The sequence below is a fragment of the Kaistia defluvii genome (assembly GCF_026343955.1).
Taxonomy (GTDB): domain Bacteria; phylum Pseudomonadota; class Alphaproteobacteria; order Rhizobiales; family Kaistiaceae; genus Kaistia; species Kaistia defluvii.
Genome location: NZ_JAPKNI010000001.1, coordinates 113,505 through 344,190 on the forward strand (window position 1 = coordinate 113,505; position 230,686 = coordinate 344,190).

Below are 230,686 nucleotides of genomic sequence, written 5' to 3' on the forward strand. Positions count from 1 at the left end.
CTACCCCGAAAAGCGCAACAAGAAGGGCAACGAGCCGGAAGGCGCCGAAGTCGCGACGTTCGGCACGGACAAGCTGATCTTCGTCGGCTCCGAGCGCGCTTCGCTGGTCGGCGTCTACAAGGACGAGGGCGCCGGTAAGGCCCCGACCTTCCTGCAGGCACTGCCGGGCGGCATCGGCCCGGAAGGCCTGCTCGCCATCCCCTCGCGCAACCTGTTCGTGACGGCCGCCGAAAACGATCTGCGCGAGGACGGCCTGATCGGCTCCGTCGTGACGATCTATGAGCGCAGCGACGCGCCGGCCGCCTACCCGACCCTCGTCTCCGCCGACAAGAACGGCAAGCCGATCGGCTGGGCCGCCCTCTCGGGCACGGTCGCCGACGCCAAGGGGGCCGGCAAGCTCTACGCCGTCATCGACAGCGCGCAGAAGATCGGCCGCATCCTGACCATCGACGCCACCAGGACCCCGGCCGTCATCACCGATGAGATGACGGTGACCAGGGATGGCAAGCCGGTCGAGAACCTCGACCTGGAAGGCATCGCGCTTGCAAGCGATGGCGGCTTCTGGCTCGCCTCGGAGGGCAATCCCGAGCGCGAGAAGAACAAGACGCAGTCCTCCCTCGTCCGCGTCGACGCCAGGGGCGTCGTGCAGGAAGAGATCGCCCTGCCGGAGGCGCTGGCCGCCAACGCCACCCGCTTCGGCTTCGAGGGCGTCACGGTGGTCGGCACCGGCGTGGACGAGACGGTCTGGGTGGCCGTGCAGCGCGAATGGAAGGACGATCCCAAGGGCTTCACCAAGCTGCTCGCCTACAAGCCTGCCTCGAAGGAATGGGCCGCCGTGCTCTACCCGCTCGACAAGGCGGAAAAGGGCTGGGTTGGCCTGTCCGAGCTGACGGCGGTCCCCGGCGGCCTCGTCGCCATCGAGCGCGACAACCAGATCGGCCGCGACGCGAAGATCAAGAAGCTGACCTTCGTCTCGCTGGACGGCGTCAAGCCGGCCCCGCTCGGCGGCGAACTGCCCAAGGTCGCCAAGGAAGACCTCTACGACCTGCTGCCGGCCCTGCAGGCGACGAATGGCTACGTGCTCGACAAGATCGAGAGCTTCGCCATCGACGCCGCCGGCAATGGCTATGCGATCACCGACAATGACGGCGTCGACGACCATTCCGGCGAGACGCAGTTCCTGCGCCTGGATCTTTCCCTGCCGAAATAAGACGGTCTTCGAATGGACGAGAAACGGCGTCCTGCGCAAGCAGGGCGCCGTTTCTCTTTTTGGGACGCTGTTTCGCTCAGCGAGGGCCGATTCCACGGCTGCCCAAGGCTCAACCATCACCTGAGGTGACGGGCGAGGCCTGGCCTCGAAGGAGGGTCCAGCAAGCCTGGGGGAGATTTCTGGGGCTCGACGATGGACCGGCGTCTCGCGGCCCGAGCGCGCGTTACGATCATCTAGCGCCCAGCAAGAGGCGTCTTCGTCCAATCGACGGCGAAGCAACGCTGCTGCTCCATAGTCATGGCCTCAGTAGTTTCGAGGCCAAGGTCCTTGTAAAGCCGTGCATCTGGCGACGGCATACCGGTCTGCTTCGAAACGACCAACACCGACAGCACTGGCCAACCAGCCTTGTGGCACCTGAGGGCGATGCCGCCCAGCGTGTCGCCCCACCCTCTGTCCGTACCTCCGAACTCGCGTGTCAAATCTCCGTAGGTGACAGTCTCCCTTCGCGCAGCCGCAGCCGCTATGTGTTGCGCCACATCAAACCGAAACGCCTTCTCCATCTTGCGCCGATGGGCTTCGGATATTTCCGGCATACGCCTCTCCCCGTCCTGAGCCAACTTGTAGTCGACATCATTTTAACGGGTTCCACCAACGCTCTCGCTTATCAACAACGAACCCACGGGCGGTCGCCCAAACGAAAACGGCCGCGTCATCGACGCGGCCGTTTCTCATTTCAAGCAGGCTAGAAGATCAGGCGTTGACGGCTTGGGCGTGCTGGCGCTGGCGCTTCACCATCAGCTTGTTCAGGCTGGAGAGATACGCCTTGGCCGAGGCGACCATCGTATCCGGATCGGCGCCCTTGCCGGTGACCGACTTGCCGTCCTCCTCGAGGCGGACCGAAACCTCGGCCTGCGCGTCGGTGCCCTCGGTAACCGCGTGCACCTGATAGAGCGACAAGGTCGCCTCATGCGGCACGATCGCCTTGATCGCGTTGAAGATGGCGTCGACGGGGCCGTTGCCGGAGACTTCCTTGGTGACATGCGAGCCTTCGACGTCGAGGCTGATGATCGCCTTGGCGGCGCCGCCGGTGCCGGCGATGACGGTCAGCGACAACAGGCGGATCGACTCGGCGGCGGTCGCGACCTCGTCGCCGATCAGCGCCTCGATGTCCTCGTCATAGACATGCTTCTTGCGGTCGGCCAAGTCCTTGAAGCGCTTGAAAGCGTCTTCCAGGGCGTTGTCGCCGACCTCGTAGCCCAATTCCTTCAGCTTCTCGCGGAAGGCATGGCGGCCCGAATGCTTGCCCATCACCAGCGAGGTCGCCTTCACGCCGACGCTCTCCGGCGTCATGATCTCGTAGGTTTCGGCGTTCTTCAGCATGCCGTCCTGGTGGATGCCGCTTTCATGCGCGAAGGCATTCCGCCCGACGATCGCCTTGTTGTACTGGACCGGGAAGGCCGAGACGTTGGAGACAAGCTTCGAGGCGCGGGTCAGCATGGTCGCGTCGATATTGCTGTCATAGGGCATGACATCGCGGCGGGTGCGGATCGCCATGACGATCTCCTCCAGCGCCGCGTTGCCTGCGCGCTCGCCGAGGCCATTGATCGTGCATTCGATCTGGCGCGCGCCACCGGCGACGCCGGCCAGCGAATTCGCGACGGCCAGGCCCAGATCGTTGTGGCAATGGGTCGAGAAGATCGCCTTGTCCGAATTCGGCACGCGCTCGATTACCTCGCGGAACATCGCCGCATATTCTTCCGGCACGGCATAACCGACCGTATCGGGCAGGTTGATCGTGGTGGCGCCGGCCTTGATCGCGGCATCGACGCAGCGGACCAGATATTCGATCGGCGTGCGGGTAGCGTCCATCGCCGACCACTCGACGTCCTCGACCAGGTTGCGCGCCTGCGCCACCGTGGCGGCGATGATGTCGAGCACCTGCTCCTCGGTCTTGCGCATCTGGTGCGCCAGATGGATCGGCGAGGTCGAGACGAAGGTGTGGATGCGCGAACGCTTGGCGATGCGTACCGCCTCGCCGGCCCGGATGATGTCGCCGGAGATGGCGCGGGCGAGGCCGGCGATGGTGACGGTGTCGCCGGCGCGCTTGGCAATCTCGTGCACGGCCTCGAAATCGCCCTGGCTGGCGATCGGGAACCCGGCTTCGATCACGTCGACGCCCATGTCTTCGAGCAGTTCGGCGACTTCGATCTTTTCTTCGAACGTCATCGAGGCGCCGGGGCACTGCTCGCCGTCGCGCAGGGTCGTGTCGAAGATGACGATCCGGTCCTTGGACGAGGACGAGTTGGCATTCGCGGTCATTCTGGTCTTCCTTATCGGGTGCCCGACGCGCGCATGGCGATCAGGGCATGAATGGCGGAGGTCTTCGCTTTCATTCCCCTGAGTGCCCGCCCGTCATGGGGCAGCCGACGCTCAGGGGCGTCTAAGGAGAAGCAGACCACGAAGAGCGGACATGGCACGGCCGGTCGCGTCGGACGCAACCTGGAACCCGGAACCATGAATCGTGAAGAGCTGCACGCTCTCGCCCTCGTTTGCATTCCGCCGGACCGCGCGGCGTCGCGCCGGGATCAGACTGCAAGACCCATAGCAAAGGACACCCACCAGAAGCAAGGCGACAATCGGGCCTTCGCCGTTTCTGTTGCATGGGGATTTGGCGGGTTGCTATAGACCACGCGAAGCAGAGGACCGGGCCCCACCATGACCGTCGACGAAGCCAGGACGCGTGGCGGCCGCCCGTTGCGCATTCTCGATATCAACACGCGCCTGTTCCATCATGCCGCCCCCGACCAGACGGACTTCTTCTGGTCCGGCCGCAAGCCCGGCGGCGCGAACGCGCCCCTGCTCGGCCCCGGCGCGTTCTTCCGCACGATGCGAATGCTGCGCGACGGCGACTATGATCTCGTCGTCGTCGACGGGCCGACGCTTCCCGCCTGGCATCCGCGCACCTGGCTGACGGCGCTGCGCGATTATCACGTTCGCGCGCCCAAGGCGCTGTTCGCGATAGCCGCCACCCGGCTGATGCACCGCTTCCACGACGTGCCCGTGGCGGTGATCGACATCAATGATTCATTCGGCGTGGGTAAGCACAATTTCCGGCTGATCGACCGCTGCCACAGCTATTTCAAGCGCGAGCTGACCGCCGACAAATGGCAGGTGTTCTTCAAGTCGAGCCATTGGGACCTGCCGGGTCGGCGCTGGCGGCTGAAGAAGAGCTCGCAACGCCGGATCCACAAGCTGAAGCCGATCCATCTCGGCTATCCCGGCAGGCTCGCCAGCCAGCCGACGACGGTGAAGACGTCGGACGTGTTCTTCGCCGGCGACACGCACCCGAACAGCAGCGTGCGCAGCGAAGGCATCGAGGAATTGCTGGCGTTGCGCAACGAGGGCTACATCATCGACGTCCCGGATGGCCCGCTCGATCGGGCCACCTTCCACCATCGCCTCGCCTCGGCCCGGCTCGCCTGGTCGCCGATGGGCTATGGCTGGGATTGCTATCGCCACTACGAGTCGAGCGAACTCGGCACCGTGCCGGTGATGAACTATCCGACCATCTGCCAGCACAGGCCGTTCCGCAACGGCGAGCATTGCTTCTACTATTCGCCGGAACCTGGCGGCCTCTCGCGCGCCGTTCGCGGCGCCCTGCAGGACCCCGACCGCCTCGCCGGCATGGCCGTCGCGGCGCGGGCCTTCACGCTGGAAAACCACACGATCCGCGCCCGGGCGGAATATGTCGCCACGACGGTGCTGGGACGCGGGCTGGACGGAGAACCGGCGGCGGTGGCGTGAGAGAGCCCTACGTTGACATCGTAGGGGGCAGAAGGTCAGATCAGGCTCCGTTTCGACAGGGCTGGACAACTTCCCTCACCTCTCCCTGAGGGAGAGGTGAAGAAAGCCTCTAACCGCACCGCCATCATCCTGAGGTGCTTCGCGCCAGCGAAGCCTCGAAGAAGGGTCCAGCGGCGCACGCCAAGTTTTGCGGGTCTGACTTATCATTCCCTGCCTCTCCTTCGAGGCCCGGCTTCGCCGGGCACCTCAGGATGATGGCTGCGGGTGAAGCACGGAGCAGCAGGAAAAAAGCAAGCCCTTGCCCAACCTCTCCCGCAGCCAAGCGAGCGCTTTAGGGGCGCGCGTGACCGAGACGGCGGAGCTCAATTTGCCACCTCTCCCGCGCGGGAGAGGGCTGGGGTGGGGGTCTTCTGGCGCAAGCCGACGCTTGCCGCCCCTAGATATCGAGCGTCCCGCGCCCGATCACCACGGCGTCGCCACCGATCCGGCTGGCGTCGAGGCCATGGTTCTCGATGTCGACCTCGAGCGAGATCAGGCTCGGGCGGTCGATCTCAAAACCCTGCTCGATGACGAAGCGATGCGTGCCCGAGGGCAACTGGTCAAAGGCAGCGACCGCGCCGGCGAAGGCGGCGGCGGCGGAGCCGGTCGCCGGGTCCTCGATGATGCCCTCGCCCAGCCAGAACATGCGCGCGTGGAACTGGTGCCCGTTGGTCGTGGTCTCGCGCGTGTAGAGATAGACGCTGCCGACGCCCTCCGGCAGCACGCTCTTCCAGTTCTGGATCACCGGCCGGGCGCGGGCGATGGCCGCGAGATCGCGAACCGGCGCCAGCAGATAGGGCACACCGGCCGAATAGACGGAGGGGCGATGGTTCTCGCAACCCAGTTGCGACGGCTCCAGCCCCAGCATCGCCGCCAGGGCGGCCTCGTCGATCTCGGCCTCGATCCTTTCCGCCTGGCGCGGCACGTCGAAGATGGCGTGGCCCGCCTTGCCGGAATGCAGCGCGACGGCGCAGCGTATGTCGCCGACCTTTTCCTCAACGACGAAGACGGCATCCTGCCCGGCTGCATCCGGGCCGAAGGTCTCCAGCGCCAGCAGCACCGCCGTGCCGACGGTCGGGTGGCCCGCGAAGGGCATCTCATAGGCCGGGCAGAAGATGCGCAGATGCGCGCGATGACCGGGCCGTTCCGGCGGCAGGACGAACACCGTCTCGGCCAGGTTGAACTCGCGCGTGATCGCCTGCATGCGCTCGTCGCTCAGCCCCTCGCTATCGAGGACCACGGCAAGCTGATTGCCCTGAAGCGGGGCTTTGGCAAAGACGTCGAGAAGGGCAAAACGGCGGGACAAGGCAACCTCATGCGTCGACCGGAACAGATTGCCCGTCATAGCACGGCGGCAAGCTGCGCGGCCTGTGTGATGGCATTCATAGCGGCGAAGGGCGCGTTTTGATGTGCTCCCGTCATTCAGCGAGCGTTCAGGTCGCCCCCTCTAGAACCGCATCCATGCCTACCGGAGATACCAGCATGAAGAAGATCGCAGCCGCCGCTCTTGCTACCCTCATCGGAATCACCGCCGTCGTCGGCACGGCGCAGACCGCCTCGGCCGAAAACGGCCGCAATGCCGCCCTCGCGGCCGGCGCGGCCGTGGGCCTCGGTGTCGGCGCCCTGCTCGCCGCGCCCCGTTACGACGATGGCTACGAGGTCGCCCCGCCCCGCTACGCCGCCCCGGCCTATGACGATGGCTACCGCGCACCGCCGCGCCGCGTCGTCCGCGCCAATTGGCGTGCCCACACCGACTGGTGCTACGACAACTATCGCTCCTATGACGAACGCACCGACACCTTCATCGGTCACGACGGCAACGAATATCGCTGCCGCGGTTCCTACTAAGCGCCCGTTTCAGGACAGGCAGCCGCCTGGACGCGCTGCCTGTCCTGAGCGCCTCCCGGCGCTGTATCCAACCGCTGAGGGACCGCCGAGGTTTACCCCCGCTCGCGAATCCGGGATGCTGCAGTCAGTTTTCCTACAATCTGCAGCCTGCCGTTCCCCGTGTCGAAGAACCTCAAATATCTCGCCGTCTTCATCGGCATCGAAATCTTTCTGCTGATCGCGTTCATCTTCCGGGATGCGATCTGGAGCGCCAACCGAATCCCGGCGATCATGTCCCGCAACGAACGCCTGATCCGGCTGATCGTCGGAGACTGGGCCTTCGAGCGCTATATCGAGCTCTCGATCCTTCTCTCGATGGCGGTCTTCCTCCTGGCCATTGTCGGCACCATCCGGAAAATTCGCGAAGCGCAGCTTCAGCAGAGCCGCTAGGTGGAAGACCTCGAGAGGTCTCCCACCCTTGCGTGTCGTTGGGGTGGCTTCAGGTCACGCTGACGGGCTTCGAGCGCAGCCGGCTTGCCAGCGCCGGATCGGCGCGACGGCAGAGTTGCGGCGGCAGGCCGCGCAGGATCAGTTCCGCATCCGCGACCGCCATCCGGCCGATCGAAAACAGCGCGTCGACCGTGCCGCCGGTCCTGTGCGCGGAGAGCAGGATGCCCTCCATCTGGCGCACCGGGTCATCGGCCGGCACCGGCTCCTCCGGAAACACATCGGTTGCGACGCGGATATGGCCGGAGCGGACCGCGTCGAGCATGGCCGGAAAATCGACCACCGCCGCGCGGCTCATCAGCAGGAAGGCGGCGCCCTTCTGCATCAGCGCGAATTCGCGGGCGCCCAGGAAGCCCTGGTTCTCGCCCGTTACCGCCGCGAAGACGAACACGACCTGGCTGGTCGAAAGCAGTTCGTCCAGCGAGGCGGGCGTGCAGTCGTGGCGCTCGATGATCTCGTCCGGCAGCCAGGGATCGAACACCTTGACCGGATTGCGGAACGGCCGGATCAGCTCGCGCAGATTCTTGCCAAGATCGCCGAGGCCGATGATGCCGACCGAAGCGCCGGCGAAGCGGAACGTTTCGGCGTTGGCGGCGAGGCCATATTGCTCGGTGCCGGCGCGAAACGCGCGGTCCGCCGCCGTGATGCCGCGCGCCAGGTCGATCGCCATGCCGAGGGCGGCCTCCGCCACCGGGGCGGCAAAGGCCGAGCCCGGCGTCAGCACCCAGATGTTGCGTTCCTGGCAGGCCTGGTAGTCGATATTGGGCAGGAAGTTGGTCTCGACATTGATGACCCCCTTCAGCTTCTTCGCCCGGTCGAGCCGCTCACGCGGCAATGCCGTCTGGCCGAAGATCAGCACCGTCTCCGGCAGCAGCTCGTCAATTTGCGCGTCCGACATCGGCGCGTCTTCCGAGATCACCACCCGGCCCAGCTTTTCCAGCCGCGCGCGGACATCCGGCTCCATGATCAGATCCAGTGTCCGCGGCAGCGGATCGACCAGAATAATTCCCTCAGCCAAGGCACTTCCTCCCAATCTCGATTGGGCGTCAGCCTAGGCCAGTTTCCGCGCTCCGCGCCATCGGCTGATGCTTCACGAGCCACGATCCCCCGGCTTTTTGTGAGGATCGACGCCGGCCAGGATCGGCACGCGTCCCGCTTGCGCGGCCCCTCGATCGCCCGCCGACAGGCGGTCCCGCGCGCCGACATCCGCCGCGCCTGGGCCCGACGCGCCGAGTGCGTCTATTCTTGGTTTAAATTGGGTTAATTCAACAACGGGGATGCTACCCAAGGTAGTTCTACAACCAAAACCTGAAGTGAATCAGTCATAGTTTTGCCCCGATGCGCTCGGATATTCGCGTCATCACAGGCTTCACGAACAGGAGGCTTCACGATGAGAAGCTTCGTTACCGCGTCTCTCGCCGGCGTTCTCGGCATTCTTGCCGTTACGGCAACGGCTTCGACGGCGTCGGCGGACCGCTGGCACGGCGGCCCGCGCTATTATGGCCACTATCACCGCGACAATAGCGGCGCCGTCATTGGCGGCCTCGCCGCCGGCACGCTGCTCGGCCTCGGCATCGGCGCCATCGCGTCGCAGCCGCGCGCCTATGCCTACGATTACGAGGTTCCGCCGCCGCGCGGTGCCGCCTGGCGCGCGCATGTCGACTACTGCCTCGACCGCTACCGCAGCTACAGCCCGGAGACCGATACGTTCATCGGCGCCGACGGCTACGAATATCGCTGCCGCGGCTCCTACTGAGCCGTCGCTGCCCGGCATGCAAAAGCCCCGCGGGATCGCTCCCGCGGGGCTTTTTTGGTTCGATGGCAGGAACCCCCCTCCGAATGTCCCCTCTCCCGCGGACGGGAGAGGGTTGTGGCGAGGGGCTCGCCCGAAGCCGGAAGCTTAGTTGACGGACTTGTCGACCAGCTTGTTCTTGCCGATCCAGGGCATCATCTCGCGCAGCTTGGCGCCGACGGCCTCGATCTGGTGCGCGTCGTTGTTGCGACGGATGGCCTTGAAGCGCGACGCGCCGGCCTTGTATTCCTGCATCCAGTCGGAGGTGAACTTGCCGGTCTGGATGTCGGTGAGGACGCGCTTCATCTCGGCCTTGGTCTCGGCGGTGACGATACGCGGACCCGTGACATACTCGCCCCACTCGGCGGTGTTCGAGATCGAGTAGTTCATGTTGGCGATGCCGCCCTCATAGATGAGGTCGACGATCAGCTTCACTTCGTGCAGGCACTCGAAATAGGCCATTTCCGGCGCGTAGCCGGCTTCGACCAGCGTCTCGAAGCCAGCGCGGATCAGCTCGACCAGGCCGCCGCAGAGAACGGCCTGCTCGCCGAACAGGTCGGTCTCGCACTCTTCCTTGAAAGTGGTCTCGATGATGCCCGAACGGCCGCCGCCAACGCCACAGGCGTAGGAGAGAGCGAGGTCGAGCGCGTTGCCCGAGGCGTCCTGCGCGATGGCGACGAGGCAGGGAACGCCGCCGCCCTTCTGGTATTCGCCGCGAACCGTGTGGCCCGGGCCCTTCGGCGCGATCATGACGACGTCGACGGTCTTCTTGGCTTCGATCAGGCCGAAGTGAACGTTCAGGCCGTGCGCGAAGGCAATCGCGGCGCCGTCACGGATGTTGGCGGCGATGTCGTCCTTGTAGATGTCGGCCTGCAGTTCGTCGGGAGCGGCCATCATCATCAGGTCGGCCCAGGCGGCTGCCTCGGCGACGGTCATGACCTTGAAGCCATCGGCTTCGGCCTTGGCGACGGTGTTCGAGCCGGCGCGCAGAGCGACGACGACGTCCTTGGCGCCCGAATCCTTGAGGTTCAGCGCATGGGCGCGGCCCTGGGAGCCGTAGCCGATGATCGCGACCTTCTTGGACTTGATCAGATTGAGATCGGCATCGCGATCGTAATAAACGCGCATGAGGGTGTTCCTTTCTATCCCGTCCGTTCGTTTCCCGCGCCGGCTCTCTCTGGAGCCGGTCCGGTATTTTCTTCCGTGCCATAGAGCCGGAAAAATTCCTTGATGCCCTGCGCCGCGCGCTTCGCCGGCTCCTCGCCGTCCAGGCTGTCGCCCAGCAGCAGGCGCACATGCATGTCGCGCACGATCAGGCCGTACAGCGTGCGATAGGCCTCGCGCGTGTCGGCGAAGTCAAGCAGCCGCTCCCGCCGCCCGCTTTCGAGCAGCGCCGAAAGCCGCGTTTCGATCGGCCGGCGGCCATGCTCGCGCAAAAGCTGGCCGAGATCGGCCTCGCCGCGCTTGGCCTGGCCGATGGCGAGCCGGTTCAGCGCCAGCGACACGTCGCCGGCCAGCACCTTCAGCAGGGTGGCGGCGATCCCGGTCAGCTGCGCAACCAGCGCCCCCCGGCCCGTCGAGCCGGACCCCGCAGGCTCTGCCTTCACCTTGCTCGACTGGAAGGTAATCATCGCCGCCAGCAGGCCGTCGCGATCGCCGAACCACTTGTAGAGGCTTTCCTTCGAGCAGTTCGCGGCACGCGCCACGCCCGCCGTCGTCAGCGCCCGCTCACCCCCCTCGACCAGCAGGCCGAGCGCGCTTTCCAGAACGGCGTTCTGGCGCGGCGAATAAGCCTCGGCTGGGGGCAGTGTGTGGTTCATGCGACTTCCGGAACGTCCTTGGCGGGAGACGGGCAACCCGCCTCATGCTGCGGTGCAGCGTACCGTACGGTACGGTTCCAGTTGACTACAGCAAGCCCCGGAAGCGGTCAAGCTTCCCGATCGCCGAAACGCGACAGCCCGTTCACCGGAAGCGGTCTGGACGGCCGGGCTTGCCGGGTTCATAGCCATGGGACACAAGCGTCGCGCCCGTCCGAAGGCTGCCGCCGCGTCCGCCCATGGAGAGACAATTGCAGAAGAAAATCGGCTTCCTTTCCTTCGGCCATTGGCAGGCCGCCCGCGGCTCGCAGACGCGCACGGCGCAGGAATCCCTGCTCCAGGCGATCGATCTCGCCGTCGCCGCCGAGGAGATCGGCATCGATGGCGCCTATTTCCGCGTCCACCATTTCGCACGCCAGGCGGCGGCCCCCTTCCCCGTGCTGGCGGCGATCGCGGCGCGGACCAAGCGCATCGAGTTCGGCACTGCCGTCGTCGACATGCGCTACGAGAACCCGCTCTACATGGCCGAGGAGGCCGCGGCGACCGACCTGATCGGCGACGGAAGGCTGCAGCTTGGCATCAGCCGCGGCTCGCCCGAGCCGGCCGAGCGCGGCTGGGAGGCCTTCGGCTATGATTCCGGCGACGATCTGAGCGGCGCCGACCTCGCCCGTACCCACACCGAGCTGTTCCGCGCCGCGATCAAGGGCGCCGGCATCGCCAAGGCCGACCTGAAGATGACCGGCATGAACGGCCGGCTGGCGATCCAGCCACAATCGGCCGGCCTGCCGGAGCGCATCTGGTGGGGCGCCGGCACGCGCAAGACGGCGGTGTGGACCGCCGAGCAGGGCATGAACCTGATGAGTTCGACCCTGCTTTCGGAAGATACCGGCGTGCCGTTCAGCGAGTTGCAGGCCGAGCAGATCCAGCTCTATCGCGACGCCTGGAAGGCGGCCGGCTGGCAGCATGAGCCGCGCGTGTCGGTCTCACGCAGCGTGATGCCGATCGTCGATGACATCGACCGGATGTATTTCGGCGCCCGCGACGGCTCGGACCAGGACCAGGTCGGCTATCTCGGCGGCGGCATCGCCCGCTTCGGCAAGAGCTATATCGGCGCGCCGGACGTGATCGCGGCCGAACTGGCCAAGGACCAGGCCGTGCTCGACGCCGACACGCTGCTGCTGACGGTGCCGAACCAGCTCGGCGTCGCGTACAATGCCAAGTTGCTGAAGGCCATCGCCGACCACATCGCGCCGGCGATCGGCTGGAAGCGCGCGGAGGTGGAGCCGGCATAGCCGACACCCCACACAACCGCCGTCGACGGCACGTATCCAAGGTGGCGGTGGATAGGTTCCACACGCGCTTCCGCGACCTTGTGACATGCGCTACCGGTGGATTGACTTCAATCTTGAGGAATCGCTGCGGGACAGCATGCCTACGCCCCGACCCTTGGTGATCGTGATCATGCCGCCTTGGCCCAGAGGGGGAAGCGCCAACCTCTTCGAGGCCTCCGTAGCCGCCTATTCCGCGTCCGGGCGCGACGTTTACGCGCTCCTGGCGCCGGACAATCCGGCCAACGTCACGTGCGAGGCAGATCGGCGCTTCATGCTCGGCCAGATGTCGTTTTCAACGGCGATTGGCGTGGGCTTTCTCGTTCCCCCCTCGGCCTACCGCGCCCGCCTGCAGCGCAAGGTCCATCGCCTGCTCGGCCGCCGGCGAACCGCCATCGACTTCTGGGCCGCGAGCGTGGCGGCCCGGCAGCTTCCCGCCGAGCTCGAGATGCTGCTGCGCGAACGGCCCGTCGAGATCATCCACATCCACCACTGCTGGAACTTGAGGCTCGCGGCGCGGCTCGCCGCCGAAGCCGGCCGGCGATGGGGCAAGCGACCGAAGCTGGTCTGCGAAACCCATGATGTCCAGAGCGCTAACAAGGACGTGATCGCCGGCAGCCTGTGGCTGAATCCGAAGACCGACGTCTCCGCGCTGATCGCCTCCGAGATCCGCCTGTGCCAACTGGCGGATCTGCTGCTCCACATCAATGCCAGGGACGAGCAGGTCTTCCGCGAGCGCCTTCCGGCCTTGCGCCATGCCCTTGTCGAGCCGACCATCTCCCCTTCGACGGAAGCAGCGCTGTCGACCCTGCGCCGCCAGACGGCGCCGCCGGAAGGCAAGCTCGTCTACATCGCGACCGACAATTACTGGAACGTCGAGACGACGGTCTGGATCCTGGAGAGCGTCATTCCGCTCGCGCCCCGGCTTCGCGACCACATCCGGATCTACGGCCAGATTGGCGAAGGCGTTCGCCGCATCCGGCCGGACCTGTTCAACGCCAACGAGACACTCTTTCCCGGCTCCGTCGGGGCGGTCACCGAGGCCTATTCCGGCGCCAAGGGGATCCTGGTCCCGGCGCTCGGGGGAAGTGGCTCCTCGATCAAGCTATTGGAAGGTCTCTGCTCGGGCCTTCCCATGCTGGGGACATCCGCGGTCGTCCGCGGCCTGAGCCCCTATCAACTCGCCCGCATTCCGGTCCGCATCCATGACGACGCCGCCGCCTTCGCCCAGGCCGCGCTCGAGATCGTGGACGGAGCCTTCGGCCCCAGCGCCGAGGGCACGGAGATCTTCGATCGGCATTTCTCCAATACCGCCTACAAGGCACGGCTCAGCGCGATACTGGAGCTTGACCGCGCCAGCCGCGAGACTGGGATAGCCGCCGTCTGAAGCGCCGACGCTTCTTCCAGAGAAACCGGCGCCATCCGGCTCGTGCGGCCAGCAGGGACAGTCCGCCCGCCTGCAGGGTTCGCCGCGCCACCGCCCAGCGCTCGATCATGATCACGCAGATCGCGTCATATCGCGCGCGGCGGGTATCGGTCGGCAGCGCGGCGATCATCCGCTCCATCTGGTCGGCCCAGATCCAGTAATCTCTGGCGCTGGCAAGCGAGACGCTCATGGCATCGCCGTCCACGGTCGTTGCTGTCCGCTGGTGCACGATCACGGGCGCGCCGCCGGAATGCAGGAACGGTCCCTGGACGGCGACGCCGAACAGAAGCTTGCCGTCCTCGCCGGTTCGCCATAGCGCGTCGAAGCCGCCGGCCTTTCGGAAGCTGGACAAGCGGAAGACGCAGCACTGCACCAGCCCCCCGCCATTCTCCAGGACGAACAGAAAGGGATCGGCCGCGAACCGGCTCATGTCGTCCAGAGCATAGGGAAGCCCGTCCCGGAATGTCTGGCGATCGACAACGGCCCCGACCGCATCTGGCCGCTCGGCCAGTCTTTCCGCGCAACCCGAGAGAAAATCCGCCGGCCATTCGTCATCCGAATCGAGAAAGGCGACGTAGGCGACATCCTCGGCGATCCGCGCCGCTCCCGCATTGCGCGCGGCTGCGGGCCCGCCATTGGGGATCGTGACCACGTCCCAGGCGAAGCGGGCATTTTCCGTCAGCCAGCGCCGAGCCGACTGGGCGGTATCATCCTGGGACCCATCGTCCACGACGATCACCCGGGAAGGCGGATGCGACTGAGCGTTGACGCTCGCCAGCGCCCGCCGGATCAGGCCGGGTCGATTGTAGACAGGAATCACGACGGCGACATTCATTCCATGGCCCAACTCCTGAACCGATTGCCCGGATTGCAGGTTCGCGTCGCGAGACGATCCGGCAGACCGATCCAAGCCCCTCCCCTTACAAGGAAGGCCGCATCCTGCGATGCGACCCTCGTCGTCTTTCCGTTTTCCGGAAGCGTCAGGTGGCGTCCGGGCCGCGCGTGATGGCGGCGACGCCGGTGCGCGAGACCTCGACCAGGCCCAGCGGCTGCATCAGCAGGATGAACTGGTCCAGCTTGTCGGTGCGGCCGGTCAGCTCGAACACGAAGCTCTCCGTCGTCGCGTCGATGACGCGGGCGCGGAACGCGTCGGCGAGGCGCAGCGCCTCGACCCGGTCGTCGCCGGCGCCGCGCACCTTGATCAGCAGCAGTTCGCGCTCGATCGCCTTGCCGGTGACGGTCAGGTCGATGACCCGGTGCACCGGCACCATGCGCTCCAGCTGCGCCTTGATCTGCTCGATCACCTGGGGCGGGCCCATCGTCACGACGGTGATGCGCGAGCGATGCTTCTCGTGCTCGGTCTCCGAGACGGTCAGGCTCTCGATATTGTAGCCGCGCCCCGAGAACAGGCCGATGACGCGGGCTAGGACGCCCGGCTCGTTGTCGACAAGCACCGACAGCGTGTGCTGCTCGGTCTTATCCTTGCCTTCCTTGATCGCGTAGACGGATCCAGGCTGCATTTTGTTCTCCGCTTCTTCTTGTTCTGTCTGTCCGGGACGAAGCAAGCCCCTCACCCAACCCTCTCCCGCAAGCGGGCGAGGGCTATTCCGCCGGCGCCCTTCATCGACCTCGTGGCCGACTGGTGAGCGCCCCCTCGCCCGCTTGCGGGAGAGGGTCGGGGTGAGGGTCTTCCTGTCCAGCCCTAGACCAGTGCCTTGCCGGCCGCATCGATCGCATTGGCGATCGCCTCGTCCGTCGCGTCTTCCGGCAGCAGCATCTCGTTATGCGCCTTGCCCGAGGGGATCATCGGGAAGCAGTTGGCGAGATTGGCCACGCGGCAGTCGAACAGCACCGGCCCCCTGGCCGCGATCATCGCGTCGATCGCGCCTTCGAGCTCCGATGCCTTCTCGCAACGCATGCCGATGGCGCCGTAGGCTTCGGCCAGCTTGACGAAATCGGGCAGCGAATCCGTATAGGAATGCGACAGCCGGTTGCCATGCAGCAGCTGCTGCCACTGGCGCACCATGCCCATATACTGGTTGTTCAGGATGAACACCTTGACGGGCAGTTCATGCTGGATCGCCGTGGACAGTTCCTGGATGTTCATCAGGATCGAGGCGTCGCCGGCAATGTCGATGCAGAGCGCGTCGCGATGCGCCGTCTGCGCGCCGATCGCCGCCGGCAGGCCATAGCCCATCGTGCCCAGTCCGCCCGAGGTCATCCAGCGGTTCGGCTCGTCGAAGCCGAAATACTGCGCCGCCCACATCTGGTGCTGGCCGACTTCCGTCGAGATGTAGACGTCCTTGCCCCGCGTCCGCTCATAGAGCGTGCGGATCGCGTGCTGCGGCAGGATCGTCTCGCTGTTCTGGCGGAAGCCGAGGCTGTTGCGCGCGCGCCAGCGGTCGATTTCGCCCCACCAGCTCTTCAGCGCCGCCTTGTCGGGCTTGTGGCCGGCCGATTTCCAGGCCGCCAGCATCGCCTTCAGCACATGCGCGACGTCGCCGACAATGCCGATGTCGACGCGGACGTTCTTGTTGATCGAGGATGGATCGATGTCGATATGGATCTTCTTCGAGCCGGGCGAGAAGCCGTCGAGGCGGCCGGTGATGCGGTCGTCGAAGCGCGCGCCGACATTGATCATGACGTCGCAGTCATGCATCGCATTGTTGGCTTCATAGGTGCCGTGCATGCCGAGCATGCCGAGCCACTGCTTGTCGGTCGCCGGGAACGCGCCGAGGCCCATCAGCGTCGACGTGACCGGGAAGCCGGTCAGATGCGCCAGCTCGCGCAGCAGCTGCGAAGCCTCGGGGCCGGAATTGATGACGCCGCCGCCGGTATAGAAGATCGGCTTCTTCGCCCTGGCGATCATCTCGACGGCAGCCAGGATCGACGCCGGGTCGCCCTCGACCTGCGGGCGATAGGTCTTGTGCTCGACGCGGGTCGGGCCCTGATAGGTGCCAGTGGCGAACTGGACGTCCTTCGGAATGTCGACGACGACCGGGCCCGGGCGGCCCGAGCGCGCGACATAGAAGGCCTCGTGCAGGATGCGGCCGAGATCGTTGACGTCCTTGACCAGCCAGTTGTGCTTGGTGCAGGGGCGCGTGATGCCCACGGTATCGGCCTCCTGGAAGGCGTCCGAGCCGATCAGGTGCGTCGCGACCTGGCCGGTGATGCAGACCATGGGGATCGAATCCATCAGGGCGTCGGTCAGCGGCGTCACCATGTTGGTGGCGCCGGGGCCGGAGGTGACGAGCGCGACGCCGACCTTGCCGGTGGAGCGGGCATAGCCTTCGGCCGAATGCCCGGCGCCGCCTTCCTGGCGGACGAGGATGTGCTGGACCTTGTCCTGCTGGAACAGCTCGTCGTAGATCGGCAGTACAGCGCCGCCGGGATAGCCGAAGAGGTGCTCCACGCCCTGGTCGATCAATGCCTGAACGACCATCTCTGCGCCGGTCATCTGCCGTGTCATCATTTCGCTCCGTCGCGGACGCTCATCGCCGGGTCCGCCTTTTGTCAGTTCCATCAAGCCAATAAAAAAGGCCCTCTCGGGGCCCATTTTCGCGCACTACCTATCGTGACGGCTTTAGACCATCAGGCAGTGCGCTCTCTAAGTACAATAACGTCGCGGCGGATCATGTCCGGGCCCCTCGAATTGAATTCGCCGGAACATGGCGCAGCGCCGGGGAGCCGTCAACCCCCGGAGAAGAAAATTGCGCAAAAGGGGTGTTTGGATTGCGGGAAATTAGGGGGAGTCGTGGCCTCAGTTCCCTCAGATTAGCGCTTCAGCACGTGCATCCCGAGACTCGCTCATCAAATAGTCAAGATCAGCGCCATCCCCACTCCGGCCACCATCGACAGATATAGTCTTTGACCTTCCTATCTCTTTCTGAGCAAGCGAGACAAAATTCATCAGACAGTCTTTCGAGATCTCGCCCATTATAAATCTCTCTTCCTCGCTGGCTTGTACCCAAGCAGCAGAAATCTGATGCGCGACTACAATGTGATCAAGAATTTCAGGACGGTATCCGCGGTATGCCGAAGGCTTTTCAGAGCCCCAATCATTAATTACCTCATTCATGAATAACAGGCGCCCCTGCTCGATTAATATCGATGTGCGGAACATGATCTCAATAATTCTGGCGCGTGTCAGTTGATCCTCCAATTGAAGCGACCTAGGCGAACTAATCAATACCAGGGATTGCAACACAGAAATCACCTCGTTCGACCATGAAAACACGTCCCCAGTTCGCAATTCAGCGCGCTGACGTTCTTGCCACACCCAGACAAGCCCCACTATGCCAACCAGAACAGATATGACCGATACGAAAATCTCCAAGTTCATCCCCTCCGAGCCGCTTCAAGATCGATACCGAACAACCTAGAGCCGGTCGGGCTCAAGTCGCAAATCTCCCAACACATTTTCAACGACTCAACCAAGATCTACCGCAAATCCGCCTCCGGATAGGCCCGGCTGACCTGGCAGCGGGTGGTGCCCGAGCAGAGGAACAGGAGCGTGCCGTCCGGCCAGCAGGGTTCGGCGGCGAAGCGGGCCTCGGGCACCATGACGACCAGCAGGCGGAAGGCGATGGCGCCGGAGCCGTCGGCCGGCAGCGCCGCATAGACGCCGAGGCGGTCGCCGCCGGCGCGCTGGATCGATCCGGCGAAGATGGCGCCGCGATCGATGCGGCCGCCGACCCGGTCGATGCCGGCCTTGCAGAGGCGAAAGCCCGGCGGGGTCTCGAAGGCGGCATAGAAGCTGTTGCCGCGCCGGCGCAGGATTTTCGCCGTGCCGCGATAGGGGCCGGCGACGAGCATCGGCTTCAGGAAGCGCGTCGCCGCGCGGGCCGGATCGGGATCGTCGCCGCAATCGAAGCCGAGCGCCCGGCAGCCGGAAGCGGCCCGCTCCGGATCGAGCTCGCGCCAGCCCTCGACGCGCCGGGCGGGACTGCCGAGGCGAAATTCCTCGAGATAGACGCGCGCCGCCTCCCCGGCCGAAGCGCCGTTCGCCAGCAACCACAGGAGGAGGCCAATGCAGCTGCGCATGTTCACCCTCGCGCCTATTTTAGCGCGATTGGGGCCGGATTAGGCTTCTTAATTCAGGGAAGGCAGGAGGCAGGCGCGGCGGCGGTCTCCGGGATTGCGTGGGGAAGAAAGCCCCTCACCCCGACCCTCTCCCGCCACGCGGGAGAGGGGGCGCGCCGGACCACGCGGCGTCCGTCGAGCCCCACCGGCCGAAAAGCCCTCTCCCGCGCGCGGAAGAGGGTTGGGTGAGGGTCTTGCTTTCTATGCGGTAAGCAAAAGGCCCGCCGGAGCGACCGGCGGGCCATTGTCTTCACACGAGAACCGGCCGGGATCAGGCCTTGTCGCCGTGGCCGTTGGCGGGGAAGAACTGGTAGAGCCAGGTTTCGGTCAGCGCCGCGCCGTCCTTGTCGCGGACGAACATCCGCATGTCGATCGGCTCGCTGCCATGCGCCATCAGGTCGAAGAAGACGCGATAAACGCCCTTCTCCCCGGCAACGACGGGATAGGCGTCGGAGAGCGTGACATTGCCGCGCGAGACGGTGATGTCGGCCTTGCCGTCGCCGCGCTTCAGATCGGCCACCTTGGGGCCGGTGAAATCGACGACGAAGCGCACCGCGCCCTCGGGACGCGGCTGGCCGGGAATGCCGCCGACGCCGTGATAGGTCGACTGCACGCGGCCGAGATCGGTCGGGTTCGGCTCGTCGCTATCCCAATAGAGCTTGTAGCCGAAATCGAGCGGACGCCCGGCCAGCACAGGCTCGGTCGGCACCCAGTAGACGACGATGTTGTCGTCGATCTCGCGATCGGTCGGGATCTCGACGAGCTGGACGGCGCCCTTGCCCCATTGGCCCTTCGGCTCGACCCAGACGCTGGGGCGGCGGTCGTAGAACACGCCGTCGTCCTGGAAATGGTCGAAGTTGCGGTCGCGCTGCAGGAAGCCGAAGCCGCGCGGATCCTTGTCCTGGAAGCTGTTGGTCATGACGCTGGGCGGATTGTTGAGCGGACGCCAGATGCGCTCGCCCGTGCCGGTCCACATGCCGAGGCCGTCGCTGTCATGCACTTCCGGGCGCCAGTCGATCGCCTGGCGGCGCATGGTCTCGGAATACCAGTACATCGAGGTCAGCGGCGCGACGCCGAGGCGCGCGATCTGCCGGCGCGGGAACAGCTTGCAGTCGATGTCCATCACCACGCCCTTGGTGACGGGGTCCTTGGTGCAATCCATCCGGTAGGCGCCGGTCAGACTCGGGCCGTCGAGCAGGCAATAGACGATGACGCGGCCATCCTGGCCGAGCACGCGCTCCAGCCAGAAGCCGGTGAAGCGCGGGAACTCCTCCGGCTCCGGCATGGCGGTGTTGACGGCGATGCCGCGCGCCGAAAGGCCGTACTGGTCCTGGGAGCCGGACGAGCGGAAATAGGAGGCGCCGAGGAAGGCGAGCCAGTCGCTGGTCTGCGACGGCATCTCGATGCGGAAGCCGGCAAAGCCGATATCGTCCGGCAGGGCGCGGGCCGGATGGCCCTCGGGCATGTCGAAGGCGCTGCGGCGATAGAGGATTTCGCGCGACTGGCCGTCATCCACGACATGGACCGAGGCCGGTTCCTGGAAATACTTGCCGAGATGGAAGAGCTGGATCGGATCGCCGCCCTTGCCATCGGCCCAGAGCGCATGGTCCCGACGAAACACGATGCTCTGGAAATTGTCATAGTCGATCTTGTCGAGGATATCGCCATGCGGCGACCGGTCGACGACGAAGGGGCGGCTCGCCTTGTCGGCGGCCAGTTCCTTGATGCGATCGAAGGAGAAGGGCTCGGGCGGCCCAAGAACCAGGCCGGCATCCTCGGCCGAGGCCGCCGCCGAAGCGTGGCCGGCACCGGAAAGGGAAACTGCGGCAAAGGCCGACAGGAAAGTCAGCATTGCGTCTCGACGCGTCGGTTGGACCATGTCCGCTCTCATCATGAAAAGATCGCGGCGCATTCCAGCAAGGCGCCGCAAAACCACAATCGGATAGCACGGTTCCGCAGCGTTGCGCAGGGTTGCCATCGCGCCGGACCGATCTATTCAGACTATCCCGCACAGACAAGACCACATCGTGGCGAAAAGCCGGGCCATGTTCTTGGGCCGGCCCGACATGTTCTGCTCAGCCGGGCGGCAATGCCCCGATCACGACGGGCGTCGCGCCCGGCGCCAGCCGGTCCCAATCCGCCATCTGGTTGCGAAACCAGGTCCCCTGCCGCTTGGCGTAGCGGCGCGTTTCCATCTTGGCCCGCCCGATCGCCTCGTCGAGCGGGAGTTCGCCGGCAAGGTGGGCGCCGAATTCGCGAACGCCGATCGCCTTCATCGCCGGCAGCGCCGGATCGAGGCCGAGCGCCAGCAGCGCCTGCGCCTCGGCCATGCCGCCGCGCGCGACCATGATGTCGAAACGCCGGCCGATCCGCGCATAGAGCTCGGCCCGCTCCGGCTCGAGCACGATGCGACGCACCGCCCCGGCCTCGACCAGCGGCGGCGCGCCGGTCGCCTGCTGCCAGGCGCCGATCGTCCGGCCGGTCGCCTCCACCACCTCCAGCGCGCGGACCACGCGGGTGCGGTCGAGCGGCGCGAGCCGCGCCGCGCTTTCCGGATCGCGCGTTTCAAGCGCCGCATGCAACGCGGGCACGCCTTCGGCATCGGCACGCGCCTCGATCGCGGCGCGAAGCTCGGCGGGAATCGGCGGGATCGCGGAAAGGCCTTCGGTCAGCGCCTTGAAATAGAGCCCGGTGCCGCCGACGACGATCGGCAGCTGCCCGTCCTCCCAGGCCGCTTCCAGCGCGATCTTCGCATCCTCGCGCCAGCGCGCCACCGAATAGCGCTCGCTGGCCGCGACATGGCCATAGAGCCGATGCGGCGCCTGCGCTTCCTCCTCCGCGTCGGGACGGGCGGAGAGAATGCGCAGCTCGCGGTAGACCTGCATCGAATCGGCATTGATGACGACGCCGCCCTGCGCCCGCGCCAGCTCGATCGCCAGCGCCGACTTGCCGCTCGCGGTTGGCCCGGCTATCAGGACAGCAGGTTTCCTCGTCGCAAAGTTCAGGTTCCCCATGCCGTCCGATACCGCTCCGTTCGAATACGTCGCCACGTTCATAGCACGGCCCGAACACGCGGCATCGCTTTCGGAGGTTGTGGATGAGGCGGCGGGCCTGCCGGGCGCCGGCCGGCCGGACTGGCTCGGCGATGGCGAGGCCTGCGACATCCCCCTGCCTGCCACCGAAGACAGCCTCGGCGCCATCCGGGACGACCTGTTCCAGATGATCGATGGGCGCCCCGTCGATGTGGTGACGCAGCCCGTCACCGGACGGCGCAAGAAGCTGCTGATCGCCGACATGGATTCGACCATGATCGGCCAGGAATGCATCGACGAGCTCGCCGACATGGCGGGGCTGAAGCCCTATGTCGCCGCGATCACCGAGCGCGCCATGCGCGGCGAGATCGCCTTCGAGCCGGCCCTGCGCGAGCGCGTCGGCCTGCTGAAGGGCCTGCCGCTCTCCGTCATCGACACGGTGCTGGCCGAGCGCATCCAGCTGATGCCGGGCGGCCCGGCGCTGATCCGCACCATGAAGGCCGCCGGCGCCTACGCCGCCCTGGTTTCGGGCGGGTTCACGCTGTTCACCGGCCCGGTAGCGGCGCAGATCGGCTTCGACGAGAACCGCGCCAATATCCTGAACCACGAGGACGGCGTGCTGACCGGGACGGTCGAGGAGCCGATCCTCGGCCAGGAAGCCAAGCTGTCGGCGCTGATGGACCTCGCCCGCCGCTTCTCGCTGTCGAAGCACGAGACGCTGGCAGTCGGCGATGGCGCCAATGACCTCGCCATGATCCGCGCCGCCGGTCTCGGCGTCGCCTATCATGCCAAGCCCAAGGTCGCCGCCGAGGCTGCCGCCCGGATCGACCATAACGACCTCACCGCCCTGCTCTACGCCCAGGGCTATCGCAAAAGCGAATTCGCCGGATGAACCCGATCGCGACGGAACGTCTGCGGCTGCGCCGCTGGCGGGACGCCGACCGGGAACCCTTCGCCGCGATGAGCGCCGACCCGGCGGTGATGGAGTTCTTTCCAGCCCCCCTTTCCCCGGAGGAGGCCAACGCCTTCATCGATCGCATCGAGGCGCATTGGGACGCGCACGGCTTTGGCAATTACGCCCTCTAGGAACGCGCCACCGGGGCGTTTGTCGGCCTGACCGGCCTGTTCGAGGTGTTTCCCGAGGCGCATTTCGCGCCGTCGGTGGAAATCGGCTGGCGCCTGGCGCAGCCGTTCTGGGGCCAGGGCTATGCGCGCGAGGCGGCAAGTGCCGTGATCGACTCGGCGTTTGCCGATCATGATTTCCCGGAGATCGTCGCCTTCACGGCGGTGCCGAACCTCCGTTCGGCAGGGCTGATGCAGCGCCTCGGCATGAGCCGCGACCGTGCCGATGATTTCGACCATCCTGCGGTCCCCGAGGTGCATCCACTGCGGCGGCATGTGCTCTACCGCCTGTCGCGCGCGGATCACGAGCGGCGGTAAAGGGCGGAAAGCCCCTCACCCAGCCCTCTCCCGCAAGCAGTAGAGGAACTCGTCGGACCCGGCCTCCTCCATCGAGTCCATACCGGCCAAATAGGCGAAGCAGCCCTCCAAAAGCCCTCGCCCGCGTGTGGGAGAGGGTTGGGTGAGGATCTTGCTTTGATCCGCTGGCGGAATGCTGAGAAGGGACGACGCCCTTCACCTCTCCCGAAGGAGAGGCGACAAGCGGCTACTCGTCCAGCTTCAACGGCACGAAACGCAGCTCACCCGCGGTGTTGGCGATCAGGAACAGAGCCGATTTGCGGCCGTCCTTCTTCAGCGCGTCGATGCGCGTGGAGATATCGGAGGGCTTCGAGACCGGCTCCTGCGACACCTCGACGATCACCTCGCCAGCCGCGATCCCCTTTTCCGCTGCAGAACTGCCGACCCCGACATCGGTCACCACCACACCCTTCACCTCCGGGGCGATCGAATACTGCTTGCGCAGATCCGGGGTCAGTTCCGACAGCGTCAGGCCGAGCAACTCGGTCACCGCAGGCTTGGGCGGCTCGATCGGCGTCGTGGTCTGCTTCTCCTCGGTCTTCGCAACGTCCTCGGTCAGGCGGCCGACCTTGACCTTGAGGGTGGTCTGCTTGCCCTTCCGGATCACGACGAGATCGACGACCTTGTCGATGTCGGCATCCGCGACCAGACGCGGCAGGTCGCGCATCTCGCCCACCGGCTTGCCATCGAAGGAAACGACGACGTCGCCCGGTTCGACACCGGCCTCCGCCGCAGGGCCCTTCTCCGTCACGCCGGCCACCAGCGCGCCGCGCGCCGGGCCCATGCCGAGACTTTCGGCGATCTCGTCCGTCACCTGCTGGATGCGCACGCCAAGCCAGCCCCGCCGCGTCTCGCCATACTGGCGGATCTGGTCGACCACATGCACGGCCGCGTCCGAGGGAATGGCGAAGCCGATGCCGATCGAGCCGCCCGAAGGCGAAATGATCGCGGTGTTGATGCCGATGATCTCGCCAAGCTCATTGAACAGCGGGCCACCCGAATTGCCCCGGTTGATGGCGGCGTCGGTCTGGATGAAATTGTCGTAAGGACCGGAATTGATGTCGCGGTTGCGCGCCGAGACAATACCGGTGGTCACGGTGCCGCCGAGGCCGAACGGATTGCCGATCGCCATCACCCAGTCGCCGACCCGCATCTTGTCGGAATCGCCGAATTTCAGCGCCTTGAGGGGCTTGGCAGCCGTCGGCTTCACCTGCAGGACGGCGATGTCCGTCTTTTCATCGCGACCGATCAGGGTCGCGGTCAGCTTCGAGCCATCGTTGAAGTTGGCGATGATTTCGTCGGCGCCATCGATGACGTGATTGTTGGTGATGATGACGCCGGACGCGTCGATGACGAAGCCGGAGCCGAGCGACTGCACCTTGCGCGGGGGCGCGTTGGTGGTGCCGTCCTTCTGCTTGTTGAAGAACTCGTCGAAGAATTCCTGGAACGGCGAACCTTCGGGGGCCTGGGGTGCGGGAATGCCGCGCGCGCCCTCCACGGTCTGCGATGTCGAGATATTGACGACGGAATCAACCAGACCGGCGGCGAGGTCCGCCACCGAATCCGGCCCTTGCTCGGCCCAGGCGGGCGGGGCGAAGGTCGCGGGTGCCGCAGCCGTCAGGAACGCGCCCAGCGTGGCCGCAAGGCACAGGCGATAGGTCTTCATTTTGGCCGCGGCCATCTGCATCTCTCCTCTGGCGTCATCGTCGAGCCTGGCACGACGGCGACTTCGATACATCTAGCGCACGGCGCTTCTGCGCCGAGTGTCAATTCCGCGCGAGCCATACTATGGCAACCCCGAGGGCAAGCGCCACAAGCCCGCATCCCCGCAGTGCAGAGTCTGATGCGGCAATGCCTTGCCGCATCAGGATTTTCGCAAGGACCGGCGCCAACGCGTAGAACGCGCCCTCGATGACGAGGACGAGTCCCAGCGCGGTGACGAACGCCGTCAAGGCGTTGTGTCAGACGCTGCATCGGCCGGAGCCGGAGTAGCAGGACCAGCCTCCGCCGCCTCCGGCGCTGGCGACACTGGCGTTGCATCCGCAGCGGGAGCCGAGACCGGCGCCGGCTTGCCGGGCGTGCTCCGCTCGGGCACCGGCAGAGCGTTGCCGCTCGGGTCGGTCAGGTAGCGGAAGAAGGGCGACGTCGGCGAGATCACCATCCGCGTCGTGCCGGCCTTCATGCCGTCCTGGTAGGCCTGCATCGAGCGGTAGAACGAGAAGAAGTCCGGATCCTGCTCGAAGGCGCCCGCGAAGATGCGGTTGCGCTCGGCGTCGCCGTCACCCTTGATCTCGTCGGCGCGCTGGTTGGCCTCGGCCACGATCACCGTTGCCTGCCTGTCGGCCTGGGCCCGGATGGTCTTGGCGGCCTGCTCGCCCTGCGCACGGATGTCCGTCGCTTCGCGCTGGCGCTCCGTCTGCATGCGCTGATAGACAGCCTGGCTGTTTTCCGGCGGCAGATCGGCGCGACGGATGCGAACGTCGACGACGTCAACGCCGAGGCTTCGTCCTTCGCGGTTCACCTGGTCGGTGATCTGGGCCATCAGCGGTGCACGGCCTTCGCGCACGATGCTGGCGAATTCCATCTGGCCGGCGGCGCCGCGAATGGCGGAATTCAGCACCACCGCCAGACGCGATTCCGCGACCGGGATCGAGCCGGCAGCCTGGAAGAACAGCAGCGGATCGACGATCTTGTAGCGTCCGAACGCGTCCATCACGAGCCGCTTCTGGTCGCGGGCGATCACTTCGATCGGCGGCGATTCGATGTCGAGCAGACGCTTGTCCAGCATCACGACATTGTCGATCAGCGGGATCTTGGCGTAGAGGCCGGGAGTGGTCACGACGCGAACCGGATTGCCGAAGCGCAGCACCAGGGCCTGGTGGGTCTGATCGACGATGAAGAGGCCCGAATAGGCGACAATCGCGACGATGATGACGATGACGAGGCCAAGCCCGCCGAAAATACGACCGATCACTGCGAGCCTCCCTGCTTGGCGGTAGGAGGCGCGCCCTGCAGCGCAGGCAACGGCATGTACGGCACCACGCCACTCCCCTTCTCGTCGACGATGATCTTGTCCATGTCGGCGAAGACGCCGGAAAGCGTATCCAGATAGATTCGCTCGCGCGTGACGGCGGGCGCCGCCTTGTAGGACTCATAGACCTTCACGAAACGATCGGCCTGACCCTTGGCTTCGGCGATGATCTGGTCGCGATAGGCGTTGGCGGCTTCCTCGATCTGCGAGGCCTGCCCGCGCGCGCCCGGGATGATCCGGTTGGCGTAGGTCTTGGCTTCGTTCTGCACGCGGTCCTGATCCTGCTCGGCCGCCTGAACGTCGCGGAACGAGTCGATGACCTCGGCCGGCGGTCCGACGTTGAGAAGCTGAACCTGCGTGACGAGAATACCGGCGCCATACTGGTTGAGCTTGTTCTGCATCAGTTCCTGGGCCGAAGCCTGGATGCCGAGACGCTCTTCGGTCAGCACGCGCTGGATGTCCGAACGGCCGATGATCTCGCGCATGACGCTTTCCGCCGTCGCCTTGACCGTACCTTCGGGATTCTGGACGTTGAACAGATACTTGCTGGCGTCGTTGATGACCCAGAATACGGAGAAATCGACGTCGACGATGTTCTCGTCGCCGGTCAGCATCAGGCTTTCCTGCGGAACGTCGCGGCCATTTGCGCCGGTGTTCCGATCGTCCTGAATCGTGCCGACCGTGGTCCGGTTCACACGCGTGACCTGCGGCGTGTACACGGCTTCGATCGGATAAGGCAGGCGGAAGTTCAGGCCGGGAGGAGCGCTGCGCTGGTACTGGCCGAAACGCAGGACGACGCCCTGCTCGTCCGGCTCGACGCGGAAGGTGAAGAAATTATAGCCCAGGAAGGCCACGACCACCGCCAGGATGGCGACGAAGAGCACGGGATTGAAACCGCTGCCCGAACCGCCACGGCCCGGCAGAACCTGTTTCAGCTTGTCCTGGCTACGGCGAAGGAGTTCCTCGAGATCTGGCGGATTCGGACCATTGCCACGCGGGCCCTGACCCCAGGGACCGCCGTTGCCGCCACCTTTCCATCCGCCGCCCGTCTGGTTGCTCCAGGGCATCTTCGCTCCTTCATTGTGTAACAATAGGGAAGGCGTACCTGCCCCCGCCCATCGAAGCAAGAGAAGCCCCGGATATGCGGCCTCGCAGGGCCTCAGCCGGCTGGAAGTGGTGTGCCGGCGTCGCGCTTTCAACTTCCGTGCGGCCGTTTATCCACGACGTCGTTGATAGATGGTAAAGCGGGTCGCCGCCGTATCCGACGCCCCGGCCGGCACGGCCTCGGAGGAGACGATCTCCCAGACGGCAGGATCGAGGGCCGGGAAGTGGGTGTCGCCGGCGGGCTCCGCATCGACATGGGTGATGTAGAGACGATCGGCGCGGTCGAGCAAGGCGCGGTAGATCTCGCCGCCGCCGATCACCATCGCTTCGGTTTCGGTTTCGGCTTCGGTCCCCACCTCCGCCGCCGCGCCGGCGGCGATGGCCGCCTCCAGCGCCGCGTCCAGCGTCGGCACGGTGACCACGCCCTGCGGCCCGAAAGCCTTGTCGCGGGTCAGCACGATATTGACCCGGTTGGGCAGGGGCCGGCCGATCGAGGCGAAGGTCCTGCGGCCCATGATTACCGGCTTGCCGGTCGTCAGCGCCTTGAAGCGCTTGAGGTCGGTCGACAGCTTCCACGGCATGTCGCCGTCCTGGCCGATGACCCCGTTGCTGGCGACCGCCGCGATGATCGAGAGCCGCAACGTCATTTCGCCTTCGGCAGAACCGCCTCCTTGGCCGTCTTCGGTCCGGCGGAGATGCGGTCGACCAGCGCCAGCAGCAGGGCCGACACCACAAAGGTCATGTGCAGGATGGTCGACCACATGATCTTGTCGTTCGTATATTCGTTGGCGTTCAGGAACACCTGCAGCAGGTGGATCGACGAGATCGCGACGATGGACGACGCCACCTTGATCTTCAGGCTGCCGGAATCGAGCTTGCCGAGCCAGGAAAGGTCGTGGTTGGCGGAGTCGAAGCGGCTGACGTAATTCTCGTAGGACGAGATCATCACCATGACCACGAGGCTGGCGACCAGCGCCGCGTCGATCAGGCCGAGCATGGCCAGGATCATGTCAGATTCATCGTAGACAAAGACGTTGAGCGCGACTTTCCAGAACTTGGCCACGAAGGACAGCGCATAGAGCACCAGGGCCGCGCCAAGGCCGCCATAGAAGATCACCAACAGCCAGCGGGCCGACATGATGATCTTTTCGATGGAGTTTTCGAGGGATTTCAAAGGGGGGAGGCTCCGTGGATCTGAGGCCAGCATATACGGATCAGGGAACCGTTTCGCCAACCCTCCCCCGCTGCTGAAATGCGGACCCGAGACGAAGCAGCGCATCTCCCTCGACCCGGCATCGCTGCCATTCGGACAGAATCCGCGCGCCCTGCGCCTCGTAGAACGCGATCGATGGCGCGTTCCAGTCGAGCACCGACCACTCGTAGCGGCCGAGCCCTTCCACGACGCAACGCTCCGCCAGGCCGGCGAGCAGCGCCTTGCCCACGCCATGGCCGCGAAATAAAGGCCGGACGAACAGGTCCTCCAGATAGATGCCATGCCGCCCGTTGAAGGTGGAGAAGGTGTAGAACCACAGCGCGAAGCCGGCCGGCTCGCCGTCCCACTCGGCGATCTCGCAGAACACCTTTGGCGCATCGCCGAACAGCGCCGCGTCGATCGCGGCCGCGTCGGCCTCGACCTCGTGCAAGAGCTTCTCGTAGTCGGCGAGTTCGCGGACGAATTCGAGCACCAGCGGCGCGTCGCCCGGGCGGGCGTGGCGAAGGACAAGGGACATCGGTTGCGCTCCGGATTCAGGGCTCGCGCGGCTGCAGGATCAGGATGTCGAGGTCCTGCTGAGGATCGAAATCCGTCTTGACCACCTCGAACTGCGTCGGACTGATCTTCTTCACGCCCTCGGCGCAGAAGGAAACCAGGTTCTTCGGCGCGCCCTTGTCGACGACCAGCCGGAATTTGGCGATCGGCCCGGCCCAGTTGCTGCCGGTGCGCAGCACATAGGCGATGCGGTTCTCGAACAGGCTGTTGCCGCCGTCCGGCTTGAGCCCCGCCCGCGCCGCCTTCAGGAAGGCGTCATCCATGCAGTATTTCTGGCGATAGACCTCGAACCAGGGCTCGGACTGCGCCTCGGGCGCGACGAAGGAAACGTCGGCGCTCTGCCCGACGCTCGGCTTGTAGCTGTGCTCGACGACGATGCGCCTGCCGGCGGGAAAGGTCTGCTCGCGGTAGAAGGCGGTCGAAAGCAACCAGTTCGGCGCCAGGTGTTTCACCATCCCCTTGCCGTCATTGTCATATTCGTCGATCGCAGCGAGGCCGAGCTGGACCAGGTTGTCCTTGTCGGGCTGCGCCAGCGCGTCGAGCGCCTTGCGCGTCGCGTCGAGATGCAGCGCCAGCGGCACGCCGAGGCTGGTCAGCAGCGGCGTCTGGTCGATGCCGAGCGCCGAAGCGCGCTGCTGCACCTTGGTCTCGACCGGCTTGCCGTCGACCGTCGTCCTGAAGCCCAGGAAGTTTTCCGGTGCCTCGACGGGAATCGAAACCATGAAGTCGATGCTGCCCTGGATGTCGGGCATGGGAAACGCCACCAGCGTGGTGATGTCGTGGTCCGAATGGTTCTCGAAGGTATAGCGAACCCGGACCTCGTCCAGCGAGATGAACAGGTCCTCCGACTGCATCTCGATATCCTCGGTCAGGACATAGACGAGGCCGCCGGTCGAAAGGGCTGCGGTGGAATCATTGGCGCGGGCCGGTGCAGACGACGCGGCGGCGAGCAAAGCGGCAAGACAGGCAATCGCGACGCGCATGAGGGAACTCCAGCCAAGGAAAAACCGATCCCAGATCTACCAGCCCCCTGCCCCGCCGGTCGAGCCCGGCGGCAGCCCGGCGTAGCGCCGGTCACACCGCGATCGGCGCCTTGATGGCAGGCTCGGGATCATAGCCGACGAGCTCGAAATCCTCGAAGCGGAAATCCTCGATCCGCTCCACCTCGGGATTGAGCTTCATGGTCGGGAGCGCGCGCGGCGTGCGTGAGAGCTGCAGCTTCGCCTGCTCCAGATGGTTCGAGTAAAGATGCGCATCGCCGAAGGTGTGGACGAAATCGCCCGGCTTCAGTCCCGTCACCTGCGCCACCATCATGGTGAGCAGCGCATAGGAGGCGATGTTGAACGGCACGCCGAGGAAAATGTCGGCCGAGCGCTGGTAGAGCTGGCAGGAAAGCCGCCCCTCCGCGACATAGAACTGGAAAAGGCTGTGGCAGGGCGGCAGCGCCATGTCATCGACCTGCGCCGGATTCCAGGCCGAGACGATCAGCCGGCGCGAATCCGGCTTGGTGCGGATCATCTCAATGACATTGGCGAGCTGGTCGATGGTGCTGCCATCCGGCGCCGGCCAGGAACGCCACTGCGCGCCATAGACCGGGCCGAGATCGCCATTCTCGTCCGCCCACTCATCCCAGATCGAGACGCCGTTTTCCTGGAGATAGCGGATGTTGGTGTCGCCGGCGACGAACCAGAGCAGTTCATGGAGGATCGAGCGCAGATGTGCCTTCTTGGTCGTGACCAGCGGGAAGCCATCGGCGAGATTGAAGCGCATCTGGTAGCCGAACACGGAAAGCGTGCCGGTTCCGGTGCGGTCCTCCTTGCGGACGCCATGGTCCAGCACGTGCTGCATGAGATCGAGATATTGGCGCATGGATACGTCCGGCAGAGATTCGAGGTTTGCGCGACCATACAACGGGCGGGCGCGATCGCGGACCCGGAATTTGCACCGCGCGTCAGGCTGGGCTCAATTGGCGCTGGGCAGCGCCGGATCGGTGCCCCACCTTCTGGAGCAAGGCATGTCACAGACCATCGCCAACCCCGACGTCTACCTGCATGTCCGCGTCATCATCGGCATCATCCTCGGCCTCAGCGTCTCGCGGCTGCTGAACGGCGTGAGCCGGTTCGCGCAGCATCCGCTACGCAATCCCGTCTTCGTCACACACCTGCTCTGGGTGGCGTTCGCCTTCCTCTGCGTGGTGCATTTCTGGTGGTTCGAGTTCTACCTCGCCTCGGTCCGCATCTGGACCTTCGAGCTCTACACCTTCATCATCGTCTATGCGAGCCTGTACTTCATTCTCTGCGCCACCCTTTTTCCAGACAGCATGGCGGAATATGCCGGCTATGAAGACTACTTCATGTCACGCCGGAAGTGGTTCTACGGCCTGATCGCCGTGATCTTCCTAGTCGATCTGGTCGACACGGCAATCAAGGGTAGCGCACACTTCCACTCGTTCGGCTTCGTCTACCCGGTACGCAACATCGTCTATTCCAGCGTGGCGATCTACGCGATGTTCGTCAGCGACAAGCGCTTCCACCTCGCCATCGCGATTCTCGCCCTCGCCTTCCAGATATTCTGGATCCTGCGCGCCTTCAGCACCCTTCAATAAGGTCGCGCGCCGGCCCTACGCGGCCGGCGCCGCGGCCGGACGACGGCGACGGCTGAGTGTCACCTGCGTCAACGTGAAGGCGATGACGCCGCACGCCGCGATGCCGGCGACCATCGGCAGCGCCGTGCCATCGAGGAACAGCCCGACAACCGCCATCACGACCGCGCCCGTCACCATCTGGAGCGTGCCCATCAACGCCGAGGCGGTACCGGCGATCTCGCCATGCTCGTCCAGCGCCAGCACGGCCGAGGCGGGGATGACGAGGCCGAGGAAGCCATTGCCGATGAACAGCATGGCGATCAGCACCGGCAGCCCGTCAAGGCCCGACAGGAAGAGCAGGAACAGGATGACCACCGAGGCGGCGAAGCCGGTCACGGCGACACGCATCACCTTGGCCAGGCCGAACATCGCGCCGAGCCTGCCGTTCAGCTGCGAGAAGCCGAAGAACGACACGGCATTGACCGAGAAGGCCAGGCTGTATTGGGTCGGCGTCAGGCCATAATGGTCGATCAGCACGAAGGACGAATTGGCGAGATAGGCAAAGAAGCTCGAAATGCCGAAGGCGCCGATGAAGACCAGACCGAGGAAGTGGCGGTCGCGCAGCAGCTGCCAATAGCCGGCGATGGCGCTGCCGACGCCGCTCTCGACGCGATCCTCCGCCGGCCGCGTCTCGTCCAGCGCCAGGGCCAGCAGGATCAGGCCCAGAATGGCCGCCACCATCACGATCCAGAAGATGGCGCGCCACGAGGCGAACGCCGTCACGGCGCTGCCGGCGAGCGGCGCCAGGATCGGCGAGATGCTGAAAACGAGCATCAGCATCGACATCAGCCTGGCCGCCTCGTTGCCGGTGTGCAGGTCGCGCACGATGGCGCGCGGCACCACCATGCCGGCGCAGGCGCCGAGGCCCTGAATGAAGCGGAAGGCGATCAGCATCTCGACATTCGGCGCCAGCGCGCAGCCGATGCTGGCGAGCGCGAACAGGACAAGGCCGAAATAGAGCGGCGGCTTGCGGCCCACCATGTCGGCGACCGGCCCATAGATCAGCTGGCCAAGGCCGACCGAGATGAAGAAGGCCATCAGGCTCATCTGCACGGCGCCGGTCGAAGCGCCGAGATCCTGCCCGATCGCCGGCAGCGCCGGCAGATACATGTCGATCGCGAAGGGACCGATAGCGCTCAACAGGCCGAGCACGACCGCATAGCGCAGGAGGGATGAGGACATGACGAACACCATGAATGCGGACGAACCGGCGTCTCGCAGGACGGCCAAGCCATCGCGAACCCGGATCCCCGTATGAAATTGGACAGCCGATCCGGCAGCGAGGCCGGGACCGCTTTTTGTAGTGATCGACACAGCAACTAGCAGCAATGCCGCGAGCGTCAAGTTGGATTATGGGCGAAGAATCGCAAACCGACCCGAAGTGGCTGGTCTGCAACGCTCGACGGACGATTTTGCGCACTATCGGCGCGTTTCCCGTGCGCATCCCTGCCGCCAACGCTGCGACGGGGCAACAACACCTTTTCAGCGGCGTTTCGATCCCCTATATCAGGTTCGCCGGTGCAAGCCGGCTATGGCGATAAACAGTCATCGAAATAAACCCATCGGACCCGGGGGCGGTACCCGGCGCCTCCACCCAAGCCCATCCCTCGCGGGATGGTTTTCGGCGGGGGCGAAATAGGATCGACGAGGGCGTAAAGGGTGTTCTTTCGCTCGGCATGGTACCGCCGTTATCGGACCAAATCTGTAGTTGCAAACGACAACTATGCTAAGGTCGCTGTCGCCGCGTAAGCGGTGCCGGAACCTGAATAAAAGTCCTCCCGGTTAGCACCGGACAGGCGGGGTTCGGAGGCACCTGGCAACAGAAGCCTCCACTTCTTTCCTCGAATGTTACGTTGGTTCTCCGACGCCGTGGCGCGAATGGCGCAGAGGCATGTGCGGGCGCCGCATTGCCGCCACGGCATTCACCTTTTCGGCGAAGGAACCCGGCGCGACCTTGACTTCTCCGGGCTGGAGATCGAGTTTTCGAAACAACGAGGCTCGTCAGGGGGCCTTTTTTGGCGCGGGTCCGCGGCTTGTCCGCATCGGGTGCCTGTCTTGATCCCGACCGCATTGATTCTGGGTAGTCGCCGTCCATGGCCGAAGATCTGATCCGCTACGACATTCTCGCCCAGGACGCGCTTCGCGGCGTCGTGCGCAAGGTGCTGGCCGAAGTCGCCAAGACGGGGCTTCCCGGCGACCACCACTTCTACATCACCTTCGAAACCCGGGCGCCCGGCGTCCGTGTCTCGACCCGGCTGATGACCGACTACCCCGAGGAAATGACGATCATCATCCAGCATCAGTACTGGGACCTCTCGGTCACGGAACATGCCTTCGAGATCGGCCTTTCCTTCAAGGGCGTGCCGGAGCGCCTGCTGGTGCCGTTCACGGCGCTGAAGTCCTTCGTCGATCCCTCCGTGCAGTTCGGCCTGCAGTTCGAGACGGCAGCCAGCGACGAGGATGCGCTGGAAGGCAGCCACGAGATGGAAGACGTCGACACGTCGCCGCTCGTGCTCGATACGCCGGATCGTTCCGACGAGCCGCCTGCCGAGCCTTCCGACAAGCCGGCCGCCGAGGTCGTGCGTCTCGACGCGTTCCGCAAGAAGAGCTAATCCCTCCCCGACTTTTCCTGACCGGCGCCGCGCCAGCGGCTGATAGAGGCTGACTTCATGACAACGACCCGCATCGAAACGGATACTTTCGGCCCGATCGAGGTGGCTTCCGACCGCTATTGGGGCGCGCAGGCGCAGCGTTCGCTCGGCAACTTCAAGATCGGCCTCGAAAAGCAGCCGCTGCCGATCGTGCGCGCGCTCGGCGTCATCAAATACGCGGCCGCGCAGGTCAACGCCAAGCTCCGTCGCCTCGACCCCGAGATCGCCCGCGCCATCGAGGCCGCGGCGCAGGAAGTGATCGACGGCAAGCTCGATGACCATTTCCCGCTCGTCGTCTGGCAGACCGGCTCCGGCACCCAGTCGAACATGAACGCCAATGAAGTGGTCTCGAACCGCGCCATCGAGATGCTGGGCGGCGTGATGGGCTCCAAGAAGCCCGTGCACCCGAACGACCACGTCAATATGAGCCAGTCGTCGAACGATACCTATCCGACGGCGATGCACATCGCCTCGGCCGAGGAGATCGTGCATCGGCTTCTCCCGGCGCTGAAGCATCTGCACGCCGCCCTCGCCGCCAAGGCCAAGGAATGGGCCGGCATCGTCAAGATCGGCCGCACGCATACCCAGGACGCGACCCCGCTGACGCTCGGACAGGAATTCTCCGGCTACGCCCAGCAGGTCGAGAACGGCATCCGCCGCATCGAGATGACGCTGCCGGACCTGATGCAACTCGCCCAGGGCGGCACGGCGGTCGGCACCGGCCTCAACGCGCCTGTCGGCTTCGCCGAGGACGTCGCCGCCGCCATCGCCACGATCACCGGCCTGCCCTTCACCTCGGCGCCGAACAAGTTCGAGGCGCTGGCGGCTCATGACGCCATGGTGTTCAGCCACGGCGCCATCAACACGGTCGCCGGCTCGCTGTTCAAGATCGCCAATGACATCCGCCTGCTCGGCTCTGGTCCGCGCGCCGGCCTCGGCGAGCTGTCGCTGCCGGAAAACGAGCCCGGCTCGTCGATCATGCCCGGCAAGGTCAATCCGACCCAGTGCGAGGCGATGACCCAGGTGTGCGTGCAGGTATTCGGCAACCACGCCGCCATCACCTTCGCCGGCAGCCAGGGCCATTTCGAGCTCAATGTCTACAATCCGGTGATGGCCTACAATTTCCTGCAGTCGGTGCGCATCCTCGCCGACGCGGCCGTGTCCTTCACCGACAACTGCGTGGTCGGCATCGAGCCGCGCCTCGACAACATCCAGTCGGGCGTCGAGCGCTCGCTGATGCTCGTCACCGCGCTGGCGCCGAAGATCGGCTACGACAACGCCGCCAAGATCGCCAAGACGGCGCACAAGAACGGCACCACGCTGCGCGAGGAAGCCGTGGGCGGCGGCTATGTGACCTCCGAGGAGTTCGACGAGATCGTCCGCCCCGAGGACATGATCGGCCCGAAATAGCCGGAATTCCGAACGACTTGATATCGATCAAAGCGGGGCGCATCATGAGCAGGTTACCTGCGCATGGAGCGCCTCGTGAGTTTCTACGCCAGCGACGTGACACGTAGCCAGCGGCAGCCGACCCGATCGAATGAGCCAGGCTTGGACTGGCGTATCGTTGACTGCGGCCTGGCAATCTCGATGTGTTGTCCTGGCCCAGGCCCACCGGTGCCCGAGGGGCTTTTCCTGGAATTCGCCCCCCTTCTGCAATAACCGCATCGGATCAAGGCCGCCTGGGCGGCCATCGGGGAGATCGAGCATGACGGCAGAAATCATCAACCTGAACCGCTTCCGCAAGGAAAAGGCCCGCGCCGAAAGGGCTGCGACCGCCGAGGAGAACCGCGTCCGCTTCGGCCGCACCCGCGCCCAGAAGGCGCTGGACAGGATCTCGGCCGAAAAGGCCCGGCATCATGTCGACAACCATCGCCGCGACGACGAGGAAGATCCCACCCCGGCATGAAGAAGCGTTCGGTTTCGATTGCCGGCCACCAGACCTCGATATCGATCGAGGAACCGTTCTGGCAGGCGTTGCGCGGGCTTGCCTCGGAGCGCGGCCAGAGCCTGGCCGGCCTGATCGCCGCCATTGACGGCGAACGCCCGGCCCAGACCAACCTCTCCTCCGCCATCCGCCTCGCCGTGCTCGCCTGGTATCAGGCCCGACTGGAGGCCGTGACGGCGGCAGGCCGAGCGCCCGTCAGTTCGGAATAGATTCGGGCGGCGTCAGCCGCATCGGCGCGCCGGAATCGGCCGGCGGCACGGCGCGGCTCGGCGGCGTCGGCGGAACGTCGCGCAGCAGGGATTCGATCCCGTTGGTGAAATCGAGCTGCTGGCGCTGTTCGGCCTCGGCGGCACGACGGGCGCGCTCCTGGCGTTGCGCCTCCGCCTTGCGCGCGGCCTCGGCGGCCTTCTTGGCGGCGGCGGCCTCCGCCGCGGCCTTCTCCGCAGCCTGCTTGGCGGCCGCCTCGGCGGCCTGCCGGGCTTCCTCCGCCTTGCGGGCAGCATCCGACCGGCGCTGATCGTCCTCGCGGGCAAAGCGCACCAGCCGGTTGAGTTTTTCCTTCTCCAGGATCTCGGCCTGCAGCTTCTCGATCCGCTCGACCTCGCGTTCGAAGGCCCGCACGGACAGGAAGCCGGCGAGCGGCGCCACATCGATGCGACGCGTCGGCGCATCCAGCGGGCCGGAGAAGACGAGCCCCACCTGCGGGATCGCGCCGCTCACCCGATCCTCGCCGGGATCGATGGTGAGCGTCCACTGGCTGTCGATCGTGTCGGCGTTCAGGTCGATGGTCGCGCCGCCCACCATCGTCGCGCTCTTGCTGACGACGTTGAGATTCTGCGCGCGGATCGTGCCGGCGGCGATCGAGAACGCGCCCTCGACACGCTCGAAGGCCAGCGTGCCGGCGTCGAGGTAGCCTGCGAACAGCTTGCGCAGTTCCGCCTCGCCGATCTCACGGCCGGCATTCGAGGCGCGGATCACGGCGCCGAAGGCTTCCGGATTGACGAAACGGGCCGAGCCTTCCCCGATCGACAGCGAGCCGCCGCCCGAGAGCGAGGATACGACGCCCGAGGCCGAGCGACCGCTGCCTTCGAACTGGCCGGAAAAGTCGAACGTGCCCTCGGCGACAGACCGACCGTCACGCTGCCAGACGATGTCGGCGAGCGTCGCGCCCTTGACCGAAAGCTGCCCGGAGATGGCCGCGTCGCCTTCCGGATTGATGATCGACAGCGAGCCGGTCGCCTTGCCGCCGGCGAAATCGCCGTTCGTCAGGCGGATCTCCGTCCGGTCGCCGGAAAAGCTCGATTCGACGGCGGCATTGGTGACCGCCAGATTGTCGCTGATCGAAAGCCGGTCGGCGGATAGCCGGAAGATGGCATCAAAACCGTCGATCACCGGACGTCCGAAGGTGGTCTTCGACCAGACGCTTTCCGTGCTGCCGAGCAGGTCGGGCGGCAGGCCGAGACCGAGCGCCGTAACCAGCGCCAGATCCGCCTCGTCCACCGCGACATCGCCCTTCAGTTTCCACCGGCCGGCCTCACGGCCGAAGTCGATCATGCCGCTGGAATAGGCATCGCCAAGGCGGGCGTCGCGGAAGGAAAGCGTGGCGGTGCCATCCTTGATGTCGAGCGACGTCGCCGCCTCCAGCGGCAGTTTCCCGGCGATGCCGGGAAGAGCCAGCCCGGCCAGCGCCAGGGCGGGCGCCGCGTCGCGGCTGCTGGTCGTGACCGTGCCCTGGAAGCTCGGCAGACCGGAATCGTCGACGCCGATCTTGCCCTCGCTCGCATAGGTGACACCAGCGAACTCGCCGCTGATCGTGGTGGCGACACCGCCAGCGAGGGTTCCGCCTCCGTCGACGGTCTCCGCCGCGATCCGCGCCCGGCCGGGCTTGTCGAGCGGGAACGCCGGATAGCCGAACTGTCGCAGCAGGTGCCCGGCATCGGCACTGTCCACGGCGGCCGAAACCTTGAGTTCGCCATCGCGCCATGCCGCCGGCGTTCCCTTGAAGCCGAGCGCCATGTCGATCGCGGTGCCGCCAGCCGTGCCGTTCACGGTCAGATTGGCATGGGTGATGCCATCCTGCGCCCGGGCGCTGATGACGGAATCGAGAATCGCCGGTCCAAGCAGAGGCGCGGCTTCCTTGAACCAGGCCGCGATGCCGGTTGCCGGCAGCAGCCGCTCGACCAGTGTCGAGGCGCCGGTAAGGTCCGACGCGTCGATCGAGACGGAGAGCTGGCCGTTCGGAGCGCCGGCGAGATCCGCGACCCTGCCGCTGGCGGTAATCGCCGCGCCCGCGACATTACCGATCGAAAGCTTCCTGGCCGCCAGCACGCCGTTGGAAACGCTGCCATCGACAACGACCTTCTCGAGCGTCACATCGTCGATATCGAGGGATTCGGTCGCCAGCTTGATCTGGAAATCATCGGCCAGGGCACCGGTGACGTCGAGCCTCTGGCCCACGAACAGTTCGGCCAGCGCGGCGAGCTGGTTGTAGTCGAGCCGGCCCGCCATCAGGTCGACGGCGAGATGGCGCCGGCCCGTCGACGACGCCTGCTGCCAGGCAAGGCTGCCGCGCAGGTCCGAGTTCCGCATCTGTGCCGTCATGCCGGACACGCCGAACGAACCGGGCGCCAGATGCAACTGGCCGTCCATCTCGAAGGCGCGAAGCTGCTGCATCGCCGCGACCTTGCCGCCGCGCCACCAGGCGGCAAAGGTCGAGGGCTGGTCCGAGACCAGCCGCACCGCGCCGTCAAACATGGCCTTGGGCGACGTCGTGATGACGCCGTCCGCCGCCAGGCGGGTACGGCCCGGCAGGTCCGCGCCCAGTTCCTCGATCTTCCACCCCTTCTCGGCCGTGACCGCATCGAAACGCAGGTTCTGGATCACCGATCCCCCGATGACGATGCCCGGGATATCGAAACCGACCCGGCCGGGAATGGTCGGCACCGGAATCTCGGCAAGTCCCGCCACGATCGCCTGCGAGGCCAGATCGACGCTGGCCGGCTCGTTCGGCCCCTTGCCGATCGAGCGATCCAGGTCGAGTTGGCGCGCTTTCAGCACGGCGTCGAAGCGCATGGCCTTGCCGAGATCGACGGAGGCCGCTCCCGTCAGGCTGTAGGGCCGGTCCGCCGGCCCCTGGGACAGCGTGAAGGCAGGAAAGCGCAGTTGTTCCGGACGAAGGTCGTAGCTGCCGGACGCCCGCCATCCAAGCGACGGCCTCCTGCCCGCGGGTGTGCCGTCATCATCCTCGACATGGGCCAGCGTGAAATTGCCGGCCCAGGTCAGGCCCTTCTCGTCCAGTCCGAGCGGACCTTCCGCAGAGACGGCAATCGGCAAATTGGCCGGGTTGGCCTCCAGCTTGACGCGGATCGTGCGATCCTCGTCGCGCCGGCCGGTCGCGATCCGGAAGGTGGAAGGGACGCCATTGGCGACAAGGCCGCCCTCGACCTTCCACGGTCCGAGCAGCGAACGCGCATCGACGGCAGCGTTGATCGCGGTCAAAGACACCGATCGACCGGTGCGCAGATCGCGGTAGTCGATGGAACCGTCTGAAATATCGACCTTTTCCAGCGTCACGGCATCGGGATCGAGCGTCTTGGACGCCTCCGAGCGGCGCAGCCAGTCGGGCGTGCCATCGGCGCCGACCGTAACCTGGAGGCGCGGTCGGGTGATCGCCATGTCTACGACCTTGAACGTACCGGTGATCAGCGGGATCAGTTCGATACGGACGGCGAACCGATCGATCTTCATCATCGGCTGGTCGGGGGAGCCCCCGACCCGCACATCGGTGAAGACAAGCGAAGGCATCGGCAGCAGCGACGCATCGGCGGTGCCTGCGACGGTCACCGGCTGGCCAAGGATCTTCTCCGCCTCGCGCTCGAAGGTCGAGCGAAAGGCATTCCAGTCCACGAACCAAGGGATCACCAGCGCCGATACGAGAACGGCGATGATGAGGCCCCCGACGATCAGATACAGCCTGTTCAGCTCAACCTCCGCTATGCCGCGTCATGCGTCGGGACGATCACGCGTCGGGCAGGATCTTGCCCGGATTGAGAATCCCGAGCGGATCCAGCGCCGCCTTGATCACTCGCATGATGTCGAGACCGTGGCCATGCTCCTTGATGAGATATTTGCGCTTGCCCTGCCCCACGCCATGTTCGCCGGTGCAGGTGCCGTCGAGCGCGATCGCCCGCTCGTTCATCCGGCTGATCACCGCCTCCGCCTTCGCGATCTCCTCCGGATTGGTGACGTCGATCAGCAGCTGGGTGTGGAAATTGCCATCGCCGACATGCCCCACGACCGGTCCGATCAGGCCATTGGCCGCGATATCGGCGCTGGTCTCGGCGACGCATTCTGCCAGCATCGAGATCGGCACGCAGACATCCGTGGACACGCTCTGGATGCTGTCTCCGGGGCGAAGCCCCTTCACGGCGAAATAGGAATCGTGCCGCGCCTGCCAAAGCTTGGTGCGGTCCTCGGGACGCGTCGCCGAAGCGAACTCGCCGCCGTTGAATTCCTGCGCGATCGCCGCGAACTGCTCCGACTGTTCGAGCACCGAGGCCGGCGAGCCGTGGAACTCCAGGAACAGATGCGGCGTCTCGGGCAGGCCGAGCTTGGCGAATTCGTTGGTGGCGCGGATCATCATGGCGTCGCCCAGCTCGACTCGGGCGATCGGGATGCCGCTCTGGATCGTCAGGATCGCCGCGTTGCAGGCGTCCTCGACGGTCGGGAACGAGCAGACACCGGCAGCGACCGATTCCGGCAGGCCGTGCAGGCGCACCGTCACCTCGGTGATGATGCCGAGCGTGCCTTCCGAACCGACCAGCAGACGGGTCAGGTCGTAGCCGGCCGAACTCTTCTTGGCGCGGCTGCCGGTGCGCACGATCGAGCCATCGGCCATCACGGCGGTCAGACGAACGACATTCTCGCGCATCGTGCCGTAGCGCACGGCATTGGTGCCCGATGCGCGCGTCGCCGCCATGCCGCCCAGGCTGGCGTCGGCGCCGGGATCGATCGGGAAGAACAGGCCCTGGTCGCGGATGTAGTTGTTGAGCTGGATGCGCGTGACACCCGCCTCGACCGTGCAGTCGAGATCCTCGGAATGAACCGCGACGATCTTGTTCATCTGCGACAGGTCGATCGAAACGCCGCCGAACGGCGCGTTGACGTGGCCCTCCAGCGAGGTACCGGTGCCGAAGGGGATGATCGGCACGCGGTGCGCGGCGCAGATCTTCACGATCTCGGAGACTTCTTCCGTCGACGTCGCGAACACCACTGCATCGGCCGGCTCGTTCGGGAGCCACGTCGTCGTGTTCGCATGCTGACGCCGAACCTCGAGCCCGCGCGTGAAGCGCGGGCCGAAGCGCTCCTGCAGAGAATTGAGCGCCGTGGCCAGAGCCACCTCGTCACGCGCATCATCATGGCGCAGCGCCGAAACTACCATACTGAAAAGCCTCCCGAACGATTTCATGGCTCGCTCGCCATGGTGCGCGCAACCTAGCAAAACCATGCTGCGACGCCAAAGACTTCCTGCCGCTTTCGCGCCGTGCCCGGCGCGAGAATCGACCGTTTCACACCGTGTCGCGGCCCGGCTCGGATTAGCCTACCAGCCGGTTCGTCACACCGAACCGCGGATGGCGATCTTGCCCGAGCGGCCGGGCCGGTCGCTGGCAGCGGCGGCCGCGGCCGCATCCGTCAGTGCGAATCTCTCATCGACGGTCAGCCGAAGATCGCCGGAGGCCGCCAGCCGGACCAGTTCACCGATCAGGCGACCCAATTCGACCTTGTCGGTCGACTGCATCCGCCGCGCGCCCCAGAACCCCTTCACGGAGACCTGCCGGAAGATGAGATCGCCGGAGCTGATCACCAGCGGCTTGTTCGACATCGCGCCGAAGGACATCAACATGCCGCCCTCGGCCAGGAGGCTGGTCAGTCGTCCGCCCTCCTCGCCGCCGACGGAATCGACGGCCCGCAGGATCGGCTCGTCGCCGACCAGCGCCCTGACGCGATCCTCCCAGCCCGCGCTTTCCGTCGAGACGACATTCTCGATGCCAAGCGCCGCCAGCTCGGCAATCCCCTGATCGCGCCGGACCAGCCCCACGACCTTGATCCCGCGCGCCTTGGCCAGCATGGCGACGATCTTGCCGACCGCGCCATTGGCGGCGTTCTGGATCATCCACTGGCCGCTGCCGATCTGCAGGTCCTCGAGCAGCATCAGCGAACTCAGCGGCATGGCGATCAGCTGGCAGCCCGTATCGTCGTCGATCGCGTCCGGCAGCGGCACGGCCGAGGCTGCCTTGGCGAGGAAGCTCCCCGACCATGCGCCCAGAACGCCGGCAACCACGACGCGCTGGCCGATCGCCGGCACCGTCACGTCCGCGCCCTGCGCTTCGACGACGCCAACCGCCTCGCTACCGCCGATCGCCGGCAGGACCGGCTTGTAGCCATAGGTGCCGCGAATGGTCCAGAGATCGTGGTTGTGAATGGGCGACAGCGTCATGCGGACCCGGATCTCGCCGGGGCCGGGCTCCGGAGTCGGCCGCTCGCCGGTCATCAGAACCTCGGTCGGGTCGCCGAAACGCTCGTAAATGGCCGCTTGCATGGGTCGCACTCCTGTTTCTCTTGCCCATAGGTAGCGCGCCCATGCCGCCCCCGCAAACCGCGCCGAGGCAGAAAAAGACGGCCACGCGCTTGGACAGGCGCGTTCTCCTTCTGTACGAAAGCTGGAATGCCCGGCTGCCACGGTCCATATTTGTTCTCATGTACAGTTCTTCGAATCGACCGCCCCGCACATGACCGCTCCCTTCGACAGTTCCGCGCCCGTCCCGCGCCCAGGCGGCATTGCTGCGCGCGCGCTCGGCAAGGCGGCGCCGCCCGACTATCTCGCGCGCCTCAATCCCGAGCAGCGCCAGGCTGTCGAGACGACGGAGGGACCGGTTCTGGTGCTCGCCGGCGCCGGCACGGGCAAGACGCGCGTGCTCACCACCCGCATCGCGCATCTGCTCGCCACCCAGAAGGCGTTCCCGAGCCAGATCCTGGCGGTGACCTTCACCAACAAGGCGGCGCGCGAGATGCGCCACCGCATCGGCGAACTGATCGGCCCCTCGGTCGAGGGCATGAACTGGCTCGGCACCTTCCACGCCATCGGCGTCAAGATCCTGCGCCGGCATGCCGAGCTGGTCGGGCTGCGTTCGGATTTCACCATCCTCGACACCGACGACCAGATCCGCCTGATGAAGCAGGTGATCCAGGCCGAGGGCATCGACGAGAAGCGCTGGCCGGCACGCCAGCTCGCCAACCTGATCGACAGCTGGAAGAATCGCGGCCTGTCGCCGAAGGACGTGCCGCCCGGCGATGGCGGCTCGTTCGCCGATGGCCGGGGCATCAAGCTGTACCAGGCCTATCAGGACCGGCTGAAGATGCTGAACGCCTGCGATTTCGGCGATCTGCTGCTGGAGAACCTGCGCCTGTTCCGCGAGCATCCCGACGTGCTCAAGGATTATCACCAGCGCTTCCACTACATGCTGGTCGACGAGTATCAGGATACCAATGTCGCGCAGTATCTCTGGCTGCGCCTGCTGGCCCAGGGTCGCAAGAACATCTGCTGCGTCGGCGACGACGACCAGTCGATCTATGGCTGGCGTGGCGCCGAGGTCGACAACATCCTGCGCTTCGAAAAGGATTTTCCCGGCGCCGTGGTCATCAAGCTCGAGCGCAATTACCGCTCGACCTCGCACATCCTCGGCGCCGCCTCGCATCTGATCACCCACAATGAAGGCCGGCTCGGCAAGACGCTGTTCACCGACGCCGTCGATCCCGACGCCGCCCGCGTCCGCGTCGCTTCTTCGTGGGATTCGGAAGAGGAAGCCCGCGCCGTCGGCGAGGAGATCGAGGCACTGCAGCGCCAGGGCCACAAGCTCAACGACATGGCGATTCTGGTCCGCGCCTCGTTCCAGATGCGCTCGTTCGAAGACCGTTTCGTCACGCTCGGCCTGAACTATCGCGTCATCGGCGGCCCGCGCTTCTACGAGCGGCAGGAAATCCGCGATGCCCTCGCCTATTTCCGCGTCGTCGTGCAGCCGTCCGACGACCTCGCCTTCGAGCGCATCGTCAACGTGCCGAAGCGCGGCATCGGCGACACCACCGTTCGCCTGCTCTACGACCACGCCCGCGCGCGCCAGATCCCGATCATCCAGGCGGCCGATGAACTGGTGCATACCGAGGAGATCAAGCCGAAGACGCGCGGCGCGCTGCGCGAATTGCTGGCCTCGTTCGAGCTCTGGCGCTCGAAGCTCGCCGCCATGAAGCATGGCGAGCTGGCGGAGATGATCCTGGAGGAGAGCGGCTACACCGAGATGTGGCAGCAGGACCGCTCGGCCGATGCGCCGGGGCGTCTGGAAAACCTGAAGGAACTGATCCGCTCGATGGAGGAGTTCGAATCCCTCCCCGGCTTCCTCGAGCACATTGCCCTCGTCACCGACACCGACCGCGCCGAGAACCAGGACGCCGTCTCGATCATGACGCTGCATTCCGCCAAGGGGCTGGAATTCGAGACCGTGTTCCTGCCCGGCTGGGAGGAAGGCCTGTTCCCGCACCAGCGCGCACTGGATGAAAGCGGCCGCGCCGGCCTCGAGGAGGAACGCCGCCTCGCCTATGTCGGCATCACCCGCGCCAAGCAGCGGGCGATGATCTGGTTCTCGTCCAACCGCCGCATCCATGGCCTCTGGCAGTCCAACGTGCCGTCGCGCTTCCTCGACGAACTGCCGGAGAAGCATGTCGAGGTGATCGAGCAGACGTCGAGCTATGGCGGCTACAATGTCGGCGGCGTCGGCAATTACGGCGCCAGCCGCTTCGACCGCGCCGACTCGTTCAGCAACACCTATTCGACGCCCGGCTGGCAGCGCGCCCAGGCGAACAAGAGCTCCGCCCAGGCGCATGCCCGCTCCGCCCCCCGCCAGATCGAGGGCGAACTGGTGGCGAAATCGAGCGGCTCGAATTCGAAATACAAGCTTGGCGAGCGCGTCTTCCATCAGAAGTTCGGCTACGGCGCGATCATCGAGATCGAAGGCAACAAGCTGACGGTGGATTTCGAGAAGACCGGTGCCAAGAAGGTGGTCGACAGCTTCGTGAGCAAGGGTTAGGGCGCGACATCGGGCTGGAGGTTCGCTGCCGTTCCTCACCTCTCCCTGAGGGAGAGGTGAATGCCAGCTCCGGCCGAAATTCGCCTTGCTCTACACGCCGGCAACGAGCCGCATCAGCCCGGCCTGCGTCGGGCGGAAGCCGCACGCGCGGTAAAAGCCGGCGAGATGCGGTTCGAAGTCGACATGCAGCCAGAGGGCGCCGCGTTCTCGCGCCAGATCTGCCGCGCGGCGTACCAGCTTCGTGCCGATCCCGAGCCGTCGGAAGCTGGGATCGACGCAGGGGTCGAGCAGGAAAGCGTGGACGCCGCCATCCCAGGCGACATTGACGAAGCCGACCAGTCGCGCGGCCGAATACGCGCCGAGGTGGACCAGGCTGCGCGACAGGATCGCCCCCGGATCGCCCGGACCGGGCTGTCCCCAGGCGACCTGCCACAGCCGGTCGAGATCAGAATGCGTCGGAAAAGGATCGACGCGGATTTCGGTTTCGGCCATGAAGCATGCACCCATTCGATCCCGGTGCGGTTATGAAGCATCTCCGCCACCGCCAGACAAGGTTCGCCAACTTGACCCTCATCGCCTCCCTCAACCTCGCCAAGGAATCCGACGCGATCCGTCTCATCGAGGCGATCGGCGAGGATGACGACCTGGGCTACCCCTCGGCCGCCACCACGGAACAGGCCGACCAGAGCTGGACCGTCGACGTCTATTTCGAGGAGGCCCCGGATGAAGCGGCGCTGGCTCGCGTCGTCGCCCAGGCGCTCGGACCGGACGCCGGCGCCTTCACCGTCGCCGAGTTGCCGGACGAGGACTGGGTCGCTAAGTCGCTCGAAGGCCTGAAGCCGGTCCGCGCCGGCCGCTTCCTCGTCCATGGCAGCCACGATCGCGACAAGATCCAGCCCGGCGACATCGCCATCGAGATCGAGGCGGGCGAGGCCTTCGGCACCGGGCATCACGGCACGACGGCCGGATGCCTGGAAGAGATCGACCGGCTCGGCAAGATGCACGACTACAAGAGCATTCTCGATCTCGGCACCGGCACGGGCGTGCTCGCCATCGCCATCGCCAAGGCCTGGGAGAAGCCGGTGCTCGCCACCGACATCGACCCGATCGCCACCCGCGTCACGGCCGAGAATGCCGCGCTGAACGGCGTCGGCGACAAGATCGACGCGGCGACGGCCGAGGGCTTCGGCAATCCGGTGATGGCGGCGCGCGCGCCGTTCGACCTGGTGGTCGCCAACATTCTCGCCGGTCCGCTGATCGCGCTGGCGCCGGAAATCGTCCAGCATCTGGCGCCGCAGGCGACCGTGGTGCTGTCAGGCCTGCTGGTGGCGCAGGGCCCCGGCGTCACCGCCGCGTATGAGGCAGAGGGCCTGAAGCTGGTGCGCCAGGGTGAACAGGAAGGCTGGCTGACCCTCACGCTGGAGCGGTAGGGGCGGCAGGGGGCGCAAACCAGCGACGTGGCTCTGCGCCCACCCCAAACTCGCCGTCATCCTCGCGAAAGCGAGGATCCATGCAGCCGGGGGCTTATACGGACGAACCTCCCGAAAGCCCGGCTGAATGGATCCCGGGTCTCCGCCCGGGATGACGCCGGACTATGGGACACCGTACGGCGCCCCCCCTCGCCCGCTTGCGGGAGCGGACTGGGATGAGGGTCTTGCAGCCCCTAAGGCAACATCGAGCCGGTCGCTTCCTGGCGCAGGTGCCATGAATAGGCCTCGGCCAGCAAATGCGGGGTCTGGCCGCCATGGTCGCGGACGGCGCGGCGATAATAGTCGGCCGCCAGCTCGCGGTAGCTCGGGTGGATGCAGTTGGCGATGATCACCCCGGCCCGCTCGCGCGGGGCGAGGCCGCGCAAATCGGCCAGGCCGATCTCGGTCACCACCACGTCGACGTCATGCTCGTTGTGGTCGACATGCGGCACCATCGGCACGATGCGCGAGATCGAGCCATCCTTGGCCAGCGACTTGGTGACGAAGATTCCCATATAGGCGTTGCGGGCGAAATCGCCGGAGCCGCCAATACCGTTCATCATGTGCGTGCCGCCGACATGCGTCGAGTTCACATTGCCGTAGATGTCGCATTCGAGCGCGGTATTGATGGCGATGACGCCAAGGCGCCGCAACACCTCCGGATGGTTCGAGACCTCCTGCGGCCGCAGCACAAGCCGGCTCTTGTAGTGGCGCAGATCCGGCATCACCCGCGCCTGGCAGGCCGCCGACAGCGTCATGGACGAGCCCGAGGCAAAGGCGAGCTTGCCGGAGTCGAACAGGTCGAACGTGCTGTCCTGCAGCACCTCGCTATACATGGTGAAATCGTGGAACGGGCTGTCGATCAGCCCGTGCAGCACGGCGTTGGCGATCGAGCCGATGCCGGCCTGCAGCGGCGCCAGGGTCTCGGTCAGCCGGCCCTTGCGCACTTCATGGCTCAGGAACTCGATCAGATGGCCGGCGATCGCGCGCGTCTCGTCGTCGGGCGCGGTGGTCTCGGCAGAGCTGTCCTGCCGCTCGGTAATCACGATGGCGGCGATCTTGTCCGGATCGATCTGGATGAAGGGCAGGCCGACGCGGCTGTCCGGCGAAACGATCGGGATCGGTTCGCGATGCGGACGGCGGGTCGGAATGTAGATGTCGTGCAGGCCCTCGAGCTCGGCCGGCTGGCCGATATTCAGCTCGATGATCACCTTTTCGGCGAGGATCGCGAAGGTGGCGGAATTGCCGACCGAGGTCGTCGGAATGATGCCGCCTTCGCGCGTGATCGCCACCGCCTCGACCACGGCTACGTCGATCGGTCCCATCTGGCGCGAGCGCAGCAGTTCTACCGTCTCGGAGAGATGCTGGTCGATGAACATCACCTCGCCCCGGTTCAGGGCGGCGCGCAGCACCCGATCGGACTGGAACGGCAGGCGGCGCTTCAGCACATGCGAGCGGGTCAGGACCTCGTCGATGCCGTTGCCGAGCGACGCGCCGGTGATCAGCGTGATGCCGAAGGGCTCGGTGGCGGCGCGCTCGGCCAGTGCCAGCGGCACGGCCTTGGCGTCCCCCGCGCGGGTGAAGCCGCTCATGCCGACGGTCATGCCGTCGCGAATGAACAGTGCAGCCTCGGCCGGCGACATGACCTTGTCGAGAAGCGAGGGACGGCGAATTCGATCCTGAAGCATGATGTCCAGCATAAGTTGTGATCGCTGGACCATAGGCTTCGGAATTCGCGGAATCATCCCGCAAAAAGCAGAAAATCCGCGACGGGCTGTCGCGGATTTTCGAAAGTAGGACCGCTCAGGACGGTCGGGGCAGAGGTCGATTAGACGACCGAGCCCATCGCGCCGCGCTCGAAGGTCTCGCGGTCATAGCCGAAGGTGGCGAGCGAGGCGTCGTCGAGCGAGAGCTGGTAGCCATTCACGAAGCGCGGCATCTGCCGGTCGCGCGTATGGGTCATGCGAGCCACAGCGCGCCGTACGACGCCATGGCCGCGGCTTCCAGCCGGGGCAACGCCGAACTCGCCAAATGCTGCAGTCAACATGATCAATTCCTTTGCGTGGAGGCGCCCTATGCGTCCCTTAACCATCGCCCTTATAGCCCTCACGCTGACGTGAAGGTACAGCTGTAACGGAATGACAGACATGCGGTTTTTGCAACGCACAAGATGCTGCCGCAATCACGCCGCGCCGCAACCACGGCGCGTGACGGAATTGCAGTCGGCAAGGGGCCTCGCTAGGGTCGCCCCATCGTTCCCGCGTGAGAAGGCCCCTGCGCATGTTCCAGAATTTTGACGCCCCCAGCCGCGCCCATCCGATCCACGACCGGCTGGTCGCGCTGCGCGCCCAGCTTGCTCGCGCGGGGCTGCAGGGCCTGGTCATCCCCCATGCCGATGAATATCAAGGCGAATACATCCCCGCCGCCTCGGAACGGCTCGCCTGGCTGACGGGCTTCACAGGCTCGGCCGGCGCCGCCGTCGTCCTCGTCGGCGAGGCCGCCGTCTTCGTCGATGGCCGCTACACGCTTCAGGTCCGCGACCAGGTCGACGTCGACGATTTCACCCCGGAAGACCTGATCGGCCATCCGCCGCACCAATGGCTGAAGGGCAAGCTCTCGAAGGGCGACCGGATCGGCTACGACCCGCGCCTCCTGACGCTTGCGGAAGCTCGGCGCTTCGAGGCGGTCTGCCAGGGGGCGGGCGCGACCTTCGTGGCGCTCGACGAAAACCCTGTTGATGCGATCTGGACCGACCGCCCTCTCCCGCCCTTGTCGCAGGTCATGCCGCAGCCGGATGAACTGGCCGGCGAGACGGCCGACTCGAAGATCCGCCGGATGCAGGAGGTCCTGGCCGACAAGGATGTCGACGCCGCGATCCTCGCCCAATCCGATTCCATCGCCTGGACCTTCAACATCCGCGGCGCCGACGTGCCGCATAACCCCGTCGTGCTGTCCTATGCGCTGCTGCGCCGCGACGAACGGCCGATCCTTTATGTCGATGGCCGCAAGCTTTCCAACGCCGTGCGCGACCAGCTTTCCGAACGGGCCGACATCAAGGAAGAGCGCGCCTTCCTCACCGATCTCGCCCAGTTGGGCACCGAAAGCCGGCGGGTGCTGGTCGACCCGCAGTCCACCCCGGCTCTGTTCGCCAAGACGCTCACCGACGCCAAGGGCGTTCTGGTCGAGGGCGCCGATCCGGTCGTGCTGCCGAAAGCACGCAAGAACGCGGTAGAACTGGAAGGCACCCGCCGCGCGCACCGGCGTGACGGCGCGGCGATGACCCGCTTCCTCGCCTGGCTGGATCAGAACGGCGCCAACGGCCGCGAAACGGAAATCAGCGTCGCCCGGAAGCTCGAGCGGTTCCGGGCCGAAGCGGGCGCTGCGGATGACATGCCGCTGCTGGAGATTTCCTTCGACACCATCTCCGGGGCCGGCCCGGACGGCGCCATCGTGCACTACCGGGTCAACGAGAGCACGGATCGCCCGCTCGAAAGCGGAACGCTGTATCTGGTCGATTCCGGCGCGCAATATCGCGACGGCACCACGGACATCACCCGCACCATCGCCATCGGCACACCGACGGCGGAGATGCGCGACCGCTTCACGCGCGTCCTCAAGGGACATATCGCGCTGGCGACGGCGCGCTTTCCGCAGGGCACGACCGGCGCCCAGCTCGACACGCTGGCGCGCCACGCGCTCTGGCAGGCCGGCCTCGATTACGACCATGGCACGGGCCATGGCGTCGGCGCGTTCCTCTCCGTGCATGAAGGCCCGGTGCGGATCTCCAAGGCAGGCCATCTGCCACCGGAGCCCGGCATGATCCTTTCGAACGAGCCCGGCTATTACAAGACCGGCGCCTATGGCATCCGTATCGAGAACCTGATCGTGGTCACGCCGCCGGCGCCGATCGCCGGCGGCGACCGCGACATGCTGGGCTTCGAGACGATCACCCTGGCGCCGATCGACCGCAACCTGGTCGAGCCCGCGCTGCTCAGCCCGGCCGAGCGAGCCTGGCTGGATGGCTACCATGCGCGGGTGCGCGAGACCCTGGCGCCCTCGCTGGACGGGGATGATCTGGCCTTCCTGATCGCCTCGACGCAACCTCTGGACGCATAGCCCGAAACTCCCAGTTCCATCACGAAACATGTCATTGTGACAGGCTTCGTGATGGAACGTGACCCGTCGCACTCCGTTGTCCGGTCGAGCCCAAGCTCAATTGGCTAGATAAAACACGGAGTTACGACCATGAAGATGCTATTTCCGACAACCGCCCTGGTCGCTCTCCTTGCTGCTGGCCCCGCGCTGGCGCAGGACGCAACCACGCCTGCCACCACGACCCCGGCAGCGACCACAACCGAAGCCGGCGCGCCGGCCGGACGCTTCATCGTGTTCGAGGATGGCAGCACGGACTGGCTCGCCTCGACGCTGATGGGATCGACCGTCTATAGCGGCACCGACGAAAACCTCGGCAAGATCGTCGATATTCTCGCGACCGACGATGGCCAGGTGAAAGCCGTGGTGATCGGCGTCGGCGGCTTCCTCGGAATCGGCCGCAAGGACGTCGCGGTATCCCCGAATACCCTCGAGCGGGTGAAGACCGACAACACCCAGAAGCTGATCCTCAAGACGACCAAGGATGAGCTCAACGCGGCACCGGAATTCAAGACTGCCGCGGAGCAGGAATCGTCCAGCGTGACATCCACTCCCGCAACCCCGGACGCCACCGTCCCGGCCGCGGATCCGATGACTCCGCCGGCAGCAACCACCCCGGCCCCGGCGACCCCGGCCCCCGCGACGCCAGCCCCGGCAACGCCGGCACCCGAAACGGCTCCTGCGACGCCGTAAGACCCGAGAACACGCAGGATCAGAGGCCTGCCCGCAAGGGCGGGCCTCTTTTTTGCGGGTTCAGTCGGCCCCGACCAGGGAGAACCAGCCGTCCTCGTCGATCACCTCGACGCCATTCTCGGCGGCGGATTTGAGCTTCGACCCGGCGCCGGGCCCCGCGACCAGCAGATCCGTCTTCTTCGATACCGAGCCCGCCACCTTCGCGCCCAGGCGCTCGGCCATCGCCTTGGCCTCCTCACGGGTCATCCGTACCAGCGTACCCGTAAAGACGACCGTCTTGCCGGCGACGGGACTGTCGGTCCTGGCGGCTTCCAGCGGCTGCGGCGTCACCTGCTCCAGGAGGCGGGCGAAGGCATCGCGATTGTGCGGCTCGTCGAAGAAGTCGACCACGGCCTCGGCGACGACGCTCCCGACGCCTTCGATCCCGATCATCTCGACCCAGGCGTCATTGCCCTTCAGAAGATCCGGTCCCGGCGGCCGGGCCGCCAGCGCCGTATCGCGAAACGCCTCGACCGTGCCGAAATGGCGGGCAAAGCGCTTGGCATTGGTTTCGCCGACATGGCGGATGCCGAGCGCGAAGATGAAACGATTGAGCGCGATGCTGCGCCGCTCGTTGATCGCGGCGAACAGGTTGCGGGCAGAGGTTTCGCCATAGCCATCGCGGTTCTTCAATCGCTGCAGCTGGCCCGCGTCGCGCGCCTCCAGCGTGAAGATGTCAGCCGGCTCCTTGATCAGCCCCCATTCGTAGAAGGCCTGGACCTGCTTCTCGCCGAGCCCCTCGATATCGAAGGCGTTGCGCGAGACGAAGTGGCGGATGCGCTCGACCGCCTGCGCGGCGCAGATCAGGCCGCCGGTGCAGCGTCGGACCGCCTCGTCCTCCTCGCGCACCGCATGGCTGCCGCAGACCGGGCAAACCGTCGGAAATTGATAGGGCACGGCATCGGCCGGCCGCTTCTCCAGCACGACCGAGACGATCTGCGGGATGACGTCGCCGGCGCGCTGGATCACCACCGTGTCGCCGACGCGGATGTCGACGCCGTCGCGGATCGGCAATCCGTCGCCGCCAATGCCCTTGATGTAATCCTCGTTGTGCAGGGTCGCGTTGGCGACCACGACGCCGCCGACCGTGATCGGCTCCAGCTTCGCCACCGGGGTCAGCGCGCCGGTGCGGCCGACCTGGATGTCGATGCCGTTCAGGACGGTCACCGCCTGCTCGGCCGCGAACTTGTGCGCGATCGCCCAGCGCGGGCTGCGCGAGACGAAGCCGAGGCGGTTCTGCAGCGCGAGCGCGTTCACCTTGTAGACGACGCCGTCAATGTCGTAGCCGAGCCCGGCGCGATCCATTTCCAGCCCGTGATAGAAGGCGAGCGCCTGCTCGAAGCTGGTGCAGAGCGTCATGCGCGGGTTGGTCGGCAGTCCCCAGGCGGCGAAGGCCTCGACCATGCCCATCTGCGTCTCGGCCGGCATGGCGCTCATCTCGCCCCAGGCATAGGCGAAGAAGCGCAGCGGCCGCGAAGCGGTGATCTTGGAATCGAGCTGGCGCAGCGAGCCCGCCGCCGCATTGCGCGGATTGGCAAAGGTCTTGCCGCCGCCCGCCGCCGCCATGCGCGCGTTCAGCGCCTGGAAATCGGCATGGGCCATGTAGCACTCGCCGCGGATCTCGACGATCTCGGGGACACCGGCGGGAAGCCGGTTCGGGATATCGGCGATGGTGCGGGCATTGGCGGTGACGTTCTCGCCCTCGAAGCCATCGCCGCGCGTCGCCGCCGTGACCAGCTTGCCACCCTCATAGCGCAGCGACAGGGACAGCCCGTCGATCTTCGGCTCGGCGGTGAAGGGGATCGCATCGGTCGCGTCGATCTTCAGGAACCGCCGGGCGCGGTCGATGAAGTCGATGACGTCCTGATCGTCGAAGGCGTTGTCGAGCGACAGCATCGGCACGACATGCGGAACCTTGGCGAACTTCGCGGAAGGCGCGGCACCCACCGACGTGCTGGCTGCCGAGATGAGCTCCGGGAAGCGGCCCTCGATGGCGATGAGGCGCCGACGCAGCGCGTCATAGTCCGCATCCGAGATCGTCGGCGCGTCTTCCTGATGATAGCGGATGTCGTTTTCGGCGATCTCGGTGCTGAGGCGCGCATGCTCCTCGAACGCCTGATCCGGCTTCAGCGTTTCGACCGGTATGTCGCGCAGGCTATCCGACGGCATGGCAGAACTCCCATTCAGGGAAAAGCTATGCCGCGCCGCCGGTGGGCTCGCAAGGGGGATTGGCTTTCGCCAACAGTCCCTTGCCAGACGGCATCAATGGGCGACGTCGATCACGGCCGCCGGATCGGGATGATGCGGCGCGAACAGCCGCCCCCGCTCCGTCCAGATCACCACGACCAGGCTCAGCACGCCGGTGAGCAGGAAGCCCGTCGCCAGCGGCAGAACCGTGCCGTTGAAGGCCTGGCCGATGATCGTGCCGACGATGGTGCCGAGGATCGTCGTGTAGAAGCCGATCATCGACGAGGCCGTGCCGGCGATCTCGCCGAGCGGCTCCATCGCCATCGTGTTGAAGTTCGGCATCGTCAGGCTGAACAGGAACTGGCAGGCGGCAAGGTTGAGAGCGAATAGGATCAGCGGCGGCTTGCCGTCGAACCAGTAGGCCATGCCGACCATGACCAGCGACATCAGCACATGGCCGCAGACGCCGGCATGCGAAATACGGCGCATGCCAAGCCGGCGGACGAGCCGGATATTGACGAAGGAGGCAAGCCCCATCACCGCCGCGATCATGCCGAACACCAGCGGGAAGACGGTGCCGAGACCATAGACTTCCGTCTCGAAGATCTGCTGCGACGACGCGATATAGGCCATCAGGCCGCCGAACATCAGGCCGATCGCCGTCGAATAGCCGACCGTCGCGCGCTCGTGCAGGCAGCGCTTCATGCCGTTGCCGATCCGCGAGACGGAAAACGGCATCCGGTATTCGGGATGCAGCGTTTCCGGCATGCGGCGGCCGAACCAGATGGCGATGCCCACGGCCATAACCAGCATGCTGACGAAGATCGCGTGCCAGGAGCCGAACAGCAGGAACAGGCTGCCGATCGCCGGCGCGAACACCGGCACGATGATGAAGATCATCATCGTGAACGACATCACCCGCGCCATTTCGCGGCCCTCATACCGGTCGCGCACGATCGCGACCGACAGAATGCGCGTCGCCGCCGCGCCCATTCCCTGGACAAGACGCCCCACCAGCATCAGCTCGAAATTCGGCGCGAACAGCGCGATCACGCTGCCGATCGAGAAGACCACGAGCCCGATCATCAGCGTCGGACGGCGGCCGATGATGTCGGACGCGGGCCCGTAGAACAGCTGCATGATGGCGAACCCGGCCATGTAGACGCTCAGGATCAGCTGCACCTCGTTCGCCGAGGTGAGGCCGAAATCGCGCTGGATGTGGCCGAAGGCGGGCAGCAGATTGTCGATCGACATCGAGCCGAGCGCCATCATGAAGGCGATGATCACGACGAATTCTGCGAAAGACGGCTCACGGGCCGGGTGCTCGGAAGCGCCCACGGACAAAACGGACATAGCGAGTTTCCAAACGGGACATCGCCAGGCGAAATGGCCTGCGCGAGGGCAAGGAAACGCCGCAGGCAGCGGGCGCTGGCCTGAAGCGATCCTTGCGAGGGTATTCAACTAGGCGGAAATATATGGCGTGGCCGTGACGCTGGTCACAGGAGACGCGAGATCAAGCCCCTTCCTAGTCCATCCTCACTCCAAAGGCAACCTTATGATTAGGGATCCTTGACCGGAACCGGCGAGAGAGTGTCCCGGCCCGGGCCGGGTGAGAGGTGGTGCAGCAGGATGGGACGCGCGTGGAACGATATGGCCGTCAGAGGCGCATTGTCGTACCATGAGGTGGGCACTCCCGGCGCGGAAGACGTAGACCAGTGGAGGTAATGCCATGCGTAACCAGGAAGCCGCTGAACTCTCGGGCAGGATTCGTGGACGGGTGATCGACCGCGACAGTCCCGAATACGACGAAGCCCGCAAGCTCTATAACGGAATGATCGACAAGAAGCCGCGGATGATCGCTCGCTGCAGCGACGTCGCCGATGTGATCGAGGCCGTCAACTTCGGTCGCGATCACAAATTGCTGATCGCCATACGCGGCGGCGGCCACAATGGACCCGGTCTCGCCAGCTGCGATGATGGTCTGGTCATCGACCTGTCCCAGATGAAGGGAGTCCGGATCGATCCGGAAACCGCGACGGTTCGGGTCGGCCCCGGCTGTACGCAGGGTGATGTCGACCACGCGACGCACGCCTTCGGCCTCGCCGTCCCGGCCGGGATCGTCTCGACCACCGGCATTGCCGGGCTAACGCTCGGCGGCGGGACTGGCTACCTGACCCGCCAGTTCGGCCTCACCATCGACAATCTGCTCGAGGCTGACGTCGTGCTGGCCGATGGGAGCTTCGTCACCGCCAACAAATCCGAGCGACCCGACCTGTTCTGGGCCTTGCGGGGTGGCGGCGGCAATTTCGGCGTCGTGACCAGCTTCCTGTTCAAGGCCCACCCCGTGAACATGGTCTATGGCGGCCCCATCTTCTGGGATCAGAAGGACGCGGCCGACGTCATGCGGCGCTATCGCGACAAGCTGCCATCAGCGCCCGAACGGCTTGGCGCCTTCTTCGGCCTCAAGACCATGCCCTCCGCAGACCCCTTCCCGCGCGAGCATTGGGGCAAGCGCATCTGCGCGCTGATCTCCTGCTATAACGGCCCGCAGGAGGAAGGCGAGGCGGCCATGAAGCCGTTCCTCGAAGGCGTACCGCCGCCGCTCGTCAACTGGATGAGCATGATGCCCTTCCCGGCGCTGCAGAGCCTTTTCGACCCGCTGATGCCGACCGGCATGCAGTGGTACTGGAAGGGCGATTTCGTCGGCGAACTGACCGATGCGGCGATCGACGCGCACCTCAAGCAGGCGGCGAACACCCCGAGCATGCTGTCGCTGATGCATCTCTATCCGATCGATGGCGCCGTACACCGGGTCGGCAAGGACGAGACGGCCTGGAGCGCCCGCGACGCCCGCTGGTCGATGGTGATCGCCGGCATCGACCCCAACCCGCAACAGGCCGGGCCGATCAGCCGCTGGACCAAGAGCTACTGGCAGGCGGTGCATCCGCACAACAAGGATGGCGGCTATGTGAACTTCATGATGGATGACGAAGGTGACGCCCGGCTGAAGGCGGCCTATGGCGCCAACTACGATCGCCTGATCGCGGTGAAGTCGAAATACGACCCGGACAACCTGTTCCGGGTGAACCAGAACATCCGTCCCCTGCACTGATCGACCAAGTCCGGGCGGCGCGGATAGCGCCGGGTCGCCCGGCCGACGTTCCGATCAGGCGTTGCCGTGAATGAGTTGCTGGGCCGCAGCCCGCGCGGCGTCGGTGATGACGCTGCCGGCCAGCATGCGCGCGATTTCCTCGCGCCGCTCCTCGCCGAGCAGCGGCGTCACGCCGGTTGCCACGCGGTCCTCGCCGGCCACGCCATCCTTGGCGATGCGAAGGTGACTGCCGGCCCGCGCCGCAACCTGCGGCGCATGGGTGACGGAAAGCACCTGCACGCGCTCGGCCAGGCGCGCGAGCCGCCTGCCGATCGCCTCGGCCACCGCGCCACCGACGCCCGTGTCGATTTCGTCGAAGACAAGGGTCGGCGCCGAGCCGCGATCCGCCAGCGCCACCTTGATCGCCAGCAGGAAGCGCGAGAGCTCGCCACCCGAGGCGACCTTCATCATCGGTCCCGGGCGGGTGCCCGGATTGGTGCGGACGAAGAAATTGACGATATCGATGCCGGCGTCGCTGCGCTCTTCCGCATCCGTCTCGATCGAGACGATGAAGGCCGCGCGTTCGAGCTTCAGCGCCGGCAGTTCCTCCGCCACGCGCGTCTCGAGTTCTTCGGCGACGGCGCGACGACGGGCGGACAGGGCAGCGGCCAGCGCATCATAGGTCCGGCCGGCCGCCTCGGCAGCCGCCTCCAGCGCCGCGAGCCGCTCCTCGCCCGAATCCAGCGCGGCGAGATCCGCCACCATGCGGTCACGCAGGGCGGCGAGATTTTCCACCGCGACATCATGCTTGCGGGCCGCGCCGCGCAGCGCGAACAGGCGCTCTTCGGTGCGCTCCAGCTCCTTCGGATCGAATTCGCTGTCGCGCATCGAGCGCGTGAGGATCGTCTCCGCCTCTTCCAGCGCGTTGATGGCGCTGTCGATCGCCTCGACGACGCCGTCGAGCAGGCCGCCAGCTTGGTCGCGCTTGCGCTCCAGCCGGCGCGCGAGGCTGGCAAGGTTGGGGATCGGCGAGGTGTGGCCAGCGATCGTGTCATGCGCATCGGAGAGATCGCCCGCGATCTTCTCCGCCTGCATCATGGTGTGACGGCGCTGGGCGAGTTCCGTCTCCTCGCCGGGTTGCGGCGCGAGCTTGGAGAGTTCCTCGACCGAAGCACGGAGATAGTCGCCTTCCGACCGCGCCGAAGCGATCCGCCGGCGCAGGGCCGCGACCTCGCTCTCGGCAGCCCGCCAGGTCCGGAATGCCTCGGCGACCGCTGCGGCCTCGGGATCGAGCCCGCCAAACGCGTCGAGCAGACGGCGATGGATCGCCGGGTCGATCAGCGCGCGGTCGTCATGCTGGCCGTGGATCTCCACCAGCGACGCGCCGACGTCGCGCAGCAGCGCCACGCTGACCGGCTGGTCGTTGACGAAGGCACGGGTCCGCCCGTCGCCGGTCTGCACCCGCCGAAGGATGATGTCGCCGTCATGATCGATGGAGTTGCTGCCAAGCAGCGTGCGCGCGGGATGGCCGGACGGGACGTCGAAGACGGCCGTCACCTGGCCCTGGCTGGCGCCCTGGCGAACCAGGGCCCCGTCCCCTCGCCCGCCAAGCGCGAGCGAGAGCGCATCGAGCAGGATCGACTTGCCCGCGCCAGTCTCGCCGGTGAGCACCGTGAGACCGCGCGAGAAGTCGATCTCGAGCCGATCGATGAGAACGATGTCGCGGATTGCGAGCGCGGCGAGCATGGCGCGCCCTGTCCCCTGCTAGCCCGTGACGGAACGGAAGGCGCGGCTGATCCAGGAGCCCTTGCTCTCCGACGGCGACACACCGCCCGTCTGGAGAAGCGAATAGGCGTCCTTGTACCACTGCGAATTCGGGAAATTGTGCCCGAGAACGGCAGCGGCGGTCTGCGCTTCCGGAACGATGCCCATCGCGTAATAGGCGGCGGTCAGGCGATAGAGCGCTTCCTCGACGTGACGGGTGTTCGCGTACTCGGTCACGACCAGCTTGAAGCGGTTGATTGCGGCCGGATATTCCTTGCGCTCGAGATAATAGCGACCGACCTGCATCTCCTTGCCGGCCAGCTGGTCGCGCGCCACGACGATCGCCTTCTGGGCGTCGTCGACATATTCGGAGGTCGGGTACTTGTCGACCACCTCCTGCATGGCGGCGATCGCCTTCTTCGTCGCATCCTGGTCGCGCGTCACTTCCGGGATCTGCTTGAAGTAGGACTGGCCGATAATGTACTGCGCATAGCCCGCATCCGGGCTCGACGGATAGAGCGAGATGTAGCGGCGCGACGCGTTGACGGCGTCGTCATAATTGCCGAGACGGTAATTCGTGAACGCCGTCATGATCAGCGCCTTGCGCGCCCATTCCGTATAGGGATGCTGCTGATCGACCTGCTCGAACTGCTTCGCGGCAGCCTTGAGCTTGCCATTCTGCATCAGGGTCAGGCCCTGATTGTACATCTGGCCAGCCGGGATATCGGGCTCGTCTACAGTGTCGTCGTCCTTGGTCAGGGAGCAACCGGCCACGGCCACGAGCGCGCAAAGCGCGGCGGCACGCAGGGTGACGGAGCCGAACCGGCCAAAAGTGGCAAAGGTCGACGGGCGGATCGAGCTAACTTCGTTCATTCACACATCGAACCGGCGTGAGCCGGCATCGCCTCTTTCGATGGGGCAAAGCGGTGCAGCTTCTGTATCGGAAACGGCACGATGACGCCACCAGCCCTCGCAACCCATTGCCGCAATTTCGTGGCGGAGATGCGAGGGGTGACAGAAATATCCGATCTGTGCGGAATTTGCTGCTTTTGCAGCTTAGGACTTGTCCGGTCCAAAGGCCGCCGCGGGCAAGCGGACGGTCATCTGGTCGTGGACGATGTCGCGCTTCGGCGCCAAAGGAGCCTCGACATAGGTCCAGGCGTCCGAATCAGCCAGCAGCGTCTCGACGATCTTGGCGTTCATCCGATGGCCGCCACGATAGGAGCGGTAGGCGCCCAGGATCGGCGCGCCGGCCAGAGCCAGATCACCGACGGCGTCGAGCGTCTTGTGGCGCACGAACTCATCGGCGAAGCGGAGTCCCTCCGGATTGATCACCTTGTCGTCGCCCAGCACGACCGTGTTGTCGAGCGAGGAGCCGAGGGCAAGGCCACGCGACCAGTAGAACTCGACATCCTTCAGGAAGCCGAACGTCCGGGCACGGGCGAGATCACGGCGGAACACGGCGGGATCGAGGTCGACGACGAACGCCTGACGGCCGATCAGCGGCGATTCGAAATCGATATCGATCTCGAAGCGACGGCCATCGAACGGCAGCAATTCGGAAAAGCCGCCGGCATGCTCAATGCGGACCGGCTTCAGAACCTTGACGAAGCGGCGCGGTGCGGAAAGCGTGACGATCTCGGTCTGGTCGATCAGGTCGACGAAGGCGGCGGCGCTGCCATCCATCATCGGCACTTCGGCGGCGTCGATCTCGACGACGACATTGTCGACACCGAGGCCGTTGAACGTCGCCAGCAGATGTTCGATCGTCGCCACCGAGACGCCGGCAAACGCAACGGTGGTGCAGGAATCGGTGGCATGCAGGTGTTCGATCCGCGCATGGATCGGATGACCGGCGCCGGCATCGATACGGTGGAATACAATGCCCGTATCGGCCTCGGCCGGATTGAGGGACATCGCCACGGGCTTGCCGCTATGAACGCCAATTCCAGAAACCACCACGCGGTCGCGCAGAGTGGTCTGGTGCAGGCCTTGTCGTTTAGCCATCAAATCGCCCCGAGAGAGCTTGTCAAAATCTGCGACTGCTCTGTGGTCCGCCCCCTGCTGTTCCGCATCTGTCTGATCCCTGGACCAGGTTAACGGCCAACCAGGAATCACCAGATTCGTCAGCATGTTGTGATGCCTAGATAGAGCGTCGACCGGGCGGTCAACAAATCACTCTTTCTAACCTTCTGTAACGTGGCTTACGGACCCTGAATAAAAGAGGCCCAGCGCTGTCTCCAGTGCCGGGCCTCGATCTTTCTTTTGTCGCGGCTTAGTTCGCCTGGCGGCGGAGGAAAGCCGGGATTTCGAGCTGGTCATCCTCGCTGCGCGGCATCACGCGACCATGCTGGTCGAGCTCTGCCTGACGCGGGCGATAGTCCGGCTGCGCCTGCTGCGGGGCACGCGGCGGCTGGGCCTGCTGCGGCTGGCGCGGGGCGGCGGCGTAGCCGGCCTGCGGCGCCTGCGGCTGGCGGACCGGCTGCTGCGGGCTGCCCTGCTGGGGCGCGCGCTGCTGCGGGGCCGGCTGCTGGCGGTTCACCTGCGGTGCGGCTTCCTCTTCCCGGCGGCCAAGACCTACATGCGCCAGGCGGCGCAGAAGGCTCATCGGGCCGCGATCTTCCTCGACCGGCTGCTGGGGCTCAGCGCGCTGGGCCTGCATCTCGCGCTGGGCGACGACCGGGAAGTCCTCGACCCGCGGCATCCGGGAAGCGGACGGAGCTTCGGCTGCCGGCGGGATGAAGGGCTGCGGGGCCGGAACGTGATCGTCCCGGACGGGAGCCGGCATCATGTCGAACTCATGGTCGAGTTCGGCCTCGGCATAGGAGACGGCCGGGGGCGCCATCGGAGCGATGGTCACTCCAGGATCCCGCACCGGATTTTGAGCCGGCGCGTGCTGCTGCACGGGAGCCTGCTGGGGTACGGCGGGGCGGAAGGCGGGAGCCTGGGGCTGCGGCGCGCGCGATTCGGTCTGGACCGAGGGACGCGTCTGAGCCGGAGCCTGCGGAGCCGCCTGCTGGGCGGCGGCCTTCATGCGGGCAGCCATGTCCTGCGTGCGCAGGTCGCCCGGCGAGACTTCGTCCTTGGCGTCCGACTCGATGCCGGTCGCGACGACCGACACGCGGATCACGCCCTCGAGGCTTTCCTCGAACGTCGCGCCCAGGATGATGTTCGCGTCGGGATCGACTTCCTCGCGGATACGGGTCGCGGCTTCGTCGACTTCGAACAGCGTCAGGTCACGGCCGCCGGTGATCGAGATCAGCAGGCCGCGGGCGCCGTGCATCGAGGTCTCGTCGAGCAGCGGATTGGCGATTGCCGCCTCGGCAGCCATGATCGCGCGGCGATCGCCGGAGGCTTCGCCGGTGCCCATCATCGCCTTGCCCATCTCGCGCATCACCGAACGGACGTCGGCGAAGTCGAGATTGATCAGGCCTTCCTTGACCATCAGGTCGGTGATGCAGGCGACGCCCGAATAGAGGACCTGGTCGGCCATCGCGAAGGCGTCGGCGAAGGTCGTCTTCTCGTTGGCGATACGGAACAGGTTCTGGTTCGGAATGACGATGAGCGTGTCGACGCTCTCCTGCAGTTCCTTGATGCCGGCTTCGGCAACGCGCATCCGGCGGGCACCTTCGAACTGGAAGGGCTTGGTCACCACACCGACGGTCAGTATACCGTGCGAACGGGCCGTCCGGGCGATGACCGGAGCCGCGCCCGTGCCCGTGCCGCCGCCCATGCCGGCGGTGACGAACACCATATGCGAGCCGGCGAGATGGTCGTTGATCTCGTCGATGACCTCTTCGGCGGCGGCCCGGCCGACATCCGGCATCGAACCGGCGCCGAGACCCTCGGTGACGGCGACGCCCATCTGGATCAGGCGCTCGGCGCGAGCCGACATCAGGGCCTGGCTGTCCGTGTTGGCGCACACGAACTCGACCCCTTCGAGGCCCGAGCGAATCATGTTGTTGACGGCGTTGCCACCCGCGCCGCCGACGCCAAAGACCGTGATCTTGGGCTTCAGCTCAGTAATATCCGGCATCTTCAGGTTGATCGTCATGGTGACCTCGTCGTCTTGACCCCTAAGCCGGTGGCGTTCCCCGACCATATTTCCGTCAAACTGAAACGCCCCGCCGCGGGCGCCCCATCTTGTTGCTTCTTAGAAACTTTCACGAAACCAGTGACCGAAGCGGGAGAAATACCCACCCGTTCCGGTCATGGCCAATCGATGCCCCCGCATCCCCGATACCTGCTCGATCTGCGCGACCTGCGGATAGATCAGGAGACCCACCGCGGCCGAGAAGGCCGGGCCACGCGCCGCTTCCGGCAGACCCGTTACGCCGAGCGGACGACCGAGCCGGACATTGCGGGCAAGAATCCGCCGCGCCGCCTCGGTGATCCCTGTCAACTGGCTGGCGCCGCCGGTCAGGACGATGCGCCGGCCAACCATGGTCTGGAAGCCGGAGGCATTCAGCCGGTCACGGACGAGCTCCAGGATTTCTTCGATGCGCGCGCGGATGATGCGCGTCAGCGCCGAGCGCGGGATCTGGTTCGGCAGGTCGCGGTCGTCGTCGCCGATAGGCGGCACCGAGAGGATATCGCGATCGTCCGACACGCTCGGCAGCGCGCTGCCATGCATGGTCTTCAGCCGCTCGGCATCGTCGATCCGGGTCGACAGACCGCGCGCGATGTCGGTGGTGACATGCTGCCCGCCGATGGCGATCGCGTCGGCATGCACGAACTGTCCGTCCATGAAGACGGAGATCGTCGTGGTGCCGCCGCCGAGATCGACGCAGGCAACCCCCAGTTCCGTCTCGTCATCGACAAGCGCCGAAAGGCCGGAAGCATAGGGCGTGGCAACCATCGCCTCGACCGAGAGGTGGCAGCGGCCGATGGCGAGTTCCAGATTGCGCAGCGGCGCGTTCTCGCCGGTGACGACATGCATGTCGACGCCGAGACGCTCGCCCAGCATGCCGCGCGGATCACGGATGCCGCCATTGCCGTCGATCGCATAGCCGATCGGCAGGGAATGGATGACCGCGCGATCCTCCGTGACGGAGTGTTCGCGACCGGCGGCCAGAACCCGCTTGATATCCGCCTCGACCACTTCATGGCCGGCCAGGGCGACGCTGGCCGAAAACGCCTCGCTCGCCAGACGGCCACAGGAGACATTCACGATCAGCGACTCGACGGTCACGCCGGCCATGCGCTCGGCAGCATCCACGGCCAGGCGAATCGCCTGCTCGGCCTTGTCGAGATCGACGACGACGCCCGACTTGATGCCGCGCGAACGCTGATGGCCGATGCCGAGAACCTCGACCGCATGGGTGCGGCCGGGCAGGACGTCGCCGACCTCGCGCGGCTTCAGCCGGGCGATCAGGCAGCAGATCTTCGAGGATCCGATATCGAGAATCGAGACGACCGTGCTCTTCTTGGCGGGCAGAGGACGCATGCGGCTGTCGGATGACACAAAAAGGGACATCAGGTGCTCGCTCCCTTACGCTTGGCGAGCTTCTCGCGTTCCTTGATGGCGACCGTGCGGCGCGCGGCCGCTTCCGGCGTCATGCGCACGAACATGCGGTCGGCGAGACGGAGATCGATGCTGACGATATCCTTCGACAGCAGGCCGTCCCTGGCGTCGAGCTGGGCGACGAGGGCGAGCGCGGCCTCGGGCTTGTCCTGCGGCAGCATCAGCGTCACGCCATTGTCGAGCATCAGGTTCCAGCGGCGCTCCGAGATCAGCACGGCGGCGCGCAGGCGCGAGCGGATCGAGGAAGCGGTATCGGCAAGCGCGATGGCCTCGCCGGCGCGCTTGTCGGCGCCCTGCCCCACGACGCGGATCAGGTCCTGGTAGTGGACCTCGGATGCGTCGCCGATGACGCGGCCGGACTCGTCGATGACCGAGACGGTCTGGTCGCGCTGCCACATGACGTAGGGCTTGCGCTCGTCGATGGTGATCTTGAGGGTCGCCGGGTAGATCTTGCGCAGGGTCGCAGTCTCGACCCAGGGCAGAGTCTCGACGCGTTCCCGCGCGGCCGCCAGGTCGAAGGTTGCCAGCGACGCCTGCGGCGGCAGCTCGAGACGGTTCAGCACCGCGATCTCGGAGGTCTCGGTCTGGCCGGTGATGCGGACGGACTCGATCGCGAGGCCCGAAACCGAGCTCAGCCAGGTCACGGTCTCGCCGACGCGGTCGGCGGAGATGATCCCGGCAAGGCCCGTCGCCGCGAACAGCAGCGCCGTACCCTTGAGACCGGCGTGGCGCGGCACGCGCCAATCGATGCGCGAGAAGGCACGGATCCGCCGACGCAGCCAGGGCGACAGTTTCAGGCCAGCGGCCATCTCCGTTGCCGGCGCATCGCCTGCCGTTTCCCTGCCGGTTCTCGGGCTTATCTGCCGCAAGACGCGTCCTCCACCATCCAACTCACCAAAGCCGGGAAATCAATTCCCGCGTAGCGCGCCATATCCGGGACCAGCGACGTCGCCGTCATGCCCGGCTGGGTATTCACTTCGAGGCAGACCAGCTGCCCCGTGCCGCCCGGGCCATCGTCGTATCGGAAGTCGGCCCGGCTGATGCCGCGACACCCGAGAGCCCGATGCGCCCGTACCGCTAGATTCTGTATACTTTGGTAAATATTTGGTGAAAGCGGCGCCGGAATAACGTGGCGCGCGCCGTTCTCGGAATACTTGGAATCATAGTCGTACCAGCCGCCCTCGGCCGTCACGAGCTCAATGATATCAAAGGCTTCATCGCCTCGAACGCCGCAGGTGAGCTCGCGTCCTCCGACGTAACGCTCGACCATAACGGTCTCGCCGAAGGCCCAGTCATCCGCAAATAATTGTTGAGGCGGGTTAATCGCGTCCTCGCGGACGATCAGCACGCCGAAGCTCGATCCTTCCGCAACCGGCTTGACGACATAGGGCGGCTCCATCGCATGGGCGCGGGCCGCTTCCAGGCGGTGGATGAGCAGCGAGTCGGCGACCGGAATTCCGGCGGCCTGCATGACGTCCTTGGCGCGCGCCTTGTTCATCGCGAGGGCCGAGGCGAGCACGCCGGAATGCGTATAGGGGATGCCGAGGATCTCGAGCACGCCCTGGATCGCGCCATCCTCGCCGAACGGGCCGTGCAGCGCATTGAAGGCGACGTCGGGTTTCAGCTTCGCCAGGACCTCGGCGATGTCCCGCTGCACGTCGACGCGCGTGACCCGGTAGCCGGCCTGCTCCAACGCATCGGCGCAGCCATTCCCCGAATTGAGCGACACCGGCCGTTCACTGGACCACCCGCCCATCAGGACGGCGACATGCTTCGCCAAAACGCATTCCTTCCACCGAATCGTATGGTCGGAATATCTACGAAAAATGGTAAAGAAGCGTTAACCAACCGAGATCGTGAACGTGAAAAAGGCGGCCCTTTGCGGGGCCGCCCTGCCGACTGAGTCAATCGGTCGCGTCAGAACCGGATCTCGCCATTGAGCTTCACGGCGTTCGACGTGGAGCCGTCGCCGAACGAACCCGCATAGGTCAGTCCGAGATTGACGTTGGCATTCACGGCGACGTCGAGACCGGCTTCCAGCAACAGGCTGTCACGGGCGATCGGCGCGCCATCGACGGTAAAGCCGGTGCCGGCGCCGCTGAAGGCAAGCGCGGCTTCGGGGATATCCTGGAAGGCATGGCGCCAGCCCAGCATGCCGCGCGGCGCCACCTTGACGCCTCCGACCACCATCTCGGTCGAGGCCCGGACACCGAGCGTCGTGTAGGGCGTGTCGAACGAGGCGCCGTCGGAGCCCAGGCCCGTTACCGGCGCGTTGGTCTCCGTGAAGCCATCGGCGTCGACCTTCACCCAGCCGATGCCGGCGAAGGGCTCGAGCGTCGACGCGCCGAACTGGCTCTCGTAGCCGAGCTCGGCAAAGAGATTGGCCGTGGTCGCGTCATAGGACGCCTCCGGCCGCTCGACGAGATCGCCCAGGACGGTCGTGCGCTTGGTGTCGATCGAGCTCCAGGCGATCGAGGCGCCGCCGCGCAGGCGGAACTGGTCGAAGCGCGCGCCGCCATAGAGCGCCAGCAGGCCGGTATCGATGTCGGCCGAGGACGCGCGGCCGTCGACATCGGTGGAACCGCGGCTGTAGCCGCCGGCGAGGCCCAGCGTGTAGCCTTCGCCGGTCAGGTCGGCGCCGACCAGCACGCCGCCCAGACTGGTATCGACGCCCGCCGCGTTGCCAACGCCATCGGTCGAGGTCCAGGCGCCGAAGGCCTGCGTCCAGGCGGAATAGCCCATGTCGGCCGGCGTCAGCGCGCCGAAGGCCGAATTGCCCTTCCCTTTCGGCTCCTCGCCATAAGCCAGCGGAGCCGCGGAATTCGCCGGCGCCCTGGCGGCGCCGATCCGCGACAGGCGCGAGAGGATCGCGAGTTCCGCCTGCATGGATTGCTGCGCCAGCGCGCCGGTGACATCGGCGTGGACCTCGCCATCGAGCAGCGCGAAGGAATTCGCCAGCGCCGCCGGATCCTCGGCGCCGAACACCCAGCGATAGATCTCGCCATTGCCGTTGGCGGCGTCGATGGCGTTGGCAACGGCGCGCTGATTGGCGGATTCCGCCACGCTGGCAAAGGCGACATCGTTGCGATCGAGCGTCACCGAGACCGTGTTGGCGTCGCCGCCCAGCGTCGGATCAATGAACAGGAAATCGGAACTGACGGTCAGCGTGTCGAAGCGCGTGCCCTCGATGCCGCCGGTGGCGTTGATCAGCGTGTAGCGGCTGCCGAGCGTATAGGGGCCCTTCTCCGTCGTCAGGGCGATGGTGCCGCCATCCAGCGTGGCAACGCCGTCGACATTGAGCTGGCCATGATCGCCATTGCCGGCAATGGAGGCGTTCAGGGTCTGGAAGTTGTCGAGCGAGCCGACCGTCGACGTGCCGTAGTCGGCCAGGGTCAGCGAATTCGAGCCCGTCTCTCCGTCGAGCAACCCGTCGATCGACTGCCCTGCATAGAGCGTGACGGCATCATTGCCGCCGCCCAGCCGCACGTCGCCGACGATATCGCCCTTGTTGACGAGCCTGTCGTTCCATTCGCCGGTCAGGGTGATCGCCTGGCCGATGTCGCTGGAGATCTCGCCTTCATTGTAGATCGAGGTCGCCGCAAAGGCCGCGCCCCCCTCGCTGTCATCGACGAGGATGCCGCGCTGGACGCTGTGGATGACGCCGTCGGCATAGTTGTTGATCGTGCCGCCGCCGATCGAGACGGCGTCGGAGATGTTGGGGTCGGTGAGGACCCCGTCCTTGAAGCCCCGGGCGCCCAACGCCTGGATCGTGCCGTAATTCTCGATCGTGACGAGGCCATCGACATCGACGCCGTCGCCATCCGTATCGGGCGAGCTCGTGACCTGCGCCTCGCCGGAAATCAGGCCGCGGTTGACAATCGACACCGGCGTCGCCGAGCCCGAGGTGTCGAAATTGATGCCGGAGCCGTTGCGGCCGCGGATCGTCGCGCCGGCCTCGTTGACGACCGAGGCGCCGAGATCGCCGGTAATGCCGTGCTTCGAGCCCTCGATCAGCCCCCCGGCGAAGTTGTTGACGGTGCCGCCGCCCTTGTCCTGGAAGTCGATGCCATCGCCGTTGAAGCTGTTGGCGTTCGCTGTGGACTGGATCGTGCCGGAATTGCTGATCGTGGCGTTCTCGCCGGGTCGCATCACATCGGCGCCCGTGGCGGCGCTGATCACGCCCGCCGCGTAATTGTTGATGGTGATCGTGCCGCCGGTCGCCGCGTTCAGGTTGATCGCGCGGCTCGCCGTCGAGGTGATCGTGCCGTAATTCTCGACCAGCACCGTACCGCCATAGAGTGGGTTGCTGATCTGGAGCGTGTCGTCGCCGTTGCTCTCGATCCGGCCGGTCGCGCGGTTGGTCAGCGTCAGCGAATGGCTGTTGTTGGCGGTGTTGTCATTCAGTCGGATGGCGCGGTTGCCAGTCGACTTGATCGTGCCGGCATTGTCGATCGACAGGGTTGTCGAGGCGCCGTTGATGGTGACGGCGGTCGAGCTGGTCTGGAAGCTGCCGCCGCTCTCCACCGTCAGCGTGTCGGCTCCGGCCATGGTCAGCGCGGTGGTGCGCGGCGTTCCGGCGACCACGGTCGTGTCCGCGCCATACGCGGCATTGGACATGGTGGAGAGCACGCCGGTCGCGGCGAGCACCATCCAGCTTACGGAAGAGAATTTCCTGATCACGTCAAAGCCCCCGGTCTGACAACCGGGGTGCTTTACGGATTCAATATGACAGCCAGACAACAGCCGGCATCGGATGCCGGGACGGTTAGGCGATCGCGGATTGCGCCTCGAGTTCGCCCGGCAGGGCATAGGCCCAGCTGGTGATCGAGCCGGCGCCGAGGCAGACGACGAAATCGCCCGGCCTGGCGATTGCGGCGACTTCCGGAGCCAGGGCCTGCGGTCCCGCCAGCGCCCGCGCATCGCGATGACCGCGCACGAGCAGTCCCTCGACCAGATGATCGCTATCGATGCCGTCGATCGGCGCTTCGCCCGCCGCATAGACCGGCGCGACGAACACCGTATCGGCGTCGTTGAAGCAGGAGCAGAACCCGTCGAAGAGATCGCGCAGGCGCGTATAGCGGTGCGGCTGCACCACGGCGATCACCCGTCCCCGGGTCGACGCACGGGCCGCCTTGAGCACGGCGGCGATCTCGACGGGGTGGTGGCCATAATCGTCGAACACCTCGACGCCGTTCCAGGAGCCCGTATGGGTGAAGCGGCGCTTCACCCCGCCGAACGCGGCGAGGCCGGCGCGGATCGCCTCGTTCGAGATACCGAGGTGATGCGCGATGGCGATGGCGCCGGTCGCGTTCTGCACATTGTGCTCGCCCGGCATCGGCAGGACCAGGTCGACCAGTTCGTCGGTATTGCCCGTGACGCGGTCGCGGATGCTGGCGGTGAAGATCGACTTGCCGGAATCGTTGCGCAGTTCGCTGTAGCGGATGTCCGCCTGCGGGTTGGCGCCATAGGTGATGATGCGCCGGTCCTCGATCTTTCCGATCAGCGACTGCACTTCCGGATGGTCGAGGCACATCACGGCGAAGCCGTAGAACGGGATGTTCTCGATGAACTGCTTGTAGGCGTCGCGCGCCTTGTCGAAGGTGCCGTAGTGATCGAGGTGCTCGGGATCGATGTTGGTGACGAGCGCCACGTCGGCCGGCAGCTTGACGAAGGTGCCGTCGCTCTCGTCCGCCTCGACGACGACCCAGTCGCTGGCGCCCATGCGCGCATTGGTGCCGTAGGCGTTGATGATGCCGCCATTGATGACCGTCGGATCGAACCCGCCGGCGTCGAGCAGGGCTGCCACCATCGAGGTCGTCGTGGTCTTGCCATGGGTGCCGGCAATGGCGATGGCGCTCTTCAGCCGCATCAGCTCGGCCAGCATCTCGGCGCGGCGCACGACCGGCAGCAGCCGCTCGCGAGCCGCCTTCAGCTCGGGATTGCTGGCCTTGATGGCCGAGGAAACGACGACGACGCGCGCGTCGCCCAGATTGGCGGCATCATGACCGACGGCGACCGTGACGCCCTTCGCCTTCAGGCGCTGGACATTGGCGTTCTCCGCCGTATCCGAGCCCTGGACCCGGTAGCCGAGATTGACCAGCACTTCGGCGATGCCGCTCATGCCGATGCCGCCGATGCCGACGAAATGGACGGGCCCAATGTCGCGGGGCATTTTCATGACTTAAACTCCGGTCGATGCGCCGAGCCGCTCGCCGCCGGCCACGCGCTCGACCAGATCGGCCAGGCGTTCCACGGCGTCGGGGCGACCGACTGATTTGGCTGCGGCCGCCGCCTGGGCCAGACGGCCCGGCTCGGCCAGAAAGGCGGTCAATTCGCGCGACAGCCGGTCGGCTGTCAACTCGGCCTGCGGCACGACCCAGCCACCGCCGGCCTTGGCCAGCACGAGCGCATTGGCGCTCTGGTCCTGATCGATCGCGCCGGGCAGCGGCACCGTGATCGCAGGCCGGCCGATGACGGCCAGTTCGCAGACCGTCGAGGCGCCGGAACGCGAGATCACCAGATGGCTCTGCGCGATGCGGGCCGGCATGTCGGTAAAGAAGGGCGCCAGTTCCGCCGTGACGCCCAGCTTCGTATAGGCGGCGCGGACGCGGTCGATATCCTCGGGCCGGCACTGCTGCACGATAGAAAGCCGCGCGCGAGCGGTTGGATCCAGCTTCGCCAGCGCCTCGGGCAACAGATCGGAAAAGAAGCGCGCGCCCTGGCTCCCGCCGAAGATCACCAGATTGAGCGAACCGTCCGCCGCAATGCGCGGATAAGGCACCTTGCTGGCGTCGATCACCATCTGCCGGACCGGATTGCCGGTCTGCACGATCTTGCCGCCGGCGGCGCTGGCATGGCCCACTTCCGGAAAACTGGTCGCCACGGCGCTGACGCGCGAAGCAAGCAGACGATTGGCACGGCCAAGCACGGCATTGGCATCGTGGGCAATGGTCGGAATGCGCAACCGCACAGCCGCCAGGAGCGGTGGCACGGTCGGGTAGCCGCCAAAGCCGACGACCGCCGCAGGCCGCAGTCGCTTCAGCATCGCCTTGGACTGGCGATAGCCATGCCACAGGCTCAGAGCGGCGGCGAGAAAGACCTTCGGCGATTTCACCGAGGGGGTCGCCGAGCGGATGATATGTGTCTCGTCGGCAGGGAAGTTCTGGCCGTAGGTCTCGGCGCGGTGATCGGTGGCGAGATGCACCGACCAGCCCCGGCTCTTCAGGGCGTAGGCGAGCGCTTCGGCGGGGAACAGATGCCCACCCGTTCCGCCAGCGCACAGCAGGATCGTCTTTTCCATCGTCTCAGGCAGCCTTCGGACGGGTCGTCGCAAACCGGCTGAAACCGGAGGTCAGGCGGGCCGGCTCGAAGCGGCGGCGGGTCAGCGCCAGGACGAGGCCCATCTGGAACGCGAGCGCCAGCATGGACGAGCCACCATAGGAGATGAAGGGCAGCGTCATGCCCTTGGCCGGCATCAAGTTCAGGTTCACCGCCATGTTGATGACGGACTGCACGCCGAACAGCACCAGCAGGCCGGCCGAAGCCAGGCGCACGAAGGCATCCTCGTTCTTCAGGCTGTGGCTCATGCCGCGCACGACGACGAAGCCGAACATCAGCACCAGCCCCATGCACAGGATGATGCCGAACTCCTCGGCGGCGACCGCGAAGATGAAATCGGTATGGCTGTCCGGCAGGATGCGCTTGACCACGCCCTCGCCGGGGCCACGGCCGAGCCAGCCGCCATGAATGACCGAATTCAGCGCGGTATCCACCTGGAAGGTGTCGCCCGCGGCCGGATCGAGAAAGCGGTTGATGCGACCGGCGAAGTGCGGAAACACCGTATAGGCGGCAAGGATGCCGACACCGGCGAGACCGGCGAGACCGGCGATCCAGAACCAGGACAGGCCCGCCATGAAGAACACCGCCGACCAGGCGATGACCACCAGCATGGTCTGGCCGAGATCGGGCTGCGCGACCAGCAAGGCGGCCACGATCGCCAGCAGCAGCATGGCGAAGATGTTGCCCGGGATGTCGTTGCGGCGCGAATTCTCGGTGAACAGCCACGCCGACAGCACCAGGAAGGCCGGCTTGACGAATTCGGAGGGCTGCAGCGAGAAGCCGAGGATGTTGATCCAGCGACGCGCGCCCTTGACTTCCTGACCGACGAACAGCGTCGCGAACATCAGCACGATGGCAATCGCGAACACGATCAGCGCCGTGCGCCGCACATTGCGCGGCGACAGGAACGACGTGCCGATCATGATCGCGATGGTGGGCACCATGAACATGACGTGGCGCTTCACGAAGTGAAAGCTGTCGAGGCCGATGCGTTCGGCGACCGGCGGGCTGCCGGCGAGCGACAGCACGACGCCCCCGATCATCAGCGCGAGCAGCGCGAACAGAAGATATTTGTCGACCGTCCACCACCACTCGGCGAAGACACTGCGATCGGCCCGGCTGACCATCACTTAACCTCCACGAGGGCTTTGGCGCCTTCCAGCGCGAGGACGAGGGAGCGGAAATGATCGCCGCGCTTCTCGAAATTGGGATACTGGTCGTAGGAGGCACAGGCCGGCGACAGCAGGACGACGGCCTCCGCCGCACCATCCTGTGCCGCGTCGCGCGCGGCGGCAATGACGGCCGCGTCCATCGTCCCCGAGATCACGGTATCGACCTTGCCGGCGAGCGTCGCGGCGAATTCTTCCGCCGCCGCGCCGATCAGATAGGCCTTGGCGATCCGAGGGAAATAGGGCTCGAGGCTGGTGATGCCGCCGGTCTTGGGCTTGCCACCGGCGATCCAGTAGATCCGGTCGAAGCTCGCGAGGGCCTTCTCGGCCGCATCCGCGTTGGTCGCCTTGGAATCGTTGACGAACAGCACCTTGCCGATCCGACCGACTTCTTCCATCCGGTGCGCGAGGCCCGGAAAGCTTCTCAGGCCCTCGAGCATGGAAAGCTCGGACATGCCGATCGCGCGGGCAGCCGCGATGGCCGCCGCGGCGTTCTGGGCATTGTGCGCCCCGCGCAACGCGCCGATACCGCCGAGATTGGCCACCTGGCGAACCACGGTGTCGTCGGCCTCGAAAATGCGACCGTTGTCGGCATAGAAGCCGTTGGCGACGGGACGGCGAACCGAAATCCGCTCGACCGGCGTGCCGCGCTTGTCCAGATCGGAGGCAATCGTCGAGCACCAGTCGTCATCGATTCCGACCACGGCTGTCTCGGCGCCACGAACGAGCCGCGCCTTGATCGCCGCGTAGCGTTCCATCGTATCGTGCCGGTCGAGGTGATCCTCGGTCAGGTTGAGCAGGATGCCGACGGTCGGGTCGATCGTCGGCGCCAGGTCGATCTGGAAGGAAGAGCATTCGACGATATGGATGCGATCCTTGGCCGGCGGTTCGAGCGACAGGATCGCCGTGCCGATATTGCCGCCGAGCTGAACATCCCAGCCATCGGTGCGGAAGAGATGGGCGATCAGCGCCGTCGTCGTCGACTTGCCATTGGTGCCCGTGATGGCGATGAAAGGCGAGCGCGGCGCAATCGCCCGCCGCTCGCGGCAGAACAGCTCGATATCGCCGATGATCTCGATGCTGGCGGCCTTCGCAAGTTCCACCGTCCAGTGCGGCTTCGGATGCGTCAACGGCACGCCGGGAGAGAGGACGAGCGCGCCGAAGCCGCCGAAGTCGATCGAGCGCAGATCAGCGGTCGGGATACCGGCGGCGGCGGCCTTCGCCACCGAGTCTGCATTGTCGTCCCAGGCCACGACCTTCGCGCCGCCGGCGACGAGCGCCGCAGCAGTGGCAAGACCGCTGCCGCCGAGCCCGAAGACCGCGACCGACTTGCCGGCGAAGGAGGTGATCGGCGTCATTGGCGTGTTACCGGATCTTCAGGCTGGAAAGGCCGATCAGCGCGAGGACGACCGCGATGATCCAGAAACGGATCACGACCTGCGGTTCGGTCCAGCCGAGCTGTTCGAAATGGTGGTGGATCGGCGCCATCTTGAAGACGCGCTTGCCCGTCAGCTTGAACGACGCGACCTGGATGATGACCGAGGCGGCCTCGAGCACGAACAGGCCGCCGACGATGGCCAGCACGATCTCGTGCTTGGTCGCGACAGCGATGGCGCCGAGCATGCCACCGAGCGCCAGCGAGCCGGTATCGCCCATGAAGATCGCGGCCGGCGGCGCGTTGAACCAGAGGAATCCGAGGCCCGCGCCCAGCATCGCGCCGCAGAGAACGGCCAGTTCGCCGGTGCCGGGCACGAAATGGATCTGCAGGTATTCGGCGAAGATGGCGTTGCCGGAGAGATAGGCCATGACGCCGAAGGAGGCGGTGGCGACCATAACCGGCACGATGGCGAGGCCATCGAGACCATCGGTCAGGTTCACCGCATTGCCGGCGCCGACGATGACGAAGGCGCCGAAGGGAATGAAGAACCAGCCGAGATCCAGCACGAAGGCCTTCACGAAGGGAAAGGTCAGCGCGTTCGACAGCGGCCCGGTCGAAAGGTGCGAGATCGCGATGCAGGCGATCGCCGCGATCGCGAATTCGACGGCGAGGCGCGACCGCCCGGAAAAGCCCTTGTGGCTCTGCTTGGTGACCTTGAGATAGTCGTCATAGAGCCCGATCAGGCCGAAGCCGACCGTGACGCCCAGCACGGTCCAGACATAGATGCTGGAAAGATTGGCCCAGAGCAGCGTCGAGACGATCAGGCCGGAGAGGATCATCAGGCCGCCCATGGTGGGCGTGCCCTTCTTGGTCACCAGATGGCTCTGGGGACCGTCCTCGCGGATCGGCTGGCCCTTGCCCTGCTTGACCTTCAGCGCGCGGATGATGGTCGGGCCGAAAAGAAAGACGAAGATCAGCGCCGTCATCGTCGCGCCGCCCACACGAAACGTGATGTAGCGGAAGACGTTGAGGCCCGAGAATTGCGCGGAGAGATCCCCCAGCAGGTACAGCATCAGACGGGTCCTTCAGTGGCGGGATCGCTCTCGACGGGCGCCGATGCAAAACGGATTTTCAATGTCTCGACGATGGGGCCCATGCGGCTGCCATTCGAGCCCTTGACCATCACGACGTCGCCGGCGGCAAGCTCGTCGAGAAGAATCGCCTCGAGCTCATTTGCGGCCTCCGCATAATGGCCCCGCATGGCGTCCGGCAAGACCTCCCAGAGCGCCAGCATGGAGGGGCCGGCCGCATAGACCCGGTCGATACCGGCCGCCGTCAGCGGCTCGACCAGTTCGGCATGCAATCGCAGCGTGTCGTCGCCCAGCTCGCGCATATCGCCGAGCACGGCGATGCGTCGTCCCGCGCCCTCCGTCCGCGCCTGCGCCAGAACGGTGATCGCCGCGCGCATCGAAGTCGGGCTGGCATTGTAGCTCTCGTCGATCAGCGTCGCGCGGCCCTCGCCGACGACGAGTTCATGCCGGGCGCCACGACCCTTGGGCGCGCTGAGATCGCCAAGCGCCGAGGCAGCCGCAACGACATCGCCACCCATCTGCGCGACGGCGAGCAGGACGGCGAGCGCGTTCTGCACCAGATGACGCCCGGGAGCACCGATCGTGAACTCGACCAGCTGATCGAGGATCCGGGCACTGACGCGGGAATGATCCGCCTGCATGTCGAGGCCCTCGAGCCGCGCGTCGCAATCGCGGCCCGTGCCGAAGGACAACACATGGTTGATGCCGGAATCCATGGCGAGCAAAGCCAGGCGCTCGAATTGCGGACTGTCGCCATTCAGAATGACGCTGCCGCCGGGCTCGACGCCGGAAAAAATCTCGGCCTTGGCGCGGGTGATGCCGTCAATCCCATCCGGGAAGAACTCCAGATGCACCGCCTCGATGTTGGTGATGATGGCGACATGCGGGCGAACCTGCGCCACAAGCGGCGTGATCTCGCCGGCATGGTTCATGCCGATCTCGAACACGGCGAAGCGGGCATCGGCCGGCATGCGCGACAGGGTCAGCGGCACGCCCCAGTGATTGTTGAACGAGGCGGGCGAAAAATGCGTCGCCCCCTGCGCGGCCAGAACGTGGCCGAGCATTTCCTTGGTCGAGGTCTTGCCGACGCTGCCGGTCACGGCGGCGATCCGCGCGGTCGAGCGCGCCCGCGAAGCCCGGGCCAGTTCCTGCAGCGCTTCCAGCACATCCTGCACGACGACGAGCGGGATCGTCATGCGGCCGAGGCCGGCGAGCTGGTCGGAAGCGACGACGGCGACCGTCGCGCCATGCCCGGCGGCGGCGCCGACAAAGCGGTGGCCGTCGAAGCGCTCGCCGCGAATGGCGAAGAAGGCGTCGCCCGGCTGCACCGTGCGGCTGTCGATCGAGATGCCTGTGATCGCAGGGCCGGCGGCCGTCGGACGGCCCTTCATGCCGGCGACGAATTCCTCGAAACCCCAGAGCTTGCCGGTCATGTGCGCGCCTCCGCGGCGAGCGCCGCCGCGACGACCTCATGATCGGAAAAGGGCAGCGTGACGCCGTTGACGATCTGGCCGGTCTCGTGGCCCTTGCCGGCGACGCAGAGCACATCGCCCTCGCCGAGCATCGAGACCGCCTCCAGGATGGCGGTACGGCGATCGGCAATCTCGATCGCATCGGGGGCGCCGGCCAGGATCTCGGCGCGAATGCGGGCCGGATCCTCGGAACGCGGGTTATCGTCGGTGACGATGACGACGTCGGCATTGCGGTGCGCGGCCTCCGCCATCAGCGGTCGCTTGCCGGCATCGCGGTCGCCGCCGGCGCCGAACACCACGAAGAGCCGCTTGCGGGTCATCGGCCGCAGCGCGCCGAGCGCATGATCGAGCGCGTCGGGCTTGTGCGCATAATCGATGAAGACCAGCGCGCCCTTGTCGGTGACGCCGACCCGCTCCAGGCGTCCGGGCGCGCCCACCAGCGTTCCGAGCGCGTCGATGGCGACGCGCGGCTCGATGCCGGTGGCGATCGCCAGACCGGCGGCAACGAGCGCGTTGGAGACCTGGAAGGCGCCGGCCAACGGCAGGCGCACATGCATCGGCGTGCCGAAGACGTCGAGCTCGAGCGACTGGCTGTAGAGATCGGGCTCTGCCTTGACGAGACGGATCGCCCGCCCTGCCCGGCCGATATCGATCAGGCGCTGACCGCGCCGGCGCGCCACGGCCATGACCGCATCCGCATAGGGGCCATCAGCGTCGAGCACGGCGGTGCGGCCTTCCGGCAGCAGATTGCCGAACAGCTTCAGCTTGGCTTCGAGATAGTGCTCGACCGTCGGATGGTAATCCATGTGGTCGCGGCCGAGATTGGTGAAGGCGGCGGCCACCAGTCGGACGCCGTCCAGCCGATGCTGGTCGAGGCCATGGCTCGATGCTTCCAGCGCGGCGTGGGTCACGCCCTGCCGCGCGAGCCGGTCGAGAATCTGGTGCAGCTGGATCGGATCGGGGGTGGTCAGGCTGCCATAGTCGGAACCGGCCGGCGAGACGACGCCGATCGTGCCGATCGAAGCGGCCTGCTTGCCGGCGACCTCGAAGATCTGGCGCACGAAAGCCGCGACCGAGGTCTTGCCGCTGGTGCCGGTGACGGCGACGAGTTGTTCGGGCTGGAGCGGATAGAAGCGGGAAGCGAGATGCGCCAGCGCCATGCGCGGGTCGGCGGCGCGCAGCACGGGAACGCCGATGTCGTCGGGCAGGTTCGCTTCCGGACCGCAGACGACCGCCGCGGCGCCTCGCTTCACCGCATCCAGCGCAAAACGCGAGCCATCCGCCGCGACGCCCTTGAGGGCCGCGAACAGAAAGCCCGGCTGGACAGCCCGGCTGTCCGCGGTAAGGCCGGATATCTCGATCGCCGCCGCATCGGCGGAGAGCGAGAAGTCGTTGGAAGCTAGGTCACCGAGCCGCATTCTGGGGTCGAATCCTCCCGATCGTTCAAGTTTACGCCAAGGCAGGGGCGCGCGAGCCAAAAATCAGAGGCCCGCTCATCGATCCTCAATACGACACAAGCATGGCGTCGGGGTGGCTTTCGTTCTCGCTGCGCGGCTGGACGCCCAGAATGGCGGCGGCGCGGCGGATGATGCTCGAGCTGACATTGGCCGCGTTCCAGGCCGCGAGCGCCGGCAGGCCAGGCTTCTCCGGCTTCGGATCGTCGATCGAGATGAGCATCACATATTCCGGGTCGTCCATCGGGAATGCCGACAGGAACGAGTTCAGATAGTGCCCTTCGACATAGCGTCCGTTGGCGATCTTCTCGGCGGTGCCGGTCTTGCCGCCGACGACATAGCCGGGAACGTCGGCATTGCGGCCGGAGCCCTTGACGGCGTTGAAGCGGAACAGCCAGCGCATCTCGTCGCTGGTCTTCTTGGAGACCATCTGCGTCGAGTCGGCGAGTGCGTCTTCCTGCGTGCGCGGGAAGAAGGTGGGCGACAGCAGGTGGCCACCATTGACCAGGGCCGCGTCGGCGACCGCCGCCTGCATCGGCGTGATGGCGATGCCATGGCCGAAGGAGACGGTCAGCTGCGTCGCCTGGCTCCAGCGCTTGGGCACCTGCGGCGTCGCGACCTCCGGAAGATCGGTCTTCAGCCGGGTCGAGAGGCCGAATTTCTTCAGATAGGCCTGCTGTTCCTCCTGGCCGACGGCGAGCGCCATCTTGGCGGTGCCGATATTGGAGGAATACTGGAAGATTTCCGGAACGGTCAGGAAGCGGGCCTTGGCGTGGAAGTCGCGGATGACGTTGCGGCCGACATGGATCGGGAAGCGCGCATCGATGCTGTCCGTCATCTTCACGCGGCCGGAATCGAGCGCCATCGCGAAGGTGAAGCTCTTGAACACCGAGCCGAGCTCGAACGTGCCCGCCGTCAGGCGGTTGAGCCGGTCGGGCTTGTTCGCATCGACGGGATTGTTCGGATCGAAATCGGGCAGCGACGCCATGGCCATGACCTCGCCGGTCTTGGCATTGAGGATGACACCCATCGCCGCGATCGACTGGTAGCGCTGCATCGCGCCGACGAGTTCGTCGCGCAGGATGTGCTGGACGCGCAGGTCGATCGACAGCTTGACCGGCTGCATGTCGGCGCCCTTCATCGCGAAGCCGGCGCCATGCAGGTCGCCAAGGCCGCGCTCGTCGATCGCCTTCTCGATGCCGGCAATGCCCTGGTTGTCGATATTGACGAGGCCGACGATATGGGCAGCCGCGGGCCCGCCCGGATAGAAGCGGCGGTTCTCGGTCAGGAAGCCGACGCCGGGAATGCCGAGATTGTGGATCTCGGACTGCTGCTTCGGCGTGATCTCGCGCTTCACCCAGACGAAGCCGGCCTGGGTCGACAGCCTCTTGCGCAGCTGCGCCGCATCAAGGTCCGGCAGCACGCTGGTGATCAGTTCGGTCGCTTCGTCGGGATCGACGATCTTGTTCGGCTCGGCGAAGAGCGAGGCCGTCTTGATGTCGGTAGCGAGGATCTCGCCATTGCGGTCGACGATGTTGGGACGGGCGGTCGCGATGGAGGAAGCCGCGCTGCCGCGCGCGGCGGAGCCGGCCTGGTCGCTCATGCCGAGCATGACGAGCCGGCCGCCGATCACGCCGTAAACAATCATGAAGACCATCATCGTCAGCCCGATGCGGCTGCGGGTCTGGTCGTGCCGGGCCTTGCTCGCGCCCTTGAGCGCGACGTGGCGGGGACCATTGGAAGGGCTGAACATTCCGGGGCGGTCGGTCAGCGTCATCGTCATGGATTCGCTCCCGATTGAACCGCCAGGTCACGCGGACGCGGCTTGGCGATACTGGCCTGGGCGGTACTGGGTTTCGCGACGATCGGCTTGGCGATGATCGGCTTGGCCGAACCGCTCCTGGCGACGCCGCTGGTGATCATCCGGTCGAGACCGGCACCGGGCACCTCGATCGGTTTGTCCGGCACCTCGTCGAGGCTGGCGAGCTGGCGGACGTCGAGCGGGGTCAGATGCAGATAGCTGCTGTAGCGCCCGACCAGTTCCTGAAGGCGCGAAGGCTGATCCAGAACGCTCCACTCGGCCTGAAGGATGTTCATCAGATCCTTCTCGCGCGCGATGTCCCGGCGCAGTTCCATGACATGATCGGCGGCACGGCCGGCGCGATCCTTCATGGCGTAGGTCACGACGGCGCCGGCGACCATCAAGGCAACCCAGATGACATTGAGTCCCCGGAGCATTACGACCTCGCCACTTTGAATTCGGGAAGCGCCGGTACGCCGGCAGCTGCGGCTTCGAACGGACGCGACGGCGCCTCGCTCCGAATGCCGGCGCGAAGCTTGGCGGAACGGGCGCGCGGGTTGCGCGACGTTTCTTCGGGGCCGGCCACGACAGGCCCCTTCGACATCAGGGTGAAAGTCGGCGCGGCCAGGGTGCGCTCCGGCATATGCCGCGAACCGCCGGCGCGGACCTCGCTGCGCTCGGCCAGGAAGCGCTTGACGATGCGGTCCTCGAGCGAATGGAACGAGACGATGACGAGGTGCCCGCCCGGCTTCAGCACGCGCTCGGCGGCGGCCAGCGCCCGGCCAAGCTCGTCGAGCTCCTGGTTGACGTAGATGCGCAGCGCCTGGAACGTGCGGGTGGCCGGATGGATCGGATCGGTCGGCTTCTTGCCGACGACGCGCTCGACCAGGCCGGCCAGTTCGCTGGTGCGCAGATAGGGCTTGGCGACGCGGTCCTGCGTGATGGCGCGGGCGACGGCGCCGGCGCGGCGCTCCTCGCCCAGGACCGAGATGATGCGGGCGAGATCGCGCGCTTCCATCGTGTTGACGACGTCGGCGGCACTCGGCCCTTCCTGGCTCATGCGCATGTCGAGCGGACCGTCGAAGCGGAACGAGAAGCCACGCTCGGCCTCGTCGAGCTGCATCGACGAGACACCGATATCGAGCACGACGCCGTCGACCGTCTCATGCCCCTGCCCGGCCGCGATCTCGTCGAGATCGCCGAAACGGCCATGCACGAGCTGCAGCCGGCCTGCATATTCGGACACCAGCGCCTGCCCGTCGGCGATCGCGTTGGGATCGCGGTCGATGCCGATCACCGATGCGCCGGCATCGAGGATGGCGCGGCTGTAGCCGCCGAGGCCGAAGGTACCGTCGATGATGACCTTGCCGGCCGCCGGCGCGAGATGGGCCAGCACCTCGGCAAGCAGCACCGGGACGTGACGGTCCGGTCCGCCTGAAGGAGTAGCGCCGCCGGCCGTCATGCTTCCATACCTCCCGAGGAACGCGGGCCCGAACCAAGCCGGCGGCGCAGTTCGCGCACGCGGTTCTTGGCCTCGTCGCGATAGGCGACGAAACGCTCCGGTTCCCAGATCTGAAACTTGTAGCCCTGACCGACGAAGGTCACGGTGTCGCCGATGCCGGCATGGGCCTTGATCCCCTCGGACAGCGCGACGCGCCCTTCCGGATCGATCCGCAGCACTTCGCTCTCGCCGATCAGCGTCGTCGAGAGAAATTCGTGATCCTCGGAGAACGGCTCGAACAGCGTCAGGCTGGCGCGGATCTGGCTGACCAGGCGATTGCCGCCCGCATCCACCGCGTTCTGGTCCAGCGTCGGACAGCAATAAAGGCCCTCGAAACCGTCGCGCGCCAGCACCGAACGGAAAAGTGCCGGGATCGACACTCGTCCCTTCGAGTCCAGCCTGTTGGTGAAGGTTGAAACGAATTCGTCCATCACCTTTCGCGCCGGCGCTCCTCTTGAAAATGCCCAATGAACACCCGCCCGCGTAGCGAGCCGGGACAACACTCATGGGACGCGGACTGGAAACAACACCCCGACGACGCGGCATGCGACCCCACGGATCGACCTGATTTTGTCGATCGCAGCGCCCTCGAACCGGGATGATTTGGGATACCATGGGTGAATATGGGCGTCAATGGAATCGGCCCCCACGACACGCAGGCGCCCTCGCGCCGATCACACAGGGTTAAGCTTAATTTTCCGTAGCTTTTCGCGGCCCAAGCATAAGGAATCCGTATGATTTCGCGGTCGCAAGGGCCTTGGCCGCCCGGCCGGCGGATTGGCAAAGCGGTGGGAAAGCCGGAGACTCTGGCCCGAGATGCGACCGGCCCGGCGGAGTCTGGAACAGTGGTGGGACGGCCGCCCATGCGGCGGCGAAATCCATGCCCGGGGCTCCCGATGGCGCGCAGAGTCCCCGCGGCGACGCCCAAATGGCACAAGACGACCTGACCCGGCGGGCCAGGACGTCAGAAAGGCTCGGAGAAGGAAAATTGCCAGTCGGCCTATAAGCCGGGTTCTGTAGGGCGGCGGCGAACCGCCGCGTGACGACCATTCATCTTGGACGTCCGTTACCGGACGCCTCGCGCGACCAACCCGGGCGACGAACCTGGAAACAGGCTGGCTTGCGCCATGTCGCCCCTATTCGGTCTTGCTCCCGGTGGGGTTTACCGTGCCGTTCCCATTGCTGGGACCGCGGTGGGCTCTTACCCCACCCTTTCACCCTTACCCGTTGCGCGAACGCACGGGCGGTTTGCTTTCTGTGGCACTTTCCCTGGGGTCGCCCCCGCCGGGCGTTACCCGGCACCGTGTTTCCATGGAGCCCGGACTTTCCTCCCCTGCGACCTTTCGATCTTGCAGCAGCGGTCGTCCGGCCGACTGGCAATGCGGGGCTTAGGGGTGCGACGGGTGCGGGTCAAGCCCAACCAAGGGGAACTCGGTTCCCGCACCCGGTCTTGAACACGATCTAGAAGTCCTGCGGCTCACATCCTGCGCGGGCGACACCCGGGAGGGGCGTATCGAACCTGGCAGTCCTGCGTCCTTCGCCGGCGCGCGATCCTGCGGACGCGACCAGACGAGAGGCTTCAGCCGGAAGAATCCGGACGACGGTTCGAACTCAGTTCGAAGCCATGATCTGCTGGACCTTGCCGCAATAGCGCAGCGGGCCCTTGCTCATGCGTGTGGCGCCATGGCCGCCATTGTACTTGAGGATCGTGCCACACAGATCGCCGCCGGCGAGCTTGCGGGCCTGGCCGAGATACATCATGCCGTAGCGGATGTTGGTCGCGGGATCGTAGAGCGCCTTGGCGCTGCCCTTGTAGCCCATGCCGCGAGCGGTCTGGAGGCGGACCTGCATCAGGCCGATCTCGCCGACGCTGCCGGTCAGGTTGGGCTTGTAGTTGCTTTCCACCGTCACGACGGCGTGGGCCAGCGACAACGGGACATTGTTGGCGGCGGCGTGGGTGCGGATCAGATCATCGAAACTGCTGCGATCTGCGGCAGCAACACGGGTAGCATTGGACTTCAGAAGACGACCGGAGCCCGACTTGGCCGACGCGGGGGAAATGGCGAGGCTGCCGGTGGCGACGAGGGCGGCCAAGGCAAGTACGCAAAACTTCTTCATACCTGGGGGTAACTCACATCATTGACGATGCGCCGCTTGTCGTTGCCCAAGAGTCCCGAATTGGGGCACCGGAACTGAAATCACATTAAAGACTGTAACATTCCGTGATCAGGTCCCGGGCGAGGCGAATTAGTTCGCCGCCTCATGATTTTTTCGCTTCCCCAACGGCAGTTAAGTCCTTTCGGCCAAGGCCCGCCCAAGCCGATGAAGCGTCGCAATCGTAGAGGAATCGGCGATTCCATCGACCCGTGCGGGACGAAAATGACGCTGAAACGCGGTTACGACCTGTTCGGTCGCCAGATCGTAAGTGCCAGAGATCTGAAGGGGATAGCCATAGAGCGCCAGCATCGCCTGCAAGGCTTCGATCGGCGCGCCGCTTTCACCTACGCTAAAAAAACGACCACCCCGAATCGGCTCGGGCTCGACGAAGTGGCCGACGCCGGCAGAAGCGAGGCGGCCCCATGGGAACTTCTCGCCAGGGTCGCGCTTGCGTGCCGGCGCAACGTCGGAGTGCGCCAGGATTCGTTCCGGTCGAATGGGGTGTCGAGCGCAAATGTCGCAGGCCAGGGCGATCACGGATTCGATCTGGACGTCGGGAAAATCGGGATAGCCATGGTCGTGGCCCAGATTGGCGATCTCGATCCCGACCGACCGGGAGTTGATATCGCCCTCGCCGTGCCAGGAAGAGACGCCGGCATGCCACGCGCGATCGGCCTCGCGCACCAGCTGGGTGATGGTGCCGTCCTCGGCGACGACATAGTGGCAGGAGACCTGCGAGGCCGGATCCGACAGCAACTGGATCGCCGCCTCGGCCGTCTTCATGTCGGTATAATGCAGCAGCAGGATATCGATCGCGGCGCCCTCGGCGCGCGGGCCGAAATTGGGCGACGGCCGCCAGACCATGTCGGGCAGGGTCACGCCCGGAATCGTCGCCTCAGCCACGTCTTTCTCCATCATGCAAAGGCCCGCTCGCGCCGGATGCGGTCATAGGCGCCGTTCAGCGCGGCAAGCTTGGCGGTGGCGATCGCCAGGAATTCGGCCGGGACACCGCGCGCAATCAGCTTGTCGGGATGCGTCTCGGAAACGATGCGACGATAGTGCCGCTTCACGTCGTCGTTGGAGGCGCCGCGATCGATGCCCAGGATGAGATAGGGATCGCCCTCCTCCGGCACGATATGGCGGCTGCGGATACGGGCGAAGGCGGTCTCGCTGATGCCGAAGATCGACGCGACATGGTCGAGAAAGGCCAGTTCGTCCTGGTGCACCATGCCGTCGGCCTTGGCGATATGGAACAGGCCGTCGACGATGTCCTCGAACACGCTGGAGCCGGGTTCGAACAGGCTGGCAAGCTTGCGCGCATAGGCATCGAAGCCGGCGACATCCTGCTTGGCCAGGTTGAACAGCCGCGCCACGTTCTGGTGCTCGGCCGGCGGGATGTCGAACAACTGCTCGAACGCCGTGACTTCATCGCGCGTCACGACGCCATCGGCCTTGGCCATCTTGGCCGAAAGCGCGATCATCGACACGGAAAACGCCACCTGCCGCCGCTCGACGGGCGAACCGCTGAGCGCCGTGCGCACGGTCTCGATGAGATCGTCCAGGGCCCGGCCGATGGTGCAGGACCCAGGAAGCTGGCGAATGAGATCGCCGAGTCGTTGCCAGATTGTCATGGGCGAACCATAAGCATCTCGCTCGCCGAGCGCGAGAGTCCAGGGTGTCGCGCACATCGCTCGCCCCCGGATGAAACCGCGCGCTGCGGCGTCCCGTGGCACCATCCCCACGGCCCGATGCCCGTGACGGATTGACGGACGCCGCCCGAGCCTTACTCATGCGCCCGGGCTTCAATCGCGCGAAGGGCAGAACGATGACGCAGTGGGACTTCTGGATCGATCGCGGCGGCACCTTCACCGACATCGTCGCCCGCGATCCCGAAGGCCGCATCCGCGCCCACAAACTGCTTTCGGAAAACCCCGAGGCCTACCGTGACGCCGCCGTGCAGGGCATTCGCGAACTGATGGGCCTCGACCCAGGCGAGCCGATCCCGCAAGGCGCCATCGCCACGGTCAAGATGGGCACGACGGTCGCCACCAACGCCCTGCTCGAGCGCAAGGGCGATCGAACGCTCCTCCTGATCACCCGGGGATTTCGCGACGCGCTGGCGATCGGCTACCAGGCGCGGCCAGATATCTTCGCCAAGAAGATCGTCAAGCCGGAACTGCTCTACGAGCGCGTCGTCGAGGTGGCCGAGCGCGTCCGCGTCGACGGCACTGTCGAGGCGGAACCGGATCCGGCCGCGGTGGAGACGGCGTTGCGCGACGCCTATGCCAGCGGCATCCGCTCGGTCGCCATCGTGTTCATGCATGCGTGGAAATATCCCGAGCATGAGGCCCGCGTCGCGGAAATCGCCCGCCGCGTCGGCTTCCCGCAGATCTCGGTCAGCCACGAGATCTCGCCGCTGATGAAGCTGGTCGGGCGCGGCGACACCACGGTGGTCGACGCCTATCTCTCGCCGATCCTGCGCCGCTATGTCGAACAGGTGGCAGGCGAGCTCGGCGTCGCCGGCGAGCCCTCCCCCCGGCTGATGTTCATGATGTCATCGGGCGGCCTGACGGCGGCGGAGCTGTTTCGCGGCAAGGACGCCATTCTTTCGGGCCCGGCCGGCGGCGTCGTCGCCGCGGTCGAGACGGCGCGGCAGGCCGGCTTCGGCCAGGTCATCGGCTTCGACATGGGAGGCACCTCGACCGACGTCTCGCATTATGATGGCGTCTATGAGCGCTCCTTCGAGACGGAAGTCGCGGGCGTGCGCATGCGGGCGCCGATGATGCGGATCCACACGGTCGCCGCCGGCGGCGGCTCGATCCTGCATTATGAAGCCGGCCGGTTCCGCGTCGGCCCGGATTCGGCCGGCGCCGATCCCGGCCCCGCCAGCTATCGGCGCGGCGGCCCGCTTGCCGTCACCGACGCCAATGTCATGACCGGCAAATTGCGGCCGGAGCACTTTCCCAAGATCTTTGGGCCCGGCCGCGACCAGCCGCTCGATGCGGCCATCGTGCGCGAGCGCTTCGAGGCGCTGGCCGCCGAGATTGGCGACGGCCGCACGGCGGAAGAGATAGCCGATGGCTTCCTGCGCATCGCGGTCGAGAACATGGCCAACGCGATCAAGAAGATCTCGGTCCAGCGCGGCTACGACGTCACCGACTATGCCCTGAACTGCTTTGGCGGTGCCGGCGGGCAGAGCGCCTGCCGGGTCGCCGACGCGCTCGGCATGACAACGGTGCTGGTGCACCCCTTCTCCGGCATTCTTTCCGCCTATGGCATGGGCCTCGCGGACATCCGCGCCAGCCGCAGCCAGGCGGTGGTCAAGAAGCTGGCGCCGGAGGCGCTGCCGGAGTTGCAGGCGCTCGCCGCGTCTCTCACCGACGAGGTTCAGGCCGAACTCGCGCAGCAGGGCGTCGAGGCGGCCGAGACCTTCATCCGCGCCCATCTGCGCTATGACGGGACGGATACGCCGATCCCGGTCGAGGTCTTGCAGCAAGTCCCTCACCCCACCCCTCTCCCGCTTGCGGGAGAGGGAGGCGTTTCGCCGACAGACGTCGAGCCCAGCCCCCACCTCGCTAACCAGCCGGGCTCCCCCGTCGAGGTAGCCCCCAGTCAGCCCCCTCGCCCGCTTGCGGGAGAGGGCTGGGGTGAGGGTCTTGCTTCCTGTTGGCTGCCCACGGAAACAATCCTTGCCGCCTTCGAAGATGCCCACAAAAAGCAGTTCGGCTTCGTCTTCGAGGGCAAGGCGATTGTCGTCGAAAGCCTGGAGGTCGAGGCGGTCGGCGGCGGTGCCAGCATCGAGGAGCCCGCGCTCGATGCGCCGGAGAGCCGGCCGCACCCCTCCGAGACCGTCTCGATCTTCTCGAATGGCGCAGCGCATCCCGCCGGAATCTTCGTGCGCGAAAGCCTCTCGCGCGGCGCGCTCGTCCCAGGCCCTGCCCTCATCATCGAGCCGCACCAGACCATCGTTGTCGAGCCCGGCTGGCAAGGGGCGATTTCCGCCCGCGACCATGTCGTGCTGACGCGGGTGGAGGCGCTCGCGCGCCGCCATGCCATCGGCACCGATGCCGATCCGGTCATGCTGGAGGTGTTCAACAACCTCTTCATGTCGATCGCCGAACAGATGGGCGTGACGCTGCAGAACACCGCGTACTCCGTCAACATCAAGGAACGGCTGGATTTCTCCTGCGCCGTGTTCGACGCGACCGGCGCGCTGGTCGCCAACGCGCCGCATATGCCGGTGCATCTGGGCTCCATGGACCGCTCGGTCGAGACGATCATCGAGCTGAACCGGGGGGCTATGCGGCCGGGCGACGTCTATGCGCTCAACGCGCCCTATAATGGCGGCACGCACCTGCCCGACATCACCGTCGTCTCGCCGGTGTTCGACGACGCCGGCGAGGAAATCCTGTTCTTCGTCGCCAGCCGAGGCCACCATGCCGATATCGGCGGTACGGCGCCGGGTTCGATGACGCCGCGCGCCACCACCGTCGACGAGGAAGGCGTCCTCATCGACAATTTTGTCCTTGTCGATCGCGGGAACTTCCGCGAGCCCGAGTTGGTGGAGTTGCTGACCAGCCACCCCTACCCCGTCCGCAACGTCACGCAGAACGTTGCCGATCTGAAGGCGCAGATCGCCGCCAACGAGAAGGGCGTGCAGGAGCTTCGGAAGATGGTCGAGCATTTCGGGCTCGATGTCGTCACCGCCTATATGGGCCACGTGCAGGACAATGCCGCCGAAAGCGTGCGGCGGGTGCTGGGCAGCCTCAGGGATTCCGAATTCGCGGTCGAGACGGACCAGGGCGCGGTGATCCGGGTAAAGATCCGCGTCGACCGCGAGAAGCGCGAGGCGACGGTCGATTTCACCGGCACCAGCCCGCAGCAGACGAGCAATTTCAACGCGCCGGAACCGGTGACCCGGGCCGCCGTGCTCTATGCCTTCCGCGTGATGGTCGAGGGCGACATTCCGATGAATGCCGGCTGCCTCCGGCCCATCCACATCATCATCCCCGAGGGATCGATGCTAGCGCCGCGCTATCCGGCCGCCGTCGTCGCCGGCAATGTCGAGACCAGCCAGCAGGTGACCAACGCCCTGTTCGGCGCGCTGGGCGCATTGTCTTCCTCGCAGGGCTCGATGAACAACCTCACCTTCGGCAACCAGAGCTATCAGTATTACGAGACGCTCTGCTCCGGGGCGCCGGCCGGCGTATTCAACGACGGCACCGGCTTCGACGGCGTCGACGCGGTGCATGTCCACATGACCAATTCGCGCCTGACCGACCCGGAAGTGCTGGAGTTCCGCTTCCCGGTCCTGCTTGAGGACTTCCACATCCGCCAGGGCTCCGGCGGACGTGGAAAATGGTCGGCCGGGGGCGGCACCGAGAGGACGATCCGGTTCCTGGAAGAGATGGAATGCGCCATTCTCGCCTCGCACCGGCGGGTCGCGCCGCATGGCCTCATGGGTGGCGATCCAGGCGCCCTCGGCAAGACCGAGGTGCGCCGCAAGGACGGCCGGATCGAGGCACTGGAAGGCTGCGACCAGACCGTGCTCCAGCCCGGCGAGGCCGTGATTGTCACGACGCCGACGGGTGGCGGGTTCGGGCGGGCGAGATAGCCGAAAAGCGCCCCCTCACCAGACTCCACTGTCACCCCACCCTCTATCGTCATCCCGGGCGGCGACCCGGAATCCATTCAGCCGAGGCGTAGGGAGCCCATCTCCCTGAAAAAGCAGGCTGAATGAATCCCCGCCTTCGCGGGAATGACGGAGTCTTGGTGATGAAGGGCGGGGGGTGGGCGGATAGACAAACCCCGCCCTCGCCTCACGCCGCTTTGGCGAGCGCCTGTTCCAGCGCGTGCCAGTCGGACGGCGCGAGCATCGGCTTGACGCCCATGTCGACGATCGCCGCAAAGACCGGCACCGGCATGGCTGCCTTCATGCCGCCGAGCATGCCCAGCCGTTCGGCGGGGTTCATGGCGGGGATCATGATGCGGATGAACTCCATCATCATGCCGGGCTCGACGGAGCCGACGATGCGTCCCTCGATCGCCGCCAGTTCGTCATCGCGGAAGAGCTTGTGCAGGAGCGACAGGGTTTCCGTCTCCTCCTCGATCATGTGCTCAAAATCATGCGCCTGGAACTTGGTGTAGCGCAGGTAGAGCGCACGAAGCATCGGCGAACGCTGCTGCGGCGCTGCGGCCTCGATCTTCGACAGCATGCCCTCAAGCTCAACGAAATCACGCTCATGATCGTCATGGTCGTCCGCAAGTCGCTGGGACGCGCCAGCGCTGCGCGTCTCGAGTTCGGTGTGGATGAACCGGTCTTCATGCTTCAGATGCATGCGCCCCATCAGCACCATTAAGCGAAGGTCGCCGACAAGTCCGGCAACATCCGCCTCATTCAACGGATCGATCGCGCCGAGACGCATCATCAATTGTCCCTGGGCGCGGCGCAGCCCCTTGTGGATGGTGGCGTAGAGGTTGTAGCGCGTCTCATCGACGTAAACGGTTGTGGTGGCGGTCATCATCAAACTCCTCAGATCCCTAGAGGGAGGGCGGAGTACAATGTGACGCTAGGTCATGCTGTGACGCAAATCACTTGCGCTATTGCGCGTAGGACATCGGAATGCTGGCCGGTGGCGTAAAGGGACCGGATGCCGGCACGGACGGCACCTGGCCGGCGCGAATCTGGTCGCCCGGATAGGGCGCCTCGGCGTCGGGCGCACCGAGATCATCGTCGAAGCGATAAGTGAAGGCGCGCTGCTCCATATTGGCCGGGGCGGCGGGCGGCGGCGTCTGCAACAGGGTCGCCATCGGGATGCCGGCATTCGGATCGAGCGGCGTCGGGCCCGGCATGTCGAGCTTCGGGCGGCAATAGCGCGACGTGCCGCTGGCGTTGTGGCGGGCAAGATCGATGTGGATGTGGTCTTCGTGCAGCCGGTTCGAGCCCGGGCCGAGCACGGTCGTGAAATAGCCGCAGGCCGAAATCAGCGTCTCGCGCAGGAAGGCCTGGCTAGCCGGATCGCCGCGCCGCCAGTCCTTCTTGACCCGGATCGTGCGCCCATCCGCCAGACGGAAGCCCGCGACGTCGAACGCGTTGGCAAAGGCGTGTTCGGAGAGCTTGGCGCCGTGGCGGTTGTTGCGCGACCGGCAGGCATAGGTGCCCATGGTCAGGACTTCGGTGACCGGCATGGCGAAGCGGGCCTGCGCGGCCGGCTGCACCGACTCGCGGATCCAGCGTTCCATGGCGTTGGTCATCATGCAGCCGAGAACCACGTCGCCCCCCGTGACCGCGACGATGCCACGCTCGAAGGCGTTGACCTTCAGCGGCCGTTCGATGCCGCACGTGCCTTTCCCGTCCACTTCCTTCGCCGGGCGCTGGAAGTAGGAAGGGACGACCAGCTTCTGAGCGTAACAGGCTCGCTCCGTCGCATCCCGCCAGCTTTCCCTTTCTTCCCCGAGGAAGTTGAGGGCACAGCCGGAGAGCGAGACGAGAGCGAGCACCGACGCGGTACGCAACGCTACGCAACTGAACATGCGCGTAGAATGCGGCCGAAGCTCTTAAAGAATGGTCAACCATAACCGCAACCGGGGATAGTCCCTCGGCCAACGGCGCTACTCGCCCATCGTCTCGATCGAGGCGAAGCCTTCGACCGGACCCGCCGCCTCGAACGGAGTCGTCACCTCGACGAAGCTGTCGGGATAGAAGCCGTTGAAATGGGTGCGCAGCGACAGCGAATAGGCGCCGATATGGCCGATCTCGATCCAGTCGCCCATGCCGATCGTCTCCGGCAGGTAGAAGGGGCGCGAGAGGATGTCGACGGAATCGCAGGTCGCGCCGCAGACGCGGAACGGCACGATCTTGTCGCCGTCGCCACTGCGCTGGCGGCGGGCGGGATCGGGCAGATGGCGCGCCGGCAGGGTGATCTTGCCGGTCCAGGAATCCGACAGCGACGACCAGATGCCATCATTGATGTAGAGCCGCCTGCCCTTCCGCAGCAGGACGCGCACCACGACCGAAAGGCAGCGCGCGACGATGACCCGGCCTGGCTCCGCCACCAGCGGCACGTCGCCAAAGCCCCATTCCTGCGCCTCGCGCACCACATCGGCGATCAGCGCGCCCGTTTCAGGCCGCACCACCTGCTTGCGCCGCGGATCGCTGCCATAGGCGGCCGGAAAGCCGCCACCGATGTCGAGCGCGGCGATATCGACGTCGGTGCGCGAACGCACCCAGGCAGCCGAAGCCAGCGCCCGCTCATAAGTGCCGGTATCCTCGACCTGGCTGCCGACATGGAAGCAGAGCCCGACCTTGAAGCCGAGCCTGCCGATCCGCTCGACCAGTTCGACCGCGTGTCCGGGCGCCGCGCCGAATTTCTTGGAAAGCTCATAGGCGGCGTGCCCGCGCGTCGCCAGGCGCACGAACAGGGTGATCTCCTCCGGGTCGAGATCGAGCGCCCGCACGATGCGGACGATCTTGGCGATCTCGTCCTCGTGGTCGAGGGCGATGACGCGGATGCCATAGGTCTCCAGCGCCAGCCGGATGTCCGATTGCGCCTTGACGGGATGCATGTAGAGAAGCTCGGCATCGGGCGCGACGGCGCGGGCGGCCGCGAATTCGGCCGGCGACGCGACATCGAAGCAGTCGACCCCGGCATCTGCCAGCGTCCGCAGCACCAGCGGCTCCCCATTCGTCTTGACGGCATAGGCCATGCGTCCGGGAAAAGCGGATTTGAACGCCAGCGCATCGGCGCGAAGCACGCTCGGGCGGAAGCAGTAGAGCGGCTGATCCGGGCGAAGCTTGTAGGCTGCGTCGCGGGCGGTTTCGAAGCGATCCATCGTTTCGCGGTCCCGTATGGCCGTTGGCCGGCCGACGCTACCAGCGCTCACCCGGGACGGGAACCCCGATGGCGTCAGAGGGCGGGATTCTGCTGCACCGGCATGGCGGCCACTTCGTCCGACGCCTGGCGCGCCCGCAGGAAGCGCAGCGTGTGGGCGGCATCGTCCTGGCCAAGCGTCTGATAGGCGCGGACCAGCGTCTCGATAGCCTCGGCCGAATGGCCATGGCGGCGCCCTCGAATCGCGGCGATGGCCGCGAACGTCTCGTCGCTGACGCCGGCAGCCTTGCAAAGGACGGCAAGCGGCATGGTGTCGGGCTTGGCGATCATCCGCCGCACCAGCTCGACCGGCAGTCCGGCAGACTCGGCGAGCAAGCCCGCGACTTCCATCATCCGGTCTCCCGAAGCGACGGTGGCAATCACATCGGCGACCGCATTGGGAGCCGCGCCCCCGTCCTCGGAATGCCCGGGATCGGAACGTCGGTGCGGCCGCGCCGGAAAGGCGATGACGACGCCGCGCTCGGAGGACGGGTCGAACGAACGGCGAGAGCGCGGAACCGGCGGCGCGCATCGGATATCCAGCATCTGGCCACGTTCTTCCTGGTTCTCCCGGGCCGCGGCGTGGCGCTGCGCCAGCTTTTGCGTCGCCTCCTGGACCAGGATGGCCAGCCCGCGCTGCGAGAATCGCGCTCCCGGATTCTGCGCCAGCAGCCGCAGGATGGCGCGATCGCATCGATCGAGCAGGGCGTCGGAGACGGCTTCCGGAACCTGGGCGCGCATGGCGATGGCGCAGAGGCGGTCCTGCGGCAGGGTGGCGGCGAGCGCGGCGAGATCGGCCTCCTCGAACGCGAAGGACCGGCGCAGCACCGATTCAGCCACCTCGATCTCGCGCGAGGCGAGGAAGCGCAGAATCTCGGCCGGTGCATTCGGCAGATCCACAATCCGCTCGACCAGAAAGGTCCTCTCGTCGGGCCGCAGTTCGTCGAACACGCCGAGGATGATCTCGGAAAACAGCGCTGCCGTCGGCGGCGACACCGCCGCGCCGGCACTGCCGAACAGATCGGTGATGGAGGCGAGCAGCTCGGCCCGCCGCGCCGGCGCGGTCTGGTGGGCAGCCTCCGTCCGGCGATCATCCATGCTGGTTATCCGGCCCTGTTTTCATGCCGGGACGGTCGCAGCGAAACCATAAGAAACGATTGAGAGGCGCGGTTTCCGGAAGGTTACCGGGGAAGCCGGCATCTTTTGCGTCGATTTCGTTCCCCGGGGCGGGGAGTGAAATCCCGTTGACGATTGAGGCGGGAATGCAGCGGAACAAAGCCACTGCCGGGACGTTTTTCCACCGAGAGATTTGGGAGATTATTCCACGGCTTAGCCCATTCATGGCAGGATTGCGCCGACTTAGCGGCGAAACCCGCCAATTGGGGCCTTGCCCGAAAGGACGATCGAGTTAATACTTAAGCTCGAAGTTGGGCGTGTAAGAGAGACCCGGGAGATGTCCATGAGCCTCGCAAAACCGTTCCATCTGCTCGCCGTGAGCGCTGCTTTTCTGTTCGTCGCGGCAATCGTATTGGGAGCGATCTAGGCGCTTTCCAAGGTATTTGTATCCTCGACAGCGTTCCTGAACGACAACAACCGAGCCATTGCTTGGCAGGTTGGGTTGTATTGTCAAATGGCAAGCAAGTCCCTCTCCCGCAAACGGGCGAGGGTCCTTTCGGATTTGGAGACGTCTGAGACCGGGCTGGAACCGCCCCTCTATCGCTCGCGGGAGAGGGTTTGGTGTGGCTTTGCCAGCGATCGGCCTCCCCCTTCCTAAATCCCAAACACCCACCGGCTCGCCGCGACCACTCCCATGCCCGCGAAGGCCGCGAGAATGTCGCTGCGCCGCCAGAAATAGACGGCGGCGGTGGCCGCGAAGGCCGCATATTCAGCCGGGCCGCCATGCATGGCGATCGGGCCGAGGATGGAGCCCATGATGGCCAGCGGCAAGGCCCGCAACCAGGCCTCCACCCGTGGCGTCACCACCACGAAGCGCATCAGGAAGAAGCCAGCGATCCGCGTCAGATAGGCGGAGACCGCCATCGCCGTGACGATGATCGCGAAGCCGGCGGTGGTATTCGGATCGAGCGACATGCTATTCGCCCCCCGGCTTCGAATCGGGACCGGGGCTCCCATCGGAACGGGGCGCGAAGGCCGCGGCCAGGCTGCCCGCAAGGCCGCCGGCCAGCACGTGCCAGGAACCGCCGACGAAGCGGTCGCAGACGATCGCCACCAGGCCGCCCACGACAAACGGCAACACGTCGCCCCTGCCCTTCCAGAAGCCACAGGCGAGAGACAAGAAGAACGCAGGCAGGAAGAAGTCGAGCCCGAGCCGGCGGGTATCGCCCAGAAGCTGGCCAAAGCCGGTTCCGGCGATCGTGCCGGCGACCCAGCCGACCATGCAGCCCAGCCCAAGGCCGGCGAACACGGCGACGTCCCGCCGTCCCGCATCGCGTTCCTGCATCGCGGCCGCCCAATTGGCATCGACCATCAGGAACATCGACGGATAGGCGATCCAGGGCGACAGCCCGCGCATCCAGGGCTGCATCGCGGCCCCGAACAGGACATAGCGGGAATTCATGGCAATGACCGCCACGACCACGGCGACCAGCAGGTCGGGCGCGCCCCAGGCATGCAGCGCCAGAAGTTGCGCCGTGCCGGCATAGACGAAGACGCTCATCGACGCCGCGCCCAGGATCGAGATCCCGACCTGGCCGGCCAGCACGCCGAACACGACGCCGAAGGCGACCATGCCGGGGAAAAGCGCAAGGCCTTCGAGGAAGCCGCGGCGAAAGCCGGTGGCGGTGAATGTGGCCGACATGGGATTGCTTCCGGGACGGACAGCCGGGGACGACAAGGGTTGTCCCTAGCGGATTCAAGGATCAGTTGCCAGCGCGCGTTCGCGCAACCGGAGTTGCGTGCCGCCCCTGTCGACGGCATGCAGCCGGATGGGCCTATTCGGCCGCTTCGACCCGGATCGGATCGTAATTCAGCACCGGCGCGAGCCAGCGCTCGGCCTCGCGCAGTTCCCAGCCCTTGCGGGCGGCGTAATCGGCGACCTGATCGGCCTCGATCCGGCCGACGCCGAAATAATAGCTTTCGGGGTGGCCGATATAGAGGCCCGAGACGGAGGAGCCGGGCCACATGGCGAAGCTCTCGGTCAGCAGGATGCCGGCCTGCTTTTCCGCGTCGAGCAGATCGAACAGCGTGCGCTTCTCGGTATGGTCGGGCTGAGCCGGATAGCCGGGCGCCGGGCGAATGCCGGCATAGCTCTCGCGGATCAGTTCCTCGTTGGTCAGCGTCTCGTCGCTAGCATAGCCCCAGAATTCGCGCCGCACGCGCTGGTGCATACGCTCGGCAAAGGCTTCCGCCAGACGGTCGGTCAGCGCCTGGCTGAGGATCTTCGAGTAATCATCATTGGAGCGGTTGAAGCGCTCCGCCATGACCTCCTCGCCAATGCCGGTCGTGACGGCGAAGCCGCCAACGTAATCGCCGATCCCCGTCTCCTTCGGCGCGACGAAATCCGACAGCGCGACATGGCGGCGCTTGTCGGTCGAGCGGGCGATCTGCTGGCGCAGCGTGAAGAAGGTGGCGAGGTTCTTGTCGCGCGCGTCGTCGGCATAGAGCGCGATGTCGTCGCCGACCGAATTGGCCGGCCAGAAGCCGATCACCGCATTGGCCGAAACCCACTTCTCCTCGACCATCTGCTTCAGCATGGCCTGCGCGTCGTTGAACAGCGAGCGAGCGACAGCGCCGACCTTCTCGTCCTCGAACAGCAGCGGATAGGTGCCCTTGATCTCCCAGGTCGAGAAGAACGGCGTCCAGTCGATATAGGGGACGAGTTCGGCGATCGAATAGTCCTTGAACACCTTGGTGCCGAGGAAGCTCGGCTTGACCGGCTTGTAGTTGGTCCAGTCGAGCTTCAGCCCGTCGTCGCGGGCAGCGGCCAGCGTGATGCGGCGCTTGTTTTCCTGCGCGCGGGCATGCGCGTCGGCAATCTTCACATAGTCGGCCTGCACGTCGGCGACATAGCTCGCCTTGTCGCGGCCGAGCAGGCTCGACGCGACACCGACGGCGCGGCTGGCGTCGAGCACGTAGACGGCCTGGCCCTTGGCGTAGTTCGGATGGATCTTGACGGCGGTATGCACTTTCGAGGTCGTGGCGCCGCCGATCAGCAGGGGCACGTGAAAGTCCTCGCGCTCCATCTCGGCCGCCACATGGCACATCTCGTCCAGCGACGGCGTGATCAGGCCGGAAAGGCCGATGATGTCGACATTCTCGGCCTTGGCGGTGGCGAGGATCTTCGCCGCCGGCACCATCACGCCGAGGTCGATCACCTCGAAATTGTTGCACTGGAGCACGACGCCGACAATGTTCTTGCCGATGTCGTGCACGTCGCCCTTCACCGTCGCGAGCAGGATCTTGCCGGCCGAGGACGAACCCGTCGTGCCGAGGCGGCGCTTCTCCTCCTCCATGAACGGCATCAGATAGGCGACGGCCTGCTTCATCACGCGGGCGGATTTCACCACCTGCGGCAGGAACATCTTGCCCGCGCCGAACAGGTCGCCGACGACGTTCATGCCGGCCATCAGCGGGCCTTCGATGACGTCGAGCGGCCGGCTCGCCTTGGCGCGCGCCTCCTCCGTGTCGATCTCGATGAAATCGGTCAGGCCCGAGACCAGCGCATGCTCCAGCCGCTTCTCGACCGGCCATTCGCGCCAGGTGAGATCGGCTTCCTTCTTGGAGCTCGCCCCGCCCTTGAAGCGCTCGGCAATCTCCAGCAGCCGCTCCGTGCCATCGGCCCGGCGGTTGAGGATCACGTCCTCGCAGAGGCCGCGCAGTTCCGGATCGATGTCGTCATAGACCGGCAGCGCGCCGGCATTGACGATGCCCATGTCCATGCCCGCGGCGATCGCATAGTAGAGGAACACCGAGTGCATCGCAGCGCGAACACTCTCATTGCCGCGGAACGAAAACGACAGGTTCGAGATGCCGCCCGAAATATGCGCATGCGGCAGGTTCTGGCGGATCCAGCGCGTCGCCTCGATGAAGTCGACGCCGTAATTATTGTGCTCCTCGATGCCGGTCGCGATGGCGAAGACGTTGGGATCGAAGATGATATCTTCCGGCGGATAGCCGATCTCGTCGACGAGGATCCTGTAGGCGCGAGCGCAGATCTCGGTCTTGCGCTCGAACGTGTCGGCCTGGCCCTTCTCGTCGAAGGCCATGACGACGACGGCGGCGCCATAGCGGCGGAGCTTGCGCGCCTGCTCGCGGAACTGGTCCTCGCCTTCCTTCATCGAGATGGAATTGACGATCGGCTTGCCCTGAACGCATTTCAGGCCCGCCTCGATCACCGACCATTTCGACGAGTCGATCATCACCGGCACGCGGGCGATATCTGGCTCGGCCGCCAGCAGGTTGAGGAAAGTTACCATCGCCGCTTCGGAATCGAGCAGCCCCTCGTCCATGTTGACGTCGAGGATCTGCGCCCCGTTGGCGACCTGTTCGCGCGCGACGTCGAGCGCCGCCGAATAGTCGCCGGCGGTGATCAGCTTTCGAAACTTGGCCGAGCCGGTGACGTTGGTGCGTTCACCGATATTGACGAAGACGGCGGTCGAAGAGGTCATGAGGCGAGTTCAAACGGTTCGAGGCCGGAAAGGCGCAATTTGGGAGAGACGGTGGGCAGGACGCGCGGCGCGAGCCCCTTGACCGCTTCGGCGATCGCATGGATGTGGTCGGGCGTCGTGCCGCAGCATCCGCCGACGACGTTGACCAGGCCGGACTGCGCGAACTCGCCGACCAGCACGGCCATGGCGGCCGGGCTCTCGTCATATTCGCCGAACTCGTTCGGCAGGCCGGCATTCGGATAGGCGCAGACCAGCGTATCGGCGACGCGCGCAATCTCGTCGATATGGGCGCGCATCTCGCGGGCGCCGAGCGCGCAATTAAGGCCGATCGAAAACGGCCGCGCATGGCGCAGCGAATACCAGAAGGCGGTCGGCGTCTGGCCCGAAAGCGTGCGGCCGGACAGGTCGGTGATCGTGCCGGAAATCATCACCGGCAGTTGCACGCCCTTTTCCTCGAACACGTCCTCGACGGCGGCGACCGCCGCCTTGGCGTTCAGCGTGTCGAAGATCGTCTCGATCAGGATGATGTCGGCGCCCCCATCGACCAGCCCGCGCGTCGCCTCGGCATAGGCGTTGCGAAGCTCGTCGAAGGTAACCGCGCGAAAGCCGGGATTGTTGACGTCGGGCGAGATCGAGGCGGTACGGTTGGTCGGCCCGATGGCGCCGGCGACGAAGCGCGGCCGCCCCGTCGCGGCGGCGACCGTATCGGCCGCCCGCCTGGCGACCCGGGCGCCCTCGCGGTTCAGTTCGTAGGCGAGTTCCTCCATGCCGTAATCGGCCTGGGCGATCGTGGTGGACGAGAAGGTGTTGGTCTCGACGATGTCGGCGCCGGCCTCGAAATACTGGCGGTGGATGCCTTCGATGGCGTCCGGCTGCGTCAGGATGAGCAGGTCGTTATTGCCCTTGAGGTCGCGCGGCCAGTCCTTGAAGCGCTCGCCGCGGAAATCCGCTTCCGAGAACTTCAGCTGCTGGATCATCGTGCCCATGGCGCCATCGAGCACGAGAATGCGCTCGGAAGCGGCGCGCTTCAGGTCGGCAGATCGCCTGTCCTGGTCCGTACTCATTGCCATTACCTCACTCCTGTTCCGGCACTGGCGCCCACGGATTGATGAGCGCCACGCCCGTATCGTTCATGTCGGCGACGTTTCGCGTCACCAAGGTCATTCCATGCGCCAAGGCCGTCGCCGCGATCAGCGTGTCGATCACCGGGCGCGGACGCGCCGCGCTGAGCCGGCCCCAAAGATCGGCGATCGTCCCATCAATCGGAAGCAGCCGGTCGGCATAGACGTCCTCGATCTCCGCGATCCATTCGTCCAGACTATCCGCTGCGCGTACATCCGTCCGACGACGCGCCTCGGCACCCTTTCGCAACTCGCCAAGCGTCAGCACGCTCAGGCAGACATGACGCTCCCGTATCGAAACGAGGAAGCTCGTTACGTTACCATCCGGCCGGGGGCGCCTCGCCTCCGAGACGACGTTCGTGTCGAGCAGAAACCCGGCGTCACTCAAGATCGATATCTCGCGGAAGGTCCTTCGACCGCTCGATATCGATGTCGAACCTTGGGCCGTCTATCAGGAAGTCGACGAAATTTCTCCGCTTCTTCGCCAATGCCTCGTATTCGTCAATCGAGACCACCACGGCCCGCGCCTTGCCGTGACGCGTGATCGTCTGCGGCCCCTCGCTGATGGCGCGGTCGATGACCTCGCTTAGCTTCGTCTTCGCTTCCTGCACTTGCCACGACGCCATCCGCTGCACTCCCGCCGATCAAACCGACCATAAATATAGTCGTTCTGACCAGAACTTACATCCGCCTCACGCGGCCGCCTCTGACTTGGACACGGACGCCGTAACCGGCCGCATGCCGAGCAAATGGCAGATCGCGTAGACGAGGTCGGCGCGGTTCATCGTGTAGAAATGGAACTCGTTGACGCCGCGGTCGACCAGGTCGAACACCTGCTCGGCGCAGACCGCCGCCGCCACAAGCTGGCGCGTCGAGGCGTCGTCCTCCAGGCCTTCGAAGCGCGCCGCGAACCAGGACGGAATGCTGGCGCCGGCCTTCTCCGCGAACTTTGCGGTCTGGGTGAAATTGATCACCGGCACGATGCCGGGCACGATCGGGATGGTAATGCCCGCCGCCGCCGCGCGGTCGAGGAAAGCCGCGTAGAGATCGTTGTCGAAAAAGAACTGGGTAATGGCGCGCGTCGCGCCGGCGTCGACCTTGCGCTTCAGATTGTCCAGCTCCGTCTGCCAGTCGCGGCTTTCGGGATGGCGTTCGGCATAGGCGGAAACCGAGATCTCGATCTCCGGATGGCGGCGGCGGATGGCCGTCACCAGGTCGGAGGCCTGAGCGTAGCCTTCGGGATGCGGCTGGTAGACCGTGCCGATGCCGGCGACCGGATCGCCACGCAGCGCCACGATGTGGCGCACGCCCGTCTCGGCATAGCCGTCGACGACCGCGTCGATCTCGGCCTTGCTGGCGCCGACGCAGGTCAGATGCGCCGCCGGCTTCAGCGCCGTTTCCTTGAGGATGCGCGACACGGTGGCATGCGTGCGCTCGCGCGTCGAACCGCCGGCGCCATAGGTCACCGAGACGAAGGACGGCGAGAGCGGCGCCAGCCGCTCGATCGAGGTCCACAGCGTCTCTTCCATCGCTTCCGTCTTGGGCGGAAAGAACTCGAACGAGACCTTCAGCCCCGATGCGCCGATACCATTGCGGCTCGCCCGATCGATCGTCTCACGCATCACGCCGTCTCCAACCCCTTCGAAGCTCCGGCAACGACAAAGCGCGGATCGCGCGCCAGCCAGAGCGTGACTGTCAATTGTTCCGCCGCGGACTTGGCCGCGAGATCGGTCGCCTCTTCGAGCACGAGTCCCGCCTGCTCGATCCAGCCCCGCATCACCTCATGCGAGAAGCCGAGACGGCGATGCGCATGACGCTCGCGCAGAAATTCCAGCCCGTGCGGGGCAAAGTCGACCACCAGCAGCCGGCCGTTCGGGCGCAGCACGCGCGCGGCTTCCGCCAGCGCCACGGCCGGATCGTCGAGATAATGCAGCACCTGGTGAATCGCCACGAGATCGAAGCTGTCGCGCGGCATGGGCAGCTTCATGATGTCGCCATGGCGGATCTGCGCGTGGTTGACGCCGGCCTTGTCGAGATTGGCCCGGGCGACCGCGAGCATCGCCGTCGAGGAATCGATGCCGACGCCCTTGTGATAGAGCGGCGCCAGCAATTCCAGCATCCGCCCGGTGCCGGTCCCGATATCGAGGAAGCTGTCGATCGGCCGGGTGCCGAGGATCGCCCGCATCGCCGCCTCGACGGCCGTATCCGGTACATGCAGCGAGCGGATGGTGTCCCAGTCGGCGGCGTTCTCGGTGAAATAGCGGGCGGCATTCTGCGCGTGCTCGCGCTTGACGCCGGCGAGCCATTCACGATCGCGCGCCAGCGCGGTGTCGGCGGGATCGGCGAGAGCCACCAGATCCTGCACCAGCCGCCTTTCGGCGCCGGATTCGGAGATGCGGTAATAGACCCAGGCGCCTTCGGGATTGCGCTCGATGAGCCCGGCTTCGGTCAGGAGCTTCAGGTGGCGCGAGATGCGCGGCTGCGACTGGCCGAGAATCGCGGTCAGGTCCTTGACGGAGAGTTCGCCTTCAAACAGCAGCGCCAGGATGCGATAGCGCGTCGTCTCGCCCGCCGCCTTCAGCGCCGTGATGATCGCGTCTGTCGAAAGAGCCGCCTGGCCCACCATGATCAAAGCTCCGCCGCTCGACAAGGACGGCGAAGGTCATCCGTCAAGCTGACGGAAGATATAAACATATCTTTATATCTGTAAAGAGAATTGTCGGACGTCGGCGCGCCTTCCCCCAAACGAAAAGGGCGGCGCCTATGGCGCCGCCCCTTCCCCGGGATGCGAATAGTTTCACTCTGCCGCCGCGGCGAGACCCTCGGTCGGCAGGCCGAGCTTGGTGGCGACGCCGATGCCATATTCGGGGTCGGCGCGATAGAAATGCACCAGCTGCCGGTTGATGATCTCGACCGGAACGCCCTGCATGGCGGCGGCAAGATTACTGAACAGGCGGTCCTTCTGCTCGGCATTGAACAGGCGGAACAGGTCGCCCGGCTGCTTGTAGTCGTCATTGCCGATGCGATGGTTGTAGCGGTCCGCATCGCCCTGGATCTTCAGCGGAGGCTCGGCGACGGCCGGGTCCTGCTTCGGGCCATTGAACGAATTCGGCTCGTAATAGGCGTCGTTGTTGGTCGCCGGCGGGAAGAAGCGCATCGCGCCGTCCTTGTGGTAGTTGTGCACCGGCACCTTCGGCGCATTGACGGGCAGCGCCTCGTAATGCGTGCCGAGCCGGTAACGGTGGGCGTCCGCATAGGAGAAGATCCGCGCCTGCAACATCTTGTCCGGCGAGAAGCCGATGCCGGGAACGATGTTGGACGGCGAGAAGGCGACCTGCTCGATCTCCGCGAAATAGTTTTCCGGGTTGCGGTTCAGCTCGAGAAATCCGAGATCGATCGGCGGATATTCGGCGTGCGGCCACACCTTGGTGAGATCGAACGGATTGTACGAGGTCTTGTCGGCGTCGGTCTCGGGCATGACCTGGACCTGCACCTTCCAGCGCGGGAACTCATGCTTCTCGATCGCGCCGAACAGGTCTTCCTGCGTCGATTCGCGGGTCTTGCCGACGACGTCAGCGGCTTCCGCATTGGTCCAGTGTTCGTGGCCCTGCTGCGTCTTGAAGTGGAACTTGACCCAGAAGCGCTCATTGTCGGCGTTGATGAACGAATAGGTGTGCGAACCGTAGCCGTTCATCTTGCGCACGGAGGTCGGAAGGCCGCGATCCGAGAACAGGATCGTGACCTGGTGCAGGCTCTCGGGCGACAAAGACCAGAAATCCCACATCGCCGTCGGCGAGCGGAGATTGGTCTTGGGATGGCGCTTCTGCGTGTGGATGAAGTCGGGGAACTTCAGCGGATCGCGGACGAAGAACACCGGCGTGTTGTTGCCGACGAGATCCCAGTTGCCGTCTTCGGTGTAGAATTTGAGGGCGAATCCGCGCACGTCGCGCTCGGCATCGGCGGCGCCGAGTTCGCCGGCCACCGTCGAGAAGCGGGCGATCATCGGCGTCTGCGCGCCGGGCTGCAGCGCCTTGGCCTTGGTATATTTGGAAATGTCGCCGGTGATGGTCAGCGTGCCATAGGCGCCCCAGCCCTTGGCATGGACCACGCGCTCCGGGATCCGTTCGCGATTCTGGTGCGCGAGCTTCTCGACCAGCTGCCAATCCTGCAGGAGGACCGGTCCGCGCTCGCCCGCCGTCAGGGAATTCTGGTTGTCCGCGACCGGCGCGCCGGCCGTTGTCGTCAGTTTGTCTGTCATGGCGCCCTCCAAGGGTATTCGGCGACATTCGAGCCGCCTTCGACATGGCCGTAAGATGCCACGCGATTAGACCGGTTCCAAATCATATTGAATGCGACTATCGATAAGAATAACTTATCGGCCATGATCTACATCAATTCCAAACGGCAAAAATCGTGATCACGCTTCGCCAGCTGCGCTATTTCGAGGCCGTCGCGCGCCACCTGCATTTCGGCAGGGCGGCGGCCGAATGCGCCGTGACCCAGCCTGCCCTGTCGCAGCAGATCGGCGAGCTCGAGGCGACGCTCGGCGTGCCGCTGCTGGAGCGTGGCTCACGCCGCATCGCGGTGACGCCGAAAGGCGAGGAAGTGGCGCGACGGGCGCTTCGCATCCTGGGCGAGGTGCGCGACCTGATGGACTACGCCCGCCATGGCGGCGGCTTGCTGTCCGGTCCGTTGCGCATCGGCGTGATCCCCTCGATCGCCCCCTATCTGCTGCCGAAAGCATTGCCGCTCGTGCAGCACACCTATCCCGCGCTGGAACTGCAGCTGCGCGAGACGCATACCAGCGCGCTGATCGACGAACTGGCCCAGGGCAAGCTCGACGTCGTGCTGATGGCCCTGCCGGCAGCGGATTCGAGCTTCGAAAGCCTGCCGCTCTTCATCGATCGTTTCCTGCTCGCGGCCAAGGCGGGAACGCCCACTTCCGTCGCCGCCTTCAGCAGCCCCGACATGATCCCGCCCGACCGGTTGCTGCTGCTGGAGGAAGGCCACTGCCTGCGCGACCAGGCGCTGACCTATTGCCGCATTCCACGCTCAGAGAAGATGAATGGCTTTGGCGCCGCCAGCCTCTCCACCATCATGCAGATGGTGGCGAACGGCTATGGCGTGACCCTGCTGCCCGAGATGTGCGTGCCGGTCGAAGCGCGCGACGAGCGCATCGCGCTATCGCGCTTCCGCGCGCCCGAGCCGCAGCGCGAGATCGGGCTGGTCTGGCGACGGTCCTCGCCGCGCCGCGACGACTTCGAAGCGCTCGGCCGCCTGCTGGTACTGGCCGCCGGCGCCACGGCGCCCACCGTCGACGCCCCGGCGAGGCCGGTGCCAGCCTTGGCCGTCTCCTGACGAACGGAGACGGTGCTGGCAACCGGATCCCGGGAACCTCGTTGCATTCGTGTCCAAACCGGAAAGGGAAGACCATGCGATACACGCTGCTCGCCGCCGCCACCCTCGCCGCCCTGGCCATCGCAGGTCCGGCCCAAGCCAGGATCCCCCTGGTCAACGCCACCTGCCCTGGGAATATCGAGGTCCACGCCGACGAGGGCGGCCCGATCTACATCAACGGCAAGGAAGGCAAGCTCAAGAAGTTCAACGACAACTACTTCGAGGCCAAGGGAGGCGGGGTGACCATCTCGCTGGCCATCAACCCGGATGGCACGGCGAGCGTGTCCTACACGGGCAAACACGGCGCCAACGGCGTCTGCACCGTGAAGTAGCCCCCGGCTTCCGAGCCCTGTCGGGCCTGCCGGCCGCCTCGGTCGCGGCCCTTCAGGCCTTGACCGCGACCAGGAACAGGCGCGGGAAGCGCAACAGCACGCGTCCATCCGACATCGGCGGATAGCAGGCCGCGATCCGCTCCAGATAGGCTTCGAGGAACGCCTCGCGCAGGTCCGGCTGGATCGGCTCGAGATAGGGGCGCAGCCCCGTGCCCTTGACCCATTCCACGATCGCCGCCGCATCGGCGAGCGGGTGGTTGTAGATCGTGTGCCAGACATCGAGACGAGCGGATTTCGGGCCGAGCGCCTCGAAATATCCGGCCGGCGACGGCAACATCGGCCGGCGGATGGCGCGATTGACAAAGGCGCTGGCCCACGCCCCGGAATGCGCCACCTCTTCCATCAGCATATGCGTGGGTTCGCCGAGATTGTCCGGCATCTGCACGGCCAGCACGCCGCCCGGCTTCAGGCTGTCCATCAGGCGGACCAGCACGGCGAGATGCTCGGGAACCCACTGGAACACCGCATTGGCGAACAGCAGGTCGACCGGTTCGGCCGGCGCCCAGTTCGCTATGTCGGCTTCAAGGAAGGTGACGCGTGGCAGACGCCTGCGCGCCGCAACCAGCATGTCCGGAGCCGAATCGATGCCGGTGATCGTGGCGCCGGGAAAGCGCTCTGCCAGAAGCTCCGTCGAATTGCCGGGGCCGCAGCCGAGATCGACCACCGACCTGGCCGTGGCCAGGGGAACCTGCGCCAGCAGGTCGCGGGCCGGGCGCGTGCGCTCGTCCTCGAACTTCACATACTGGCTCGCCGACCACGCCAGCTGATTCATGATGGCCCCCTTCGTTCATTTCCCGCGCCGCAGCCCAACTCCTTAAGCCCGCCTGCGTTCCGCGGATAGGACATAGGCTTTCGCCCCCCGTCGCATAGCCGCGCGGCCGGACAATCGGATGACAGTCTCCCCTGCCTGCCCCCTTCCGGTTCGAAGGCCGGCCGTGGCGGCGATCGATGCTGTGATGGGCATCACAGACAGGGGCAGGGCCGGATGACAATCTCCCATCAGGTCAAAGCCAAGGGAACACCCCCTGGCACGACGCAGAGATACCGGAACCCTTAGCCCCTCAACCGGGCCAAGGAAGGGCGAACGGCCCTGCCCCTGCCCCCCTAGACCCAGGCAGGGCCGTTCGCCGAAAGCATCGCCCGTTTGACGGGCCAACCGCCATACCGGCAGGGCCGGTGGGGCGGCGGACGGTTCCTGGCCCGCTGCGCCGCAGAGCGCGGGCCGGGGCCGTCCGCTGTTATTCCGCAAGGGGCGGTTGCGGCCCGGGCAAGCAGCGATTTGCAGTGCGTCACGCCCTGTCTTCGGCAGCGCAGCAACACATTCGATCGACATTGCCGCGAAAATGGCTACGACCGTTGCGATGAACGATCGATGCCCTCCCCTGCCGCCGGCCCTTCTGGACTATCTCGCCGCCGTGGAGCCGGGTCGAACCGTGCTGCATCGGCATGATGCCCAGGACGGGGCGCAATCGGTCAGTTGCTCGGCCAGCCCGGCCGCCGCTAAGATCGCCTATTTCCACGATCCCCGGACGTCGAATCTCTACGAGATCCACTTCGACCAGCATTCCAGCTCGACGGTTCGCATCGACCTCAACCGGCTGGAAGTGCACAAGAAGCTCGCCCGCTTCATCGAGCACGGCATCGAGGGCCGGGAAATCCGCTGGCTCACCGCCATGGCGCCGACCGGCGTCGTGCCGAAGCTGCTGGGGCATATTCCGGGCCTGCTGCGCATGGACTATGTCGGCGAGCCGACACGCCACTACAACCTGCCGGCCGACTGGCGCGAGCAGGCCGAGACGATCCTGGCGGCGCTGACCTCGGTCGGCTGCTGCCACAACGACATCAAGTGCGACAACCTGATGGTGCGCGACGGGCGCCTGACCCTGGTCGATTTCGGCTGGGCGACGGCCAAGGGCGATCCGATCCCGCCGCACTGGCCGCAAGGCATCGGCCGCCAGCACCGGCTCGCCATCCACCGCTTCGACGACCGCCACGCCATCTTCGCGGCGCTGGAGTCCGCCGAGCGCGACGAGGTCGACCGCTCGATCGTGCTGCCGGCCTGAGGTCTCAGCCTTGGGCGAGCGCCCGCTCCACCGCCGCCTCGGCGTGGATCGTGGTCGTGTCGTAGAGCGGCACGGGGCTGTCCTCGGCCCCGACCAGAAGCATGATCTCGGTGCAGCCGAGGATGATCGCCTCGGCGCCGCGCTCGGCCAGCCGGGCCATCACGGCGCGATAGGCCTCGCGCGACGACGGCTTGACGCGCCCCTGCACCAGCTCCTCATAGATGATGCGATGCACCGCGGCACGGTCGGCCTCGTCGGGCACGAGAACCTCCAGGCCATGCTCGCTGGCAAGCCGGCCCTTGTAGAAATCCTGCTCCATGGTGAAGGCGGTGCCGAGCAGGCCGACGCGGGTGAGGCCCGCCGCCCGGATCCGCTCCGCGGTCGGGTCGGCGATGTGCAGCAGCGGAATATCGATCGCCGCCTGCACGTCAGCCGCCATGCGGTGCATGGTGTTGGACGCGATCAGCACGAAATCGGCGCCGCCGCGTTCGAGCCGGCGGGCGGCGTCGATCATCAACCTTGTCGCCTCGTCCCAGCGCCCGACATGCTGCAGCGCCTCGATCTCGGCGAAATCGAACGACCACATCAGGATGCGGGCCGAATGCAGGCCGCCGAGCCGGTCGCGCACCGCCTCGTTGAGGATGCGGTAATATTCGGCCGAGCTTTCCCAGCTCAGGCCGCCGATCAGTCCGATCACCTTTTGCACCATGCCGCATCTCCCGAGGCCCGTTTCCGGGCCGCCCAAAAGGAAACGGGCGGATCCGCCTATCCGAAAGGATAGGACCGACCCGCCCGTATCAACCAGACGCCGAAGCGATTAGCGCGTCAGCTTCTTGTACTTGATCCGGTGCGGCATGATCGCATCGTTGCCGAGGCGACGCTTCTTGTCTTCCTCATATTCCGCGAAATTGCCCTCGAACCACTCGACATGGCTGTCGCCTTCGAAAGCGAGGATGTGGGTCGCGAGACGGTCGAGGAACATGCGATCATGCGAGATGATCACGGCGCAACCGGCGAAATCCTCGAGCGCCTCTTCCAGCGCGGCCAGGGTTTCGGTGTCGAGGTCGTTGGTCGGTTCGTCGAGCAGGATGACGTTGTTGGCGTCCTTCAGCAGCTTGGCGAGGTGAACGCGGTTGCGCTGGCCGCCCGAAAGCGTGCCGACCTTCTGCTGCTGGTCGCCGCCCTTGAAGTTGAACGCGCCGGCATAGGCGCGTGTGTTCACTTCCTTCTTGCCGAGATAGAACACTTCGGCGCCGCCGGAGATTTCTTCCCAGACGGTCTTGTTCGAGCCGAGGTCGTCGCGGCCCTGGTTGACGTAGCCGAGCTGGACCGTGTCGCCGAGCGAGATCGAGCCGGAATCGGGCTTCTCCTCGCCGGTGATCATCTTGAACAGGGTCGACTTGCCGGCGCCGTTCGGGCCGATCACGCCGACGATGCCGCCGGGCGGCAGCTTGAACGAGAGATTGTCGATCAGCAGGCGATCACCATAGCTCTTCGACAGGTTCTCGACCTCGATGACCTTGTCGCCCAGGCGCTCGCCGACCGGAATGACGATCTGCGCCGTCTGCAGCGACTTGCCCTCTGCGCGCTCGACCAACTCGTCATAGGCCTTGATACGGGCCTTCGACTTGGACTGGCGGGCCTTGGGCGACTGCTGGATCCACTGGCGCTCCCGCTCGATCGCCTTCATGTGGGTCATGTCCTCGCGACCCTCCTGCTCCATGCGCTTGGCCTTCTTCTCCAGATAGGCGGAGTAGTTGCCTTCGTACGGAATCGAACGGCCGCGATCGAGCTCGAGGATCCAGCCCGTCACGTTGTCGAGGAAGTAGCGATCGTGGGTGACGATCAGGATGGCGCCGGGATAATCGCGCAGATGCCCTTCCAGCCAGTTGATCGACTCGGCGTCGAGATGGTTGGTCGGCTCGTCGAGGAGCAACAGGTCGGGCTGCTCGAGCAGCAGGCGGCAGAGCGCGATGCGGCGCTTCTCACCACCAGAGAGGTTTTCCACCGAGGCGTCGCTGGGCGGGCAGCGCAATGCGTCCATCGCCATCTCGACCTGGCTCTCGAGGTCCCAGAGGTTCTGGCTGTCGATGATGTCCTGGAGCTTGGCGCCCTCCTCCGCGGTCTCGTCGGAGTAGTTCATCATCAGGTCATTGTAGCGGTCGACGATCGCCTTCTTCTTGGCGACGCCTTCCATGACGTTCTCGAACACGTTCTTGGTCGGGTCGATCTTCGGCTCCTGCGCGAGGTAGCCGACGGTGGCGCCCTGCGCCACCCAGGCCTCGCCCGAGAAATCCTTGTCCATCCCGGCCATGATCTTCAGGAGGGTCGACTTACCCGAGCCGTTCGGGCCGAGCACGCCGATCTTGGCGTCGGGATAGAAGGAGAGATGGACGTTCTCCAGGACCTTCTTGCCGCCCACATAGGTCTTGGTCAGACCTTGCATGAAATAGATAAACTGCCGCGCCATAAATTCGCTCCGAAGGCCCTCTTCGCCAAAGAGGCAGGATGTAGGGATTAGGTTGCCGCTCTTCTAGTCGATGCGCTGCCAAGGGGCAACGCGCGTGACGCCGCGCCCGGATAGTGGACGCCGGACTGGCGCCATCCCGAGGCACCGGAAGGCGGGGTTGAAAAACTAGATCGCCGCCGGGTAGGCGACTTCGCCGCCAAGGGAAGCGACGGGCGCCGGCCCGAAGGCGGCGCCCGCGCCGTCCGAGGCAGGGAGTTGCTCCATCAGCGCCAGCAGGCCGGCCGCGAACTCGGCTTCGGACGTCGGACGATAGCGCGCCGCGATCGCCGATCGCAGGGTCGCCAGCCATTCGTCGTCGGTCGCCGCCCGCTCGACCGCCGCGATCCAGCCTTCGAGATCGCGCGCCGGGATGACCGGCATCAGGCCCTGCGTCGCCTCCGCGAGGGCCGGCGCATCGGAAATCAGAACCGGCAGGCCGAAATCAAGGCACTCGGCCGCGCCGAGGCCCCAGCCTTCGGCGAGCGAGGGGAACACGCCGAACCGGGCGTTCTGATACAGCCACGCCAATTGGGGATCGCTGATGCCGGAGAGGAACGACACCTTGGCCGACAGTTCGGGATGCTCGGCCAGATACTGCTCGACCTCCTCCACCATCCAGCCCCAACGGCCACAGAGGACGAGTTGCGGCATGCGGTCGCCGAGCAGCGGCATCAGGCGTTCCCAGGCCCGCAGAAGCGTGATGTGGTTTTTGCGGATCTCGATCGTCGAGCAATAGATGGCAAAACTCGCGCCGACCAGCGCTTCCACCGGCTCGGGCGCGCGCCCTGCCAGCCCCTCGCGCAGGAACGAACCCAGCGGGTTGACGGAGACCTTCGGCCGGCGCTCCCCCTCCAGGCCCGCCCGGGTCGTCCGGGCCGAATATTCCGAGACGCAGACTAGCTGGCTGCACCATGCCTGCATCCACCGGAAGTCGCGGGCGAAGGACGTGGCATGCCCCTTGTGCACCAGATCGGGCATGTCGAGCGGGATCGTGTCATGCAGGATCGCGGAAACCTTCGCCCGCACCTCGGTCGAACGGTGTCCGGCAATCGAATGCAGCCCGGTATTCGACAGGAAGCACAGCGCGTCGGGATCGGACAGCGGATCCGCGCCGGGACCGCCCCTCGCGGTGCGGGCCGCGAAGACGAGCTTGCAAATCCGGATGCCGAGTTTCGCAAGCTCGAACGGCAGGCCGGAGCGGCTCGATCGATTGGCCAGATAGGCGGCCGACACGCGATCCAGCTCGCGCCCGGCCGAGCCGCCGCTGGCCTGGATCACGCGATAGACGGTCTTGACCCGGCTCGGGAACGACGCGTCGCCGACGCCTTCGATGAAGGGGATGCGGCGCTCGACCAGGGTTTCGAGATAGCGCAGTTCCACCGCCGTCAGCATCCGCGCCTTGCCGCTGTTCTCGACCATGTAGAACACGACGTCGAGGTCCTTGCGGCGCAGCACCTGGCGGATCAGCGCGCTCTCGACGCGCGGAATGCCCACCGGGGGATGCGGCCCCCACCGCAGGGGCTGGGTCGCGTCGAAATAGAACTTGGGCATCAGGGGCGCATCCCAGCGGCAGACGGAAGATGGTGACGAGAATCATCATCGCCGACAATTCAGTCGATAGTTTGATCGGGGCGAAATGCCTGCATGCGGCCCCCCGTTGTCAACGGGCGGCCCGATCCACCGCCCGATCGTCCACGTCTCCGTGCCCGGCAGAGCCTCTCGACAAATCGTAAGGCACGCCATATATGTATCTTAATACAATGTACGAGGCGACTGTTATGGTAAGCTATGAAAATCGGCCCAAGACGTTCCTGGGGCGGCTATCGCAGGCGAGCCGCGCCATGCGCACCTGTTTCGATGCCGAATTGAAGACGCTCGACCTGACGCTGTCGCGCGGCCGGCTGATGCTGCACCTGGTGTCGGCGTCGCATGTCGTCACCCAGTCGGAGCTCACCGACGTGCTGGAAGTCGAGCATCCCACCATCGTGCGACTGCTCGATGGTCTCGAACAGTCGGGTCACGTCCAGCGCCAGCCGCTGCCGGGCGACCGCCGCGCCAAGGCGGTGGTCCTGACGGCGGAGGGCCAGGCCGTCGGCGAGCGCGTTCTGCGCATGACCGATACGCTGAGCGAGCACCTGCTGGAGGGAATTCCGCCTGAGGACATCGACGTGGCGGAACGGGTTTTGATGGCTCTGTCCGACAATCTCGGCCGGGCGCTCGCCAGGGAAACGGAAGCCGAGCCGATATCATGAGCCACGCGATCGCCCTGGCGCCGCGGCCCGAGGCAGAAGCCCGGGCGGAGCCGAAACCCGTTCCCGTCCAGAAGCCCGCCGCCGTCGCCCCACCGGCCCCTCCGGCCGCGCCCGCCTTCGTGCCGATGCCGCCCCTGCGCGCCGCGATCTACGCCGGCGCCTCGCTCCTGCTTGGCCTGACGCAGGGCCTCGGCCTCAATCTCGTCAGCGCCAATCTGACGGGCCTGCAGGGTCCGCTGCACGCCACCCAGATCGAGATCGCCTGGCTGACCGCCGCCTACATGGCCACCAACATCACCGGCACGATGCTGCTCTACAAGGTGCGGACCCAGTTCGGCCTGCGCCGCTTCGCCGAGATCGGCCTCACCATCTACGCGCTGGTCACCATCGCCCACCTGTTCAGCAACGATCTGCGCTCGGCGCTGGCCGTGCGCGCCGTGATGGGGATCGCGGCCGCGCCGCTCTCGACGCTTGCCTTCTACTACATGCTCGAATGGCTGCCGCCGGCCCGCAAGCTGACGCTGGGCGTCACCTTCGGCGTACTGGGCGGCCAGCTGGCCGTGCCCATCGCCCGCGTGATCTCGCCGGACCTGCTGGAGCTCGGCGACTGGCACGGGCTCTATCTGATCGAGGCGGGCCTCGCGATGCTGAGCCTTGCTGTCATCTACATCCTGCCGATCACCCATCCCCCGCGGGTGAAGGTGTTCGATCGCGAGGACTGGATCAGCTTTCCGCTGATCGCAGCCGGCTTCGGCTCGACCGCCATCATCCTTTCGGTCGGTAGGCTCTACTGGTGGTTCGAAGCGCCCTGGATCGGCGTGCTGCTCGCCGTGGCTATCGCCTCGCTGACCCTCGTCGTCATCATCGAATGGCATCGCGCCCATCCGATCATCGACCTGCGCTGGCTGTCCTCCTTCGACATGCTGACGCTGACGGGCTCGCTCCTGCTGTTCCGCTTCCTGCTGTCCGAACAGTCGGTTGGCGCCATCGGCCTGTTCAGCTCGATCGGCATGCAGAACGAACAGCTGATCCCCCTGTTCACGGTCATCCTGGCGGCAACGCTGGCGGGCTATCTGTTCACCGCCTGCGTCATCAGCCCGGCCAACGGGCCGCGCCTGCATCTGGCGGCGCTGATCCTGATCGCCGTCGCCGCCTGGCTCGATTCGCGCGTCACCAACCTGACCCGGCCCGAGCAGTTCTATGTCAGCCAGGCCATGGTCGCGTTCGCCGGCGCGTTGTTCCTGCCGCCCGCGCTGCTCGTGGGCTTCGGCAAGGCAATCGCCAAGGGGCCGATGGGCATACTGAGCTTCCTCGTCGTCTTCCTCGGCACCCAGAGCATGGGCGGCATCCTCGCCTCGGCCATTCTCGGGACCTTCCAGACGATGCGCGAGAAATTCCATTCGAGCGTCATCGTCGAACACCTGACCTTGCAGGATCCGCTGGTCGTCCAGCGCATCCGCGCCTATGGCGCCGCCTATTCCAGGGTACTGCCGGATCCGGCGCTGCAGAACGCGGAAGGCGTCGTCACGCTCGGCAAGCTGGCCAGCCAGGAGGCGAGCATCCTCGCCTACCAGGACATGTTCCTGCTGATCTTCTACGTCGCGCTGGCCGGCATCGCCCTGCTGGCCGCCCACACCGCCTATGTCCGCTATCGCACCAACCGCCTCGCCGCCCTCGCCCCGGCCTGACGGCTATCAGAATCGAGTGTTCATCATGCAGATCCAGTCGATCTTCAAATCCAGAACCACCCTCGCCGCGCTCGCCGTCGGCATTCTCGGCGTACTGCTTGTGCTCTATTCCTGGCAGCTGCCGCCCTTCGCCTCGTCGGTGCAGACCACCAACAACGCCTATGTCAAAGGCCAGGTGACGCTGCTCAGCCCGCAGATCCCCGGCTACGTCGTCGCCGTCCCGGCGCAGGACTATATGAGCGTCAAGAAGGGCGACCTGCTCGTCCAGATCGACGACCGCATCTATCGCCAGCAACTGGCCCAGGCCGAGGCAACCCTCGTCCAGCAACAGGCGGCGCTCGCCAATTTCGCCGAGAACCGCCTCGCCAGGCAGGCAAGCCTCGACCTCGCCAAGGCGCAGCTGCAAAGCGCGCAGGCGGGATTGGAGAAGGCCGAGCTCGACGACAAGCGCACGGGCACGCTGGTTGATCGCGGCTTCTCGACCCAGTCCTCCGGCGACCAGACCCGCGTCGCCCGGCTGCAGGCGCAGTCGACGGTCGCGCAGGCGGAAGCTTCGGTGAAGATCGCCGAGCAGAACCTCGCTCTGGTCGATGCCGGGAAAAGCTCGCTCGAAGCTGCCGTGGCCGGCGCCGAGGCGGCGGTCGAACTCGCCCGGATCAACCTGGGCAATACCCGCATCGTCGCCCCCGTCGACGGCAGGCTGGGCGAGGTCGCGGCCCGGCTCGGACAATATGCAGCCGCCGGCACACAGCTGACCTCGATCACGCCCTCGAAGACCTGGGTCATCGCAAATTTCAAGGAAACCCAGCTCGCCCATGTCGAAGTCGGCCAGCCCGTCACCTTTACGGTGGACGGTCTCGGCGACGTCGAGCTGAACGGCCGCGTGTCGCAGATCGCGCCCGCCGCCGGTTCGGAGTTCAGCGTGCTCAAGCCCGACAACGCCACGGGCAACTTCACCAAGATCGCCCAGCGCATTCCGCTGCGCATCGAGATCGATGGCGGCCAGCCCGCGGCGGCGGATCTGCGCCCCGGCATGTCGGTGATCGTCAGGATCGACACCGCCGACAAGCCGCTGCCGGCCCTGGCTTCGGCGCAGTGACGACGGGCGTCCGGCAAGGGACGCCCGATTTCACCCCGCGTTGAGGGAGAGGCAACCGAGACGTGTGCGCTGGACGGCCGCGAGCCCTTGTGTGCGCGCGTCTCAGCGCACGGTGACGGGAATGGCCTGCGCCATGTTGTTGCCGACGCCGAACCAGTTCCAGTTCGGCTCGATCGGCTGGATATTGCCGGCGGCATCGATCGCCCGGCAGGAAAGCACGTGCTCGCCCGGCTCGGCATCCCAGAGGCAGGTCCAGCGCCGCCAGGCGAATTCCCCCTGCGGAGCATCCAGATCCGCCGCGGTCCAGCCGCCATCGGCCCCGAACTCCACCCGTTCGATCGGCGCCTCGCCCGACCAGGCCCGCCCCTCGATCCGGCACGGCCCGGCGCCCAGCGTGCGCTTGCGCGTCAGAAAATCCGGATCGCCCGGCGGCACCAGCAGCGCGCGCGGCCGGATGCGCTGCACCGGCACGCCGGGATCGTCCGGGCTGCTTCGATAATGGTAGTTGATCGCCTGATAGTAACCCTGGAACGGGCGGTTCACCGCCTCGATCCGGCTCAGCCATTTGACGCTGGCCATGCCGTACCAGCCCGGCACCAGCAGGCGCAGCGGGAAGCCGTGCTGCGGCAGCAAGGGCTGGTCGTTCATCTCATACGCAAGCAGGATTTCCTGCCGGTTGGCATAGCCGACCGGCAGGCTGCGGGCATAGTCCAGTTCTTCGCCCTTCTCGAAACCATGGTCGGCGCCGGTGAAGACGATGTCGACGGCGTCGTCGCGAACACCAGCCTCCGCCAGCAGGCCGGAAAGCGGCGTGCCGGTCCACAGCGCCGTGCCAACCGCCTCCGTCACCCAGGGTTGGCTGACCGGCCGTGGGTGCAGCCGCGAACGGCCATTGCCGGCGCATTCAAGCGTCACCGGCAGCGACACGCGGGGCCGCGACCGGATGTCGTCCAGGGAAAGCTCAAGGCGGCGCGCGACGGCTCCCTCGATCGATAGCCGCCAGTCGGCGGGATCGATCAGCGGAATATCAAAATGGATCAGCAGGTAATGCAGGCCCGCCGGCGTGATGTCGTAGCGGAGCGCCTCGAGCGGCATGGCGTGGTTGCGCGCCGCGAGCTGCAGCTCCTCGACCGTCAGCGGACCTTCGGTCGGCCCCTTGGGAAGCGAGGGGCCGCCAGACGTGGAATGCAGCGTGTTGGACATGCGCGCCCTCATGAGCAAAGCGTTGCGACAAGCTACCGTCTGTCGCAAAACCTAGCATGAAACCGGGGGCGGCGTCAGATAGGCCGGCTCCCTCAGCCGGCCAGAACCAGCTTTTTCAGATCCACGCTTTCATCGGCCGCCACGGCCTTGTCGAGCTGGAAACCCGAGCCCAGCATGCGGCGGCCCAGCATGTGATCGCCGGCGCGGTTGACCGAGTCGATCGCGACCAGATCGTCATCGCGGTAGTGGAACACCGAGAACGAGCCATCCTCGGGCCTGCCGCGCAGGACGCTCGAATTGGCGTCGTTGGAAAGCCCGACCATCTGCAGCTTGGCGTCGCCCTGATCCGACCAGAACCAAGGCACGGCGCGAAAGGCTTCGCCCTTGCCGAGCAGCGCCGCGACGCCGGTCTTCGCCTGGTCGACGGCGTTCTGCACGCTTTCGAGCCGCACCGAGCGACCCAGCGCCCAATGATGGAACGACACCGCGTCGCCGGCGGCGACGATGCGCGGATCGGAGGTGCGCATCGCCTCGTCGACGACGATGCCGTTAGCGACATGCAGGCCGGCAGCCTCGGCGAGTTCGACGTTCGGCACCACGCCGACGCCGACGATCACCGTGTCGGCGGGGATGCGCTCGCCCGTCAGCGTCTCGACGGCGACGGCCTGCCCGTTCTCGCCGATGATGCCGTGGACCGGCGTCTCCAACCGGATCGTCGTGCCCATGGCGCGGTGCAGGTCGAGGAAATAGCTCGAAATTGCCGGCGCGACGACGCGGCCCATCAGCCGCGGCGCGGCTTCCAGCACCGTCACGGTCTTGCCGAGCAGGCGCGCGGTCGCGGCCAGCTCCAGGCCGATGAAGCCGCCGCCAACCACGACGACATCCCTCGCCAGCGCGAAGCGCCGCTTAAGCCGGCGCGCATCCTCGGCGGTGCGCAGCAGGAAGATGTTTTCGAGATCGATGCCCGGAACCGGCGGCACACGGACGCGCGCGCCGGTCGCCAGCACCAGCCCGTCGAAGGGCAGGCTCTCAGCGCCGAGGCGCACCAATCCGGCATCGCGGTCGATGGCGGTCACTTCCGAACCCAGCACCAGGTCGACGGCGTTCTTCTCGTAGAAGGCGGCCGGGCGCAGTTCCTGCAGCTCGTCGTCCTCCGCCTTGATGAAACCCTTCGAGAGCGGCGGGCGGTGATAGGGGATTTCGCGTTCGGCCGAAACGAGCGTGACATTGCCGTCAAACCCGTCCGAGCGGAGGCTCGCCGCAGCCTGTGCGCCAGCATGGCCGCCGCCGATGATTACGATGTTCTTGGTCATGTCACCCGCCAGTCCGATTCCGCGCGACACTCGCACCGGGGGCCGGTTCCGTGCAAGGGGCGGAGGGTCCGGAAAGGGGTAGGAAGCCCCTCACCCTGTCGGCAGAACAGGACACAATGGTCCCAGCCATCCTCCTTCTTGAACCTCCCCCTTGAGGGGAGGTCGAAAACGCGCTTCGCGTTTTCGGGAGGGGGTATCGTGCTTACTGCATTGGTGGCTCGAAAAAAGCTCCCTCCCCAAGACCGCAAGCGCGGTCTTGGCCCTCCCTCGAGGGGAGGGTTCAGGCGCAGCCTCAAATCGCCCGGCCATCCTTGTCGAAGCGGTGGATATGCGCCTCGTCGGCCGCGAGGCCGACGGTCGCCCCGACCTCGAAATCCTCCTGGCCGACGATGCGGACCGTCACCATGTCGGCGCCTTCGACGGCGACATAGACGAAGGTGTCGGATCCGAGCTTCTCGAGATGGCTGACCTTGCCTTCCCAATTGCCGCCGGTCGGCACGATGCGAACGTGCTCAGGCCGGATGCCGATCGTCGTGGCGCCCAGCTTTTCCGCTGGCGCGCCGGTGAGGAAATTCATCTTCGGCGAACCGATGAAGCCGGCGACGAACAGATTGGCCGGCTTGTTGTAGAGATCGATCGGGCGGCCGACCTGCTCGATCTTGCCGGCGCTCAGGACGACGATCTTGTCGGCCAGCGTCATCGCCTCGACCTGGTCATGCGTCACATAGATCATGGTTCCGCCCAGCAGGCGGTGCAGATTGGCGATCTCGATGCGCGTGTTGACGCGAAGCGCCGCGTCAAGATTGGACAGCGGCTCGTCGAACAGGAACAGTTTTGGCTGGCGCACGATGGCGCGGCCGATGGCGACGCGCTGGCGCTGGCCGCCGGAAAGCTCGGACGGCCGGCGGTCGAGCAGCGTGTCGAGATGCAGCATCTTGGCAGCGGCCGCGATCCGGCGCTCGATCTCGCTCTTCTCGACGCCCTCCTGCTTCAGCGCCAGGCCCATGTTGCCCTTCACCGTCAGGTGCGGATAGAGCGCGTAGCTCTGGAACACCATGGCGATGCCGCGCTTCGCCGGCGGCGTCACGTCGACATTCTTTCCGGCAATCGTCACATGGCCGGAGGTCTGGTCCTCGAGGCCCGCGATGATGCGCAGCAGCGTCGACTTTCCGCAGCCTGACGGGCCGACGAAGACGACGAACTCGCCCTCGGCGACCTCGAGATCGACGCCGCGGATGACGTCGGTCGATCCGAAGCGCTTGGTGACGTTCTGGAGGGTCAGTGCGCTCACGGGCTTATCCTTCGTGATCGTTGGCTGAGCGGCGGCCCAGGAAAACTCTGTCGATATGCCAGGTCACAGCCTCACCACCCTGCCCTCGCGCATGCTTACCTCGGCGGCCAGCGCGATTTCCAGCGAGGTGATGGCGTCCTGCATGTGGCGGGTCAGGTCGATATCGTCGCGGATCGCCTTCAGCAGATAGGCCTGCTCGCGGTCGCAAAGCGCCTGGTGGCCCGGCTCATCCTCGGTCGAGAACCACTCATCGGCGCGCTCGAACGAACCATCCGCCTTGAGTTCGGAATGATGGACGCGGATGCGCGCCGTCTTGGTGTGGGTGTCGACATCGTCCGACTTCGCGCCCTCATCCATGACGATCGAGACGGCGCCCTTCGGGCTCATGACGTCCTTCACGAAGAAAGCGGTCTCGGAGATCATCGGGCCCCAGCCGGCCTCGTACCAGCCGACCGAGCCATCCTCGAAGATCACCTGCAGATGACCGTAATTGACCTGCGTCTCTGCGATCTCGCTCGAGAGACGCACGCCCATGCCGCGAACCTCGACCGGCCGGGCGTCGGTGATCTGGCACATGACATCGACATAATGGACGCCACAATCCACAAGCGGCGACGTCGTCTGCATCAGCTGCTTGTGGATGTGCCAGCTCGGACCCGACGACTGCTGGTTCAGATTCATGCGCATGACGAAGGGCGGGCCGAGCTCGCGCGCCTTGGCGATGAAGCCGATCCAGGACGGGTGATGGCGCAGGATGTAGCCGATGACGAGCTTCCTGCCCGTCCGCTTGGCCGCCTCGACGACCGAACGCGCCTCGGCGGCGCTGGCCGCCAGCGGCTTCTCGACGAAGACATGCGCCCCCGCTTCCATCGCCGCGATCGCGAAGGGCGCGTGGCTGTCGGTATAGGTGTTGACGGAAACGACATCCGGCTTCAGCGCCAGCCCCGCCTCGAAGCTCTCGACGCGCGGATAGGCGGTCAGTTCCTCCGGCAGGTCGACCGCGGAGCGGTTGTACATGCCGACGATCTCGAAGCCCGGATTGGCGTGATAGGCCAGCGCATGGCTGCGCCCCATCTGACCGAGGCCGGCGACGAAAACGCGAAGGGGACGTGTCATGGGTCAGCAACCTGCCATCAGAGAGAACGGGCCGGATTCCGGCGCAAGAGTCACTTCACCGCGCCGGCGGTGATGCCGCGGATCAACTGGCGCGAGAAGATCAAATAGAGGACCAGCACCGGCAGGATCGCCAGCGACAGCGTCGACAGCACGGCGTTCCAGTTGGTGACGTACTGGCCGATGAACATCTGCGCGCCCAGCGTCACCGTCTTGGTCGCCTCGCTCGGCGCCAGGATCAGCGGGAACCAGAGGTCGTTCCAGATCGGGATCATGGTGAAGACGGCGACCGTCGCCATGGCGGGCCGCACCAGCGGCAGCACCAGGCGGTAGAAGATCGTGTATTCGGAGAGGCCATCGACCCGGCCGGCATTCTTCAGATCGTCCGAGACGTTGCGCATGAATTCCGACAGGATGAATACCGCGAGCGGCAGGCCCTGCGCCGTATAGACCAGGATCAGCGCCGTCAGCGTGTTGACGAGGCCGGTCGCGACCATACCCTGCAGGATCGCCACCGTGCCGAGCCGGATCGGTATCATGATGCCGAGCGCCAGGTAGAGGCCCATCATCAGATTGCCGCGGAAGCGGTATTCCGACAACGCGAAGGCGGCCATCGCGCCGAACAGCAGCACCAGGAAGATCGAGACGATGGTGACGATCAGGCTGTTCTGGAAATAGCCGAGGAAGTCACCCTGCTTCAGCACCGTCTGGTAGCCGATCCAGCTGAAGGTGGTGGCGTTGGGGAGCTGAAGCGGCGCGGAAAAGATCCCGGCGCGCGTCTTGAACGAGTTGGCGATGACCAGGAAGATCGGGAACAGCGCCAGCAGGGTGTAGCCGCCAAGCGCCAGATGGACGAAGCCGGAACGGGCGAACGAAGAACGTGCTTTCGACATGGCCCGCCTCAGAACTGGTAGCGGCGGATGCGCCGCTGGATGACGAAGAGATAGAGGCTGACGCCGGCCAGGATGATCAGGAACATCACCGTGGCGATGGTCGCGCCCATCGAGCGATCGCCGACCTGCAGCTGGAAGCCGAAGAAGGTGCGATAGAGGAAGGTGCCGAGAATGTCGGTCGATCCGTCCGGCCCGGCCAGCGCCCCCTGCATGGTGTAGACAAGGTCGAAGGCGTTGAAATTGCCGACGAAGGTCAGGATCGAGACGATGCCGATGGTCGGCAGGATCAGCGGCAGCTTGATCTTGAAGAACTGGGCCCAGCCGGTGACGCCGTCGCATTCCGCCGCCTCGATCACCTCGTCCGGGATCGACAGCAGCGCCGCATAGATCAGCATCATCGGGATGCCGATGTTCTGCCACACGGAGACCAGCGACACCGTGATCAGCGCGCTGCCGGGTTTGCCGAGCCAGGGCCCGAAGAACGGCTTCAGCCAGACCAGATCCATCAGGAAGGGCGCGACGCCCCAGATCGGCGACAGGATCAGCTTCCAGATGAAGCCGACGATGACGAAGGAGAGGATGGTCGGCAGGAAGATCGCGGTGCGATAGAAGCCGCGCAGGCGCAGGACCGGCAGGGACAGCAGCGCCGCCAGCGCGATGCCGATCGGGTTCTGCACCAGCATGTGGATGACGAAGAAGACGAGATTGTTCTTCAGCGCGTTCCAGAACGAGACCGACCAGCGGTCATCGCCGAACAGCACCTTGAAATTGTCGAAGCCGACGAAGATCGACTGGCCGTCCTGGACGTTGAACAGCGACAGCCGCAGCGTCTCGATCAGCGGCAGGATCATCACGGCGGTGTAGATCAGGACGGCCGGCGCCAGGAATACGGCGATATGCCAGCGAACGGGGCGCTTGGCGACGGCGTCGGTAGCATCGATCGTGGTCATCCCGGGCCATCTCTTTCGCGGCTTGGAAAGCGTTCCGGGCGCATGCGGCGTCCGGAACGTCGGTCTCGAAGAAAGCCCCTCACCCCACCCTCTCCCGCAGGCGGGCGAGGGCTTTTCGTCCGGCGCCTCGCATCAGCCCGGAGACCGATCGGTGGCGCCCCCTCTCCCGTTCAAGGGAGAGGGTCGGGGTGAGGGCCTTGGTCCCTTACTGCGCGGCCGGCTTGTACCAGGCGTCGAGGCCCTTCTGCAGCTTCTCGGCGGCGACCTGCGGCGTGTCCGTGCCGTTGATCACATTGGCCGATTCCGTCCAGGTCTCGTTCTCGAGGTTCGGCGTGCCGCGCGACAGGATCTGGTAGGTCGAGCGGATCGTCGGCTTGCACTTCTCGCGCCAGGAGACGAACTCCTCGGCCAGCGGGTCCTGCATCTTCACCGGCGTCGAGGACAGGCTGAAGAAGCCCGGCAGCGCGTTGGCGTAGATCTCGGCGAACTCGGGCGACGCGACCCAAGCGAGGAACTGCTTCGCCTGTTCCGGATGCGCCGTCTTGGCGTTCATGCCGATCGCGAGATCGGTGTGGTCGGAGATGTAGCACTCGTCGCCGGCCTTCTTCACCGGCGGCGGGAACGCGCCCATCTTGAACTGGGCCTGCTGGTTGAAGCCCGAGATTTCCCACGAGCCGGCCGGATAGATGGCGGCGCGGCCGAGCGTGAACAGGTTCTGGCTGTCCGGATAGGTCTGGGCCTCGAAGCCGTCGCCCATATAGGGCGCCCACTTGGCGAGCGTCTCGAAGGGCTCGACCCACTGCGGATCGGTCAGCTTCTGCTTGCCGGCGATCAGGGCGAGACGGCCCTCTTCACCCTTCCAGTAGTTCGGGCCGATGTTCTGGTAGCCCATGGTGGCGGCTTCCCAGAGATCCTTGGTGCCCATGGCGAGCGGGATATAGGTGCCGTCGGCCTTGATCTTCTCGAGCGCAGCGAAGAATTCGTCTTCGGTCTGCGGCACGGCGATGCCCAGCTTGTCGAAGGCTTCCTTGTTGTAGATGAAGCCATGGATCACGGCGGCGACGGGCACGCAGAACGCATCCTTGCCGTCATCGGTGATCCAGGCGGACTTGGCGACGGACGAGAACTTGTCCATGCCGTCGACGTCGTTCAGCGAAGCGAGCTGGCCCTTCTGGAACAGCGCCAGCGACTTGTCGAACGGACGGCAGGTGATGATGTCGCCGGCCGAGCCCGCGTCGAGCTTGGCGCCGAGCGCCGCGTCATATTCGGTCGGCGCGGACGGGGCGAAGTTCAGCTTGATGCCGGGATGCTTGGCCTCGAAGGCCGGGATCAGCTTCTCCTGCCAGATCGGCAGATCGTCATTGCGCCAGCTTTCGATCGTCAGCGTGACGTCCTCGGCGAAGGCCGGGGCCGCGAAGCTCGCGCCGATCGCCGCGACCGTCGTCGCAAGCAGGGTCTTCCTGAGATTGTTCATGAAATGACTCCTCTCTGGTCCGTGCCGCCGCGTTGGTGCGGCCGCATCGGGTTATGCGGTTTCGCGTGTCCCAAGCGCAGCGAGCGCCGCGCGGAGATTGCCCTTGTGGGCTGCGAGCAGTTCCTCGGCGCGGGCGGCATCCGCCGCCCCGGCCGCGATCAGGATGGCGGGCTTCACCTCGCCATCGGCGGCATCCAGCGCCGCGATGCCGGATGTCTCGTCGACTTTGGCGATCCGCGCGATGATGCGGGCGGCGCGGCCGCGCAGCTTGGCATTGTCGGCGCGGACATTGACCATCTGCCCATCGACCACATGGCCGAGGCGGATGGCGATCATGGTCGAGAGCATGTTGAAGGCGGCCTTCTGCGCCGTGCCCGCCGCCATCCGCGTCGATCCCGCTAGCACTTCCGGGCCGGAATCGAGGAACACGGCGATATGGGCATGGGCGAACAGCGGCGCCGAGGCGTTGCAGGCGATCGCCACGGTGGCGGCGCCCGTCTTCCGCGCCGCTTCGAGGCCGGCGACCGTATAGGGGGTCGAGCCGCTGGCGGACGCCGCGACGACGCAATCGTCGGGTCCGAGCCGTGCGGCCTCGATGTCGGCAACGCCGAGTTCGGCGATATCCTCCGGCCCACCGGTCAGCGTCTCGGTCATCGCCATGCCGCCGGCCATCAGCACCAGGATCTGGCTCTGCGGCACGCTGAAGGTCTGCGGGATTTCAAGCGCGTCGACCAGGGCGAGCAGGCCCGAGGATCCGGCGCCGAAATAAACGAGGCGCCCTCCCCTGGCGAGGCATTCTGCCGCCCGTTCGGCGGCGGCGGCGAGCGCGGGAATGGCGCCACGGACCGCCATGGCGCCGCGAACCTGCCCTTCGGCCAGGGCGGCGAGCGCGTCGGCGGTCGGCCAGAGATCGATGCCCTCGAAGCGGTCTTCCACCACTTCCGTACGCGGCATTGCCATGAAACCAGCATCCCCCATTCACGTCATCGAGAAACGATACCAACAAAGTACCATTGCGTCCAGACGGCAAGACCACACTCGCCCCCACTTTTCCAAGAGCAGCGACGCAAATCGATTTAATCCAGTAAATTCAAATAGATGATACCTATTGCCTTATTTTTACTCCCATAAGAACCATGATACCATGGTCTGAAGTGGTATTCGGACTTCCCAACTGGATTCAATTTGGTATTATCGATAGCGGCATCCGGATCGGGCCTTCCGGCGGCCTGCAACCTCGCATTTCGGCTCGAAGCGGGTGACATGTCCGGATCGATAGCAAGGGCTGGTCAATTGATTCTGGTGGGCATCGACGGTGGCGGAACCCGCTGCCGGGCCCGCGCCCGCTGGCCCGACGGCACGCCGATCGGCGAATGCGTCACCGGCACCGCCAACATCCTGGCCGGCGTCGAGACGGCGCGGGACAACATCGTCGCCGCCGTCGAGGGCGCCCTGGTCGCGGGGGGATTGAGCGGCGCGGATCTCGGCCGCTGCCTCGTGGGCCTCGGCCTCGCCGGCGCCAACATCCCGGATCTCTCCGAACGCTTCCTCGCCTCCGACCTCCCCTTCGCCCGCACGGCGCTGGAAATGGATGCCTGGATCGCCTGTCGCGGCGCCCATCCCGACGGCAATGGCGCCATCGCCATTCTGGGCACCGGCACGGCCTATGTCGTCCAGACCGGCGGCGTCTTCGTCACGGTCGGCGGCTGGGGTTTCCAGCTCGGCGACCAGGGCAGCGGCGCCTGGCTCGGCCATAGGGCCATGCGCCAGTCCGTGCTGGCGCATGACGCGCTGGTGCCGTCGACCGGCCTGACGGATGCGCTGCTGGCGCAGTTCGACGGCAAGCCCGACCGCATGGTGACCTTCTGCAAGACGGCGCTGCCGCGAGACTACGGCACCTTCGCCCCGCTGGTGTTCGAGCGCGCCGCGGCCGGCGACGCCATCGCCTTGGCGCTGCTGGCGGAAGCCACCCACGACATCGAAGTGGCGCTGAACCGGCTCGTCGAACTGGGCGCGGCGCGCATCAGCCTGCTGGGCGGCCTCGCGCCGCTCTATGCCGAGCGGCTCTCTCCCGGGATCGCCGCCCATGTCGCGCCGCCCACCGGCGATGCGCTCGACGGCGCGCTGGTCCTGGCCGCGACGCTGCTTCCCGCCGGGGTGTCGGCATGAGCGATTTCCTCTTCGCGCCGGACCACCTCGCCGACGAAGAAGGCGGCCCGCTCTATTTCCGCCTGCAGACGCTGATCCGCGCCGCGATCTCGGATGGGCGGCTGCCGGCCAACGCCGCGCTGCCGCCCGAGCGCGACATGGCGAGTTCGCTCGGCGTCTCGCGCGTCACGGTGCGCAAGGCGATCCAGGGCCTCGTCGCCGATGGCGTGCTGCGCCAGCGCCACGGCTCCGGCACCTTCGTGTCGCGCAGCGGCGGCCGCGTCGAGCAGCCACTGTCCCGCCTCTCCTCGTTCACCGAGGATATGAAAAGCCGCGGCCTCGTGCCCACGGCAAGCTGGATCGAGCGTTCCGTCGGCATGCCGACCTCGGCCGAGGCGATGATCCTCGGCCTCGCCCCGACCGAGCGTGTTTCGCGCCTGCACCGGCTGCGCCTCGCCGACAACGAGCCGATGGCGATCGAACGCGCCGTCATCCCGGCCCGGATCCTGCCCGACCCGATGATCGTGACCACCTCGCTGTATGATGCGCTGACCTCGGTCGGCATGCGCCCGGTGCGCGCCGTGCAGCGCCTCAACGCCGAGAATGTCAGCAGCGCCGATGCCAGCCTGCTCGGCATCGCCGCCGGCTCCGCCGCGCTGGCGATCGAGCGCATCTCCTATTTGCCGGATGGCCGCATCGTCGAGTTCACGCGCTCGCATTATCGCGGCGATGCCTATGATTTCGTAGCCGAATTGAACCTGACCGAAGCGCCGCAGCGCTAGGGCTGGAAAGAGGAACACGACGATGACCACGACTTTGATGCGCGCCGAGATCGACGAAGCCCCGGCCGCCGTCCGCCGCCTGCTGGAGCAATCCGGCGATGCGATCCGCGAGGCCGGCGCGCGCCTGCGCAGCCTGGATCCCAAGGTGATCGTGACCGTGGCGCGCGGCTCGTCCGATCATGCCAGCGCCTTCTTCAAATATGCCTGCGAGATCACCACCGGCGTGCCGGTCGCCTCGCTCGGCCCCTCGATCGCCTCGATCTACAAGACGCCGCTGCATCTGCCCGGCGGCGCGGTCATCGCCACTTCACAATCCGGCAAGAGCCCGGACCTGCTCGCCATGGTCGAGGCCGCCAAGCAGGGCGGCGCCGCCAGCATCGCTCTCGTCAATGTCGAGGACGCGCCGCTCGCTTCGCTGGCCGACATCTTCGTGCCGCTGCGCGCCGGTCCGGAAAAGAGCGTCGCCTCGACCAAGTCCTACATCACCTCGGTGGTCGCCGGTCTCGCCATCCTCGCCGAATGGCGCCAGGACGAAGCCCTGCGGGCCGCCATCGCCGCCCTGCCCGACAAGCTCGACGCCGCGCTCGAATGCGACTGGAGCGAAGCGCGCGACATGGTCGTCAACGCCTCGTCGCTCTATACGCTCGGCCGTGGTCCCGGCTTCGCGGTGGCCCAGGAAGCGGCGCTGAAGCTCAAGGAAACCTCGATCCTGCATGCCGAGGCCTATTCCGGCGCCGAATTGCAGCACGGCCCGGTGTCGCTGGTCGATGAGAACTTCCCGCTGATCGCCTTCATCCCCGACGACGCGGCATCGCCCAGCATGGTCGCGACCGTCTCGGCGCTGCATGCGCGCGGCGCCAAGGTGTTCACCGCCACCGCCGCGGCGATCCCCGGCCCGCGCCTGCCGATCGCCCCCACCGGCCATGCCCTGACCGATCCGGTTTCGATCGCCCTCTCCTTCTACCGCTTCGCCGAGACGGTGGCTGTCGCCCGGGGCTACAACCCCGACAAGCCGCGCGGCCTCAACAAGGTGACCGAGACGGTCTAGGCGGATTCGCCTTCCTTCACCTCTCCCTGGCGGAGAGGTGAAGAACAACAGGCCGGCGCCTCGCGTTGCCGGCCTTGCTATCCATTCCGCCAACACGGATTTTCAGGAAGAGCCCATGCCGAACCTGACCGCCTATCGGGGCGCTGAATTGTTCGACGGCGCCACGCGCCGCCGCGATGCCGCCGTTCTTGTCGAAGGCGGCACGGTCGTCGATATCGTCGGGCCCGGCGGCCTGCCGGAAGGCGTGGCGACGATCGACCTGGAGGGCGGCCTGCTGGCGCCCGGCTTCGTCGACGCGCAGGTCAATGGCGGCGGCGGCGCGCTGCTGAACAGCGCTGCGACGGTCGAGGGCATCCGCACCATCTGCACCGCCCATGCACGCTACGGCACCACGGCGCTGTTGCCGACGCTGATCACCGACACGCCCGCCGTGACCGAAGCCGTGATCACCGCCGCGCGCGACGCCATCGCCGCCGGCGTGCCGGGTTGCCTTGGTTTGCATATCGAGGGGCCGCACCTCTCGATCGCCCGCAAGGGCGCGCACAATCCCGCCTTCATCCGCGCGATGGACGAGGCTGATCTGGAGCGGCTGATCTCGACGGGGCTGCGGCATATATTGACTACGGTCGCCGCCGAAACCGTGCCACCGGCACAGATCGCCCGGCTGACGGCGGCCGGCGTTCATGTCGCCATCGGCCATTCCGACGCCTCCTATGAGACGGCGATGGCGGCGTTCAACGCCGGCGCGCGCGGCATCACCCACCTGTTCAATGCCATGAGCCAGCTCGGCCATCGTTCGCCCGGCGTCGTCGGCGCGGCGCTCGACAGCGCCGACGCCTGGTGCGGCATCATCCCGGACGGGCTGCATGTCCATCCTGCGGCGATTGCCAACGCACTGCGCGCCAAGCGCGCCCCGGGACGCATCTTCATCGTCACCGACGCCATGTCGACGATCGGCACGACCCTGACCGAGTTCGACCTCAACGGCCGCACCATCACCCGCGAGAACGGCAAGCTGACGCTGGACGACGGCACGCTGGCCGGCTCCGATCTCGACATGGTCGGCGCCATCCGCTTCATGACCGGCACGGTCGGCATCGGCCTGGACGAGACGCTGCGCATGGCCTCGCTCTATCCGGCGCAGTTCCTCGGCATCGACCGCACGCATGGCCGGATCGCGCCGGGTTCGCGCGCCGATTTTGTCCATCTCGCGGGGGATCTCTCCGTCCTCGACGTGTTCATCGGCGGCGAGCGCCAGCATTTTGCGCCGCTCGCCTGATCCGGGAGACGAGATGTCCGTTACCGCAGCCTTCGACATTGGCGGCTCCAAGATCGAGTTCGCCCGTGTCGACCGGGAGGGCGCGGTGACCAACCGCGCGACCCTTCCGACCCCGCACACGAACTGGGGGGATTTCGTGGCCGCCCTGCGATCGCTCGTCGCCGCCGACGGCAGCCAAGCGACGCGGATCGGCATCTCGATCGCCGGCACCACGGACAGCGCTACCGGCATCGCGCAGGCGGCCAATGTCCCGGTGGTGAATGGCCATCATCTGGAGAACGAGATCTCCGCGGCGCTCGGCGTGCCGGTGCGGGTCGGCAATGACGCCGACTGCTTCGCGCTGGCCGAGGCGACGGTCGGCGCCGGCCGCGGCATGCCGATCGTCTTCGGCGCCATTCTGGGCACCGGCGTCGGCGGCGGGCTGGTGATCGGCGGCCGGATGGTGCGCGGTGCCAACGGCGTCACCGGCGAATGGGGCCATGGACCGATTCTGGCGGAAGCCGTCGCGGCGCGCGGTATTCCGGTCATCCGCTGCGGCTGCGGCCAGATCGGCTGCCTCGACAGCTACGGGTCGGCGCGCGGGCTGGAGCGGATCCACGCGGCATTCACCGGCGCAAGCCTGACCAGCCACGCGATCACGCAGGCCTGGCACGCCGGCGACGCCGATGCCGCCCGCACGGTCGATGCCTTCGTGGAACTGATCGCCGGGCCGCTTTCGGTGATCGTCAACACCCTCGGCCCCTGGGCCATCCCGGTCGGCGGCGGGCTCTCCTCCGATGTGGCGCTGCTGGAGCGGATCGACCTCGCCGTGCGGGCGCGTGTGCTCGGCCGCTATGACCCGCCGCTGGTCGTCCCCGGCCGGACGCGCGGTGCCAGCGGGCTGATCGGCGCGGCGATGCTGGCGGAAGAACTCCCGGCATGATCCAATGGCGCCCATGAAAATCCAGCTTGAAATCTGCGTCGACACGCCCGACGGCCTCGCCGCAGCCATCCATGGCGGCGCCGACCGCATCGAACTGTGCAGCGCGCTGTCGATCGGCGGGCTGACGCCCTCCCCCGGCCTGATGAGGATCGCCGCCAAGGTGGGCGTGCCGGTCTATGCGATGATCCGGCCGCGCGAAGGCGATTTCGTCTTCTCGCCCGGCGAACTCGACCAGATGCGCCGCGACATCGACGCCGCCCGCGCCGCCGGGCTCGCCGGCGTCGTGCTGGGCGCCTCCGAACCGCGCGGAAAGCTCGATGCCGAGGCGCTGTTCCATCTGCGCAGCCATGCCGAGGGCCTCGGCGCCACGCTGCATCGCGCCTTCGATCTCGTGCCGGATCCGTTCGATGCGCTGGAGACGGCCGTCACGCTCGGCTTCGAACGCATCCTGACCTCGGGTCGCGAGCGCAAGGCGATGGACGGCGTGCCGCTGCTGGCCGAACTGGTGCAGCGCGCCGGCGACCGGCTGGCGATCATGCCGGGCTCGGGCGTGCGGCCGGACAATGTCGCGCATATCCTCGACCGGACCGGCGCGCGCGAGATCCACGCTTCGTGCCGCACGGGCAGTCAGGCCGTGGCGCCGGAGGCCGTGGCCCTCGGTTTCGCCACCGCGCCGACGCTCGACGTCACCTCGGAGGAGAGCGTCGCCAAGATGGTCGAGATCATCCGCGTGTTCGAGATTCCGCCCGCCGGATAGCATCAACCGAACATGCCGAATAAGGCACCGAAACGGTTGAAATTGCAGCACTCCTCGGCTTTGACAGGCGGTCCCCGGGCGTGGCACGCTCGCCTTCCGACATGAGGGAATGGCAATGGCCGAGATCGTCTTTGAGCGGGTGACCAAGCGCTATGATGACGGCCAGCTCGCCGTCAATGCGCTCGATTTGAAGATCGCCGATGGCGAGTTTCTGGTGCTGGTCGGCCCGTCCGGCTGCGGAAAGTCGACGGCGCTGCGCATGATCGCGGGGCTTGAGGAAATCTCCGACGGCTCGCTCGTCATCGACGGCGCGGTCGCCAACGACCTCTCGCCGCGCGACCGCAACATCGCCATGGTGTTCCAGTCCTACGCGCTCTATCCGCATCTCTCGGTCGCCGACAATATCGGCTTCGGTCTCCGGGTCCGCGGCTCCGACAAGGCGGAAATCCGCGCCAAGGTCGAGGAGACGGCGAAGCTGCTGGAGCTTTCCGACCTGCTCGACCGCAAGCCGGGACGTCTTTCCGGCGGGCAGCGCCAGCGCGTCGCCATGGGCCGCGCCCTCGTGCGTTCGCCCAAAGCCTTCCTGATGGACGAGCCGCTCTCCAATCTTGACGCGCGGCTGCGCGGCCAGATGCGGGCCGAGATCGCGCATCTGCAGAAGATGACCGGCGTCACCACCGTCTATGTCACGCACGACCAGGTCGAGGCGATGACGATGGGCGACCGCGTGGCCGTGATGAACAAGGGCGTGCTGCAGCAGCTGGCCGCCCCGCGCACCCTCTATGACGCCCCGGCCAATCTGTTCGTCGCCGGCTTCATCGGCTCGCCGCCGATGAACCTTCTGCCCGGTCAGGTCGTCGCGGCCGAGGGCGATCCCGGACTGAAGCTCGGCGACCTGACGATCGCGCTCGACCCGGCAGCCCTGGACGTCCGTCCTGGCATCGCCCGCTTCGCCGGCCGGGACATCATCGCCGGCATCCGCCCCGAGGCGTTCCAGTTCGTCGCCGACAGAACGCCGGGTCCCGGCAAGCTCTCCGGCCGCGTCGCCTTCGTCGAGGACCTCGGCGCCAACCTGCTGGTGCATCTCGATCTCGACGGTGCCGCCGTCATCGCCGCTGGCGTTTCGGAGGATGGCGAGGAGCTGAGCTCGGCTCGCACGCGACTGCGCGCCATCGTCGACGGCACCTTGCCGATACGGAAAGACGACCGAATCTGTCTCACCGTCGACCCATCCCGCATCCATCTGTTCGATGCGGCGTCCGAACAGGCGATCGTCGCCTGAGCAATAGGGTCAAAATAGAGGCAATTTACAGCGAATTTCGTAAAATTACCTATTGGGTCAAAGAGATCGGTTGATTTCGATCAAGGCAGGCTACAATCTGGAACTCGATATTGGTTCCGTCAAAAACGGAGCCTGTCATGACTGCAGCCAACATCCTCGCTCTGGGCGCCATCATCAGCGCCTTCCTGGTCTTTATGACCTCCGTCGCCTGGGCCGAACGGCAGACGCGCCATCTGAGCGTCGACCCGAAGCCCGCCGACCCGCGGCCCCCGATCCAGGCCGCCCGTCCGCGACGGAATTGAGGGAAGCTGCCTCCAGGCGCTGCGGGCGCGCGATCGGTCGGGGGGCCGAGCGTTGCCGTCCGCGCCCTACGCACCGCGCAACCGGCTGAAGGGTCGGCGGCGCGGTGCGATGCCCTGCCCATTTTTCCGTCGATTCTTTGCCGGCGCGCCGGGGCGCTCGAAGGGCCACCTGACATTGCCGACCGCACGGATTGCGGCAGGGCCGCGGCATAGGCCGCGCCCTCCCCGTCCCGCAGAGAGTCAGTGCACGCCCTTAGTCAGGCCCTGGACGAAATAGCGGTTCAGGAACAGCGCCATCAGCACGATCGGCACGGTCGAGAAATGCGCCAGGGCGCCGAGCGTCCCCCAGGTGATGTCCTTGGTGCCGAACGAAGCCAGCAGCGCCACCGAGAGCGGCTTGGTGTCCGAATTGGTCAGGAACATCGGCGTCAGGAAGTCGTTCCACGAGAACATGATGCAGAACAGCGCGCTGGCGATGATGCCGGGCACCACGGTCGGCAGCGCGACGCGGTAGAACGCGCCCCAGAGCGTGCAGCCATCGGTCAGCGCCGCCTCCTCCATGTCGCGCGGCAGCGCGCGGAAATAGGAGAACATCATCCAGGTGACGAAGGCGCAGTTCAGCGTCGTGTTGATCAGGATGACGGCCCACCACGTCCCGAGCAGGCCGATGTCGCGCATCATCAGATAGAACGGGATCAGCGTCGCGATGATCGGCACCGTGCGGATCGCCAGGAAGAAATAGGCGACGACGATGGCGTAGCGCGATTTCGACCGCGCCAGCGCATAGCCGGCCGGCACGCCGAGCAGCAGCGACAGCACCGTGGTGCCGAGGCTCATGACGATGCTCGACTTCAGCAACTGCCAGACGTCGAACAGCTGGAAGATGCGCTCGAAATTGAACAGGGTCGGGCTGAAGGTGAAGCTCGGCGGCGAGGAGAAGATCTCGCGCGGCGGCTTGTAGGCAGTCGAGACCAGCCACAGCACCGGGATCATGTAGAGGGCGAGGATGACGACCAGCGTGGTGCGCTCGATCGCGATCTGGCGGGTGCGGGCTTTCATGTCTCGTTGGCCCTCACATCGGCCCGGCGGATCAGCAGGGTGAAGGCGGCGCAGAGCACCGCGATGCAGAGGATCGCGACATTGCCGATCGCCGAGGCAAAGCCGATGTTGAAGAACTGCAGGCCCTGCTTGACGCCATAGACCATCAGCGAATTGGTCGCGTCGCCCGGCCCGCCGCCGGTGGTGACGAAGATGATGTCGAACACGCGGAACGCATCCATCACCCGCAGCACCAGCGCCAGGAACACGGTCGGCAGCAGCAGCGGCAGGACGACGAGCCGGAAGCGCTGCAACGCCGTGGCGCCATCGGCAGAGGCCGCCTCCAATATGTCACCCGGCAGCGACTTGAGCCCGGCGAGCAGGATCAGCGCGACCAGCGGCGTCCATTCCCACACATCGATCAGGATGACGACCGGCAGCGCGGAGCTGGTCGAGGCGAGGAATCCGCGCGGGCCGGATATGCCCCATTCGGCCAGGTAATAGCCGAAGAAGCCGTAATCGACGGCGAGCAGCGCGCGGAAGATCAGGCCAACGACCACCGGCGTGATCGTGACCGGGATCAGCAGGAAGGCGAGGCAGATGCGGTTGAAGCGCCCCTCGCGCCAGAGCAGCAGCGCCAGGCAAAGGCCGAAGACGAACTCCAGCGCCACGGCGGCGAAGGTGAAGACGAAGGTGTTGATCAGCGCCCGGCGCGCCGTCGAATCCGTCCAGAGCTCGGCATAGTTGGCGAGGCCTACGAAGGTCCGCCTTCCTCCGCCGCGCAGCAGATTATAGTCGAAGAACGAGTACCAGATGCCCTGCGCCAGCGGCCAGAGCGCGATCAGCACGACATAGACCACGGCCGGAACCGCGAGCGCGATCAGGAAGAGCCTGCGCCGGTCCTGGAAGCGCAGGCGGGCCGCCTTGCGCTGGGGGAAATCGATCGAGCCGACGGAAGTCGTAGCCAATGCGGAACACCCTCGCTGGATCAGGACAGTTGAAGCGCCGGTGCGCTTCTTCACCTCTCGCCTCAAGGGAGAGGTCGGCGCACGCAGTGCGGCGGGTGAGGGTTTACGGCCTCACCGGATCGTTTCCCAAACCCTCACCAGGAGCCTGATCCTCACCTCTTCCTCAGGGAGAGGTGAGGATCTAGCTCCTGCCAATCGGTATCTGGCCTTAAGTCCTCAACCGCCCGCAAGGAAGACTCCAGGCGAGAGCATTGCGCCCTCGCCTGGAGTCTAGCCCGATCAGAACAGCTTCACAGCCTTTTCCTGCACTTCGTCGAGCGCCGCCTTCGGCTCGACACCGCCGACCAGCACGGCGTTCACCGCCGTGCCGAGCAGATCCTGGATTTCGGGATACTGCGGAATGCGCGGGCGATAGTCGCCGTCGGCGTTCTCGAACGACTTGGCGATCACGGGCAGGTAGGGGAACTTCTTGTTCAGGTCCGGGTCGGCGAGCGTCGATTTGCGGATGTAGCTGCCGGCGCCCTCCATGTTGAATTCTTTCTGGATCTCCGGGCTGGTCAGCCACTTGATGAACTTCCAGGCGGCTTCCTGCTGCGCCGGGTCGATATCGGCATTGATACCCATGCCCCAGCCGCCCAGGCCATACTTGACCGGCAGGCCCTTGGCCACCGGCGTGGTGGTGATGGCGACGCTGTCGACGATCTTCGACATGGAGGGATCGTAGTAGCCGGGTGCGCCGACCGACCAGGTTTCCATCATCGCGACCAGGCCCTGGCGGAAGCTCTCCTCGCGGCCGCCCCAGTCATAGTCGACGGCGCCGGGAGGGGCCGCCTTGTCGAACAGTTCCTTGTAGACCTTCAGGCTGTTGACGTTGGCTTCCGAATTGATCGCCGGCTTGCCGGACGCGTCCAGCACCGAGCCGCCGAGCTGGGCGTTGTACTGCAGCCAGTCCTGCGCCACCGCCGGGCCCTTCTGGCCGTTGGCGACGAAGCCGTACTGCTTCTTGTCGGGATCGGTCAGCTTGATCGCCGTCTCGACGAACTCTTCCGCCGTCTCGGGAACCTTCAGGCCGGCTGCGTCGAGCAGATCCTTGCGATAGGCGAGCACCGCCGCATAGCCGGCAAACGGAAACGCCACCTGCTTGCCGTCATACTGGCCGATATACTTGATCGTGGACGGGTAGATATCGTCCAGCTTCATCTCGTCCGCGTCGCGCTTGATCCAGTCGGTCAGGTCGACGGTGTATTTGTTGTCGGCATATTGCCCGGCCCAGACGATATCCATCGTCACAAGGTCGTAATTCTTGGTGTGACCGATGAAATCTGCCTGTGTCTTGGTAAGCAGGGAGCCATAGTCGAGGATGTCGACCTTGACGGTCGCGCCCGTTTCCTCCTCGAACTTCGGCGCCAGTTTGGCGATCACGGGCGCGAACTGGTCGTTCTGCGAGGCGAGGTTCAGCGTGATGCCGGCCAGCGGCTTGTCGGCGGCGAGCGCAGCGCCCGCGATGCTCACATAGACCAGCCCGGCAACTCCGAGCTTTAACAGCGATGCGGTGCTCATTCCTGTGACTTTCTCTTCCTCGGGACAAGGGGCGTGGCGCAGCTTACATCAAACAATACCGTGCTCAAGACCTACCTTTTATTCCGGCAAAACCCAAGATGATCAGCTTTCATCAAGCTGTTCCTTTAGTTGGCAGCTTGCCCAACTTGCCGTCAGCTTGCGTCGCGATGTTCCTCCGCAAACAACAACCATGTTCGCTTGCGGCATTCGGGCATGCATATTGCTGCGAATTCACCGGCCCTGGCGCACGACAGAAAAAGTCGCCTATGCCTAATTTTACGTCAAGCACAGTTTCGCACCGATGCGATACGATGCAAGCCTTCCCGAGCGAGGATGCGCTGCATGACCTTTTGCGCCCAACTGACCGAACTGGAACGGCAAATCGCGGCCGACCTGATCCGCATCGAGGCCGCGCCGCGTGCATGGATTCCGTCTCGTGGCGGCCCGGAAGGTGCACCGGTCCATGATGTCGTCATCATCGGCGCCGGCCTGTCCGGACTGTCGATCGCCTTCGGGCTGAAGCGGCAGGGCGTCGTCAACGTCCTGTCCCTCGATGCCCGCCCCGAGGGACAGGAAGGACCGTGGCTGACCTGCGCCCGCATGGACACGCTGCGCTCGCCCAAACATCTCGCCGGGCCGGACCTGGGCGTCCCCAGCCTGACCTATCGCGCCTGGCATGAGGCGATCCATGGCGCACAATCCTGGGACAGCCTCGGCAAGATCGGCCGCGCCGACTGGATGGACTATCTGCGCTGGTATCGCCGCGTCACCGGCCTTGCCGTGCGCAACGAGACCACGCTCACCGCCATCGAACCCTTTTCCGACGGCCTGGCGCTCTCGGTCGAAGCCCCCGGGGGACCCGAGCGGATCTATGCGCGCAAGATCGTGTTGGCCACCGGCATAGAAGGCGCCGGCGGCCATGCGGTGCCGGCCATCGTCTCGGAGAACCTGCCGCGCGAGGTCTGGACCCATAGCGGCGAGACGATCGACACATCGCGCCTGGCCGGGCGCGACGTCGGCATTCTCGGCTCGTCCTCTTCCGCTTTCGACTGGGCGACGGCCGCGCTCCGGGCCGGCGCGCGCTCGGCGACCCTGTTTGGCCGGGCCACGGAATTCGCCAGGACCGAGGTGCTGGCCTGGACGAATTTCCCGGGCTTCCTCAGCCATTTCGCCGATCTCGACGATCTGCGCCGCTGGCGCTTCATGCGCCGCTTCTTCGACATCAAGACGCCGCCGACGACGGAGATGTTCAACGCCGCCTGCGCCTTTCCGAATTTCCGCCTCGAACTGGGCTGTCCGCCCGAACGGCTGGGCGTCGAGAACGGCCGCATCCGGCTCGACACGCCGCGCGGCCGTTTCGACTTCGACCACCTGCTGCTCGGCACCGGCTACGACATCGACCTGCGCCGCCGGCCCGAGCTGGCCAACATCGTCGACGACATCGCGCTGTGGTCCGACCGCTTCGCGGCGCCGGAGGGGGAAGCGGATGCGAGCCTCGGCCGCTATCCCTATCTCGGCCGCGCCTTCGAGTTCACCGAGAAGCATCCGGGAACGGCGCCGCATCTCGCCAGCATCCATGTCTTCAACAATGGCGCGGTGCCGAGCCTGGGGCCGATCTGCAACGGCATTACCGGGCTCAAATACGGCGTGCCAAGAATGGTCGCGGCTTTGACAAAGGGCCTTTTCCTCGACGACGCAGACCGGCACTATGCGGAATTGATGGCCTATGATGAAGTTCACTTCAGCGTCTCGAACACGAAGACCTAATTCCCGAGGAATGCCATGGCCCTATCCCCGCGCACCGAGATCGACACTCTCGAGGACCTGCTCGTCGAAGTCCGGATGTTCAGCGCCGAGTTCCCGCTGCTGCTGGCCAATCATCTGCCGATGATCCTGGTGGCGCTCGATCGGCTCGGCGCGCCGAAGGAGCGGCTGCGCGACTATTTCGACACCTACCGCGACACCAATGGCCTGGTTCCGCCGCCGCCCCCGGTCGGGCCGATCTCGCGCGAGACCTGGACGGACGCGCTCGGCGATCGCGCGCGCGAACAGGACTATCGTAGGTTCTTCGAGGGGGAAGTTCGCCGGATCGGCATCGACGCCGCGATCCAGACCTATCTGCCGACGCTGATCCCCGGCATCGGCGCCAGCGCGCTGCACGGCATGATGCGCACCGCCTATGGCGTGATGCGGATGGATCCGAGCGAAGTCGGCACCGCGCTCGGCTACTGGTCGGCCACCTATCTCACCATGCCGCGCGCCACAGGCGCAGCGCCGGTCACCGACGATCCCGGCCAGGTCCTGGCCCGCGCCTGCGAACTGCCCTGCCTGCGCGAAGTCGAGCCCGAGACGGATCTGCTCTGGCACAACATCCGCGCGGCGGGCGAGAAGGAATCCTTTGCGCCCGTCGTCGACTGGCTCGCGATCGGTCCGGAGACCGGCCGCAGGCTGGCCGAGACCTCGCTCGCGCTGTTTGCCGCGACCATGGACTTCTCCTCGCTGCACGCGCTGACCGGCTCGCACTGGATCCGAATGATCGGGCCGCATCTGGAGGAAGCTGACCGTCCGGCGCTGCAGCGCTATTTCTGGCAGATCATCGCCTCGCTGGTGCCGAAGATCGGCTTCCCCAGCCTGCCGAGCGCCGAGCAGCTGGATCAATGGCGCCACCTGCCCGCCCCCGGCTGGCCGGAAATCGCGGCCGCCGCGATCCAGTCAGACGACGAGCATGACATCAGCCTTGTCTTCTCGGCCCGCGAGGAGGAAGCCGTCTATGGCGACCGGCTCTACCGCGTCGTCGCTGCCCGGCGGATGGGACTGATCTCTTGAGCCCTTCGCTGCTGCCGAGCCTTGTCGTCGCCGGCGCCACGCTTGCCGACGGACGCCGCGTCGATATCCTGGTCGCCGGCGAGACCATCGCGGCCATCGTGCCGGCTGGCCAGGGCCCCGCCGATTGCGACCGCATCGACGCCACCGATCGCCTCGCCGCGCCCTCCTTCGTCGAAGGCCACATCCATCTCGACAAGACGCTGCTCGGCCTTCCCTTCATCCCGCACATTCCCGGCGACACGGTCGCACTGCGGATCGAGGCGGAAAAGCAGCTGCGCCGCACCGTGGCGCTGCCGGTCGAGGAGCGCGGCGGACGGCTGATCGAGCAGATCGCCGCCTTCGGCACAGGCAGCCTCCGGAGCCATGTCGACATCGACACGGAAGTGGGCCTGAAGGGCCTGCATGCGCTGCTGCGGCTCAAGGAGCGCTACTGGGACCTGGTCGACATCCAGATCGTCGCCTTCCCGCAAAGCGGCATCCGGATCGATCCCGGCGTCGCCGACCTGCTTGATGCGGCGGTTCGCGAGGGCGCCGATCTCGTCGGCGGGCTCGACCCGGCCGGCATCGACCAGGACGTCACCGGCCATCTCGACGCGGTCTTCGCGGTCGCGGAGAAGCATGGCGTCGGCGTCGACATCCACCTGCATGATTCCGGCCCGCTCGGCGCCTTCGAGCTGCGCCAGATCGCGGCGCGCACGCTGGCGCTCGGGCTGGAGGGCAAGGTCGCGGTCAGCCACGCCTTCGCGCTCGGCCAGATCGACGATTTCGAGTTTTTCCGCACGGCCGAGGCGCTGGCCAACGCCCGGGTCGCCATCATGACCAACGGCCCGGGGCCCGTCGCCATGCCGCCGGTCAAGCGACTGCGGGAGGCGGGCGTCACCGTATTTGCCGGTTCCGACAACATCCGCGACGCCTGGTCGCCCTATGGCGACGGCGACCTGCTGCGCCGGGCCCAGATCATCGGCTACCGGCAGGAATTCCTCGCCGATCCGGATCTCGTGCACGCCTTCGCGATGGTCACGGAGATCCCCGCCGCCGTGCTGGGCGTGACGCATTATGGCCTCGAGCCGGGCCAGCGCGCCGACATCGTGCTGCTCGACGCTGGCTCCGTGCCGGAGGCCGTCGCCGGCGCGCCGCGCGGCCGTACCGTGATCAAGCGTGGAAGGCTGGTGGCGCTCGATGGCGTGCTGACGCCGAGGGACTGAGCCTCTCCGATTTCCCAACGGCGGCCCGGGGATCCACTCATCCTTACGGATGATAGGACTGACTCGCGAAAGCTGCCATTTCTTGCCCATGTCCTTCCCCCGGATGGCCGGACGTCGCACCGAGGCGATCGCCCCACCATCAAACAAGAGCTTTCCCATGCGACTGCCAGATCCTGCCGGCGTCGAGCCGGCGCCGATTCCCGCCACCATTTCCGGACCCTTGACCATCCTGATGGCGGCCGCCTGCGGCGCCATCGTCGCCAATCTCTATTACGCCCAGCCGCTGATCGCGCTGATCGGGCCGGATATCGGCCTGCCGCCGGCGCTCGCCAGCCTCGTCGTCACGCTGACCCAGATCGGCTATGGCGTCGGCCTGATGCTGATGGTGCCGCTTGGCGACATCATCGAGAACAAGAAGCTGGTCCTGATCGCCGTCGGCGTCACGGCCTTCGCGCTGCTGCTCGCCGCCGTCGCGCCCAGCAGCCTGCCCTTCCTCGGCGCGGTGCTGTTCATCGGCATCTGTTCCAGCATCGCCCAGGTGCTCGTGCCGATGGCCGCCCACATGGCCAGCGACGCGACGCGCGGCCGCACGGTCGGCAACGTCATGGGCGGGTTGATGGTCGGCATCCTGTTCGCGCGGCCGCTCGCCGGCGTGCTGGCCGACCTGATCGGCTGGCGCGGCGTGTTCTTCTGCTCGGCCGGCCTCATGCTGGCCCTGGCGCTCCTGCTGCTGCGCCATCTGCCGCAGCGCCATCCCCATTCCGGCCACACCTATTCGCAGTTGATCGGCTCGCTCTGGTCGATCTTCCGCGATACGCCGGTGCTGCGCCGGCGCGGCTTCTACCAGTTCGCCCTGTTCGCGGATTTCAGCCTGTTCTGGACCAGCGCGCCGCTGGAACTCGCCGGCGCTCCCTTCCATTTGTCGCAGACGCAGATTGCCGTCTTCGCGCTGGCGGGCGCCGCTGGCGCGCTCTCGGCGCCGCTGGCCGGCCGCCTCGCCGATCGCGGTCTCGGCCGCATCGGCACCGGCCTGGCGATCGCCGGCGTGTTCATCGCCTTCGCGCTGTCGGGGCTGGTCTCGGTCGGCTCGATCGCGGTGCTGGTGATCGCGGCGATCCTGCTCGATTTCTGCGTCCAGGCGAACATGGTGTTCGGCCAGCGCTCGCTGTTCATGATGGCGCCGGCGATCCGCAGCCGGCTGAGCGGCATCTATGTCGCCACCATCTTCATGGGCGGCGCGGTAGGCTCGGCCATTGCCAGCCCGCTCTACGAGACCTTCGGCTGGAACGGCATCCTCGTCGCGGGCCTCGCCTTCCCGCTCGCGGCCTTCCTGTTCTACCTGACCGAGTTGGTCGGCAGCCGCGCCGCGGCGCCCTGAAAAAAAGGGGCGGATCGTTTCCGATCCGCCCCGACGTCTTCTCAAGGCCCAGAGGCGAGCCTTAGTCCATACGCACGCCGCCGGTGACGTTGATGCCCTGGCCGGTCATGAAGCGGGCCGCGTCCGAGGCGAGGAAGACCACGACGTCCGCGACATCCTCCGGCTCCTCGATGCGGCCGAGCGGGGTGAGCGAGATATATTCCGCGCGCACGGCTTCCGGCGTCATGCCGCGCAGTTCCGCCTCCCAGACGATCTCGCGCTCCTGCATCGCGGTCTTGACGAAGCCCGGGCAGACGCAGTTGACGCGGATGTTCTTCGGCGCCATTTCGCGCGCCAGCGCCTGGGTCCAGCCGAACACGGCGAATTTCGATGCGGAGTAGTGCGCCAGCAGCGGCGCGCCGACCTTGGCCGCCAGCGACGCGGTATTGACGATCACGCCCTTGGTCTTGTTGGCGAGGAAGTGGCGGCAGGCGATCTGGTTGGCGAGGAAGACGCCGCGCGCATTGACGTCGAAATTGAAATCCCAGTCCTCGTCGGTGATGTCGATCGCCGGGCGCATGGTCGAGACGCCGGCATTGGCGCAGAGCAGATCGAAGCCGCCCAGACCGTCGATTGCCTTCTGCATCGCCGCATCAACCGACTGACGCTTGGTGACGTCGATCTCGACGGCGAAGCCGCCATTGTCCAGGCCCGCGACCACGGCCTGGGCTGCCATCACGTCGAGATCGGCGATCGCCACCGTCGCGCCGGCCTTGTCGAGGGCCCGCACGATTGCCGCGCCGATGCCCTTCGATCCGCCGGTGACGATTGCCTTGCGCCCTGAAAGATCGAAAATGCCGGCCATGAGAGTTTTTCCTTGCTGGATGGGGTGGCACACCAAAACGCAAAATCGAACACTTTACAACGCCCTGCATCCATATAATGTTTGCAAATGTTCGAACCTGTTGCAGTTTGAACGTCCGGAAGGAACTGCGATGCATGCCGACTTCGTGACCAGCGCTCCATGACAGGCCCGATCTTCGGACAAGCCGAGCTGGCCGGGCAGGATCTCGGCCGGATTCCGGCCGGCGCGCGCCAATCGCTCATTCTCGAGCTGATCGAGATGAACGGCTTTGTTTCCGTGTCGAAGATCGCCGGGAATCTCAGCGTTTCCGAGATGACGATCCGGCGTGACCTGGTGCTTCTGGAAGAACGCGGCCTGCTGGCCCGCACGCATGGCGGCGCGGTCTCGTCGGCCTCCGACCCCCGCGAGGTCTTCGACCTCGAGGAACCGGCCTTCAAGCGCCGGCGTCACAGAAACGCTCGTGAAAAGACCGCGATCGCCACCGCCGCCGCCGCGCTGATCGGCCCGGGCGAGACGATCGGCATTGATGTCGGCACCTCGACGCTGACCCTGGCCGAAGCGGTGCTCGACCGCCCGGACCTGCGGGTCTTCACCAACAGCCTGCGCGCGGCGATGACGCTCTCCGCCTCGAAGAGCCCGGTCTATGTGCTGGGCGGCGAGGTCCGCAATCCCGAGCAGTCCGTGGTCGGCTCGCGCGCGGTCAGCGAATTGCAGAACTACAACATCGACCGCGTCTTCATCGGCGTCTCGGGCCTGATCGAAGCCGGCTTCTTCGACTACTCGGTCGAGGACACCGAGGTGAAGCGGGCCTTCATCGCGCGGGCCGACCAAGTGGTCATCCTGTGCGATTCGTCCAAATTCGATCATCGTTCGCTGGCGCGGGTATGCGAGCTTTCCGGCGCCGACGTGCTGGTCACCGACGCGGCGCCGCCCGCCCATCTCGCGCGCGCCCTGGAGGCCGCCGATATCGAAACCATCGTCGCCGGGCCGGAGCCCGGACGATTGCCAGACTGACCGCCCGCACGGCCTGCCGCCGCGCTCGTGCGCCGCTCCCCAACGAAACTGGATCCCTGCATGCCCGCCCAGAAGACCACCGTCATCGGCCTCGATATCGGCACGACCTCGACCATTTCGATCGCCGTCCGCGTGCCCGACCAGATCCTGCACATGGCGTCGCGACCGGTAGCCCTTTCCTCGCCACGCCCGAGCTGGGCCGAGGAAGACCCGACCGAATGGTGGGCGAACACCTGCGAGGTCCTGCGCGAAACCATCGCCGCCCTGCCCGATGGCCCGGAATCGCTCGCAGGCCTCTGCGTCACCGGCATGCTGCCGGCGGTGGTCCTGCTCGATGCGGATGGCAAGGTGCTGCGCCCGAGCATCCAGCAGAGCGACGGTCGCTGCGGCGAGGAAGTCGAAGGGCTGAGGCGCGAGATCGACGAGACGGCGTTCCTCCAGCGCACCGGCAACGGCATAAACCAGCAGCTCGTGGCGGCCAAGCTGCGCTGGATCGCCAAGCACGAGCCGGACGTGTTCTCGCGCATCGCCACGGTGTTCGGATCCTATGACTACATCAACTGGCGCCTGACCGGTCGCCGGGCGGTGGAACAGAACTGGGCGCTGGAGGCGGGTTTCACCGACGTCGCGACCGACCGCATCGCCGACGATCTCGTGGCGCTCGCCGGCATCCCGCGCAGCGCGGTGCCGGATCGGACGGTGACGCATGAGCAGATGGGGACGGTCTCGGCCGAAGCCGCGCGCGAAACCGGCCTGCCCGAGGGCCTGCCGATCTTCGGCGGCGCGGCGGATCACATCGCCTCGGCGCTCGCCGCCGGCATCGCCTCGAATGGTGACGTGCTGCTCAAGTTCGGCGGCGCCGGCGATATCGTCGTGGCCGCCGACAAGGCCAAGCCGGACGCGCGGCTCTATCTCGATTATCACCTCGTCCCCGGCCTTTATGCGCCGAATGGCTGCATGGCCTCGTCCGGCTCGGCCCTGAACTGGATGGCCCGGCTGCTGGCCGATTCCGAAGGCGAGGAACGTCCGCATGTCGCGCTCGACAAGCTGGCCGGCGCGGTGCCCGCGGGCAGCGACGGCGTGCTGTGCCTGCCCTATTTCCTCGGCGAGAAGACGCCGATCCATGATCCCCTGGCGCGCGGCACCTATATCGGCCTCAGCCTCGGCAACGGGAAGGGCCATTTCTGGCGCGCGCTGCTGGAGGGCGTCGCCTATGGCTTCCGCCACCATGTCGACGTGCTGGCCGACATGGGCCACGCCCCGCGCCGCTTCTTCGCCTCCGATGGCGGCACCAAGAGCCGGGTCTGGATGCAGATCATGGCAGACGTGATGGGCGCGCCGGTGCAGTTGCTCGACAACCCCTATGGCTCCTCGGTCGGCGCAGCCTGGGTCGCGGCGATGGGGACAGGCCTGGCCACCGATTGGAGCGGCATTTCCAGCCTGGCGACGCAGGGCGCATTGATCCAGCCGAATCCCGCCAACCGCGAGGTCTATGACCACGGCTACGCCCGCTACCGCGCCGCCTATGTCGCGCTGAAGCCCGTCTTTGCCATGCCCTAGGAAGGCAAGAGGATTCGGATTGCGGGCTCCGCTTCGGCCCGTTCCTTCGAGGCTTTGCCGGCGCGAAGCGCTTCAGGCCGAAATCCGTCACGGCAAGCAAAAGCCCTGCCGAAAAGACCCCGAAGCCTGGAGGCTCCGGGGTCTGAGATGGAGCGCGTGAGGGGCGCTCTGGGAGGTTGGGAACAAACCTCGGAAGATCTACGACTTGTCACACCGAAGCCGTTCGCGCCGGCTGGACCTGCTACGCCTTCTGACCCTTGGCCAACTGCGACGGGGACAGCTTGGAAGGCTTCACCTCGGCGCCGGTGATGCCGGAGCCCGGCTGGACCATTCCTGGCGGATCGCTCGTCGGGAAGGATTCCGTGAGCTCCTTGTCCAGGCGGTCGCTCTTTTCCTTGCGAGCGCTGCGCGCGGCATGACCCGGGAATATCGTTTTCAGCAATTCCTTGACGGCCACTTCACGTACTCCTTGGCTGAAATCGTCTTCGAATAAACAAGGCCCGACGGCTGTTTTCGTTCCAGACAAAGCGATGCAATCGCGCGCTTCGCGCCAAATACATTGTCGCCTTGTCGGAACGGCGCGAGCGCGCGGCAGCCCATCGGGAGGACGGCATGGATATTCAGAATGGCAAACCACGCGGCAGAGGCCTGAACGCCCGGGCGAATTGGACGCGCATGCCGGTTCTGCGCGACTGGCGGCCGCAGATCCTGTCCCTGCTGCGCATCGTCACGGCGCTGGTCTTCCTGGAGTTCGGAACGAGCAAGCTTCTGGGCTTTCCCTATTCCGACATGCTTTCCAACCTGGCGCCCTACTCGCTGCCCTGGATCGCGGGTTGGATCGAGCTGATCGGATCGCCGCTGCTGCTGTTTGGCCTTTTCACCGGGCCGGTCGCCTTCCTGCTATCCGGCGAAATGGCGATCGCCTATTTCCTCGTCCATCAGCCGAACGACGTCTTTCCGCTCCGCAATGGCGGCATCGAGGCGATCCTGTTCTGCTTCATCTTCCTCTACATCGCCGCCGCCGGCCCCGGCGCCTGGAGCGTCGATGGCCTTTTGGCGCGGCGGCGGCGCGAGAGCGAGTTCTAGACGCGGATGCTCGGGTAGCCGGCTTCCTCGAGCGCGGCGACGATCGCACCGGTTTCCGCGGTGCTCTGGATGCGCACGGTCTTGGACGCCAGATCCGTGCCGACTTCGGCGGCCGGATCGAGCGCCTTCACGGTCTTCTGCACCGTCGAGACGCAGTGGCCGCAGGACATGTCCTTGATAGTCAACGTCAGCATGTGGGGCTCCATTCGTTGGGTTGAGGCGAATATGGAGCTTCCCATCATGGCAAGGTCAAGCGCGCAAACAGGCCTTGACCTTCCAATAATGGGAAGCTTTACCTATATCGTCATCACGCCAAGGAAAGGCCGTCTCGATGACCAGCATGCCCTCCCCCCGCCAGATTCTGGCCGATCAGGAGTTCGATCTCGCGATCGAGGGAATGACCTGCGCGTCCTGTGTCGCGCGCGTGGAAAAGGCGCTGTCGAAGGTGCCGGGCGTTTCCCGCGCCAGCGTCAACCTTGCCACCGAGCGCGCCACCATCCTGGCCCCGGCCGGCGCGGTGTCGACCGCGGCGCTGGAAGAAGCCGTTCGCGGCATCGGCTATGACGCGCACGCCATCGCCGCCACCGACGCGCCCGACGACCTATCGGAAAAGCGCGACGCCGAGGCGTCCGCCCTCGCCCGCTCGCTGGCGATCGCCGCCGCCCTGACCCTGCCGGTGTTCATCGTCGAGATGGGGTCGCATCTGATCCCGGCGCTGCATCACTGGGTGATGATGACGCTCGGCCCCTGGAACAATTACCTGCAGTTCGCGCTGACGACGCTGGTGCTGTTCGGACCCGGCTTGCGCTTCTTCCGCAAGGGCTTGCCGGCGCTGGCCCGCCTCGCCCCGGACATGAATGCCCTCGTCGCGATCGGCGCCGGCGCCGCCTATCTCTATTCGACCGTCGCCACCTTCCTGCCCGCCTGGCTGCCGGCCGGCACCGGCTATGTCTATTTCGAAGCCGCCGCCGTCATCGTCACGCTGGTGCTGTTCGGCCGCATGCTGGAAGCCCGCGCCAAGGGCCGGACGGGCGCGGCGATCCGCAAGCTGGTCAAGCTGCGCCCGAAGACCGCCCGGCTTCTGCGGGACGGCCAGCCGGTCGAGGTCGAACTCGACGCGGTCAAGGTCGGGGACATCCTGCTCGTCCGCCCCGGCGACCAGATCCCGGTCGACGGCATCGTCAGCGACGGCTCTTCCTTCGTCGACGAGGCGATGATCACCGGCGAACCGGTGCCGGTGGAAAAGTCTGTCGGCGCTGCCGTCGTCGGCGGCACGATCAACAAGACCGGCAGCTTCTCGTTCCGGGCCGAAAAGGTCGGCGCGGACACGGTGCTGGCGCAGATCATCCGCATGGTCGAGAGCGCCCAGGGCGCCAAGCTGCCGATCCAGGCCCTGGTCGACAAGGTCACCCAATGGTTCGTGCCGGCCGTGATGGCGGCAGCCCTCGTCACCTTCCTCGTCTGGCTGATCTTCGGACCCGAGCCCGCCCTCTCCTTCGCGCTCGTCAATGCCGTCGCCGTGCTGATCATCGCCTGCCCCTGCGCCATGGGATTGGCGACGCCGACCTCGATCATGGTCGCGACCGGCAGGGCGGCCGAGTTCGGCGTGCTGTTCCGCAAGGGCGACGCGCTGCAGACGCTGCGCGACACGTCGATCGTCGCCATCGACAAGACCGGAACATTAACAGAAGGTCGTCCAGGGTTAACGGACTTGACCGCTGTTAACCCCTCCGAGCGCGATTTCGTGCTGCGGCTGGCGGCGGCCGTCGAAGGCCGTTCGGAACACCCGATCGGCATCGCGCTGGTCGCGGCGGCGAAGGAATCCAGGCTCGACCTGCCGGCGGTCACCAACTTCGAGGCCGTGCCCGGCTACGGCGTCCGCGCCGAGGCGGATGGCCACGCCGTTGCCGTCGGCGCCGACCGCTTCATGGCCAAGCTCGGGCTCGATGTCTCTGGATTCGCTGCCGAATCCGCCCGCCTAGGCAACGAGGGCCGGTCGCCGCTCTATGTCGCCATCGACGGCAAGCTCGCCGCCATCCTCGCCATCGCCGATCCGGTGAAGCCGAGTTCCGCCGCCGCCGTGGCCGCGCTGCACAAGCTGGGTCGTCGCGTCGTCATGGTGACGGGCGACAACCGCGCCACCGCCGAGGCGATCGCCCTCAAGCTCGGCATCGACGAGGTGCTGGCGGAAGTCTTGCCGGACGGAAAAGTCGATGCAGTGGAAAGGCTTAAGGCGCGCGGCGCCAAGGTTGCCTTCGTCGGCGACGGCATCAACGACGCCCCCGCGCTGGCCGCCGCCGATGTCGGAATCGCGATCGGCACCGGCACCGACGTCGCCATCGAGAGCGCCGATGTCGTTCTGATGTCCGGCGATGTCGGCGGCGTGGTCAAGGCGATCGGCCTGTCGGAAGCAACGATCCGCAACATCAAGGAAAACCTGTTCTGGGCCTTCGCCTACAATGCCGCCCTGATCCCGATCGCCGCCGGCGCGCTCTATCCGGCCTTCGGCTGGCTGCTGTCGCCGATGCTCGCGGCAGGCGCCATGGCGATGTCCAGCGTCTTCGTGGTCGGCAACGCGCTGCGCCTGAAGCGCTACCGGCCGGCCGAATAGAGAAGGAAGATCAACAGCATGAACATCGGCGAAGCCTCCACCGCTTCCGGCGTTTCCGCCAAGATGATCCGCTATTACGAGCAGATCGGCCTGATACCGGCAGCGCTGCGCACCGAGTCCGGCTACCGGGTCTATACGGCCCGGGACGTCGAGACGCTGCGCTTCATCCGCCGCGCCCGCGACCTCGGCTTCTCGGTCGAGGAGATGGGCACGCTGCTGGCGCTCTGGCAGGACAAGGCGCGCGAGAGCGCCGACGTCAAGCGCGTGGCGCTGCAGCATGTCGCCGAGATCGAAAAGCGGATCCATGAACTGGAGGGAATGGCGCGGACGCTGCGCCATCTCGCCGGCCATTGCCATGGCGACGAACGGCCGGATTGTCCCATTCTCGACGATCTGGCCGCCATCTCGGAAACCGGGCCTGCGGTACCCGCCCGCAAGCCGGCCCTGCGCGGACGAAACTGACACTCAGCGGCAGACGCCGAGCCACGCGTTGAGTTCGCGGGCGATGCGCTCGATGACCGACTCGGCGCCGAGTTCGACGCCGTGCAGCAGCGCCACCACGATCACCGGCGCCACAAGCAGCCAGATCCATTTGAGCCGGACCGGCCGCACGAACAGATCCGGCCGGCTGGCCAGGAGCAGCGGCGCGATCAGGCCGATCGCGCCGCCCAGGATCGTCTCGGAAAGGCTGTGGGCGCCCAGCACCACGCGTGTGACCGCAATGGCCAGGGCAAGTCCGAAACCGCAGAAAAGCGCCAGTCCCGCGAGCGCCCGGCTCCGCGCCAGCCGCGCCACCAGCACGGCGAGACCGCCATAGACCGCCATGGATGCGCCGGCATGTCCGCTCGGGCTGCGAAGGTCGAGGCCACCCAGATATCGTCCGCAGGGGATGAAGGCGATCTTGGCGACCAGCACGAGGCCCAGCACCAGGGCGACGGAAAACGCCCACCAAAATGCCGCCCGCCTCTGGCCGGATACGAGCAGGATCAGCGTCACGAGCAGCAGGATCGGCAGGATCACGCCCTGGCCGCCAAAGCTGGTGACGAAAATGGTGAGGGGACGAAGCGACATGCAGGGATCCAGAACGAACAACGGAAGACGCTGCCCCTGCCGGCGCCGCGCCGCGCCAGCCGGCGCGATTCGCCCCGCTTCCTGCGCGTGAGCGCCACCATGGCGACCGTCAAACGCCCTGTCCATGCGGCGATGCGCCGATGCCTTGCATCCGGGCCGCGATCGCGGTCAAGCTGGCGCTCCCATCGGCGAACCGGACCCTACCCCAGCATGACCACGATCGAACGCTTCGCCATCGAGGGCCCGGCGCTGATCCACCCGAAAGTGCATGGCGACGCACGCGGCACCTTCTTCGAGGCCTTCCGGCGGGATCTTTTCGACCGCGACGTCGCTTCCGGCGTGACCTTCGTCCAGGACAACCAGTCCTTTTCCCGTCCGACCGGCACGGTGCGGGGCCTGCATTTCCAGCTCGATCCGCGCGCGCAGGCCAAGCTGGTGCGGGTTCTGCGCGGCTCGATCCTCGATGTGGCGGTCGATATCCGCCCCGCCTCGCCGACCTTCGGGCAGCATGTCGCGGTCACGCTTTCCGCCGAGAACCGGGCGCAGCTCTATGTTCCTGCCGGCTTCGCGCATGGCTTCTGCACGCTGGAAGACGACACCGAGGTCTTCTACAAGGCGTCCGATTATTACAGCCCCGAGCACGATCGCGGCCTCGCCTGGAACGATCCGGCGCTCGGGATTCTCTGGCCGGTGGCCGAGGCGGAGGCGACCCTTTCGGATCGCGACCGGAAGCACCCCCGCCTCGCGGATCTTCAGCCCTAAAAGCGGAATCGACGCCTCAGCGGTCGGCCAGCACCATGTTCAGGAGATACTGGCCGTAGCTGCTCTTGCCGAGCGCAACGCCGAGACTCTCCAGGGCGGCGGCGTCGATGAAGCCCATGAGATAGGCGACTTCCTCGGGACAGCAGATCTTCAGTCCCTGCCGCTTCTCGAAGGTGCGCACGAATTCCGACGCCTCGATCAGGCTGTCCGGCGTGCCCGTATCGAGCCAGGCATAGCCGCGCCCCATCTTCTCGACATGCAGAGCGCCGCGCTCGAGATAGGCGCTGTTGACGTCGGTGATTTCCAGTTCTCCACGCGCCGAGGGCTTGAGGTCGGCGGCGATGTCGACAACCGCCTCGTCATAGAAATAGAGCCCGGTCACCGCCCAGTTCGATTTCGGCTGCTTCGGCTTTTCCTCGATGGAGACAGCCCTCCGGTCGCGGTCGAAGGCGACCACGCCATACCGTTCGGGATCCTGGACGTGGTAGGCGAACACGGTCGCGCCCAGGGTCCGGGCTCGCGCGTCGGCCAACAGGCCGGTCAGCCCATGGCCGAAAAAGATGTTGTCGCCGAGGATCAGCGCCGAGCGTGAGCCGGCGACGAAATCGGCGCCGATCCGATAGGCCTGCGCCAGACCTTCTGGCGCTGCCTGTTCGGCATAGGAAAGCGCGATGCCCCATTGCGAGCCCTCGCCCAGCAGGGCCTGGAATTTCGGCAGGTCCTGCGGCGTCGAGATGATCAGGATGTCGCGAATGCCGGCCAGCATCAGCGTCGACAACGGGTAATAGATCATCGGCTTGTCGTAGATCGGCAGCAACTGCTTGCTGGTGACCAGCGTCATCGGATGCAGCCGTGTTCCGGCGCCACCGGCGAGAACGATGCCCTTCATGCGGCGCTCCGATCGGAATCGAGGATGGCGTCGACGGCGACGCCGAGGCTTTGCGGCCAGCCGGGCAAGCGGACGCTGAAGACCTGCTCCGCCCGCGAACAATCGAGCCGGGAATCGCGCGGCCGAGCCGCAGGCGCGACATAGGCATCGCCCGAGATCCTGGCCAGGCTCGGCACCGTGCGCCCGGCAGCAGCAAGCCGCGCCATGACGCCGGCGGCGAGATCGAACCAGCTTGCCTCGGCGTTGCCGGCAAGATGGAAGACACCGCCAGGCGCGCCCCTCGCCTTCGCGGCGATTGTCAGCAGGCCATCGGCGAGATCGGCAGCGAAGGTCGGATTGCCAAAGCGGTCCGCGACGATGTCGAGGTTTTCGCGCTCGCCCGCGAGGCGGATCATGGTGCGGACGAAATTGCCGCCATCGGCGCCATAGACCCAGCCGGTGCGGAAGATCAGCGCGTCGGGATTTTCGGCCAGGACCTGACGTTCGCCCTCGAGCTTGGTGTGGCCATAGACGCCGAGCGGATGGGGCGCGTCCGTCTCGACATAGGGCGCCCGCTTCTCGCCGTCGAAGACGTAGTCGGTCGAGACATGCAGGAACGGCAGGCCGAGCTTGCGCGCGCCGGCAGCGAGCCGCGCCGCGCCGTCGCGGTTGATGGCCATGGCGAGTTCCGCCTCGCTCTCGGCCCGGTCGACCGCCGTATAGGCGGCCGCGTTGAGGATCAGGTCGGGCGCGAAGCCCTCGATGAGCGCAGCGGCGCCGTCAGGATCCGCCAGATCCAGAACCGGCCGCCCGAAGGTTTCGACAAGATGCCCATGCACCGCCGCGCGCGCCTTCAAGGCGCGCGCCAGTTGGCCGCTCGAACCGGCGACGAAGATCCGCATCAAGGAGCGCCTTCGAGCAGGCCGAGCCGCTGGCCGCGATAGACGCGGCTGCGGATCGGCTCCCACCAGTCGCGCCGGTCGAGATACCAGTCAACCGTCTTCTCGATGCCGCTGTCGAAGCTTTCCGCCGCCTGCCAGCCCAGTTCCGCCTCGGCCTTGGTCGGGTCGATGGCGTAGCGCTGGTCATGGCCGGGACGGTCGGCGACGAATTCGATCAGTTCGGCGTGCGGCTTTCCCCCGCGCCGCTGGTCGAGGAGCGCGCAGATGCTTTGCACGACCTCGATATTGGACCGCTCATTGCGACCGCCGATGTTGTAGCTCTCGCCCGGCGTGCCGCGCGTCAGCGCCAGGAACAGGGCGCGCGCATGGTCCTCGACATGCAGCCAGTCGCGCACGTTCGAGCCGTCGCCATAGACGCGGATCGGCGCCCCCTCGATGGCGTTGAGGATGACGAGCGGGATCAGCTTTTCCGGGAAATGGTACGGCCCGTAATTGTTCGAGCAATTGGAGATCAGCGCCGGCAGGCCATAGGTGCGCTGCCAGGCCCGGACCAGATGGTCGGACGCCGCCTTGCTGGCCGAATAGGGCGAGGACGGGTCATAGGGCGAGGCCTCGTGGAACAGACCGCTCGGGCCAAGCGTGCCGAAAACCTCGTCGGTCGAGACATGCAGGAAGCGGAACGCCGCCCGCTTCTCGGCGCCGAGCCGATCCTGATAGGCCCGCACCGCCTCGAGAAGCGTCGCCGTGCCCATGATGTTGGTCTGCAGGAAAGCGCCGGGACTGCCGATCGAGCGGTCGACATGGCTTTCGGCGGCGAGATGGATCACCCCGTCCGGCTCATACCGGCGGAAGACATCGGCCATGGCCACAGGGTCGCAGACATCAGCGCGGACGAAAGTGTAGAGCGGATCGTCGGCGATCGGGGCCAGCGAGGCGAGGTTCGCGGCATAGGTGAGCTTGTCGACATTGACGACGGAAACGCCGAGGTCGCCGACCAGATGGCGGCACAGGGCCGAGCCGATGAACCCGGCGCCGCCGGTAACAAGAACGCGCATGAAAACCGTGCCACCCTGACAGAAGCGGCGAGCCTAGCGGTTCAGCATGGCATCGCAAAGGCGTGATTGCGACGGAGAGGGACCGTGCCCAGGCGGTCCCGCAATTGGGTTGGGGACAGACTCGCCCTGCGGGCTCAGATCGAAACGGGGATCGCGCGCTTTTCCCGGACCGATTGCAGCGCCGCGTCGGCCAGCACCAGCGCCTTCCAGCCATCCTCGCCCGAGGGTGTCGCCGGGCCGCCATCCCTGACCGCGGCGATGAAGGCGGCAATCTCGTTGCGATAGGCCTCGGTGTAGCGGGTCATGAAGAAGTTGAGCAGCGGTTCACGGCGATAGCCGTCGCCATTGGCGATCTCGACATTGGTGGCGCGCAGATTGTCGGCGCTGACCAGCCCCTTCGAGCCGTGCACCTCGATGCGCTGGTCGTAGCCATAGCTGGCACGGCGCGAATTCGAGATCTGGGCGATCCGGCCGGATTTCGTCGTCAGCACGATGGAAGCGCTGTCGAAGTCACCAAGCTTGCCGATCTCCGGATCGACCAGCACAGAGGCCGAGGCATAGACGCTGGCCGGCTCCTCGCCGAGCAGGAAGCGCGCCATGTCGAAATCATGGATGGTCATGTCGCGGAACAGCCCGCCGGAACGGCTGATGTAATCGTTAGGCGGCGGACCGGGATCGCGCGAGGTGATCGACACCATCTCGACCTTGCCGATGGCACCTTCGTCGATCTGCCGGCGCACCTCGATGAAGTTCGGATCGAAGCGGCGGTTGAAGCCGACCATGAGCAGCGCCTTCTCCGCCTTGACGACAGCGAGGCATTGCTTGACGCGCTCAACGTCGAGATCGACCGGCTTTTCGCAGAAGATGGCCTTTTTCGCCCGCGCCGCCTGTTCGATCATCGTGGCGTGCAAATCGGTCGGCGTCGTGATCAGCACGGCGTCGATGTCGGACGCGTTCATGATCGCGTCCGCCTCGCGCACGTCCGCGCCGGTCGAGGCGGCGAGCGCCTTGGCCGCGTCCGGAAAGGCGTCGGCGACGGCAACCAGCGTCGCGCCGGCATTCGCGGCGATCGCGCCTGCATGCACCTTGCCGATACGCCCGGCGCCCAGAAGTCCCAGTCTCACGGTCATGTCAAAGTCCCTGAAAGCTCATGCGAAGTAGACGATCTGCCGCGTCGCCCCGACAAGGGGCGCGGCACTTGGGCAACTGAACTATTCCGGCACGTCCACCCAGCCTCGCATCGCATGCGAGCGAGCCATGGCGTGGACGGCGCGTTCGATCTGCAAACCGGTCGCGAATTCGATCAGATGGGCGGGTTCGCCGGCGATCCGGCGCATCAGTTCCCGTGCTTCGATCACTTTGAGATCGTTGAAGCCGAGACCATGGCCGGGCGCCGGGATGAAGCGGTCATAGGGCGGATGCGCGGTTCCCGTCAGAATGGTGCGAAAGCCCTGCTCGGCCACAGGGCCGCGCGCCTGGAACAGCTGCAGCTCGTTCATCCGCTCCTGGTCATAGAGCAGCGCCCCTTCCGAGCCGAAGATCTGGATCGCGATGCGGCCCTTGCGGCCCCAGGCGGAACGATTGACCAGCAGGCTGCCGGAAGCGCCGCTTTCAAGCCGGAACAGGATGTTGGCGATATCGTGCGTTTCGACCGCGCGGCTGCCGCCGGAGGCGAGCGGCCGTTCGGCATAGGGCTTGGCCATGTCGACGACGACGCTCGTTACCCGCCCGACGAGAACCGTGAGCAGCGACAGGGGGTGCACGGCGAAATCGTCGAGCGCGCCATAACCCGACGCCGCCTCGCTCTTCCAGCCGAACGGCGCCGACGCATCGGCCATGAAATCCTCGTCCATCTCGACGCGGACATGATTGACCGTGCCGATCGCGCCCTGCCCGATCAGCGCCCGCATGTGGCGGACGGCCGGGTTCTGGATATAGTTGTAGCCGAGCGCCGCCACCTTGCCCGAGGCTTGCGCCGCGACCAGCATGGCGAGCGCATCGGCCTCCGACGTCGCCATCGGCTTCTCGCACCAGACATGCTTGCCCGCCTGGAGCGCGGCGATTGTCATCTCGGCATGAAACTGGTTCGGCGTCGTGATCGAGACGACATCGACTTCCGGATCCTCGACCACGGCGCGCCAATCTCCGGACGCGCGGGCAAAGCCCAGTTCCGCAGCCTTGCGCGTGGCAAGCGACTCGTTGGCCTCGCCCAGATGCACCAGTTTTGGCCGCGCCACATCGCCGAAGGTCGGCGCCACGGCGTTCCAGGCCAATGCATGGCACTTGCCCATATAGCCGGTGCCGATCAGACCGATACCGAGGGATTTCATGCAGGTCATTCCCGAGGAGTTGAGGAGGGTCTAGACGGTGCCGCCCAGTTCCGCAGACAGGTCCGCAAGCTCCTTGCCGCCCGCCATCAGGTTCTGCAGTTCATCCGCCGAAATCTCGCCGCGCACCGCCGTGCCAAGGGTCCTGCCGCGGTTCAGCACCGTGAAGCGGTCGCCGACGGCCATGGCATGGCGGACATTGTGGGTGATGAAGACGACGCCAAGCCCGCGCTTGCGCACCATGTCGATATATTTGAGCACCATCGAGGTCTGGCGCACACCAAGCGCCGAGGTCGGCTCGTCGAGGATCAGGACCTTCGCGCCGAAATAGACGGCCCGCGAGATGGCGACGCACTGACGTTCGCCGCCCGACAGGGTGCCGACAGCCTGGCCGGGATCGCGCACATCGATGCCGATGCGCTTCATTTCCTCGCGCGTGACCCGGTCGCAGAAGCCCATATCCATGAAGCGGAATGGCCAGATGCCCTTCACCGGCTCCCGACCCATGAAGAAGTTCCGCGTCACCGACATCAGCGGGATCATGGCGAGGTCCTGGTAGACCGTGGCGATCCCAGCGTCGAGGGCCTGGCGCGGGCTGGTGAAATGGACAGGCTCGCCGTTGACGAACATCTCGCCCTTGGTGAGCCGGTGCACGCCCGACATGGTCTTGATGAAGGTCGACTTGCCGGCGCCATTGTCGCCCAGCAGGCAATGAACCTCGCCGGCCTGGATCGACACCGACACACCCGCCAGCGCGACGACGGAGCCGAAATGCTTCTCGATATCGCGCATTTCAAGGATAGGTGTCGTCATCACCGCTCTCCCGTCACGCGCTTGCGTATGATGTTGTTGAAGAACACCGCCATCAGCAGCATGCCGCCGAGGAAGACGAGATACCAGTCCTGGTCGATCGAAGTATAGGTGAGCCCAATCAGCACCATGCCGAAGATGATCGACCCGATCGCGGCGCCGATGACGGAGCCATAGCCGCCGGTCAACAGGCATCCGCCGATGACCGCCGCGATGATCGCTTCGAATTCCTTCTGGAACCCGCGCCGGGCGTCGGTCGACCCGGCATCGAGCACGGTCAGGATCGCGACCAGCGCGGCGCAGCAGGCCGTCACGACGAAGAGCGAAGTCTTGACGCGCCGCGTCGGAACGCCGGAATTCCGAGCCGCGTTTGGATCGCCGCCCGAGGCAAAGATCCAGTTGCCATAGCGCGTGCGCGCCAGCACCACGGCGGCAAGGATGGCCAGGGCGACGAACCAGATGATCTCCACCGGGACGCCCGTGACCTTGGGTTGGCCATTGGGAAACTTGGCGATCCAGTCATGCGCTGCAAGCCAGGCGAACAGGCCCTCGAAAGCATCGCCGGAGAAGATGTTGTAGAAGAATGCGTCGAGCGGGGTGTCGGTCGCCGCCTCGCGTACTCCGCGCAGCTGCGTCGCACCGCCTGTCGCCCATTTGAGTCCGACCAGCGAGAGCCCGCGCAGCACGAACAGGAAGGCCAGCGTCACGATAAAACTCGGCAAGCCCGTATAGAGCACCAGCTGGCCGTTGAAGAAGCCAAAGGCGGCGGCGCAGGCGAAGGTGATGACGATCGCCGCGGGCAACGGCAATCCGAAGGTGACGACGCAGGCGGCGAAGATCAGACCGGCAAAAGCCACCATCGAGCCGACCGAGAGATCGAACTCACCGCCGACCATCAGCAGCGAAGCGCCGATCGCCAGGATGCCGAGCTGGGCTGCCGGCGCCATGAAATTCACGATGCCCGACAGTTCGAACATCACCGGATTGGCGATGCCGATGAAGAACACCGTGACGATGACAAGCCCGAGAACGGCGCCAAGCTCGGGCCGGCGCAGGATGCGGGTGACGACCGAAGCGGGCCGGATGCGTTCGTCTGGGATCAGTTCGGTCGGACTGCTGCGGTCGGTCATGGTCGCTCCCGCCGGCGCGAGTCATCAGCCACGCTGATCGCTCGAGAACGCCGGCTCGTTTTCGAAAGGGGTTCATCCGGCACGCCCGAGCGAAACCGGGTCGCCAGCAGGCGGGATGCGCGCGCGCCTTTCGACCCGCGCGCTTCCCGCCAGATCGCGTCTAGCGGATACCCTTGGCCGAGAGCTCGATGACCTTCGCGGCCGAGTCCTTGGTGACCAGGTTCGGACCCGACGGGACGTCGCCGCCCGGCATGAGGCCGTATTTGCTGTGCAGCGCCAGGAAGGCGACCGGCAGATAACCCTGCAGGAACTGCTGCTGATCGATGGCAAAGGCCGCCTTGCCGTCGGCGATGGCCTGCAGGAGACCCGACGACAGGTCAAAGCTGGCGACATGGACCTTGCCGTCCATCCCGGATTCGCCGACCGCGGCGACAGCGGGCTCGCCCGCGAGCGAGGCGTTCAGCGTCAGGATCGTGTCGATCGCGGTATCGGAGGCGAGCGCCGCCTTTACCTTGGCCTTCACGTCGGCGGGATCGTTCGAGGTCGGCAGGACGGTGACGGCGCCAAAGCCATCCGTGAAGCCCTTGCAACGGACGTCGAGGGAAACATTGCCAACCTCATGGTTGACGCAAATCCCCTTCTTGCCGCCCATTTCCTTCAGCTTCGCGCCGGCGGCCTTGCCGGCATCATATTCGCTCTGCCCGACATGCAGCAGGGCGCCGAGCTTCTTCGAGACATCGGAGCCCGAATTCATCGAGATGACGGGGATGCCGGCGGCGACGGCCTTCTGGATCGACGGTCCGAGCGCATCGGCATCGGGAATCGAGACGACGAGGCCTTCCGGCTTCTGGTTGACGGCCGCATCGATCAGCTGCGCCATCGCGACCATGTCGAAGGTTTCCGGCGCGCGGTAGTCGACCTTGACGCCCAGATCCTTGCCGGCCTCGGTGACGCCGTTCTTGACCACCGACCAGAACGGATCCGATGCCTGACCGTGGCTGACGACGATGATATCGGCATGCGCGGCAACGGTGGAGACGGCCAGGGCCGTGGCCGCCAGCAGTGCCTTCCATTTCATCTTCATGACATTCCTCCCGAGAATGAAAAAATGCGAGAATCCGGCCGTTTTTGCTGCTCTGTGATTTCGCCGCATCGATATTCCGGAATAAATGGATCCCCATATCCGATGCCGGAATATTCATTCCATCAACCCCGATGCGCGTCAAGAGTTGATTTTCGTGCCGAAGTCGGAGAAAGCTGCGCGAATGCGTAGGAAAGAACCGCGATCATGACCCTCGACGACAATGACGCCCTGCCGCCCCGCGATTTCTGGAGCCTGCGCAATCTGATGGTGAGCCGGAAGGAGACGCTGCCGAAGCGCCTCGCCCAGGTCGCCATCTATGCCGTCGCCAATCCCGACGACGTCGCCTTCGGCACGGCGGCCAGCATCGCCGAAAAGGCCGAAGTCCAGCCCTCGACGCTGGTGCGCTTCGCCCAGGCCTTCGGCTACCAGGGCTTTTCCGACCTGCAGGCCGTGTTCCAGGACCGGCTGCGCGACCGTACATCCAACTACTCCGAGCGCCTTTCTTCGCTGCGCTCGCATGTCGCCGGCGACAGCAAGTCGGCGACGCTGTTCGCCGGATTTTGCAAGGCAGCGGAACGGTCGGTGGGGTCGCTGCGCGAGCGCGTGCATGTCGAACAGATCGACGAGGCGGCCGCCCTGCTCGCCCGCGCCGAGACGATCTATCTGATCGGCCAGCGCCGCTCCTTCCCCGTCACCTCCTATATGAGCTACGCCTTCGGCAAGCTCGGCGTGAAGTCGGTTCTCGTCGGCTCGGCCCAGGGCAACGACCCGGAAACGCTCTCCTTCGCCACGCCGCGCGACGCCGCGATCGCGATCTCCTTCACGCCCTATGCCTCGGCGACGCTCAACTACGCGCGCCAGATCAACGAGGGCGGTACGCCGCTCGTCGTCATCACCGACAGCCCGTTCAGCCCGCTGATCCCCAAGATCGGCGTCTGGTTCGAGGTGGTCGAGGCCGACTATGAAGGCTTCCGCTCGCTCTCCGCCTCGATGGCGCTCGCCATGACACTCACCGTCGCCGTCGCCGAAGCGCGCCGCGGTTGACGGTTCGTATATTCCATATTGACGAAATCGCAGAATTTTTGTTTCACTGCCCCGTGCAAGTCAGGGTGCATCGCGGTCGTTTTCTGGTAACGCCCCGTCACCCCCTCGTTAACCGGGACGGAGAATGCGATGACCGAGGCTCGTGGGGCAGATGCGGCCCGACCGCTGGACGTGATCACCATCGGGCGGTCCTCGGTCGATCTCTACGGCCAGCAGATTTTCTCCAGGCTCGAGGACATCACCTCCTTCGCCAAGTCGGTCGGCGGCTGCCCGTCCAACATCGCGATCGGCACCGCCCGGCTCGGACTGAAATCGGCCGTCATCACCCGCGTCGGCGACGAGCAGATGGGCCGCTTCATCCGCGAGCAGATGGTGCGCGAGGGCGTGGCGACGGACGGCATCGCCACCGACCCCGACCGGCTGACGGCGCTGGTGCTGCTCGCGGTCGAGGATGAGGGCGTCTCGCCGATGATCTTCTACCGCACCGATTGCGCCGACATGGCGCTGTCGGAGGCGGATATCGACGAGGGCTTCATCGCCTCGGCCGAGGCGATCGTCGTTACCGGCACGCATTTCTCGCGCGAGAACAGCGACAAGGCGCAGCGCAAGGCGATCCGGATCGCCAAGGCGCATGGCGGCAAGGTCGTGTTCGACATCGACTATCGGCCCAATCTCTGGGGCCTCGCCGGCCATGGCGACGGCTTCGCCCGCTATGTGAAGTCCGACCGCGTCTCCGAGCAGTTGAAGTCGATCCTGCGGGATTGCGACCTGATCGTCGGCACCGAGGAGGAAATCCGCATCGCCTCCGGCGCCGATGACGTGCTCGGCGCGCTGAAGACGATCCGGGCGCTGTCCGAGGCGACCATCGTGCTGAAGCGCGGCGCCATGGGCTGCGTCGTCTATGAAGGCGCGATCCCCGACGATCTCGAACAGGGCATCGTCGGCAGGGGCTTTCCGATCGAGGTCTATAATGTGCTCGGCGCGGGCGACGCCTTCATGTCCGGCTTCCTGCGCGGCTGGCTGAAGGGCGAGGCGCTGGAAACGGCCGCCACCTGGGCCAATGCCTGCGGCGCCTTCGCCGTGTCGCGGCTGCTCTGCTCGCCGGAATATCCGACCTGGGCCGAGCTTTCCTGGTTCCTCGAGCATGGCAGTTCACATCGCGCCCTGCGCAAGGACGCGGCGCTCAACCATCTGCACTGGGCGACCACCCGCCGCGAGCAGCCGGAAACGCTGATGGCGCTGGCGATCGACCATCGCTCGCAGCTGGAGGCGGTAGCGGACAAGCTGAGCGTGCCGCGGGAAAAGATCGAGGGCATCAAGGCGCTGGCGGTCGAAGCGGCGGCGCGGGTCGCCAAGGGGCGGCCCGGCTTCGGCATGCTGCTCGATTCCACCTATGGTCAGAAGGCGTTTCCGCGCGCCGTCGAACAGGGTTTCTGGATCGGCCGGCCGGTGGAAAAGCCCGGCTCACGCCCGCTCGATTTCGATCATATGCCCGATCTCGGCAGCCACCTGGCGGAATGGCCGATCGGCCATACGATCAAGTGCCTCTGCTTCTATCATCCCGACGACAGCGCCGAGTTGAAGGCGCGGCAGGAACGCGAACTGCTGCGCGTCGCCGACGCGGCGCGGACCGTGGGTCGCGAACTTCTGATCGAGATCATCGCCGGCAAGCATGGCACGCTGACCGAAACCACGGTGTCGTCGATCCTGGCCCGGCTCTACGAGCTCGGCATCAAGCCGGACTGGTGGAAGCTGGAGCCGCAGACGAGCCCGGCCGCGTGGCGCGCCATCGAACAGGTGATCGCCGCCAAAGACCCGCACTGCCGGGGCATCGTGCTGTTGGGGTTGGAAGCACCGGAGGACGAGTTGGTCGCCGCCTTCCGCGCCGCGGCCGCGACGCCGCTGGTCAAGGGCTTTGCTGTCGGCCGGACGATCTTCGCGGAAGCCGCGGAAGGCTGGCTTTCCGGCCGCATCGACGACGAGGCGGCGGTGGCCGACATGGCGACCCGCTTCGGCAAGCTGGTCGCGGCCTGGGAAAGCGCAAGGCGGACGGAGGCGGCGTGATGAACTGCCGCCGGCATCCCTACGAAAACAGGGATCCATCCATCAGCGGCCTCGGGCGTCTCGAAGGACGGCGAACCCGGCTGAATGGATCCCGGGTCAAGCCCGGGATGACGGCGGAGGGGATGAATACAGGCGGTGCGACACGACCGTGGTCGACACCCTTCTTCATCTCCTGAGGGAGAGGTGAAGAAGGCAAGGCTCCGCTTCTCGCGGCGACGGCCGAGAGAGACTACTTTTAAGAACAAGGGAGACCGTCCCAGACGATCGGGCCGGAGCGCGACAAAAATGGGCGAGGAAACAGCCTGATGACCACCATCCGTCTCACCATGGCGCAGGCGCTGACGCGTTATCTCGCCAGCCAGAAGACCGTCATCGACGGCAAGACCGTGCCGATCTTCGCCGGGGTCTGGGCGATCTTCGGCCATGGCAATGTCGCGGCGATCGGCGAGGCGCTCTATCAGCATCGCGACGAACTGCCGACCTTCCGCGCCCATAACGAGCAGGCGATGGCGCATGCCGCGATCGCCTATGCCAAGGCGAGCTTCCGCCGCCGGATGATGGCGGTGACCAGCTCGATCGGCCCGGGCGCCACCAACATGGTGACCGCCTGCGCCATGGCGCATGTGAACCGCCTGCCCGTCCTGTTCCTGCCCGGCGACATCTTCGCCAATCGCCGGCCCGACCCGGTGCTTCAGCAGGTCGAGGATTTCGCCGACGGCACGGTCTCGGTCAATGACGTGTTCCGACCGATCTCGCGCTATTTCGACCGCATCACCCGGCCCGAGCAGATCCTCGCCGCCCTGCCCCGCGCCATGGCCGTGCTGACCGATCCGGCCGATTGCGGCCCGGTGACGCTATCGCTCTGCCAGGACGTGCAGGCGGAGGCCTACGACTATCCGGAAGCCTTCTTCGACGAGAAGATCTGGACGCAGCGCCGGCCCCGCGCCTCCGATGATGAACTGGCCGCCGCGGTCGCAGCTTTGCGCATGGCGCGAAAGCCGCTGATCATCGCTGGTGGCGGCGTGCTCTATTCCGGCGCGACGGAGTCGCTCGCCAGCTTCGCCGAAGCGCATGGCATTCCCGTCGCCGAAACGCAGGCGGGCAAATCCTCGCTGCCGGCCGACCATCCGCTCAACATGGGCTCGATCGGCGTGACCGGCACCTCCGCCGCCAACGAACTGGCGCGGGACGCCGACGTCATCCTTGCGGTCGGCACGAGGCTGCAGGATTTCACCACCGGCTCCTGGTCGCTGTTCCAGAACGGCAAGACGATCATCGGCCTCAACACCCAGGTGTTCGACGCGACCAAGCATCGGGCGCTGCCGCTTGTCGCCGACGCGCAAGCCGGCCTTCGCGAGATCGGATTGCAGCTCGAAGCGTTGAGCGCCCCGGAAGACTGGACGGAGCGCGCACGAGAGGGGCGCACCCTCTGGTTCCGCGCGGCAGACAACGCGACCGCCGCGACCAATGCGGCGCTTCCCTCCGACGGCCAGGTGATCGGCGCGGTGCAGCGGACACTCGGATCCGGCGCGACGGTGGTCTGCGCGGCCGGCGGCCTGCCGGGAGAGTTGCACAAGCTCTGGCAGGCGGGCGCGCCCGGCTCCTACCATCTCGAATATGGCTATTCGACCATGGGCTACGAGATCGCCGGCGGGCTCGGCGTCAAGATGGCGAAGCCCGACCAGGAAGTCGTCGTCATGGTCGGCGACGGCTCCTATCTGATGATGAATTCGGAGATCGCCACCTCGGTCATGCTGGGGCTGCGGCTCACCATCGTCGTGCTCGACAATGCCGGCTATGGCTGCATCAACCGGCTGCAGATGGCCACCGGCGGCGCCAACTTCAACAATCTTCTCAAGGATGCACGGCACGACGTATTGCCCTCGATCGATTTCGCGGCGCATGCGGCGAGCCTGGGCGCGATCGCGACCAAGGTCGCCTCGATCGCCGAACTGGAAGCGGGCCTCGCCGCCGCGCTGACGAACGATCGCACGACGGTGCTCGTCATCGACACCGACCCGCTGGTCACCACGGAAGAAGGCGGCAACTGGTGGGACGTCGCAGTGCCGGAAGTGAGCCCACGGCCCCAGGTGAACGCGGCACGCAAGGAATACGAGAAGGCTATGCAGGCGCAGCGGGTGGTTGATTGAGGCCCTGCCCCTCCGTCCCCTGCTCCGGCGTCCCCTGCTCCGGCGTCATCCCCGCGAAGGCGGGGATCCATTCAACCTCCCAAGGCAGTCGGCTGAATGGATCCCGGGTCACGCTTCGCTTGCCCGGGATGACGGGCGGAGGGATCCTTGAATGGAATGAACGAGAACCCTTCCCTTCACCTCTCCCTGAGGGAGAGGTCGGAGCGAAGCTTCGGGTGAGGGTTTAGGGAACCATCCGGAGAAGCCGTAAACCCTCACCCGCCGCACGGTGTGCGTCGACCTCTCCCTCAGGGAGAGGTGAAGTCAAAATCAAAGCCCCTAGCCTCTCCCGCGCGCGGGAAAGGGAACGCCAACCAGAACCGATACCGCCGACAAACCAACGAGGAAGCACCCCATGATCCGCATCGGCGCCAACCCGATCTGCTGGTCCAATGACGACAAGCAGGACATCGGCGGCGACATCCCGCTCGAGCAATGCCTGTCGGAGGCGAAGGCCATCGGCATCGAGGGCATGGAACTCGGCCACAAGTTTCCGCGCGACGCCGAGACGCTGCGGCCGATCCTGGCCGGTCATGGCCTCGACCTCGTCAGCGGCTGGTATTCGACCTTCCTGATCGAGCGCGACGCCGAGGAGGAGTGGAAGCAGGCCCGCGCCCATATCGACCTGCTGAAGGCCTTCGACTGCAAGGTGTTCATCGCGGCGGAATGCACCCGCACCATCCACGGCACGCAATCGGCGCCGCTTTCGACGCGTCCGCTGATGAGCGAGGTCGAATGGGGCCGCTTCACCACGCGGCTGACTGAATTCGCCGACTATCTTTCCCGCGAGGGGCTGACGCTGGTCTATCACCACCACATCGGCACCGTGATCCAGACCGAGGCCGAGATCGACCGGCTGATGGAAGCGACGGGGCCGGCGGTAAAACTGCTGCTCGATACCGGCCATATCACCTGGGCCGGCGGCGACCCGGTTCGGCTGGCGCGGCACTATCGCAACCGCATCGCCCATGTCCACACCAAGGACGTCCGCCCGGACGTGGCGAAGCAGGCGACGACCGGCGACTGGTCGTTCCTCGATAGCGTGCTGGCCGGCGTCTACACCGTGCCGGGCGACGGCGCGATCGACTATGTCGCGGTGTTCCGGGAGATCCCGGACTATGCCGGCTGGATCGTGATCGAGGCCGAGCAGGACCCCGTCAAGGCACCGCCGGCGCGCTATGTGAAGATGGGATTCGACAATCTCAACCGGTTTATCGATGCTGCGGGATTGAAGCGGTAAAGGGACTTTGCACCACGCGGTTCTTCACCTCTCCCTGAGGGAGAGGTGAAGTGGAGTTCGGCCCAAGCCTGTGTTGCAATCCAGGGAGACCTTCATGGCAGATCTTCTCGTCAAGCCGATCGGCAGCAAGGGCCAGACCATCCACGTCACGCCGCAATCGGCGGGATGGTCGCATGTCGGCTTCGATCTCTACCAGCTTGCGCCGGGCGAGATGGCGCAGGCCAACACCAATGACCGCGAGGTCTGCCTGGTGCTGGTTTCCGGCAAGGCGCGCATCATCGTCGAGGATGTCGATTTCAACATTCTGGGCGAGCGCATGTCGCCCTTCGACGGCAAGCCGGACTCGGTCTATGTGCCGGCCGAGCATGACTGGATGGTGACGGCGACGACGCCGCTGACGCTCGCCGTCTGCTCGGCGCCGTCGACCGGCGGCAACCTGCCGCCGCGCCATATCCGCCCCGACAAGGTCACGCAGGAGACGCGGGGCACCGGCACCAACACGCGCTACGTCACCAACATCCTGCCGGAAGAGGCCAAGGCGGATTCGCTGCTTGTCGTTGAGGTGATCACGCCCGGCGGCCACACCTCAAGCTATCCGCCGCACAAGCACGACACCGACAACCTGCCGGCGGAATCGCAGTTGGAGGAAACCTACTACCACCGCCTCAACCCGCCGCAGGGCTTCGCCTTCCAGCGCGTCTACACGGACGACCGCACGCTCGACGAGACGATGCTGGTCGAGGACGGCGTGGTGACGCTGGTGCCCAGGGGCTATCACCCCTGCGCCACCATCCATGGCTACGACCTCTACTATCTCAACGTCATGGCCGGGCCGAAGCGGACGTGGAAGTTCCACAACGATCCCGACCATGAGTGGCTGCTGAAGCGCTAACCCTCGGCGGCCGGCGGCCCGGCGCCGCGCTGCGCCCGCCGGTCCCAGGCCTCGACGCAGACCGCGGTGACGAGCGCCAGCAACCCGCCGATCACGGTGGCGAGGATGCGATGCTTGACCACCTCGATCTCGGGCAGTCCGGCCAGCGCCACCAGGAAGGCGACACAGGCCGTGACGCAGGCGACGAAGGCGGCATAGCCGGAGCGCTGCATCGAATAGGCGACGCCGGCGAGCAGCACAACCAGCACGGCCAGCAGGCTTTCATCGGGCCTGAGCAGGGCTGCGATCAGCGTGGCGATGCCCGCGCCGGCGACCGTGCCGCAGATGCGGAAGACGACGCGCTCGACCGTCTTGTCGGATTGCGGCTTCAGGATGATCAGCGCCGTCACCGGGATCCAGTAGCCGTTCGGCATCTGCGTCGTCTTGGTGAGCAAGGTGGTCGCCACTGCCAGGATCGCCGTGGCGATGGCGATCCGCAGCGTGTCGGAATGGCCGGTCAGGCGGCGGCCCATCACGGCGAACAGGTCCTGCCAGCGGTCGGAACCGTCATGCTCGCGGAGGATCGCCGACTTGCCGGCCAGCGCCCAGACCAGCGTCACCAGGGCGATCTGCAGCAGGCCGCCGCTAAAGACCAGGCCCGCCCGCCCCAGTGCGCCCATCATGTCCGCGGGATAGGCATCGGCGACGAAGAAGGTGATCGCCCATTGCAGCGTGATCCACCAGGCGGCCGGGCCGGCGGCGTTGGCGCCGCCGCAAAGCGCGCCGAACATGGCGGAGAACAGGATCATCAGCGGCAGGTAGCTGCCGGAAAACGATCCGACCCACGCCGCGACGCTCATGCCGATCATGGCGAAGATCATCGGCCCGGCGCGCACCGCGGTGAAGCGCTGGAACGCGCCGAAGCCGACGGAAAAGGCGCCGCTGGCCGCGACGAGGCCAAAATCCGGCCGCCCGAACAGGATGCCGGCGGCGAGGCAGATCGCCATCGCCGGCATGCAGGCGAGCACCGTCTCCACCCGGATGTCGCCGCGCCGGAACGCGAACATTTCCTGACTGTAGCGACGAACCGGGATGCGAGCGCGAAGTAAGCGATGGACTGGCACGCGGCTCACCCGCTGAGAGAGTTTCGGAAAGCGACCCCGGGGCGGGATCGTGCCCGGGACGGCGCGATGCGAGGGAAGAGCAGCCGGCCCGGCGATTCACCCTAGCCCCTTTTGCGGCATCCACCACCATCAGACATTCTCGGAAACAAAGAGTTCGAACGGCAGGAGCACGCGGTTGTCGCCCTCTCCGGCCCTGCCCGCGACGGCGCGGGCCAGGATCTCGACCGACCGTTCGGCGAGCGCCTGCACCGGCGTGGCGATCACCGCGTCGAGCACGCCATCGACCAGCGCGACGCGCGTCTCCGGCACGAGTTCGTTGCAGACGGCGATGACGCGCCCGGCCGCCCCGCTTTCGCGCAACGCGGAGATCAGCCCGGCCATGCCGCCGCCGGCGACATAGATGCCGACCAGGTCCGGATTGCGTTTCAGAAGCTCCAGCGTGCCCTCATGCGCGAGATGCGGATCCTCGAGATTGGCGAGCGGTTCGAGCAGGCGAAACTCCGGCGCATGCTCGCGAAAATAGCTTCGAAAGCTGATCTCGGAGAGTTCGTGCCCGATGTAGCGATGGCTGCCGACGAAGATGCCGACGCTGCCGGGCGCCTTCGCCAGCCGGGCAATCGCCCAGGCGGCGGTGCGCCCGGCCTTGCGATGGTCGATGCCGACATGGCCGATCCCGCCCGGCGCCGACAGTTCCGAGAGCAGCGTCATCACGCCGACGCCACGCGCAGCCAGCGTCTCGATCGCTTCGGTGACCTTGGGATGATCCGCGGCGACGACGGCGAGCGCATCGACCCGCGCGCCCAGCGCCAGCAGCTTTTCCGCCACCGTGCCGGCCGAGATATCCTCGACGAACTCGACGACCGGCTTGCCGCGCACGCCCGGGGCGGCGCGGGTGGCCGCCGCCAGCGCCGCCGCCATCTCCTGGTAGAAGGCATCGGCGCGGCGCTGAAGCAGGAAGCCGAAGCTGCGGCTTGGCGCGGTCTCCTCCAGCCGCCGCTTCAACAGGCCGGCGCCGTGATAGCCGATTGCTTCGGCGGCGGCGAGCACGCGCTCCGCCGTCTCGCGCCGGACGGGCGCGCGCTGGTTCAGCACCCGGTCGACGGTGGCGACGCCGACGCCCGCCGCTTCGGCGAGGTCGCGGATGGTCGGCCGGGTCACGCCGTCCATGCCGGTCCGGCCTTGATAGTTTCCATCATCATCACCCGCCGCCGTCTTGAGCTTTCGTGAGAGATTCTATCATCGCGAGATTGAGCCGGGAAGCCTTGGAGACTAGACTCGTTCCGGACATCGAAAGCGCGCCTCCCCAGCGGAATGGCCCAAAAAAGCGCGATGCGGCGGAGGAACGGAATGACCACCGGAACGGTGTTACGCGACTATTCCCTGGTCGGACGCGATACCCGGCGGGCCGAGGAGATCGGCCTCGCGGCGGCGGCGTGGTATCAGTGCCCGATCCCCCGCAAGGAATTGAAGGCGCTGATGAAGCGCTCCGATGGCCCGGCGCTGCGCGATACGGCGATCTGGTTCGCGGCGCTCTTCCTGACCGGTCTCGGGGGCTACTACTTCTGGGGTAGCTGGTGGGCGGTCCCCTTCTTCGCGATCTACGGCATCCTCTACGGCTCGGCCTCGGATTCGCGCTGGCATGAATGCGGCCACGGCACCGCCTTCAAGACCCGCTGGATGAACGATGTCGTCTATCACATCGCCTGCTTCATGATTCTGCGGGAGCCGACCGTCTGGCGCTGGAGCCATACGCGGCATCATACCGACACGATCATCGTCGGCCGCGACCCCGAGATCGCCGTGCCGCGCCCGCCGGATATCCTCGGCATCCTGCTGAACCTGTTCGCGCTGAAGAGCACCTATGCTGCCTTCAGGAAGCTGTTCCTGCATGCCGGCGGCAGGCTGACGGACGAAGAGCGGACCTATATTCCGGAGATGGAGCGCGGCAAGGTCTATTGGGTGGCACGGCTGTATCTCGCCATCTTCGCCGCCGTGGCGGTCTGGTGCTTCGCGATTGGCTCGATCCTGCCGGCGATGTTCATCGGCCTGCCGACGCTCTATGGCGGCTATTTCACGGTGATCTTCGGCCTGACCCAGCATGCCGGCCTGGACGAGGACGTGCTCGATCACCGGCTGAACAGCCGCACCGTCTACATGAACCCGGTCTATCGCTTCCTCTATCTGAACATGAACTACCACGTCGAACATCACATGTTCCCGATGGTGCCCTATCACGCGCTGCCGAAGCTGCATGCCGCAATCCGGGACGATTGCCCGACGCCCTATAACGGCCTCTGGGAAGCCTATGCCGAGATCATCCCGGCCCTGCTGCGCCAGAGCCGCGAGCCCGGCTTCTTCGTCAAGCGCCAGCTGCCCAACCCGGAAAAATCCGTGCCCTACAATCACGGCACGCAGTTCGTGCCGGCCGAGTGAGGCGGCGCCGTGGGTGCTTCGAGACGGGCCTGCGGCCCTCCTCAGCATGTTGAGGAGAGCGGGCCTCCGAAGCAAAAAGCCCCTCACCCGACCCTCTCCCGCAAGCGGGCGAGTGCTTTTCCTCCGGCTCCTTCACAACGATCGAGCGAAGACTGCGCAGGACAGACGGGCCTCGATACGCCCCCTCTCCCGCGCGCGGGAGAGGCTGGGGTGAGGGTCTCCAGCAAAGCTGCAACCGGCATGCAGCACCCACCCCCCAACATCCTGACGAGGCTTTCGCAGAAAGCCGTCTCGAAGGACGCAAAGCCGGCGCCGAGCCAACGAACGACAGACCGAAAGAGACCATCATGACCATCACCGCCACGACCTGGATCGAAGCCTGCGACGCCGACGACATCGATGCGGAGGATGTCATCCGCTTCGATCATGCCGGCCACACCTATGCGATCTACCGCTCGCCCGACGATGAGTATTTCGCCACCGACGGACTTTGCACGCATGAGCGGATCCACCTCGCCGATGGCCTCGTCATGGATCACATCATCGAATGCCCGAAGCACAATGGCCGCTTCGATTACCGCACCGGCCAGGCCAAGGGCGCGCCGGTCTGCCTCGCTCTGAAGACCTATCCGGTCAAGCTGGACGGCGGCAAAGTCCTGCTCGGCCTGGCGTGAGGCGATGACGAAGGCGGAAGCCATCCTCGTCATCGGCGCGGGCGAGGCCGGCGCGCGCGCGGCCATGGCGCTGCGCGAGAACGGCTTTGAAGGCCAGGTGACCCTGCTCGGCGAGGAAGCGCACCGCCCCTATGAGCGCCCGCCCCTCTCCAAGGCCGCGCTGACCGACGAGGCCGAGCCGGAGGCCGCCTTCATCCTGACGCCAGACCGGCTCGACGAACACGGCATCCGCCATCTCGGCGGTCGCGCCGCCACCGCCATCGACCGCGCCGCCCATGCGGTCGAGCTCGCCGATGGCGGGTGGCTGCGCTACGACCGGCTGCTGATCGCCACCGGTGCGCGGGCGCGAAAGCTTGCCGTTCCCGGCGCGGGGCCGGAAAACGTGCTGTATCTGCGCACCCTCGAGGAAGCCCGCGCGCTGCGTTCGCGCCTCGCTCCGGGTGCGCATATCGCCATCATCGGCGGCGGCTTCATCGGCCTCGAACTGGCGGCGGCGGCTCGCGCGCGCGGCGCCGAGGTGATGCTGATCGAACTGGCGCCGCGCCTGCTCGCCCGCGCCGTGCCGGCGGCCATTGCCGACGTCATCGCGACCCGGCACGCCGCGGCGGGTGTCCGACTGCTGACCGGAATCGGGATCGAGCGCATCGAGGCGGAGGGCGAACGCCACGCCATCCGGCTGTCGACCGGCGAACGCATCCCCTGCGACGGCATCCTCGCCGGCATCGGCGCGGTGGCGGAGACCGGCCTTGCCGAACGGGCCGGGCTCGCCATCGACAACGGCGTGGCCGTCGACGCACGACTGGCGACCAGCGATCCCGATATCTTTGCCGCCGGCGACTGCTGCTCGTTTCCGCACCCGCTCTATGACGGCCGACGACTGCGCCTGGAAGCCTGGCGCAACGCGCAGGACCAGGGTAACGCGGCGGCGAAATCCATGCTGGGCGGCAGCGGCGCCTATGACGCCGTGCCATGGTTCTGGTCGGATCAGTATGACCTCACCCTCCAGATCGCCGGCCTCCCCGATGAGGGCCACGAGACGGTGACGCGCGATCTCGGCGACGGGGCACGGCTCGATTTCCACCTCGCCACCGACGGCCGCCTGGTCGCGGCGAGCGCGGTCGGCCCGAACGGCAGGATCGCCCGGGATGTCCGTCTGGCCGAGATGCTCATCGCCCGGCGCGCGACACCGGACAAGGCTGCGCTGGCGGATGGCTCTGTGAAGCTGAAGGGATTGCTGGCGGGGTGATCGAAGTCCCGGCCGCATTTCTGCGTGTCGGGCGGCGGCGCAGGAAGGGGGAAGAGACGCCCCTGCCCGCTAGACGTCGAGCGCGTCGCCCCAGTCGATGCGGCGGGCGGCCTTGAACAGCTCGCCGTCGCGCTTGGTGATCAGCCGCGTCTCGGCCGCGCCGGAGGCGAGGCAGAGCTTCAGGCTGACCTTGCCGCTGCCGGCGCGGGGCGGCGACAGGACGCGGCCCGTGGCCCTGGCGACCGGCGCCCTGGAGACGGCCAGATAGATGAACTTCTCGTCCTCGAACGGCACCACCGCGCCCTTGCTGCGCAGATGGATCTTCGTCCGCGCCACGCGGCGGGAGAAATGGCACCAGTCGGGCGACACGATCGGGCACGGCGCCTGATGCGCGCAGGGCGCGACGATGTTCGCGCCGAGGCCCAGCAATTGCGTCCGCGTGTCCAGGATGCGCTGCCAGCCCGCCGGCGTGCCGGGCTCGACGATCAGCAGCAGCGAGCCGGTAGCCTGCCACGCCGCCTCGATCAGCGCCGCGCGGGCGTCGAGCTCCAGTTCGTCCAGCACATAGGCGATGGTGACGAGATCATGCGTCTCGACCGCGAGCCTGCCCTTGGAAAAATCCGCCGCGCGCCATTCGCGCCGGAACGGCGCGGCGGACGCGGCGAGCTTTTCGCCCCAGCGCCGCATGGTCGGGCTGCCCTCGATCATCAGCGTGTCGTCGATCGAGGGCCAGGCGTCGCGCGCCGCCCACATGGCGGTGCCGGGACCGGCGCCGAGATCGAGCAGCGATGTCGGCCGGAAGTCCGGCATCTGAAGTTCGGCTTCCCCCATCGCGGCGCGGACGGCGGCGAAGGTGGCGGGCAGCCGCGCCGCCAGATAGGCGCGCGCGGCGTAGTCCTCGGAGACGTGGAACCGGCCATCGCGAAGCTCGCTGCGATAACGCTGCGAGAGCATGGCGGAGGCTTCGGCAAGGGCCGCCGTCGAGGCGCCCTCGAGCGCCGCGTCGACGGCGTCGCGGAGGGCGGGCGGCAGTTCCATGATCGTTCCTAGCTGGAAAGGGCTGCCTTGACGGCGGCGCTCGCCTTGGAGAAGTCCATCTGCCCGGCATAGCGGGCCTTCAGCTCGGACATCACCTTGTTCATGTCGCGGATGCCGCTCGCGCCGGTCTCGACGACGATGGCGGCGATCGCGGCCTTGGCCTCGTCCTCGCTCAGCTGCTTGGGCAGATAGTCCTCGATGATGGCGATTTCCTCGCGCTCCTGCGCGGCGAGCTCGGGGCGGCCATTGTCCTCGTAGATCTTGGCCGATTCCAGCCGCTGCTTGACCATTTTGGCGAGCAGGTCGATGAGTTCGACGTCGCTGGCCGTGCCGGCGCCGGCAGTGCGGGCGACGATGTCGCGATCCTTGATCGCGGCCATGATCAGGCGAAGCGTGCCGGTGCGCCTCTTGTCCTGGGCCAGCGTTGCCGCTTTCAGGGCTGCGGTGATGGTGTCGCGCATCGTCAATCTCCTTGAACGCTGCCGCACCATAGAGAAGCTTGGCGCGTCCTTCAAGCACATCAATGCTAACACATTGAAATGTATGACTTTTGTATTTTCCGCTTCGGGTTGACGGGTGGGACCTCTTGGCCTAGTTTCCCGGCAAATGGGCGCGAGGCGGTGGATCCACGGGATCCGCCGCGTTTTTGTGCGGCATGAGCTTGTCGGCACGAGCTTGGCGCCCCGTCTCGAGACCCGCAGGTAGACCATGGCCGACACAATGCTGACCGACACGATCGCGGATGAGAACGTCTGGGCTGAGCCGAAGCCGACCGCGCTTCTGATCCTCGCCGACGGCACCGTGATCGAGGGCCGAGGCATCGGCGCGGTCGGCCACGCGGTCGGCGAAGTCTGCTTCAACACGGCGATGACCGGCTATCAGGAAATCCTGACCGACCCGTCCTATGCCGGGCAGATCATCACCTTCACCTTCCCGCATATCGGCAATGTCGGCACCAATGACGAGGACATCGAGACCATCAACATGGCCTCGGCGTCGGGCGTGCGCGGCTGCGTGATCAAGACCGATATCACCGACCCGTCCAATTACCGCGCGCTGAAGAATTTCGACCAGTGGCTCAAGTCGCGCGGCATCGTCGGCATCGCCGGCGTCGACACGCGCGCGCTGACCTCGCTGATCCGCGAGAAGGGCATGCCGAACGCCGTGATCGCCCATGCACCGGACGGCGCCTTCGACCGGGAGGCGCTTGCCCAGGAAGCCGCCGCCTGGCCGGGCCTGGAAGGCATGGACCTCGCCAAGGACGTCACCACCGGACAGAGCTTCCGCTGGGACGAGACGACCTGGGTCTGGAACAAGGGCTTTGGCCGCGAGGAGAACCCGGTCCACAAGGTCGTCGCCGTCGATTACGGCATCAAGCGCAACATCCTGCGCCTGCTGGCCGATGCCGGCTGCGATGTGACCGTGCTGCCGGCAACCGCGACCGGCGCCGAAATCCTGGCGCACAAGCCGGATGGCGTCTTCCTCTCGAACGGCCCGGGCGACCCGGCCGCGACGGGTGAGTATGCCGTGCCGGCGATCCGCGAAGTGATCGCGGCCGACGTGCCGCTGTTCGGCATCTGCCTCGGCCACCAGATGCTCGGCATCGCGCTCGGCGGCGAGACCAGGAAGATGCACCAGGGCCATCACGGCGCCAATCATCCCGTCCAGGACCGCACCACCGGCAAGGTCGAGATCACCTCGATGAACCACGGCTTCGCCGTCGACGCCGGCTCGCTGCCCGACACCGTCGAGGAGACGCATGTCTCGCTGTTCGACGGTTCGAACTGCGGATTGCGCGTCAAGGACAAGCCGATCTTCTCGGTGCAGTACCATCCGGAAGCATCGCCTGGCCCGCAGGACAGCCATTATCTGTTCACGCGCTTCGTCAATCTGATGCGCGCCCGCAAGGGCGAGGCCGCCCTCTCGGAAGAACGCCCGACGCCGGTTCCGCTTCAGGCGCGCTAGAGGCCGGCCGGCCGGTTTCGATCGCCGCGCCACGGATCGTTCCGGGACGGCTTGCGTTGCCCCGTCGGCGTCGCCACCTTGAGGCGTCGCGGGGGAGCCCATCGTGGTCGATACCATCGTTATCCTGAATGCCAAGGCCGGGACGATCCACGATCTGGATCCGGCCGAAATCCGCGCGACCGTGGAACGGGCCTTCGCCGATCGCGGCCATTCGGCGGAGGTGGTCCTCGCGGAAGGCGACGCCTTCATGCGGGCGATCGACAGCGCCGCGCAATCCGGACCACAGACCGTCGTGGTCGGCGGCGGCGACGGCTCGGTCGGGCATGCCATCCGCAAGATCGCCGGCACCGAGCGCACGCTTGGCGTCCTGCCGCTCGGCACGATGAACCTGTTCGCCAAGAGCCTCGGCATGCCGACGGATCTCGATGCCGCGCTGCTGGCGCTGGCCGGCGCCACGCCGAGCCGGATCGATCTTTCCGCCGTCAACGGCCGGCTGTTCCATTCGCTCGCCGGGCTCGGCTTCTTCGCCGAGGTGGCGCGTGGCCGGGCGCAGTTCCGGGGCCTGAGCCTGCCCTTCGGCCGCTTCATCGCCGTGGCGCGCTCGTCGTTCCGGGCGTTCACCCGCGCCGGCATCCTGCAATTGAACCTGGAGACGCCGCAGGGCGAGCGCGAGATCGCCGCCTATGCGCTGCTGGTCACCAACAACCGGCTCTCCACCGGCGGCTTCGATCGTCCCCGGCTCGACGAGGGCGTGATCGAGATCCATTTCGCCGAAGGCGCGGAAATGGCCAGCCGGATGCAGGCGGGGCTGGACCTCCTGTCCGGACGCTGGCGCGACAATCCGGAAATCAACTCGCTGGCCGTCAGCCATGCCACGATCACCAGCCACCGCTCCCGCGTCTGGCTTTCGATCGACGGCGAACTGATGCGGATGCAGACGCCGCTGGTGTTCGAGAGCCTGCCCGGGGCGATCTCGGTGCTCGCGCCGGCCGCGGCGGCCAGGGTCGTCGAGGATGTCGCCTAGCGTGCAGAAAGGCGGCGGCCTCTCCTCAAGGGAAAGGCCGCCGGTTCGTCAGGCGCCAGATATCAGCGCCGGGTATCAGCGCCAGGCGTCAGCGCGGGGCGATCTGGTAGACGATCGTCGCATTGGCGGTGATCTGCTGCTCGCCACCCATCACCGGGGTCGAGGCATCGGCCTTCATCGCCATCTGCGCGCGGAAGATCGGCACGCCGCCGCCATCGCTGGTCTGGATCGACTGGATCTCGCCGAGCTTGACGCCCGCCGCTTCCGCCATCAGCTCGGCGCGGCGGCGCGCTTCGGTGATCGCCGCCTTCATCGCCGCGTCGCGCAGCGAGGTCGCCTTGTCGATGTCGAAATCGATGCCGGTGACGCGGTTGGCGCCGGCCGAGACGACCTTGTCGAGCAGCGGGCCGGACTGGGCGAGATCGCGGATCTTGACCGTCACCTGGTTCTGCACGCGATAGCCCGTGACCTGCGCCTGGCCGTTCGGGTCCTTGGACGGATCGGAATAGACCGGATTAACCGAAAGACCGCTGGTGGCGATGTCCTGGGTAGCGATGCCGGCGCCGGTGATCGCCGCGATCACGGCGGTCATGTCGGTGGCGTTGGCGGCGAGCGCATCCTTGGCGGTCGGCGATTCCGAAACGACGCCGAGCGTCACGATGGCGATGTCGGGCGCGGCGGTGGCGCTGCCATCGGCAAAGACGGTGAGCGTCGGCGGCTGCGGCGCGGACTGTGCGAGGGCCGGCGCCGCGAACACCGCAAGCAGGGTAGAAGCCAGGATGGCGGTCCGGAAATGAATGGTACGCATGGTCGCGGTTTCCCTTCGTCTCGATTGGCAGGCACTACGATAGGTTGTTGAATAGATTGGCATTGCGACGGGACTGCGACCACCCGTTGGCGAGATGGTGATCGTCACCAGGGCAAAAGGGACGGACGGAATGACCGAGCCTTCGAACCGGATCGTCGTGATTGGAGCCGGCTTTGGCGGGCTGGAGACGGCCATGCGCCTCGGTGGCAGCGCCGCCCGCGTGACGGTCGTCGACCAGCGCAACCACCATCTGTTCCAGCCACTGCTCTATCAGGTGGCGACGGCACTGCTCTCGACCTCCGAGATCGCCTGGCCGATCCGCCACCTGCTGCGCCGTCACAAGAACATCGAGGTGGTGCTCGGCAAGGTGGTCGGCGTCGACCGGCAGGCGAGGACCGTCCGGCTCGAGGATGGCGCCACCCTGCCCTTCGACCAGCTGGTGATCGCCACCGGCGCCCGCCACGCCTATTTCGGCCATGACGAGTGGGAGCCTTTCGCGCCGGGCCTGAAGACGCTGGAAGACGCCACGACGCTGCGCCGGCGGATCCTGACGGCGTTCGAGCGGGCCGAGCGCGAAGCCGACCCGGCGCGCCGTGCCGCCTGGCTCACCTTCGTCATCGTGGGTGGCGGCCCGACGGGCGTCGAACTCGCCGGCACGATTGCCGAACTCGCGCATAACACGCTGCCGGGCGATTTCCGCAATTTCGATCCGGCCAGCGCCCGCGTGCTGCTGGTCGAGGCCGGTCCGCGCGTGCTGGCGGCGTTCCGGCCCGAACTCTCCGACTATGCCGCCAGGGCGCTCGAAAAACTCGGCGTCGAGGTGCGGACCGGGCATCCGGTCTCCGGCATGGCGGCCGGCGAGGTGTCGATCGGCGACACGGTCCTTGCGGCCGAGACGGTGATCTGGGCCGCCGGCGTGCAGGCCTCGCCCGCCGCGACCTGGCTCGGCGTGCCGCCGGCCGATCGTGCCGGCCGGGTCAGGGTCGAGCCCGATCTGAGCCTTCCCGGCGATCCCGACATCTTCGTCATCGGCGACACGGCGATGGTGATGTCGGAGGGCAAGCCGGTGCCTGGCGTGGCGCCCGCCGCCAAGCAACAGGGGCGTCATGTCGGCGGGACGCTGCTGGCGCGGCTCGCCGGCAACCGGACGCCGCGTCCGTTCCGCTATCGCGACCAGGGCAACCTCGCCACCATCGGCCGCAAGGCGGCGGTGGTCGATTTCGGCTGGATCCGTTTCAAGGGCGGCTTCGCCTGGTGGATGTGGGGCCTTGCCCACATCTTCTTCCTAATCGGCGTGCGAAACCGCCTCGCGGTCGCGCTGTCCTGGCTGTGGATCCACACCACCGGCAGCCGCAGCGCCCGCCTGATCACCCAGCGCGATCCGCTGGCAGGGGACGACTGAGCCGCAGTGGAACCTGCGGTTAGCCTGGGTCCGGAGCCCCGGCCGCGCCGGCCCCATGCCGCCTTCGCGGGCGCGGCGGCCGTGCCTGTCAAGCGGACGCTCGCCTGTGAAAGCGCACCATGCGTTCCGGGTCGACAAGCCAGGCCAAAGGCGATACGGAAAGCCCTCGGGGGCCTATAGCTCAATGGTTAGAGCCGACCGCTCATAACGGTCTGGTTCCAGGTTCGAGTCCTGGTGGGCCCACCAACTCCCCCCTCTTGTATCGACCGCGAGCGCCCGGAATGGCCACGACGACTCGGGGCATCTAGGTGAATTTTCCAGGCAACTGGCGACCTGTGATGGTGAGGGTAGACTGCGCCGGCGACCGAACTCGTCGTTCACACCTTCGTCCGGACGGGAAATCCGATTCGCGACGTGTCTCACCTCCCGACAGCAACGTCCGGCGTTCTGGCTGTTCCCCCCGGAAAAGTGGAGGTCCACCTGCGGGAGCCTCCGCGCGCCAAGGCGGGCTAGTCGACCGGCGGCGAACCGGATCCGCCGGCCGCGGAAGCGGATCGCCTTGAGGCTTCCTACCAGCTCACGTTGAAGCCAATCCGCCCTCCGACCGCCTGTCCCTGCTCGCCATCCACCCGCGCAGCATAGTCACCGGATACGAAAAGGCTGACGGTCTCGGAAATGGCCATCGAGGCGTCGAGGTCGAGCTGGACCGATGTGCCGCCCAAACCTGAGTCGAAGGACGCGGCATTGGCGCCGGACAGGTCGGCGAATGTGACCTCCGTGCCATCTCCAAAAGCGTTCCACAGGCTGGCCCGTGCCGAGCCGGTGAACCGGGTGCCGTTTTCCAGCCGCCACGCACGACTGACGCGGGCGCCGATTCCACCGAGGACATCATTGGTTGCGTCGTACTGAACCGAGCCGAAGCGGTCCGCGCCATCATCGAAGGACAGGCGCTGATAAACGAGCTGGGCCTGCGGCTCGATCGCCCAGCCGCCGCCAAGGTCGAACCGGTAGCCCGACTCCACCGACGCGGTCAGGCCTAAACCGTCCGAACGCAGTTCCTCGCCAAGAACCGAGCTCGCACTCCCCTCCGTGAAGAAGGTGCCTTGAAGCACCGTATCGATATAGAGGCCGCTTGCCTGCGCATGCGTCCAGTACGCGCCGAGGGAGTAGGCGTCCATCGACACCTTGCCGGCCGCGCCGCCATAGACCGCATCGACATTGCCGCGCGCCTGACCGCTGCCGACATAGAAGCCGATGGTGTTCTGCACCGCCTCGCCAGGGTTCGAGGTCACAAGGTCGTAGCCGGCCTGGAAGCCGGCCAGATCGATATCGTAGCTGGGGCCATTGTTCAGGAAGCGGTTCAGCTGTGTCGCCGCGTTTCCGCCACTGGAACCCTGACTGCCCGTCTCGCCGAACAGACGAGCCCAGGCGGCATTGGCTTGCCCGCCCGGCTGGGTCGATCGTGCGGCCGCGCGTTCGGAATGGGTGCCGAGGATCGCCATGCTGTAGTGCGAAGCGATGGCGGGAAGCGCGGTGTCGACGGCCACTTCCGGCCGCAGGTTCGGCAACGCGCCGGGTCCGGTGTCGCCTCCCTGGGTCGATCGTAGAAACCAGTCGTCGGTCCCTGACGCGCCGCCGCGATAGAGACCGTACTCATAGGCGCCGACAGCAACGCGACGCCCCAGCGCGAAGGCATCGGGGTCGGTCTGGCCGCCATGGATGGCATGGATCAGGCCGATGCCATCGCCTGTGGTCAGGGCCACGGCACCGAGCGGTTGCACGATGATGCCGGTCTGACCCGTGGCCGTTCCGCCGTCGATGATGAGCTGGTCGCCTGCGCCTTCGCCGACGAAGGCGGCGTTCATGACGAGCGTGCCGTCGACGCCCTGATAGCTTCCAACCTCGAGGCTCTGGAAGACGGCCGGCGACGAACCCACAGGCTGCGCGAACGCGATTGTGCTGTGGCTGTTTACCAGTTCGTCGACCCTCGAGCTGACCGCCACTCCGGCAGCGGGAAGCACCCAGTGGCTGCCGTTCTGGAGCGAGAGGTCGATGACGGCATCGCTGGAGCGGGTCATGGCGCCGATCACCTGCGAATTGGAAGCGGTGAACTTGAGGTCGGTGCCGGCCGCCACCACCGCCATGCCGCTCGCCGCGGCAAGCGTGCTGTCGGTTACCGAGAGGGTGGCGGTGCGGCTCGTCGTTGCGCCCTCGACCGGGACGGCGGCCACCGCTGCCGCAGTCACGCCATGGGCGAGCACGCTCGTTCCGCTCAGATCGACCCGGGCGCCCTCGCCAAGCACAACCGCGTGGGCGTCAGCGCCATAGGTCGCCACCGAGCTGTCCTTGAGGTCGACCGTCGCGCCGTCACCCTGCGCGAGGATGCCGAAACTGCCCGCCGCGTGGGTCTCGACGTCAAGGCGCGTACCGAGCAGCTTCGCCGTTCCGTCCCCACCGGAAGCATGCAGGCCGCTGCCGGCGCCGTTCAGACGGATCGAGCTGTCCGTGAGTTGCACCGTCCCGTTCGGCTCGACCCACGCGCCGCCGCCGCTGGTGAGATCGATGGCGACCCCATCGCCGTCGATCGTGGCCGGCGCGCCGCCGCCCGCATGCAGGCCGGCGAGCGCGCTACCGGTGATTTTCACACGGGTCAGCATGGCCTCGCCGTTGTCGCGCACGTCGACGCCGGTGCCGCTGACCTCATCGCCGTTCAACACGATGTTCACGTCGGCAAGGGCGAGCGATGCGGTGCCGGTCTCGGCACGCAGGAAAGCGCCATCACCGCCCAGCGAAGCGGCGATGTCGCCACCCAGGCCCAGTTCCACGCGTCCGCTGCTGCCGATGAAGATGGCAGGCACATAGTCCTGCAGCGGCGCGAGCGTGACGCGGCCGTCCGCGATGGCCGATCCGCCATTGGCCGCGTAGACGGCAGCGCGCGCGCCGAACGGCCCGCTGACCAGCCCGGTCCAGACCGTACCCGCTCCCACGACCTCGTTGGTGCTATCCGCGTCCACCTGGATCTGGCCGGCGGGGCCGTTCCAGTCGAGAATGGCCAGCAATTCCTTGAACAGATGCGCCGGTGCGTCGGGGTCGTCGGGATTGCTGGCGTTGAGGAGGATGGTGATCGTGCGGTCGTTCGCCCGGTCATACATGACCAGCACCTCGAAGCCGAGGCCGTTGCCCGTGTGGCCGATGAAGCCGGAAATCTCGCCCATTCCGAAGCCGTAGCTGTCATATTCCGGGCTTAGCGGATCAGGCTCGCTGGAGCCGAATGACTTCAGCCGTTCGACGAAGTCGCGCTTGCTGAGCAGTTCGCCGCTTCCGACCGCCTTGCCCCAGCGCTCGGCATCGTCGATCAAGCCGACCAGCGCGCCCGAGGCGCCCGTGCCGCTGGCGTTGAACTCGGCCAGCGATATCGGGCCGTTGCCGTCGTCGAGGTCGATATACCCGACCGCGTTGGGTTCCGGCATCGTGCCGGCGCCCTGGTTGATCACCGAGTTCAGCCCGAGCGGTTCCGTCAGGCGCTGGCGCACTTCTTCCGACCAGTCATTTCCCGTCGCCGCCGCGATGACCTCGCCGAGCAGCACGGTGTTGGTGTTGGAATATTCGTAAGAGGCGCCGGGCGCGAACTCGACCGGCTCGGCGAATGCGAAGGCGAGCAATTCAGCCGCCGTCCACGCCTTGCCCGGATCGTCGCCGAACTGCTCGCCGAAAGCGGCCGTCGCGGTATAGTTGACCAGGCCCGATCGCATCTCCGCGAGCTGGCGGATCGTGATCACGTCGCCATTGGGCACGCCGTCCACATAATTTCCGACCGGATCGTCCAGTCCGATGCGCCCCTCTTCCGCCAGTTGCAGGATGACCGTGGTCACGAACGACTTGGTGACGCTGCGAAAGCCGAAATAGGTGTCCGCCGTGGGTGCCGCGCCGTTGGCGACATCCGCGACGCCGGAGTTCGACGTCCAGCGCACGTCGCCCTGCCGGATGGCGACCGAGGCGCCCGGGATGCGCTTGTCGATCAGGGCCTGATCGATGGCAGCCTGAAGCTCGGACGCGGTCGTCGAATTGTCCCACGGCATACTGGCGGGAAGGCCCTGGGCGAGCGCGATCGTGCCATGGGTGGAGAGCATCAGAAAGGCGGCAAGCAGCGAGAGCCGCCGCGTCTTCCTCCAAGCAAGAATGTCGTTCAACGCCCGTCCCCCATGACTTTGTCACCATTGGCCCACCCCGCGCGGGTCACTCCCGCGCGAACGTGCCCAGTCCGTTCTGGTTGAGATGTTCGATGGTCACGGCACCGAAGCTCGCCGCGTCCTTATGGAAGGTGGCGAGGGAGATGGAGCCGTCGGTCTCGTTCTCGCTGGACGGTTCAAACGTGAAGGCGTCGCCGTCCCAATGCTCCAACGTGTATTGCGTCGCAGCCGGACCGAGCCGTACCGCCAGCCCCTCTCCGCTCCGGACGATTTTGAGGGTGCCGTAATAGTCGCTGCGGTAGGTGCCGACATAATCGGCAAGCCTGGCGGCGGGCGCCGGGTTCCCTGGCCGTTCCTTCCCAGCGAGGCTGCCCGCTGGCCGGTTCACCGCCGTCAGCCTTGGGCCGTAGGCCGCCAGCCAGTCCCGCTCGATCTCGCCGAACTGCACGAGATCGGTGAATTCCGCGGCCAGCGCTTCGGGGGCTCCGAGGGGCCACGCATTGGTGAGCACGACGATGCCCACGCCTGCCGAGGGAAGCAGGGTGAAGGCGGTGGCCGCGCCACTAGAGAAGGCGCCGGAATGGGAGAGCTGGACCCGCCCTGCGGGGTTGATGCTCACATTGAAGCCGTAGCCATAGAAACCGGGCCGGGCAGAGACGGCCGGCGAAGGGCTGGAGATCATCTCGGCCGAGATCGTCGGCAGCAACGCCTGGGGGTCGATGACCAGCTTGCCCGCATAGGTGCCGCCCTGCAGCACCATCGCCATCCAGCGCGCGATGTCGTTCACCGAGGAACTGACGCCTCCTGCCGGCGCCTGCGCGTCGGGCTTGCGCTGATATTTGGGCGCGAAGCTGCCATTCACCGGGACATGGTTCACGGCCTTGTTGGCGCGCTTGTCGTAATCGACGAAGCGCGAACTGGTTGAGGTCATGCCCAGCGGCTTGTAGAGCGCATCTTCGGAAAGCGTCGCCCAGTCCTTCCCGGCCGCCACCGCCACGGCTTCCGCACCAGCGGTAAAGCCGAAATTCGTGTAGGCGTAGGAGATCCGGAACGGGTCCAGCGGCAGTAGACGCAGCCGCTCCAGCACCGCGCGCCGGTCAAAGCCGATATCCTCCAGATTGTCGCCGCCATGGTCCGGCAGGCCGGAACGATGCGACATCAGATCGGCGATGGTGACGTGCTCGCTGACCCATGGGTCCTGCAGGCGGAACCACGGCAGATGTCGGATGACCGGCGTCTCCCAGCTCACCGTTCCGGCACCCACCTCGTGGGCGACGACCGTGCCGGCGATCGCCTTCGACATCGAGGCCAGCTGGAACACCGTGTCGGCGTCGACCTTGTCTGGCGCGCCCACCCTGCGGATCCCGAAACCCTTGGCGTAGACGGTCTTGCCGTCCTTCACCACCGCAACCGCCATGCCCGGAATGCCGGTCTCCTTCATCAACGCGTCGGCAAGGCCGTCGAGTCGCGCGACTGCCGCGTCGACCTGGCGGTCGGAAATCGGAACGGCGGAGATGAAAGGCGGGGGCGGAAGATTCTCGGCTCTTGCGGGCAAGGCGACGAAGATCAGGGCAGATCCGACCGCCACGAAGCTAGGTGTCTTCATCCAGGCATCCCCTGCCATGATCCAGAAAATAAGGGACTCGTCGCGCGCCAGCGCGACGGGCGTGATCGACGCCCGGTTTCGCGACGCGCGCATCGACAGCGATCGGGGCCGGCCAGGCCCGTGGCTATAGCAGGCGATTGTTTGCCTGATATTTGAAAGCGGGCCTCATTCGGAGGGCACCCCGGTCATGCGCGACACCGGCTGCCGCGGACATAGCCCGACGCCACTTCCCAAACGGAAAGTCCTGACCGGAAGGCTGTGCACCCTTACGGCATGGACCGGACGCCAGGCTTCGTCCATTCTGGCGCCCTGTGTTCGGGATGCATGCCGCGTCGACCGGCAGACTGGGGCGAGTTCGGATGAAGGGTGAGATGCCGCAACTCGGCGGATCGGCGATGGGCGATGTCGTCCTGGATGACACATGCCTGTTCGCGCATCGCAACGGGGAGCAGATCCGGTTCACGCGCAGCGAGCGCGCCCTCCTTCTCGTGCTTTCCCGGAATCCGCACCGCCTGATGCAGCGCAGTCAGTTGCTCGACGCGATCGCGCCGACCCAGGCCGATGCCTCCGACCGCAATGTCGACTTTCTCGTCAACCGCCTGCGAACCAAGCTCGGCGACAACGCAAGGTCCCCCCGATTCATCGCCACGCAATATGGCGAAGGCTATGTCTGGATCGCGACGAAGCTTCCGCCCGTCGTCCCCCGGCCCGATCCGGCGCCGATCAGCCGACTTCTCGCGATAGCCCCTGTCGTCCCATCGCATGACAAGCGCCTGGCTGACCGTGCGTCCGCCGTTACCACCCATATGCGGGCCATGATCGCAGGCCGGCTCGGCGCCGGCGAGACCGTGACCCTCCTGGGGCGTGATGACGAGGCGGCAACGCAGGCGTCGCGCTATGTCCTCAAGGTCAGCTTCCAGGACAACGGCGAGCGGCTGGATTGCACCGCCACCCTGCGCGAAGGGCCGTCACGCCGCATCATCCGGGCTTTCCGGCTCGAATTCGGCAGCGCCGCCATGGCCGGGCTCGTTCCGGAGGTGGAGCGCGCCTCGATCGGTATCATCGAGGCATTGCAGCGCAATCTGGCCGAGGCCTCGGAGGGGCTTGGCACCCCCGAGGACCAGCCGTACGAAATCCGCCAGCGCAAGGCATCGAGCCTCCTGTCCGCCTCCAACCCGAACTGGCTGGAAAAGGGGCTGCAACTGCGTGATGCGCGGACGCAGGATCCGGGCAGTGCGGATATCGCCCTGCAATGGTGCCTGCATCTGTTTGCACGCCTCGTCCTCACCAATCCCTTCATCGGCATCGGCCGCGACGAGCGCGACGAGATCGAGAGCGAGATCGAGGCGACCGTGCTGGATTGCCTGCCGCTGATCCACACCAACCCGCTGCTGATGCTGACCGCCGCCAAGCTGCTCTATTTCATCGATCGCGGCCATCTCGAGCTGGCGGAGGATCTTGCGGGCAGGGCTTTTGACCGTATGGCGGACTCGGCCGCCGCCCTGCCGGTGCTCGGGCAGTTGCGGCAGGCGCGCGGCGACTTCGCCGCTGCGGTGGCCTTCTTCGATCGCGGCCTCGATATGGCCGATCCCGATTCCGCGTTCGAACTGCACATGCGTGTCCTGAAAAACATCGCGCTGCTGGCGGCCGGCGACCGCGAGGCGCTGCAGGTGCCGGCGGAGTTCTCCTACGAAAGCCCGCATTCGCCGCCGGATCTCAGCGTGATGGTCACCGCGCTGATCACGCCGGCCGGCCAACAACTGCCGAAATCCGTCACCGATGTCCTGATCGCAGCCGGCCACGAAGGCGTGCGCAATGCGATCGAATACACCTACATGACGTCGGTGCGCCAGCTCACCTCGCTGCAGGCGCGCGCCAACATCATGCAGGGGCTCATCGGCCATTTGACCAAGCTGCATGGCAAGACTGTGGTCACGCCTTTCGTGCGTATCGGAACCGGTCTGCTCGCGGCCTAGGCACGCGCTTCGGCGCCCAATACGCGACCGACGCCTACGAAAATTCTGCTCAGGCCAATTTCTCGCTGACGTTCTGATATCGACGTCACCGAGGACAGCGAGCCGAAGGACTGGTTCCCGCCGCGCGGGGCGACGGAGAATTCATCGCCGGTCCCATGGCTGAGCTTCAGCCTGGCGGCTTTCGGCCCCGGCCCCGCGAGGCAGCCCAGCCTCCTGCGGGGGCGACCCGGCTCGTCGGCCCAGAAGCGCCAGGATGACTGCGAGCAGCGTCAGGCCCGCCGCGATCACGAATGTGGCCGTGAAGGCGTCGCCGATGGCCCGCGGAGAGGCGCTGGCAATGGCCTCCGTTCCAACCGCCGTTGCGAAAAGGGTTGCCATGACGGAGGCGCCGGTCATGAAACCGAGATTGCGGGAGAGGCCGAGCAATCCAGACACCACGCCGCGCTGTTCATCCCGGGCCGCGAGCATCACGAGGGTGTTGTTCGCGGCCAGGAACAGTTGGAAACCAGGCGTCAGGATGACCAGCGCGGCGACATAGCCGGCTATGCCGAACCACCGGGGCAGCAAGGCCAGACAGATCAGGCCAACGGCCATCTCCGCCAGACCCGCCACAAGCACGCGTGGCGCCCCGAAACGGTCGGTGAGACGACCGGCTGGAAGTCCCGCCAGCGCGGCGGTCACGGGTCCCGCCGCCAGGACAAGACCGACCAGCGCCTCGTTCAGGCCGAGGCCGAATGCCAGGAAGAACGGTCCGACAACCAGGGTCGACATCATGCCGGTGGTGACCAGCAGGTTCATCATCAGGGAGGCGCGAATGGCCCGGTTGCGCAGGATCGCCACGGGCACCAGCGGGGATGCGGATCGGGCCTCGACGACAACGAAGAGCCCGAGGGCCAGAAGCGCGGTAGGAAGGGAGAGGCCCAGCCCCCAGCCGGCACCCGCTCTCCCCCCACCGGTCGCCAGGGCATAGGCCGTGAGGGCAACGGCGAGCAGAGCGGCGCCGGGCCAGTCCATCGAGCCGCCCCGGCCGCGTGTGCCGACCGGCGGCGTCGGCATGGCAAACAGGGCCAGGCACAGGACGGGAAGCGCGATTCCAGCCAGCAGAACGAAGCCCGCCCGCCAACCGAAACCGGCCATCACCATGCCGCCAAGAGACGGGCCGAGCGCCGTTCCGATCGCAGACATCGCACCGAGCAGTCCCATTGCCGACCCGGTCCGTTCCTTGGCCACGGCCTCGCGCACGATCGAAAGCGGCAGTGCCATGAGGATCGCGCCGGCCATACCCTGGGCCGCCCGTGCCGCGATGAGTGCCGCCAGTGTCGGGGCGACCGCGCAGAGAACCGAAGCCACCGCGAACAGCAGCAGGCCGGCGATCAGCACCCTGCGACGTCCAAGCAGATCCCCGAGCCTTCCAGCCAGCACGATCGCCACGGTGGCGGCAATCAGATAGGCGAGCACCACCCATTGGACGCTCGACACCGGTGCCGAATAGACCCGGCTGAGGGTTGGAAGCGCCACCGAGGCGATGCTGACGCCCAGCGATGCCAGCAGCATGGCCGCTGCGAGCACGGGCAGGGAAAGGTCCAATCGGGGCGTGGCGGTCACGGCGGCTCTCTTGTCGTTGTTGCAAGTCGCCGCTACGCTGCCACTTCAAGTCAACTTGAGGTCAAGCATGAATCTTCTCGATATCGGCGTTCTTGCGGAGAGAAGCGGCGTGCCGGCCTCGACGCTGCGTTACTACGAGGAAATTGGACTGATTGAATCGGTCGGGCGGCGGGGGCTGCGCCGGCAGTTCGACGGCGCGGCGCTCACCCAGCTTGCCTTGATCGCGCTCGGCAAGACGGCGGGTTTTGCGCTGGAGGAGATCAGGGGGATGTTTGGCAAGGACGGTTCGCCCGATCTCCCGCGCGCGGCACTGCACCAGCGCGCCGACAAGCTCGATCTCCAGATCCGCGAGCTCACGACCCTCCGGAACGCACTCCGCCATGTCGCGGACTGCCGGGCGGCGTCCCATATGGAATGCCCGAAGTTCCGCAGGCTATTGCGTCTGGCGTCGCCCCCGCAGCGGGATCCCGCCCCTCGCCCACGACGTCTGAATCAGGGAAAAGCCGATCCTGCATGAGGATGGCTCCTGCCGATTCTGGATCGCCTGGGCCCGGATCGACGTTCGGGATCCCCAAAACAGGGTTATGTCAGATGGACAGGCGATCTCGATCCTGTGGGCCGGCGCTCATGGACTGGCGGCAATCTTCGCGCGGGGCCGGATCCCGGCCTGGTGGCTCAACCGGTGTTTACAAGCACCTGGCGCGATTGTTCCGCGTCGATCCGCCCCGGCAAAAGCTCTAGATTGCGCCGGCGGCGATCCAGTTGACCGACGCCTCGAACTCGCCGACCAGGCCCGTCGGCAGGAAGTGCAACTTCGCGTTGCCCGTGCCGGTCAAGCCTCCCTCGATCAGGCGCGAGCCGAAGCCATGACGCGTCGGCGCCGCGGCGGGCGGGCCGTCCCATTCGCGCCAGCGAAGGCGCAACAGCGCATCCTCGCCTTCGCCATGGACGGACCAGTCGATATCGACTCGCCCGTCGGGAACCGAGAAAGCGCCATGCTTGATCGCGTTGGTGGCCATTTCGTGCATCATCAGCGAGATCGAAAGAACCGCTTTCGGACCGATCTGGAAATCCGGCCCGTCGAGCCGGAGCCGGCTGGCCTCGAGGTGATGGATCAGAACGCCTTCGATGACGGCCTTCAACGGCGCCGCCTGCCAATCCTGCCTCAACAGGATTTCATGCGCCGAGCTGAGCGCGAGGAGGCGCTGGGTGAAGGCGCTCAGTGCCGCCTCGTCGGCCATGCCACGCAGAGTCTGGCGGGCGATGGCCTGCACGATCGCCTGGGTGTTCTTCATCCGGTGGCCGAGTTCGGCATTCAGGACGCGAAGCCGGTGCTCGGCCTCGACCTTGCCGGTGGTCTCGATCACCGTGTCCATGAAGCCGGCAACCTCGCCCGTCTCCCCCAGAACCGGACTGTAGGAGAACGTGAAATAGGCCTGCTCGGGATAGCCATTGCGGCTTATGACGAGCGGGAAGTCCTCGATGAACGTGGCCTCGCCGTCAAAAGCCTTGTCGGCGATCGGGCCGATCTCGGGCCAGGCTTCACTCCAGATATCGCGGAACGATCGGCCGATCGACATCGGCTTTTTGCCCAGGATTGGCGCGAAGGCATCATTGTAGATCGCGATCATCGCCTCGCCCCAGACGAGGCATTTCGGGAAACGCGATGTCAGCACCAGTCCCACGACGGTTCGCAGGGAATGAGGCCAGCCCTGCGGTTCGCCGAGCGGACTCGAGGCCCAGTCGAACGCCCGCACCTGCGCGCCCATCTCGCCGCCACCCGCCAGAAAGCGCAGGTCCGTTCGTTCGCCGGTGGCAGCTGCCAAAATGGGCCGAGCACCGTCGGCTACGCCAGCATTCGCCATGTCAGAAATCGAAACCAAACGTCACGGCGCACATGTCGAGAATCCTGGCGGCCGGCATTCGTGATTGAACGCGAGCAACGACAATACAATAGGCGTCTTCGGGCACTTGTCCAAACAGGGACTGCGGAAGGGACCGCCGCAACGCCGGTCAGTTCCCCTAAGCTCCCCTCCTTTGCCGGATCCGGCGACAGGGCGGGTGTTTTCGGCGGCGTCGCCGGTACGTGCATCCATTGGCGGACTGCCGCGTTGTTCCTGGCCAACACAGGAGAATCCAATGTCGATTGCCAGCCAGATCAAACAGCACGCGGAAGTCATCGGCGCGGACGGCGTTCATGTCGGGACGGTCGATCACGTCGAGGGCGACCGGATCAAGCTCACCCGCAACGACAGCGGCATCGGCGGCCATAAGGGCCATCACCACTATATCTCGCTTGGGCTCGTCGCCGATATCGAAGGCAACCGGGTGCGCCTGTCCGCCAATGGCGACGTAGCGGTAACCTTCGAGGAAGAGGAAAGCGGCGCATCGACCGAATAGCGCGCGCCCTGCCGAACGCAAAAGAGCCCCGCCCTCCAGCGGGGCTCTTTCTTGTCCTGGGCCGGCGGACACGGCGCCGACGACGTCGTTGTTTGGCAAGGAGGATTGCGATCCTTGCGGCGCGCGCCATCTCTTCTAGAGGAGAGAGGAGCAGGATCATGAACAGCGAAATGGTCAAGCGTGTCGCCATGGCAATCCGCGAGGCGAGCGCTGGCAATCCCGGAACGGGCGGTCTGCCGGATTGGCACAGCTATGAAAGGCAGGCCCGCGCAGCGATCGAGGCCATGCGCCACCCAACGGAAGAGATGATCTTTCGCGGCGGTCTGGTCAGCGACATGCCCTGGGATGGCCGAAAGCCCGCGCGCATCCTTGCAGCGATGGTCGATGCCGCGCTGCAGGACAATGTCGAGCAAAAGGAGAACGCTCGCTGAGCCGGCGCCCGCGGTCGAGCTGGGTTCTACAGGATGAACGTGCCGGTCCGCGCGCGGAAGCCACGGAGGTCCCGGAGCCATCCATGCTTGAGCGCGACGCAGCGTGACGTCGGGTACGGCCGCTCTGGCTCAAGCGGCGCCCTTCGGTCCCTTCTGCAACTCGGCAAGCTCGGCTTCCAGCTCGGCGAGACGGTTGCTCAACCGCTCCTCGACCGCGCCGCCTGTCTCGGCCGCGGCCTGCTCGGTCACGATGCGGATTTCCTCGCGCACCGCCGCGATCCGGCCATTGATCTCGCTGTAGTCGTTGGTATCGCTCATGGAAAATCTCCTGCGGGGCGGCGGGACGCCGGATAACGAGGGCGTCTCCCAAATCCTTCGACGCCGAGTGTGTCAGCCCGCGCCATCGCGGTCTAGCGCTATCGCCGCCCCTACTGTGCCGCCGCCGCCACCATGCGCTCCTGCAGCGCGCCGCGCATGTATGCGTCGAGCGCCGCGATCTCGGCCGCGCTCATGCGCAGCCCCAGCTTGCTCCGCCGCCAGACGATATCCTCGGCCGAGCGCGCCCACTCCTGCTCGATCAGATAATGGACCTCTGCCTGGGTCAGGCCGGCGCCGAAATTGCGGCCGAGCTCCGCTTCCTTGCGGGCGATGCCGAGAATGCTGCGCGCCCGCGTGCCGTAGTGGCGCACCAGCCGCTCGATCAGCGCGCGGTCTATCGCCGGGTAGCGTTCGACCAGCAGGGCGACCTTGGCGTCGATGCCGCCGGCAGGCAGATCGCCGCCTGGAAGAATTCCCCTCGCCGTCCAGGCCGCCCCACGCTTGCCCAGCGCCGCCTCGACATGTTCCAGCACATGCTCGGAGAGCTTGCGGAAGGTGGTGATCTTGCCGCCAAAGACATGGATGATCTTCGGCGCGTCGGGCTCGCCATCGACCTTCAGCACATATTCGCGCGTCGCTTCCTGCGCGCTGGTGGCGCCGTCGTCATAGAGCGGCCGGACGCCCGCATAGGACCAGACGATCTGCTCCCGGCGCACCGCCTGCCTGAAATACTCGCTCGCGGCCGCGCACAGATAGTCCGTCTCCTCGTCGGAGATCTCGATCTCTTCGAGGTCGCCCGTATAGTCGCGGTCGGTGGTGCCGATCAGCGTAAAATCATCTTCGTAGGGAATGGCGAAGATGATGCGGCCATCGGCGTTCTGGAAGATGTAGCAGCGGTCGTGCTCGAACAACTTCGGCACGACGATGTGGCTGCCCTGCACGAGGCGGACATGGTGACCGGCATCCGCTCCCCCCATGCCGCGCAGCACTCGGTCGACCCAGGGGCCCGCCGCATTGATCAGCAGCCGCGCCTCGACCTGCCGCGTCTCGCCGGTCAGTTCGTCCCGCAGCGTGATGCGCCAGTGATTGCCGACGCGCTCGGCGTTGGTGACCTTCGTCCGCGTATCGATGCGGGCGCCGCGTTCGGCGGCGTCGCGCGCGGTCAGCGCCACCAGACGGGCGTCGTCGACCCAGCAATCGGAATATTCGAAGCCCAGCCGATAGTCGCCCTTGAGCGGCGCGCCGGCGGGGTCGCGGGTGAGATCGATCGTCTTTGTCTTGGGCAGGCGCTTGCGGCCGCCAATATGGTCATAGAGGAACAGGCCAAGCCGCAGCAGCCAGGCCGGACGCAGGCCCTTGTGATGCGGCAGCACGAAGCGCAGCGGATGGATGATGTGCGGCGCGCTCGCCCAGAGCACCTCCCGCTCCATCAGCGATTCCCGCACCAGACGGAACTCGTAATGCTCGAGATAGCGCAGGCCGCCATGCACCAGCTTGGTCGAGCGCGACGAGGTGCCGCTCGCGAGATCGCTCATCTCGGCCAGGGCGACGGAGAAGCCGCGGCCGACCGCGTCGCGCGCAATGCCGCATCCATTCACGCCGCCACCGATGATGAAGATATCGAGCATAGCCAAGACGCATCGCCTCCCTGCTGGAATGCGGCTGCTATGCGCCCGACCCGACAAAAACGCAAATTAATTCGAACTTCTTCGCGCTAAAAACGAAAGCTCGAATGCGTACATGGGGTAGCGATAGAATGGGCCAACCCCTTGATAAGCATAACCGATCTCGCCAGATCGTGGCGCACTCGAGAGATCGCTGCCCATGCCTTGCATAGGCGAAATGCGAAAAACGAATGGGTCGAGACTGCCTAGTCTTCGGATCGGGCGGCTTCCGGCAGCGCTTCGACGAGTTCGACATCGTTGGCGGCGCAGAATTCGCGCACGCTGTCGCTCGGGCAGAAATCGGTGACGAAGGTGTGGATCTGCTTGAGACTGCCGATCCGCACCGGCGCGGTGCGCGCGAATTTGGTCGAGTCCGACGCCAGGATGACATGGCGCGTATTGGCGATGATCGCCTGCGCCACCTTCACCTCGCGAAAATCATAGTCGAGCAGCGAGCCGTCCTCGTCGATCGCCGAGGTGCCGACAATGGCGTAGTCGACCTTGAACTGGCGGATGAAGTCGATCGCCGCCTCGCCGACAATGCCGCCATCAGAACTGCGCACCACGCCGCCGACGATCACCACTTCGATCTGCGGATAGGGCCGCATGATGTGGGCGACGTTGATGTTGTTGGTGATCACCATCAGGCCCTGATGCTGCAGCAGCGCCTGCGCCACCGCCTCGGTCGTGGTGCCGATGTTGATGAACAGCGAGGCGTCATTAGGGATCAGCTTGGCGACCGCCTCGGCGATCGCCGTCTTTTCGCGTGCCGCGATCTGCGAGCGCGCCTCATAGCCGACATTCTCGATGCCCGAGGCAAGGATGGCGCCGCCATGGGTACGCGCCATCAGCTTCCGGTCGCAGAGGTCGTTCAGGTCCTTGCGGATCGTCTGCGGCGTGACGGCGAATTGTGCCGCGAGTTCGTCGACCAGCACGCGACCGCGCTGCTTGGCGATTTCGAGAATGGCGGTCTGGCGCGACGGCAGCATGCGTTCGGCTTTCGAATGTTTCGATTCAGTCGAAAAACGAAACTAGCAGCGATCCGTCCGCGCCTCCTAGCGCTTTGCCGGATTTTTGGTCCAGAGCTCGCGCGCCAGATCCTTCAAGATCAGCGCCTCGGCCCAGCGATCCGACTGATCGAAGCCGTCTGGACCGCTGATCGCATAGGGCTTCGGCCCGAGTTCGCAGGTGAAGGAAATCGTGTCGTTCGGCCCGGCGCGACGGCTCCAGCTTTCGAACAGGTAGGCCCACCAGGCGAGGAACTGGTCGAGATAGGGCTTGTGGTGCGGGAAGGATATCTCGACCTGCACCTGCTCGGGCGAGGCCACGCGGCCATGGGCCGCCCAGGAACGGTCGAGAACGCTGTGGATCTGGTCGTCCATCTCCTTCGGCACCGGCACCTCGGGAAATTCGCGCCCGACCATGAAGTGCGAGAGGTCGGCGAGCAGCTTCAGCTCCGGCATGGCGTCGAGGATATCGAGCGTCACCAGCAGGTCGTTGGTGATGCGGCCGCGATGCGTCTCGACATAGACCGGCACGTCGGAATCCTCGGCCATCCGGTTCCAGCCTTCAAGAATACGCAGGCTTTCCGCCAGGGCGCGCGGGCGGACATCCGGCTGGATGGTCAAATGATGGATGCCGTAATGGTTGGCGAGTTCGAGCGCCGGCTTCAGTGCCTCGATCGAGGTCGGAAAGCACTGGCCTTCCACCTGGATGCCGTTGTCGCTCGCCGCCTGCGCCAGAGGCGCCGCCAACTCCCTGGTAGAGAACAGGTTCGTGACGCCGTCGAAGTCGGCAGCGGCGGCTTCCGCCACCATATCGGCGAGCGGCAGGTCGCTCTCGCGTCCCTTCAGCCGCTGCATGCCCCAGAGAGATTGAAACACGAGCAGACGTTGCATGGCGGGCGCTCCGGAGAGGACAGGTCGAGGAAGGGTTTTAGCGCCGGTTGCCGAAGCCGTCGACGATCGTCGCGAGTGAAGGTCCGGTGCCCCTCGCCTGCGCCCATAAGCCGCCGCGATGAGGCGGGATAAATTGACGCTCGCCTTTGCCCTTCGACCTCCCAGGCCCTAAATTGGAGGGTCATCGCCTATCCGGGGTCCAATGCGCTTCTCGCCTTCCTTTCTCGATGAAATCCGCGCCCGCCTGCCGATCTCCTCGATCGTCGGGCAACGGGTGACATGGGACCGGCGCAAGTCGCAGCCGCAGAAGGGTGATTTCTGGGCCTGCTGCCCGTTCCATGGCGAAAAGTCGCCCTCCTTCCATGCCGAGGATCGCAAGGGCCGCTACCACTGCTTCGGCTGCGGCGAATCAGGCGATCATTTCACCTTCCTGACCAAGCTCGAAGGCCTCTCCTTCCCAGAAGCCGTCGAGCGGCTGGCGGGCGAGGCCGGGCTCTCCATGCCGGCGCGCGACGTGCACGCCGAGGCCGAGGAGCGCAAGCGCGCCTCGCTGCACGAGGTCATGGAGCTTGCCTGCCGCTTCTTCGAGGAAGGACTGCAGTCGCGCGACGGCGCCAGCGCCCGGGGCTATCTGAACGGCCGCGCGCTCGGCCCCGACATCCAGCGCCGCTTCCGCCTGGGCTATGCGCGCCAGAGCCGCAATGCGCTCAAGGAGCATCTCGCCTCGAAGGGCGTGCCACATGAGGACATGGTCGCGACCGGCCTGCTGATCTCGGGCGAGGACATCCCGGTTTCCTACGACCGGTTTCGCGATCGCGTCATGTTCCCGATCACCGATTTCCGCGGCCGCATCGTCGCCTTTGGCGGCCGCGCTCTGTCGGCGGATGCGCAGGCGAAGTACCTCAACTCGCCCGAGACCGTGCTCTTCCGCAAGGGCGACCTGCTCTATAACGGCTTCGAGGCGCGCAAGGCGGTGCAGAGCGCCGGCACGATCATCACCGTCGAGGGCTATGTCGACGTCATCGCCATGGCGACGGCCGGCTTCGGCCACACCGTCGCCCCGCTCGGCACGGCCCTGACCGAGCGCCAGCTCGACCTGCTCTGGCGGCTGACGCCGGAACCGATTCTCTGCTTCGATGGCGACAAGGCGGGCCTGCGCGCCGCCTACCGCGCCGCCGACCTGGCCCTGGCCGCCCTGAAGCCGGGCAAGACGGTGCGCTTTGCCCTGCTGCCCGAAGGCCAGGATCCGGACGATCTGATCCGTTCGGCCGGCCGCGAGGCGATGGCGCAGGTGCTGGCAGCCGCCCGCCCACTCTTCGACATGGTCTGGACGCGCGAGACGGATGGCGGGGGCTTCGACACGCCCGAGCGCCGCGCGGCGCTGGAGGCGCGGCTGCGCGACATCGCCCGCAGCGTCGCCGACGAAAGCATCCGCCATCACTACGAGCAGGCCTTTGCCGAACGGGCGCGCGAGTTTTTCGGCTATGGCCAGAAGAACGGCTTCCGCCAGCAGCGCGGCCAGGGCGACCGGCGCAACGGATCGAATGGCGGGCCAGGCGGTGCGTCGCGACCGATTCGCCAGCCCCCGCCGATCATTTCCGAGAGCCTGAAGCGTTCGACGACGCTGTCGGGCCGGGTGCAGGCGCCGCTGCGCGAAGTGGTGCTGGTCATGACCATGGCCAATCATCCGGGGCTTGTCCCCGACCTTCTGGATGAATTCGCCCAGATCGAGTTGACGAATCGCGAACTTGACTCCCTTCGCACGCAAATCCTAGAGATTGCGGCCGAGGATCCTCATATAGAAGGCGGAGGGTTACGCGACCGGCTCGTATCCGCGCGCTTTGGCGAATTGCTCGACAAACTCGACCAGCAGATCGAGCGGTGCGGCAACTGGCAGGCAAGGGCGGATGCGTCGGATCGTGACGCAGCGGATGGTTGGATGCAGGCTCTCACCTTGCACAGGAAGGCGCGAACGTTACATAAGGAACTCAAGGATGCCGAGGCGGCTCTCGCTGCCGACCCCAGCGACGCCAATTTGGCGCAGATGATCGACATCCAGAACCAAATGGCAAACAGCGATGGCACCGAGGCCCAGATCGAGGGCTTCGGATTAAGTTCGGGCCGACGACAGAAGTCGATGTAGGATCGATGCGCGGCGGCGTAAGGTTAAGCGGGCCTTAAGACAACAAAGTCTAATTGTCGGGCGACCGACGGCAAGAGGGAATCCTCCTGCCGCCTCTAGGATTTAACGGTGGTGTGCGAGCGCGACGGACGAGAACCGTCTGGCGCGAAGCCTCTGCCAAGACGGAGAACAGCATGGCGACCAAGGTTCAGGAAAACGACGAGGCGCAGGACGCGCAGGCCGAACCGCAGGACGGTCCGCTTCTCGACCTGTCGGATGCCGCCGTCAAGCGGATGATCAAGGTCGCCAAGAAGCGCGGCTTTGTGACCTATGAGGAGCTGAATTCCGTCCTCCCGTCCGAACAGGTAGGTTCGGAGCAGATCGAGGACATCCTGTCGATGCTCTCCGAAATGGGCATCAATGTGATCGAGGCCGACGAGGTCGAGGAAGCCGAGGAGCCGACGGCCGCCGACGCCGAGGAGGAAGCGGGCGAGCTTGCCGAATCGACCGGCACCGCCGTCGCGCGCGCCACGACCACCAAGGAACCGACCGATCGTACCGACGATCCCGTGCGCATGTATCTGCGCGAGATGGGATCGGTCGAACTGCTGTCGCGCGAAGGCGAAATCGCCATCGCCAAGCGCATCGAGGCCGGCCGCGAGACCATGATCGCCGGGCTCTGCGAAAGCCCCCTCACCTTCCAGGCCATCATCATCTGGAAGGAGGAGCTTGCCGAGGGCAAGATCCTGCTGCGCGACATCATCGATCTCGAAGCGACCTATGCCGGTCCCGAGGCGAAGAACGCCCCGATGGCTGGCCCGGGCGGGGTTCCGTTCAACGAGAACGCCGAGGACGAGGACGCCGAGGCGCCCGCGCCGCCGCCGCCGACGGACGACAATGACGACGAGGACGACCTCGAGAACAACATGTCGCTCGCCGCCATGGAGGCCGAGTTGAAGCCGAAGGTCGTCGAGACCTTCGACAACGTCGCCGAGAACTACAAGAAGCTGCGCCGGCTGCAGGACCAGCTGGTGGAGGGCCGCCTCAAGAACGAGACCCTCTCGCCCTCGCAGGAGCGCCGCTACAAGAAGCTGAAGGACGACCTGATCCTCGAGGTCAAGTCGCTCTCGCTCAACCAGAACCGCATCGATTCGCTGGTCGAGCAGCTCTATACGATCAACAAGAGCCTGGTCAGTTCCGAGGGCCGGCTGCTGCGCCTGGCCGAGAGCTATCGCGTCTCGCGCGAGGAGTTCCTGCGCGAATACCAGGGCTCGGAGCTGGATCCGAACTGGCTGCGTCGCGTCGCCAATCTGGGCGGCCGCGGCTGGAAGGACTTCGTCACCAACGGCAAGGACCGGATCCGCGAACTGCGCGGCGAGATCCAGAACCTCGCCACCGAGACGGGCCTGGAGATCACCGAATATCGCCGCATCGTGCACATGGTGCAGAAGGGCGAGAAGGAAGCCCGCCAGGCCAAGAAGGAAATGGTCGAGGCCAACCTTCGCCTCGTGATCTCGATCGCCAAGAAGTACACGAACCGCGGCCTGCAGTTCCTGGACCTGATCCAGGAAGGCAATATCGGCCTGATGAAGGCCGTCGATAAGTTCGAATATCGCCGCGGCTACAAGTTCTCGACCTACGCGACCTGGTGGATCCGCCAGGCGATCACCCGTTCGATCGCCGACCAGGCCCGCACCATCCGCATCCCGGTCCACATGATCGAGACGATCAACAAGATCGTCCGCACCTCGCGCCAGATGCTGCACGAGATCGGCCGCGAGCCGACACCGGAAGAGCTGGCCGAAAAGCTGGCCATGCCGCTCGAAAAGGTCCGCAAGGTCCTGAAGATCGCCAAGGAGCCGATCTCGCTCGAAACGCCGATCGGCGACGAGGAGGATTCGCATCTCGGCGACTTCATCGAAGACAAGATGGCGATCCTGCCGATCGACGCGGCGATCCAGTCGAATCTTCGCGAGACGACGACGCGGGTTCTCGCCTCGCTCACGCCGCGCGAAGAGCGCGTGCTGCGCATGCGCTTCGGCATCGGCATGAACACCGACCACACGCTGGAAGAAGTCGGCCAGCAGTTCTCGGTGACGCGCGAGCGCATTCGTCAGATCGAGGCGAAGGCGCTGCGCAAGCTCAAGCATCCGAGCCGGTCGCGCAAGCTGCGCTCGTTCCTGGACAACTGATCGCCGGGATCCGGTCCTGACCTCCTGCAAAAGGGCGGCTCGCGAGAGCGGCCCTTTTGTTTTAGGATGGCCGCCATGAACGTCCGCACCCTGATCGAAAATGCCGGCCTCCCCCGCCGTCGCTTCACGGTGAAGGAAGTCGAGCGCATGAGCGAGGTCGGGCTGCTGCGTGCGGAGGAACGGGTCGAGCTGATCGGGGGCGAGCTCATTCCGATGAATCCCAAGGGCAACCGGCACGAACTGCTGAAGGCCGCTCTGTTGAAGCGATGGTACAGGGCGACGCCCGACCATATTCTGCTCATCCCGGAAACGACCTTCCGCCTTGCGCTCGATACCTATCTCGAGCCCGACGTCGTGCTGTTCGAGCGGGCGATCGGCATAGGCCGGCTCGATGGCGATACCGCGCTGCTCGCCGTCGAGATATCCGACAGTTCGCTCGGCTTCGACCTTGGCCCGAAGGCGCTCGTCTATGCGCTTTTCGGCATTCGCGAGCTCTGGGTGATCGACGCGACCACCGGCACGATCCATGTCCACCGGGAGCCGGTCGACGGGCGCTATCAGGCGATCACGCCGTGGACGGCCGAGGACCTCGTCGTGCCCGCCTTCGCGCCGGTCGAGTTCGCACTGCGCCTCGCCGATCTCGACCTCGGCGACGGATCGGGCTAAGGCTCGGACACGGACATCAATCGAAAAGGGCAATCCATGTCGTTCCTGAAGAAGCTGTTCGGCGGCGGTGGCGGCTCGGACGCAGCCGAGCCCAAGGGCGAGGCGACCGAATACAAGGGCTACAACATCCGCCCTGCCCCCTATTCCGAGGGCGGCCAGTACAAGACCGCCGGCTTTATCGAGAAGACGATCGACGGCGTGGAGAAGTCGTACCGCTTCGTCCGCGTCGACTCGCATACGAGCCGCGACGCGGCGGCCGACTTCGCTGTCATCAAGGGCAAGCAGATCATCGACGAGCAGGGCGACCGGATCTTCGACACGAACTGATCCGCCGCGCAGGATCCTCCGGAATTCGCCGGTGCGATCCTGGAATCCAAAGACCCCGGCATGAAAAAGCCGGCCGCGGTGACGCGGCCGGCTTTCTTGTTTGCAAGGTAGGCGACGCTACTGGGCGCAGCTGCCATCGGGCTGGACGGCAGCCTCGGGGCACTCGCCACCGCGCTCCGGACGCTCGCGGCGCTCGGGCTGGCGCTGCTCCTGCTGCTGCGGCTCAGGCTGGGCCGGCTGTTCCGCCTGCGGCTCGCGCTGGCGGCGCGGACGCTCGGCCTGGGGCTCAGGCTGCGGCTGCTCGCGCTGCTGCTCCTGCTGGGGCTGCGGCTCCTGCTGGGGCTGCTCCTGCCGCTGCTGGCGACGCTGGCGCGGCGCTTCCTCAGGCTGGGCCGGCGCTGCCGGCTCTGCCTGGGGCTCGGCCTGCGGACGCCGGCGGCGCGGACGCTCCGCCGGCTCCGGCTGGGGCTGTGCCTCCGGCTGCGGCTCGGCGGCGGGCGGCGCGGCTTCCTCGGCCGGCTTGGCCGGGCGTTCGCGACGCGGCTTCTCCGGCTTCGCCTCCGGCTCGGGAGCAGGCTTCACAGGCTCCGGCGCAACCTCGGGCTTCGGCTCAGGCTTGGCTTCCGGCGCAGGCTGCTCCTCGGCCGGCTTGGCCGGACGCTCGCGGCGCGGCTTCTCCGGCTTGGCCGCCGGCTCCTGTGACGGCTCGGCGGGAGCCGCTTCCGGCGCGGGCTTCTCGGCCGGCTTCGGCTGCTCGGCGGCCGGTGCCTCGACAGCGGGGGCCGCCTCGGCCGGCTTGGCCGGACGATCCTTGCGCGGACGCTCACCCTGCGGGGCGTCGCCAGGCTGGCCGGCCGGCTCACCCGGCTGTGCCGCCGCATCGGGTGCCCGATCCGGACGGTTCGGCCGCTCGGGCTGGTCCGGATTGACCGGCGGCGGATTGCCGTCGGCCGGCACCTGCGGCTCGGCCGGCTGCGGATTGGCCTCGACCTTCTTCAGCACGTCCTCGGCCTTGGCGGCGCGTTCCTGGCGGATGCGCTCCTGTTCGGCCTGGCGCTGCTGCGCAGCCTTCTGGGTCGCAGCATCGATCTCGGCCGAACGGTCTTCCGCCGCCTTGCGCTGCTTCGCCACCAGATCGGCCTTCTCGGCCCTCAGCTTCTCGATCTCGGCCTGCATGCGATCGCGCTGCTGGGGCTGGTCGCGATCGCGGCGCAGGTCACGCCGCTCCTCCGGGTTGAGCACGGAGAGCAACGCCGCCGACACGACGCCGGCAATCGCCGCCTTCGGATCGGGCTCGACATACTGATGGATCAGCGTGCGGTCATCCCGCGGCACGTCGCGATCGAAGCGGTCCGGCCGGCGATCGAAGCGCTGGTCGTCGATGCGCGGACGGAACACGCCGATACGGCCACCCTGATCGTCGTCGAAGATATCGCTCTGGTCGTCGACGAAGACGACTTCGCGGCCCGGGCGATCCCGCCGGCGAACCGGCTCGTTGAAGTAGCGGCCATCCTCGAACCGGGGCCGGCGCACGTCGCGGGCTTCGCCCAGATAACGGCCGACATCGCGCACCGGGGCTGCCCGACGGCCAATATCGTCATCGTCGAAATAGCGGTCGTCGACGAACACCCAGCTCTCGGAAACCGGCGGATCGTAGCGGCGCGGCGCGCCATACTGGTAGCCCGAACGGTCGGGCGCGATCGGCGCCCAGCCGACGGCGCCGCCGCCCACGCGGAAGGTCACCCAGGCCGGCGACCAGGTGTCGCCCGGAACCCAGTACCAGCCATAGTCGGGGCTGTAGTCCCAGCGGCCATAATGATAGGTGGCCCAGCCGAACGGTTCGCTCGACTCCCAGTACCAGCCGTAATCGTCGGTCCAGGTCCAGCGTCCCTCCTGATAGGGGCGCCAGCCGGCGCCGCGGCGCTTGGGCACGAAGACGTAGCCGTAATCCTCATCCTCGATCCAGCGGCCATAGGGCTGCAGCTGGTCGAAGAAATAGCCGACGTCACCCGAGGCGCGGCTGGCGCGCGGACGGGACGAGACCGGCTGGGCGCGCGGCCGCGACGGGGCGGCTTGCGCCGGCTTCGGCCGCGGCGCAGGCGGCACGACGGCCGGACGGGTTTCCGCGACCTTCACCGGCTGCGCTTCGGGCGCGGCCGGGATCTCGCTTTCCGCCGACTGATCATATTCGTCCATGTCCGTCGTGTCGGAGGGCGGCGCCGAATCGTCGGGAGCCACTGCCGGCGTGTTGGGACGCAGCTCGAGCTTGTAGGGAACATCGACGACGCCGGTGACGACCGCCGCCCCCGCGACGACGACACCGCCGGCGAGCGCGGCACCAACCAGACCCCAGAGTTTCATATTCACCTTCCCGTCGTTTCCGGCCGCGATGGGCCGGTCGAACCGAATCATGCCAATGGACTTGGCGGTCTTGCCGATATCAGCCGGGCAAAGCGGCATGGACGAGGCCCAATCAAGGCCATTTCACCGGTCGACTCGCCTCATTTCTCCCCTCTCAATCCCGCTTCGCGCCTGAACGTTCCCTGAATGCCGCAGGACATGATGGATTGGCGGCGCGGCGCGGAGATGCGATCCTGCCCGTTGCGAAGAACGACCGGAGACGCGGGGCGCATGTCAGTGAGACCATCGAGCAGGCCATCGGCATGGGCCACGATTCCAGCGCGAGTGATGCTGCTGGCCGCCGTGCTTTCGGCGCCGATACTGCCTGCCGTCGCCCTAGCCGACGGCCTGAGGCTGGCGCCCTACAAGGATGCGCTGTTCCAGTACGGTACCGTTCTGGAGACCCGCGCCAATGGCGATTTTCGTGTCGTCGATTATGACGAGATGCGCGATATCAACGGCCGCGACGAGGTCCCCGAGCGCAAGGCGCAGGGCAAGTATGTTTCGCTGAAGACCAAGCGAGTCGAGGACCACCTGACCTACAAGGTCGGTGGCCGCAGCCTGAAATATGTTGGCGCCGGCGCCACCAGGGGCCCGGCCAGGATGATCGTCCTCTATCTGCACGGCCAGAACGGCACCCGTTTCCAGGGCGCCGACGACTGGACTTTTGGCGGCAATTTCAACCGGGTGAAGAACCTCACTGTTGCCGCCGGCGGCGTCTATCTCTCACCCGATTTCAGCGATTTCGAAACGACGGGCACGGCCGAGATCAAGGCGCTGATGCAGGACTACGCGTCCCGCTCGCCCGGCGCGCCGGTCTTCGTCGCCTGCGGTTCCTATGGCGGCAAGCTGTGCTGGTCGCTGGCGCGTGACCCGGAAGCGGCTTCGATGATCTCGGGCCTGATCCTTCTCGGCTCGCTCAACGATCCGGGTTTTCTCAAGACGGCGGCAATGAAGCCCGGCGGCCGCAGGATCCCGATCTTTATCGGCCATGGCAGCCGCGACCCGATCATCGACTGGAAGACGCAGCAAGCGTTCTTCGACAGCGTGCGCAAGAAATCGCCGGGTTACCCGATCCAGTTCGTGCTGTTCCAGAACGGCAATCACGGCACGCCGATCCGCATGACCGACTGGCGTGAAACCTTGAACTGGATGCTGGCGGCCGGGGAGAAGTAGCCTTCGCCCCGCGGGATGCCGCCTTCGGCCATCCCCAGGCAGGTCACCCTGCAAGCCGAGGGAGGCCTGCCGCGAACAGACGGGTCAGGGCTTGCCTGGCCGAGGTTCATGGAGCGCGGCTTTCAGTCCGACGACCTATCCCGGCGGCTCCCGCCTGGCCGCCCTTTCGTCGGCCGCCAGATGGACCTGGAGCACGGTCTCGACGCGCTCCAGGATCGTGCGCAGTTCGCCGTTGCGCACCTGCTCGAACTTTTCATGCAGGGCGAGGATCTCGATCTCGGCTTTGAGGTTGACCTCGTAATCGTGCTGCGCCGCCATCCGATCCTTCTCGGCCTGGCGGTTCTGCGACATCATGATGACCGGCGCCTGCAGCGCCGCCACCATCGACAGAACCAGATTGAGAAACACGTAGGGATAGGGGTCAAAGACCCCGTTCCAGCTTACCAGCACCAGCGAGTTCAGCACGACCCAGACGATGATCACCACCGCGAACGTGCCGATAAAGGTCCAGGAGCCGCCAATCGCGGCCACCCGGTCCGACAGTCGCTCGCCAAAGGTGAGCTGGCTGTCGAACTCCGCGTTGATGTTGCGGGCAACGTGGCTTCGCGTCGCCATTTTCTCCAGCAGCCGACGATCTCCCGCCGACAGTCCCGAGGGACCGTCGGTCAGCAGGCGTTCACAGAATTCGCGGATCGCCGCATCCGACATGCTGGATCAGATCGCGCCCTGGAACGTGTTGCACTGGTTCACGTCACCGGTCTGGTAGCCGCGCTTGAACCATGTGCTGCGTTGCGCCGACGTGCCATGGGTGAAACTTTCCGGCACGACGACGCCCTGGGTGCGCTTCTGGATGGCGTCATCGCCGATCTGGGTCGCTGCATTCAGCGCCTCGTCGATGTCGCCCGCCTCCAGCATGCCCTTCTGGTCGGTGCGGTTGGCCCATACACCGGCATAGCAGTCCGCCTGGAGCTCGACCTTGACGGAGAGCGCATTGGCGTCCGCCTTGTTCATGCTCTGCCGCATCTCGTTGAACTTCGGCAGGATGCCCTGCAGATCCTGAACGTGATGGCCGACCTCATGGGCGATCACATAGGCCTGGGCGAAGTCGCCCGGGGCGCCGAAGCGGCGCTTCAGCTCGTCATAGAAGGCGAGATCGATGTACACCTTCTTGTCGAGCGGGCAATAGAACGGCCCGGAAGCGGCGCTGGCCTGGCCACAGGCCGAGCGCGTCATGCCGGAGAAGAGCACCAGCGGCGTGGGCGAATAGGTCTCGCCGGCCGATTTGAAAATGTCGGTCCAGACATCCTCGGTGCTGCCCAGCACCTTGGAGACGAACTGCTTGCCGGTATCGTTGACGCCCGCCCCGTTCTGGCTGCCGCCCGACGACGGCGCCGGCTGGTAGCCTGCGTCCTCGCTCTGGGTGAAGCTTCCGCCCCCGCCCGTCACCATCGCCAGCATCTGCAACGGGTTGATGCCGAACACCAGCCAGCCGATGCCGACGAGCACAGCGATCGTCACCAGCGATCCGCCCCGCAGCGGGATGCCGCGCCCGCCCCCCATGCCGGCAGGCCGATAGCCGCCGCCAAGGCCGCCCGTTCCCCCGCCGCGTCGATCTTCGACGTTCTCGCTCTCGCGCTGTCCATCGAGACGCATGGACGTTCTCCCTTTTGCCGCGGCCGGAGCCACGCCTTCGATTTTGCTAAACCTAATCCCGCCGGCATGGCGCCGCCAGTGCCTCTAACGTGTCTGCATCGGAGACAGTTGCCTGCAGGGGTTCCCCCTCCCCGCCTTTTCCCCTATAAGGCCGCTCTAGCCTTACACGCCCCCTGCTTGACGGCCCGCGCGGATCACCGCGTCGGGTCTTTAGCCACGCGCGAGACGAAATTGCCGAAACGTACAGATATCCAATCGATCCTGATCATCGGAGCTGGGCCCATCATTATCGGCCAGGCTTGCGAGTTCGATTATTCCGGCACCCAGGCCTGCAAGGCGCTGAAGGATGAAGGGTATCGAATCATCCTCGTGAACTCGAATCCGGCAACGATCATGACGGATCCGGATCTCGCGCACGCGACCTATATCGAGCCGATCACGCCGGAGATCGTGGCCAAGATCATCGAGAAGGAGCGTCCCGACGCGCTGCTCCCGACGATGGGCGGCCAGACGGCGCTGAACTGCGCGCTCTCGCTCAAGAAGATGGGCGTGCTCGACAAGTTCAACGTCGAGATGATCGGCGCCACCGCCGAGGCGATCGACAAGGCCGAGGACCGCGAGCGGTTCCGCGATGCGATGACGAAGATCGGGCTGGAGACGCCGCGTTCGCGACTCGCCCATTCGCTCACCGAAGCCCTCCCCGCGCTGGAAGAGATCGGCCTGCCGGTCATCATCCGTCCCTCCTTCACGCTGGGCGGCACCGGCGGCGGCATCGCCTATACGCGCGAAGAGTTCATCGAGATCGTCGAGAGCGGCGTCGATGCCTCGCCGACCGACGAAGTCCTGATCGAGGAATCCGTCCTCGGCTGGAAGGAATATGAGATGGAGGTTGTCCGCGACAAGAAGGACAACTGCATCATCATCTGCTCGATCGAGAACATCGATCCGATGGGCGTCCACACCGGCGATTCGATCACGGTCGCGCCGGCGCTGACCCTCACCGACAAGGAATACCAGATCATGCGCGACGCCTCGCTGGCGGTGCTGCGCGAGATCGGCGTCGAGACGGGCGGCTCCAACGTCCAGTTCGCCGTCAACCCGGCCGATGGCCGGCTGATCGTCATCGAGATGAACCCGCGCGTGTCGCGCTCCTCGGCGCTCGCCTCCAAGGCGACCGGCTTCCCGATCGCCAAGGTCGCGGCCAAGCTCGCCGTCGGCTACACGCTGGACGAACTCGACAACGACATCACCGGCGGCGCCACGCCGGCCTCGTTCGAGCCGACGATCGACTATGTCGTCACCAAGATCCCGCGCTTCGCCTTCGAGAAGTTCCCGGGCGCCTCGCCCGTGCTGACCACCGCGATGAAGTCGGTCGGCGAGGTCATGGCGATCGGCCGCACCTTCCAGGAATCGCTGCAGAAGGCGCTGCGCGGTCTCGAAACCGGCCTTTCCGGCCTCGACGAGATCGAGATCCCCGGCCTCGGCCAGGGCGATGACGCCAATGCGATCCGCGCCGCGATCGGCACGCCGACACCCAACCGCCTGCTGCAGGCCGCCCAGGCGATGCGGCTCGGCATTTCCGTCGATCAGGTGCACGACATCTGCAAGATCGACCCGTGGTTCCTCAAGGAAATCAAGGGCATCATCGATACCGAGCTGAAGATCCGCACGCATGGCCTGCCGCAGACGGCGGGCGCGCTGCGCCGGTTGAAGGCGATGGGCTTCTCCGACCAGCGGCTGGCCAACCTGACCGGCAGGCCGGACAGCGAGGTCAAGGCGCTGCGTACCTCGCTCGGCGTGCATCCGGTCTACAAGCGGATCGACACCTGCGCGGCCGAATTCGCCTCGCCGACGCCCTACATGTATTCCACCTACGAGGCGCCCTTCACCGGCGCGCCGGTGAGCGAGGCCGAGCCTTCTGCCGCCAAGAAGGTCATCATCCTCGGCGGCGGTCCCAACCGGATCGGCCAGGGCATCGAGTTCGACTATTGCTGCTGCCATGCCGCCTTCGCGCTGAAGGATGCCGGCTATGAAGCGATCATGGTCAACTGCAACCCGGAAACCGTCTCGACCGACTACGACACGTCGGACCGGCTCTATTTCGAGCCGCTGACGGCCGAGGACGTGCTGGAGATCATCCGCGTCGAACAGTCGAACGGCACGCTGCATGGCGTCATCGTGCAGTTCGGCGGGCAGACCCCGCTGAAGCTCGCCGCCGCCCTCGAAGAGGCCGGCGTGCCGATCCTCGGCACCTCGCCCGACGCGATCGACCTGGCCGAGGACCGCGACCGCTTCTCGAAGCTGCTGAACAAGCTCGGCATCCGCCAGCCCAAGAACGGCATCGCCTATTCGGTCGAGCAGGCCCGCCTGATCGTCGCCGATCTCGGCTATCCGCTGGTCGTGCGCCCGTCCTATGTGCTCGGCGGCCGGGCCATGCAGATCATCCGCGACGACGACACGCTGTCGGACTACCTGCTCGGCACGCTGCCGGAGCTGGTGCCGGCCGAGGTCAAGGCTCGCTACCCCAACGACAAGACCGGCCAGATCAACACGCTGCTCGGCAAGAACCCGCTGCTGTTCGACCGCTATCTCTCCGATGCGATCGAGGTCGACGTCGACGCGCTCTCCGACGGCAGGACGGTGTTCGTCGCCGGCATCATGGAGCACATCGAGGAAGCCGGCATCCATTCGGGCGACAGCGCCTGCTCGCTGCCGCCCCATTCGCTGAGCCCCGAGATGATCGGCGTGCTGGAGGAACAGACCCGCAAGCTCGCGCTCGCGCTCGAGGTCGGCGGCCTGATGAACGTCCAGTACGCCATCAAGGACGGCGACATCTACGTGCTCGAAGTGAACCCGCGCGCCTCGCGCACGGTGCCTTTCGTCGCCAAGACGATCGGCCTGCCGGTCGCCAAGATCGCCGCCCGCGTCATGGCCGGCGAAAGCCTGGAGAGCTTCGACCTCAAGGCGGCCCGCCGCGACCACATCGCGGTCAAGGAAGCCGTGTTCCCGTTCGCCCGCTTCCCCGGCGTCGACACGCTGCTCGGCCCGGAAATGCGCTCGACCGGCGAGGTCATGGGCCTCGACTATGACTACGCGGTCGCCTTCGCCAAGAGCCAGCTCGGCGCCGGCAATTCGCTGCCCAAGGCGGGGACCGTGTTCGTGTCGATGCGCGATTCGGACAAGGCCGGCATCCTGGAATCGATGTGCCGCCTCGAGGGCCTCGGCTTCAAGATCATCGCGACCAGCGGCACACAGCGCTTCCTGGCCGAGAACGGCATCGCCTGCTCGAAGATCAACAAGGTCGCCGAGGGCCGCCCGCACATCGTCGACGCGATCAAGAACGGCGACGTGCAGCTGGTGTTCAACACCACCGAGGGCGCCCGCGCGCTCGGCGACAGCCGCTCGATGCGTCGCGCCGCCCTGCTCCACAAGGTGCCGTATTACACGACCCTTTCGGGCGCCGTCGCCGCCTCGCTCGGCATCGAGGCCTATGCGACGGGCACCCTGGAAGTGCGGCCGCTGCAGGCCTATTTCGAGTAGGTCCATTTCGCTTGCGGGCCTCCGGTCCGCCAGCATCCCCCTTGCGCTTGCCGCATTCGTGGACGACACTCGAAGCAGAGTTTGCCTCACAGGCACCCGAAGGATGGAGCGCGGATTTTCTGCGCCGTCTTCGATTTTGAAGTCAGGCAGCTGGCGCTTTCGGGCACCGGCGCCTGAATTATTGTGCTTCCCCCCTCTCGGGGCGGCGGCCAAGAAGGAAGAAAAGGCCAGAAAGACCATGGAAAAGGTTCCAATGACCGTTGGCGGTCATGCGGCTCTCGAAGTGGAGCTGAAGCGTCTGACCTCGGAAGAGCGCCCGCGCATCATCGCGGCGATCTCGGAAGCGCGCGCTCATGGCGACCTCTCCGAGAACGCCGAATATCACTCGGCCAAGGAAGCCCAGAGCCACAATGAGGGCCGCATCGCGGAACTCGAGGACAAGCTTTCGCGCGCCGACATCATCGACGTCAGCAAGCTGTCCGGCGACACGATCAAGTTCGGCGCCACGGTGAAGCTGGTCGACGAGGATACCGAGGAAGAGAAGACCTATCAGATCGTCGGCGATCTGGAGGCCGACGTCCGGTCGGGCCGCATCTCGATCTCGTCGCCGATCGCCCGTGCCCTGATCGGCAAGACCGCCGGCGACACGGTCGCCGTCACCGCCCCGGGCGGCGAGCGCTCCTACGAAGTCCTGGAAGTGGCGTTCCGGTAGACAGAAGATGACACCGACAGGAATAGGCAAACGCCTTCCCTGTCGGTGTCGTCTATGACATCATCATATACGTCGTAATGGCTAGCGGTCATAATCCACATCCGGATGTAATTGTGCACAAGCAGCGGTTATCTACTCAGCCTTCCGGAGTAGCTTCAGACGCACGCTAAAATCGTTGCTCGGCTCAAAATGAAATACGCCCCGCACAGGTGGACCATCTGCTTCAACACTCCAGCTAAGTGTTGATGCCAGTTCTTCAATGAATGTGGCACTAGTCTCGATTGTCCAGTCGCTACCCAAGCATATATGCTTATCCATTCCAAATGGAGCATAGCTATCCATTGAAGGCTTGCCGCTGAGAAAGCGCTGGGGATCATACTTGAAGGGTTCCGCGAATTTATTTGGATCGCGATGCCCTTCCCAAACGCAGATGCGGACACGGGTATCCTTGGGGAAGAAAAAGCCGTTGAAGACGATATCGCTAGTCGTGGCGCGATGAATAAACTCGCTTTGCTGCATGCGGATCGCTTCCTGCGCCATGGATCGCGCCAATTCCCTGCGCGCCCGGATCGTTTGTGAATTGCGGACCATTGCCAAGTTGGACGGGTCGCCGGACAGGAGATTCACAATCCAGAACCAGAAGCTCTTAAGATCGAAGCGTGAGACCTCGATCATGTGGATAAGATTGCCAATGACGGTCTCTTCCTGCTCTCCCTTGGCGAGAAGAATTCCAAGTAAACTATCCTGGCTGAAGTTTCCTCGGGCAACGACATCGGCAACAAGCTCGCGCAAACGCCTATACGCCGTGATGTTGCGATCTTTCGCGACCAAGAAGATTCCCTTTGGGGCGTAATCCTCATAAGCTTCGTCAAATAGCGCGTATGAGGGATCGTCATATTTCACGCCGATTATCAGGCCGATTTGTATTTCGGTCGTGGCCTTCTTGAAGGCTTCAGTGATTATCTTTGCCGAGACAGGACCATCAAGGTCGGCAAGATCCGACAGCGTCTTCTGGATCACCCCGCGAATGAACGCGTCGTGCTCCGACAAATTCAGCCCCTTGAGGGCGTCGATAAAGATCCTGCGATACTTGCGGTGAGTTTCTCCCTCCATCGCGCGCAAGAAGCCAAATGGAAAGAGCTCGCTGAGATCCGTCGTTGCAGCTCGAGTCTTCCCCTCATTCTCGTTGAGAAATCTTCGCCCGATCTCATGACCTACGATGCAGGTCGTTAATTTCCCTCCCCACCATACCTTGAAAATCGGACCCAGCCGCTCTGAGAACTTGATGAGCAGCAATTGATCGGCTTGCTCGGTATTTGACAGAATGCGAAGCGGGCCCGGTGGGAGCGGTTTGCCCTTAAGCGCCGCCCGAAATCCCTGCTGTAGTACTACGCGCCGAAGATTGAGCGACTTTCCTATGCGCCTCAGTCCAGTCAAGCGGCTATCGTGCACACCAATCTCCTAGTGCATAAGAATGGTCAAAGATCCAAAATCACAAAACGTCTATGAACGTCGAGGCCGCGAGCCGCGCCTCCCACACAGGACGAGAGATCGACAAATCAGCCAGGACCGGATGAGAACCCTTTTCCCTGTCTCCCCTCCCCCGCTCAGTGTTCTCGTCATAAGCCTCGCCAGAATGAAAGGGCGGCGGCAGCTGGTTGCTGAACAATTCCGATCGCTGGAGATCGACTACGAATTTCTCGATGCAATTGACGCCAGCCGAGATCAACATGTCCCTGTCTCGCGCTACGACGAACCTGGAACATTGGCCCGCTTCGGCGCACCCCTGACGCCCGCCGAGATCGCCTGCTATGCCAGCCACTACGCCGCATGGCAGATCTGCGCGGCCGGCAGCGAGCCAATGGCGATCTGCGAGGACGATTTGCTCCTCGCTCCCGGTTTCGCTGATGCACTCGCTCTCGCCGCGGCCAACATCGACCAACACAAGTTGATAAGGCTGTTCGGCAAGCACAGACGCCGTACGCGCACGCTTAAAGCCTTGACGTCCCGCTACACACTCGTCCGCTTTCTGCAGGGCCCGATCGGCGGGCAATGCTACTGTCTTTCTCCGACCGGCGCTGCAGCGCTCGTCGCGCATGCCGAACGGTGGGTCGAGCCGGTCGACCAGTATATCGATCGCTTCTGGGTGCACGGACTCGCGAGCAACGCAATCCTCCCCTACGAGGTGGAGGAGATGGACCGCACCAAGATCGAAGGCGCGATCGGCGAGCGGCGGCAGCGCCGAACCGGCATCGCCAAACTCCGCCGGGAAGGCACCCGCCAGGCTGACGTCATCGCCCGCCTTATCTATAACGTTCGCCACTGGCCACGCTGATGCCTCCCTCAGGGCGGGAGACTGTCGCCACTGCGGCGCGACCCGCCTCACGAAACGCTTACCGCGAGAGGCTGAAGCCGATCGGACCGTGCGCGCCCGACCGGTGCGGCGATCAGATGGGCCAGGCGCTCCTGGTTCTGGCGGACATAGAGCGGAAAAGTGTGATCCACCGCGCGATGGTGCAGCTGGCGGCTTCCCATCTCGCTGATCGAAATTCCGGCCGACAGCAGGCGCTGGAGCGTGTCCGACGTCAGATAGTCCTCCGGCACCGTATTATGCGCCGCATAGGACTTCAGCTTGCGCTGAATCGCATCGATGCCGCCCAGATAGGAAAAGTGCCAGCCCGCGTTGCGGACGACCCGCCGGCGCACCGGGCGCCCCATCTGGAAGGACGCCTTGATCGCGCGCACCATGTCCCGCTGCCACGCGGCGGACGGCCCATGGACCTTGCGCAGCCGCTCCATCGTGCGGAGGTCCGCGCGGCGGATCGCACGAGGGCCGCTGCGCAGCCAGAACTCATCCAGCTCCAGGTTGAGGAAATAGTTGAACATCCGCAATTCGAAACAGACCACCTCGCCGGGACGGGGCGGCTGCTCGAGCAGGGCGGCCATCGTATCGGCCGAAAGAATCTCATCGAGATCGGATAGAAGGAGGATGTCTTCGGGCGTCGAATCGAGCAGTCCCCCTTTCAGGGCATCGCACTGCCTCCGGCGGCGATCCCAGCCATCCCCATCCAGACCGGCGGTATCGACGACGATGTAATCGATCTTTTCCTCGAAAGCCCGGAAGCGCGCCCGCTCGCGCTCGAAATACAAGGGTTTCTTCTGGCCTGAAAAAGTCGTCGTCGCCTCAGCAATAACGAAGCGGTGCACGAATGGCGCCATTTCATGGAGGCGTATTTCCAGCAAATCAAGCTCGTTGAACAACAGAAAGCAGTCAAAAATCCGCGCCATCGCGCCCCCCTTAGGATCCTCTCTTTCCCAAAAAGGCGCCATTATTCCGCCTGCCCGATAGCAAGCGGATATGCACATCCCTTTTCTGCCCCGCTCTCCGGTTTTCAACCAACGATGCTGCACACCGAACCTGAGAACCTTGACACTATAATCGTACCCGGCAAGGACGCTACGGAAACCACGGCATGCGTTCAGCCGCTCGGCGTATTGCGCCACATTTTCAAAATAGAGTGACCTTTTAGTCTCAATAATAAAATTAGTGCGCGCGCCATCGATACGCCGCAACCTCAAGATGCGATAGTTGAGCGCCATCTAGGGCCCGGGGAAGGAATCAATACGCTGGAATACTCGCTTCGCGAGCAAGTCTCGATTACCTACACTCTCGCATTCCGGACTCGGGAATGCCGACGCACGATTGAATAGCGACGGGAATACTGGACATGCACTCTGGGACGACGGCAGCCAAGCTGTCCGCGACCATCATCACCCGGAACGAGGCGCGCGACCTGCCCGCCTGCCTTGCCTCGCTGGCGTTCTGTGACGAGATCGTCGTTGTCGACAGCGGTTCGTCCGATGCCACGCTGGCGATCGCCCAAGCGCATGGATGCCGCGTCCTGGTCCGGACCGACTGGATCGGTTTCGGTGCCCAGAAGCAGCGCGCGCTGGACGCGGCGACGGGCGACTGGGTGCTCTCGATCGACGCCGACGAGCGGATCCCGCCGGCGCTGGCGACGGAGATACGCGCGGCCATCGAACGCGACGGCGCGGCCGGCTATCGCATCAACCGCCTGAACAGCTTCCTGGGCAAGCCGCTGCGACATGGCGGCTGGTATCCGGACCGCCATCTGCGGCTCGTCCGGCGCGACGCCGCCCGCTTCACGCCGGATCTCGTGCATGAATCTCTGGTGGTGGAGGGCGAAGTCGGCGACCTCGCCCACGACATGCCGCATCTGAGCTATCGCGACCTGGACGAAGTGCTCGACAAGCAACGCCGCTACGCGCTTTCGGGAGCGGAGCAACGGCGAGCCACGGGCAGGAAGGGCGGGCTCGGAAAGGCGATCCAGCGCGCGGCCGGGACCTTCCTCCGCCTCTATATAATCAAGCGCGGGTTCCTGGATGGCCGCGAGGGCTTGCTCGCCGCCGCTGCCAACACGCAGGAAATCTTCTGGCGCTATGTGGCGGCCGGGTTAACGCCCCCCGAACCGGAAAGCGCGGCCGAGCCGGAAGGCTTGCCCCCTACTCGATCGGAACCAGAGGTTCGTCCTTGATGCGGCGGATGGTGAGGGTGGTGCGGACGCTGGCGACATTGGCCGCTGCCGTCAGTTCCTCGACGAAGGCCTGGAACGACTTCAGCGTGGGGGCCACGCATTTCAAGATGAAGTCCGCCTCGCCCGACAGCATGTAGCACTCGCGCACGATCGACCAGTCGCGCACACGGGCGCCGAACGCCGTCAGGTCCGCCTCGGCCTGGCTCGAAAGCCCGATCATCGCAAAGGCCGTGACGTCGTAGCCGAGCGCGCTTTCGTCAACCAGGGCGCGATAGCCCTCGATGATGCCCGCCTCCTCCAGCGCGCGCATGCGGCGCAGGCAGGGAGGCGCGGAGATGCCGGCGCGGCGGGCCAGCTCGACATTGGTGATGCGACCGTCAGCCTGAAGCTCCTTCAGGATCTTCCAGTCGATCGCGTCTAAACGGGCTTTCACACGGGCCTCACGGCTAAAGAGCCTCTAACGGAAAGAAAGCCGGGGATGCCGGTCGGCAATCGGATATTCGAGTCTGGCCCAATTGCCATGATTCGGAAACAATTGATCGCGAGAACGCACAGGATCGCATAGCTTGGATGTTTGCATGCGTTCCACTCAACCCTCCAGAGCCGCGGCCTTCAAAAGGGCGCGCCTCGACATTATGTCTGGCCCATCATGCAGCACGCAAAGCTCATCATCGTCGGATCCGGCCCTGCCGGTTACACCGCCGCCATCTATGCAGCCCGCGCCATGCTGGAACCGATGCTGATTGCCGGCGTCCAGCCTGGCGGCCAGCTCACCATCACCACCGATGTCGAGAACTATCCGGGCTTCGCCGACGTCATCCAAGGGCCCTGGCTGATGGAGCAGATGCGCGCCCAGGCCGAACATGTCGGCACCAAGATGGTCTCCGATCACATCGTCGAGGCCGATCTGTCGCAGCGCCCCTTCATCCTCAAGGGTGATTCCGGCGAGGTCTACGCCGCCGACACGCTGGTGATCGCCACCGGCGCGCAGGCGAAGTGGCTCGGCATCGACAGCGAGCAGAAATTCAAAGGTTTCGGCGTTTCCGCCTGCGCCACCTGCGACGGCTTCTTCTATCGCGACAAGGAGGTCGTGGTGGTCGGCGGCGGCAACACGGCCGTCGAGGAAGCGCTCTATCTGGCGCATATCGCCAAGAAGGTGACGCTGATCCATCGTCGCGACCACTTCCGGGCCGAGCGCATTCTGCAGAACCGCCTGTTCGGGCTCGATAATGTCGAGGTCATCTGGGATACGGTCGTCGACGAGGTGCTCGGCAAGACCGGCTTCCCGCCTTCGGTGACCGGTGTCCGGCTCCGCAATGTCGTGACCGGCGAGGTCAGCGAGCGCGAAACCCATGGCGTGTTCGTCGCCATCGGCCATGCGCCGGCCGTCGACATCGTCCGCGGCCAGCTCGACCTGAAGCCGTCCGGCTATATCTGGACCGCGCCGGATTCGACCGCGACCAGCATTCCCGGCGTTTTTGCCGCCGGCGACGTGACGGATGAGACCTTCCGCCAGGCCGTGACCGCGGCGGGACAGGGCTGCATGGCGGCGCTTGAGGCGGAACGCTGGCTGGCCATCCATCCGGTTGTGAACGAGACCGCAGCCGCCGCCGAATAAATGCAATAGTAGGGCTGGTGCTGCGGAGGGGGCTGTCCGATCATGGACTGGGATAAACTGAGAATCTTTCATGCCGCCGCGCAGGCCGGCTCCTTTACCCATGCCGGCGAGGCGCTGGGGATGAGCCAGTCCGCCGTCAGCCGCCAGGTCGGTGCGCTGGAGCAGGATCTCGGCGTCCCCCTCTTCCATCGCCATGCGCGCGGGCTGATCCTGTCGGAACAGGGCGAGCTGCTCTACCGCACGTCGCAGGACGTGATGCAGAAGCTCGAAGGCGTGAAGATCCGCTTGACCGACTCGCGCGAGAAGCCGACCGGCACGCTGCGCATCACCACGACGGTAGCGCTCGGCTCGACCTGGCTGACCCAGCGCCTCAACGAATTCGTCGACCTGCATCCGGACCTGAACCTGCACCTGATCCTCGACGATCAGGAGCTGGATCTCACCATGCGCCAGGCCGATGTCGCCATCCGCCTGCGGCAGCCGGTGCAGCCCGACCTGATCCAGCGCCGCCTGTTCACGGCGCATTACCACGTCTATGCCTCGGAGGATTACGTCGCCCGCTTCGGCAAGCCCGAGACGCTGGACGACCTCGAAGGCCACCGCATCGTCACCTTCGGCGTGCCGGTGCCGCCCAATATCCGCGACGTGAACTGGCTGGAAATCGCCGGCCGCTCCTCCGACAACCCGCGCGAGCCGGTTGTCCGGATCAACAACATCTATGCGATCAAGGCGGCCGTCGAGCGCGGCACGGGAATCGCCATCCTGCCCGACTACATGATCGAGGCAGGCTCCTCGCTGGTGAAGCTGATGCCGGAGGCGCAGGTGCCGAGCTTCCCGACCTATTTCTGCTATCCGTCGGAGCTGAAGAATTCAGCACGCGTCACCGCATTCCGCGACTTCATGCTGGCCAGCGCCCAGAACTGGCAGTTCTGACCGCATCGCTACGAAAACAGGCACGGATTCGTGACAATTCCGGGACGAACTCGCCCGGTATTTTTATTGTATTCTTGAGCCTGCCGATTTTGGGGTGAAGTGGAGAAATTCTTTCCACGGGACCGAATGTTTCGCCGAAATTTCACGGCCAACTCGACGCAAGGCGAACGGATCGTTGCGTCATATCAAAATTGCATAGCTGAGATGCACCGCTGCTGGTTGATTAGGCATCCTGATCAATCCATATACGGGACAGTTGATGCGTTGGGCCCCTTGCTCCCTCCTCCCTGCGAAGGGTTCGACCTCAGCTGTTCCCCTCTGGAAGGTGTTTGCTGCGCATTTCCCTGCCGCAGCAACAAAGACTTAGCCGGGCCTCGCAAGAGTGCCCGGCCTTTTCTTTTCTGAGCCGAGGTTCCGCATTTCTGCCGGCGCCAGACCTCAGATATTGCTCAGGGATTGAGCATGCTCACATATAGAGCGGCTCGCTCTCCATGCCCTTGTAGAGCCCGGCGACGAATTCCCCATAGCCGTTGAACAGCTTCGTCGGCACACGCTCATTGGTGCCGATCACGGTCTCGGAAGCCTGGCTCCAGCGCGGATGCGGCACCTCGGGATTCACATTCGCCCAGAACCCGTATTCCGAGGATTGCAGCTGCTGCCAGAAATTCACCGGCTGCTCCTCGACGAAGCTCACCTTGACGATCGACTTGATCGATTTGAAGCCGTACTTCCACGGCGTGTGCAGGCGGATCGGCGCGCCCATCTGCTTCAGCAGCGGCTTTCCGTAGACGCCGGTCACCATGAAGGCCAGCTCGTTCGTCGCCTCGGCCATGGTCAGGCCCTCGACATAGGGCCAGGGATAGAAGGGCTGGTTCTGCCCCGGCGCCATGGCCGGATCCAGGAAGGTCTCCATCCGGATGTATTTCGCGCCCGACAGCGGCTTGGCGAAGGCAACGAGGTCGGCCAGCGGGAATCCGGTCCAGGGAACCGTCATCGACCAGGCCTCGACGCAGCGATGGCGATAGAGGCGCTCTTCGAGCTTCATGGCCTTGAGGAGATCGTCAATGTCGACCGTCTTCTCCTTTTCCACCATGCCGCCGAACTGGATCGTCCAGGGCCGGATCTTCAGCGCCTGCGCCGCGTCGGCCAGCTGCTTGTCGGTGCTGTATTCATAGAAATTGTTGTAGTTGGCGTTGATCGTCTCCGGCGTCACAGGGCGCTCGATCGTGTAGCGCGGATTGCGCTTGGCCGGATAAAGCCCGGCGCTCGGATCGGTCTCGGCGGCGTGGGCGATGCCCGGCTGCGACAAAGCCCCCGCCGCAATGCCGACAGTCCCCATGCCGGCCGCGGCCAGGATTTCACGCCGGTTGAGAAAGACCGATTCGGGTGTCGCCCGGCTCTCGGGAATTTCCCAGCCGCGCTTGCGACGAATAAGCATCGTTCTCTCCAGATTTCAGTATGGACCCCGCCGGGCAACAAGTAGAAAGTCCGCGACAAAGGTCAAATCACTTTGGCGTTGGCCGTAACGGATCCATGCGATCGCGAACCGACCCGGAAGATGTCGTCTTCCCTTGCCAACGCGTCCCTCGCGGACTAGGTTCCGCGCCGCACAAATCCTTCCGTTTTTCCATTTTCGGAGCCCCCAATGGCCTTCCTCGCCGATAGCCTCGCCCGCATCAAGCCGTCCGCGACCATCGCGGTCACGAACAAGGCGCGCGAGCTGAAAGCGGCCGGTCGCGACGTCATCGGGCTCGGCGCCGGCGAGCCGGATTTCGACACGCCGGAGAACGTCAAGGAAGCCGCCATCCAGGCGATCCGCGAGGGCAAGACCAAGTACACCGCCGTCGACGGCATTCCCGAGCTGAAGGCGGCGATCGCCGCCAAGTTCAAGCGCGAGAACAACCTGACCTACGCCCCGAACCAGATCACGGTCGGCACGGGCGGCAAGCAGGTGCTCTACAATGCGCTGATGGCGACGCTGAACCCCGGCGACGAGGTGATCATCCCGGCGCCCTACTGGGTCTCCTACCCGGAGATCGTGGCGCTTGGCGGCGGCACGCCGGTCGAGATCGTCGGACCGCAGTCGCAGGGCTTCAAGATCGGCCCGGACGCGCTCGAAGCCGCGATCACGCCGAAGACCAAGTGGCTGATCCTGAACTCGCCGTCCAACCCGACCGGCGCCGGCTACACGCGGGCCGAGCTCAAGGCGCTGGCCGACGTGCTGCTCCGGCATCCGCAGGTCTGGATCATGACCGACGACATGTACGAGCATCTCGTCTTCGACGGCTTCGAATTCGCGACCATCGCCGAGGTCGAGCCCAGGCTCTACGACCGCACGCTGACGGTGAACGGCGTTTCCAAGGCCTATGCCATGACCGGCTGGCGCATCGGCTATGCCGGCGGTCCGGTCGAACTGATCAAGGCGATCGGCACCATCCAGTCGCAGTCGACCTCGAACCCGTCGTCGATCTCGCAATGGGCCGCCGTCGAGGCGCTGAACGGTCCGCAGGACTACATCCCGAAGAACGCCGAGATCTTCAAGAAGCGCCGCGACCTGGTGGTCTCGATGCTGAACCAGGCCGCCGGCATCGTCTGCCCGAACCCGGAAGGTGCCTTCTACGTGTTCCCGTCCTGCGCCGGCACCCTCGGCAAGACCACCGCCGGCGGCAAGCTGCTGAAGACCGACGAGGACTTCGTCACTGCGCTGCTGGAAGAGGAAGGCGTCGCGGTCGTCCAGGGCTCGGCCTTCGGCCTGGCGCCCTATTTCCGCATCTCCTACGCCACCTCGACCGAAGCCCTGGAAGAGGCCTGCACGCGCATCCAGCGCTTCTGCGGCAACCTCCGCTAGGACGTTTCACGCCACGCGGACGGGCCGGGCGGGCGATCGGCCCGCTCCGCCGCTGCATGGTGATCCGGATCGCGCCCGCGGCGCGGTCCGGGACGGCAGGATCGCACCTGGCAATCGGTCCAATATCCAGCGAGACATCACCCCGGCTTGGCCCTATCCTTCGCCCGGGATGATGGCGGCGAGGCTCGGATCATCCGATCGGGGAGACTATCGGAATGCTTGATCTGCGCGTCCACCACGTCTCGATCGTCGTCACCGACCTCGAGCGTTCCGTGGCTTTCTATCAGAGGGCCTTCGGGCTGGAGCGGCTGACGCGCCCGCCCTTCAAGACCGAAGGCGCCTGGCTGGTCTGCCACGGCATCCAGATTCACCTGATCCTGTATCCGCAAGGCACGTTCCGCGCCGCCGCCACCATCGACAACAACGACGCGCACTTCTCGTTTCACACCCGCGATTTCTATGGAATCCTGGACCATCTGCTCGCGGAAGGCTTTCGCGAGGACGCAGAGGAAGGCGACCCGATGCGCCTCTTCGTCATTCGCGAGGGGCTGGCGGGGTTTCCGCAACTCTATCTGCTGGACCCGGACCGGAACATCGTGGAGATCAACGGTGCGCCCTAGCCCTCTCCTTCGATCGGCCAGGCCGGTGCGCCTCGAGTCCGATGGCATCCGGCCATGACGGGCAATCATTTCGCCCTCTTCTTCTCGTTCCTGCATATCGTCCTGGCCTCGGCGGTGACGGTCCACGCGCTGCTGACCCGGCTCAATCCGCAATCGACGATCGCGTGGATCGGCGTCGCCTGGCTGTCGCCCTATGTCGGGCCGCTGCTCTACTTCCTGCTGGGCGTCAACCGCGTCCGCCGCAAGGCGATCAAGCTGTCCGACCCCGGCGCCGAGGTCGATCCGCCGGAATCCCGTTTCGCGCTGAAATCGACCGATATCGCCCAGGGAGAGGACGAGCACCTCGAGCCGCTCGCCAAGTTCGGCCTGCGCATCACCGGCCGGACCCTGCTGGCCGGCAACGCGATCACCCCGCTTGTCGATGGTCACAAGGCCTATCCCGAGATGATCCGTGCGATCGACGCGGCGACCACCAGCGTCGGCATTTCCGGCTACATCTTCCATGACGATCCGGGCGGCGGGCCGATCATCGACGCGCTCATCGCCGCGCATGGCCGCGGCGTGGCGGTGCGCGTGCTGCTGGATGGCATTGGCGGCGGCTATCTGAGCAATCCGGCCTATAACCGCCTCCTGGCGGCCGGCGTGCCGGTTGCCCGCTTCCTGCACGAAGTCGCCCCCTGGAAGATGTCGTTCATCAACCTGCGCAACCACAAGAAGGTGATGGTGGCGGATGGCCGTCACGGCTTCACCGGCGGCATGAACATCAGCGCCGGCAATCTCTACCAGGAGATCGCGATCCCGGAGGGGCACGCCGTCCAGGACGTTCATTTCCGCATTGAAGGGCCAGTGGTCTCCCACCTGCAGGAAACCTTCGTCGAGGACTGGGCCTTTACGACGGACGAATTGCTGGCGGGACCAGCGTGGTTCCCCGAAATCGGCGCCGGCGGCACGATCCCGGCGCGCGGCATCGCCAGCGGCCCGGATGAGGACAATGAAAAGCTGATGTGGACGATGGCGGCGGCGATCGCGCGCGCCGAGCGCCGCATTCGCATCGTGACGCCCTATTTCCTGCCGGACGACCGCATCAATTCCCAGTTGGTACTGGCGGCGCTGCGCGGCGTTTCCGTCGAGATCCTGCTGCCGGAAATATCGGACCAGTTCTATATGGACTGGGCGATGAACGCCTCGCTCGCGCCGCTCATCCGGGCCGGTTGCCAGATCGCCCGCGCGGCGCCCCCCTTCGACCATTCCAAGCTGATGACGGTCGACGGCGCCTGGGTGCTGTTCGGTAGCGCCAATTGGGACGCGCGCAGCCTGCGGCTCAATTTCGAATTCAATGTCGAAGCCTATGACACCGACTTCGCCGACGAGATCGACCGGCTGATCGACGCCAAGCAGAGCAAGGGGCGCCCCGTCACCGTCAAGGAATTGCGCCAGCGCCGGCTGCCGATCCGGCTGCGCGACGCTGCGACCCGACTGCTCACGCCCTATCTCTAGAGCCAGCCGCGCCGCTTGAAGTAGAGGAACGGCACCAGCGCCGACACCACCATGATCCCCAGCGCCAGCGGATAGCCGAAGCCCCAGCCCAGTTCCGGCATGTCCTTGAAGTTCATCCCGTAAATGGTGCCGATCAGGGTGGGCGGCATCAGGATGGTGGAGGCCACCGTCAGCACGCTCACCACCTGGTTCTGCTGGTTGGCGACGAGACCTAACGTCGCATCGAGCAGGAAGGTGATCTTGTTGAGCACGAAATTGACGTGGTCCTCGAGCGACCGCACGTCGCGCAAGGCCAGCTTGAGACGCGTGCCGTTACCATTCTTCAGCGCCTGATCCGGCAGCATGGCGGCGGCGTATTGGGCCAGCCTCTCCAGCGAGGAAAGGCTCTCGCGCGCCTTGGACGCCAGGTCGCCCTGCATGCCGATCGCGCCAATCAGGATCGACAGGCGCTTGGAGCGGATCCGCTCGCTGGCCTTGCGGGTGAAGATCTCGCTGTTGATCCGGTCGACGGCCTGGGCGATGTGCTCCAGCACGTCGGCCGTGCGGGCGATGAACGCCTCCAGCAGGCCGTTGAAGATGCCGGTCGGCGTTCCGCAGCCGCCATCCGGCTTCGGCGCCACGGACAGAAACTGGCGGAACGCCTTGGTATCCTCATAGCGCAGCGTGACGATCTTCGACTTGCCGACGCCGAAGGTGAACGGGGTCAGCACCGGATGGCCGGCATCAAGGCCGGCGATGACGCTCGCCGTCATGAACACGACGCCGTTCTCGACATAGAAGCGGCTGGAGAACTCGATCTCCTGCGTCTCCTCGCGCGTCGGCACCAGCGCACCGAGAAAGGCCTCCGCCGCGTGCTCCTCTTCCGGGGATGGCGCAAAGAGATCGAGCCAGGCGGGAGGGGCTCCGGCTGCCGAGGCCTCGGGCGTGACGGGTGCCAGGCCGGCGTCGGAGATCGCATAGGCAGTCAGCATGCAGGGCTCCAGTGCGTTAACCGAACGACAAGACTTGTAAGCCTTGTCCCTTGCGCCGCCAGCAAACGTTTGTCATGACGGACCCAAGTCGTATGTCGATGGGATCGAACTCGCGCAAGACCCGTTGTAAGGCCGAGCCTCGGCCGTCCCCCCAGGTTCGCTAGATCCTCCATCGGGCGAACCGCGTAATGCCGGCAAAGGCAACGATGCCGGTGCCTAACACGAAAGGAACAATTCATTATGTCGAAGTTTGTTTCCCTTAAGCTGATTGCAGCCGCCGCCGCCCTGACCCTCGCCGGCCTCGGCGCCGCCAAGGCCGCCGACATCGCGACCGGCCCGGTCTACGAGGATGGCCGCAATGGCGTCCGCATCGGCACGCTGGGCTGCGACATCAATTCGGGCCTCGGCTATATCATTGGTTCGGCAAAGGAAGTTGCCTGCACCTTCCGTCCCAACCGCGGCGCCCCGGAACAGTATATCGGCAATATCAAGAAGCTCGGCGTCGACCTCGGCTGGACCAGCCAGGGCAAGCTTATCTGGGCTGTGTTCGCTCCGACCGCCGGCTATCACCGCGGTTCGCTGGGTGGCCTCTATCTCGGCGCGACGGCGGAAGCGACCGTTGTCGGCGGCGTCGGCGCCAACGTTCTGTTCGGCGGCACGCGCGGCTCGATCGCCCTGCAGCCGATCAGCGTGACCGGCCAGGTCGGCCTCAACGTCGCCGCCGGTGGCGCCGCTCTGCTGCTCGACCCGGTCAACTAAGCCGGCGACGCGTCGTGATCCCGAAGAGTTGAAGCTCCCGGGATCGACGATCCGGCCCTTTGGGGCCTCGAAACGATCTGCATCCGCGAGGATGCAAAGGCCCGCGCCCCGGCGCGGGCCTTTTTCGTTTTCCGCTCCCCGCCCCAATGCCTTGCCACATCCGGCATTCCCTGAGACGATCCCGGGGCGGGCCGGAATACTGGCGCCGGTCCACGCGTCCAAGACATGAGAATGCCACAAGAACATTTCATGAACGGAGGAAGCGATGACGGACAGGAACGGAGGTGGAGTCGGCAGAAGCGCCGGCCCCAAGGCGATCGCGCTGATCGGACCGTTCGGCAGCGGCAAGACGACGCTGATGGAAGCCATCCTGGCAAGAACCGGCGCCATTCATCGGCAGGGCATTGTCGGCGACGGCACCACGGTCGGCGATTCAGGGCCCGAGGCCCGCGCCCATGCCATGAGCGTCGAACTCAATGTCGCCGAAGCCAGCTTCATGGGCGAACATATCAGCCTGCTCGACTGCCCCGGCTCCGTCGAGTTCGCGCAGGAGGCGGAAGCGGTACTGGCGGCGGTCGATTGCGCCATCGTTGTCGCCGAGCCTGACGAGAAGAAAGTCGGCGCGCTGCAGCTGATCCTGCGACGCCTCGAGGCGCTCGGCATTCCGCGCCTCCTCTTCCTGAACAAGATCGACAAGACCGACAAGGGCGTGCACGAGACCCTCGCCCTGCTGCAGCCGGCCAGCAGCGTACCGCTGCTGCTGCGCCATATCCCGATCCGACAGAATGACGTCGTGACCGGCTTTGTCGATCTCGCGCTCGAGCGGGCCTTCGTCTATCGCGAATATGCGCCGAGCGAACTGATCGACATGACCGACGAGGTTCGCGTCAACGAAGCGCGAGAGCGCTATGCGATGCTGGAGAAGCTGGCCGACTACGACGATTCCCTGATGGAGGAGCTGCTCGAGGATGTCGAGCCTTCGCGGGAACGTGTTCTGACCGACCTCGTCGCCGACATGCGCGCCGGGCTGGTCTGCCCCGTGCTGATCGGCTCCGCCCTGCATGGCCATGGTGTCGGCCGCCTGCTGAAGGCGATCCGGCATGAGGCCCCCGACGTCGCGGCCACAGTCGAGCGCCTTGGCCTCGAGGACGGCCCGGAGACGGTCGTCCAGGTGCTGAAAACCGTGCACACCGGCCATGCCGGCAAGCTTTCCATTACCCGCGTGCTGCGGGGGACGATCCAGGACGGCACCGAACTGGTCGGCCCGGATGGGCCGGTCGGAAGGGTGTCCGGACTGCTGCGTGTCATCGGCCAGCAGGTTTCCAAGCGCGAGCCGGCTGGCGCCGGCGAGGTGGTCGGGCTCGGCAAGCTCGACGGGGCCGCGACCGGCATGACGCTCGCCACCGGCAAGCAGGCGCCGGCGCAACTGGCGCCGCTTGTCCCGCCGGAACCGGTGATCGCTTTGGCCGTCAGCCCGGCCGAACGCAAGGACGAGACGAAACTCTCGTCGGCACTCCTCCGCCTCTCCGAGGAAAGCCCGGCGCTCGTGGTCTCGCAGGACGAGGAGGCCGGCGAGATCCGTCTTGCCGGCCAGGGCGAGATGCATCTCAGGGTTGCACTGGAACGACTCGCCGCGCGCTACGGCCTCAAGGTCGAGACGCGCCCGCCGTCGATTCCCTATCGCGAGACCATTCGCGCGCAGGCAACCGTGCGCGGCCGTCACAAGAAGCAGTCCGGCGGCCATGGCCAGTTCGGCGATTGCGTCCTGGAAATCCGGCCGCAACGGCGCGGCAACGGCTTCCTGTTCGAGGACGCCATCACGGGGGGCGTCGTGCCGCGAAACTACATTCCGGCGATCGAGGCGGGCGTGCAGGACATCCTGAAACGCGGCCCGCTCGGCTTCCCGGTCGTCGACGTCGCGGTCAAGCTGACGGACGGCTCCTATCACAGCGTCGACTCGTCCGATCAGGCGTTCCGCACGGCGGCGCAGATCGGCATGCGCGAGGCGCTGGAGGCATGCAGCCCCGTGCTGCTCGAGCCTGTGCTCCACGTTTCCGTCACCGTACCGTCGGAGGCGAGTTCGCGGGTCAACATGATGGTGACGCAGCGGCGCGGCCAGTTGCTCGGCTTCGATGCCAAGGCTGGCTGGCCGGGCTGGGACGTGGTCGAGGCGGAAATCCCGGAATCGGAGATGCGCGGGCTGATCGTCGAGTTGCGCTCGGCCACCGCCGGCGTCGGCACCTATACCAGCCGCTTCGACCATCTGGCCGAGTTGACCGGCCGCCTGGCCGATCTGGTTGCAGACAAGAAGGGAACCCGCGCCGCCTGAAGCAGGCGCAATCGGACCGGAGAGCCGCGCGGCTCTCCGGCTTCCATCGCGCGCCCGTCGCTATTTGCGCCGCATGGATCCAATTTTCCTGCACATATTCGCTCTTCTTCAATGTTTTGCTGCGATTGGAGGCAACAGGCACCACAACCAGGGCGCGAGTTGTGCAGCGTTTTCTTCTCCCCTTGATCTCGTTCGTCTCGGCTGCGCTCGTCTACGGGATTGGCGCGACGATCGGCCTGTGGCTGATGCGGGTCGCCGGCAACGAAGCGGCGTTCTGGCCGGCGAACGGCCTGATGGTGATCCTGCTCCTCTCGGTTCGCGTCAGCCAATTGCCATGGGCAGTCGCAGGCGCCCTGGCATCCAGCCTCCCCATTCAAATCTACATGCATACCGAGCCGATGGGCTTCGCCCTGGCGGCCTCCGACATGATCGAGGTGGTGGTGGTCGTTAAACTCGCGCGCCGTCTGAAACTATTGGATTCGGGGCTGGAGAGTGTCTCCAGCGTCGCGGCGCTGATCGCGATCCTGTCGCTGAGCACCCTGCTGAGCGCAATCGGTGCCGCAGCGACCCTGGCCTGGTTCCAGGACGTTGCGTTTTCCGCCAGCTTCACCACGCTTTGGCGCCTCAACGCGGCCAGCGCGCTGATGATCCTCGCCCCCTATTTCGCCATCGGCAAGACGGGGTGGGCGGTCTCGTTCCAGACCGCGCTCCACAACGGCGGCACGAGGCGGACTATCGAGTTCCTCGCCCTCCTCGGGATCATCGCGGCGTCGATCCTGATCATGCGCCACGCCAGCGTGTCCATGATCAGTTTCTTCACCGTGCCGCTGCTCTGGTGCGCCATCCGTTTCGGACCGCCGGCCACCGCCATGACCAGCTCCCTCCTCTCGCTCGGGATCGTCCTGCTGGTCATCATCGGCGAGTGGCCGAACACGGCCATGAGCCGATCCCTCGCCTGGCAATTGCAACGCACCGAACTGGCCCTGAGCTTCATCACCATTCCACCGCTGTTCGTCGCCGCAGCCCTGACGGGCCTGCACAACATGACGCGGGCTCTGAAGGAGAGCCAGGAGCGTTTGCGGTATGCGCTGGCCGGGTCGGGCGAAGGCGTATGGGACTGGTGCATCGGTACCAACCGAACCTATTTCAGCGACAACTGGTACGCGATCCTGGGCTATCGGCGCGACGAGATCGAGGAGACGGCCGAGACCTGGGACCGGTTGCGCCATCCCGATGATGCGCAGGAAAACAAGCGGCGCATCCGCGATCACCTGGACGGGCGGACGCCACATTACAGCATCGAGCAGCGCTTGCGGCACAAGGATGGCCACTGGATCTGGGTGCTCGACCGGGGCAGCGTCGTCGAGCGCGACGCCGAGGGCCGCCCCCGTCGCGCCGTCGGCACGACGCAGGACATTACGCTCCGGCGCGCCCGTCAGGATGAACTCGACCGCCGCGCCCATCACGATTCCCTCACCGGCCTGTCGAACCGGGCTGCGCTCGGTGAGAACTTCGCGCGCTGGAATGAAGAGGAGCGTCGATTCTGCTTCGTGCTGATCGATCTTGACGACTTCAAGCCGATCAACGACCGGTTCGGCCATCAATTCGGCGACCACACCCTGCTCGCCATCGCCGACCGCATTCGCGCCTGCCTTGGCAAGAACGATATTGCCGCGCGCATCGGCGGCGATGAATTCGCGCTGCTGATCGAGGCGGCGCCCGACGAGGTGGAGCGGACAGCCCGGTTGCTGATCGAGCGCATTTCCGAACCGATCGGCTTCGCCGATTCCGTCGTCACGACCGGCGCCAGCATCGGTATCGCCGCGGTGGCGAATGGCGGGCCGGATTTCCAGGACGCCTATCGGCTTGCCGATGTCGCGCTCTATGACGCCAAGGCCGCCGGCGGCAGCGCCTACCGGATCGCGGACACTCTGCTCTCGGGCGCAGCCCGGAGCGCCGCGCGGGACAGGACCGTCTCAGACCTCATGGCGGCTGCCGGTGAACAGCCAGTCGATCAGCCCGCCCGCGATCGCGAAGACGCCGCAGACGATTGCCACGGCTGAAGAGCCGGAGATCGCCGCCTGCGCCCACAGAGCCTGCAAGGCGGCCAGGTCGGTGCCCGCAATCGTGCCCCGAACGTAGCCGGGAATCCGGCCGGGCGCTCTGGCCGACGCGATGCGACCGGCAGGGAATTTTCTCGTCTTCCCTTGCGGCACACCGGCAGCGCCCTAGGCTGAACATTGGGGGCAATCGCAACCCAAGAGATCGAGGTGCGCCATGCGGCTTTCCCCAATGCTGATCGTGGGCCTGCTGATCGCGGCGGCCATGCCGTCCGCGCGTGCCCAGGAGATCCCCGTCGATCTCGAACTGGTGCTGGCTGTCGACGTCTCCCGCTCCATGGATGCCGACGAGCAGGCTCTGCAGCGCCAGGGCTATGTTGCCGCGCTACGCCATCCCGACGTACTCGCCGCGATCCAGTCCGGCCCGATGGGACGGATCGCCCTCGCCTATTTCGAGTGGTCCGGGATCGACTCGCAGACCGTCGTCGTCCCCTGGAGCCTGATCGACGGCGCGGAAAGCGCCGACGTCGTGGCATCCCGGATCGTGCCGGGCGAGGTGATCGGCCGCTATGGCACGTCGATCTCCGGCAGCCTTGCCTTCGCAGCCGCCCTGTTCGACGACAACGGCTATCGTGGCACCCGGCGCACCATCGACATTTCCGGCGATGGCCCGAACAACATGGGACCAACCGTGCTGGGCGTCCGCGACCGGGTCGTGGCGCGCGGCATCACGATCAACGGGCTGGCAATCACGCTGAAGCCCCCGCGCAGCGGCAATTCGAGCGCGTTCGACATCGACAATCTCGACGCCTATTACCGCGACTGCGTCATGGGCGGAGAAGGCGCCTTCACCCTGGCGGTATCCCACGTCGACCAGTTCGAGGTCGCGATCCGCCGCAAGCTGGTCACCGAAATCGCCGCGCGTCCGCTGCCGATCCTTCCCGTGGCGGATCGCCTCTCCGAGCCGGTGGCCGACTGCCTGGCGGGTGAAGGCGGCGGTCGCGTTGCGCCCCGCTGACCGACGAGGTTGCGCGAAAGCTCCGGCTTCGCCAAGGTGAGGGGAATATCCCCCCTCACGGCCAGGTGACCGATCCCGTGCGTATTCTGCTTTGCCTCTGCCTGCTCTTCCTCGCCGCGCTGCCGGCAACCGCCCAGACCGCCGACAGGGCCCGCATCGAGAAGCAGTTCCAGGCCTGGCTGGCAACCACGGTGCGCGACGACGCCGCCCGGCACGGCATCTCTCGCCAGACGCTGGACGCGACCCTCCCCGGCCTGACGCTCGACTGGAGCCTTCCCGACCTTGCCCCGCCCGGCGTCGCGCGCAAGAAGGAAGAACCGCAGCGCCAGGCCGAATTCTCCGGTCCGGCCCGCTATTTCAGCGAGGCGAAGGTGGCTGCGCTCGCCAATGGCGGCCGCGCCCGCATGGCCACGTGGTCGAAGACACTGGCCAAGATCGAAAAGACCTATGGCGTGCCGGCCTCGATCGTCGTGGCGATCTGGGGCCGCGAATCCGGCTATGGAGCCGCCAAGATGCCCTACCCGGCCGTCCGGGCCCTCGCCACCGAGGCGTTCATGGGCGCGCGCAAGAAGAGCTTCTATCCCGAATTCCTCGCGGCCCTGCAGATCGTCGACGGCGACCATATCGGGCTGAACGAGATGCGCAGTTCCTGGGCCGGTGCGCTCGGCCAGCCGCAGTTCCTGCCCTCCAAATATCTGACGCTGGCCGTCGATTTCGACCGCGATGGCAAACGCGACATCTGGAATTCCGTACCCGACAGCCTTGCCTCGATCGCCAACTATCTGCGCCAAAGCGGCTGGCAACCGGGCGTCGGCTGGGGCGTCGAGGTCGAGGTTCCCGAAGCCGTCTCCTGCAGCCTGGAAGGCCCCGAGCAGGGCAAGCCGCTCGCGGCCTGGCAGGCGATGGGGGTGCGCCCCGTGGGCGGCGGCAAGCTGGCCGGCCGCACGCCGGACCGCATCGGCCACCTGCTGATGCCGGCCGGCCGACATGGCCCGGCCTTCATCGTCTCGAGCAATTTCTACGTGCTGAAGAGCTACAACGAGTCCGATCTCTACGCGCTGTTCATCGGCCACCTGGCGGATCGGCTGCGCGGCGCCGGCGCGATCGCCAATTCCTGGGGCGATGTCGGCGGCTTCACCCGCTCCGAGGTTCGGGCCATGCAGCAGCGGCTGGAAAAGCGCGGCGTCGATGTCGGCACGGCGGACGGCCTCGTCGGCTTCAAGACGCGGATCGCCATCGGCGCGTGGGAAGAAGCGAATGGCCGCCGCGCCACCTGCTTCCCCGATGCCGGCATGCTGCGCTCGATCCGCTGAGCCGGCTTCGGCTCGGGCATCTGATGCAAAAACAGCGCGCCGCTACGGAAGCGTATCGGCTGCCCTTACGAATCGGCCGCAAACGCGCTACGTTAACCATGTCATCAACAATCGAAAGGAGGTGGTCTAGTGTCTCATTGTCGTTCACCGCGTATGTCGGTTCCAATGGTCCGGATCTCTCTCTTTGCAGAGGTTTGCGCCGCGTGACCGGCTTTCCTCCGGCCTTGTGCCGGGTCGCGGTCTGACAATGGAAGGGTCGTCCGGAAGGGCGGCCCTTCTTCCTTTTTCGAGTATCGAATGTCTGCTCCTGCCGAGAATTCCCCGCAAGCCTCCCGCCCGATCGAAATCTATGTCGATGCCGACGCCTGCCCGGTGAAGGCCGAGATCTACAAGGTCGCCGAGCGGCACCGCCTCAAGGTCCATGTCGTCGCCAACACGCCGATCAGCATCCCGCGCGAGCCGTGGATCGAGCGCGTCGTCGTGCCGAGCGGGCTGAACATCGCCGACGACTGGATCGCCGAGCGCGTCGGCCGCGGCGATATCGTCATCACGGCCGATATCCCGCTGGCAGACCGCTGCATCAAGGCCGGCGCCGACGTCATCGGCTCCAATGGCAGGCCGTTCACCGAGGCCTCGATCGGCAACGTGCTGGCGACGCGCAATCTGATGGAAGATCTGCGCTCGGCCGGCGCCGTCACCGGCGGCCCGAAGCCGTTTTCGCCACGCGACCGGTCCGCGTTTCTCTCCGCGCTCGATCTCGCCATCGTCCGGCTGAAACGCGCGGGATTCGGCTAGAACGCCGCATACTGTCGTCCAAACGCGTTTCGGCGACCTGAAACGTCAGCAAAAGTGTGACGAAGATAACACTTGGGCGCAGCCTCAACCGCTAGGTAACCATCGCTCGCCTAGTGTTATCTTGCGCGTGCTCGTGAAGCTCGCATACTCAACGGCCGTTCCGACCAGACAAAGGCTTATTATGAAGATCTCGAAGCTCCGCCTGTCGGCCCTGGTTCTTTCCGTCGCGCTCGCGGCCGGATTGGGACGGGCTGAAGCTGCGACCTGCGGCAAGGATCCCGCGCAGTTCGGCGCGTGGTTGAAGGATTTCAAGGCCGAGGCCGTTTCGTCGGGCATCTCGCGCAGCGTCGTCGACCAGGCGCTCGGCGGCGTCACCTACGATCCGCGCGTCATCAAGCTCGACCGCAACCAGAAGCACTTCTCCCAGCCCTTCGAGGTCTATGCCAAGCGGGTCGTCTCGCCGGGCCGCGTCGCCAAGGGCAAGCAGTTGATGCAGCGCTACGCCAGCACGCTCGCCGCGATCGAAAAGACCTATGGCGTTCCCGGCCCGATCCTGATCGCGATCTGGGGTATGGAAACCGACTTCGGCGCCGGCAGCGGCAACATGTCGACCTTCCGCTCGCTCGCGACGCTGGCCTTCGACTGCCGCCGCACCGACTTCTTCCAGGGCCAGCTGATGGCCGCGCTGAAGATCGTCCAGCGTGGTGACCTGTCGCCGGCGCAGATGAAGGGCGCCTGGGCCGGTGAGCTGGGCCAGACCCAGTTCCTGCCGACCTCCTACATCCGCTTCGCCGTCGATTTCGACCGCAACGGCCATGCCGACCTGCGCAACAGCCCGATCGACGTGCTCGCCTCCACCGCCAATTACCTCAAGGGTTACGGCTGGCAGCGCGGCGGAAGCTGGGAAGAAGGCTCGCACAACTTCGCCGTGCTGCGCGAATGGAACAAGGCCGGCGTCTATGCCAAGAGCGCCGCTCTGTTCGCCGACAAGCTGGTCGGCAAGCGCTAGGCGCAAACAGCCTCTTGCGATCGCCGCGGTTTCGACCGACAAACCGCGGCGATGTCCAACACACCCTCCCCCAAGTCACGTTCCGTGGCGATCATCGGTGCCGGCCCGGCCGGCCTGATCGCCGCCGAGACGCTCGCCAAGGCCGGCCTCGCCGTCACGGTGCATGACCGCATGCCCTCCATCGGCCGCAAACTGCTGATGGCCGGGCGTGGCGGCCTCAACCTGACCCATAGCGAGCCGCTGGAGACCTTCCTCCCGCGCTATGGCGCCGCCTCGAACCGGCTTGCGCCGCTGATCGGGGCGTTTCCGCCGGCCGAGCTGCGCGCCTGGGCCGAGGGGCTGGGCGAAGCGACCTTCGTCGGCTCCAGCGGCTGCGTCTTCCCGACCTCGATGAAGGCCTCGCCGCTGCTGCGCGCCTGGCTGCGCCGGCTGGACGAGCTCGGCGTCCGCTTTCGTCTCCGGGACGAATGGCAGGGCTTCGACGCCGACCGCCAGCCGATCTTCCGCCACGCCGACGGCTCGACCGAAACCGTGGCTGCCGATGCGACGCTGCTGGCCGTCGGCGGCGCCAGCTGGCCGCGC

191 protein-coding genes, 1 tRNA gene, 2 other RNA genes and 3 pseudogenes (2 of these 197 only partly in view) are annotated in these 230,686 nt (G+C 66.0%); 83 read left to right on the forward strand and 114 right to left on the reverse strand.

The window, feature by feature from the left end; genetic code table 11:
• A protein-coding gene (locus OSH10_RS00540; RefSeq protein ID WP_407660662.1) for an esterase-like activity of phytase family protein crosses the window boundary here: on the forward strand, positions 1-1,210 show its 3' portion. Its footprint begins 998 nt before the window's first position; the window shows 1,210 of its 2,208 coding nt (coding positions 999-2,208); its start codon lies beyond the left edge, outside the window; the stop codon is at positions 1,208-1,210.
• Between the two features lie 233 nt (positions 1,211-1,443).
• Here OSH10_RS00540 and OSH10_RS00545 read toward each other — a convergent pair whose 3' ends face one another.
• Together OSH10_RS00545 and OSH10_RS00550 are read right to left on the reverse strand one after the other, a co-directional pair.
• On the reverse strand, positions 1,444-1,803 hold the full coding sequence (locus tag OSH10_RS00545) for a hypothetical protein (protein ID WP_266329497.1): 360 nt from the start codon (positions 1,801-1,803) through the stop codon (positions 1,444-1,446).
• Positions 1,804-1,960: 157 nt separating this feature from the next.
• Complete coding sequence (locus OSH10_RS00550; RefSeq protein ID WP_266329498.1) at positions 1,961-3,529, reverse strand: 2-isopropylmalate synthase; 1,569 nt, start codon at positions 3,527-3,529, stop codon at positions 1,961-1,963.
• Positions 3,530-3,925: 396 nt separating this feature from the next.
• Here OSH10_RS00550 and OSH10_RS00555 point away from each other — a divergent pair, with 396 nt between their 5' ends.
• Positions 3,926-5,014, forward strand: a complete 1,089-nt coding sequence (locus tag OSH10_RS00555) for a glycosyltransferase (protein ID WP_266329499.1) — start codon at positions 3,926-3,928, stop codon at positions 5,012-5,014.
• A 436-nt stretch (positions 5,015-5,450) separates the two neighbouring features.
• On the opposite strand, the gene OSH10_RS00560 is transcribed toward OSH10_RS00555, so the two are convergent.
• Positions 5,451-6,359, reverse strand: a complete 909-nt coding sequence (locus OSH10_RS00560; RefSeq protein ID WP_266329500.1) for a PhzF family phenazine biosynthesis protein — start codon at positions 6,357-6,359, stop codon at positions 5,451-5,453.
• A 176-nt stretch (positions 6,360-6,535) separates the two neighbouring features.
• Here OSH10_RS00560 and OSH10_RS00565 point away from each other — a divergent pair, with 176 nt between their 5' ends.
• Entirely contained in the window at positions 6,536-6,901 is a 366-nt protein-coding gene (locus OSH10_RS00565; RefSeq protein WP_266329501.1) for a BA14K family protein, read from the forward strand.
• Positions 6,902-7,060: 159 nt separating this feature from the next.
• On the forward strand, positions 7,061-7,330 hold the full coding sequence (locus OSH10_RS00570) for a hypothetical protein (RefSeq protein ID WP_266329502.1): 270 nt from the start codon (positions 7,061-7,063) through the stop codon (positions 7,328-7,330).
• 49 nt (positions 7,331-7,379) lie between these two features.
• Here OSH10_RS00570 and OSH10_RS00575 read toward each other — a convergent pair whose 3' ends face one another.
• The gene (locus tag OSH10_RS00575; RefSeq protein WP_266329503.1) at positions 7,380-8,405 is read right to left on the reverse strand and encodes a hydroxyacid dehydrogenase; all 1,026 of its coding nucleotides are present in this window, start codon (positions 8,403-8,405) and stop codon (positions 7,380-7,382) included.
• A 372-nt stretch (positions 8,406-8,777) separates the two neighbouring features.
• Here OSH10_RS00575 and OSH10_RS00580 point away from each other — a divergent pair, with 372 nt between their 5' ends.
• On the forward strand, positions 8,778-9,143 hold the full coding sequence (locus OSH10_RS00580; RefSeq protein WP_407660643.1) for a BA14K family protein: 366 nt from the start codon (positions 8,778-8,780) through the stop codon (positions 9,141-9,143).
• Positions 9,144-9,287: 144 nt separating this feature from the next.
• Here OSH10_RS00580 and ilvC read toward each other — a convergent pair whose 3' ends face one another.
• Entirely contained in the window at positions 9,288-10,307 is a 1,020-nt protein-coding gene (gene ilvC, locus OSH10_RS00585; RefSeq protein ID WP_266329504.1) for a ketol-acid reductoisomerase, read from the reverse strand.
• A 14-nt stretch (positions 10,308-10,321) separates the two neighbouring features.
• Positions 10,322-10,999, reverse strand: a complete 678-nt coding sequence (locus tag OSH10_RS00590) for a TetR/AcrR family transcriptional regulator (RefSeq protein ID WP_266329505.1) — start codon at positions 10,997-10,999, stop codon at positions 10,322-10,324.
• A 236-nt stretch (positions 11,000-11,235) separates the two neighbouring features.
• Here OSH10_RS00590 and OSH10_RS00595 point away from each other — a divergent pair, with 236 nt between their 5' ends.
• Both OSH10_RS00595 and OSH10_RS00600 read left to right on the forward strand, forming a co-directional pair.
• On the forward strand, positions 11,236-12,288 hold the full coding sequence (locus OSH10_RS00595) for an LLM class flavin-dependent oxidoreductase (RefSeq protein ID WP_266329506.1): 1,053 nt from the start codon (positions 11,236-11,238) through the stop codon (positions 12,286-12,288).
• A gap of 169 nt (positions 12,289-12,457) precedes the next feature.
• Positions 12,458-13,711 (forward strand): glycosyltransferase, encoded by a 1,254-nt coding sequence (locus OSH10_RS00600; protein ID WP_266329507.1) that lies wholly within the window; start codon positions 12,458-12,460, stop codon positions 13,709-13,711.
• On the opposite strand, the gene OSH10_RS00605 is transcribed toward OSH10_RS00600, so the two are convergent.
• The 7 genes from OSH10_RS00605 to miaA all read right to left on the reverse strand — a co-directional run bounded on the left by OSH10_RS00605 (position 13,653) and on the right by miaA (position 21,846).
• On the reverse strand, positions 13,653-14,585 hold the full coding sequence (locus tag OSH10_RS00605) for a glycosyltransferase family A protein (RefSeq protein WP_266329508.1): 933 nt from the start codon (positions 14,583-14,585) through the stop codon (positions 13,653-13,655). The two genes, OSH10_RS00600 and OSH10_RS00605, sit on opposite strands and share 59 nt — an antisense overlap.
• A gap of 145 nt (positions 14,586-14,730) precedes the next feature.
• Positions 14,731-15,270, reverse strand: coding sequence for an acetolactate synthase small subunit (ilvN, locus tag OSH10_RS00610; protein WP_266329509.1), 540 nt, complete (start codon positions 15,268-15,270; stop codon positions 14,731-14,733).
• 182 nt (positions 15,271-15,452) lie between these two features.
• Entirely contained in the window at positions 15,453-17,219 is a 1,767-nt protein-coding gene (locus OSH10_RS00615; protein ID WP_266329510.1) for an acetolactate synthase 3 large subunit, read from the reverse strand.
• Between the two features lie 300 nt (positions 17,220-17,519).
• Positions 17,520-18,086 carry a hypothetical protein gene (locus OSH10_RS00620; RefSeq protein ID WP_266329511.1) on the reverse strand — a complete coding sequence of 189 codons (567 nt, stop codon included), beginning with the start codon at positions 18,084-18,086 and terminating at the stop codon, positions 17,520-17,522.
• A gap of 104 nt (positions 18,087-18,190) precedes the next feature.
• A complete protein-coding gene (locus OSH10_RS00625) occupies positions 18,191-18,793 on the reverse strand; it encodes a hypothetical protein (protein WP_266329512.1) in 603 nt (200 codons plus the stop codon).
• A gap of 310 nt (positions 18,794-19,103) precedes the next feature.
• Positions 19,104-20,684 (reverse strand): glucan biosynthesis protein, encoded by a 1,581-nt coding sequence (locus tag OSH10_RS00630; RefSeq protein ID WP_266329513.1) that lies wholly within the window; start codon positions 20,682-20,684, stop codon positions 19,104-19,106.
• Positions 20,685-20,907: 223 nt separating this feature from the next.
• Positions 20,908-21,846, reverse strand: a complete 939-nt coding sequence (miaA, locus tag OSH10_RS00635; RefSeq protein ID WP_266329514.1) for a tRNA (adenosine(37)-N6)-dimethylallyltransferase MiaA — start codon at positions 21,844-21,846, stop codon at positions 20,908-20,910.
• On the opposite strand from miaA, the gene serB reads away from it, so the two are divergent.
• Both serB and OSH10_RS00645 read left to right on the forward strand, forming a co-directional pair.
• A complete protein-coding gene (serB, locus tag OSH10_RS00640) occupies positions 21,845-22,756 on the forward strand; it encodes a phosphoserine phosphatase SerB (protein WP_266329516.1) in 912 nt (303 codons plus the stop codon). The genes miaA and serB overlap by 2 nt on opposite strands.
• Positions 22,753-23,304, forward strand: a pseudogene (locus tag OSH10_RS00645) (GNAT family N-acetyltransferase). Before serB ends, OSH10_RS00645 begins: the two are co-directional and overlap by 4 nt.
• A gap of 226 nt (positions 23,305-23,530) precedes the next feature.
• Here the strand turns inward: OSH10_RS00645 and OSH10_RS00650 are convergent.
• The 9 genes from OSH10_RS00650 to OSH10_RS00690 form a co-directional block, all read right to left on the reverse strand.
• A complete protein-coding gene (locus OSH10_RS00650) occupies positions 23,531-25,024 on the reverse strand; it encodes a Do family serine endopeptidase (protein ID WP_266329517.1) in 1,494 nt (497 codons plus the stop codon).
• 85 nt (positions 25,025-25,109) lie between these two features.
• Positions 25,110-25,295 carry a DUF2065 domain-containing protein gene (locus OSH10_RS00655; protein WP_266329518.1) on the reverse strand — a complete coding sequence of 62 codons (186 nt, stop codon included), beginning with the start codon at positions 25,293-25,295 and terminating at the stop codon, positions 25,110-25,112.
• Positions 25,292-26,314 (reverse strand): protease modulator HflC, encoded by a 1,023-nt coding sequence (hflC, locus tag OSH10_RS00660; protein WP_266330345.1) that lies wholly within the window; start codon positions 26,312-26,314, stop codon positions 25,292-25,294. Before hflC ends, OSH10_RS00655 begins: the two co-directional genes overlap by 4 nt.
• Positions 26,314-27,441 (reverse strand): FtsH protease activity modulator HflK, encoded by a 1,128-nt coding sequence (gene hflK / locus OSH10_RS00665; RefSeq protein WP_266329520.1) that lies wholly within the window; start codon positions 27,439-27,441, stop codon positions 26,314-26,316. The genes hflC and hflK overlap by 1 nt, the downstream gene beginning before the upstream one ends.
• 147 nt (positions 27,442-27,588) lie before the next feature.
• Complete coding sequence (locus OSH10_RS00670; protein WP_266329521.1) at positions 27,589-28,125, reverse strand: dihydrofolate reductase; 537 nt, start codon at positions 28,123-28,125, stop codon at positions 27,589-27,591.
• Entirely contained in the window at positions 28,122-28,652 is a 531-nt protein-coding gene (locus OSH10_RS00675) for a TIGR00645 family protein (protein WP_266329522.1), read from the reverse strand. Before OSH10_RS00675 ends, OSH10_RS00670 begins: the two co-directional genes overlap by 4 nt.
• A gap of 40 nt (positions 28,653-28,692) precedes the next feature.
• Complete coding sequence (locus OSH10_RS00680) at positions 28,693-29,208, reverse strand: GNAT family N-acetyltransferase (RefSeq protein ID WP_266329523.1); 516 nt, start codon at positions 29,206-29,208, stop codon at positions 28,693-28,695.
• Positions 29,209-29,224: 16 nt separating this feature from the next.
• The gene (locus tag OSH10_RS00685; RefSeq protein ID WP_266329524.1) at positions 29,225-30,229 is read right to left on the reverse strand and encodes a DUF4424 domain-containing protein; all 1,005 of its coding nucleotides are present in this window, start codon (positions 30,227-30,229) and stop codon (positions 29,225-29,227) included.
• A 91-nt stretch (positions 30,230-30,320) separates the two neighbouring features.
• Positions 30,321-31,115, reverse strand: coding sequence for a thymidylate synthase (locus OSH10_RS00690; protein ID WP_266329525.1), 795 nt, complete (start codon positions 31,113-31,115; stop codon positions 30,321-30,323).
• 145 nt (positions 31,116-31,260) lie between these two features.
• Between OSH10_RS00690 and OSH10_RS00695 the strand changes: the two genes are divergently transcribed.
• The gene (locus tag OSH10_RS00695; protein WP_266329526.1) at positions 31,261-31,851 is read left to right on the forward strand and encodes a hypothetical protein; all 591 of its coding nucleotides are present in this window, start codon (positions 31,261-31,263) and stop codon (positions 31,849-31,851) included.
• A gap of 15 nt (positions 31,852-31,866) precedes the next feature.
• On the opposite strand, the gene OSH10_RS00700 is transcribed toward OSH10_RS00695, so the two are convergent.
• The gene (locus OSH10_RS00700; protein ID WP_266329527.1) at positions 31,867-33,072 is read right to left on the reverse strand and encodes a Bcr/CflA family multidrug efflux MFS transporter; all 1,206 of its coding nucleotides are present in this window, start codon (positions 33,070-33,072) and stop codon (positions 31,867-31,869) included.
• Positions 33,073-33,365: 293 nt separating this feature from the next.
• Here OSH10_RS00700 and ssrA point away from each other — a divergent pair.
• From ssrA to OSH10_RS00725, 5 genes are all read left to right on the forward strand, one after another.
• Positions 33,366-33,724: a transfer-messenger RNA gene (gene ssrA / locus OSH10_RS00705) on the forward strand.
• A 259-nt stretch (positions 33,725-33,983) separates the two neighbouring features.
• Entirely contained in the window at positions 33,984-34,502 is a 519-nt protein-coding gene (locus OSH10_RS00710) for an SspB family protein (protein WP_266329528.1), read from the forward strand.
• A gap of 57 nt (positions 34,503-34,559) precedes the next feature.
• A complete protein-coding gene (gene fumC / locus OSH10_RS00715; protein WP_266329529.1) occupies positions 34,560-35,951 on the forward strand; it encodes a class II fumarate hydratase in 1,392 nt (463 codons plus the stop codon).
• 298 nt (positions 35,952-36,249) lie between these two features.
• A complete protein-coding gene (locus OSH10_RS00720; RefSeq protein WP_266329530.1) occupies positions 36,250-36,450 on the forward strand; it encodes a DUF4169 family protein in 201 nt (66 codons plus the stop codon).
• On the forward strand, positions 36,447-36,698 hold the full coding sequence (locus OSH10_RS00725) for a ribbon-helix-helix domain-containing protein (protein ID WP_266329531.1): 252 nt from the start codon (positions 36,447-36,449) through the stop codon (positions 36,696-36,698). The genes OSH10_RS00720 and OSH10_RS00725 overlap by 4 nt, the downstream gene beginning before the upstream one ends.
• Here OSH10_RS00725 and OSH10_RS00730 read toward each other — a convergent pair.
• From OSH10_RS00730 to OSH10_RS00740, 3 genes are all read right to left on the reverse strand, one after another.
• On the reverse strand, positions 36,685-40,485 hold the full coding sequence (locus OSH10_RS00730) for an AsmA family protein (protein WP_323181549.1): 3,801 nt from the start codon (positions 40,483-40,485) through the stop codon (positions 36,685-36,687). The genes OSH10_RS00725 and OSH10_RS00730 overlap by 14 nt on opposite strands.
• 22 nt (positions 40,486-40,507) lie before the next feature.
• Positions 40,508-41,929, reverse strand: coding sequence for an FAD-binding oxidoreductase (locus OSH10_RS00735; protein WP_266329532.1), 1,422 nt, complete (start codon positions 41,927-41,929; stop codon positions 40,508-40,510).
• A gap of 174 nt (positions 41,930-42,103) precedes the next feature.
• Positions 42,104-43,087, reverse strand: coding sequence for a zinc-binding dehydrogenase (locus OSH10_RS00740; protein WP_266329533.1), 984 nt, complete (start codon positions 43,085-43,087; stop codon positions 42,104-42,106).
• A gap of 190 nt (positions 43,088-43,277) precedes the next feature.
• Between OSH10_RS00740 and OSH10_RS00745 the strand changes: the two genes are divergently transcribed.
• The gene (locus OSH10_RS00745) at positions 43,278-45,626 is read left to right on the forward strand and encodes an ATP-dependent helicase (protein WP_266329534.1); all 2,349 of its coding nucleotides are present in this window, start codon (positions 43,278-43,280) and stop codon (positions 45,624-45,626) included.
• Positions 45,627-45,716: 90 nt separating this feature from the next.
• Here the strand turns inward: OSH10_RS00745 and OSH10_RS00750 are convergent, their stop codons facing one another.
• Entirely contained in the window at positions 45,717-46,118 is a 402-nt protein-coding gene (locus tag OSH10_RS00750) for a GNAT family N-acetyltransferase (RefSeq protein WP_266329535.1), read from the reverse strand.
• 32 nt (positions 46,119-46,150) lie between these two features.
• Here OSH10_RS00750 and OSH10_RS00755 point away from each other — a divergent pair, with 32 nt between their 5' ends.
• The gene (locus tag OSH10_RS00755; RefSeq protein ID WP_407660644.1) at positions 46,151-47,056 is read left to right on the forward strand and encodes a 50S ribosomal protein L11 methyltransferase; all 906 of its coding nucleotides are present in this window, start codon (positions 46,151-46,153) and stop codon (positions 47,054-47,056) included.
• A 233-nt stretch (positions 47,057-47,289) separates the two neighbouring features.
• Here OSH10_RS00755 and OSH10_RS00760 read toward each other — a convergent pair whose 3' ends face one another.
• Together OSH10_RS00760 and OSH10_RS00765 are read right to left on the reverse strand one after the other, a co-directional pair.
• Complete coding sequence (locus tag OSH10_RS00760; RefSeq protein WP_266330347.1) at positions 47,290-48,783, reverse strand: acetyl-CoA hydrolase/transferase family protein; 1,494 nt, start codon at positions 48,781-48,783, stop codon at positions 47,290-47,292.
• A gap of 140 nt (positions 48,784-48,923) precedes the next feature.
• Positions 48,924-49,142 carry a hypothetical protein gene (locus OSH10_RS00765; RefSeq protein WP_266329538.1) on the reverse strand — a complete coding sequence of 73 codons (219 nt, stop codon included), beginning with the start codon at positions 49,140-49,142 and terminating at the stop codon, positions 48,924-48,926.
• A gap of 233 nt (positions 49,143-49,375) precedes the next feature.
• Between OSH10_RS00765 and OSH10_RS00770 the strand changes: the two genes are divergently transcribed.
• The gene (locus tag OSH10_RS00770) at positions 49,376-51,211 is read left to right on the forward strand and encodes an aminopeptidase P family protein (protein WP_266329539.1); all 1,836 of its coding nucleotides are present in this window, start codon (positions 49,376-49,378) and stop codon (positions 51,209-51,211) included.
• 129 nt (positions 51,212-51,340) lie between these two features.
• Entirely contained in the window at positions 51,341-51,940 is a 600-nt protein-coding gene (locus tag OSH10_RS00775) for a PRC-barrel domain-containing protein (protein ID WP_266329541.1), read from the forward strand.
• Positions 51,941-52,000: 60 nt separating this feature from the next.
• Here OSH10_RS00775 and ligA read toward each other — a convergent pair whose 3' ends face one another.
• Together ligA and OSH10_RS00785 are read right to left on the reverse strand one after the other, a co-directional pair.
• Positions 52,001-54,148, reverse strand: coding sequence for an NAD-dependent DNA ligase LigA (gene ligA / locus OSH10_RS00780; protein ID WP_266329542.1), 2,148 nt, complete (start codon positions 54,146-54,148; stop codon positions 52,001-52,003).
• A 93-nt stretch (positions 54,149-54,241) separates the two neighbouring features.
• Positions 54,242-55,519 carry a multidrug effflux MFS transporter gene (locus OSH10_RS00785; protein ID WP_266329543.1) on the reverse strand — a complete coding sequence of 426 codons (1,278 nt, stop codon included), beginning with the start codon at positions 55,517-55,519 and terminating at the stop codon, positions 54,242-54,244.
• A gap of 376 nt (positions 55,520-55,895) precedes the next feature.
• On the opposite strand from OSH10_RS00785, the gene OSH10_RS00790 reads away from it, so the two are divergent.
• Entirely contained in the window at positions 55,896-57,278 is a 1,383-nt protein-coding gene (locus tag OSH10_RS00790; RefSeq protein WP_266329544.1) for an FAD-binding oxidoreductase, read from the forward strand.
• A 54-nt stretch (positions 57,279-57,332) separates the two neighbouring features.
• Here the strand turns inward: OSH10_RS00790 and recN are convergent, their stop codons facing one another.
• The 23 genes from recN to OSH10_RS00905 form a co-directional block, all read right to left on the reverse strand.
• Positions 57,333-59,003 (reverse strand): DNA repair protein RecN, encoded by a 1,671-nt coding sequence (gene recN / locus OSH10_RS00795; RefSeq protein ID WP_266329545.1) that lies wholly within the window; start codon positions 59,001-59,003, stop codon positions 57,333-57,335.
• Positions 59,004-59,021: 18 nt separating this feature from the next.
• Positions 59,022-59,894, reverse strand: a complete 873-nt coding sequence (locus OSH10_RS00800) for an outer membrane protein assembly factor BamD (RefSeq protein ID WP_266329546.1) — start codon at positions 59,892-59,894, stop codon at positions 59,022-59,024.
• A 183-nt stretch (positions 59,895-60,077) separates the two neighbouring features.
• A complete protein-coding gene (lpxC, locus tag OSH10_RS00805) occupies positions 60,078-61,028 on the reverse strand; it encodes a UDP-3-O-acyl-N-acetylglucosamine deacetylase (protein ID WP_266329547.1) in 951 nt (316 codons plus the stop codon).
• 268 nt (positions 61,029-61,296) lie between these two features.
• A complete protein-coding gene (gene ftsZ / locus OSH10_RS00810) occupies positions 61,297-63,075 on the reverse strand; it encodes a cell division protein FtsZ (RefSeq protein ID WP_266329549.1) in 1,779 nt (592 codons plus the stop codon).
• Positions 63,076-63,174: 99 nt separating this feature from the next.
• Positions 63,175-64,467, reverse strand: a complete 1,293-nt coding sequence (gene ftsA / locus OSH10_RS00815) for a cell division protein FtsA (protein ID WP_407660645.1) — start codon at positions 64,465-64,467, stop codon at positions 63,175-63,177.
• 29 nt (positions 64,468-64,496) lie between these two features.
• Positions 64,497-65,354: a cell division protein FtsQ/DivIB gene (locus OSH10_RS00820; RefSeq protein ID WP_266329551.1), complete on the reverse strand. Its 858-nt coding sequence runs from the start codon at positions 65,352-65,354 to the stop codon at positions 64,497-64,499.
• 47 nt (positions 65,355-65,401) lie between these two features.
• Positions 65,402-66,325 carry a D-alanine--D-alanine ligase gene (locus tag OSH10_RS00825; RefSeq protein ID WP_266329552.1) on the reverse strand — a complete coding sequence of 308 codons (924 nt, stop codon included), beginning with the start codon at positions 66,323-66,325 and terminating at the stop codon, positions 65,402-65,404.
• A 137-nt stretch (positions 66,326-66,462) separates the two neighbouring features.
• Positions 66,463-69,225: an autotransporter outer membrane beta-barrel domain-containing protein gene (locus OSH10_RS00830; RefSeq protein ID WP_266329553.1), complete on the reverse strand. Its 2,763-nt coding sequence runs from the start codon at positions 69,223-69,225 to the stop codon at positions 66,463-66,465.
• 85 nt (positions 69,226-69,310) lie between these two features.
• Complete coding sequence (gene murC, locus OSH10_RS00835) at positions 69,311-70,723, reverse strand: UDP-N-acetylmuramate--L-alanine ligase (protein ID WP_266329554.1); 1,413 nt, start codon at positions 70,721-70,723, stop codon at positions 69,311-69,313.
• Positions 70,724-70,726: 3 nt separating this feature from the next.
• The gene (gene murG / locus OSH10_RS00840; RefSeq protein ID WP_266329555.1) at positions 70,727-71,845 is read right to left on the reverse strand and encodes an undecaprenyldiphospho-muramoylpentapeptide beta-N-acetylglucosaminyltransferase; all 1,119 of its coding nucleotides are present in this window, start codon (positions 71,843-71,845) and stop codon (positions 70,727-70,729) included.
• Between the two features lie 4 nt (positions 71,846-71,849).
• Positions 71,850-73,010: a putative lipid II flippase FtsW gene (gene ftsW / locus OSH10_RS00845; RefSeq protein ID WP_266329556.1), complete on the reverse strand. Its 1,161-nt coding sequence runs from the start codon at positions 73,008-73,010 to the stop codon at positions 71,850-71,852.
• On the reverse strand, positions 73,010-74,410 hold the full coding sequence (gene murD, locus OSH10_RS00850) for a UDP-N-acetylmuramoyl-L-alanine--D-glutamate ligase (protein ID WP_266329557.1): 1,401 nt from the start codon (positions 74,408-74,410) through the stop codon (positions 73,010-73,012). The genes ftsW and murD overlap by 1 nt, the downstream gene beginning before the upstream one ends.
• Positions 74,411-74,417: 7 nt before the next feature.
• Entirely contained in the window at positions 74,418-75,503 is a 1,086-nt protein-coding gene (mraY, locus tag OSH10_RS00855) for a phospho-N-acetylmuramoyl-pentapeptide-transferase (protein ID WP_266329558.1), read from the reverse strand.
• The gene (locus OSH10_RS00860; RefSeq protein WP_266329559.1) at positions 75,503-76,954 is read right to left on the reverse strand and encodes a UDP-N-acetylmuramoylalanyl-D-glutamyl-2,6-diaminopimelate--D-alanyl-D-alanine ligase; all 1,452 of its coding nucleotides are present in this window, start codon (positions 76,952-76,954) and stop codon (positions 75,503-75,505) included. Before OSH10_RS00860 ends, mraY begins: the two co-directional genes overlap by 1 nt.
• Positions 76,951-78,411: a UDP-N-acetylmuramoyl-L-alanyl-D-glutamate--2,6-diaminopimelate ligase gene (locus tag OSH10_RS00865; RefSeq protein ID WP_266329560.1), complete on the reverse strand. Its 1,461-nt coding sequence runs from the start codon at positions 78,409-78,411 to the stop codon at positions 76,951-76,953. Before OSH10_RS00865 ends, OSH10_RS00860 begins: the two co-directional genes overlap by 4 nt.
• A gap of 85 nt (positions 78,412-78,496) precedes the next feature.
• A complete protein-coding gene (locus OSH10_RS00870; RefSeq protein WP_266329561.1) occupies positions 78,497-80,230 on the reverse strand; it encodes a peptidoglycan D,D-transpeptidase FtsI family protein in 1,734 nt (577 codons plus the stop codon).
• Positions 80,227-80,685, reverse strand: a complete 459-nt coding sequence (gene ftsL, locus OSH10_RS00875; protein ID WP_266329562.1) for a cell division protein FtsL — start codon at positions 80,683-80,685, stop codon at positions 80,227-80,229. The genes OSH10_RS00870 and ftsL overlap by 4 nt, the downstream gene beginning before the upstream one ends.
• Positions 80,685-81,710, reverse strand: coding sequence for a 16S rRNA (cytosine(1402)-N(4))-methyltransferase RsmH (gene rsmH, locus OSH10_RS00880; protein WP_266329563.1), 1,026 nt, complete (start codon positions 81,708-81,710; stop codon positions 80,685-80,687). The genes ftsL and rsmH overlap by 1 nt, the downstream gene beginning before the upstream one ends.
• Entirely contained in the window at positions 81,707-82,180 is a 474-nt protein-coding gene (locus OSH10_RS00885) for a division/cell wall cluster transcriptional repressor MraZ (protein WP_266329564.1), read from the reverse strand. The genes rsmH and OSH10_RS00885 overlap by 4 nt, the downstream gene beginning before the upstream one ends.
• Positions 82,181-82,736: 556 nt before the next feature.
• An RNA gene (gene rnpB, locus OSH10_RS00890) (RNase P RNA component class A) lies at positions 82,737-83,126 on the reverse strand.
• 234 nt (positions 83,127-83,360) lie between these two features.
• On the reverse strand, positions 83,361-83,867 hold the full coding sequence (locus OSH10_RS00895) for a lytic transglycosylase domain-containing protein (protein ID WP_266329565.1): 507 nt from the start codon (positions 83,865-83,867) through the stop codon (positions 83,361-83,363).
• A gap of 171 nt (positions 83,868-84,038) precedes the next feature.
• The gene (locus tag OSH10_RS00900; RefSeq protein WP_407660663.1) at positions 84,039-84,821 is read right to left on the reverse strand and encodes an N-acetylmuramoyl-L-alanine amidase; all 783 of its coding nucleotides are present in this window, start codon (positions 84,819-84,821) and stop codon (positions 84,039-84,041) included.
• Positions 84,821-85,537 carry a J domain-containing protein gene (locus OSH10_RS00905; protein WP_266329566.1) on the reverse strand — a complete coding sequence of 239 codons (717 nt, stop codon included), beginning with the start codon at positions 85,535-85,537 and terminating at the stop codon, positions 84,821-84,823. Before OSH10_RS00905 ends, OSH10_RS00900 begins: the two co-directional genes overlap by 1 nt.
• 194 nt (positions 85,538-85,731) lie before the next feature.
• Here OSH10_RS00905 and OSH10_RS00910 point away from each other — a divergent pair, with 194 nt between their 5' ends.
• Entirely contained in the window at positions 85,732-89,520 is a 3,789-nt protein-coding gene (locus OSH10_RS00910; protein ID WP_266329567.1) for a hydantoinase B/oxoprolinase family protein, read from the forward strand.
• A 205-nt stretch (positions 89,521-89,725) separates the two neighbouring features.
• Here the strand turns inward: OSH10_RS00910 and OSH10_RS00915 are convergent, their stop codons facing one another.
• The 12 genes and pseudogenes from OSH10_RS00915 to OSH10_RS00970 form a co-directional block, all read right to left on the reverse strand.
• Positions 89,726-90,427 (reverse strand): hemerythrin domain-containing protein, encoded by a 702-nt coding sequence (locus OSH10_RS00915; protein WP_266329568.1) that lies wholly within the window; start codon positions 90,425-90,427, stop codon positions 89,726-89,728.
• Between the two features lie 79 nt (positions 90,428-90,506).
• Entirely contained in the window at positions 90,507-91,439 is a 933-nt protein-coding gene (locus OSH10_RS00920) for an extensin-like domain-containing protein (protein WP_266329569.1), read from the reverse strand.
• A 78-nt stretch (positions 91,440-91,517) separates the two neighbouring features.
• A complete protein-coding gene (locus tag OSH10_RS00925) occupies positions 91,518-92,738 on the reverse strand; it encodes an alanine racemase (protein WP_266329570.1) in 1,221 nt (406 codons plus the stop codon).
• Positions 92,739-92,812: 74 nt separating this feature from the next.
• Positions 92,813-93,874: a DUF2336 domain-containing protein gene (locus OSH10_RS00930; RefSeq protein ID WP_266329571.1), complete on the reverse strand. Its 1,062-nt coding sequence runs from the start codon at positions 93,872-93,874 to the stop codon at positions 92,813-92,815.
• 672 nt (positions 93,875-94,546) lie between these two features.
• On the reverse strand, positions 94,547-94,867 hold the full coding sequence (locus tag OSH10_RS00935) for an AzlD family protein (protein WP_266329572.1): 321 nt from the start codon (positions 94,865-94,867) through the stop codon (positions 94,547-94,549).
• Position 94,868: 1 nt separating this feature from the next.
• Positions 94,869-95,594, reverse strand: coding sequence for an AzlC family ABC transporter permease (locus OSH10_RS00940; RefSeq protein ID WP_266329573.1), 726 nt, complete (start codon positions 95,592-95,594; stop codon positions 94,869-94,871).
• 133 nt (positions 95,595-95,727) lie between these two features.
• A pseudogene (gene metH, locus OSH10_RS00945) lies at positions 95,728-99,473 on the reverse strand (methionine synthase).
• Positions 99,474-99,477: 4 nt separating this feature from the next.
• Complete coding sequence (locus OSH10_RS00950; RefSeq protein ID WP_266329574.1) at positions 99,478-99,912, reverse strand: type II toxin-antitoxin system VapC family toxin; 435 nt, start codon at positions 99,910-99,912, stop codon at positions 99,478-99,480.
• Complete coding sequence (locus OSH10_RS00955; protein ID WP_266330349.1) at positions 99,905-100,150, reverse strand: type II toxin-antitoxin system Phd/YefM family antitoxin; 246 nt, start codon at positions 100,148-100,150, stop codon at positions 99,905-99,907. Before OSH10_RS00955 ends, OSH10_RS00950 begins: the two co-directional genes overlap by 8 nt.
• 66 nt (positions 100,151-100,216) lie before the next feature.
• Positions 100,217-101,146 carry a methylenetetrahydrofolate reductase [NAD(P)H] gene (metF, locus tag OSH10_RS00960; RefSeq protein WP_266329575.1) on the reverse strand — a complete coding sequence of 310 codons (930 nt, stop codon included), beginning with the start codon at positions 101,144-101,146 and terminating at the stop codon, positions 100,217-100,219.
• The gene (locus OSH10_RS00965; RefSeq protein ID WP_266329576.1) at positions 101,146-102,150 is read right to left on the reverse strand and encodes an ArsR/SmtB family transcription factor; all 1,005 of its coding nucleotides are present in this window, start codon (positions 102,148-102,150) and stop codon (positions 101,146-101,148) included. Before OSH10_RS00965 ends, metF begins: the two co-directional genes overlap by 1 nt.
• Positions 102,151-102,321: 171 nt before the next feature.
• Positions 102,322-103,782, reverse strand: a complete 1,461-nt coding sequence (locus OSH10_RS00970; RefSeq protein WP_266329577.1) for a catalase — start codon at positions 103,780-103,782, stop codon at positions 102,322-102,324.
• Between the two features lie 155 nt (positions 103,783-103,937).
• Here OSH10_RS00970 and OSH10_RS00975 point away from each other — a divergent pair, with 155 nt between their 5' ends.
• Both OSH10_RS00975 and OSH10_RS00980 read left to right on the forward strand, forming a co-directional pair.
• Positions 103,938-104,882 carry a hydrogen peroxide-inducible genes activator gene (locus OSH10_RS00975; RefSeq protein WP_266329578.1) on the forward strand — a complete coding sequence of 315 codons (945 nt, stop codon included), beginning with the start codon at positions 103,938-103,940 and terminating at the stop codon, positions 104,880-104,882.
• 74 nt (positions 104,883-104,956) lie between these two features.
• Complete coding sequence (locus tag OSH10_RS00980) at positions 104,957-105,253, forward strand: hypothetical protein (RefSeq protein ID WP_266329579.1); 297 nt, start codon at positions 104,957-104,959, stop codon at positions 105,251-105,253.
• Positions 105,254-105,305: 52 nt separating this feature from the next.
• Here OSH10_RS00980 and tam read toward each other — a convergent pair whose 3' ends face one another.
• Positions 105,306-106,076 carry a trans-aconitate 2-methyltransferase gene (gene tam / locus OSH10_RS00985; RefSeq protein WP_266330350.1) on the reverse strand — a complete coding sequence of 257 codons (771 nt, stop codon included), beginning with the start codon at positions 106,074-106,076 and terminating at the stop codon, positions 105,306-105,308.
• Positions 106,077-106,656: 580 nt separating this feature from the next.
• Between tam and OSH10_RS00990 the strand changes: the two genes are divergently transcribed.
• The gene (locus OSH10_RS00990) at positions 106,657-107,376 is read left to right on the forward strand and encodes a protein kinase family protein (RefSeq protein WP_266329581.1); all 720 of its coding nucleotides are present in this window, start codon (positions 106,657-106,659) and stop codon (positions 107,374-107,376) included.
• 4 nt (positions 107,377-107,380) lie between these two features.
• Here the strand turns inward: OSH10_RS00990 and OSH10_RS00995 are convergent, their stop codons facing one another.
• The 3 genes from OSH10_RS00995 to OSH10_RS01005 form a co-directional block, all read right to left on the reverse strand.
• Positions 107,381-108,085 (reverse strand): aspartate/glutamate racemase family protein, encoded by a 705-nt coding sequence (locus OSH10_RS00995; RefSeq protein ID WP_266329582.1) that lies wholly within the window; start codon positions 108,083-108,085, stop codon positions 107,381-107,383.
• Between the two features lie 108 nt (positions 108,086-108,193).
• On the reverse strand, positions 108,194-109,846 hold the full coding sequence (gene ettA / locus OSH10_RS01000) for an energy-dependent translational throttle protein EttA (protein WP_266329583.1): 1,653 nt from the start codon (positions 109,844-109,846) through the stop codon (positions 108,194-108,196).
• Positions 109,847-110,011: 165 nt separating this feature from the next.
• On the reverse strand, positions 110,012-111,436 hold the full coding sequence (locus OSH10_RS01005; protein WP_266329584.1) for a glycosyltransferase: 1,425 nt from the start codon (positions 111,434-111,436) through the stop codon (positions 110,012-110,014).
• A gap of 227 nt (positions 111,437-111,663) precedes the next feature.
• Between OSH10_RS01005 and OSH10_RS01010 the strand changes: the two genes are divergently transcribed.
• The 3 genes from OSH10_RS01010 to OSH10_RS01020 are packed head-to-tail and all read left to right on the forward strand — an operon-like array spanning position 111,664 to position 114,924.
• Positions 111,664-112,137 (forward strand): MarR family winged helix-turn-helix transcriptional regulator, encoded by a 474-nt coding sequence (locus tag OSH10_RS01010; RefSeq protein ID WP_266329586.1) that lies wholly within the window; start codon positions 111,664-111,666, stop codon positions 112,135-112,137.
• Positions 112,134-113,825, forward strand: coding sequence for an MFS transporter (locus OSH10_RS01015; RefSeq protein ID WP_266329587.1), 1,692 nt, complete (start codon positions 112,134-112,136; stop codon positions 113,823-113,825). The genes OSH10_RS01010 and OSH10_RS01015 overlap by 4 nt, the downstream gene beginning before the upstream one ends.
• A 25-nt stretch (positions 113,826-113,850) precedes the next feature.
• The gene (locus OSH10_RS01020) at positions 113,851-114,924 is read left to right on the forward strand and encodes an HlyD family secretion protein (RefSeq protein ID WP_266329588.1); all 1,074 of its coding nucleotides are present in this window, start codon (positions 113,851-113,853) and stop codon (positions 114,922-114,924) included.
• Positions 114,925-115,026: 102 nt separating this feature from the next.
• On the opposite strand, the gene OSH10_RS01025 is transcribed toward OSH10_RS01020, so the two are convergent.
• From OSH10_RS01025 to OSH10_RS01060, 8 genes are all read right to left on the reverse strand, one after another.
• Positions 115,027-116,127, reverse strand: a complete 1,101-nt coding sequence (locus OSH10_RS01025) for a sulfite oxidase (RefSeq protein ID WP_266329589.1) — start codon at positions 116,125-116,127, stop codon at positions 115,027-115,029.
• 92 nt (positions 116,128-116,219) lie between these two features.
• On the reverse strand, positions 116,220-117,440 hold the full coding sequence (locus OSH10_RS01030; protein WP_266329590.1) for an NAD(P)/FAD-dependent oxidoreductase: 1,221 nt from the start codon (positions 117,438-117,440) through the stop codon (positions 116,220-116,222).
• 292 nt (positions 117,441-117,732) lie between these two features.
• Positions 117,733-118,731, reverse strand: a complete 999-nt coding sequence (locus OSH10_RS01035; RefSeq protein ID WP_266329591.1) for an ABC transporter ATP-binding protein — start codon at positions 118,729-118,731, stop codon at positions 117,733-117,735.
• A gap of 63 nt (positions 118,732-118,794) precedes the next feature.
• Positions 118,795-119,847 carry a Gfo/Idh/MocA family protein gene (locus OSH10_RS01040; RefSeq protein ID WP_266329592.1) on the reverse strand — a complete coding sequence of 351 codons (1,053 nt, stop codon included), beginning with the start codon at positions 119,845-119,847 and terminating at the stop codon, positions 118,795-118,797.
• Positions 119,848-119,897: 50 nt separating this feature from the next.
• Positions 119,898-120,737: a carbohydrate ABC transporter permease gene (locus tag OSH10_RS01045; RefSeq protein ID WP_266329593.1), complete on the reverse strand. Its 840-nt coding sequence runs from the start codon at positions 120,735-120,737 to the stop codon at positions 119,898-119,900.
• Positions 120,738-120,745: 8 nt separating this feature from the next.
• Entirely contained in the window at positions 120,746-121,687 is a 942-nt protein-coding gene (locus OSH10_RS01050; protein WP_266329594.1) for a carbohydrate ABC transporter permease, read from the reverse strand.
• A gap of 205 nt (positions 121,688-121,892) precedes the next feature.
• Complete coding sequence (locus tag OSH10_RS01055; protein ID WP_266329595.1) at positions 121,893-123,161, reverse strand: ABC transporter substrate-binding protein; 1,269 nt, start codon at positions 123,159-123,161, stop codon at positions 121,893-121,895.
• A gap of 51 nt (positions 123,162-123,212) precedes the next feature.
• Positions 123,213-124,121 carry an N-acetylmuramic acid 6-phosphate etherase gene (locus OSH10_RS01060; RefSeq protein ID WP_266329596.1) on the reverse strand — a complete coding sequence of 303 codons (909 nt, stop codon included), beginning with the start codon at positions 124,119-124,121 and terminating at the stop codon, positions 123,213-123,215.
• Between the two features lie 303 nt (positions 124,122-124,424).
• Between OSH10_RS01060 and OSH10_RS01065 the strand changes: the two genes are divergently transcribed.
• The 8 genes from OSH10_RS01065 to OSH10_RS01100 all read left to right on the forward strand — a co-directional run bounded on the left by OSH10_RS01065 (position 124,425) and on the right by OSH10_RS01100 (position 131,681).
• Positions 124,425-125,330, forward strand: a complete 906-nt coding sequence (locus OSH10_RS01065) for a BadF/BadG/BcrA/BcrD ATPase family protein (protein ID WP_266329597.1) — start codon at positions 124,425-124,427, stop codon at positions 125,328-125,330.
• Entirely contained in the window at positions 125,327-126,091 is a 765-nt protein-coding gene (locus OSH10_RS01070) for a GntR family transcriptional regulator (protein WP_266329599.1), read from the forward strand. Before OSH10_RS01065 ends, OSH10_RS01070 begins: the two co-directional genes overlap by 4 nt.
• Positions 126,092-126,113: 22 nt before the next feature.
• Complete coding sequence (locus tag OSH10_RS01075; protein ID WP_266329600.1) at positions 126,114-127,139, forward strand: SIS domain-containing protein; 1,026 nt, start codon at positions 126,114-126,116, stop codon at positions 127,137-127,139.
• 115 nt (positions 127,140-127,254) lie between these two features.
• On the forward strand, positions 127,255-128,418 hold the full coding sequence (gene nagA / locus OSH10_RS01080) for an N-acetylglucosamine-6-phosphate deacetylase (RefSeq protein ID WP_266329601.1): 1,164 nt from the start codon (positions 127,255-127,257) through the stop codon (positions 128,416-128,418).
• A 13-nt stretch (positions 128,419-128,431) separates the two neighbouring features.
• Entirely contained in the window at positions 128,432-129,340 is a 909-nt protein-coding gene (locus tag OSH10_RS01085) for an ROK family protein (RefSeq protein ID WP_266329603.1), read from the forward strand.
• A gap of 13 nt (positions 129,341-129,353) precedes the next feature.
• Entirely contained in the window at positions 129,354-130,097 is a 744-nt protein-coding gene (locus OSH10_RS01090) for a copper homeostasis protein CutC (protein ID WP_266329605.1), read from the forward strand.
• Positions 130,098-130,212: 115 nt separating this feature from the next.
• A complete protein-coding gene (locus OSH10_RS01095) occupies positions 130,213-131,379 on the forward strand; it encodes an ABC transporter ATP-binding protein (protein ID WP_266329606.1) in 1,167 nt (388 codons plus the stop codon).
• A 137-nt stretch (positions 131,380-131,516) separates the two neighbouring features.
• Entirely contained in the window at positions 131,517-131,681 is a 165-nt protein-coding gene (locus OSH10_RS01100; protein ID WP_266329607.1) for a hypothetical protein, read from the forward strand.
• Positions 131,682-131,921: 240 nt separating this feature from the next.
• On the opposite strand, the gene OSH10_RS01105 is transcribed toward OSH10_RS01100, so the two are convergent.
• The 3 genes from OSH10_RS01105 to OSH10_RS01115 all read right to left on the reverse strand — a co-directional run bounded on the left by OSH10_RS01105 (position 131,922) and on the right by OSH10_RS01115 (position 135,247).
• Positions 131,922-132,740 (reverse strand): carbohydrate ABC transporter permease, encoded by an 819-nt coding sequence (locus OSH10_RS01105; RefSeq protein ID WP_266329608.1) that lies wholly within the window; start codon positions 132,738-132,740, stop codon positions 131,922-131,924.
• Positions 132,737-133,687 carry a carbohydrate ABC transporter permease gene (locus OSH10_RS01110; protein ID WP_266329609.1) on the reverse strand — a complete coding sequence of 317 codons (951 nt, stop codon included), beginning with the start codon at positions 133,685-133,687 and terminating at the stop codon, positions 132,737-132,739. The genes OSH10_RS01105 and OSH10_RS01110 overlap by 4 nt, the downstream gene beginning before the upstream one ends.
• Before the next feature lie 279 nt (positions 133,688-133,966).
• The gene (locus OSH10_RS01115) at positions 133,967-135,247 is read right to left on the reverse strand and encodes an extracellular solute-binding protein (protein ID WP_266329611.1); all 1,281 of its coding nucleotides are present in this window, start codon (positions 135,245-135,247) and stop codon (positions 133,967-133,969) included.
• 342 nt (positions 135,248-135,589) lie between these two features.
• Here OSH10_RS01115 and OSH10_RS01120 point away from each other — a divergent pair, with 342 nt between their 5' ends.
• The 4 genes from OSH10_RS01120 (at position 135,590) to OSH10_RS01135 (ending at position 140,656) form a co-directional block, all read left to right on the forward strand.
• Positions 135,590-137,014, forward strand: coding sequence for a SidA/IucD/PvdA family monooxygenase (locus tag OSH10_RS01120; protein ID WP_266329613.1), 1,425 nt, complete (start codon positions 135,590-135,592; stop codon positions 137,012-137,014).
• A gap of 15 nt (positions 137,015-137,029) precedes the next feature.
• Positions 137,030-138,073, forward strand: coding sequence for a questin oxidase family protein (locus tag OSH10_RS01125; protein WP_407660646.1), 1,044 nt, complete (start codon positions 137,030-137,032; stop codon positions 138,071-138,073).
• An 8-nt stretch (positions 138,074-138,081) separates the two neighbouring features.
• Positions 138,082-139,278, forward strand: coding sequence for an amidohydrolase family protein (locus tag OSH10_RS01130; RefSeq protein ID WP_266330352.1), 1,197 nt, complete (start codon positions 138,082-138,084; stop codon positions 139,276-139,278).
• Positions 139,279-139,435: 157 nt separating this feature from the next.
• Positions 139,436-140,656 carry an MFS transporter gene (locus OSH10_RS01135; RefSeq protein ID WP_266329614.1) on the forward strand — a complete coding sequence of 407 codons (1,221 nt, stop codon included), beginning with the start codon at positions 139,436-139,438 and terminating at the stop codon, positions 140,654-140,656.
• Between the two features lie 61 nt (positions 140,657-140,717).
• Here the strand turns inward: OSH10_RS01135 and OSH10_RS01140 are convergent, their stop codons facing one another.
• On the reverse strand, positions 140,718-141,500 hold the full coding sequence (locus OSH10_RS01140) for an SDR family NAD(P)-dependent oxidoreductase (protein ID WP_266329615.1): 783 nt from the start codon (positions 141,498-141,500) through the stop codon (positions 140,718-140,720).
• A gap of 159 nt (positions 141,501-141,659) precedes the next feature.
• Here OSH10_RS01140 and OSH10_RS01145 point away from each other — a divergent pair, with 159 nt between their 5' ends.
• Both OSH10_RS01145 and OSH10_RS01150 read left to right on the forward strand, forming a co-directional pair.
• On the forward strand, positions 141,660-142,514 hold the full coding sequence (locus OSH10_RS01145) for a DeoR/GlpR family DNA-binding transcription regulator (protein ID WP_266329616.1): 855 nt from the start codon (positions 141,660-141,662) through the stop codon (positions 142,512-142,514).
• A gap of 60 nt (positions 142,515-142,574) precedes the next feature.
• Positions 142,575-144,074: an FGGY-family carbohydrate kinase gene (locus OSH10_RS01150; RefSeq protein WP_266329617.1), complete on the forward strand. Its 1,500-nt coding sequence runs from the start codon at positions 142,575-142,577 to the stop codon at positions 144,072-144,074.
• Between the two features lie 241 nt (positions 144,075-144,315).
• On the opposite strand, the gene OSH10_RS01155 is transcribed toward OSH10_RS01150, so the two are convergent.
• Complete coding sequence (locus tag OSH10_RS01155) at positions 144,316-144,531, reverse strand: hypothetical protein (protein ID WP_266329618.1); 216 nt, start codon at positions 144,529-144,531, stop codon at positions 144,316-144,318.
• A gap of 218 nt (positions 144,532-144,749) precedes the next feature.
• On the opposite strand from OSH10_RS01155, the gene OSH10_RS01160 reads away from it, so the two are divergent.
• Positions 144,750-145,160, forward strand: a complete 411-nt coding sequence (locus tag OSH10_RS01160; RefSeq protein ID WP_266330353.1) for a DoxX family protein — start codon at positions 144,750-144,752, stop codon at positions 145,158-145,160.
• On the opposite strand, the gene OSH10_RS01165 is transcribed toward OSH10_RS01160, so the two are convergent.
• Positions 145,157-145,354: a heavy-metal-associated domain-containing protein gene (locus tag OSH10_RS01165; RefSeq protein ID WP_266329619.1), complete on the reverse strand. Its 198-nt coding sequence runs from the start codon at positions 145,352-145,354 to the stop codon at positions 145,157-145,159. The genes OSH10_RS01160 and OSH10_RS01165 overlap by 4 nt on opposite strands.
• Before the next feature lie 185 nt (positions 145,355-145,539).
• On the opposite strand from OSH10_RS01165, the pseudogene OSH10_RS01170 reads away from it, so the two are divergent.
• Positions 145,540-147,771, forward strand: a pseudogene (locus tag OSH10_RS01170) (heavy metal translocating P-type ATPase); the annotation flags it as partial.
• Between the two features lie 18 nt (positions 147,772-147,789).
• Entirely contained in the window at positions 147,790-148,233 is a 444-nt protein-coding gene (gene cueR, locus OSH10_RS01175; RefSeq protein WP_266329621.1) for a Cu(I)-responsive transcriptional regulator, read from the forward strand.
• 3 nt (positions 148,234-148,236) lie between these two features.
• Here cueR and OSH10_RS01180 read toward each other — a convergent pair whose 3' ends face one another.
• Complete coding sequence (locus OSH10_RS01180; RefSeq protein ID WP_266329622.1) at positions 148,237-148,842, reverse strand: phosphatase PAP2 family protein; 606 nt, start codon at positions 148,840-148,842, stop codon at positions 148,237-148,239.
• Between the two features lie 210 nt (positions 148,843-149,052).
• Between OSH10_RS01180 and rfbC the strand changes: the two genes are divergently transcribed.
• Positions 149,053-149,604, forward strand: coding sequence for a dTDP-4-dehydrorhamnose 3,5-epimerase (rfbC, locus tag OSH10_RS01185; protein WP_266329623.1), 552 nt, complete (start codon positions 149,053-149,055; stop codon positions 149,602-149,604).
• Positions 149,605-149,620: 16 nt separating this feature from the next.
• Here the strand turns inward: rfbC and rfbA are convergent, their stop codons facing one another.
• The 8 genes from rfbA to OSH10_RS01225 form a co-directional block, all read right to left on the reverse strand.
• Positions 149,621-150,493, reverse strand: a complete 873-nt coding sequence (gene rfbA / locus OSH10_RS01190; protein WP_266329624.1) for a glucose-1-phosphate thymidylyltransferase RfbA — start codon at positions 150,491-150,493, stop codon at positions 149,621-149,623.
• Positions 150,490-151,374: a dTDP-4-dehydrorhamnose reductase gene (gene rfbD / locus OSH10_RS01195; protein WP_266329625.1), complete on the reverse strand. Its 885-nt coding sequence runs from the start codon at positions 151,372-151,374 to the stop codon at positions 150,490-150,492. The genes rfbA and rfbD overlap by 4 nt, the downstream gene beginning before the upstream one ends.
• Positions 151,374-152,429: a dTDP-glucose 4,6-dehydratase gene (rfbB, locus tag OSH10_RS01200; RefSeq protein ID WP_266329626.1), complete on the reverse strand. Its 1,056-nt coding sequence runs from the start codon at positions 152,427-152,429 to the stop codon at positions 151,374-151,376. The genes rfbD and rfbB overlap by 1 nt, the downstream gene beginning before the upstream one ends.
• A gap of 134 nt (positions 152,430-152,563) precedes the next feature.
• Positions 152,564-153,559 (reverse strand): inositol 2-dehydrogenase, encoded by a 996-nt coding sequence (gene iolG, locus OSH10_RS01205; protein WP_266329627.1) that lies wholly within the window; start codon positions 153,557-153,559, stop codon positions 152,564-152,566.
• Between the two features lie 81 nt (positions 153,560-153,640).
• Positions 153,641-154,759 carry a Gfo/Idh/MocA family protein gene (locus OSH10_RS01210; protein ID WP_266329628.1) on the reverse strand — a complete coding sequence of 373 codons (1,119 nt, stop codon included), beginning with the start codon at positions 154,757-154,759 and terminating at the stop codon, positions 153,641-153,643.
• A gap of 30 nt (positions 154,760-154,789) precedes the next feature.
• The gene (locus OSH10_RS01215) at positions 154,790-155,569 is read right to left on the reverse strand and encodes an ATP-binding cassette domain-containing protein (protein ID WP_266329629.1); all 780 of its coding nucleotides are present in this window, start codon (positions 155,567-155,569) and stop codon (positions 154,790-154,792) included.
• Positions 155,569-156,696 (reverse strand): ABC transporter permease, encoded by a 1,128-nt coding sequence (locus OSH10_RS01220; protein WP_266329630.1) that lies wholly within the window; start codon positions 156,694-156,696, stop codon positions 155,569-155,571. Before OSH10_RS01220 ends, OSH10_RS01215 begins: the two co-directional genes overlap by 1 nt.
• Before the next feature lie 160 nt (positions 156,697-156,856).
• A complete protein-coding gene (locus OSH10_RS01225) occupies positions 156,857-157,780 on the reverse strand; it encodes a sugar ABC transporter substrate-binding protein (protein WP_266329631.1) in 924 nt (307 codons plus the stop codon).
• A gap of 204 nt (positions 157,781-157,984) precedes the next feature.
• Here OSH10_RS01225 and OSH10_RS01230 point away from each other — a divergent pair, with 204 nt between their 5' ends.
• The 5 genes from OSH10_RS01230 to iolB all read left to right on the forward strand — a co-directional run bounded on the left by OSH10_RS01230 (position 157,985) and on the right by iolB (position 165,209).
• A complete protein-coding gene (locus OSH10_RS01230) occupies positions 157,985-158,824 on the forward strand; it encodes a MurR/RpiR family transcriptional regulator (RefSeq protein WP_266329632.1) in 840 nt (279 codons plus the stop codon).
• Between the two features lie 129 nt (positions 158,825-158,953).
• Positions 158,954-160,888 carry a bifunctional 5-dehydro-2-deoxygluconokinase/5-dehydro-2-deoxyphosphogluconate aldolase gene (locus tag OSH10_RS01235; RefSeq protein ID WP_266329633.1) on the forward strand — a complete coding sequence of 645 codons (1,935 nt, stop codon included), beginning with the start codon at positions 158,954-158,956 and terminating at the stop codon, positions 160,886-160,888.
• A gap of 302 nt (positions 160,889-161,190) precedes the next feature.
• Complete coding sequence (iolD, locus tag OSH10_RS01240) at positions 161,191-163,038, forward strand: 3D-(3,5/4)-trihydroxycyclohexane-1,2-dione acylhydrolase (decyclizing) (RefSeq protein WP_266330354.1); 1,848 nt, start codon at positions 161,191-161,193, stop codon at positions 163,036-163,038.
• A 394-nt stretch (positions 163,039-163,432) separates the two neighbouring features.
• Entirely contained in the window at positions 163,433-164,317 is an 885-nt protein-coding gene (gene iolE / locus OSH10_RS01245; protein WP_266329634.1) for a myo-inosose-2 dehydratase, read from the forward strand.
• A 94-nt stretch (positions 164,318-164,411) separates the two neighbouring features.
• Complete coding sequence (iolB, locus tag OSH10_RS01250) at positions 164,412-165,209, forward strand: 5-deoxy-glucuronate isomerase (protein ID WP_266329635.1); 798 nt, start codon at positions 164,412-164,414, stop codon at positions 165,207-165,209.
• On the opposite strand, the gene OSH10_RS01255 is transcribed toward iolB, so the two are convergent.
• On the reverse strand, positions 165,206-166,255 hold the full coding sequence (locus OSH10_RS01255) for an FUSC family protein (protein ID WP_266329636.1): 1,050 nt from the start codon (positions 166,253-166,255) through the stop codon (positions 165,206-165,208). The two genes, iolB and OSH10_RS01255, sit on opposite strands and share 4 nt — an antisense overlap.
• 186 nt (positions 166,256-166,441) lie before the next feature.
• A complete protein-coding gene (locus tag OSH10_RS01260) occupies positions 166,442-167,479 on the reverse strand; it encodes a LacI family DNA-binding transcriptional regulator (protein WP_266329637.1) in 1,038 nt (345 codons plus the stop codon).
• 180 nt (positions 167,480-167,659) lie between these two features.
• On the opposite strand from OSH10_RS01260, the gene OSH10_RS01265 reads away from it, so the two are divergent.
• From OSH10_RS01265 to OSH10_RS01275, 3 genes are all read left to right on the forward strand, one after another.
• Positions 167,660-168,745: a fatty acid desaturase family protein gene (locus tag OSH10_RS01265; RefSeq protein WP_266329638.1), complete on the forward strand. Its 1,086-nt coding sequence runs from the start codon at positions 167,660-167,662 to the stop codon at positions 168,743-168,745.
• A gap of 347 nt (positions 168,746-169,092) precedes the next feature.
• Positions 169,093-169,419, forward strand: coding sequence for a MocE family 2Fe-2S type ferredoxin (locus OSH10_RS01270; protein WP_266329639.1), 327 nt, complete (start codon positions 169,093-169,095; stop codon positions 169,417-169,419).
• 4 nt (positions 169,420-169,423) lie between these two features.
• Positions 169,424-170,665, forward strand: a complete 1,242-nt coding sequence (locus tag OSH10_RS01275) for an NAD(P)/FAD-dependent oxidoreductase (protein ID WP_266329640.1) — start codon at positions 169,424-169,426, stop codon at positions 170,663-170,665.
• Positions 170,666-170,734: 69 nt separating this feature from the next.
• Here the strand turns inward: OSH10_RS01275 and OSH10_RS01280 are convergent, their stop codons facing one another.
• Entirely contained in the window at positions 170,735-171,703 is a 969-nt protein-coding gene (locus OSH10_RS01280) for a small ribosomal subunit Rsm22 family protein (RefSeq protein WP_266329642.1), read from the reverse strand.
• Positions 171,704-171,711: 8 nt separating this feature from the next.
• Positions 171,712-172,164 carry a GatB/YqeY domain-containing protein gene (locus OSH10_RS01285; RefSeq protein WP_266329643.1) on the reverse strand — a complete coding sequence of 151 codons (453 nt, stop codon included), beginning with the start codon at positions 172,162-172,164 and terminating at the stop codon, positions 171,712-171,714.
• A 247-nt stretch (positions 172,165-172,411) separates the two neighbouring features.
• Here OSH10_RS01285 and carA point away from each other — a divergent pair, with 247 nt between their 5' ends.
• Together carA and OSH10_RS01295 are read left to right on the forward strand one after the other, a co-directional pair.
• Positions 172,412-173,668, forward strand: a complete 1,257-nt coding sequence (gene carA / locus OSH10_RS01290; RefSeq protein ID WP_266329644.1) for a glutamine-hydrolyzing carbamoyl-phosphate synthase small subunit — start codon at positions 172,412-172,414, stop codon at positions 173,666-173,668.
• 103 nt (positions 173,669-173,771) lie between these two features.
• A complete protein-coding gene (locus OSH10_RS01295; RefSeq protein WP_266329645.1) occupies positions 173,772-174,692 on the forward strand; it encodes a diacylglycerol kinase family protein in 921 nt (306 codons plus the stop codon).
• 88 nt (positions 174,693-174,780) lie between these two features.
• Here the strand turns inward: OSH10_RS01295 and OSH10_RS01300 are convergent, their stop codons facing one another.
• Complete coding sequence (locus OSH10_RS01300) at positions 174,781-175,500, reverse strand: SIMPL domain-containing protein (RefSeq protein ID WP_266329646.1); 720 nt, start codon at positions 175,498-175,500, stop codon at positions 174,781-174,783.
• A gap of 130 nt (positions 175,501-175,630) precedes the next feature.
• On the opposite strand from OSH10_RS01300, the gene OSH10_RS01305 reads away from it, so the two are divergent.
• Together OSH10_RS01305 and OSH10_RS01310 are read left to right on the forward strand one after the other, a co-directional pair.
• The gene (locus OSH10_RS01305) at positions 175,631-176,902 is read left to right on the forward strand and encodes an NAD(P)/FAD-dependent oxidoreductase (protein WP_266329647.1); all 1,272 of its coding nucleotides are present in this window, start codon (positions 175,631-175,633) and stop codon (positions 176,900-176,902) included.
• Positions 176,903-177,072: 170 nt separating this feature from the next.
• A tRNA-Ile gene (locus tag OSH10_RS01310) sits at positions 177,073-177,148 on the forward strand.
• A gap of 323 nt (positions 177,149-177,471) precedes the next feature.
• On the opposite strand, the gene OSH10_RS01315 is transcribed toward OSH10_RS01310, so the two are convergent.
• Together OSH10_RS01315 and OSH10_RS01320 are read right to left on the reverse strand one after the other, a co-directional pair.
• A complete protein-coding gene (locus OSH10_RS01315) occupies positions 177,472-181,092 on the reverse strand; it encodes a serine hydrolase (RefSeq protein WP_266329648.1) in 3,621 nt (1,206 codons plus the stop codon).
• Between the two features lie 46 nt (positions 181,093-181,138).
• Complete coding sequence (locus tag OSH10_RS01320; RefSeq protein ID WP_266329649.1) at positions 181,139-182,698, reverse strand: serine hydrolase; 1,560 nt, start codon at positions 182,696-182,698, stop codon at positions 181,139-181,141.
• A 359-nt stretch (positions 182,699-183,057) separates the two neighbouring features.
• On the opposite strand from OSH10_RS01320, the gene OSH10_RS01325 reads away from it, so the two are divergent.
• Entirely contained in the window at positions 183,058-184,674 is a 1,617-nt protein-coding gene (locus tag OSH10_RS01325) for a winged helix-turn-helix domain-containing protein (RefSeq protein ID WP_266329651.1), read from the forward strand.
• Positions 184,675-184,815: 141 nt separating this feature from the next.
• Here the strand turns inward: OSH10_RS01325 and OSH10_RS01330 are convergent, their stop codons facing one another.
• Entirely contained in the window at positions 184,816-186,279 is a 1,464-nt protein-coding gene (locus OSH10_RS01330) for an MFS transporter (RefSeq protein ID WP_266329652.1), read from the reverse strand.
• Between the two features lie 67 nt (positions 186,280-186,346).
• On the opposite strand from OSH10_RS01330, the gene OSH10_RS01335 reads away from it, so the two are divergent.
• Positions 186,347-186,796, forward strand: coding sequence for a helix-turn-helix domain-containing protein (locus tag OSH10_RS01335; RefSeq protein WP_266329653.1), 450 nt, complete (start codon positions 186,347-186,349; stop codon positions 186,794-186,796).
• 220 nt (positions 186,797-187,016) lie between these two features.
• On the opposite strand, the gene OSH10_RS01340 is transcribed toward OSH10_RS01335, so the two are convergent.
• Positions 187,017-188,105 (reverse strand): sensor histidine kinase, encoded by a 1,089-nt coding sequence (locus OSH10_RS01340; protein WP_266329654.1) that lies wholly within the window; start codon positions 188,103-188,105, stop codon positions 187,017-187,019.
• Between the two features lie 313 nt (positions 188,106-188,418).
• Here OSH10_RS01340 and OSH10_RS01345 point away from each other — a divergent pair, with 313 nt between their 5' ends.
• Together OSH10_RS01345 and OSH10_RS01350 are read left to right on the forward strand one after the other, a co-directional pair.
• A complete protein-coding gene (locus OSH10_RS01345) occupies positions 188,419-188,679 on the forward strand; it encodes a DUF2171 domain-containing protein (protein ID WP_266329655.1) in 261 nt (86 codons plus the stop codon).
• A 158-nt stretch (positions 188,680-188,837) separates the two neighbouring features.
• Positions 188,838-189,110: a hypothetical protein gene (locus OSH10_RS01350; RefSeq protein ID WP_266329657.1), complete on the forward strand. Its 273-nt coding sequence runs from the start codon at positions 188,838-188,840 to the stop codon at positions 189,108-189,110.
• A gap of 129 nt (positions 189,111-189,239) precedes the next feature.
• Here OSH10_RS01350 and OSH10_RS01355 read toward each other — a convergent pair whose 3' ends face one another.
• The 4 genes from OSH10_RS01355 to OSH10_RS01370 form a co-directional block, all read right to left on the reverse strand.
• A complete protein-coding gene (locus tag OSH10_RS01355) occupies positions 189,240-189,428 on the reverse strand; it encodes a hypothetical protein (RefSeq protein ID WP_266329659.1) in 189 nt (62 codons plus the stop codon).
• Positions 189,429-189,538: 110 nt separating this feature from the next.
• On the reverse strand, positions 189,539-191,056 hold the full coding sequence (gene glpD, locus OSH10_RS01360) for a glycerol-3-phosphate dehydrogenase (RefSeq protein ID WP_266330355.1): 1,518 nt from the start codon (positions 191,054-191,056) through the stop codon (positions 189,539-189,541).
• A gap of 242 nt (positions 191,057-191,298) precedes the next feature.
• Positions 191,299-192,081, reverse strand: coding sequence for a DeoR/GlpR family DNA-binding transcription regulator (locus OSH10_RS01365; RefSeq protein ID WP_266329660.1), 783 nt, complete (start codon positions 192,079-192,081; stop codon positions 191,299-191,301).
• Positions 192,082-192,147: 66 nt separating this feature from the next.
• Positions 192,148-192,990 (reverse strand): sugar phosphate isomerase/epimerase family protein, encoded by an 843-nt coding sequence (locus tag OSH10_RS01370; RefSeq protein ID WP_266329661.1) that lies wholly within the window; start codon positions 192,988-192,990, stop codon positions 192,148-192,150.
• A 202-nt stretch (positions 192,991-193,192) separates the two neighbouring features.
• Here OSH10_RS01370 and dnaG point away from each other — a divergent pair, with 202 nt between their 5' ends.
• From dnaG to OSH10_RS01390, 4 genes are all read left to right on the forward strand, one after another.
• A complete protein-coding gene (dnaG, locus tag OSH10_RS01375) occupies positions 193,193-195,133 on the forward strand; it encodes a DNA primase (protein ID WP_266329662.1) in 1,941 nt (646 codons plus the stop codon).
• Positions 195,134-195,306: 173 nt separating this feature from the next.
• Positions 195,307-197,304 carry an RNA polymerase sigma factor RpoD gene (gene rpoD, locus OSH10_RS01380; protein ID WP_266329663.1) on the forward strand — a complete coding sequence of 666 codons (1,998 nt, stop codon included), beginning with the start codon at positions 195,307-195,309 and terminating at the stop codon, positions 197,302-197,304.
• Positions 197,305-197,379: 75 nt separating this feature from the next.
• Positions 197,380-197,970, forward strand: coding sequence for a Uma2 family endonuclease (locus OSH10_RS01385; RefSeq protein ID WP_266329664.1), 591 nt, complete (start codon positions 197,380-197,382; stop codon positions 197,968-197,970).
• A 36-nt stretch (positions 197,971-198,006) separates the two neighbouring features.
• Positions 198,007-198,297 (forward strand): HlyU family transcriptional regulator, encoded by a 291-nt coding sequence (locus tag OSH10_RS01390; RefSeq protein WP_266329665.1) that lies wholly within the window; start codon positions 198,007-198,009, stop codon positions 198,295-198,297.
• Between the two features lie 117 nt (positions 198,298-198,414).
• Here the strand turns inward: OSH10_RS01390 and OSH10_RS01395 are convergent, their stop codons facing one another.
• Positions 198,415-200,658: a DUF6600 domain-containing protein gene (locus tag OSH10_RS01395; RefSeq protein ID WP_266329667.1), complete on the reverse strand. Its 2,244-nt coding sequence runs from the start codon at positions 200,656-200,658 to the stop codon at positions 198,415-198,417.
• A 327-nt stretch (positions 200,659-200,985) separates the two neighbouring features.
• On the opposite strand from OSH10_RS01395, the gene OSH10_RS01400 reads away from it, so the two are divergent.
• The gene (locus tag OSH10_RS01400) at positions 200,986-201,873 is read left to right on the forward strand and encodes an alpha/beta hydrolase (protein ID WP_266330356.1); all 888 of its coding nucleotides are present in this window, start codon (positions 200,986-200,988) and stop codon (positions 201,871-201,873) included.
• Positions 201,874-202,008: 135 nt separating this feature from the next.
• Here the strand turns inward: OSH10_RS01400 and OSH10_RS01405 are convergent, their stop codons facing one another.
• Positions 202,009-202,581, reverse strand: a complete 573-nt coding sequence (locus tag OSH10_RS01405) for a DUF1003 domain-containing protein (protein ID WP_266329669.1) — start codon at positions 202,579-202,581, stop codon at positions 202,009-202,011.
• A gap of 6 nt (positions 202,582-202,587) precedes the next feature.
• A complete protein-coding gene (gene ypfJ, locus OSH10_RS01410; RefSeq protein WP_266329670.1) occupies positions 202,588-203,526 on the reverse strand; it encodes a KPN_02809 family neutral zinc metallopeptidase in 939 nt (312 codons plus the stop codon).
• Between the two features lie 231 nt (positions 203,527-203,757).
• Between ypfJ and carB the strand changes: the two genes are divergently transcribed.
• Together carB and greA are read left to right on the forward strand one after the other, a co-directional pair.
• Positions 203,758-207,066, forward strand: coding sequence for a carbamoyl-phosphate synthase large subunit (carB, locus tag OSH10_RS01415; protein ID WP_266329672.1), 3,309 nt, complete (start codon positions 203,758-203,760; stop codon positions 207,064-207,066).
• 238 nt (positions 207,067-207,304) lie between these two features.
• Positions 207,305-207,778: a transcription elongation factor GreA gene (greA, locus tag OSH10_RS01420; RefSeq protein ID WP_266329673.1), complete on the forward strand. Its 474-nt coding sequence runs from the start codon at positions 207,305-207,307 to the stop codon at positions 207,776-207,778.
• A gap of 132 nt (positions 207,779-207,910) precedes the next feature.
• Here greA and OSH10_RS01425 read toward each other — a convergent pair whose 3' ends face one another.
• Entirely contained in the window at positions 207,911-209,230 is a 1,320-nt protein-coding gene (locus tag OSH10_RS01425) for a cytochrome P450 (RefSeq protein ID WP_266329674.1), read from the reverse strand.
• Between the two features lie 121 nt (positions 209,231-209,351).
• On the opposite strand from OSH10_RS01425, the gene OSH10_RS01430 reads away from it, so the two are divergent.
• Complete coding sequence (locus OSH10_RS01430) at positions 209,352-210,113, forward strand: glycosyltransferase family 25 protein (RefSeq protein WP_266329675.1); 762 nt, start codon at positions 209,352-209,354, stop codon at positions 210,111-210,113.
• A 47-nt stretch (positions 210,114-210,160) separates the two neighbouring features.
• On the opposite strand, the gene OSH10_RS01435 is transcribed toward OSH10_RS01430, so the two are convergent.
• Positions 210,161-211,378, reverse strand: a complete 1,218-nt coding sequence (locus tag OSH10_RS01435) for a glycosyltransferase family 17 protein (protein WP_266329677.1) — start codon at positions 211,376-211,378, stop codon at positions 210,161-210,163.
• A gap of 128 nt (positions 211,379-211,506) precedes the next feature.
• Between OSH10_RS01435 and OSH10_RS01440 the strand changes: the two genes are divergently transcribed.
• Complete coding sequence (locus OSH10_RS01440; protein ID WP_266329679.1) at positions 211,507-212,334, forward strand: glycosyltransferase family 2 protein; 828 nt, start codon at positions 211,507-211,509, stop codon at positions 212,332-212,334.
• Here OSH10_RS01440 and OSH10_RS01445 read toward each other — a convergent pair.
• Positions 212,303-212,767: an Lrp/AsnC family transcriptional regulator gene (locus OSH10_RS01445; protein ID WP_266329681.1), complete on the reverse strand. Its 465-nt coding sequence runs from the start codon at positions 212,765-212,767 to the stop codon at positions 212,303-212,305. The two genes, OSH10_RS01440 and OSH10_RS01445, sit on opposite strands and share 32 nt — an antisense overlap.
• 216 nt (positions 212,768-212,983) lie before the next feature.
• On the opposite strand from OSH10_RS01445, the gene trxB reads away from it, so the two are divergent.
• Positions 212,984-213,952, forward strand: a complete 969-nt coding sequence (trxB, locus tag OSH10_RS01450; RefSeq protein ID WP_266329682.1) for a thioredoxin-disulfide reductase — start codon at positions 212,984-212,986, stop codon at positions 213,950-213,952.
• A gap of 42 nt (positions 213,953-213,994) precedes the next feature.
• Positions 213,995-214,885 (forward strand): LysR family transcriptional regulator, encoded by an 891-nt coding sequence (locus tag OSH10_RS01455; protein WP_266329683.1) that lies wholly within the window; start codon positions 213,995-213,997, stop codon positions 214,883-214,885.
• Positions 214,886-215,351: 466 nt separating this feature from the next.
• Here the strand turns inward: OSH10_RS01455 and msrP are convergent, their stop codons facing one another.
• Positions 215,352-216,323 carry a protein-methionine-sulfoxide reductase catalytic subunit MsrP gene (gene msrP / locus OSH10_RS01460; RefSeq protein WP_266329684.1) on the reverse strand — a complete coding sequence of 324 codons (972 nt, stop codon included), beginning with the start codon at positions 216,321-216,323 and terminating at the stop codon, positions 215,352-215,354.
• A gap of 207 nt (positions 216,324-216,530) precedes the next feature.
• On the opposite strand from msrP, the gene OSH10_RS01465 reads away from it, so the two are divergent.
• The 3 genes from OSH10_RS01465 to OSH10_RS01475 all read left to right on the forward strand — a co-directional run bounded on the left by OSH10_RS01465 (position 216,531) and on the right by OSH10_RS01475 (position 219,850).
• The gene (locus tag OSH10_RS01465) at positions 216,531-217,733 is read left to right on the forward strand and encodes a pyridoxal phosphate-dependent aminotransferase (RefSeq protein ID WP_266329686.1); all 1,203 of its coding nucleotides are present in this window, start codon (positions 216,531-216,533) and stop codon (positions 217,731-217,733) included.
• 215 nt (positions 217,734-217,948) lie between these two features.
• Positions 217,949-218,353 carry a VOC family protein gene (locus tag OSH10_RS01470; protein WP_266329687.1) on the forward strand — a complete coding sequence of 135 codons (405 nt, stop codon included), beginning with the start codon at positions 217,949-217,951 and terminating at the stop codon, positions 218,351-218,353.
• Positions 218,354-218,407: 54 nt separating this feature from the next.
• Positions 218,408-219,850 carry a phospholipase D-like domain-containing protein gene (locus tag OSH10_RS01475; protein ID WP_266329688.1) on the forward strand — a complete coding sequence of 481 codons (1,443 nt, stop codon included), beginning with the start codon at positions 218,408-218,410 and terminating at the stop codon, positions 219,848-219,850.
• On the opposite strand, the gene OSH10_RS01480 is transcribed toward OSH10_RS01475, so the two are convergent.
• A complete protein-coding gene (locus tag OSH10_RS01480; protein ID WP_266329690.1) occupies positions 219,847-220,821 on the reverse strand; it encodes a magnesium transporter CorA family protein in 975 nt (324 codons plus the stop codon). The two genes, OSH10_RS01475 and OSH10_RS01480, sit on opposite strands and share 4 nt — an antisense overlap.
• A 240-nt stretch (positions 220,822-221,061) precedes the next feature.
• Here OSH10_RS01480 and OSH10_RS01485 point away from each other — a divergent pair, with 240 nt between their 5' ends.
• The 8 genes from OSH10_RS01485 to OSH10_RS01520 all read left to right on the forward strand — a co-directional run.
• Positions 221,062-221,580 (forward strand): DUF992 domain-containing protein, encoded by a 519-nt coding sequence (locus OSH10_RS01485; RefSeq protein ID WP_266329691.1) that lies wholly within the window; start codon positions 221,062-221,064, stop codon positions 221,578-221,580.
• 265 nt (positions 221,581-221,845) lie between these two features.
• Complete coding sequence (locus OSH10_RS01490; protein WP_266329692.1) at positions 221,846-223,909, forward strand: elongation factor G; 2,064 nt, start codon at positions 221,846-221,848, stop codon at positions 223,907-223,909.
• Between the two features lie 125 nt (positions 223,910-224,034).
• Positions 224,035-225,972 (forward strand): sensor domain-containing diguanylate cyclase, encoded by a 1,938-nt coding sequence (locus tag OSH10_RS01495; protein ID WP_266329694.1) that lies wholly within the window; start codon positions 224,035-224,037, stop codon positions 225,970-225,972.
• A gap of 214 nt (positions 225,973-226,186) precedes the next feature.
• A complete protein-coding gene (locus tag OSH10_RS01500) occupies positions 226,187-226,987 on the forward strand; it encodes a DUF1194 domain-containing protein (protein WP_266329695.1) in 801 nt (266 codons plus the stop codon).
• A 77-nt stretch (positions 226,988-227,064) separates the two neighbouring features.
• Positions 227,065-228,300, forward strand: a complete 1,236-nt coding sequence (locus OSH10_RS01505) for a lytic murein transglycosylase (protein ID WP_266329696.1) — start codon at positions 227,065-227,067, stop codon at positions 228,298-228,300.
• A gap of 297 nt (positions 228,301-228,597) precedes the next feature.
• Entirely contained in the window at positions 228,598-229,095 is a 498-nt protein-coding gene (locus OSH10_RS01510) for a YaiI/YqxD family protein (RefSeq protein ID WP_266329697.1), read from the forward strand.
• A gap of 181 nt (positions 229,096-229,276) precedes the next feature.
• Complete coding sequence (locus OSH10_RS01515) at positions 229,277-230,104, forward strand: lytic murein transglycosylase (protein ID WP_266329698.1); 828 nt, start codon at positions 229,277-229,279, stop codon at positions 230,102-230,104.
• Positions 230,105-230,155: 51 nt separating this feature from the next.
• Positions 230,156-230,686, forward strand: partial view of a BaiN/RdsA family NAD(P)/FAD-dependent oxidoreductase gene (locus OSH10_RS01520; RefSeq protein WP_266329699.1) — the 5' end (the start) only. The gene runs 720 nt beyond the window's last position; 531 of the gene's 1,251 nt are visible here — the first part of the coding sequence; its start codon is at positions 230,156-230,158; its stop codon lies beyond the right edge, outside the window.

What these genes read in the sequence shown, in the direction of transcription:
- OSH10_RS01365 (WP_266329660.1), bottom strand. Translation starts at nt 192,081, where the DNA reads ATGCTGCCGTCGCGCCAGACCGCCATTCTCGAAATCGCCAAGCAGCGC.
- OSH10_RS00920 (WP_266329569.1), bottom strand. Translation starts at nt 91,439, where the DNA reads ATGTTCAGTTGCGTAGCGTTGCGTACCGCGTCGGTGCTCGCTCTCGTC.
- iolB (WP_266329635.1), top strand. Translation starts at nt 164,412, where the DNA reads ATGGCAGATCTTCTCGTCAAGCCGATCGGCAGCAAGGGCCAGACCATC.
- OSH10_RS00670 (WP_266329521.1), bottom strand. Translation starts at nt 28,125, where the DNA reads ATGACGTTGCGGCTCTCGATCATCGCGGCGGTCGCCAGCAACGGGGTC.
- OSH10_RS01120 (WP_266329613.1), top strand. Translation starts at nt 135,590, where the DNA reads ATGACCTTTTGCGCCCAACTGACCGAACTGGAACGGCAAATCGCGGCC.
- OSH10_RS00550 (WP_266329498.1), bottom strand. Translation starts at nt 3,529, where the DNA reads ATGACCGCGAATGCCAACTCGTCCTCGTCCAAGGACCGGATCGTCATC.
- OSH10_RS01285 (WP_266329643.1), bottom strand. Translation starts at nt 172,164, where the DNA reads ATGCGCGACACCATCACCGCAGCCCTGAAAGCGGCAACGCTGGCCCAG.
- OSH10_RS00775 (WP_266329541.1), top strand. Translation starts at nt 51,341, where the DNA reads ATGAAGATGCTATTTCCGACAACCGCCCTGGTCGCTCTCCTTGCTGCT.
- OSH10_RS01305 (WP_266329647.1), top strand. Translation starts at nt 175,631, where the DNA reads ATGACCGAGCCTTCGAACCGGATCGTCGTGATTGGAGCCGGCTTTGGC.
- OSH10_RS01395 (WP_266329667.1), bottom strand. Translation starts at nt 200,658, where the DNA reads ATGAAACTCTGGGGTCTGGTTGGTGCCGCGCTCGCCGGCGGTGTCGTC.
- OSH10_RS00990 (WP_266329581.1), top strand. Translation starts at nt 106,657, where the DNA reads ATGGCTACGACCGTTGCGATGAACGATCGATGCCCTCCCCTGCCGCCG.
- OSH10_RS01455 (WP_266329683.1), top strand. Translation starts at nt 213,995, where the DNA reads ATGGACTGGGATAAACTGAGAATCTTTCATGCCGCCGCGCAGGCCGGC.
- OSH10_RS01085 (WP_266329603.1), top strand. Translation starts at nt 128,432, where the DNA reads ATGTCCGTTACCGCAGCCTTCGACATTGGCGGCTCCAAGATCGAGTTC.
- OSH10_RS00555 (WP_266329499.1), top strand. Translation starts at nt 3,926, where the DNA reads ATGACCGTCGACGAAGCCAGGACGCGTGGCGGCCGCCCGTTGCGCATT.
- OSH10_RS00750 (WP_266329535.1), bottom strand. Translation starts at nt 46,118, where the DNA reads ATGGCCGAAACCGAAATCCGCGTCGATCCTTTTCCGACGCATTCTGAT.
- rsmH (WP_266329563.1), bottom strand. Translation starts at nt 81,710, where the DNA reads ATGACGGCCGGCGGCGCTACTCCTTCAGGCGGACCGGACCGTCACGTC.
- OSH10_RS00965 (WP_266329576.1), bottom strand. Translation starts at nt 102,150, where the DNA reads ATGGTGGGCCAGGCGGCTCTTTCGACAGACGCGATCATCACGGCGCTG.
- OSH10_RS00650 (WP_266329517.1), bottom strand. Translation starts at nt 25,024, where the DNA reads ATGGCCGCGGCCAAAATGAAGACCTATCGCCTGTGCCTTGCGGCCACG.
- OSH10_RS00590 (WP_266329505.1), bottom strand. Translation starts at nt 10,999, where the DNA reads ATGAACCACACACTGCCCCCAGCCGAGGCTTATTCGCCGCGCCAGAAC.
- OSH10_RS00755 (WP_407660644.1), top strand. Translation starts at nt 46,151, where the DNA reads ATGAAGCATCTCCGCCACCGCCAGACAAGGTTCGCCAACTTGACCCTC.
- greA (WP_266329673.1), top strand. Translation starts at nt 207,305, where the DNA reads ATGGAAAAGGTTCCAATGACCGTTGGCGGTCATGCGGCTCTCGAAGTG.
- OSH10_RS01040 (WP_266329592.1), bottom strand. Translation starts at nt 119,847, where the DNA reads ATGACACGTCCCCTTCGCGTTTTCGTCGCCGGCCTCGGTCAGATGGGG.
- OSH10_RS01260 (WP_266329637.1), bottom strand. Translation starts at nt 167,479, where the DNA reads ATGGACGGCGTGACCCGGCCGACCATCCGCGACCTCGCCGAAGCGGCG.
- OSH10_RS01440 (WP_266329679.1), top strand. Translation starts at nt 211,507, where the DNA reads ATGCACTCTGGGACGACGGCAGCCAAGCTGTCCGCGACCATCATCACC.
- lpxC (WP_266329547.1), bottom strand. Translation starts at nt 61,028, where the DNA reads ATGGCTAAACGACAAGGCCTGCACCAGACCACTCTGCGCGACCGCGTG.
- OSH10_RS01045 (WP_266329593.1), bottom strand. Translation starts at nt 120,737, where the DNA reads ATGTCGAAAGCACGTTCTTCGTTCGCCCGTTCCGGCTTCGTCCATCTG.
- OSH10_RS01125 (WP_407660646.1), top strand. Translation starts at nt 137,030, where the DNA reads ATGGCCCTATCCCCGCGCACCGAGATCGACACTCTCGAGGACCTGCTC.
- murD (WP_266329557.1), bottom strand. Translation starts at nt 74,410, where the DNA reads ATGACGCCGATCACCTCCTTCGCCGGCAAGTCGGTCGCGGTCTTCGGG.
- OSH10_RS00940 (WP_266329573.1), bottom strand. Translation starts at nt 95,594, where the DNA reads ATGTCGGCCACATTCACCGCCACCGGCTTTCGCCGCGGCTTCCTCGAA.
- OSH10_RS01210 (WP_266329628.1), bottom strand. Translation starts at nt 154,759, where the DNA reads ATGAAATCCCTCGGTATCGGTCTGATCGGCACCGGCTATATGGGCAAG.
- OSH10_RS01485 (WP_266329691.1), top strand. Translation starts at nt 221,062, where the DNA reads ATGTCGAAGTTTGTTTCCCTTAAGCTGATTGCAGCCGCCGCCGCCCTG.
- ftsL (WP_266329562.1), bottom strand. Translation starts at nt 80,685, where the DNA reads ATGCTCCGGGGACTCAATGTCATCTGGGTTGCCTTGATGGTCGCCGGC.
- OSH10_RS00930 (WP_266329571.1), bottom strand. Translation starts at nt 93,874, where the DNA reads ATGGATGATCGCCGGACGGAGGCTGCCCACCAGACCGCGCCGGCGCGG.
- OSH10_RS01135 (WP_266329614.1), top strand. Translation starts at nt 139,436, where the DNA reads ATGCGACTGCCAGATCCTGCCGGCGTCGAGCCGGCGCCGATTCCCGCC.
- OSH10_RS01335 (WP_266329653.1), top strand. Translation starts at nt 186,347, where the DNA reads ATGAATCTTCTCGATATCGGCGTTCTTGCGGAGAGAAGCGGCGTGCCG.
- OSH10_RS01095 (WP_266329606.1), top strand. Translation starts at nt 130,213, where the DNA reads ATGGCCGAGATCGTCTTTGAGCGGGTGACCAAGCGCTATGATGACGGC.
- OSH10_RS01220 (WP_266329630.1), bottom strand. Translation starts at nt 156,696, where the DNA reads ATGACCGACCGCAGCAGTCCGACCGAACTGATCCCAGACGAACGCATC.
- OSH10_RS00700 (WP_266329527.1), bottom strand. Translation starts at nt 33,072, where the DNA reads ATGTCCTCATCCCTCCTGCGCTATGCGGTCGTGCTCGGCCTGTTGAGC.
- rfbB (WP_266329626.1), bottom strand. Translation starts at nt 152,429, where the DNA reads ATGCGCGTTCTTGTTACCGGCGGCGCCGGGTTCATCGGCTCGGCCCTG.
- OSH10_RS00865 (WP_266329560.1), bottom strand. Translation starts at nt 78,411, where the DNA reads ATGCGGCTCGGTGACCTAGCTTCCAACGACTTCTCGCTCTCCGCCGAT.
- OSH10_RS00765 (WP_266329538.1), bottom strand. Translation starts at nt 49,142, where the DNA reads ATGTTGACTGCAGCATTTGGCGAGTTCGGCGTTGCCCCGGCTGGAAGC.
- OSH10_RS01105 (WP_266329608.1), bottom strand. Translation starts at nt 132,740, where the DNA reads ATGAAAGCCCGCACCCGCCAGATCGCGATCGAGCGCACCACGCTGGTC.
- OSH10_RS01065 (WP_266329597.1), top strand. Translation starts at nt 124,425, where the DNA reads ATGTCCGGATCGATAGCAAGGGCTGGTCAATTGATTCTGGTGGGCATC.
- OSH10_RS00760 (WP_266330347.1), bottom strand. Translation starts at nt 48,783, where the DNA reads ATGCTTCAGGATCGAATTCGCCGTCCCTCGCTTCTCGACAAGGTCATG.
- OSH10_RS01510 (WP_266329697.1), top strand. Translation starts at nt 228,598, where the DNA reads ATGTCTGCTCCTGCCGAGAATTCCCCGCAAGCCTCCCGCCCGATCGAA.
- OSH10_RS01480 (WP_266329690.1), bottom strand. Translation starts at nt 220,821, where the DNA reads ATGCTGACTGCCTATGCGATCTCCGACGCCGGCCTGGCACCCGTCACG.
- OSH10_RS01230 (WP_266329632.1), top strand. Translation starts at nt 157,985, where the DNA reads ATGACCCTCGACGACAATGACGCCCTGCCGCCCCGCGATTTCTGGAGC.
- OSH10_RS01030 (WP_266329590.1), bottom strand. Translation starts at nt 117,440, where the DNA reads ATGACCAAGAACATCGTAATCATCGGCGGCGGCCATGCTGGCGCACAG.
- OSH10_RS00995 (WP_266329582.1), bottom strand. Translation starts at nt 108,085, where the DNA reads ATGGTGCAAAAGGTGATCGGACTGATCGGCGGCCTGAGCTGGGAAAGC.
- ypfJ (WP_266329670.1), bottom strand. Translation starts at nt 203,526, where the DNA reads ATGCGTCTCGATGGACAGCGCGAGAGCGAGAACGTCGAAGATCGACGC.
- OSH10_RS00770 (WP_266329539.1), top strand. Translation starts at nt 49,376, where the DNA reads ATGTTCCAGAATTTTGACGCCCCCAGCCGCGCCCATCCGATCCACGAC.
- OSH10_RS00905 (WP_266329566.1), bottom strand. Translation starts at nt 85,537, where the DNA reads ATGACAATCTGGCAACGACTCGGCGATCTCATTCGCCAGCTTCCTGGG.
- rfbD (WP_266329625.1), bottom strand. Translation starts at nt 151,374, where the DNA reads ATGCGGATCTTCGTCGCCGGTTCGAGCGGCCAACTGGCGCGCGCCTTG.
- OSH10_RS01515 (WP_266329698.1), top strand. Translation starts at nt 229,277, where the DNA reads ATGAAGATCTCGAAGCTCCGCCTGTCGGCCCTGGTTCTTTCCGTCGCG.
- OSH10_RS00925 (WP_266329570.1), bottom strand. Translation starts at nt 92,738, where the DNA reads ATGGATCGCTTCGAAACCGCCCGCGACGCAGCCTACAAGCTTCGCCCG.
- iolE (WP_266329634.1), top strand. Translation starts at nt 163,433, where the DNA reads ATGATCCGCATCGGCGCCAACCCGATCTGCTGGTCCAATGACGACAAG.
- OSH10_RS00800 (WP_266329546.1), bottom strand. Translation starts at nt 59,894, where the DNA reads ATGAACGAAGTTAGCTCGATCCGCCCGTCGACCTTTGCCACTTTTGGC.
- OSH10_RS00680 (WP_266329523.1), bottom strand. Translation starts at nt 29,208, where the DNA reads ATGTCCCTTGTCCTTCGCCACGCCCGCCCGGGCGACGCGCCGCTGGTG.
- dnaG (WP_266329662.1), top strand. Translation starts at nt 193,193, where the DNA reads ATGCGCTTCTCGCCTTCCTTTCTCGATGAAATCCGCGCCCGCCTGCCG.
- ettA (WP_266329583.1), bottom strand. Translation starts at nt 109,846, where the DNA reads ATGGCGCGGCAGTTTATCTATTTCATGCAAGGTCTGACCAAGACCTAT.
- OSH10_RS00565 (WP_266329501.1), top strand. Translation starts at nt 6,536, where the DNA reads ATGAAGAAGATCGCAGCCGCCGCTCTTGCTACCCTCATCGGAATCACC.
- hflK (WP_266329520.1), bottom strand. Translation starts at nt 27,441, where the DNA reads ATGCCCTGGAGCAACCAGACGGGCGGCGGATGGAAAGGTGGCGGCAAC.
- ftsZ (WP_266329549.1), bottom strand. Translation starts at nt 63,075, where the DNA reads ATGACGATCAACCTGAAGATGCCGGATATTACTGAGCTGAAGCCCAAG.
- OSH10_RS01470 (WP_266329687.1), top strand. Translation starts at nt 217,949, where the DNA reads ATGCTTGATCTGCGCGTCCACCACGTCTCGATCGTCGTCACCGACCTC.
- OSH10_RS01015 (WP_266329587.1), top strand. Translation starts at nt 112,134, where the DNA reads ATGAGCCACGCGATCGCCCTGGCGCCGCGGCCCGAGGCAGAAGCCCGG.
- trxB (WP_266329682.1), top strand. Translation starts at nt 212,984, where the DNA reads ATGCAGCACGCAAAGCTCATCATCGTCGGATCCGGCCCTGCCGGTTAC.
- OSH10_RS00900 (WP_407660663.1), bottom strand. Translation starts at nt 84,821, where the DNA reads ATGGAGAAAGACGTGGCTGAGGCGACGATTCCGGGCGTGACCCTGCCC.
- OSH10_RS01100 (WP_266329607.1), top strand. Translation starts at nt 131,517, where the DNA reads ATGACTGCAGCCAACATCCTCGCTCTGGGCGCCATCATCAGCGCCTTC.
- OSH10_RS01500 (WP_266329695.1), top strand. Translation starts at nt 226,187, where the DNA reads ATGCGGCTTTCCCCAATGCTGATCGTGGGCCTGCTGATCGCGGCGGCC.
- OSH10_RS00545 (WP_266329497.1), bottom strand. Translation starts at nt 1,803, where the DNA reads ATGCCGGAAATATCCGAAGCCCATCGGCGCAAGATGGAGAAGGCGTTT.
- rfbC (WP_266329623.1), top strand. Translation starts at nt 149,053, where the DNA reads ATGACCACGATCGAACGCTTCGCCATCGAGGGCCCGGCGCTGATCCAC.
- OSH10_RS01060 (WP_266329596.1), bottom strand. Translation starts at nt 124,121, where the DNA reads ATGGCAATGCCGCGTACGGAAGTGGTGGAAGACCGCTTCGAGGGCATC.
- OSH10_RS01025 (WP_266329589.1), bottom strand. Translation starts at nt 116,127, where the DNA reads ATGTCCAACACGCTGCATTCCACGTCTGGCGGCCCCTCGCTTCCCAAG.
- msrP (WP_266329684.1), bottom strand. Translation starts at nt 216,323, where the DNA reads ATGCTTATTCGTCGCAAGCGCGGCTGGGAAATTCCCGAGAGCCGGGCG.
- OSH10_RS00605 (WP_266329508.1), bottom strand. Translation starts at nt 14,585, where the DNA reads ATGAATGTCGCCGTCGTGATTCCTGTCTACAATCGACCCGGCCTGATC.
- OSH10_RS01355 (WP_266329659.1), bottom strand. Translation starts at nt 189,428, where the DNA reads ATGAGCGATACCAACGACTACAGCGAGATCAATGGCCGGATCGCGGCG.
- OSH10_RS01020 (WP_266329588.1), top strand. Translation starts at nt 113,851, where the DNA reads ATGCAGATCCAGTCGATCTTCAAATCCAGAACCACCCTCGCCGCGCTC.
- OSH10_RS00980 (WP_266329579.1), top strand. Translation starts at nt 104,957, where the DNA reads ATGCGATACACGCTGCTCGCCGCCGCCACCCTCGCCGCCCTGGCCATC.
- OSH10_RS01465 (WP_266329686.1), top strand. Translation starts at nt 216,531, where the DNA reads ATGGCCTTCCTCGCCGATAGCCTCGCCCGCATCAAGCCGTCCGCGACC.
- OSH10_RS00685 (WP_266329524.1), bottom strand. Translation starts at nt 30,229, where the DNA reads ATGCGCGTCGCGATTGCCTGTCTTGCCGCTTTGCTCGCCGCCGCGTCG.
- OSH10_RS01055 (WP_266329595.1), bottom strand. Translation starts at nt 123,161, where the DNA reads ATGAACAATCTCAGGAAGACCCTGCTTGCGACGACGGTCGCGGCGATC.
- OSH10_RS01140 (WP_266329615.1), bottom strand. Translation starts at nt 141,500, where the DNA reads ATGGCCGGCATTTTCGATCTTTCAGGGCGCAAGGCAATCGTCACCGGC.
- OSH10_RS01435 (WP_266329677.1), bottom strand. Translation starts at nt 211,378, where the DNA reads ATGGCGCTCAACTATCGCATCTTGAGGTTGCGGCGTATCGATGGCGCG.
- OSH10_RS01005 (WP_266329584.1), bottom strand. Translation starts at nt 111,436, where the DNA reads ATGCCCAAGTTCTATTTCGACGCGACCCAGCCCCTGCGGTGGGGGCCG.
- OSH10_RS01320 (WP_266329649.1), bottom strand. Translation starts at nt 182,698, where the DNA reads ATGAAGACACCTAGCTTCGTGGCGGTCGGATCTGCCCTGATCTTCGTC.
- OSH10_RS01165 (WP_266329619.1), bottom strand. Translation starts at nt 145,354, where the DNA reads ATGCTGACGTTGACTATCAAGGACATGTCCTGCGGCCACTGCGTCTCG.
- OSH10_RS00725 (WP_266329531.1), top strand. Translation starts at nt 36,447, where the DNA reads ATGAAGAAGCGTTCGGTTTCGATTGCCGGCCACCAGACCTCGATATCG.
- OSH10_RS01265 (WP_266329638.1), top strand. Translation starts at nt 167,660, where the DNA reads ATGACCACCGGAACGGTGTTACGCGACTATTCCCTGGTCGGACGCGAT.
- murC (WP_266329554.1), bottom strand. Translation starts at nt 70,723, where the DNA reads ATGAAAATGCCCCGCGACATTGGGCCCGTCCATTTCGTCGGCATCGGC.
- mraY (WP_266329558.1), bottom strand. Translation starts at nt 75,503, where the DNA reads ATGCTGTACCTGCTGGGGGATCTCTCCGCGCAATTCTCGGGCCTCAAC.
- OSH10_RS01235 (WP_266329633.1), top strand. Translation starts at nt 158,954, where the DNA reads ATGACCGAGGCTCGTGGGGCAGATGCGGCCCGACCGCTGGACGTGATC.
- OSH10_RS00740 (WP_266329533.1), bottom strand. Translation starts at nt 43,087, where the DNA reads ATGCAAGCGGCCATTTACGAGCGTTTCGGCGACCCGACCGAGGTTCTG.
- OSH10_RS01370 (WP_266329661.1), bottom strand. Translation starts at nt 192,990, where the DNA reads ATGCAACGTCTGCTCGTGTTTCAATCTCTCTGGGGCATGCAGCGGCTG.
- OSH10_RS01345 (WP_266329655.1), top strand. Translation starts at nt 188,419, where the DNA reads ATGTCGATTGCCAGCCAGATCAAACAGCACGCGGAAGTCATCGGCGCG.
- OSH10_RS00615 (WP_266329510.1), bottom strand. Translation starts at nt 17,219, where the DNA reads ATGACACGGCAGATGACCGGCGCAGAGATGGTCGTTCAGGCATTGATC.
- OSH10_RS01225 (WP_266329631.1), bottom strand. Translation starts at nt 157,780, where the DNA reads ATGAAGATGAAATGGAAGGCACTGCTGGCGGCCACGGCCCTGGCCGTC.
- OSH10_RS01115 (WP_266329611.1), bottom strand. Translation starts at nt 135,247, where the DNA reads ATGAGCACCGCATCGCTGTTAAAGCTCGGAGTTGCCGGGCTGGTCTAT.
- miaA (WP_266329514.1), bottom strand. Translation starts at nt 21,846, where the DNA reads ATGGGGAACCTGAACTTTGCGACGAGGAAACCTGCTGTCCTGATAGCC.
- OSH10_RS01390 (WP_266329665.1), top strand. Translation starts at nt 198,007, where the DNA reads ATGTCGTTCCTGAAGAAGCTGTTCGGCGGCGGTGGCGGCTCGGACGCA.
- serB (WP_266329516.1), top strand. Translation starts at nt 21,845, where the DNA reads ATGCCGTCCGATACCGCTCCGTTCGAATACGTCGCCACGTTCATAGCA.
- OSH10_RS00785 (WP_266329543.1), bottom strand. Translation starts at nt 55,519, where the DNA reads ATGTCCGTTTTGTCCGTGGGCGCTTCCGAGCACCCGGCCCGTGAGCCG.
- glpD (WP_266330355.1), bottom strand. Translation starts at nt 191,056, where the DNA reads ATGCTCGATATCTTCATCATCGGTGGCGGCGTGAATGGATGCGGCATT.
- OSH10_RS01385 (WP_266329664.1), top strand. Translation starts at nt 197,380, where the DNA reads ATGAACGTCCGCACCCTGATCGAAAATGCCGGCCTCCCCCGCCGTCGC.
- OSH10_RS00735 (WP_266329532.1), bottom strand. Translation starts at nt 41,929, where the DNA reads ATGGTAGTTTCGGCGCTGCGCCATGATGATGCGCGTGACGAGGTGGCT.
- OSH10_RS01280 (WP_266329642.1), bottom strand. Translation starts at nt 171,703, where the DNA reads ATGGAACTGCCGCCCGCCCTCCGCGACGCCGTCGACGCGGCGCTCGAG.
- OSH10_RS01180 (WP_266329622.1), bottom strand. Translation starts at nt 148,842, where the DNA reads ATGTCGCTTCGTCCCCTCACCATTTTCGTCACCAGCTTTGGCGGCCAG.
- OSH10_RS01270 (WP_266329639.1), top strand. Translation starts at nt 169,093, where the DNA reads ATGACCATCACCGCCACGACCTGGATCGAAGCCTGCGACGCCGACGAC.
- OSH10_RS00580 (WP_407660643.1), top strand. Translation starts at nt 8,778, where the DNA reads ATGAGAAGCTTCGTTACCGCGTCTCTCGCCGGCGTTCTCGGCATTCTT.
- cueR (WP_266329621.1), top strand. Translation starts at nt 147,790, where the DNA reads ATGAACATCGGCGAAGCCTCCACCGCTTCCGGCGTTTCCGCCAAGATG.
- OSH10_RS00935 (WP_266329572.1), bottom strand. Translation starts at nt 94,867, where the DNA reads ATGTCGCTCGATCCGAATACCACCGCCGGCTTCGCGATCATCGTCACG.
- OSH10_RS01300 (WP_266329646.1), bottom strand. Translation starts at nt 175,500, where the DNA reads ATGCGTACCATTCATTTCCGGACCGCCATCCTGGCTTCTACCCTGCTT.
- ftsW (WP_266329556.1), bottom strand. Translation starts at nt 73,010, where the DNA reads ATGGTCAGCCGGGCCGATCGCAGTGTCTTCGCCGAGTGGTGGTGGACG.
- OSH10_RS01405 (WP_266329669.1), bottom strand. Translation starts at nt 202,581, where the DNA reads ATGTCGGATGCGGCGATCCGCGAATTCTGTGAACGCCTGCTGACCGAC.
- OSH10_RS00710 (WP_266329528.1), top strand. Translation starts at nt 33,984, where the DNA reads ATGGCCGAAGATCTGATCCGCTACGACATTCTCGCCCAGGACGCGCTT.
- OSH10_RS01475 (WP_266329688.1), top strand. Translation starts at nt 218,408, where the DNA reads ATGACGGGCAATCATTTCGCCCTCTTCTTCTCGTTCCTGCATATCGTC.
- OSH10_RS00625 (WP_266329512.1), bottom strand. Translation starts at nt 18,793, where the DNA reads ATGCGCAGCTGCATTGGCCTCCTCCTGTGGTTGCTGGCGAACGGCGCT.
- recN (WP_266329545.1), bottom strand. Translation starts at nt 59,003, where the DNA reads ATGCTCGCCGCGCTCGCAATCCGCGACATCGTTCTCATCGATCGGCTC.
- OSH10_RS00970 (WP_266329577.1), bottom strand. Translation starts at nt 103,782, where the DNA reads ATGACAGACAAACTGACGACAACGGCCGGCGCGCCGGTCGCGGACAAC.
- OSH10_RS01050 (WP_266329594.1), bottom strand. Translation starts at nt 121,687, where the DNA reads ATGACCACGATCGATGCTACCGACGCCGTCGCCAAGCGCCCCGTTCGC.
- OSH10_RS00595 (WP_266329506.1), top strand. Translation starts at nt 11,236, where the DNA reads ATGGAGAGACAATTGCAGAAGAAAATCGGCTTCCTTTCCTTCGGCCAT.
- OSH10_RS01400 (WP_266330356.1), top strand. Translation starts at nt 200,986, where the DNA reads ATGCTGCTGGCCGCCGTGCTTTCGGCGCCGATACTGCCTGCCGTCGCC.
- ligA (WP_266329542.1), bottom strand. Translation starts at nt 54,148, where the DNA reads ATGCCGTCGGATAGCCTGCGCGACATACCGGTCGAAACGCTGAAGCCG.
- OSH10_RS01215 (WP_266329629.1), bottom strand. Translation starts at nt 155,569, where the DNA reads ATGACGACACCTATCCTTGAAATGCGCGATATCGAGAAGCATTTCGGC.
- metF (WP_266329575.1), bottom strand. Translation starts at nt 101,146, where the DNA reads ATGCGTGAGACGATCGATCGGGCGAGCCGCAATGGTATCGGCGCATCG.
- OSH10_RS00870 (WP_266329561.1), bottom strand. Translation starts at nt 80,230, where the DNA reads ATGACGATGACGCTGACCGACCGCCCCGGAATGTTCAGCCCTTCCAAT.
- OSH10_RS00695 (WP_266329526.1), top strand. Translation starts at nt 31,261, where the DNA reads ATGTCACAGACCATCGCCAACCCCGACGTCTACCTGCATGTCCGCGTC.
- OSH10_RS00860 (WP_266329559.1), bottom strand. Translation starts at nt 76,954, where the DNA reads ATGACCGGCAAGCTCTGGGGTTTCGAGGAATTCGTCGCCGGCATGAAG.
- OSH10_RS01160 (WP_266330353.1), top strand. Translation starts at nt 144,750, where the DNA reads ATGCCGGTTCTGCGCGACTGGCGGCCGCAGATCCTGTCCCTGCTGCGC.
- OSH10_RS01275 (WP_266329640.1), top strand. Translation starts at nt 169,424, where the DNA reads ATGACGAAGGCGGAAGCCATCCTCGTCATCGGCGCGGGCGAGGCCGGC.
- OSH10_RS01325 (WP_266329651.1), top strand. Translation starts at nt 183,058, where the DNA reads ATGAAGGGTGAGATGCCGCAACTCGGCGGATCGGCGATGGGCGATGTC.
- OSH10_RS01075 (WP_266329600.1), top strand. Translation starts at nt 126,114, where the DNA reads ATGACCACGACTTTGATGCGCGCCGAGATCGACGAAGCCCCGGCCGCC.
- OSH10_RS00885 (WP_266329564.1), bottom strand. Translation starts at nt 82,180, where the DNA reads ATGGACGAATTCGTTTCAACCTTCACCAACAGGCTGGACTCGAAGGGA.
- OSH10_RS00720 (WP_266329530.1), top strand. Translation starts at nt 36,250, where the DNA reads ATGACGGCAGAAATCATCAACCTGAACCGCTTCCGCAAGGAAAAGGCC.
- nagA (WP_266329601.1), top strand. Translation starts at nt 127,255, where the DNA reads ATGCCGAACCTGACCGCCTATCGGGGCGCTGAATTGTTCGACGGCGCC.
- OSH10_RS00915 (WP_266329568.1), bottom strand. Translation starts at nt 90,427, where the DNA reads ATGACCGCCACCACAACCGTTTACGTCGATGAGACGCGCTACAACCTC.
- OSH10_RS01430 (WP_266329675.1), top strand. Translation starts at nt 209,352, where the DNA reads ATGAGAACCCTTTTCCCTGTCTCCCCTCCCCCGCTCAGTGTTCTCGTC.
- rfbA (WP_266329624.1), bottom strand. Translation starts at nt 150,493, where the DNA reads ATGAAGGGCATCGTTCTCGCCGGTGGCGCCGGAACACGGCTGCATCCG.
- ilvN (WP_266329509.1), bottom strand. Translation starts at nt 15,270, where the DNA reads ATGCAGCCTGGATCCGTCTACGCGATCAAGGAAGGCAAGGATAAGACC.
- OSH10_RS00690 (WP_266329525.1), bottom strand. Translation starts at nt 31,115, where the DNA reads ATGCGCCAATATCTCGATCTCATGCAGCACGTGCTGGACCATGGCGTC.
- OSH10_RS00955 (WP_266330349.1), bottom strand. Translation starts at nt 100,150, where the DNA reads ATGGCGTCGTGGCAAGTGCAGGAAGCGAAGACGAAGCTAAGCGAGGTC.
- OSH10_RS01255 (WP_266329636.1), bottom strand. Translation starts at nt 166,255, where the DNA reads ATGTTCGCGTTCCGGCGCGGCGACATCCGGGTGGAGACGGTGCTCGCC.
- iolG (WP_266329627.1), bottom strand. Translation starts at nt 153,559, where the DNA reads ATGACCGTGAGACTGGGACTTCTGGGCGCCGGGCGTATCGGCAAGGTG.
- fumC (WP_266329529.1), top strand. Translation starts at nt 34,560, where the DNA reads ATGACAACGACCCGCATCGAAACGGATACTTTCGGCCCGATCGAGGTG.
- OSH10_RS00895 (WP_266329565.1), bottom strand. Translation starts at nt 83,867, where the DNA reads ATGAAGAAGTTTTGCGTACTTGCCTTGGCCGCCCTCGTCGCCACCGGC.
- OSH10_RS01350 (WP_266329657.1), top strand. Translation starts at nt 188,838, where the DNA reads ATGAACAGCGAAATGGTCAAGCGTGTCGCCATGGCAATCCGCGAGGCG.
- rpoD (WP_266329663.1), top strand. Translation starts at nt 195,307, where the DNA reads ATGGCGACCAAGGTTCAGGAAAACGACGAGGCGCAGGACGCGCAGGCC.
- OSH10_RS01090 (WP_266329605.1), top strand. Translation starts at nt 129,354, where the DNA reads ATGAAAATCCAGCTTGAAATCTGCGTCGACACGCCCGACGGCCTCGCC.
- OSH10_RS01490 (WP_266329692.1), top strand. Translation starts at nt 221,846, where the DNA reads ATGACGGACAGGAACGGAGGTGGAGTCGGCAGAAGCGCCGGCCCCAAG.
- OSH10_RS01010 (WP_266329586.1), top strand. Translation starts at nt 111,664, where the DNA reads ATGGTAAGCTATGAAAATCGGCCCAAGACGTTCCTGGGGCGGCTATCG.
- OSH10_RS00820 (WP_266329551.1), bottom strand. Translation starts at nt 65,354, where the DNA reads ATGGCCGCTGGCCTGAAACTGTCGCCCTGGCTGCGTCGGCGGATCCGT.
- OSH10_RS01150 (WP_266329617.1), top strand. Translation starts at nt 142,575, where the DNA reads ATGCCCGCCCAGAAGACCACCGTCATCGGCCTCGATATCGGCACGACC.
- OSH10_RS00745 (WP_266329534.1), top strand. Translation starts at nt 43,278, where the DNA reads ATGACCGCTCCCTTCGACAGTTCCGCGCCCGTCCCGCGCCCAGGCGGC.
- OSH10_RS00600 (WP_266329507.1), top strand. Translation starts at nt 12,458, where the DNA reads ATGCCGCCTTGGCCCAGAGGGGGAAGCGCCAACCTCTTCGAGGCCTCC.
- OSH10_RS00910 (WP_266329567.1), top strand. Translation starts at nt 85,732, where the DNA reads ATGACGCAGTGGGACTTCTGGATCGATCGCGGCGGCACCTTCACCGAC.
- ftsA (WP_407660645.1), bottom strand. Translation starts at nt 64,467, where the DNA reads ATGCGTCCTCTGCCCGCCAAGAAGAGCACGGTCGTCTCGATTCTCGAT.
- OSH10_RS01070 (WP_266329599.1), top strand. Translation starts at nt 125,327, where the DNA reads ATGAGCGATTTCCTCTTCGCGCCGGACCACCTCGCCGACGAAGAAGGC.
- murG (WP_266329555.1), bottom strand. Translation starts at nt 71,845, where the DNA reads ATGGAAAAGACGATCCTGCTGTGCGCTGGCGGAACGGGTGGGCATCTG.
- carA (WP_266329644.1), top strand. Translation starts at nt 172,412, where the DNA reads ATGGCCGACACAATGCTGACCGACACGATCGCGGATGAGAACGTCTGG.
- OSH10_RS01145 (WP_266329616.1), top strand. Translation starts at nt 141,660, where the DNA reads ATGACAGGCCCGATCTTCGGACAAGCCGAGCTGGCCGGGCAGGATCTC.
- OSH10_RS00790 (WP_266329544.1), top strand. Translation starts at nt 55,896, where the DNA reads ATGCGTAACCAGGAAGCCGCTGAACTCTCGGGCAGGATTCGTGGACGG.
- ilvC (WP_266329504.1), bottom strand. Translation starts at nt 10,307, where the DNA reads ATGCGCGTTTATTACGATCGCGATGCCGATCTCAATCTGATCAAGTCC.
- OSH10_RS00630 (WP_266329513.1), bottom strand. Translation starts at nt 20,684, where the DNA reads ATGCTGACTTTCCTGTCGGCCTTTGCCGCAGTTTCCCTTTCCGGTGCC.